The sequence below is a fragment of the Streptomyces sp. NBC_00873 genome (assembly GCF_045207415.1).
Taxonomy (GTDB): Bacteria; Actinomycetota; Actinomycetes; order Streptomycetales; family Streptomycetaceae; genus Streptomyces.
In genome coordinates this window covers 8,753,677-8,984,362 of sequence record NZ_CP108803.1, presented here as the reverse complement: position 1 = coordinate 8,984,362, position 230,686 = coordinate 8,753,677, and the positions used below count along the sequence as shown (strand labels likewise).

Genomic DNA, 230,686 nt, shown 5'->3' with positions numbered 1-230,686 from the left:
CCTCGGCGGCGTTCGCGCAGGTCTGCGGCAAGCACAGGATCCGGCGGAGCATGGGCCGGGTCGGCTCCAGTTACAACAACGCCTTGGCTGGGAGCCTGTGGCAGGGGCTGAAACGAGAAGCTGTGCACAAGAAGACGTATCTCCACGACGGCTCAGGCCCGGCTGGAGATCTTCCGATGGCTCACGTACTACAACGCGCGACGACGTCACCGTCACTGGCCTGTCCTGGACGCGCCGGGACAGGCCCTGCCACAGGTGGAAGCGGTCGCTGACCTCGATGGCGTCGGGGGCAGCGCCGGCTATGCCTTGCCGGTAGGGGAGGGAGCCGTCGCGGCAAGCGATCTCGACGCCGCGATGCGTGCGGAGCCATCGGCTGAGCTGTTCGGCGTCCCTGCCCTCCCAGAGCGTCAGCGGAAGACGGGTCGTGGCGTCGACCAGGAGGGTGTTGGAGGTGTCGCCGTAGAACGCAAAGTCGCCCACCCCCAGCACTGTGGGCGTGACCAGCGGCGGCAGCGGCATCCGCATCAGCTCAGTGAGCACGGTGGACCGGGAGAGTCTGCCGTTCATGACGCGCAGCATCCGGGCCCCGCCCCGGCCGGCCAGCACCACGCCGACCGCCTCGACCTGGTGCTGAAGCAGTGGCGTTCGCCGCTGGTAGCGCACGGTCAGCCCCGGCACCTGCCCGGCGAAGGTCACCTTCGCCGAGCCGCGTTCTCGCAAGTCAGACGGCGCACACTCAAGTCGATCCGGACCGGCCGGCCGCCGATCGCTGCATCGAGGTGCCGGACACAGCGGCTGTGGATCCAGTCGCTCAGGACGCCGCACCCGCTGCATCCCGCTGGACAACTAGAGCGCGTAGTCGCCCCGATCACCACGAGAGGACCGGAAGTATCGACCGAGAACACCAGCATCCCGGCCAAGTGCGGTAACAGGTTTGACAGTTCAACAGCCCACACCCAAAGGCTGCCCACCCCGCAAACAGGCCGACCGCCGCACCGGGATGATCTCCGGCTACAAAAAATCTTGCCAGAGCCACTTTCACGCGAACGCCGACAGCTGTCATCACGGCACCGGCGGCACCGGTTTCGCAGTTCCTGCCAGCTTTCCGAGACCGCCACAAAGCGCGGACGGCCTCCCCCCGCAGTGCGGGGGGAGGCCATCGGTACCGCTGGACGCAAATGGTGCGTCACCGGGGCGGGAACTCGTCCTTCCGGCTGCCGGCACGGCGCACGGGCCTGTCCTCGGCCGCGCGTCCGCCCTCCTTCATGGACTGCTCCTGCATGCGCCGGGCCTCGTCGTGCAGCCTGCGGCGTTCCTTGGGATCGCTCGTCTGCTCGGCACGCTCGTTCAGCTCACGGACCTTGTCCTGCATCTGCTGCGCACGACTGGCGGACTCGCCTGCAATGCTCATCATCACTCCTGGGGACGGGAAGGTGGGACACATCGCAGCCAACCAGCGCTGTGCCGCTTACGCACCCGGGAGGGTCACCGTGCGCAATCACCGCAGGCAGCCGGCCCTGAAGAGGGCACGTCACGTCGAGAACGCGCCCCTCGCGTCCCGCTCTGCCGCGGTGCCGCTCGCCATGCCGTGCGGTCCCGTCGATCGGGCCGGCGCCGCCTCCTGCCTCCCGGTGAAACGGTCCGCCACCCAGGCGGGAGCGTGCGGCGCCCCTCCCCCGCCGCATGCCACCCGGCATCCGCCCTGTTCATCAGACAGGCCGCACCACCCGCCCACCGTGGCCCGGCCCGGCCGCAGAGCTGACAGACCCCCACCAGGACATGCCCGTGCGACCGTGTGACGTGTCGCCAACCAGCCGCACACCGGGCGGCCTCCCCCACGAGGGGAGTGGATCAGCGAGCGGCATCACGCGGCTTCGACGGCAAGACCCAGGAAAGAATCGACGCGGAGCGTCGGTGGACGACAACAACACCGCAAGCAAAGTCGCACGGCACCTCAAGCCCACTGCCTGTCGCGGGGCGGGCCGCAAGGCCGCCAGGATGCCGACGTGCAGCACAGAGCCCGGCAGGGGCCGGCCGGTTTCAGGCCCTGGCGTCTTGGGTGCTGCCCGTTGAAACGCCAAGGATCAGGGGCACACCGGCAGCGTCGCGCAGGAGCTGCACCGCAGAACCCGGCCCGTCACCATCCAAGGGGCCAAGACCCGCAGAATCACCGCCCCCGCGACCCGTACCCGCACCGAGCCGGGGACGGCTCGTCAAGGAACCAGCACGCCCCAGCCGGCGGATACGTCCAGCACCCCCCGGTGAAGACGCCACCCGGCCCCCGGCCCGGGACCGGACCCGGAACAAGCGGTACACCATGGACGACGAAACCCTGGAGTACAGCGGCACCCGCCGCGGCTCGCACCCACCCCTCAACACGCAGACGAGCGCGGCAAGAACGGCCTCGTCATCGCCACCCGCCGTCCGGCCGGCCTGCGGGCGCACCCTCGCCGACGGCAGCAACGGCCCCGTGATCTCCCGCAGTCCGCCCAGGCCAGTGCGCCCCCACCGCCCGCCGCCCCTGACCGCCCCCACACCGCACGCACCCCCCAGATGCCCGTCCCCGGCCACAAGCGCCAACGCATCCCTGCGTTCTTGAATGTGCTCGAACTGACCGATGACGTCAGCCACACGAGAGGGATCATCCAGGGATCCGGCAGCAAGCCGCCCCCGCACCTCCACAAGCTCGCGGTACACCGCACCATAGGTGCTGCACAGCCTGATGGACTCATCACCGCGATCACTCAGACCGGTGGCATGCGGCACGACAACCGCCAACGCAGCAAGACCCGACAGCACCGAGACGAACACCTGCGCCGTCAGCTGCGACGATCCACCGATAACCGGCCAGGCCAGAAGTCCCGTGACAAGACTCAGTACCGCCGCGGCCAGGGTATACAAACGAACCTTACGCACCACACGGGCCGCTTCCCTCGGCATCCTCTTCGCCCAGTAACCGGCGCTCTCGATACTTTCCTCAAGCCGCCGCAAAACGACTGCGTCAGCCGGGTCCTTCGACTGTCTGAAAATCCTGGGAAGCAGTTTCATGACACTCTCACGATCGCAGGGAAGTGCGTGAACAGTGACACCCCCGCCACACACCAACCGACACCGGCACGCATATTGTCGTTTTAGTAACCCGCATGGACCAGCACCGTCCCCCATTTCCCACTGAACCACCAACACCCAAACCACAGACCCCAACACCCAAACCACAGACCCCAACACCCCCGCCCCGAAACCACACCCCCAACAGCCACCAACCAACCGCCGACCACCCGGACACACCCACCCCCACACACAGCCACCCACGACACCCGCACACCCCGCACACCCCGCACACCCCGGACACCCCGGACACCCCGGACACCCGGGACACCCCGCACACCCGGACACCCGGGGCAGGCCGCACACGAACACCCCACCCGTCCGCCAGCCACACCCGCACCCGCACCCGGACACCCCCGGCCCCAGCCACACAGCCCCGCCAGGCCTTCACCCGGTCCCGTGCCGGGTTTCAGGTGCGGTACGCAAGGGGTAGTCGGCAGATCGAGCAGGCACGCCACCGCACGTCACGTCGGCAGAACGGGACGCGTCCAAGCGGGCCTGCTCCCCCCGCAACAACCCAGAAAACCCGACACCCACAACAACCCAGGGACCAGGCACCCACAACAGGCCAGGGACCAGGCGCCCACAACAGGCCAGAAAACCCGCGCCCAATGACACGCCAGGAGCCCAACGCACGCAACAGAAAGGGAGCCGGCACTCGCAACGGGCCAGGAGACCCCCGCCCACAACAGCGCTGGAAGACCGGCACCCCCGACCGTCCAGGAAACCGGTGCTCGCAACGCACCAGGAAACCGGGCGCCCACAACAGGCCACGGCTGCAACGGATATGACCAGTGCCCGCCATCGTCCCGACGCGATCGCTGACACCGGGCTTGCAAGCAGAGCACCAGAAGAAAACAACACACAATACCGGCACCCCACAGCTGCCCGGAGGCACCCGGTAAGCAGCCTGCCCACAAAACCGGCACCACCGGCCAACCGGCCGGGCAGACCGCACAGAACCCGAGGCCACAGCAAGCACACCCCACACGGCAGACCACCACACGGCAAAACACCCCACCGCGGGACAGGACAGACAACCAGGCAGGCCACAACAGGAAAGGGCCGGCAGCCAGGCAGGCCACAACAGAAAAGGGCCGGCAGCCAGGCAGGCCACAACAGGAAAAGGGCCGGTGGCGGCGGGGGTGACAACCGTCCGGCCACCGCCGGCCACGACCGGGTGAAGCAACCGCGCACGCACACGCAGTCGCGGCGGACGATGCACGGCCCTGAAGACCGTGCGTTCTCGCGGCCGGACCCAGCCGCACCCGAACAAGCCGGCCAGGCAGCCGGACACCCCACCAGCAATCCCCCGGAAGCCCGGATCACAGGGCTTCAGCCGTCCGAGCCCGCCCACCACGGCACACGCGACAGCAGCGAACACCTAATATGGCGAAGCCGATCCACAGGGCACCGGACACCCGCCACGCACACGCACCACCGCCCCGAACAGGCACCCGCTCACAGGTGCCCCGCATGCCGGAAGCCCCGGCCCGATTCCGACGGGCCGGGGCTTCCCTATGACGCAAGCGGCTCTGTCACCACTTGTCACAGTGGTCCCTTACCACTCCCTGTCGTCCCCGCCGCCCCTGTCGTCCCTGTCGAACCTGTCGAAGTGGTCCCGGACCACCCGGAAGCTGCCCACGACGCCGTTGCGGACGAACACACCGCCGCGGATGTGCTTGCGGGTGAAGACACCGTTGCTGGTGCTCCAGGGACCGACCGTCGCGACCGGGGAACCGTTGTCGCAGGTCGCCCCACGGAAGAACTCAACGGTGCGGCGGCTGTCGTTACGGACGTTGAAGCTCTTGGCACCCAGACCGCTCACCACCGTGATGCAGCCCTCCTCCCCACGGGCGGAGTACGACCGCTCGTTGATGAAGATCCGGCCCTCCCGGTGACCACGGCGCTCGTTGCCGCCACGCTCATTGCCGCCACGCTCGCCACCGCCGTAACCGCCTCCCTCGTTCCCCTTGCCGCCACCGCCGTTCCCGTTCCCGAACCCGTTCCCGTTCCCGTTCCCGAACCCGTTCCCGTTCCCGAACCCGTTCCCGTTCCCGTTCCCGAACCCGTTACCGTTCCCGCTTCCGTTCCCGTTCCCGTTGCCGTTCCCCTTCCCGCTTCCGTTCCCGTTTCCGTTCCCGTTCCCGTTCCCGTTCCCGTTCCCGTTCCCGTTCCCGTTTCCGTTTCCGTTGCCATTCCCGCCGTCACCACTAAGCGGAGCAACAGCCGGAGCAGCCTGCTGAACGGACGGAGCAGCCGGAGCCGACCCGGCAGCCGAGGCATACGTAATGCCAGTAGTAGCCAGAACCGCTGCGCCTACTACGGCAGCGGTCACAGCGACGGTACGCGTGGTCATGTCACTTCTTCCTGTCTCAGAGACGCCGGCCGGGCAGCCGACCTGAAACGAACGTACTTATCGCCCCATTACCTGTCATATCGGGCGGGCTCACGGCGTGACACCACAGAGCCAACCGGGTGTACACACACCACCCCCCACCCACCCCACCACCACCTGACACACCGTCAAACAATAAGACAGCAAGCCCCCCTGGCACACGATTAGCCCTTCCGAGCGACTTACCCCCACCCCCTCACCCACCCAGCAGCACCCCACCCCAACCCACCACACCCACAAACCACACCCCCACCACCACCCCGAACAACCACCACCCACCACCCCCACCGATTCTCACGTTGGACGAGCCTGGGCTGGCGGACGGCACGATCCGCGGGGACGTCGGGCACCCGGAACAGATGCGGTCCTGGTACGGCCGGCCACTGTGGGAGATGAAGCCGACCGACGCTGACGCGTACTTCGGGAAGGTATTGCGGGCCTCGCCGAACGGTACCCGACAAGGTCTTGCCGGCAGAAAGCCGCAGGCGGGCGGTGCCGTCGGGGTAGCGGTCCAGGCAGTCGGCGGGCAGGCGGCGGACCTCGTCCCGGCGGGCGCCGGACCAGCGGGCGACCAGCAGGACGGCGCACTGGAAGGGGCAGGCGATCTGCCCGACCACCGGCATCAGCCAGTCCAGTTCGCCGTCGGGGATGAACCGGGGGACCTTGACCGGTGACTTCGGCGAGCCGCCGGGGCCGATGAGGCTGTAGCCGGGGACGCCGTCCCACTGCCAGGCGGCGGTGCCCCGGAAAAACTGACCCAGCCCCGAGCTCCGCTGGATCCGGGATACGACACCCAGGGGCTTGCCGGTCTGCCCTGTCGGCGTCTCGGCGATGCGCTGAAGCCAGCCCAGACCGTGGTCGCGGGTCACGTCCGCGAACGAGCCGATCTCGCGATGGTGTTCGCCAAGCCAATCCCCGAAGCGGCGGACCGCAAGCTCCAGCTTGTCAACGGTCGTCGATCAGCCGCCGGACAACGAGCCACTTTTCCGCGACGGCCTGCACCTGCGGGGGCAGTAGCAGCGGTGGCTTCCAAGACAGCATCAGCTTGCGGGGCCCCGCCGCGACCTGGCCGCGGTAGTAGAGCACGACCTGCAGTCGGTGGAGGTGGGTGATCCAGCTCTTGGCGGCGCCCTCCAGGTAGCGCGGGCGACAGCGGTAGAACCGCTCCAGGCCCGAGTGGCCGGCAAAGAACCAGATCACCTACAGTGCATCGGCGAAACGGTCCTCGGTGATCACAGTCACGTCGAACACGCCGGTGCGCAGGGCGATGCGGCGGTCAGCAGGCACCTCTCTTCATTTCTCTATCCACAGGACCCGGGACAGCCGGTGGATCCAGGCTAAGCTTGCGATTTTAGCTTCTGTCGTCACTCTGTGTGTTTACTGGTGGTCCGTTCGCTCTTGCGGTAGGGCGGTCGCTTGGATTTCGGGCGGTTCTTCGAGCCTTTCGGGCGGCCTGGGCCGGGGCGGGTGGGTTTCGGCGAGTCGGCGGGTGTGCCGATGCGTGCGCGGAGTCGGCGGAAGCCGAGGCGGACCTTGTAGGGGCTGAGGGACTTACCCGGGTCCGGTCTTGGGTGCCAGGGGCGGCGCAGGTCGTCCACGAGGTGGCGGGCGAGGCGTAGTTGGGCGTAGGCGCCCATGGCCAGGGACACCCACCGGTCGGTGGCTGCCGCCGAGCTCAGGTGCGCGCTGGCCAGGCCGAGATAGGACTTGGCGAAGCGGTGGAAGTGCTCAAGGAGCAAGCCACAGTACTGACATAGAAGCGAGCGGGATGGGGAATGTCCCGGTCATAGGGGTTGATGCCCTGTTGGCGCTGGTCGGAACAGTCCGACGGCTGCGTGAGGGGCTGGTCGGGGCAGGCGAGGGGGGTGGGGCGCGATGGCTGGAGGAGACGCGGCCGTGCCCCCCAGACCGGGCCCGCGACAGCGGGGACGCCGAGGTGGGAGTCCTTCCCGGAGGTGAACCGGGTGGTGGTGCAGCGTCTGCTGGGTCTTCTGGTGGAGCGCATGGCGACGGCACCGCTCAGGAGCACGGAGGGGGGTGTGGACGATGACGATGGTCGGGCTGCCGTGGGAACGGCTGGAGGGTAAGGTCCAGCGCTGGCATCGTGACCGGCTCGCGGCCGTATATGTGCGCCAGTCGACGGCTGGGCAGGTCAGGGACCATCAGGAGTCCACGCGGCTGCAGTACGCGCTGGTGGAGCGCGCGGTCGCGCTGGGATGGCCTCCGTCGCGGGTGCTGGTGATCGACGAGGACCTGGGGCATTCCGCGTCCGGGATCGATGCCCGGCCCGGCTTCCAGCACCTGGTCTCCGAGGTCGGCCTGGATCACGTGGGGATCGTTCTGGGGATCGAGATGTCCCGGCTGGCCCGCAGTGGCCGCGAATGGCATCAGCTTCTGGAGTTGTGCGCTCTGTCGGGGGCCCTTCTCGGGGATCCGGACGGCGTCTACGACCCCAGCGATCACAACGACCGGCTGCTGCTGGGCTTGAAGGGCACCCTCAGCGAGGCGGAACTGCACCTGATCAAGCAGCGGATGTGGTCCGGACGCCTGGCCAAGGCCCGGCGCGGGGAACTGGTGGTGCCCTTGCCCATCGGCTTCGTGCGGCGTCCCTCGGGCGAGGCGGTGCTGGATCCCGACGAACAGGTGCGCTCTGTGGTGCGTCTGGTCTTCGAGTTGTTCGAGCGGTTCGGGACCGTCAACGCGGTGCTGTGCTACCTGGTCGACAACCACATCCAGATCGGGGTGCGGCTGCGGGAGGGCCCCGAGCGTGGGGAGTTGGAGTGGCGTCGGCCCAATCGGGTCGCGCTGCAGAACATGCTCCGGCATCCGGCCTACGCTGGAATCTACGTCTACGGCCGCAGCCGGCTCGATCCGCGCCGGCGGCAGGCGGGGCGGCCGTGCACCGGCCGGGTGCGCACCGGCCGCGAGGACTGGTTCGTCTACCTGCCGGGCCTGCTACCTGCCTATATCAGTGTTGAACAGCATGAACGGAACCTGCAGCGGATGGACGCAAACCGGGCCCGGTCCGAGAGCATCGGCGTGGTGCGCGACGGCCCGGCGCTGCTGGCCGGGCTGGTGGTCTGCGGCCGCTGCGGCATGAAGATGACGGTGCGCTACCAGCGTGGCGCGGGCGGGAAGCTGCACCCGGCGTATGTGTGCGCCCGTGCCAAGAGCGACTACGGGCAAGGGCAGTGCCAGCAGTTGGCGGGGGGCTGCATCGACGAGCACGTCGCCTCCCTGCTGCTGGAGGCGATGACCCCGGCCGCGGTGGAGGTCTCACTCGCCGCGGCCGAGCAGGTCGAGACGCAACGTGCCCAGGTGGACCGGATCTGGCGGCAGCGTCTGGAGCGCGCCGACTACGCCGTGGACCGCGCACGGCGCCAGTACCAACTGGCCGAACCGGAGAACCGCCTGGTGGTACGGCAGTTAGAGAGGGACTGGGAGACGGCGATGACCGAGCGCCAGAGGCTCGGCGAGGAGTACGACCGCTTCCTCGCTGTGCGCCCGCGCACCCTCAGCGCCGAGGAACGGGCACAGATCAGGGCTCTGGCCGCTGACGTCCCGGGCATCTGGCACGCGCCCACCACCACCGACGCGGACCGCAAGCAGCTGATCCGGCATCTGGTCGAGCAGGTCCGCATCGAGGTGCTGGGCACCAGCGAGTTGGTGAACGTGGCTGTCCGCTGGGCCGGAGGCCACCGCACCGATGCGCAGGTGGCACGGCCCGCGGCTTGCCTGACCCAGCTCAGCTACTACCCCCGGCTCCGTGCCCGCGCCGCCGAACTGGTCGAGGCCGGCTGCACGACCGCGCAGATCGCCGAACACCTCAACGCCGAGGGCTTCCGCCCGCCCAAGCGCTGCGAGACGTTCACCAGGAACGCGGTCAACGACCTGCTGCGGGCCCTGGGCATCCAGCGCTCACGGCAGCAGAACCGTCACCGCCCCGACCTGGACGAACACGAGTGGTGGCTGCGCGACCTCGCCGAGCACCTGGGCATGTCGGAGATCACTCTGGATGCCTGGGTCAGGCGAGGCTGGGCCACCGGCTACCTGCACCCGCAGGCAGGGTTGAGGATCGTCCGGGCCGACCCGGCAGAGGTCGACCGCCTGCGCGCGCTGCACCAGGTGCCGCGCGGCCAGCACACCCGGCGCCCCTGGTTGAAGAATCAGGCCGCCAGCATGAACACCGGGAACGAAGAGGCGCGAGAGGAAGGAGCTGACGGCGATGGAACCGAGCCGCAGGTATGACAGCACTGCGGCTTGCTTCTCTCCATGTCGAAACGCCGCAGGTAGGCCCGCCACAGCACGTCGATGTCCGGCACGGTTCCGGTGGGGTCGGCGTGCCAGAGCCACGGCGTGCGGTGCGGGCTGCGGCCGTCGGGCAGCCGCTCGACCCGTACCTCGATCACGGTCCCCTCGACCACAGGCAGGCGGGTGTTGAGCTGCGGGTACTGGTCGGCGAAGTAGCCGTTGCGCTGGACTTTCTGGTGCATGCGGTGCCAGGTACGGACCTCGACGCGGCCGTAGCGCCGGGTGTCAGGGACGACGAGCAGCTGGTCGGGGCGGCGGAGGTTGACCGATGCGGACAGCTCGAAGCGGTGGCCGTGCACGCCGTTGCGGCCGGGGCCGGGCTTGCGCGGTCCGGGCCGGCCGTCGTAGTAGACGCGGTCGCCGGCGATGCGGACCAGCAGCTGCACCGGCACGTCGGCCAGGGCGTGGGTGAGGCCAGAGGCGCTGTAGCCCTGGTCGAGGATGAACAGCGGCGCCGGCTGGCCGTCGGTTCGGAGCCTGCCGAGGTGGTCGAGGTGGTGCGCGACGCTGCGGATCTGCTCGGCGCTCGCTCCCACGGAACAGGACGCCGGCGGGATGCGGGCCACGTCGACCGGCAGCGTCCAGGAGGACGAGCCCCACTCCAGGCCGGTGATCCACTGGAACTGCCAGCCCGGGATGGTCTTGCGATCGCCGTCGCAGCGGCACGGCGCGTAGTGGTGTCCCCGACCAGGCGAGCATTCCGCGCTCGGTCGGGGATACGTCGAGGCATCCACGCCGAACATCAAAGGCCCGTCCGGTAGTTGGCTCACCAGCAGGAATTTCAGCCGCTCCTCGTCGACTGCTCCGCGAGCCAGGGCGTCATACAGAGCGCCGTGCCCGCGTCGGAAGCTCGACTGTAGTGACAGCTCGACGAGCGAGGTGACCGGTCCCTCGGCGCAGAGCACCGCGTCGGTCAGGTCGAACAACGTGTCGGGTCGGCCGGGTAGGCAGTCGTAGTAGTCGGCACGGAATCGTGACAACGCGGACAGGGACTCGACGCGGGCGGCGTCATCAACAACACTCATTGCAGCGGCCGTTCTTGTGACACCTTCGAGCTCGACACTCTGAAGGATCACGGACGGCCGCGCTTGCTGTCAGGAGAACCGTGAACCCCAACGAGAGATGATCTCGCCGAGCTTAAATCTCAAGCTAAGAAGGGTCGTTTGTCGCGTTCTCCGGGGTGACCGCCCTGCTGCCGAATCCCGGTTTCCTCGCAGCGGCGGCAACCAACAGCTCAGTGAACGCGGTCACACGTTCACTGACAGTGGAGCTCGCACCGCTGCGGTTGAACGCCATCTCGCCCGGCACCATCGACTCCGGCGCGTGGGACGGGCCGGACGAGAAGAAGGGTTCTTTCCTGGCCATCACGCAGACCGCCGTCTTCGCCATGACCAGCACCTTCACGCCCAGCGGCAGTCTGGCGATCGACGGCGGACAACCCGCCGGTCTTGCCGTTCCGGACGTCGCACGGTCCCTCGACTCAAGTCCGTACACGGAATGAGCTCGGACGGCTACTCCTCGCGTTCGTACTCAGCCTGTGCCCTCTTCTCGTCGAGTTCGTCCTGGGCGGCGCGGTAAATGTCGCTGACGAGCTTGCGGACAGCCTGGGCATCGGACCCGGACGAGGCGTCCCGGATGCGGTCGGCCCATTCGTCTGCATCATGCAGGTTTTCCGATTTCTTGCTCATATGACATTTGTACCCTTTTGAGGCTGCGCTTGTCTCCCTACCGGTAGATGAAGCGGCAGTGGTGACCGCCTACAGGCCGCGGCGGCGTAGATCTGCCAGGAATCGGGCAACCTGCCGGTTCCTGCAAGAGTGTGTCGCACCAGCCACACCGAACGTCGCACGTATGCGGACAATAGGCGTGCCATGCAGTAATGAAACCCGATGCCGGCACGTAAACAGGCGGTCGCAGCCCGAGCCCGCAGAGTCCCCAGGACCTGTTCAGTCGGCCGCAGAGTGCTCTTTTGCCCGTGCCAGGTGCTGGCGAAGCAGCAGGAATCGCTGCCGTCGCCTCGATCAGCCCGCACCGGAGCTTCGTGGGAAGCGTGTAGCGCCCCGGCCCGGTTGCGTCCAGGGAAGTGGTGTACAGGTTTCCACCTAAATCGGGGGTTTGATCCCGTAGTTGAGTGAGAAGCCTGAACGTAAGAAGGCCACCGGCTGATCCTTCGAGAACGACCAAGCTCTTGAAGGAGAACAGCACGATGACCGCACCCGACAGTCTACCCTTTGCCGCGCTGCTGGAGGAGAACCTCGCCTCGGCGAGTCCCGACCTGCTGCGGCAGATGGTGAAGACCTTCGCCGACGCCATGATGTCCGCCGACGTCGACACCGCTTGCGGCGCGTCCTACGGCATGCCGAGCGAGGAACGCGTCAACTCCTGCCTCGCCCGACGCAGGGCCGACGTCCTGTTCGCCATGCTCCGCGACGGCATCTTCTACGAACCCCGCCCCGGCCAGTCCCCGACCTCCGTCTCTGTCTGGCGTCACCGCGACGAGGAAGCGGGGCCCGCTTCCAGAGCAGCCTGCAGTTCCGCGAAGCGCCGGTCCTGCGACGTTCCCGCAGCCAGCTCGCTGAGCGCATAAGCCGTGGTCTTGAAGCCATCTCCGTGGTGGAACTCGGCACCCCAGGCACCAAGCCTCACCGAAGCCACCTCGTCCAGCCTCAGGCGATGGGTCCCCCACGGATTGACCGCCACGATCTCGTCAGGGCCGACCTCAAGCCGGACCCTGAGAATCGACCACCAAAAGAACAACGCCACGCCGACCGCCAGCCCCGACCACAGCCCGGCCGACCGAGCCGTCTCCACTCCCGGAGAAGAAACCCACCCAACCCAGCCGGCGAGCGCCTCCGCTCCTACGACCGCCGGGATTACATAGCCCGCCGCGCGAGCCACCCCGCCCACTCGCCACACCGATACCGAGTCCCCACCCTGGTCATCCATGCCCACATTGTGAGCCACACAGCCCGACCAAACACATAGGGGCACCCTGTGAGACTTGTGGGGTGCCGTCGGGGCCGGAGCCTGACCCGTGCGACAACTGGCCGCAGCTGCCTTGGAGTAGATCTGTCGGCTTCCGGCCCCAGGCGGTGCTTGCTGCCGCCGGACCGGCGGGCGTGTCCCGATAGGGGCCTTGCCCTACAAGGCACCATCACAGTTCTGACCGCCCATCCGGCCCGGCGTCGGCCATCAGCCCCAGCCGATGAAGGAGCCGCGTGACCGTCACCAGCATGCCCCAGCCGACCCTGCCCACGCAGCGAGCAGCACAGCCCGCAGAGGACGTGATCCTCGGTGTCGACACCCATAAGGACGTGCACGTCGCCGCGGTGATCACCGTGCTCGGCGCGCTCCTAGCCCATCAGGAGTTCCCGACGACCGCTGCCGGATACCGCCAACTTCTTGCCTGGGCACGCTCGTTTGGCGCCCTGCACCGTGCCGGGGTGGAGTGCACCGGCTCCTATGGATCGGCACTGGCTCGGTTCCTGCGCGCGGAGAACATCCAGGTCATCGAGGTCGACCAGCCGGACCGTGCCACCCGGCGCAAGCGAGGCAAGACCGACGCCGTCGACGCAGATGCTGCAGCCCGCGCGGTCCTGTCCGGACGCGCCACCACCACACCCAAGACAGGCGAGGGCCCGGCCGCCGACATGCGCGTCCTGAGACTGGCCAAGGAATCAGCCGTCAAGGCCCGCACCCAGGCGATGAACCAGCTCAAAGCCGTACTCCTGGGCATCGATCCCGCACTGCGCGAGTCCCTCTCCGGACTCAGGAACCCGGCACTGATCGCCCGGTGCGCGGACGGCCTGGCCGACAGCGACGACGCGGCCGTGTTCACCCTCCGGCTGCTGGCCCACCGCATCCAGCACCTGACCTGCGAGGTCAAGGAACTCACCCGCCGCGTCACCCGAGCCGTCAGCACCCACCACCCGCAGCTGCTGGAGATCGTCGGTATCGGCCCCGACAGCGCCGCAGCCCTCCTCATCGCCGCCGGCGACAACCCCGACCGGATCCACAACGAGGCATCTTTCGCCGCTCTGTGCGGCGTCAGCCCGGTCGAGCAGTCCTCCGGCAAGACCCAGCGCCGACGGCTCAACCGCGGCGGCAACCGGCAGGCCAACGCCGCCCTCTACCGCATCGTCATGACACGCATTCGCTGGGACGAGCGAACCCGCGCCTACCTGGAACGACGCACCAAGCAAGGCATGTCGAAGCGCGAGATCATCCGCTGCCTCAAACGCTACGTCGCACGCGAGATCTACCACCGCATCCAGCCGAAGACGACCGTCTCCGGCCTGTCCTCCACCGCTTGACGAAACATAGGGGCATCTACGCCACCCACAACACCCCCGAGATCAAGGCATGGCTGGGTCGGCACCCCCGCTTCCACGTCCACTTCACCCCGACCGGATCCTCCTGGATCAACCAGGTCGAGCGATGGTTCGGCCTGCTGACCGACAAGCTCATCCGCCGCGGCGTCCACACCTCCGTCAAAGCCCTCGAGAGCGACATCAAGGCGTGGATCGCCACCTGGAACGAGAACCCCAGGCCGTTCACCTGGACCAAGACCGCCGACGAGATCCTCAACTCCCTCGCCGACTACCTCACCAGGATCACCCCACCAGATACTGAAAACCATCAGCAAACTTAAGATCGAGATTTCCGGCGCAGGACACTAGAGCCGCCCGTCGCCCTGCGGGGCGACGACGAGAGTGACGCCCGCGGCGCCCACGCCTTCGGCGTACTCGCCGACGGCGAGTCGCATCAGACCGTTGTGGTTGCCGTATTCCTCGCTGCCGACCAGCACCGACGTGGCGCCGGGCATGTCGTAGGTGAGTTTGGAGGTGCCGTGCTCGCCCTGCTGCCAGACACGCACCTCGTCCCCTTGGACCTGGATCGTGCCGGGAGTGCGTCCGTCGTGGGAGAGCACCGGCACCACGCGCCGCACCGGCCCGTCGTAGCCGCGGAGGATCGTGGTGACCCGGGTTTCCCGCGGCATGACAGCGAAGCGCTCCTCGACCGTCGTGACGCCGCCGCCGAAGTCGCCGTTGTAGCGGACCGTGAACCTGACGTCGTCGCCGCGTAGCCGTGTCGGAAGTACGACGACGTCCTGGGTCAGGCTCGGCTCTAGCTCGCCGAAGTGGCGCCACTCGCCGGGGCTGACCTCCCACGCCACCCCCACCCCGGTCGTCGGCGGTGTGGGACCGTCCGGCACTCGATAACGCGGCGCGGCCAACAACGAGTCGCTCGACCCGAGCTGCGGTGAGTGACCCGAGAAGTGCGCCCGAATGAAGCCGGTCGCGTCGTAGTGGTGGTCGCCGGCGGTGTCGATCTCCACGTAGCTGCCACCGGCGTTCGCGAAGACCTTGTGCAGCGGCTCGATGTGCAGCAGGTAGCCACCGGTCTCCGAGGGGGCGGGCCGTTCCGTGACGTCCTCGGTCGCGGCGGCGTGTTCGTACGCGATGGCGAGCATCGACATCGGCAGCAGGTTGTACTGGGAGTGGCCGGAGTAGGACTCGTATCCGAAACTCTGCGCCGGGTCCATCCAGTTCTTGACGATCTGCATCTCCCCGCTCGGGCGCACCCAGCGGAACATGGAGCGCAGCGCGAGGTGCGCACCCCGCTTGAAGTACGCCGCCAGCTCGCTGTCGCCGGCAGCCAGCGCGCGTGCCGCGAAGATCTCGTAGGTCACGCACTGCTGCGCCTCGTTCCACTGGTGGTGTGCCGACCTGCCACCGGCGGGCAGCTCGCCGGTCGGCGACTGCATGAACAGGCTGGTGATAGCCGCACGACGCAGGGCCTCGGTCAGCTCGGCCTGGTACGGCCCGGTGTAGCCCCGCCCGATGAGGTCTCCGAGCCAGAGGCGGGGGAAGTGGTCGTAGGGCATCGGGCCTTCCAGATAGAGCCCGTAGGAGGTGTCGAAGCGCGCGCCCTGGGCGGCGAAGCTCGCCTCGGGGTGGCGATCGGACGTCACCCGCAGACCCATCATCCGGAACAGCGCTTCGCCGCTCGCGGCGACGATGTTCCAGTTACTGCTCCCGACGGCCGCACGGTAGGTGAGGAACGGCTCGAACCGGCCGATGTCGTGCTTCCAGGCTGCCGAGCGCTCCGCGGGTACATGCGGCTCCAGCAGCCGGATCGCATGGGCGAGCATCGGCGCGTAGAAGTCCTCGTGGGCATCCGCGGCGGTGCGCTCGGCGAGTTCCCAGGCTGACCAGTCCAGCGCGAGCGCGGCTGCTTCCAGGAGGTCCCCCCGTCCGGCGTACGCGACCAGGGTCGCGGCAGCGTGGGCGAAGGCAGGCGTGCTGTACTGGAACTCACGGTTCAGGTAGGGATCGATGATCGCGCCGTCGGTGTCCTGCTTGGTCTTCCAGAAGTCCACCTCGCTCGCGATCAGCCGCAGGTAGTCGCCCCGTCGGAGACCGGTGGGCCGGACTCGATCGCCCGCGGACCGCGACCGGTGGCCGTCGAGCAGCGGCGCCGTCGGGTCCGGCGAGACCAGGATCGGCCCCCAGGTGCTCGGGATCGGGGCATCGGTGAAGGTGACCCGGACCGGCTCCGGATCCGCCGTCGGCTCGAGGACCAGCGCATTGACGACCCAGTTGTTCGCAGGCGAGTCCATGGTGACGTCGATCCTCGTGCCGCCCTCCGGTACGACGAGCGTCGCGGTGAGCTCGGCGAACTGCGCGTAGCTCGGATGCAACACCGGCAGCGGCTCGCCGCCGTCCACCCCTGGCACCTGCAGCCGGGTGAAGTGGTCGGCGAACGTCAGGTCGCCGGAGAGGACGCGCAGGCGGTAGCGGCCCGGCGTCAGACTCCCGATCCGGAACACGCGCGCAGCGGTGCCGAACACGAAGTCGCGCTGCGGAGCATCACCGCCCCGGTCGCGGATGCTGAGTCCGGCCGCCGAGACCCAGCCGTATCCCCGCGCCTCCGTGTAGATCTCAGTCGCTATCCGCACGTAGCCCGGTGCCGGTGCCGGCGTCGCGCCGCCGAAGTCCAGACGGAGCGTCCCGACCGTCTGTCCTTGCGCCGCCCATCCGGGCGCCGCGCCTGCCAGCGCCGCTCCCAGCGTCCCCGCGAGAAACGCGCGCCGTCCTGTCTTCATGTCCTTGCTCCTTTGCTGCCCGATCAGCGGTCTGTGGTGCAGGTCATCTGGCCCGAATCCTCATCCGGTGGGTGCCGAGCCGGTCCGGCGTCGAGCCGACTACCTCGACCGCCACCGCGCCGGTCGCGTCGACGTCCGGCACCGTCATCCGGACCTTGACGCTGCCGTCGGTCCGGGCCAGACCGGTCCCGACCTCGCGGCCGTCGATCAGCACCGAGAACCCGCTCCTGCGGAGCGAGCCCGCCTCCGTCGAGCACCTTCCAGAACACCGTGCTCGCGGTGGCGTCCGGGGCGATGGAGAGCTCGTCGAGGGTGGCGTAGGCGTTGCCGCGGCGCGGGACGTCCGGGTGCTCGCCGCCGAGCAGCAGAGCCATCGCCTTGCCGGACAGGGTCGGCTGGGACCTCGTCGCTGGCGAAGACGCCGTGGGGGGTGCCCCAGGTGTTCACGTGCCAAGGCCCTGGGTCCGCAGGCTGCCGTTGACGTAGTCGTCGAAGACCGCCAGCGGCTGGGTGGGGGCCGGCGGCCTCCGAGTCGGGCGGCTGGGCGTTGGCGGAGGACGTCGACAGGCTGGCCACGGTGGCCGAGAGCGCCGGGCGGTGGTGGTCGTGGTGAGGCCGCGGAACCCAGCACGGAGTGGCATCGAACGGGTCCCTTCGAAGGTGTGGCTCCGGTCCAGGAAATGCCTAGTAAGCGCTTTCCCAATCTTTGTACCCGGTCACCACTGATGCGGCAAGGGTCACATCGGGAGAGGTTCACCGGATCAAGAGCGGCCACCCGGCAGCCCCCAAGGGCCGCAACCGACCCCAGTGCCGAGTCGCCTGCGGAACCGTGGTCCGCCGCGAGTTCCCGGCTGTAGCGGCGCTGGATGGCGTCAGCTTCAACATCCGCGAAGGGGAGATCGTCGCCCTCATCGGCCCCAATGGCGCCGGCAAGATAACTTGCTTCAACGTCGCCACCGGCGTGTATAGACCGATTAGCCCTTCAGTTGGAGATCCTTGAGGGCGCTGCAGTTCGGTGGTCTTGCGTGTCGGGTAACTGCCGTGTATGCGGGCCGAGTTACTGGATGTCCCGTCGGTCGTGACCGATCTGGAGTGGGCTAAGGAATTTCATCTGGGCTCGCGCAGATTTCGGCGTGGGACGGGTGAACAGGGCGCGCTCCGCGCGGGCGAGGCCGTCCATGATCTTGGCGCGCATCCGGGCCGCCTGCAGCGCGTCATCAGTCATGTGGGCAACCCACCGCTGCGGCTCTGTGGACAGAAGCCGCCGACGACGGGGCACTCCTGCGGCTGATCTCCACCCCTGCGGGTGACGGCGCCCTGGTGTGTGGCGGCGCCGGGCCGCTACGTTCCCCTGGAGTCAATGATCGAGGGGGAGGGCGCACGAGTGCCAGTGGTTCTGTACACGCATTCTCGTGTGCAGCTCGGGCACCTCGGCATCGGCGACCGCGCCCGGCGCGATGCATCCCGTATGTACACCTGGCAGGCGGCTGGCAAGTTGGGATGCGCGGCCCACGAGGCCGTGTTTCGCTGAGGTTCATGAGGATCGTACTGTTCGGGGCAACGGGAATGGTGGGCAGCCGGATCGCCGCAGAGGCGACGCAGCGCGGGCACCGACTCACGGCCGTGAGCCGCTCCGGGCAGTCGCCTCTGCCCGGGGTGTCAGCCGCGGCCGCCGACGCCTCGGACCCGGCGAAGGTCGCCGCGCTGGTGGCGGGGGCCGACGCGGTGGCGAGCGCATGCGTACCGCCGCGGGACGGTTCGGAGCCGAAGGAGCCCTTCCTTGCGCTCAACCGTTCTCTCGCGCAGGGCATGCGCGAAGCCGGAGTCCGGAGGCTGGTGGTGGTCGGCGGCGCTGGCAGCCTGGAGGTGGCCCCTGGGCAGGAGCTGTGCGACCTGCCCACATTCCCCGAGGCGGTCCTGCCCGAGGCCCTCGCCCACCGCGCGGTCCTGGAGTACTACCGCACCCTCGACGACTTGGACTGGACCTACGTCTCCCCCGCCGCCAAGATCGCCCCCGGCGAGCGCACGGGCCGCTTCCGGGTGGACGACGACCGGCTGCTCACGGACGCGAACGGAAACAGCCGGATCAGCGCCGAGGACTACGCGATGGCGTTCCTCGACGAACTGGAACAGGGCACGCATGTACGCGCCCGTATGTCGGTCGCCTACTGACGGAGGACAGCACGTAGCCACGGCTGATCCCGTCCAGGCTGAGGATCTGCCCGCACACTTCACACCGCTTCTTCAATGACCTGATCACAAAAAACTGAGCCTGGACACCACGCTCGGCATGCGCTGGACATAACGGGAGTCGAAGGGGCCTACGCGGGGTCTCTGCGTCAGGATCCTGATGACGGTGTGCTGGTCGTCGTAGAGGTAGAACGCCTCCAACGGCCACACGGTGCGGCGTTCCACGCTCGCCGACGAGGTCCAGACTCGCCACGCCTAATGGAACGCCATCCCCGCTCGAACAGCACGCTCGGTTTGTGATCCGCTGCAGTCCGTAGCCGCAGGATCGGAAAGTCCGTCATGTGGGAAGTGATCTGAAATGAAGGAGGGGACGGGGATGTACGCCTACCGGTGCACCCAGTGCCGCACGACCTCGTCGGCGGTGGTCACGCGCCACGGCCTGAACGAGGAGCGGACCAAGCACCGGCACCTCTTCCACGGCGGCCACGTCCCCGACGGCGAGCAGGTCATGGAGCCGGACAAGTTCAACCCGCTCCCTGTAGACGGACGACGTGCAGCTGCTCCTGGTGCTCGTCGGCGTACGTCATGTCGGTGACGTACGCCGGGCGACGGAGACGTACGAGGCGATGCAGGCCGGGACCGATCCGGCGGAATGCCCGTCGGGCCGGCCCATGCGTCACAGCTTCCGTCGCAGCAGCGCCGTGATGAGTTCGGCCGCGCCATTCGATCCAGTGCGAGTCGTCGAGGAGATCCCAGGCGTCGTCGAGGCCGGCCCGCCTCAGGAATTCGACGAGGTCCTGGTCGCTGTGTGCGAGGCCGACGGTCTGCCCGTTGATGGCGACACTGCGCCCGCCCGAGGGGGAGAGGCCGTGGACAACTATCGGGGCGCTCATCCCTCCAGGGCGGCCCGGGGCGACGGCGGGCGCATCCGGCTGGCCCAGGTGCGCGGGTCCCGGCACGAGGATCGGTGTACGGGTGGTGGCCCAGATGTCTCCCGGCCGCGGCTGGACCGCTGCCCGACCGGCCCGCAGGGGGGTCCTGGAGGTATGCATGCCGTCGACGATCTGGAACGGGGCCATCAGCTTTGGCCTGGTCACTTCTCTGAACCAAAGGGCCTGGCCGATGGGTCCTCGGAAGCGGTGGTGTTGATGACAGCGCTGCGGAGCGGGGGCTTCCGGTCCTTGAGGGCGGTTCAATGTCCGGGTGGTGAACTGGGCACATACGTACGACTGTCATTTCGATACTGATCGCGTCCCCGAGCTCTTGGAGCGCGTGGAGCGCGAGGACGACACCGAAGCCTGGAAGGAGCTGGGATACCGGCTCGTCCTTGAGCATGACTTGCTCTCGCCCGCCAGCTTCGCAGCCCTGCCTCGTTTGGTGCGCCTCGCACGAGGCAGCGCGCGGGCACGTGGTCTGACCGGGGAGATCATGGAACGCGCGGCCGGGCACCACGGCTGCGACGATCTGCTGGCGGACTGTGTGGACTCGATCGCGGAGTTCCGTGAATTGCTGGATCAGCATCTACGGACCCGGCCGGCCGACTACCTCGCGGCGTTCCGCGCGCTGCTCGCAGTCGAGGAGCAGTATCACTGGGCGGCTGTTCTGGGGGACTTTGCGGACGACTTCTACCATCTGGACTGCCCTCACTGCGCCGTGAAGGTGACGATCGCCATCGGCGACTACGGGCGCTATTCGGCGATTCGGGACTGGAACCTGGGAGACGTGGACCAACGTGATCTGCGGCCGGCGCCTGCCGAGCACTGCTCGGGCACCGGCCGATGGATGTATGAGACCGCTCTCCGGGATGGGGAAGACATGCTCGCCGACGGAATCACGTACCTCTTCGGCGAAGCGGAGTGCCCTCGCTGTGCCAGCGTTTTCAACATCGCGGACGAATACACGTCCGCCAACCGCCCGGTCCTGCGGTAGGCCGCGAAGGGTCGGCAGCTATCCGGCTGCGGCCCAGGGACAGACCCAGAAGCTCCCCCATGAGTACTGTCAGTGGCTCCTGAAATGCCGACCCCTGGCCGATCTGGGTCTCCCCGGTCCGCCCCGGCCGCGAACACGACACCACCTGCGCCCGCACCCACGGCCTGATCACCGCACTGAACCGACTCGCCGCCACCCTGGGCGTCCCCACCCTGACCGACCTTGGCTACGAGAACGCCGGCGACGGCTTCCGCCACCCGGTCAAGAAGCCCCAGGGCCGCGAACTCGGTCTCGAACAACAGGCGTTCAACAAGATGATCCGCGGCATCCACGGCGTCGCCGAACGCGCCAACGCCCTACTCAAAGTCACGTTCAAGGCCCTGCGCCGGGTCAGCCTCGACCCCGCGAGCATCACCCGTATCGCCCGCGCCGCCCTCGTCCTGCTCCAGATGGGACACGGCCGCACAACCTGAACGAAGATCACAAACCGTCACGAGACGTTACCGAGAAGGGTTCATCGATGTCGTCATCCGACAGATAGGCGGGTCAATTCGAGTTGTAGGCCTGGAGATTCAGGGGTGCCCAGCGCAGCTCACTGCGTTCGCCAGTCCGGTACTCGTGCGGATCAACTTCGATCCGCGCCTCGACCGCCTCCGGGCCAGTGCGACGGACCAGCAGCGTGGGCTTGCAGAGGTCAGTCATGACCATCGCCGGGTGATCGATGTGAAGCCACTCAGACATGCGGCGGGACATGTCTGGTTCTGGAGTTACGACCGTCGTGAGGAGCAGGGGAATGTCGATCCTGATGTCCCTGACCGACCAGATCAATTGGTCCGCCCACGATGCGAGTGGCTCAGGGTCATCGATCGGCTCGTCGGCAGGGTCGTCGAGGTTTGCAGCTGGCTGAGGTTCCGGAGAGAGGCGCTCGTACCGTTCGATGATGATGAGCCGAGGCTTCTGCCCGTTGACCAGGTCTTCCGCTTTCGCGTTCACGAGGGCGGCCGTCGGGTTGGGCGTCTCGTCAACGGCCAGCCACTCGGACTGTGTGTCGGGCGGGTACCCGGTGTACAGGACGGTGGGGATACCGGCCCGGGCTGCGTGGACGGCAGTGTCCCTACCGACTTTCGCCTCCCGGCTGCCACGCTGCGCGATGATGCCCACCTTGTGCCGGTAGTTCAGTTCGGCAAGCTCGGTGAGCTCGGGCCACGGCGTGGGGATCGGTTCCTGCCTCTCTCCCAAGCGTTGCATGACCCTGGCGCGCGTCTCCGCGAGCTGGTTACCTTCGTCTGCCAATGTCCGCTCCCCTCCAGCTGGAACACAAGTATCGCGTCGAGTGGGGAACATTCCAGACGCTTCCCTGTCCCGCCTGCCAGAGCGAGGTCCTCGCGTACGCAGGTCGCGGACGGCCACTGGGTCGCTCTCGATCCCCTGGGTTGCCCTGAACAACCCCTCGAGTCCCTTCACAACGAGAAGTATCGCCGCCTACCGCGGGGCCATGAAAAGCACGAGGTGACCTGCAGCCGCCAGACGAAACCTCGAGTGGAGCTGGCGCGATGAGGCGGCCAGGCTCGGGCTCTGGGGTCAGTTGGCAGGAGTCGTCGGCCAGGCACCTGCTTGCACTCCGCGGCTGGGTTTCTTTCTGGAAGAGCGGCTACTGACGAGTGTCTGTCGGATCTGTGCGGCGGTCGCGCGTGCATGTTCCGAGGTGGAAGTCACGTCTCCAGTGGCGGGGACAAAGCGATGGGTCGGCTGCTGACAGTACGGGCAGGGCGATCCGTCGGTGAGTACGTAGCCGTCCTCGCATGCCCCGTTCGAGCATGCGCCGGGGCTCACGAGGCACTCAGCGATCTCCTGGGGGGCCCAACGGCGACGGTTCTCCTCATCGCGTTCATGGATCGCGTGGGACCAGCGGTTGCTCCAGCGCCTTTCGATGCGGTCGAGGAGTTGCGCAGGCGTACGGTGTTCGAGCTCCTCGAACAGGATGTCGGGCACGGTGCGCGGCACCCGGTGTCCGAGGGTCTGGAGGAGTGGTTGGGAAAAGCCTTACATGATGAAGCGGATCGGGTCGTTTCCGGGGCTCTGCCTCCACTGCTGGCAGAGGCAGGCTCCTCCGTCGGGCAGCGGGTTGTGGCAGCGGGCGCACAGTCCGCGGCAGCCGGCGCAGATGCCGTCGTTGAGTCCGTCAAGGTGTGGTGCTGGCGCCCTGCCGCATTCGCGGCAGCACGCCGCGCACAGCCCGCACAGTCGCTCGTTGCCCTGCTGGGGCGTCCAGTTCCGCTGCTGGCAGCGGCAGCACAGACTGGTGTTGCAGTAGTCGCTGTGCTCGCCGTTATGCCGTCCGGAGAGAGCGAAGGACATGGTGCTTTGTAGGGTCTCGCGGCGCGTGTCGGATGGCGTTCCGCTGACCTGGGCTTCTCCCGCAGTCTCACGATGTCTCGGACACTGGAGTCTCAACCACATGTCGGATTCTCAGCGACCCCCGTGAGCCGACGTCGGTAACGGCGACCGAGCCGCGATCCGTGGAAACGTGGGTCTTGGGTGGGTGTTCCGCGGTCGGCCACGCGCGGTCGTCCACCGTCAGGAATGGCTCGCCCAGCACGGTCGCCGGGGTTGTGCCGGTGAACGCCATGACGTCCCGATGCAGATGGGACTGGTCGCAGTAGCCGCCGTCCGCCGCGACTTGGGCTGCGCTTTCACCCGCGACCAGACGGTGTACGGCATGGTCGAAGCGGACCAGCTTCGCGGCACTTTTCGGTGGAATGCCGATGTGCGAGTGGAACCGGGACCACAGACGCTTGCGGCTCCATCCGAGTTCGGCCGCCAGGTGGTCGATCCGGACGAGGCCCTTGCCGGCGACGATCCGGTTCCAGGCCCATGCCACTGCCGGGTCCACCGGCGACCGCGCCTCAAGTCGGCGGGCGAGCAACGTGTCCGTGAACGCGAAGCGGTCCTCCCATGAGGGGATTTCGCCCAGTTGCTCGCGAATCCGTGACGCCTCCTTGCCCCACAGGTCGTCGAGGGACACCAGGGAACCGGTCAGATCGGCCGGACAGGCGCCCAGAACCGTGCCTGCGACCAGTGGGGACAGGCGCACCTGGACGCACTCGACATGTTCGCCCCACGCCCGAACCCCGCCTCCGGAGCCGAACCCGGGCCCGGCGACGAGACTTCCCCGATGTCGCTGCCCAGCGCCGTCCTCCACGGTGGACGGGCTCGCCCCGAACTCCAGAACCAGCATCGCGGCCGGATGCGGAACCACCCGCAGGCCACCGACGGGCGGGCCGGGGACCCGGAACCCGGCCATGTCGACACCAGCCACCCGGCTGGGCCGCTGCGGACGTGCGACGTCCCACACAGCGGGATCGTCACGTTCACTCGTAGTGGACCCCATCACCAAATTCTACGCGGGCCAAGGAGGGAACATTTGTCCAAGCCGCCGGTGCGCACCGGCGGCGACAGTGGACTCATGACTCCTCCCGACAGGCACCCTCATATCAACGGCGACGCCGGCGCCACCGAGGATTCGATCCTCTGCCTGGAGCACGGCGACATCTACGTTTGCCAGGACGGCCCCCGCGACGCCCCCGTGCTCCTGCTCATCCATGGATCCGCCGCCTCGAGCCGTTCGTGGGACGCCCTGGTTCCGCTGCTGACCACGCTCCATCGCGTCATCCGGATCGACCTGCCGGGGCACGGCCGCTCGGCCGAACCGGTCGGCGGCGATTACGCGATCCCCGTGCAGGGACGCCGGATCGGCACGGCACTGGACCGGCTCGGCGTCGAGCACGCCATTGTCGCCGGCCACTCCAGCGGTGGCTATGCCGCCACCGCTCTCGCCGAGCAACGACCCGACCTGGTGACCGCGCTCGCGCTCATCAACACCGGCCCCAGCATGGATGCCTTCATCGCACCGGGGCCCACCGCGATCGACCCCGCGCAGTGGCCACCGACCGACGAGCAGATCCGCCAGTTCGCGAGCACCGGATTCCGCGCGGGCTACCAGGTCCCACAAGAACTCGTCGACGAACTGCGCGGCATGACCTACCACGCGGTCACCGCAGCAATGCAGGCGTCCACCGCCTATCTCAACCAGCATGCGCTCCCGGATCGGCTGACGGCCCTCGGTAAGCCGCTGCAGGTGATCTTCGGCGACCAAGACCGCAGATGGCGACCCTCGTCCGCGGCCGACTACCGCGTCGTTCCGGGCGCGAAAGTCAAGTTGCTGCCCGGTGCCGGACACACACCCATTCTGGAGGATCCGCCGCGGACCGCCGCACTTCTACTGTCCTTCGCCGAGATCCACGCCGCTCGAGCGCCCAAGGCCACTTGACGATTTGGCCCAACACGGCAGGTCTGCGAATGATGGCCGCGACCTGCGAGTCTCAGCTCGGTCGGGTGGAGCGGGAAGACGGAGAGGAGGTCGTCGTCGGCGCCGAGCGCGTGGGTCAGGGGCGTCACGGACGCCAGTGTGCCGTCATCGACGGCGTAGGGACTGGTGAACAGCGGCTGGCGATGAGATCGCCCCTGAACGCCGGGAGGGCCCAGGTATCGGAGCCCTCCCGGCTTTGGCGGGCGGTCAGTTGCAGCAGTCGCAGCCGGGGCGGCAGCCGCACGCATCCACCTCGGGGCGGGGGGACGGGGCCACTGCGGAGGGTGTCGCGCAGCAGCCCTCGCCCTGCCAGGCGTCGCGGCCTTCCCTGACGGCGATGGCGGCGATGACCAGGGCGGCGATCGGGTCGGCCCAGGACCAGCCCAAGGTGGCGTTGAGGACCAGGCCGGCCAGGAGGACGGCGGACAGGTACGTACACAGGAGGGTCTGCTTGGAGTCGGCGACCGCGCTGGCGGAGCCGAGTTCGCGCCCGGCCTTGCGCTGGGCCGCGGACAGGAACGGCATGATCGCCAGGGAGAGCGCGGCGATGACGATGCCGGGGACGGACCGCTCCGCCTCTCCGGTGCCCGTCAGCGCCCGCACGGCGTCGACGCTGACGTACGCCGCGAGCGCGAAGAAGGACACGGCGATGATCCGCAGGGTGGTCTTCTCCCGCGCCTCGCGCACCGCGTGCTCGCGGGCGGAGAACTGCCAGGCGACCGCCGCCGCCGAGGACACCTCGATGACCGAGTCCAGGCCGAAGCCGACCAGCGCCGTGGACGAGGCGATCGTCCCGGCGGTGATCGCGACGCCGGCCTCGATGACGTTGTAGGTGATGGTCGCGGCGACCAGGAGCCGTATCCGCCGGGTCAGCGCGTCGCGGCGGGTCGGGGAAGGCCCGAGGGGTATCGAGGTCATCAGCAGCACCCCTTGTCGTCGGCGTCGGTGCAGGTGCGGTCGGCGGCGACGGCGACGACGGCGTTGCGCAGGTCGTCCAGCGCGTGACCGAGGCGGGGGTCAGCCAGCTCGTAGCGGGTGCGGCGTCCGTCGGGCACGGTGACGACCAGGCCGCAGTCACGCAGGCAGGCCAGGTGGTTCGACAGCCGGGTGCGGGAGATCCCCAGCGTGTCGGCGAGGTCGGAGGGGTAGGCCGGGGCCTCGCGCAGCGCGAGCAGCAGGCGGCAGCGGATCGGGTCGGCCAGCGCCCGGCCGAAGCGGGTCAGGGCGTCGAGGTCGGTGGCGAGGGTCAGCATGGACAAGACGATACACGGATGCTTGAATCCAAGAAATCCTGAACTGTTGGAGGTCTCCACCGTGCCCCGCCGCTCTCCCATGCCGCCGGCCCTGCTTGAGGTGTTCACCGCCGAGATGAACGCGGCCCGCGCCCCGGGGCCGACGGCGCAGCGGTGGCGTGCCGCTGAGCGGGCTCACATCCTGTCCCAGCCCTGGCCGTGGCCCCACACCCGCACCCATGGAGTGATGCTCCGCCTTGCCCTCCGCGACCGCGACGTGCGCGAGGTCCTCGGCCAGCTGGTGCGTCTAGCGGTGGCCGCTCCCGGTTCGGCGGCCGGGAGGTACCCGGACGGCAACACCGGCCGCACCCGGGCCGGGCTCACCACACCCATGCCGATCCCGGACGACCTCGCCGCCCTGCTTCGCGAGGCCGGCGTCGCGCTGCGGCCGTGAACCCGGCGGCGTTCAAAAAACCAAGGTTTTTTGAAGGCTCCCGCACTCAGACAGTGGCCAGCGCGGTGCCGCCATGGCCACCTGAGGATCACATACCGAGGGGCCAGGGTGCTTCTTCCTGGCCCCTCGGTATCCCTCATGCCTTGAGGAGCCGTGGCTTTGTTCGTGAGTTGTGAGAGCGCGTGCCGCTCGGCGGGCGTGCGATAGGTTGCCCGCCATGACTGAGCTTGGACCCGTCGCCTGGCCACCTGCCCCGATCAGGACCGAGCGGCTCGTGCTCCGCGAGCCCGAGGCCCGGGACCGTGCGGCGTTCATCGAGCTGTTCGCCTCGCCAGAGGTGGGTACCTACATCGGTGGCCCTCGACCGCGTGATGAGCTCGAGCGCGCGGTGCCTGAGGTACCCGGGCGGCGCCCTGGCCTTTTCGTGATCGATCTCGACGGAGCGATGATCGGCATGATCACGCTCGATCGGCGCGACGCGAAGCGTCCGGGTCACGTCCGTCCGAATGCAGGGGAGGCCGAGCTCGGCTACATGTTCCTGCCGGAGGCGTGGGGACGCGGGTACGCCGCCGAGGCGTGCGCAGCGGCACTCGACTGGTTCGCCGACGCGCTTCCCAGCGAGCCGGTGGTGCTCTGCACCCAGACCGCCAACGACCGCGCGATCCGCCTCGCGGCGAAGCTGGGGTTCACCGAGGTGGAGCAGTTCGAGGAGTACGGCGCCGAGCAGTGGTTCGGCGTGTGCTCCTCGGTCACGTCGTCCGGTTGAGCTCGTGCTCGACAGCGCGGATCCACGAGGCCACCGATCGGTCGTCGGCCTCGGCGCGCCGCTTGACCTCGTGGAGCACGTCGGAGGGGAAGCGTACGGGGATGGGCGATGTCAGTCGCGCTGCGCGCGGTGCCGAGAAGACCCACGGCGCCGGCGGACAACAATCGAGTACGCCAATCTCCGAATGTCTCCATTTGTCCCCGAACGCCCCCTACTGGGTCGAGGAGCTCCACGACGACCCCGAGGTTGCGGGCTTGCTGGACCGTCCACTGCGCGGTCGGATGCGCGGTCACACCAGCGATGTGCAGGCGGCGCGTGCCGTGCTCGAGGAAGACCAGCGCGTAGACCCGGCGAAGACCGACCAGGTCGATGTGCAGGAAGTCGCAGGCGATGACGCCGTCGGCCTGCGCCGTCAGGAACTCTCGCCACGTCGGCCCACCCCTATGGGGAGCAGGGCCTACTCCGGCAACAGTCAAGATCTCCCAGACCGTGGAGGCTCCGACCCGATGCCCGAGCCGCGCGAGCTCGCCTTGGATGCTGCGACACCCCCAACGCGGATTCTCCGCGGCCAGCCGCAGCACCAGCTCTTTGATCGCCTTCGTGGTCGGTGGCCGGCCGGGCCTGCTCCGGCGCTTGCTGTAGTCCCACCGGCGCACCACGAGCCTTCGATGCCACGCCAGCACGATGCCCAAAGTCACCGGGAACACCTGCGCCCAACGACGCCGGGGTATCAGCGAGGACAACGCCGCGAACCACAGCCGGTCCGCCGGCTCGTAGCCCACCGGACCTGCAAGTTACCTGCGCAGCACCGCGTTCTCGTGCCGCAGGACAAGAAGTTCGGCGTCCTTGGCCACCTGCCCACGCAGCAGCAACACCGGGACCGACAACAGCTTCCTCGTCACCCGACAGACCAGCGAGACAATCACCCGCGGCATCCTCCCACGCGACCCTGAACGCCACCACACCCCCTACGACCTGCAGCGACGCATTTCTGAACGGCACAGGGTGGGATGCGAACGCGCTTGATGGGCCACTGCCTGCTGATGTCTTGCGGGCAACTGTGACTGTGGTCGCCGATTGGGCGCCGCTCTCCCGGGATCGCCCTGCTTGTGGACGCCCGCACCGGCTACCTCCTGGAGGCCAGCGGCCCTCTTGCAGGACCGCGAAAAAGATAACGGGGGGCAGCGGTGGTCGGGTGCTGCTCGTGCTGTGGCAATGTCCCGCAGGTACGCCGACGGCCCCTCCGGGCGGATTATCCGCCTGATCAAAGGGGCCGTTCGAACATCTGCGACCTGCCCCTACTGGAGCTGGTCGGCTCCCCGGCCGAACGGCTGCCCGTTCAGGCGCCGTCCCGTGCCGCCCGAGGACAGGGCGATGATCTCCGCTGCGACGGCGATCGCCGTCTCCTGCGGGGTACGTCCGCCCAGGTCGAGGCCGATGGGGGAGGACAGTCTGGTCAGTGCGGTTTCCGGGACCCCCGCCGCCCGCAGGCTGGCGAGCCGGTCCTCGTGCGTGCGGCGGCTGCCCATCGCGCCGATGTAGCCCGCCCGGGTCCGCAGAGCAGCCTCCAGCAGCGGGACGTCGAACTTCGGGTCGTGGGTGAGCACACACAGCACGGTGCGCTCGTCCACGGCGTCCGCCCTCTCGGCCAGATACACATGGGGCCAGGCCACGACGACATCGTCGGCGTCCGGGAAGCGTCCGCGGGTGGCGAAGACGGGCCGGGCGTCGACCAGCGTCACGTGATAGCCGAGGAAGCGGCCCGTACGGATGACCGCGGCGGCGAAGTCGTTGGCGCCGAACACCAGCATCCGCGGCCGGGGCGCGAACGACTCGACGAAGACGGTGAGTTCGTCGCCGCGCTGCTCGCCGTGCCCGCCCGGACACAGCTGGAACGTACCGGTCTCGCCCCGGGCGAGCAGCCCGTGGGCCCGGTCCGCGATGCGACGGCCCAGTTCCGTACCGCCCAGCGTGCCGTGCACCTCGCCGGGCCCGACGACGAGGGTGGAACCCACCGCCGCTCCGGGCCACCTCGCCGCCGACGCCGTGACCGTCGCCGTCGCCACCGGACGGCCGTCGCGGACGGCCTCCGCCACCAGGGACACCTGGGAGAGGTCGACCGCCCGTACGAACACCTCGACCGTGCCGCCGCAGGTCATCCCGACGGCGAAGGCGTCGTCCTCCCCGACGCCGTAGACCGCGCTCGCGGGGACCCCGGTCTCCAGTACCTCCAGGGCGAGTTCGTACACCGCGCCCTCGACGCAGCCGCCGGACACGCTCCCCGCTACCTCACCGTGCTCGGATACGGCCATGGCGGCGCCCGGCTGCCGGGGAGAGGAACTCCAGGTCCGTACGACGCTCGCCTGCGCGAACCGTGTGCCGGCCGCACGCCACCCGTCGAGGGTCTCCAGGAGGTCGCGCACGGTCAGCTCGCCGCGCCGACGGCGCGAGCGGCGTTCGTGGCAGGGCGCGGCACCCGGTCGCTCAGCAGGCTCCCCGCGTCCGGGACGACCGTGTCCAGGCCGAGTTCCGAAAGGATGCGGTACGTCGTGGCGGTGGCCGCCGACAGCACCGGCAGCCCCGCTTCGTCCTCGACGGGCTGGATCGCGGCGAGCGAGGGCATCTGGACACAGGCGGAGAGCACCAGCGCGTCCGCCCGGCTCAGGTCCAGCTTCCGCCAGTGCTCGCGCAGACCGGCCGGGTCGAGGCGGGCGACCGCCAGATTGTCCGGGACCTCCAGGCTCAGCGCGTCGACGACCTCCACGCCCGCGTCCTCGATGTAGTCCACGACCAACTGGGTCAGCGGCTTCATGTACGGGGTGATGACGGCAATCCTGCTGGCACCGAGCGCCGCGATGCCGTCCAGCAGCGCCCCCGCGCTGGAGATCACCGGGGCCTGCGCGCCCTCTCCGCGCAGCGCGGACGTGATCTCGGCCTCCGCCGTGCAGTGGTGGCCGGGGCCCTGCGCCATGATCGCCACCAGACAGGCGGAGGCGACGACATCGGGGCGTGCGTCGGCGAGTTCGAGCGCCGCGCGCTGCGTCTGCGCGTTCATGCCACGCAGCTGCTCGGGGGTGACGTGCTGCATCCTCATCCGGCTGCTGTGGAAGACGAATCGGTCCTCGGGCCGTTCCCCCTCACGCGCCCGCAGCATGCGGGGCAGCTCGGTCTCCATGGTCAGGTTGGAGCTGGGGACGATCATGCCGATGTGGTGGTCCGTCACGGGTTCTCCTCGGAAAGGCGGTATCGGAGCACCCGTGTCGTACGGGTGCGGTCAGTACTCCCTGGCCAGGGCCTCCCAGTGGTCGGCCAGGGATGTCAGGTGGTGCATGAACTCGGTCTGCTGCGCCGGGTCGTACGGCGAAAGGAGCCGTTGGTCGAGCAGACGCGCACGCTTGTTCGCGTCGTGGAGGGTCTTCGCGCCCTCCTCGGTCAGGTACAGCAGCTTGCGGCGGCCGTCGTCGGCGGCGGTGCGGCGCACGATCAGGCCGCGGCCCTCCAGGCGCCGGGCCACATCGGCCATCGTGGAGGTGTCCAGGGCCACGGCCGATGCCATCGACCGCTGGTCGTGGCCCGGCGCCGCGTCCACGGCAGTCAGTACGGCGAACTGTGGTCCGGTGAGCGTCGGGTCGACCGCACGCACCCACACTGCGAGATACGCCTGGTAGAGGCGGCGTACCTGGTAGCCGGGCGCGGCCGTCAGGGCCGCGGGAATCACGGGCGAGGACTCTGAGGCGGATTCGTCAACCATGGGCTAACTCAATCACGGCGTGTCCAGGGAGCCCGCCCGGCCCGGAGTGTGATCACGCAGGCATCCGCCGCAACGTTTCGCGCAGCGCGCCGAGCGCGGCAGGCGGGTTGTCCCAGAAGAGCATGTGGCCCGCGTCCGGGATCCGGGTCAGGCCGGCCGAGGGCTGCAGCGCGGCGGCCTCCGCGGCCCCGGCTGCCGCGACCACCGGGCTGTCCGCGCCGTACAGCAGTGCCGTCGGGCCGGGCACCGAAGGCCACCAGTCGAAGAAGTCCTCCGTCTCGAAGCCCCGGTGCGTGGCTGCGATCGCCTCCCGCTCGCAGCTGGACAGCCAGCGGGCCCGCAACTCCTGTTCCCGGCGTGGCCAGCGGGGCCAGGCCCGGGCCACCTCCTCTGCGTCCGTGCCGCGCTCGGCCTCGGCCAGCTGGCCGAGGAAGGCGTCGAGGCTCGTCGGGTACGGGCCCCGGTCGGGACCGCTCATCGGTGGATCCCCCAGCACCGTGCCGGCGAGCGGAACTTTGCCGCGCGCCGCCACGACTGCCGCGATCCGCGCACCCATCGAGTGTCCGAACAGCAGCGGACGCTCCAGGCGGAGACCGGACACGACTGCCTCGGTGTCCTCGGCGTACTCCTCCAAGGTGTACGTCCCACCGCCGTCGGACAGTCCACGGCCGCGGATGTCGACCACCAACGGGCGCACCAGGTCGGTGAGTTCACGGGCGACGAAGTCCATCGTGACGGCAGGGCTGCTGATGCCCGGCAGGATCACCAGCGGGGTACCGTCGCCGCCGTAGTCGAGAATGTGCAGCCGGGCGGACCCGGAGCGTACCCACCGGCTGGTGGCGGGGATGTCGGCGAGATCGGCGAGAGCGGACTGAAGTACGGACCGCTGCGGGTGCGGCACGGGAACCTCCTGAAGTGGTACGGGGCGGGCAGAGCGGGATGTCAGAGGGCCGCAACGGGCTGGACGGCGGGTAGTTGGCCCAGGTATGCGGCGGCCTCCGCGAGGTCGACGACGTCCCCGTACTTGGCCTGGATGTCGAAGAGATTCGCCTCGTGCGGGCCCGGGGCGCGGTCGCCGACGCATTCGCGCGGCACCAGAACCGAGAAGCCCGACTGCACGGCGTCGACAGCCGTGGCACGCACGCAGCCACTGGTCGTCGCGCCGCACACCAGCACGGTGTCGCAGCCCAGACCGGTCAGGGCGGCGGCGAGCGAGGTGCCGAAGAACGCGGACGCACCCTTCTTCATCACCAGCAGATCCTCCGGGCGCCGCGGCAGCCGCGGGTCGATGTCGACGGCCTCGCTGCCCTCCAGCAGCGTCCGCATGCCCTGCGCCTTCTGGAGCCAGGTGACGGAATCGCCGGCCGCCTCGGCAGGGGAGTACGCGATGGCGGTGAAGATGACCGGCACCTCGGCCAGGCGGCCCGCCTCGATCAACTCGGTTGTGGCGCCGACTACTTCGGTCAGATCGGCGCCGGACGGGAAGGCGTCCTCGGTGAAGCCGCGGGTGAGGTCGACGACGACGATCGCGGGCCTGCTGCCGCGGCGTACCGGCGCGCCGAAACCGGCTCGGGCGTAGGTGCTGTCGGTGGACTGTCCGTACCGGCTCGTGTCCGTGCTCATGTCTGCTTCGCCGCCTTCAGCTGTCGGCTCATGGTGGTCAGCCGGCCCAGCAGCCAGCCCTCGAACAGCCCGAAGGCCAAGGCGGCTGCCACCGGTCCGTACGTGCGCAGGGCTGGTCCCGCCAACATCGCCAGCCCGTCGAGTTCCGCCGACGGGGCGAGCGGGGCCGGGGCGGACGAGCCGCGACCCGCCTGCTTCGGGGCGTTCGCGTCCGAGGACACCGCCGCAGGGACCCCCTGGCTGCGGTCCTGGTCCAGCAGGCTGCCGAGGTTCCTCGCGAACTGCTGGAGGATCCGGTCCGACACCGTGCCGATGGCGCCCTTGCCGAACTGGGCGATCTTCCCCCGGATGACGAGGTCCGTGGACAGCCGCAGAAGGGCACCCTCCGGCGCCTCCTCCACCACCATCGTGACCGCGGCCTCCGCATCACCGCTGCCGTGCGTGTCGGCGCCCCGCGCCTGGACCCGCAGCAGCCGCTGCCCGGCATCGACCTCCAGGAACCGGACCGTCCCCGCGTACGCGGCGGTGATCGGGCCGACCTTGACTTTCACCTTGCCGTGCCAGGAGTCGCCGTCCTGTCCGTCGAGGGAGGCGCCCGGCATACAGGAGGCGACCCTTTCGACGTCGTTCATCAGGGCGAATACATCGTCTGGCGAGGCTTTGACCGGAACGGTGTTGGTGAGCTGCATCAGTTCTCCTTCTCGCAGCGCCGGGCGGTGGCGCAGCCGTCGATCGCTTCGACGATGGTCTGGTAGCCGGTGCACCGGCACAGGTTGGCGGCGACGACCTCGCGGATCTCTTCCTTGGTCGCTTCGGGCCGCTCGGCGAGGAATCCCTCGGCGAGCATCAGGAATCCGGGGGTGCAGAAGCCGCACTGCAGCGCGTGATGCTTGCTGAATGCCCGCTGCAGATCGTTCAGTTCGCGCCCGTCCACACCGCTCGACAGGGACTCGACGGTGCGGATCTCGGCGCCCTCCGCCTGCGCGGCGAACATCAGACACGCGCGTACGGGCCGGTCGTCGACCAGCACGGTGCAGGCGCCGCAGATGCCGTGTTCGCAGCCGACGTGCGCGCCGGTCAGCCGCAGGTCGTGGCGGAGTACATCGACGAGCGTGCGGCGCGCCTCGGTGATGACCTCGTGCCGCTCGCCGTTGACGTCGAGGGTCAGCAGGTGCAGATCTCGCTGATCGGTACTGGTCATGAGGCGTGCTCCAGATTCCGCCGCAGTGCGCTGTGCACTGTCTGGGGTGTGATCGGGGTGTGGTCGAGTTCGATGCCGGTCGCACGCAGGCCGTCGTTGACGGCGTTCAGCACGGCGGCGGGTGCGCCGATCGTGCCGCCCTCGCCGGCGCCCTTGGCCCCGGTCTCCGTGAACGCGCAGGGCGTCACCAGGTGGTGGATCGTCACGTCCGGGATCTCCTGGGCGGTGGGCACCTTGTAGTCCATGAAGCTGGTGGCGGACGGCTCGCCCTGCCCGTCGTACGTCACCTGCTCGAACAGCGCGCCCGCGATGCCCTGGGCGATGCCGCCCCGGCACTGGCCCTCCACGACCTGCGGGTTGATCGCCACGCCGACGTCCTCGACGCAGACGTACCGCAGGATCTCCACCTGGCCGGTGCCTTCGTGGAGCTCCACGACGACGCCGTGCGTGGCATTGGAGAACGTGCCGTCGTTGAAGACGTCGAAGGTGGCGGTGGCCGTCAGGCCCGGCTCCACGTCCTTGGGCAGCAAATGCGCCTTGAGATACGCGATGTCGGCCAGCTGCTCGTAACCGATCACGGTGGAGGGGTCGTCCCGGCGGCGTACCTGTGCGCGGTCGAGTTCGGTCTCCTCCGGGGTGATGTCCCAGTGGGCCGCCGCGATACGTCGCAGCTTGTCGCCGAGCCTGGCCGCGGCCAGCCGTACCGCGCTGCCGCCCACCGTGATGGACCGGCTGGCGAAGGTGCCCCAGCCGTAGGTGATGCGTTCGGTGTCGCCCTGATGGATGCGGACCTTGCCGAGATCCAGACCGAGTTCGTCGGCGACGATCTGCGCCATCGTCGTCTCATGGCTCTGTCCGTGGCTCATCGTGCCGGTGGTGACGGTCACCGCGCCGCTGGTGTCCATGCGGACCTCGGAGATGTCGAAGCCAGGAACGACCTCCATCTTGCGCTGCGCGAAGGCGGTGGAACCGTAACCGGTGCGTTCGCTGAAGCACGAGTAGCCGATGCCGATGTGGCGCCCCTCGGCGGCCGCCGAGGCCTGCCGCTCGTACCAGCCCTCCTCCCTGAGCGACCACTCGCACAGGTTCAGCGCCTCCAGGTAGGAGCCCGGGTCGTACGTGATGCCGTTCACGCCCGTGTACGGGAAATCGGTGATGACGTTGCGGCGGCGGATCTCGACGGGGTCGAGACCCAGTTCGCGGGCGGCATGCTCGAAGAGCCGCTCCACGACCATCACGTACTGCGGCCGGCTGACACCCCGGTACGGCGCGGTGGGCGCCTTGTTGGTGGTGACCGCCCGCCCGCGCACCCGGTAGGCCGGCACCTTGTAGACGCCGGGCATCTCCGCGGACGCCATCAGCGGCTCGATGCCGGCGGTGAACGGGTAGCAGGAGTACGCGCCCATGTCGCACACCACATCGGCGTCCAGCCCGAGGATCGTGCCGTCCGCGTCGAACGCGGCGCGCACCTCGTAGTGCTGTTCGCGGGCGAGGAACGACGCGGACAGCGCGTCCTTGCGGTCCTCGATCCACTTCACCGGCCTGCCCAGCCGCAGCGCCGCAGCCGCTGCGGCGATCTCCTCGCGCCCGACCGCGCACTTGAGGCCGAAGCCGCCGCCCATGTCCGGCACGATCACGCGCACCTTGCGCTCGTCGAGTCCCAGAGAGCGGGAGGCCACCGTGCGTACCTGGTGCGGGACCTGCGTGCAGGTCTGCAGGACGAGCTGCTCCTCGCGGTCGTCCCAGTGGGCCACGACGCCGCGTGTCTCCAGCGGCAGCGCGTTCTGCCGGCCGGTCCTGGTCGATACCTGTACGACGCAGGGGGCGTCGTCGAAGATGCCGTCGATACCGTCCGTGGCGAACAGCGACACATCCACGAGTGTGTTGTGCACGGCCTCGTCGTGGACCAACGCCGCACCGGGCGCCAGGGCCTGTTCCTCCGAGGTAATGGGCGCCAGCGTCTCGTAACCGACCTTGGCCGCCTCAAGCCCGTCCTCGGCAGCGTACGCGTCGCGGGCCACGACGACGGCCAGGGGCTCACCCACGTAACGGACCCGGTCACGGGCGAGGACGGGCATCGCGGTGGGGACGAACTCGTGCAGCGGGCGACCGAGCAGGGCGGTGATGTCGCCGAGCAGCAGATCCTCCGCGGTGTATGCGGCGACCACACCCGGCACCTCCCGCACCGCGGACAGGTCGATCGAGGTGATCAGGCCGTGTGCGACGGTGCTCCGCACGAACTGCGCGTGCAGCATGCCGGGCAGCTGGATGTCGTCGACGAACCGGCCGCGCCCGGACAGCAGCCGGGGATCCTCGCGGCGGGCGACCGACCTGCCGATCAGTCGACGGTCGTTCTTCTCCGGGACGTCCTTCATCGGGACACCGCCTCCTCGCAGGCGCGCTGGACCAGCGTGCGGATGAGCTGTTTGCGGTACTGCGTGCTGCCGTTCGCGTCGCCCGGCGGCTCGACGGCGGCCGCTGCCGCCGCCGCGCACTCGGCGAAGGTCCCACCGTCGGCCAGGACCGCCTCCGCCTCCGGCACCCGTACCGGCAGCGGCGCCACGCCACCGAGTGCGACCCGGCCGCCGCGCACAGCGGGTCCTTCCAGATCGAGGTCGACCGCGGCAGCCACGATCGCGAAGTCCCCGCGCCGTTCGGCGAATTCGGTGAGCGCGGCATGGGGTGCGGGACGCGGGAAGACGATCTCGACGAGGAGTTCGTCGGTGTCGAGCGCGTTCGTGTAGTAGCCGAGGAAGAACTCCCCGGCCGGGATCCGGCGCTGCCCGCGCTGCCCCTGGGCGACCAACTCGGCGCCCAGCACCACGGCGAGCAGACACCACTCGGCGGTGGAGTCGGCGTGCGCGATGCTGCCGCCGACCGTGCCGCGGGTACGGATCGGCAGATGGCCGATCCACCCCATGGCCTCCCTGATGACCTCGAAGCCCGCCCCCAGCGTGTCCACCGGGGCCGTCTCCACGGCGTAGTGCGTGGTGAGCGCCCCGATGCGCAGTGCGCCGTCAACATCCCTGCGCAGCCCGGCCAGTTCCCGCAGGCCGCCGATATCGACGAGATGCGAGGGCCTGGCCAGCCGGAAGTTCATCATCGCGACCAGGCTCTGGCCGCCGGCGATGACCTTGGCGTCGTCACCGAGCTCGGCCAGTAGCCGCGTCGCGCCTTCGGTGTCGCGGGCCCGGTGGTAACGGAAGGGGGCGGGCTTCATGTCTCTCCTGTTCGTACGAAGGGCGCCGTGCGCGTGTCCCGGACTGCCGCTGTCAGACGGCCGCGTTCTCGGGTACGGACACGGTCAGCGGTGCGGGCTCTGCGGCCTCCTCGTCCGCGTCGTCCAGGGCCCGGCCCTTCGTCTCGGGAGCCGCGAACGCCATCCATATGACGGCGACCAGCACGGCCAGTCCCAGCACCCCGAAGGTCAGGGGCAGCCCGAGCGCCGGCCACATCACCGAGCCGAACAGCAGAGGGGCGAATCCGGTGGCGGCCCGGCTGACCGAGGAGGCCCAGCCGAAGCCGCTGGCCCGCAGATGCGTCGGGTACAGCTCGGAGACGTAGGCGTACAGGGCGGGGATGGTCAGCTGCATCAGGAAGCCGAAGGCTGCGATGGCCACGACGGATCCGGTCGGCATGTCCATCACCAGCGCGAACACCACCAAGGCGAGCGTGGCGACCGGCGCCGAGATGCCGATGAGCCACTTGCGGCCGATCAGGTCCACCAGCGCGGTGGAGACGAGTACGCCGACGATACCGACGCCGCTCATCACGGTGGTGCTCATGAACGCGGCCGTGTCTCCCAGGCCCTCCTCGCGGAGGATCGAAGGCATCCAGCTCAGCGCCGCGTAGTACACGAGCATCACGGTGACGAACAGCAGCCAGGCCGCCGAGGTGATGCGCGGGCTGAACTTCCAGATCCTGGCGAGCTGTTCGGCCGCCGCCCGCGGTCCCTTCGCGCCCGCGTCCTCGACCGGTGCGGGAATGACGTACGGCTCCACGGGGGCGCCGGTGCGGGCCACCAGGTCGTCGATGACGGCGCGCGCCTCGGCCTCCCGGCCCTTCTTCGAGAGATAGATCGGCGACTCGGGAACGCCGCGCCGTACGAAGAACAGCAGCAGCGCGGGGAGGCTCATCGTGGCGAGCATCCAGCGCCAGTTGTTGTCGAGCGTCAGCATGGCCGTCGACACCAGGCCGCACAGCGTCACACCGATCGGCCACCACACATCGAGCGCGGTGAGGATACGTCCGCGGTACTTCTTGGGCGAGAACTCGCCCACCAGGGCGTAGTCCACCGGGATACAGCCGCCGAGCCCGACGCCGGCCAGGAACCGAAGGCCGAGGAAGACCATGTAGTTCGGGGAGAACGCCCCCAGTACCGAGAACAGTGCGAAGATCAGCAGCGTGACGCTGAAGGCCTTCTTACGGCCTATACGGTCCGCGACCGCGCCCCAGGCCACGGCACCGACGGCCATGCCGACAAGATTCGCCGTGGCGACGAGGCCGCGCTGAGCCAGCGACAGGTCGAAATGCTCGCCCAGCAGCGGCATCAGGAAGCCGTTGAGCGCGATGTCGTACGCGTCGAACAGGTAACCGAGGCCACCGATGATGAAGATCCTGCCTTGGACTCCCCATCGCCAGGGGAGATTCTGGACGATCTGATCGCCTGTTTTCACGTTCGCTCCATGGTGGGTGTTCAAAGGGGGACGTCCCGCACCATTGCGGACACCGGGCCGGGCCCGGCGGGGTTTCGAGTGCTCGTGTGTTCGCACTGCTTGTGTGGAGAGCGGGGTCAGCGGGCGAACTGGTAGGAGAACGCCCCCAGATCGGGGTCGTTGAGCGGGGTGCCGCTCCACAGCCAGTCGTAGGACAGGTCGGACTCCCCGTCGAAGTTCCTGAGCTTCGCGTCCCTGGCCTGCTGTTCGGGACCGTCGGGGAGGTGGTAGAAGGTCTTGTTCCGCAGGGAGGCGTCCTGCACCATCCCGGCATGCTTGGCGCGCCGGTCGACGTAGCGGCGCAGCGCATCGTCGATCCCGGAGCGGGTGACGGCACCCAGTTCCTCGGCCAGGACCGCCGCATCCTCCATCGCCTGGGAGGCGCCCTGCGCCTGGTAGGGGAGCATGGCGTGACAGGCGTCGCCGAGCAGTGCCACTCGGCCGTCCATCCACACCGGGTCACGGCGGCGGTGGTAGAGGGCAAAACAGGTGACGTCCTCCTTGGCCTTGGACAGCATGGCCGGGACCCGGTCGTCCCAGCCGGGGAACGCGTCCACCAGATCCTGGGCGGTGGCGGACACGGTCCACTTCTCGGCGACCTCGTCCGTGCACGGCACACACGCGACGATGTTCAGATACTCGCCGCCGCGGATCATGTAGTGGACGAGATGCCGGTCGGGGCCGTACCAGATGGTGCTCTGGTAGCGGTCCACCAGCCAGCGCGTGGACGGGTCGGCGGCGATCAGGTCACCGGGGATCAGTGCCCGGAACGCCATCTCGCCGGAGAACTGCAGGGTGTCGGGGACGTCCATCAGCTCGCGTACCCGCGAGCGGACGCCGTCGGCGCCGATCAGGACGTCGGAGGCGTACCTCCGGCCGTCCTGGGTGACAGCCACGGGACGCGCGGGGTCCGCGCGGTCGACCTCGACGACCCGGCTCGCGGTGTGGATCTCCACGACCGGGCCCGGGCCCGCGGGGTCCAGGCAGGCGTCCATGAGCACACGGTGCAGATCGGCCCGGTGGTAGTGCCAGTAGGGGGCGTTGAACCGGTCCTTGCAGAACTGGCCGAGCGAGGTGAGACCGACGACGCTGCCGTCCTTCCAGCGCCGCCTGACCTGGTCGAGCGGCTCGGTGCGGATGGCCTCCAGCTGCCGGCGCAGGCCGAGTCCGAACAGGATCCGGCTGGCGTTCGGTGCGGTCTGGATGCCTGCGCCGACCTCGCCCAGCCGGGGCGCCTGCTCGAGCACGGTGACCCGCAGGCCGCGGTGGCGCAGGGCCAGCGCGGCGGTGAGGCCCCCGAGACCGCCTCCGGCGATGATGACTTCGTACGACTGGCTGGACGCCACTGACTTCCTCCAAGACATTGAACGGGTGACGGCCGGTGACCGCCGCTTACTGGTCGCCTTACTCGTCGCCGGCGAGCTTGCCGTTCACGACGGTGTCCGTACCGTCGACCGAGACGGAGCAGCCGCGCATCGCGATGTCGAGGTGCGCGTACGACTCGCGCCCCAGAATCGGGTGCGGCCCGGTGGACCACAGGAAGTTGCCCGCGAAGGCCCGGGCGTCCATGCCCATCAGCTCGTCCTTGCCGTACATCGCGGTGGCGAACCAGTCGGCCGTGCGCATCAGGCCCCATCCCATGTGGGAGAGGCTGCGCGCCCACTCGTCCTGGGCGTCGTCGAAGAAGGTGTTGAGCAGCTCGGCCTCGGCGCCGCCTGTGACCTTCTCGATGTGGCCGCCGACGATCTCCAGGGTGACGGGGGTGCGGACGTACTCCTTGAACGGCAGGAGGATGTCGCCCTCCGCGAGCACGATCCGCCCGTCGGAGATCTCCGGCCAGCACAGCACCATCGTGCTGGGCCAGTGGTCCCAGCGGCCCGGGTCGTCGGCGAAGCCGCACTGGAACTCGGGGTGGGCACCGCTGAGCTGGACGGTGAGATCGGTGCCGGCCTTGGACGTGACACGCATGACGGACGACTGCTTCAGCAGGTCGACCCCCTGCAGCACCTCCGCCTTGTCCTCCTCCTTGGGGAGGTTACGGATCAGGACGTCGGGCGCGTCGCAGATGAAGAGGATGCGGGTGCCGGCCTTGAGGATCTCCTGCTGTACCGGGGCGTGGATGAAGCCTTCGCGGGTCAGGTCGACGACAAGATCCGCGGACTTGAGCAGCTCCTGGGCCGTCGTGTCGTTGAGTACTGACGTCAGGCCGGGACCGGCACCGGTGTGGGTGCTCGGCATGGGCGCGGGGGTGCCGCCGGGCACCGTGGCCGCGATGACATGGGCGCCGCACGCCTTGGCCGCTCCGAACGCGGCCGCGACGTAGTCACCGCGGCTGCCCGGCTCGGAAAGGACGACGACATGCTCGTCGGAATTGAGTTTGCAGAGCTGAAGTTCACGGGTGAACGCGTCGAGCAGATCGACGGACGAGAGATCGAACACGAGGGAACCCTCCGAGTCGTGAGGATGTGTCTGGCAGTGGGGAACGTCGGCCGCTCCAGCGCGGCAGGTACGCGCGGAGCGGCTCGCGTCTGACGTGCAGCGCGGGACCTCCCTGGCCCAACGGAAACGCGCTGAACTGCCGTGATGCACTGGAGTGCGTCACCCGACAGAGATAATCCGAACACGTACTATCTCTGCTGGCAAGGGGTGTGCACGGAGTTAACCGCGTTGTTTCGTGAGGAGCCCGTACCGCTCCAGAATGGCTGCACAGCTCCTGACCTGGGACGACGCTCCCCCATACCGATACGGCACCATCGGTCCTTGTGCTCGTGCGACTGCTCTACCTGATCGCCACCCATCTCTTCGCGTGGCTGGTCCTGCTGTCCCGTTCCTCCGCAGCCAAGGACGCGGAAATATTGATCTTGCGGCATGAGGTTGCGGTGCTTCGCCGCCAGATCGCCGCACCGAGGCCCACCTGGCCGGACCGCGCCCTGCTCGCAGCCCTCGCCCGACTACTCCCCCGAGCGCTGCGCAGCTACCGGATGGGAGTGTCAACTTAACGGCTGATCCGGGTTGTTGAGGTTCTAGTTGTTGGCGGGGGTCAGGCGTCCTTCGAAGGCGATCTGGAAGGCGTTCAGTGGGGCCTTCGTGCGCCGTGAGGCGCTGTGATTTGAGTGGGGGTGAGAGACCGCCACCGTCGGGCCGTCGCAGCGGTCCGGCAGGAGCTGAGGACAGCCTGTCCCGGGAGACGCCGGGTGCGGGTGGGAGCAGTCCTGACAAAGCTGGGGTGCGGCAGAACTGCCAGATGCCGTAGGTCCGGTGAGCAGGTCGGAGAGGAGTACGTGAGGAACCGATGCCATAACGCCCCTCAACACTCGTACTGGCTCGAACCTGGCGGATCTGGGCCGGGAGCGGTGCGCAACCGCCGCCAAGGTGGCGGCGGGGAACTTCCGGAAGTCGTGAAGCCGGTGACCGGGAGGCTGCGAGGAAGGTCTGCGGCGTACTCGCAGCGAGGCCGCTGGGGCAGAGTCGGGCTCCTCCTTCGACGAGCGAATCACAGTGAACACGGGAACCGTCCCCTGGCCTGCCCGTCCTCGCGTGTCCGACGCGGTGGTGCGGGCTGGGTCCGTCGTCGACCGATCGGCCTGGGGCGGGGCGGAGCCGTCGTAGTACTCCGAGCCGGGGAGAGCCCGGTGCATGGGGAAGGGCGGCAGCGGTATCGAGGAGATGAGGATGCTGCAAGACCGAAAGATGCGCCGGTGAACGCCGGTGCCCCGCGTCAGCGGGTATCGGAGATGCAGGCCAAACTTCACCGTTGGGCGGCGGCCGATGAGGGCCGCCGGTTCGACGACCTGTTCAACTTCGTGCACGACCCGGCGACGCTGATAGTCGCGTTTGATCGGGTCGCGGGCAACCGTGGTGCGAACACTCCCGGTGTGGACGGCCTCACGGCCGTCTGGGTCGAGGAGAGCATCGGGGTGCCCGGGTTCCTGGAGGATCTGCGGGCCGCGCTGAAGGCGGGGACGTTTCGTCCGCTGCCAGTGCGCGAGCGCGCGATTCCCAAGCCCGGCGGCTCGGGGAAGGTCCGCAAGCTCGGGATTCCCCACGATTGCTGACCGGGTGGTCCAGGCGGCGCTGAAGCTCGTGCTGGAGCCGATCTTCGAGGCCGACTTTCTGCCGGCCTCGTACGGATTCCGGCCCAGGCGGCGGGCGCACGACGCGATCGCTGAGATCCATATGTTCGGCTCCCGGGGCTACCGATGGGTGCTGGACGCGGACATCGAGGCATGCTTCGACCGGATCGACCACACGGTCCTGATGGACCGGGTGCGGCTCCGGGTGAAGGACAAGCGCGTGCTGGCGCTGGTGAAAGCCTTCCTCAAGGCCGGAGCGCTCACCGAACACGCCGGGTTGAAGAAGTCGGACACCGGCACCCCGCAAGGCGGGATCCTCTCGCCTCTGCTGGCCAACATTGCCCTGACCGTGCTCGACGAGCACGTCATGGCCCCGTGGCGGCCGGACGGGAAGATGGGAACCACCTACCGGCGTCACGCACGTCGGAAGAAGGGCCTGCCGACATGGCGAATCGTCCGTTATGCGGACGATTTCGTCGTGCTTGTGCACGGCCATCAAGCCGACGTCGAAACCGTGCGCAAGGACGTCGCCCATGTGCTCGCCCTGCTGGGTCTGCGCCTATCGCCGGCCAAGACGCGGGTGGTGCACATGAGCGACGGGTTCGACTTCCTGGGGTTCCACATCCAGTGGCGCCGCAAGCGAGGCACGAACCAGTGGTACGTCTACACCTTCATCGCCGACCGGCCCCTCAAGGCGGTGAAGGCGAAGATCCGTGCCATGACTCACAGGGTGTCGCAGGCCGACCCCAGGACCATCCTGAGCAGGATCAATCAGATCCTGCGGGGATGGACGAACTACTTCCGGTACGCGGTGTGCAAGCACACTCTCAGCAACCTGAGGCACTTCGTCCAGTGGCGAATCTTCAGGTGGTTGAGGAAACTGCACCGGCTGCGCTGGAAGCAGCTCCGCCGCCACTTCGTCACCCCCTCCGGGCGGTGGCGACCGGTGGCCATGGGCGGGATCGAACTGTTCGACCCCTCGTCGGTGACGGTCACCCGCTACCGATACCGGGGAACGATCCCGACCCCCTGGGCAAAGGCGAACCACGCCTGACGGCAAAGGCCGTGGAGAGCCCGGTGCGTCGAGAGGCGCACGCCGGGTTCGGCGAGCGGCCCGGAGAAACGGACCGGTGGCAACACCGAAACCGCGCTCCGGGCCGACTCAACCAGCGCATGGTCCACCTCTTGCGGCCCTTGCCGGTCGGGTCGACGGCACAGGATGCTGAAGCCGCCCGATACCAGTACCTCCGGACGCTGCCGGCGTATCGCAGGCACGATGGACCTGCGCAGCGGCATGCCGGCTTCGACAACCCGTCGGTATGACCGAGGAACTCGACCACGTCGACGCCGAGCGCGCGTGCCCGCCCGCCCCGGGTTTGGCCGGCGCTGTCGTCGAAACCACTCGTGACTCCTTCACGGCGCTCCGGCGGACGTACTCCGGTTACGTTCTGATCAAGGCCGTCCGCGGCTCTTGTGCGCCAGATCACCTCGGCATACGTTGCGTGCCAGATCAGCGAACAAAGTGTTTGCCGACATCACATCAGGTGTTTATTCATGGCAGAGTCACCACTCCCCAACCCCTCCGAGGGCGGCTCCGACGCGCTCGCCGACGAGGCGCTGGGTGCCCGCATCCGGGAGTACCGCATGAAGCGGCGCATGTCGCTGCGTGCCCTGGGGGCGGCTGCCCAGGCGAGCCCGGGCTTCCTCAGTCAGTTGGAGCGCGGGCAGGCCAACGCCTCCATCGGAATGCTGCGGCGCATCGCGGCGGCGCTCGGCCTCACCGTGGCCGACCTTTTCGACCAGAGCGGTCCCACAGGACCGCGAGTCGTACGGCGCGCCGACCGGCCGAAACTGCAGACCGCCCCGGGGAGCCGGAAGTTCCTGATCTCCCAGCGGCCGCTCGGCCATCTGGAGGTGTACGCGGGCGAGTTCGAACCAGGAGCCTCCACCGGCGACGACGCCTACACCCACGGGGACTCGCAGGAGATCCTCCTGGTGGTCAGCGGCAGCGTCCGGATCGAACTGGACGGTCACCCCCACGCTCTGGATCCCGGCGACAGCATCGAGTACCTGTCCTCCACCCCGCACCGGGTCGTCAACGACGGTGAGACGCCCGCCGAGATCCTCTGGATCATCAGTCCGCCGACACCGGACTGACCCCCGCTCTCTCTCCTTTCTCTTCCCTCTTCTCTTCACCTCCCCGTCTTCATTCCTCGCTCTGGAGCACGACTATGCCCGAAAAGACCGGACGAACCGTCGGAAAAGTCGCAGCCTGCGGCGCACTGCTGCTGGCCCTCACCGCCTGCTCCGGCGGTGCACCCGCCGCCCGTGACATCGACCTCGGCCCCGGCCCGGCCGCTGCGGGCACCGTGAAGAAGGGAGCCCTCGACGGCGTCACCCTCACGTTCGCCTCCTACGGCGGCATCTACCAGGACGGTCAGGAGACCGCCGCAGTCAAGCCGTTCGCCGCCGAATCCGGCGTGAAGATGCTCTCGGACGGCCCTACCGACTACACCAAGCTCAAGGCGCAAGTCGACTCGGGCAACGTCACATGGGACGTGGTGGACACCGACGCCATCTGGGCCGAACGGCAGTGTGGGAAGCTCCTCATGCCGCTCGACACCACCATCGTCGACACCTCGAAGCTGCCCAAGGACATGGTGGGCAAGTGCTCGGTGCCGGCCATGACCTACGGCATGGTGCTGATGTACGACAAGGACAAGTTCGGCGCCAACCCGCCCAAGGACTGGGCGGACTTCTTCGACACCGCCAAGTTCCCTGGCAAGCGCGCCATACCCGGCGTGGCGTCGGACGCGGCCCCCGGCCCGCTGGAGGCGGCACTGATCGCGGACGGGGTCGCCCCCGACAAGCTCTTCCCGCTCGACGTCGACCGCGGTCTGAAGAAGCTCACCGGCGTCCGCTCCTCCCTGGTCTTCTGGGACACCGGTGCGCGATCCCAGCAACTGCTGGAGTCGGGCGAGGTGTCGATGGCGATGGTGTGGACCGGCCGTGCGTACTCGGCCGTGAAGAACGGCGCGAAGTTCGCCCCGCAGTGGAACCAGTTCATGCCGGTCTCCGACTCCCTCGCCGTGCCCAAGAACGCCAAGAACCCCAAGGCATCCATGGCCCTGATCAACTACTACCTGGGCGCCGGCCAGCAGGCCAGGCTCACCGAACTGACCTCCTACTCGCCAATCAACTCCGAGGCCGAGCCGAAGGTCGACGCGGCCGCCTCCACATACATGACCTCCACGCCGGAGCGGCAGGCAAAGGCCCTCAAGCTGGACAACGCCTGGTGGGCGCAGAACCAGGAACAGATCATCCAGAAGTGGTCCGACTGGCTGGCGCGCTGACCCATGACTGCCCTGATCGAGATCGCCGCCCCGGCCGCCGGCCGGCGCCCCAAGGGCGCCGGTGACCGGTGGGGATGGCTGCTGCTGCCGGCACTGTTGCTGCTGGCTGTGCTGTTCCTCGTGCCGCTGGGCCTGATGGCCTGGCGCAGTGTCACCGACCCGGCCCCCGGTGCGGGCAACTACTCCTGGTTCTTCACCAGCGACGTCGCCCTCGCGACCCTGGTCCGTACGCTGGCCGTCGGCGGCGTCGTCACTCTGGTGACCCTGGTGCTCTCCTATCCGTACGCCTACCTGATGACCGTGGTCAGCGTCCGCGCGCGGGTCTGGCTTACCCTGCTCGTACTGCTGCCGTTCTGGACGAGCCTGATGGTGCGCACTTTCGCGTGGGTGGTGCTGCTGCAGGACAGCGGTGTCGTCAACCAGTTGCTCGGCACCGTGGGGATGGGGCCGCTGCAGCTGATCCGTACCCCCACCGGGGTGGTGATCGGCATGACGCAGGTGCTGATGCCGTTCATGGTGCTGCCGCTGTACGCAGTGATGAGCGGTATCGACCGGAGGCTGCTGGACGCCGCGCAGGGCATGGGGGCGCGCCCCGCCACCGCGTTCCTGCGGGTGTTCGTGCCCCTGTCGCTGCCCGGGGTCGGCGCCGGCGCGCTGACCGTGTTCATCACCTCACTCGGCTTCTACGTGACGCCGGCCCTGCTGGGCTCGCCCGACCAGGCGCTGATCTCGCAGCAGATCTTCACTCAGGTCAACGGGCTGCTCGCGTGGGGCCGGGGCGGAGCGATGGGCGTGGTGCTGCTGGCGGTCACGCTGGTCCTGCTGGGGCTGGTCGGCGTCGTCCTGCGGCTCACCCGTACCCGTGGAGGTGTCCGATGAGGACCGGCCCCGCGCGGATCGCGCTCTGGGCGTTCAGCGTGTTGGTGGGCTTCTGGCTCATCGCACCGACGCTCGTGGTGATCCCGCTCAGCTTCACCGACAAGGCGTCCCTGGTGTTTCCGCCGACCGGCTGGTCCGGCCGCTGGTACACCAACTTCTTCACCGACACCCGGTGGACCGAGGCGCTGCTCTCCTCTCTGCAGGTGGGCGCCCTGGTCGCGGTGGTGGCCACCGTGCTGGGCACCGCCGCCGCGATCGCGCTCACCCGGTCCGGCTCGCGCTGGGCGAAGTCGTCCTACGGGCTGCTGCTCGCCCCGATGATCGTGCCCACCGTGGTTGTGGCCATCGGCGTGTACGCGCTGTTCCTCCAGTACGGCCTGCTGGGCACGCTGTTCGGCTTCGTCACCGCCCACACCGTGCTCGCGTTGCCGTTCGTGATCATTCCGGTGACGGCGAGTCTGCGTGGCTTCGACCGGCGGCTCGAGGACGCCGCACTGATCTGCGGCGCGAGCCGGTGGGGCGCGATCCGTCAAGTGACGTTGCCTCAGATCGCCCCGGGAGTCGTCTCCGGCGCCCTGTTCGCCTTCGTCACCAGCTTCGACGAGGTGGTGGTCTCACTGTTCATCCAGAGCCCGTACCTGCAGACCCTGCCGGTGATGATGTTCGCCAGCGTGACCCGGGACACCGATCCCACCATCGCCGCGGCCGCCACCCTGATCATCGCCTTCACCACGGTGCTCGTACTGGCCGCCACCTTCGCCACCTCCAGGAGGAACCGTGTCCGCTGAGACCAGCCTCATCAAGGCGCGCGGAGCCCGCATCGAACTGGCGCAGGTGCGCAAGGAGTACGCGGACTCCGTCGCCGTCGACGACGTCTCCCTGGTCATCGAACCGGGCGAGTTCATGACCCTGCTGGGCCCCAGCGGCTCAGGCAAGACCACCACCCTCAACGTCATCGCCGGGTTCACCGCCGCCACCTCGGGCACGCTGACCATCGGCGGTGTGCAGATGCAGGACCTGCCGCCGCACCGACGCGACATCGGCATGGTCTTCCAGCACTACGCGCTCTTCCCGCACATGACGGTGGCCCAGAACGTCGCCTTCCCGCTGAAGCAGCGCAAGGTCCCCAAGACCCGCCGCACCCAGCTGGTCGAGGCGGCCCTGGAGACCGTACGGCTCGGCGGTTACGGCCACCGCAGGCCCAGCGAACTGTCCGGCGGACAGCAGCAACGGGTCGCCCTTGCCCGGGCCGTCGTGTACGAGCCCAGCGTGCTTCTGATGGACGAGCCGCTCGGCGCGCTCGACAAGAAGCTGCGCGAATCGCTCCAGCTGGAGATCAAGCGGGTGCACCGAGAGATCGGCTCCACCTTCGTCTTCGTCACCCACGACCAGGAAGAAGCCCTGGTCCTCTCGGACCGTATCGCCGTCTTCAACGACGGGGGCATCCAGCAGGTCGGCACCGCGAGCGAACTGTACGAGAAGCCCCGCAGCCTGTTCGTCGCTGAGTTCCTCGGCGAGTCCTCCACCGTGCGGGGGAGGATCGAGCCGGACGGCGACGACTCGTGCCTGCGGGTCGGCGACCGTACCGTACGCGCACCCGGCCGGCCCGCCGACGGCCAAGACGTTGCCGCCGTTGTCGTCCGCCCCGAACACCTGCGGGTGCAGCCCGCCGGAGCACCGGTCGCCCCCGGGGCCAACGCCCTGCCGGCCCGGGTGACCCAGGAGATCTACCTGGGCTCCGGCCGCAAGCTCGAACTCGCCCTGCCCGACGGCACCGTACTGCTCGCCCGCGAGCAGGCCGACCGGCTGTCCGACGTCCGCCACGGCGACGAGGTCACCGTGGTCTGGGACATCGAGCGGGGCGTCCTACTCGGTGACACGCCCGGCACCACCCACACACCCACCCCCGCCGGCCGGACCCCCGCCGGCGTGGCACAGGAGAGCGGCCGATGAGCACCGCAACACCCGCCACCAGCCCCACCTTCGTCAACGGCGACGTCTCCTTCTGGTTCCGGGAGGGCGGCATTCCCACCCGCCGCCCGGCACTCCCCGGCGACCTGGACGTGGACGTCGCGCTCGTCGGCGGCGGCTACACCGCACTGTGGACCGCGTACTACCTCAAGCAGGCCCAGCCCGACCTGCGGATCGCCGTACTGGAGAAGGAGTTCGCCGGCTTCGGGGCCTCCGGGCGCAACGGCGGCTGGCTCAGCGCCGAGCCGCCCGGCCAGATGCGCCGCTACGCCCACGCACACGGCCAGGAGCCGGCCGTCGCCATGCAGCGCGAGATGTTCTCCTCGGTCGACGAGGTCGTCCGCGTCGCCGCCGAGGAAGGCATCGAGGCCGACATCCAGAAGGACGGTCTGCTCCACGTCGCCACCAACGCCGCGCAGGAACGGCGGCTCCGCGACCGGCTGCCGTCGCTGCGCGCCGAAGGCTGGGGCGAGGACGACCTGGTCGAACTTGACCGCGACGAGCTCGCCGAACGCGTCCGCGTCGCCGGCGCCCGCAGCGCCCAGTGGAGCCCGCACTGCGCCCGCATCCAGCCGGCCAAGCTGGTCCGGGGCCTGGCCGACGTGGTCGAGCGGATGGGCGTCACCGTCTACGAGAACACCGAAGTCACCGAGATCCGCCCGCACGAGGCGGTCACGCCGCACGGCACCGTCCGGGCGTCGTTCGTAATCCGGGCCCTGGAGGGCTTCACGTCCGGGCTGCGCGGACACCGCCGGTCGTGGCTGCCCATGAACAGCAGCATGATCGTCACCGAGCCGCTGCCCGCCGCCGTGTGGGAGGAGATCGGCTGGCGCGGAGCCGAACTGATCGGCGACGAGGCGAACTCCTACTGCTACATCCAGCGCACCACTGACGGCCGGATCGCCATCGGCGGACGCGGCATCCCGTACATGTTCGGCTCCCACGTCGACCAGCGCGGCGAGACCCGGACCGCCACCCAGATGCAGCTGCAGGCCATACTGCGGCAGCACTTCCCGGCTACCCGGGACGTGGCGATCGACCACACCTGGTCCGGGGTGCTGGGCGTGCCGCGTGACTGGTGCGCCACCGTCCACGTGGACGAGCGGACCGGGCTGGGCTGGGCCGGTGGCTACGTCGGGCACGGCGTGACCACCACCAACCTCGCCGGACGCACCCTGCGCGACCTAATCCTGCGTCAGAAGACGGACCTCACCCGGCTGCCCTGGGTCGGCCGACAGGTGCGCGGCTGGGAACCGGAGCCGCTTCGCTGGCTCGGCGTGCGCAGCCTCTACGTCGCGTACCGCGCCGCCGACCGGCACGAGAACTCGGGCCTGGAGCGCACTTCCGCCATCGCATGCATCGCCAACGTCATCAGCGGCCGCTGAAAGGAGCCGATCCTCGTGAACACCCCTGTGGACACCACCGTCTTCCCCGTCGCCTTCCTCGCCGACGCTGTGACCACCGACCTGCCCACCGCCTGTCCCAAGCCCACCAGCACCACCGGTCAGCAGGAGACCAGCCACACCCTGTGGACGTCCCCCGACGGCCTCGTCGAGGTCGGCGTCTGGGAGTGCGACCCCGGCCACTTCACAGCCACCCGTGAGGGCTACGACGAGATCTGCCAGGTACTGTCCGGCACCGCCACCGTCGACACCGAAGGCGGCGAAAGCGTCGAACTGCGCCCCGGCGCCACCCTGGCCATGCCGGCCGGCTGGCGCGGCACCTGGCAGGTCCACGAAACGATCCGCAAGGTGTACGTGGTGCGAACCCACCGGGCCGAAGCATGACCCTCGTCCTGCACGGCGGCCAGGTGTGGACGGGCGAACCCTCACAGCCGCATGCGACCGCCGTCGCCGTGGCCGACGGCCGGATCACCGCCGTCGGCTCCGACACCGAAGTACGGGCGGCCGCCGGACAGGCGGCCGAAACCGTCGACCTGGCCGGCCGGACCGTCGTGCCCGGCCTCCAGGACGCGCACATCCACCCCGTCTGGGGCGCCATGGAGGCGCTGCGCTGCGACCTGACCGGCGCCGCCGACGCCGCACAGTGCGCCGCCCTCGTCCGGGAGTACGCGGCGGCCGACCCCGGCCGGACGTGGATCCTGGGCGGCGGCTGGGGAATGGACTGCTTCCCCGGCGGCTGGCCCACCAAGGAACTCCTGGACGCGGTCGTCGCGGACCGGCCGGTCTTCCTGCCCAACGCCGACCACCACTCGGCGTGGGTCAACTCGGCGGGGTTGGAACGCGCCGGGATCGACGCGTCTACACCAGACCCCGCGGCCGGCCGGATCGAGCGCGATACGGCTGGCCGGCCCACCGGGGTACTACACGAGGCCGCGATGGACCTGGTCGCCCGGGTGCTGCCGCAGAACACCCCGGAGGACCAGCGCGCAGCACTCCGCCACGCCCAGGAACACCTCTTCCGGTATGGCATCACCGGCTGGCAGGACGCCATCGTCGGCGCCTACGGCGGAGCGGGCGACACACTCGCCGCCTACCGCTGGGCGGACGCGGAAGGACTGCTGAAGGCCCGGGTCACCGGAGCCCTGTGGTGGGACCGCGACCGCGGCCTGGAACAGCTGGACGATCTCCTGGCCCGGCGCGGCGAGCGCGGCCGCCGGTTCCGGGCGGGCACGGTGAAGGTCATGCAGGACGGCGTGCTGGAGACCGGCACCGGCGCCCTGCTGGAGCCCTACCTCGACCAGTGCGGGTGCGCCACCGGCAACCTGGGCCACTCCAACGTGCCCGCCGAACTGCTCACGGAGGCGGTGACCCGGCTGGACGCGGCCGGCTTCCAGGTTCACTTCCACGCGATCGGCGACCGCGCGGTCCGCGAGTGCCTGGATGCGGTCGCGGCTGCCTCGCGGGCCAATGGAGTGCGCGACCGGCGGCACCACATCGCGCATGTGCAACTGGTCGACGACGCGGACATCGGCCGGTTCGCCGAGCTGGGGGTGACGGCCAACATCCAGTCCCTCTGGGCGACCCACCATCCGCAGACGGACGAGTTGGTCGATCCGCTGCTGGGAGAGGAGCGCGCCCGGCGCCAGTACCCCTTCCGCCGACTGCTCGACAGCGGCGCCCGGCTCGCCGGCGGCAGCGACTGGCCGGTGACCACGGCCGATCCCTGGCAGGCCATGCACGTCGCGGTGCACCGGACCGAACCACCCGGCTCGGCGCACGCCCACTGGCCGGGCTCCGACCGCCCGTACGGCCCCGAGCAGCGCCTGCGGCTCACCGACATCCTGCGCGCCTACACCGCCGGCTCGGCATGGGTGAACGGCAACGACGACGAGACCGGCTGCCTGCGCGAGGGCATGGCCGCGGACCTCGCGGTCCTCGACCGGAACCTCTTCGCCCCCGGCACGCCCGTGGCCGGCACCCGGGCCGTGCTCACCCTGGTGGCCGGAGAGGTGGTCCACAGCGAGTAGATGCACAGCGGGTAGAGGCCGCCGCCCCCTCCGGTCGGAGGCGGCGGCCACACCACCGTCCGCCCGATCCGGATCTGCTGGCCGACGACGCCCTTGACCGGCTCATCGACCTGCCCGAGGCAGGCATCGACGGACCACGCGGTCTGCGCTTCAACACCATCACCAGACCGCCGCAGCGTTGCCGGGATCCCTACTGGCTCACCGACCACCAGCCCTGAAACACGCCCCGACACACGCACCGTTCGGTATCAGCTGTTCGGACCGGCGATTCTCAATGCTCGGACTGCGAGATCGACCCAGGCCACGCTGCGATAGAAAGACGGACTTTTCGCCGAAGAGCCGCTCAAGCCAGTGCACATTGAACCCTTCTCGGTAACGTCTCGTGACGGTTTGTGATCTTCGGGGAGTGTAAAACTAACGGCGGATCTGCTGATCAAGGAAGAGACGCCAAGTGGCTGTGCAGGGTGTGGAGTTGGATTCGATCGAGGCCACTGGTCCGGCGGTTCCCGGAGGGGTGCCGGATGACCAGCTGATCTCGATACTGATAGACCGGGCCCGGCCGGAGGGCCTGCAGCTGACTGGGGAGGGCGGGCTGCTGCAGCAGTTGACGAAGCGGGTGCTGGAATCCGCCCTGGAGGGCGAGATCACTGATCACCTCGGCTACGACAAGCATGAGGCGGCCGGGAAGAACAGCGGCAACAGCCGCAACGGCACCCGCGCAAAGACGGTGCTGACCGACGTCGGACCGGTCGAGGCGGCAAGGCGCTCCGGCTTCTCCCGTTTTGGCGAACCTGTTCCTGCACTACGCGTTCGACGTCTGGATGGCCCGGGAGTTCCCGACCGTCCCCTTCGAACGCTATGCAGATGACGCGGTCGTGCACTGCGTCACCGAGCGCCAGGCCGGCTCGCGTTCGGGTAGTCGTGGCGGCCACGTGCCCGCCACCAGCCGCGGATCGAAGCAACGGCGAAGGCCGAGGTGTTGTGATCGACACCGACGTTCACCCAGCCACGGTCGGCCGTCATGTCGTAGACGCCGAACGGGATCGCGTGCGGGACGTCTGGTCCGGTGAAGAAGAAGCTGTGGTCCTCGACCTCGACCGGGTCGCCTTTGGGCCGCCACTGTCGTCCGGCGTTGGGCAGGTGGCCGAGCTGTTCCTTCTTCTTCGCATCAATGCTGATCACCGGGTGCCCGACCGCCTGGTGTGCTTTGACCTGCTCGTTGATGTAGCGGAACTGGGTGTCCCGGTCGGGGTGTTATTTCCCCTCAAGGGTCTTGGTGTTGGCCTGGAGGCTGAAGCCTTGTTCCTTCAGCAGCCTGCCCACGGTCGGCGCGGAGACCCGATGGCCCTGGCGGGTCAGTTCCTCGGCCAGATTGCGCAGCGACTTGGTCGTCCACCGCAGCGACGACATCGGATCACCGCGCTCATCCGGCTCGACCAGGCCAAGCAGGGCGGGCACCAGGTCCGGGTCCAGCTCTTCGGCAGGCCGCCGTCCCCCGCCGGGCCTTCTGACCCGACCAACCGGCAGGGGATCCTCGCCGGCCTCCAGCTCGAACACCCCGTTGCGGACAGTCGTCTCGCTGACTTGAGCCGCCCGTGCCACCGCCCGTACTCCGCCGTGCCCCAACAGTCGGGCCTCCTGGGCAAGCACCAGCCGTTGCTGCCGTTCGTTCAAGTGCGGGAAAAGCACCCGGAACCGCAAGACGAGTTGCTCGCGGACCTCGCTTGATATGCCCATACCAGGTCAACGAGCCGTGCGCGGAAGGGCAACACCTTGTTTTCTTACGGCTTCAGTGGGTGCGGCAGCATTGCCAGGCCGCGCCGGGCAGGGTGGCGCCGATGGCGTTGACCAGGCCGGTGTGTGCGTCGGAGACGACCAGCTGGACGCCGGTCAGGCCGCGGGCGGTCAGCGAGCGCAGGAAGGCCAGCCAGCCGGCGCCGTCCTCGCTGCTGGCGACGTCCAGGCCGAGGACTTCGCGTTTGCCCTCGTTGTTGACTCCGACGGCGACCAGGCAGTGGACGTTGACTACCCGGCCGCCCTCGCGGACCTTCTGGGTCAGGGCGTCGACCCAGACGAAGGTGTAGGGACCGGCGTCCAGGGGGCGGTCGCGGAACTCGGCGACGCGGGCGTCGAGGACCTTGGCCATCTCGCTGACCTGGGACTTGGACAGTTGGGTGACGCCGAGCGTGGCGGCGAGTTTCTCCACCCTGCGGGTGGAGACGCCGAGCAGGTAGCAGGTGGCCACGACGCTGATGAGGGCCTGTTCGGAGCGTCGTCGGCGTTCGAGCAGCCAGTCCGGGAAGTACGGGCCGGAGCGGATCTTGGGGATGGCCAGGTCGATGGTGCCGACCCGGGTGTCCCAGGGCCGGTTGCGGTAGCCGTTGCGGGAGTTGACGCGTTCCTCGCTCGGCATGCCGTAGGGGGCTCCGCAGGCGGTGTCGATGTCGGCGGACATCATGGTCTCGGCGAAGGTCTTCACCATCGCCCGCAGCAGATCAGGACTCGCCGAGGCGAGGTTCTCCTCCAGCAGGGCGGTAAAGGCCAGACTTTCAGGTGCGGTCATCGTGCTGGTCTCCTTCAAGAGCTTGGTCGTTCTCGAAGGATCTGCCGATGGCCGTCTTACGTTCAGGCTTCACACCCAACACCGGGATCAAACCCCCGATTCGGTGGAAACCCGTACACCACTTCCCTGGACGCAACCAGATGCGAGATCTTCCTGCACACAGTCGAGGACGTGGGCCACGAGACCTCGCAGCCCTCAAAGCGGCCGAGGACTGCAGCGGTGCCGTCCGTCCAAGAATCTCCTCGGGTCCTCTCCGCGCGAGCGGGGGTGAGTCGTGGTCTCTGGACGGTCTCAACTCCCCGCCCCATATCCGGTGCGGTGTGCGAAGTGCTCGGGTGGGCTGGACCGTGGCCGTACCTGACTGGAAGCCTGCGCCAACGCCGAGCGGGGTGCACATCCCGGGCGGTCTGGTGATCAGTTGGTCAAGGTCACTGAGATCGGTCCAATTTCGTTGAGACAGACAACAGCCGGTGCGCGAAACCGGGAAAAGCTCGCTTCCCGCGAGAAAAGCGACTCGCAGAATGGCACCGTACGCGGCCTATCTCAGTGCAGCCGGTATGGCGGCGATGCCGAGGCCGCTTCCAGGCCCCCAGGGCGGCGTACGGCCGGTTTAGCCCTTCCGGGCAAGGTACTGAACACGGCATATGAGTGAAGCGAGTCCCCTTTGCGACTGAGCCGCTTGAATTGGCCCGGCTGGGCATCGCGGTTGCCCCGGAGGGTGCTGCCCCCTTTCTCACCTTTGGGGTTGACCAGTCGCCGGACGCGTGCCGTGTGGCGTCCCCGGGCTGAAGCTCCGAGCTCTTGTCACTGAGGGTTTCCCCGGGTGTCCTCGGCACGTGGTGTGCGCGCCCTCGCACGGGTCTGGGATGTGGGTGGTAGCGCGTGAAAGGACTCGCGCCGCCAGGAACACAAGAACGTCAGGAGTGGTATGTCCGACATCGCCGATAAGCCGCGTCGCAGTGCGAGCCGGGTGAAGCAGGCCGCGTGGAGAGGGGCCGCATTCGGGGCCGCCCTCACTTTGGCCGCCCTCGTCCCTCCGGCTGTTGCGAACGCGGGGCCCGCCGACTCGGGTCGGCCCGTCGTCTCCGGCTCCGGCTCCGGCTCCGGCGGAATCGCATGGACGACAGCGCGTGTGGCGCCCGGTGTCCAGGTCCACACCGGAGTTCTTCGGAACTCCAGCGCCGCCGCGGTATGGACGGTCACCGTGCAGGCGCCTGCCGTCAACCGCCTGACGGGCGCCGCCACGTGGGCCCCGCTCGGCGACAGGGCCTGGGCCGACTCCACCGCCGGGCGCCTGCGCGACGCCGGGTTCGAACCGCGGCTGGAACGGGTGGAGTGGGACGAGTACGCCGACACCCCGCGCGGCACGATGGGTTGGCAAGTCAGGGTCGGCCGGTATGCCACCAAGGCCCAGGCGGGCACCACGAACTCGGCCGTGTCGGCTGCCGGGTTCCGTACGGCCGTCGACTGGACCGGCTACGACGGCCGGCAGGCGGCCGACGCGGAGAACATTCACGTCGCCGTTCTGGACCCGGCGCGTCTTCACGGGACGATCGCGGTCAGCGACGGCGGCAACGTGGCCGACCGTGAGAAGACCTCGGCGGTGGCTGCCCGGCTCGGTTCGCTGATCGGTGTCAACGGCGGCTTCTTCATCACGTCGGACTCCGACGGCGTCCAGGGTACGGTGGCCGGCCTGTCCGCCGTGCACGGCAGACTCGAGTCGATGGCGGTCGGCTCGCGTGCGGCGCTGATCCTGGGTGACGGGGGTCGGCGACCGCGGATCGCTGACCTGTCCACCACGGTCACCGTGCAGGCAGGAGCGGCAATGTATGAGGTGCAGGGAATCAACCGTGTGCCGGGCAAGATCCGCAACTGCGGCCGCCCCGGTGCCGCCCCCACCGACCAGCCCCGCCACGACACCACGTGCACTCTGGCGGACGACCTCGTGAAGTTCACGCCCACGTTCCGCGCTCCGCTCCCCACGGGCCCGGGCGTCCAGGCAGTCCTCGACGAGCACGGCATCGTGGTCTCCATAGGTGTCCGCGGTGGTGCCATCCCGGAGCACGGCTCGGTCCTGCAGGGCACCGGGGCGGCCGAGAACTGGCTCACCGATCACGCGCGCGTCGGCAAGCGGATGTCGCTGCGGGAGGTCGTCCGGGACTCCTCGGGGCAGCAGGTCAGGCTCGGTCCCGATGACAGCATCGTCAGTGCGGCTCCCACCCTCGTCGAGGACGGCCGAATCCACATCGATGCCGCCACCGAAGGCACGCTCGACCCTCACGACCTGTCGTTCGGATTCGCCTGGTCCAACGTCCGCCAGCCCCGCACCCTGGCCGGCATCGACGGGCGGGGGCGGCTGCTACTGGTCACGGTGGACGGGCGGCAGCCGGAAGTAAGCGAGGGCTTCACGCTGGGCGAGGCCGCGCGTTTCATGCGGTCGCTGGGCGCGGTGCAGGCCCTCAACCTCGACGGAGGCGGGTCCTCCGCCATGGCGGTAAAGGGCTCCCTCGTCAACGTCACCTCCGACGCAACGGGTGAACGCGCCGTCGGCGACACGATTCAGGTCCTGCCGGGGCGCCGCAACTCCTGACGCTGGCGGATCACCAAGGGCGGCGACCCGCCCGGCAACCGTGCCGGAGCGTGTCTCCTGGGTCGCCGCCCCTGACCCGGGCCCGGGTCAGGCCGACTCCATGCCTGCGGCCCGGGGTGCCACCTCGCGCCCTCCGGTGGAGGACCGTTCACCGTAGGCGGTGTGGCGGTTAGGTTCCTGCTACGCCGCGACTGCTCTCCCACCTGTCTGCCGTCGACGACGCACCCGTCTTCCAGAGGGTGGCCATCGCACTCAACGTGTGGCATGCCGGTCCCGGACGCATCCCGGTCCGACAGGTACCTGTCGCTGCTGGGGCTGTACGTGCCGAATATTGCATCCGTGCTGGTCACAGGCCTGATCCGGGGTCAGCGGTGTGCAGCTGATGCGTCGGCCTTTCGCGCGGAAAGGGGCTTCTTGGAGCACGCCTGGACCGACTGCGAGGATGCTCAACTGTGCTGTTGCGACTGCCGTACCTCGCCCTGTCGACCGCCTTCAGCTTCATACGGCTGTTGCCGTTGGGTGATCGGGAGAAGGATCTGGAGATCCTGGCACTGCGCCACCAACTCGTCGTGCTGCAGCGGCAGGTAGGCAAGCCACATCTGACCTGGCCCGACCGGGCGCTGCTCGCCGCACTGGTGCACCGCTTCCCCCGGGTGCGGCTTCGTCAAATCCATTTGATCGTCTGCGCTGACACTGTGCTGCGCTGACACTGTGCTGCGCTGGCACCGCGAGCTCCTGCGCCGACGCCACGCCAAGGCCTCCCGCCCCGAGCGCCGGGGTCGGCCCCGCACCGTTCGCTCCATCCGCGCCCTGGTCCTGCGCCTCGTGCGAGAGAACCCAGAATGGGGCTACAGGCGCGTGCACGGGGAACTCGCCGCGCTCGGCATCAAGGTCGCCGCTTTCGCCGTGTGGACCATCCTCAAGGAACACGGCATCCCGCCCGCACCCGAACGGGGGCAAACCACTTGGGCCGACTTCCTGCGTTCCCGGGCCGACGCCATCCTGGCCGCCGACTTCTTCGAGACCAAGACCCTCACCGCAACGACCCTGACCGTCCTCGCGGTGATCGAACACGCCACCCGCCGCGTGCGGGTCCTTGGCGTCACCGCCCACACGACCGCGGCATGGGTCACCCAACTCGCGAGGAACCTGGCCATGGATGTCCAGGACGCCGGAACGAAGATCAAATACCTGATCCGGGACCGCGACGTGCGCTACCCGGCCGGCTTCGACGGCGTCCTGGCCGAGGAGGGAATCAAGGTCATGCAAACCGGGGTGAGAAGGCCCCGCACGAACGCGATCATGGAGCGCTGGATCCGCTCGTGCCGGACCGAACTCCTCAACCGCACCCAGATCCGGGACCATGCCCACCTGCTGCACGCCCTGCGCGAGTACGAGGCGTTCTACAACGCGCACCGCCCGCACCGCACCCTCGCCGGCGCCGCACCCCTGCGCCCGCTGCCCGAACCGATCACCGAACCCGACCGGCCCGTCCACCTTGACGTCCACCGACGCGACCGCCCCGGCGGCATCCTGCACGAGTACCAACATGCAGCGTGAGCAGCACGGATGTGGTTCTCGGCACCTACAGCGTTCCCCTCGGTGCGGACCTTGGCGGTGAACTCGTAGACGGTGTTGGGTTCCACCTGCCGGACCGGCTTGTTGACCATCCCGCGCGAGACCCCCGTGCCGCGCACCGGAAGATTGCCGCCGCGTGGGTACCGGCTGTCCCCGTCGTAATCGAGCCCGACCTGCGCCGCGTGGCCCGATCCGGACGCGCCCCGGGCGACGAGGGAGGCGTGGTAGTACTGACCGCCATCGAATGTGCCGGATTCGAATCCCGGGTCGGTCATCACCGGGTCGTCGCCGTCGGCGCTCGCCGGGGAGCCGCCCAACGTCGTCAGTGCGGTGGCGCACAGGGTCAGCGCCGCAACGGTCGCCAGCATACGCCGTGACACGGTCACCAGCTCCTTGAGGCGGTCGATGAGTTCGCCGGACAGGTCGGCGTACGCGGATGCCGTCACCGTACCGCCGGGCAGGGCCTTGCCGACCAGGGAACCACGCCAGTCGGCAGCGGAGCGCAGGGGCTGCCCGTGCGCCAGGAATGGATAGCGGGTGAGGGCGTCGGCGCCGCGCTGCGGGTGGAAGGCGGGGGCCTCGGTGCGGGCCGGGGAGAACGTGGACGACTCGATGCCGAGACCGGCGACGGCGATCACGGGACAGGGTGCTGGCATGGCTCCTCCGCGAGCTGACAGGGGGTGGTTGCCGGGGCCTACGGGGGTGGCCGCCCGTGCCCGGCGTCAGGGGTGGTCATGGCCGGTGACCGCGTGCAGTGCCTCGGTGAGCGACCGCCGCAGCGCGAACCGGCCCGCAACCGGCTTCGTACGGCGGCTGCGAAGCGCTCGAGCGTGGACAGGATCCCGCCGAGATACACGACGTCCGGGTTGAAGAAGTTGACGTTTGCGGCCAGCGCCATGCCGAGGTAGCGCCCGGCCTGCCGGACGGCGCGCGTGGCCTCGGGGTCGGCGTCGCAGGCGAGTCGTACGACGTCCTCGGTAGACGTCACCTCAAGGCCCCGCTCGCGCAAAATCGGGACGAGCGCCGCACCCGAGGCGACGGTCTCCAGGCCTCCGGCGCTGCCGCGGGAGCAGGGGATGTGGTCGGCGGCCTCGACCCGGACGTGGGTGATCTCACCGGCTATGCCTGAGCCGCCCCGATAGAGCTGCCCGTCGGCGATGCTGCCCACTCCGATCGCCGTACCGCTCTTCACCGTGGTCAACTGGCGCCTCCCGGCCGGCTGCGCGATGTGCTCGCCAGCGGCCATGCAGTTGGCGCCATGCTCAATGGCCACCGGGACGCCGAAGCGGTCCTCCGGCCAGGTGCGGACGGGGAAGCGGTTCCATCCGGGCATGCGGGAGGGGAGCGTGACAACGCCGGAGGCGAAGTCGACTGGGCCGGGCAGGGAGAGGCCGCCACCCTTCAGCAGAGCCCGGCCGGGCTGCTCGGCGAGGCCCTCCAGGGTCTGCGCCAGACCGGGCAGTGCAACCTCGGGTCCCTCTTCTGTCGCGAACGGCACAGTGGACACGCCGCTGAGCCCGCCGCCAGGCAGCACCACGCGACTCACGACCCATCGGACGCGGCCTGGTCGCGCGTGTGCGTCCGGTAGAGGTCGAGTTCGCCGTCGAGTTCGAGGGCCAGCACGGTGCACAGCGGGTCGAGGTGGTCATCGGTGAGGTGGATGTACTCCCATCCGGGTACCTCGCCGAGGCCGCCGACGCGCTCGTGCCGCACCTCCATGTCCGCGCCGAGCACCCGTACCGAGGTCACCGCGTTGCGTACACCGCGGAGGACCACGAATTCGTTGGGGCGGTCGAAGACGAAGAGATACAGCGTCCTTCGGTCGGCGGAGAGCGTCGAGGGGCCGTAGAAGTGGCCGTGCGGCATGCCTCGGTCCGCCCCGTACACGGCGGCGGAGTGCCGGCCGATCCACTCCCCCAGGGCCTCCAGACGAGCGACCTGCTCCGGGAGGATGGTGCCGTCGGCCTGGGGACCCACGTCGAGGAGCAGGTTGCCACCACCGCCGATGGTCTCCGCGAAGATGCGGACCAGCTGCCGCGGCGACTTGTGGTGGGTGTCCTGGGGCTGATAGCCCCAGGAGTCGTTGATGGTCAGGCACAGCTCCCATGGGCCGGCGGGTGGCTCGATGGGCACGCCCTGTTCGGGCGTCGCGTAATCGCCGTGGCCGGTCAGTCTGCCGTTGACGACGGTGTGCGGGGAGCGCGTACGGATCTCCGCGGCCAGATCGTCCATGCCCCATTGTTCGGGGGTTCGCTCCCACTCGCCGTCGAACCACAGAACGTCCGGCTGGAAGCGTTCCAGGATCTCGCGGACCTGGGTCCGGTGGAAGTCCAGGAAGTTCCCCCATCGGGCCGGGTCCTCTTCGCCGGGAGCGGGCATCGAGTAGGGGTTGCCGCGTTCCGCCGGGTCCTCGTCGGGCCCGCGTAGTGTGGCGTAGTCCGGGTGGGACCAGTCCAGGTGGGAGTAGTAGAGGCCGGCCTTCACATCCCGTCGGCGCAGCGCCGCGACGTACTCGGCGACCAGGTCACGCCCGGCGGGGGTGCGTTTGACCACCGACAGGTCGTTCGCACCGGTGTCCCACAGTGCGACTCCGTCGTGGTGCTTGGCGGTGAGCACGGCGTAACGGGCGCCCGCGCGGACGAAGAGGTCCGCCCATGTGTCCGGGTCGAAGCGGGCGGCGGTGAATCGGTCGAGCTGCGCCATGTACTGGTCGTACGGAATGCGGCCGTCGAAGAACGACCAGGACTCAGCGACGCCGTCGACGCTGTAGATGCCCCAGTGGATGAAGATTCCGAGTTTGGCCTCGGTGAACCAGCGTTGCGAAGTCATCGTGACAGCTCCGTCAATTGTGTCAGGGAACCGCCACTCCTCCGGTGGAGGAGTGCCCCAGGGCTCGTGGGGGAGGCTCAACTGCCCAGATGCTCGGGGCCGGGGGCGTCGTGCGTGTCCCAGCCGTGCGCGTCCCGGGCGGGGCACGTCGCCGCGTGCCTGCCCGAGCACCGCACGGCGACCGGCCCGGCTGCCCGGTGGCGCTCCGTCATGCGGCGCCCCCTTCGATCGCAAGCACGGCCGCAGGCTCCCCCCGCAGCTCCTCCGGCACGACCACCGTGCCGTCCGGGTCCGTCGTCGCTGTCCGGCGGCCGGCTGCGGTGAGCCAGCTCGCGGGGCGGCCGGCGGCGGGCTCGGCGACATCACGGGTCAGCGTCAGCCGCCCCTCGCCCGGCGCCAGGTCCGCCACGAACAGGGTTTTCTCGCGCGTGGTGTAGCGGACGGGGTGACCGGCCACGTCGGTGTGGCGGCGCCATGGCCGGGTCCCATAGACCGCGTCGCCGTTGACCCGCAGCCACTGCCCCAGCTGGCGCAGCCGTGACACCTGGTTCTCGGGCAATGAGCCGTCGGCCTGCGGGCCCACGTTGAGCAGCAGGTTTCCGTTCTTAGCCACGGTGTCGACGAGCAGCTGGATCAGCTCAGCACCGCCGATGAGGTGCCGGTCGTCCTCGACCACGTTATGGCCGAAGGACTGCCCGAGTCCCCGGCATGCTTCCCACACCTGCTCGGACGGCCCCTGCTCGGTCAGGTACTCGCGTGTGCGCACACCGTGGTAGGGCACGCCCCAGCGGTCGTTGAGCAGGCCGTCGGGCGCCTGCTTCAGATAGCGGGCGAACAGGGCGGCCAGGTCTCGGTCGCCGCGGCCCTTTCCGTCGTCCGGCCAGTCGATGTCGTTCCAGAGGTAGTCGGGCCGGAACCGCTCGATCAGTTCGTCGAGCTGTGCGTGTGCGTAGTCGGCGAAGGCCCTGTCGTTGCGGCGCAGTGCGAACAGGTCCGTCAGCGAGCGGATCGGCGGGAACGCGCTGACGTGCCAGTCGAGGGCGCCGGAGAAGTACAGTCCCAGCCGCAGATCGTGGCGGCGTGCGGCGCCGCTCAGCTCGGCCAGCAGGTCGCGGCGGGGCCCGCGGCGTGCCGCGGTGAAGGGGGTGGTGCCCGAGTCCCAGAGGCAGAAGCCGTCGTGGTGCTTGGCCGTGGGCACGACGTAGCGTGCGCCGCATTCGGCGAACAGGCTCATCCACGCGTCGGCGTCGAAGCGTTCGGCCGTCCAGAGGTCGGCCAGGTCCTCGTACGAGGTGCCCACGCCGTACGTCTCCTCGTGGAATCGGCGGGTGGGCGATGCGGCGAAGCGGACGGTGTTGGCGTACCACTCGGCGTAGGGATGGTGGACGAACTCCAGCTCGACGGGGGTGTGGACGTCGGGGTCGCGAGGTGTGCCCCAGGCGGGCACCGAGTAGACGCCCCAGTGGATGAAGATGCCGAACTTGGCGTCGGTGTACCAGCGCGGCACGGAGGCGGAGGGGTAGACGGGTGTCTGTGCACCGAGGTCGGGACCGGTGCGTTGGTCGAAGCGCAGCAGGGGATTCTCCTTGGTGGCCACGGCGAGCCGTGTCCGGCCGCCGTGGCGGGGTTGCGGCGTGATGTGTCAGCGGCCGGCCAGGCCGGTGGCGGCGATGCCTTTCACCAGGTGCTTTTGCAGTGCGATGAGCAGCACAAGGGTCGGGACGAGGGAGATGACGGAGGCAGCCATCACCAAGTGCCACTGGCTGCCGTTCTGTCCGAAGAACAGCTCCAGGCCGAGCGGTACCGTGCCGAGCGCGCTGACGTCGTTGACGATGATGAGTGGCCACAGGAAGCTGTTCCAGTAGCCGATGAAGGTGAAGACCGCGAGCACGCTGAGCGCGGGGCGGGCGATCGGGAGCATGACGGCGAGGAAGGTGCGCAAGGGTGAGCAGCCGTCGAGGGTGGCGGCCTCCTGCAGCTCGTAGGGGATTCCGCGGAAGAACTGCCGCAGCAGGAACGTTCCGAAGGCGGTGAACGCCCAGGGGAAGATGAGCGCCTGGTAGCTGTTCACCCAGCCGAACTGCTGCATGAGGATGAACATCGGGACCACCAGGACTTCCTGCGGCACCATCAGGGTCGCGAGGAACACCAGGAAGAGGCCGTCCCTGCCCCGCCACCTCAGCCGGGCGAAGGCGTAGGCGCCCAGTGAGGAGGCGGCGAGGACGACGAGCGTGCCGATGGCGGCCACCAGCACTCCGTTGAGGATGAACCGCTGGAACGGCAGAAAGTCGAAGACGTCGGCGAAGTTCCGCCAACGCAGGTGGGAGCCGATGAGCGAGGTCGGGTCGGCGAAGGTCTCCCCCGGCGGTTTGAGCGCGGTGGCCACGGCGTAGAGGACCGGTGCCAGGAACAGCAGCGTCACCGCTATGAGCAGCGTATGAGAGACCGCACTGCGCGGGGTCCAGCGGATCTTGTCAGTGCTCATAATGCACCCACCGCTTCTGGCCGAGGAACTGCACGGCGGTGATCAGCAGAATGACGGCGAAGAGGAGCCATGCGCCTGCGGCGGCCACGCCGAGGTCGCGCGAGACGAAGCCGTTCTCGTAGACGTTCTGCACCATCGTCACCGTCGAGTCTCCTGGTCCTCCGCGGGTGAGGATGTAGGTCTGGGTGAACACCTGCATCGATGTGATCATGGTCATGGTGGTGACGAAGAAGACCGCGGGTGACATCAGCGGCAGTTGGACGTGCAGGAACTTCCTCAGGCCCCGGGCACCGTCGATCTCCGCCGCTTCGAGCACGGAGCGCGGCAGTTCGTCGATGGCGGCGGAGAACACGATGAGGTTGTAGCCGATGCCCTGCCAGACGCTCATGACGACCACGGAGATCATCGCCGTGCCGGAGTCGGCGAGGAAGTTCGGGGCGGTAATGCCGAACCAGCTGCCGAGGTAGTGGGCGATGACGCCCTGGGGCTGGTAGAGCAGCTTCCAGATCACGGCGTTGACCACCATCGGTGTGATCGCGGGAATGAAGAAGAGCACCCGGAACACCTGCTGCCAGCGGCTGTGGGAGATCCAGAACGCCAGGGCCAGGGAGAGCATGACGTTGAGCGGCAGGAACAGTGCGGTGAAGACGAAGGTGTTGCGGACGGAGACGAGGAAGCTGGGGTCCTCCAGCAGCAGGTAGCGGAAGTTGTCGAGTCCGACGAAGGACCGTTGGCCGAAGATGGGCCAGTGGTACAGGCTCATCACGACGGCCATGGCCACCGGGAACAGGGTGAAGACGGTCAGTCCGAGGATCCCCGGGGACAGGAAGCCGTAGGCGTACCAGCGTTCCCGGCGACCGGGGCCGCCGCGGCGTTCCCGGCTCGGCCGGGCGGCGAAGCGGGGCGCGGGCCGGGTGCTGGGCTCGAAGGGTCGTGTCGCCACGGTTCAGCGTTCCGCCTTCTTCTGAATGGCCGTCAGCGCCGCTTCGGCGGTCGTCGACCCCGTGTAGGCCTCGAGCAGGTACTGGCTGAACAGGGTGTTGACCTCGTCCCAGTTCCGGGTTCCGACGAATGGCACTCCGCCGGCGAGGCCGTCGCGGACGGCGCTCATCCCGGCGTTGACCGTCTCGGTCTTCCCGCCGGTCTGCTGGGTGAGGAACTTCTCGTGCGCGGGCTGCGCCGCGGTGCGGGCGGGGAAGACGCGGCCCTGCCCGGCGAGGTAGTTCTCCGCCTCGGGTCCGGTGAGCACGGACAGCGCCTTGACCGCTTCCTTCTTGTAGGCGCAGCTCTTGGAGATGCCGAAGCCGGAGTTGGCGACGTAGGTCTTCGAACCGTCGGGTCCGGCGGGGATCGGCGCCACGCCGACCTTGAACTTCGCCTGGGCGGAGGTGGAGCCGAGGTTCCAGGTGCCGTCGACGGCCATCATCGCGTTGCCGTTGACGAACTGGGTCTCAGCCCATCCGCCGTCGCTGGAGCTGGCCGGGACGCTCGCCGCCTTGTCCTTGGTGGCCAGGCCCGCGTACCAGGTCAAGGCCTTGACCATCGCGGGGTCGTCGAGTTGTGCGGTGCCGTCGGTGGTGACGGGGCGGGCGCCGTTGTAGGTCAGCGCCATGGTCAGCGAGTGGAGGTCGGAGAAGGAGAGCGCGAAGCCCGTCTTTCCGTTCCTGGTCAGCGACTTCGCCGCCTTCTCGAAGTCCGCCACGGTCCAGCCGGTCTTCGGTTCGGCAAGGCCCGCCTTCGCGAACGCGTCCTTGTTGTAGTACATGAGCATGCTGGCGAGGTCCATCGGCAGCGCGTACTGCTTGCCTTGCCACTGCAGGGCCTTGAGCGCGGCCGGTTCGAAGCCGTCCGTAGCGGTGGTGCCCTTGAGGTCGTCGTCCAGCGGCTCCATGAGGTCCGCGAAGCCGGACAGCCGAAGGCTCTGCATGCTCACGATGCAAGGCTGGTCGCCGCCCGCGGCCTGGGTCTGCAGCTTGGTGAAGTAGTCCTTGAACGGGGCGGTCTTCAGGTCCAGCTTGATGTCGGGGTACTCCTGGGTGACGAGCGAGGCGAGGTGCTTCAGCTGCTTCTCCTCGTCCGCTCCGCTGGCCCACATCTGCCAGCTCAGGGTGACGGATCCATCCGACCTCTTCGATCCTCCCGACCCTTCGCCGGATGTGTTTCCACACCCGGCGAGTGCGACGAGTGCTCCCGCCGCCACGACACTGGCCCACTGCGCGGCACGCAAGCGCATCGCTTGACCTCCTCAATTGACACTCGGCAGGGGAATGTTGGTGTGACGGAGTATTTTTTTCGGGCCCGAGTAAAATGGGACGGTAGAGGCGCACAGATCGGACGTCAAGGGCTCCAACTCGGCGCGCTCACCGGCGAAAGGGGAGGGATGAAGGCACAACGCCCCGCACCTGGGGATCTGATCCAGACCGAGATCCTGGCGCTGCTCGGGGCGGCCGGGCCGCTCAGCCGGGCGGAGATCGCGCAACTGCTGCGTGTGGGTGCCGCGACGGTCACCGACCACACCCGGCGGCTCATCGGCGAGGGGTTCATCCGCGAACTGAAGCCCCACGCCTCCTCCGGCAAGGGCCGTCCCCGCGTTCCGCTCCAACTGGTCCCAACGGCCGCCCACGTCCTGGGCCTGCGCGTCGCCATCGATCATCTGGCCGGCGTCGTGGTCGGGCTCGACGGGCAGATCACCGAAGAGTTCCGTCTCCCCCTGCGGGTGGCAGAGTCACCCGTTCCGCTGCTCACCCGGGTGCTGCAGGAGGAGATCGAGGCGCGACAGAACACAGCGCCCATCCGCGGGGTCGGCGTCGCGGTCCCCGGCATGGTCGATCCGATGACGGGCGTCGTGCGGCTCTCCGCGATCATGGACTGGCACGATCTGCCGCTGGCCGCGGAGCTCGGCCGGGCCCTGCCCGTGCCGATTCTCGTCGACAACGACCTTCGTTCCAGCACGACGGCCGAGCTGCTGTTCGGCATGGGCCGTGATCACGACGACTTCCTCGTCCTCGGCATCGGTGACGGTCTCGGTATGGGAGTCGTGCTGGAGCGACGCGTCCAGCGCGGCGCGGACGGATTCTCGGGCGAGTTCGGCCATCTGCCGGTCGATCGGACCGGGCCGCGATGTAACTGCGGCAACCGCGGCTGTCTGCAGTCCCTCGTCGGGCAGACGGCACTCCTGGAACGGGCCCGCCGCGCCGGCGTCGGGCTCGGACCGGGGGACGGGCTCTCCGAGCTGGTCGACGCCGCCGAACGGGGGGAGCCGGCGGTTCTCGCAGTCCTGGACGAGGCCGGCGAGCTACTCGGGCGCAGCGTCGCCGGCGTGGTCAACGTCCTCGCGGTCAAGGCGGTCAAGGTGATCGGCGAGAGCCTCGTGCTGTGGCCCCACCTCGGCCCGGCCTTCACCGCCGCGGCCGTCGCCGGGGCGATCGAGCCGCTGCGGGACCTGGAGATCACCGTGTCACCGTGGCGGGACACGGAGCACGCGCGGGGTGCGGCCTGTCTGCTGCTCGCCCGCAGCGGAGCGATCACCAGAGCCTAGCCCGTACGACGCCGCGCGCCGTACGGGCCTGACACGGCCACACTCACCGAGCCCGTACGCGGATTACGCCGTCATCCCTCCTTCACACGGCCGTAGACCTGGACCTCGGCCATGTTGAACTCGACGGGGGTCGTGCCGGCCAGCCACACCCGCACATACCGGCCCCTGGCCGTGGTCGCGATCGTAGTGGGGCTTGCGGCCTGATCCGTCTCGTGGTGGCTCCAGGCGCCCGCCTTGCCGAACTGGTCCGCGAGCGTTCCCGAGAAGGGCTGGTCGGACGCCAGGACGTAGTAGTCCTTCGTCCGGTCCGCGCAGCAGTCCGTCCGGTTGTAGATCTTGATCTTCTCGAGGTCGACGCTCGTTCCGAGATCGACCTGCCACCACGGCTGTGCCTCACGGCCGCTGGTGGTGGAAAAGTTGAAACGGTCACCGTCGACAGCCTTGTCGGCGCTGAAGGGGAACGTTCCGCCCCAGTCGTAGTCGGAGATCTGGGTCGCCGTCTTCCCACGGGCGAGTTCACGCAGAGGCGGCAGTCCCATCGACTCGTCGTGGAGATTCTCCACGCGCGTGACGAAGTCCTCGATGAACGGATCGCCGATCTTTACCTGGCCGTGCTGGTGGTGCTCCGCCGGGTCGACCGTGATCTGCGAGGCGGTGGCGGCGAGGGAGTCCATGGACTTGCGCTCCTTGGCAGCCTCGGCCGCGTTCCCGGCATCGATCGCGGCAATGGTGTTCAGTCCGTGCTCCATCGCCTGTCCCCACAGTTGCGTGGCGTCCAGCCAGCGGGAGGCGTCGGAGAGGAACAGCTTGTCGGGCACGCCCTCCCGGATGACGGCCGGCGCCCGCGTCACCGCGCGCACGGACGGGCGGAATCCGCTGAGCGCGGCCCGCGCATCGGTTCCGTACTCATGCCAGAACCGCTCCAACTCCGCGCTGAACACCGGCGCCTGCGGCTGCCATAGCTCGGATCCGAAGGTCGGGGCGGCGTGGTTGAGGTCGACGAACACCTGCACCGCGTCGACCGTACGGTGGTCCCCCGCGGCGAGGTGGAGGGCCGCCTGACGTCCGGAGCGGGCCCGGTCGTAGCCCTGGTCGTTCCACGAGAAGTCCGACATCGTGAAGACCGCGAGCTTGCTGGCGGCCTCCTGGTTCATCGGGTTGGAGACGATACCGCTGAGATGGTCGGACAGACCGGGCTCACGCTTGTCGTACGGCGCCAGCAGCAGTCGCCCCGCGGTCCGGCCGAAGTCATTGACCGGGTAGTTGTCCCACACGAAAACCTTGCGGCCGAAGAGTTCGGCGGCCTTGGACGCCTGCGCGTTCGTGATCTCCTGCGGCACCACGTCCGTCCCGGTCCACATCACCTGCACCGCGGGGTCGAGCGTGGCACGGATCGTCTGCTTGTACGCGGTGTCGGTCAGGTCACCGTACTCCGTGGGCACCATCTGCAGCGGGTAGGCGCCGGGACGCTCGGCGATGAAGTCGCGCTGCACCGTGTTCAGCAGGCTCACCTGGGCGCGGGCCGCCGCCCCGCGGCCCGGAGCGCCGAACTTGTCCCCGTCGCCGGGGCAGTTCCAGCGTGTGTAGCTGATGTCGTCCAGCGGGATCGAGAACGACCGCACGCCCGCGTCGAACAACGCCCGCATCTTGTCGGTGAGCGCCTTGGTGTCGGCCGGGTCGGAGTAGCAGATGGAGGCACCGGGTGAGACAGCGAAGGTGAAGCGCACGTGGTCGGCCAGGGCGCGGTCGATCAGTTCGCGCAGTTCGGCGAGCTTGGCCGGGGGGTAGGGCTCACGCCACTTGTCCCGGTGGTACGGGTCGTCCTTCGGCGCGTAGACGTAGGTATTGGACTTCATCTCACCGAGGAAGTCCATGTGGTCCAGACGCTCGGCCGCCGTCCACGGCGGTCCGTAGAAGCCCTCGATGGTGCCACGCAGCGGCATCGAGGGGTAGTCGCTGACCTGAGCGCCCGCCACCTTCCAGCCGTCGTCCCGGCGTTGAAAGAGCTGGCGTAGGGTCTGTACGGCGTAGAACTGACCCGCGTTGTCCGTACCCCCGAGTGCGATCTCCGGCTGCGACTTCCTCCCCGAGACCCGCAGCGCGTAGCCCTCCGCGCGGCTCGGCACGGCGGTGTCACCCAACGCGTCCGCGATGTCCGGGCGATCGGCGGGTCCCAGTCTGACAGTGAGCAGACCCGTTGACGCTCGCGGGACGTTGCCCGGGGAAACGTTGTCAACGCGCGCGGCGCCGTGCTGCTTGAGCTCGCGGACAGCACGGTCACGGGCTACCGCGTCCGTGTGTTCGTCCACGACCAGCAGCACCCGGCCGGTGACGGGCACATCCTCGCCCGAGCGGGAGATGAACTGCGGCGTCGGGGAGACCGGCGGCAGCGGGCGGGCGCCCGCCGAGGCGGCGGTGCGCGCGTCCGTACGTTGGACGGCCTGGGCGCCGACGCCGGGCGGAAGAACTCCGAGTGCCATCCAGCCGGCTATTGCGAACACTCCGGCGGCGATTCCACGTCTTCTCACAAAGCCCTCCAGCGGGTGGCCTAGATGTACTGCCCTGTGAGACACCTCAGGGTTCTAACTCGTCAAGCGGCGGCAGTGAGTTCGATGGGGAAGGCGGTTCGTTCGTCGAACAGCTTGCGGTGCTGGAGGCAGTGGTAGAGCTGGCCGAGCATGCGGTTGAAGAGGTTTCTCTGGGCGGCAGCGTGCCAGTCTCCGTGGTCGTCGCGGCGCCTTCGGTAGTGGGTTTTGGCGCCGGGTGAGGCGGTGATGGCGGAGAAGGCGGAGAAGGCGGAGAAGGCCCAGAGACACCTCACGGTGGTAAGCAGTCAAGTCGCTTGGTGCTGTGTTCGAGTCAAGGGTTTGTTGCGTGGGTGTCCTGGCAGCGTAAGAATGTGCGGGCATGAGCGATCTCGACCCCGTCACCCAGGCAACCCTGCGTTCGGCAGGCTGGTTTCCTGGGCGCCGTGTGGACACCAGCCTCTGGCGTGTGAGCTTCGCGGAGGCCGAGCTGGTGATGCACCCGGCCGCAGAAGAGTTCTTGGCGGAGTTCGGTGGTCTGCAGGTCGGGTCGCGGGGTGCCGGGATCACGCGTGCTCGCGAGGCGTTCGACCTGGACCCCATGAACCTCTGGTGCAGTGAGGAGGACCGCTTCGCAGCCTGGAACGAGGCCAGAGGGGTCATGGTCTTCCCTGTTGGTGAGCTCGACCACGGCCATGCTCTTCTCGGAATCGACGAACACGGGGAGCTCTATTCAGTCCAGCCCTTTCGCCTGGCCACTTTCGGGCGGCTTCCGGCAGGTTTGGACGGCCTCGTTCTCGGGGTCATGCCTCACAGGGTTGCCTGACTTCGGCGTTCACCGGCTGTCCAGCGGATCCGTCAGGCCGCAACGGTCAACGCTGTGGGGAAGGCGACACGTTCGTCGAACAGCCGGCGGGCTTTGAGGCAGTGGTAGAGCTGGCCGAGCAGCCGGTTGAAGAGATTGCGCTGGGCGGCGGCGTGCCAGTCGGAGTGCTCGTCGCGTCGGCGCCGGTAGTGGGCTTTGGCTCCCATGGAGGCCGTCAGGGACGCGAAAGCCCAGAGATATCCCGCATGGTTGAGACGGTCGTTCTTCACCCAACGCCGGGTGATGCTCGACTTCTTCCCCGACGCCCGGGTGATGGGTGAGGCTGCCCTTGCCGAAAACCTTATCCGCTCAGGTGGGAGGCGGTGTTCGGGGTGCGCGGGTTCTCGAGCACGGACACTCGAATCGGTACTCGCGCACGGCTGAAGATCACCCGGCATGATGGCCGGGCGTGCTGCTTCGACTGGCTTACCTGACCGTGACGAACGCATTCGCCGCGCTGCGCCTGCTGCCCACCAAGTCTGCCAGGGTGCGGGGGTTGCGCTCGCCCGCGGCCAGAGCGTCCATCATGGCCCGGCCCGAGAGGCCGAAAAGGTCGGAGACCACCGTGGAGAGCTTGATCTGGGCGTCCTCGAGGAGTTTCGCGGCGCGGTGCTTGTGCCGGGTGCGGTCCTGGGTGAACGCGGTGCGGGTGCGGGTGAGGTCCCGCAGCTGCCGCACCGGCTTGGGCGGCACGAACGAGGCCCGGACCATTCCGCGTTCGGTGAGCTTGGCGAGCCAGACCGCATCCAGTTTGTCGGTCTTCGGCCGGCCGGGCACGTTCTTCATCTCGCGGGCGTTGACCAGCCAGCACTCAAGGCCCCGGCTCTCCAGGAGGTAGAAGAAGGGCTTCCAGTAGCTGCCGGTCGCCTCCATCACCACCCGCTGGATGTCCTGGCACAGCAGCCGGTCGCCCAGCTCCAAGATCGCGTTGGTGGTCGATGCCACCGTACAGACCTGCTGTACCTGGCGGCCCTCGACCTTGTCATGCGGCACCCGTGTGCACACCACCGCCGAAGCCTTGGCGATGTCGATCGCTGCGACCCGGGCGACGGTTCCACCGTCCTGCTCTTCTCCGGTCTCCTGCACGGCCGTCCTCCCCTCCTGCACCTCTTGGGCGGGGCTGTCCAGGGAGCCGGAGGGGAGTTGGAGAAGCTGAACGGCGTGTTCGAGACGACAGTGTGCGGCCCCTCGGTCGGTTCCCTCACCAGACTCCTATGCGGGCTCAACGGCCCAAGCGTCAAACGGCGTCGGCGGACAGCCCCGTACCGATTTTCACGCCCGCGAGGCGTCACGTCAGGGACACGGGCGACTCTTATATCCCGGCGGCCGGACAGCCCACCCGCATATAGGAGTTGCCCGGGTGGAGTCCCTTCATAGGGGTGCCGTCGCGGGGCGGCCGAGGGGTGTCGACAGCGTCGGTCAGTGGCCGGGGCCGGTCACCGGAGCGGGCCGCTCGCAGGTGCTGGCGACCGGGAGTGCACGGCCCTGGTCCGCAGCGGCCATGAGGGTGAGCATGATGTCCAGGACGTGGGCGGCGAGTTCGGCAGAGGCGCGGTGCGGGCGCCCCTCCGCCAGGGCCTCGGCCAGGTCGGCAAGTCCAGTACCGCGGCCGCCGTCGCGGTAGCCGGCGCTTACGGGCAGGGTCTCCCAGCCGGGGCCGCGGTTGATGTCGACGGGTCCGTCGAAGCCGTTGGGGTCGGGCACGGACAGCGAGGCTTCGGTGCCGTGTACCTCGATCCGAGGCAGGCGAGCGGCCTTGACATCGAAGCTCATGACCAGGGTGCTGAGCGTTCCGTCGGCGTGCTCCAGGACGCCGGTGACGTGGGTGTCCACCTCCACTGAGAAGTTCTGTCCGGTGCGGGGGCCGCTGCCGATGGTGCGCTCGGCGCGCCGCCGGGACGAGGCCCCGGTCACCTTGACCACCGGGCCAAGCAGATGGACCAGGGCGGAGAGGTAGTACGGGCCCATGTCGAGTAGCGGGCCGCCGCCGGGCCGGTAGTAGAACTCCGGGTCCGGGTGCCAACTCTCATGACCGGCACAAGTCATGAAGGCGGTGGCGGCGACGGGACGGCCGATCAGGCCGTCGTCGACGGCCTTGCGGGCGGTCTGGGTGCCGGTGCCGAGGACGGTGTCGGGGGCGCAAGCCACCCGCAGCCCCGCCTCGCGGGCTGCGGCGAGCACAGCCTCGGTCTCCTTGCGGTTGGCCGCGAGCGGCTTCTCCCCGTAGACGTGCTTGCCGGCGCCGAGGGCCGCGAGGGCAACTTCTGCGTGCGCGGCGGGTATGGTCAGGTTGAGCACGGCGTCCACGTCGTCCCGGGCCACCAGTTCGGCAAGGGATCCGACGACCGCGATCTTCCCTTCGTTTCCCGCTCCCCCGGCTGCCCCCTCCTGGGCGAGTGTCTGGGCACGGTCCCGGTCGAGGTCGGTGACGGCTGTGAACTGAACGGACGACAGGCGATCCAGCGTGGCGAGATAGGCGCCGCTGATCTTGCCCGCACCCACGATGCCGATCTTCAGCGGCTTGCCCACAGCAGTCCCCTTTCGGTCATCGTGCGGACCTCCGGCACGTCGAAGTCGTCCGGCTTGTGCCCGATGGTCGAGACGAAGACCCGCCCCGCGCCCCAGGTCCGGGTCCAGACGGCGGGCATCACCACAGGTCGGTCGCGCAGTTCGTCGGACGGGAAGGTGGTGGTGGCCAGTACCTCGATGTGCGGGTCGGTGAGCACCCAATACTGCTCGGTGTGCACGTCGAAGTCGTGGAGCCCCGCGATGACAGGGTGCTCGGCCTGCTCGGGCAGCAGGTGCACGGTGTGGTCGAGGAAGCCCGGCGGGTGCATCACGAACCGGCCTCCGGTGAGCAGGTGGTAGCCGTGGTCGAGGAAGGAGTCGACGATGCCGCCGTGCCAGCCGGCCAGTCCGGTGCCGGCGCGGACCGCGGCGGCGAGGTTGTCGCTCTGCTGGCGGGTGATCGTGCCCATGGTCCAGCACTGCACGATCAGGTCGGTCTCGACCAGGCGCTCGGCGTCCTCGTAGACCGCGAGGTCCTCGGAGGTTTCGACGGCGAATCCGTGGTCCTTCAGGAAGGGGACGAACCCGTCGCTGATCGCCACAGGCTGGTGCCCGTCCCAGCCGCCGCGGACGACCAGCGCCCGCCGGGTGATGTCAGTAGTCAATGTAATTGCACGCTCCCATCGGTGCGAGAAATGAGATCCGGACTGAAGAGTCGTCCGAGGGTGTCAGCCGACCACAGCGGCGAAAATGTGCATGGCAGACTGCCCGGCCGTCGAGGTCTGGCTGCAGCCAGTGTGCCGGTTTCCTGGCTGTCCGCAGAGGCCACGGACATCCGGGACGGTGCGATGTGGACCGTCCCGACGGGGGTGTAGCCGAGGTCGTCACTGCCTGTCAGTCCACGGCGAATTCCACGGCGAAGGTCGCGGGGGCGGCGACCAGGACGTGCCGCGGTGACTGCGCCGGGCCGCACGAGGCGGTGCCCAGGCCGTGGTGTTCGCTGTCCAGATGGAGACGGATCCGGCCGTCCGGACGCAGCTGGTTGTGGTGATCCGCGGCGGCGAGCGCCGCTGTGCTCCACGGCCGTGCGGTCAGGTCGATGACCGGGAGCCCGGAGATCAGCAGGCTGGGGCCGTGCGACGTGGTGATCCGTGCGTGGCGGACCTCGCGCCGGTTGCCGTTCTCCTGTGGCCGGACGTACGGGGTCTGCAGCGCCACGACGGTGGACCGGAAACGGCCGACGCGGCCGGCCGCCTGCGAGTCCCGATAGGCCTCGCCCGGGCCGCGTCCGAACCATTCGACGTCGGCGTCGGTGCCGAGCAAGGACATCAACACTCCCAGGCGCGGCAGCGGAACCGGCCAGTCGCCTTCGGGGGTGACCGTGACCTGGAGGCGCAGGCCGGTCGCGTCGGCGCCCGCCTCGGCTTGCGGGGTCGTCCAGCGGTAGACGATGCCCAGCCCGGAGCAGGAACCCGAGGCGGCCAGGCGAGCGCTGACCACCAGGCCCGACGGGCCGGGCTCGACGGTCAGGGTTCGGTGATGCATGCGGTCCAGGCCGGCCGCGCGCCATGCGGCGGCCTCAGCCAGGCCGAGTTCGTCGTTGTCGGTCGGGGCACGCCAGACGTCCAGCCGCGGCCCGTCGAGATCCAGAGCGCCGAGCCGCGTCAGCGCGCCGGTTCGGCGGTCGAACCGGGCGGCGCCGAGCGTGATGGCGTCCTCGCAGACGAGAGCGGCGGCCAGGGTGAAGTCCGTCGTCGGCGTGCTCAGCCTCAGCAAGCCCTGCCCCCAGCCGATCTCGTGACCGGCGTCGGCCCAGCTCGCGTCCTCGGCGAGAGCGGCCCTGAGGGTCAGCCACACCTCGCAGCCGGAGGCAGCCTTGGCCGCGGCGTCGACCGCCGCGGCCAGGTCGTCGGGCCAGGCCACCAGCGTCTCGTTTCCCGGTGCGACGGGCGGTACGGACAACTCGCCGGATCCAACCGGCTTGCCGTCGTCTTCGACGGTCCAGGAGAAACGCAGGTATCCCGTGCCGCGGCTGTGGTGGAGGCTGCGGATGCCAATCCGCCGCGTGGAGGCGTCGATGACGATCCGGACCGGTTCGATCACCTTCTTGTACTCGACGAGCCCCGGCGAGGGCGTCCGGTCGGGGAAGACCAGTCCGTCGGCCACGAAGTTACCGTCGTGGATCTCCTCGCCGAAATCGCCGCCGTAGGCGTAGAACGGTGAGCCGTCCTCGGCGACCTGCGCGATGCCGTGGTCGATCCACTCCCAGACGAAGCCGCCGGCCAGCCTAGGATGCGACTCGAACACGGCCTGGTACTCGGCTAGAAGGCCTGGGCCGTTGCCCATCGCGTGGGCGTACTCGCACGCTATGAACGGTAGACCGCGGCGGTGCTCGTCTTCGGCCGGGTCGGTGGTGCGCTGTTCGCGGCCCCGGCCGATCGCCTCGACTTCGTCGATACCGGGGTACATCAAGCCGTAGATGTCGACGTAGGAACCGCTCTCGTTGTTGCCGGTGTAGTGGATCGGCCGGGAGTCGTCGTGTTCGCGGATCAGGGCGGCCATGGCTGCCAGGTTCTGCCCCGTACCGGCCTCGTTGCCCAGCGACCAGACGACCACACAGGGGTGGTTCTTGTCCCGCTGCACCATGCGCTCGGCACGATCGAGATAGGCGGGCAGCCACGCGGGGTCGTCGCTGGGATTGCCGCGCCAGTTCGCGTACGCGAAACCGTGGGTCTCCAGGTCGCATTCGTCGAGGACCCACAGGCCGTAGGCGTCGCAGAGGTCCAGGAACCGGGTGTCCGGCGGGTAGTGGCTGGTTCGGACCGCGTTGACGTTGTGCTGCTTCATCAGCAGCACGTCGGCCAGCATGGTCTCCTCGGTGAGGGTCCGTCCGGTCAGCGGGTGCCATTCGTGCCGGTTGACGCCCCGGAAGGTCAGCGGTCGGCCATTGGCAGTCAGCACCCCGTCGACCACCGCGATGCTGCGGAAGCCGATCCGCAGGCCCACTCGCTCGCCGCCGGTGGTCAGACTGCCCTCGTAGAGCTTGGGCTCTTCGTCCGACCACGCGGTGACGCCTTCGAAGGTGTGCGGTCCGGCGGGATCGGCGTCGATCAATCCGAGTTCGGGTATGGACAACCGGGCCGAGGACGTGGTCCGGACCGACAGCGTGCCACGGCCGGTCTGGTGGTCGAAGTCGGCGCGGACGAAGAAGTCCTCGATCCCGCGGGCGATCACCGATACCGACCGGAAGATCCCCGACAGCCACCACATGTCCTGGTCTTCCAGATAGCTGCCGGAGGACCACTGGTGCACGCGCACCGCCAGCACGTTACGCCCCGGGCGCAGCGTGGACGAGATGTCGAATTCGGTAGGGAGCCGGCTCCCCTTGCCGTCACCGAGCCGGATCCCGTTGAGCCACACAGCGAAACAGGAGTCGACGCCCTCGAACCGGAGCACCGCGTCCTCGATCGGGAATCCGTCCGGTACGTCGAAAGCCCGACGGTACTCCCCGGTCGGGTTCTGCTCGGGAACTCGGGGCGGATCAACCGGAAAGGGATACTGGGTATTCGTGTAAGCCGGGGCTCCGTAGCGCGGCTTGCCGGGAATCCCGGCCATCTGCCAGCACGACGGGACCTCCAGCAGTTCCCACGCGGCGTCGTCGAAACCCGCCTCGGGCAGGCCCTCGGTCAGGTCGTCCAAGCCTGTGGCGAGCCGGAACCGCCAGGCGCCGTCGAGCGGGATCACCGGGGCGTCGGAAGCAAACGCCGCCCGCGGACGGAGCCGCCCGCTGCCGGGCGACCGGTCTTCGACGTATGCGGAGGAATCTGTAATGGTCATGAGCATCTCGACTTTCGACGTTTTCGTTGATCGTTGTGGGGTCGCCCAGGTGGGTGAGCAGGCGTCATTTGGGCGCTGTCACGTCGGCTGAGTGAGGTTTTCTCAGCGGTGATCACGTCCAGATTCCGTTGAGGACGAGGGCTGCTCGCGCGATGCCGCCGATCCTGCTGGGGTTGAGCGTGATGTGTTGCTGGGTGCGCCATCTTTGCTTGAGCTCGGCGGCGGTGCGTTCTCCGAGGGCCCGGACGTGCCGCAGCAGGGTGTTGAACATGCGGGTGTCGACGTGAAGTGCTCATTCCGATCTGCCTTTTGGGCGACGGACGGGGATGAGGATGCCGATGCCTGCGCCGATATAGCCCTTGTCCGCCAGGGTCGGCAGGCCGTCGGCCGCTGCCTTGGACAGCGCGGGCAGGACGTGGATGCGCGCAGCGGTGATGTCGGGAGTAGAACCGGGTTCGACGTCGGAGACCCACAGCGGAGTGCCGTCCGGGGCTGACAGGAACTGGATGTTGCCTCCGAACGCCTTGTGCTTCTGGCTGAACCACAGGTCGTTGCCGTTCTCGCGGACGCCCGCAAGGCGGCCCGACTCGATCAACGTGCCGTCCAGGACCACGTGCGTCATGTTTTCCTGCCGACATCGGGCCAGGACCTCGTGCAGGTCCGGGGCCTGATCGGCGAGGACGTCGATGCCCTCGTGCAGGTAGCGGTAGCCGGTGGCCTGAAAGATGCCGGCGTCGCGGGCCAGACAGTGCACGCAGCCGCGCTCGCGGAACCAGCGCAGCACCAACGCCGCCTGCCTGCGATCTCTTTATATCGTCTGCTCACTGTCGAGGACCCTTCGTCCATCAGTGACTATTCGATGCATCGCTACTACGGGATTGCGGAGAGCATGTCCGAAAGATCCCGTAAGCCTGTGATGTGACAGGCTGGCCGGGGCCCGGTTGAGTGGCCTTGACCAGCCGGGACGTCACGTCGGGCCCGCGGGTCCTTCAGCCCGTGAGGCCCAGATCGGGGCGATCCCGGATCTCGACGGTCTCCCCGGCCTGGTGCAGTTCCAGGACTACGATCTCGTTGCGCCCGGTGCGCCACACGGGGGCTGGCGCGTAGAGGGTGCGCTGGGGACCGCGGTCCCAGTACCTGCCGAGCGCGAACCCGTTCAGCCACACCATGCCCTTGGTCCAGCCGGGCAGGGCGATAAAGCCATCGGCAGGGGTTGCGAGATGCACCTCCGTGAGGTGGAACGCGGGGCCATCGGTCGTGAGCCGCTCGAACTGGAGCTTCGTCAGGTCATTGAGGGGCAGCGGACGGATCTCCCAGCCGAACTGGTACTGGGTGTCCAGGCGCACCCCGCCACTGATTCCCTTGCGGTCCTCCAGCCACGGGCCGTAGTTGATCCGCCCCATGTTCTCCACCAGCACCTCCAGTTCGGCGCCCGCGGCGTCGATACTGAGCGGCAGCCCGTCCATCGGCCGGTCGCGCTCAAGGACTCCGAGCGGTGCACCGTCCAGGAAGACCTGCGCGCGGTCGGCGAGGCCGGAGATGCGCAGCGTCGCGTCCGGGAAGGAGCCACGCACCCGGGTGCGATAGTGGATCAGTCCGTACGCCTGACCCAGGGCCTCCATGGGCTCGGGTGCCACCCGCTGGAGCGGCTCGGACAGGCAGTCCAGGGATGCTCGCAGCGAGGCCGTGCCACGCGGCTTCAGCACTCGGGGGGTGAGTCTGGCGGGCAGGGTGGGCGGCTCGTGCCTGATCGGACCGAAGTGCCGTGCGATCACGTTGCGGAAGGCGTGGAACTTCTCGGTCAGTTCTCCTGCTTCGCCGACGGGTGCGTCGTAGTCGTAGCTGGTGCAGGTGGGCTGGTAGGTGGTTCCGTCATGATTGGCGCCGTTCCACCAGCCGAAGTTGGTGCCGCCGTGGCCCATATAGATGTTGACCGAGGCTCCTTGCGCGAGCATCCAGTCCAGGTCGTCCGCAGCTTCCTGTGCGTCGCGGACGTGGTGGTGCTCGCCCCAGTGGTCGAACCAGCCGTGCCAGTACTCCATGCTCACCAGCGGGCCGGTCGGCTGGTGGCGGCGCAGCACGGCCAGAGACTCCTCAGGGCGGGAGCCGAAGGTCGCCGTGGCCAGGGTGCCGGGGATGTGCCCGCCGCGCTGGCAGGGGTCGGTGGCGCCGTCGGCAGTAAACAGCAGGCAGTTGGCGCCGCGGCGGATCAGGCCGTCCCGAAGGTGCTGCAGATATGCGGTGTCGGTGCCATAGCTTCCGTACTCGTTCTCGACCTGCATGGCCACCACGGGACCGCCGTTGCTGGACAGCAGTGGGACGAGGACGGGCAGCAGCACATCGAACCATGCGTCCACAGCGTCGAGGTAGCGCTCGTCGGTGCAGCGCAGCCGCAGGTCGGGATCCGCGAGCAGCCAGGCGGGCAGGCCGCCGAACTCCCATTCCGCACAGATGTAGGGGCCCGGCCGGACGATCACGTCCAGCCCAAGGCCGCCGGCGGTGGTGATGAAGCGGGCGACATCGGCCGGGCCTGTGAAGTCGTACTGCCCAGGGACTGGCTCGTGGAGGTTCCACGCGATGTAGGTCTCTACGGTATTCACGCCCATGGCGCGCAACCTGCGAAGACGGTCGTCCCACAAGTCGGGGTGAACGCGGAAGTAGTGAATGGCGGCGGAGATGATCTGGTGGGACCGACCGGCGCGCAAGAAGCCGGAGTCGGTGACCGTCAGCTGGACGGCGGGGCGAGTCGCGTTCACGGCTACTCCTGGGTGGGTGGAGAGGTACGTCATGTACCAGTCGGCCGCGCGACGCGCTCGCGTGAGCCGTCGAGGCCTACGCCGATCAGTTTGAGCACGGTGGTCACCTGCTTTCGGGCGCGTCGGGCGCGGTGGTCAGGGCGGCGCGGCCCGCCTCGAGGCGGGCCGCCGGGATCTGGTACGGCGAGCAGGAGATGTAGTCCACGCCGGTGCGGTGGATGAAGTGGACAAAGTCCGGGGCGCCCTCGTGCTCACCGCACACTCCGGTCGGAGTTGGCAGAGCGGCCCTACCGGACGGACGACTTGATCAGGTTCGTCACGCTGTCGCGGCTGGTGCTGAACCAGTGTGCGAACTCGGTGGCCTCCTCCGGGTGTTGGCAGCCCTTGGCTTCGCGTAGCCGCCGCTCGACCCTGCCTGCACCTTCTGGAACGTGACCTTGATGTTCGGATGGCTCCGGTTCCACAGGGCAACCGATTGCTCGTAGCCCGGAGCTCAGCCCCAGAATTCCAGACTCACCTTCTTGCCCTGGCCCGAGTCCTCGCTGCCCGAGTGGTTAGAACTGTAGGACGTCGCTGTCGAGAGCGCTGCGATCGCGAACAGCGAGGCACCGACGCGCGTCATCCATCGGGGTGCCAACGTCCCTCGCTTCCTCTCCCCATACATGTCATGATTCCCCTTTCTCATGTTCATCCCATCTGTGATGCGGGACTACAACGTTGTGTTTCCGTGCATCGGGCCGCCGACAAAGGTTGCCTGGTTCGCGAAGTATGCGGTGATCTGCGGGTCGGGGGCTGGGACATAGACCGGCCTGCCCCCGTCCCGGAGGGAGAGAGTGGCGGCGTAGCCGGCAGCCGCGGCCTCGCGGGCTGCGACCGGGGAGGTGAGGGTGGCTGCTCCCGTCCGGACAAATTGCAGGAATTCCGCGACGAGTTTGGGGTCCGCTCCCCCGTGGGTGCCCTTTGGGGTGTGGACCTGCACGGTCAGGTCGGCTTGCGCGCGGTAGTCCGAACGGCGGTTCCATATCTTTACGACGGAGCCCTCGGCGTCGCCGAAGTTCTCCAGTCGACCCTCGGTCCCTATGACGGTGTAGTTACGCCAGTAGTCCGGGGTGAAGTGGCACTGCTGGTAGCTGGCGAAGACGCCGTTGTCCAGTCGCATCTGCATCATGCTCAGGTCTTCGACGTCGATCACCGGGTTGAGGCCGGTCAGACTGCGCGGCGGCCAGTTCTCCTCCGGTGAGATCCAGTCCGTCATCCGCTCCCCTGGCCCGCGCTCGCGCCGCGAGGTGAGGTCGCCGTAGACGACCAGGCCGCCCATGGCGTTCACCAGCCGGGTGTACCCGCCTGCGAGCCAATGGATGACATCGATATCATGAGCCCCCTTCTGCAGCAGGAGACCCGTGGTGTTGCGCCGGTCGGCATGCCAGTCCTTGAAGTAGAAGTCCCCGCCGTGGCCGACGAAGTGCCGGCACCAGATAGCCTTGACCTCGCCAATGAGCCCCTCGTCGATGATCTTGCGCATGGCGAGGACGACCGGCATGTGGCGCATGTTGTGGCCGACGTACAGGGGCGTCTTGTGCTTGCGGGCGGTCGCGAGGAGGCGGTCGCATCCCCATGGGGTGATCGCCATCGGCTTGTCCAGGAACACCGGGACGCCGGCCCGCAGGAAATCCACTCCGAGGGGCTCATGGGTGTGATCCGGCGTCAGGATGAACACCGCGTCCAGCTTTGCGTCCAGCAACTCGCGGTGGTCGGTCGTGGTCCGTACGCCGGCGCCGAGGCGCTCCGGCGCGGCGTCGAGTATCCGGCGGTCCCGGTCACAGCAGGCGACCACGCGGGAGCCGGCCCCCGGCCGGTGCGCGAGCCCGACCATGTCGCTGCGTACACCCATCCCGATCACGCCGAGCCTGATGTCGTCCATTCTTGGAGTCCTTTCACTCCTCGTTGAGATGAGGAGCCCGTCAGCCCTTGCTGCCGGTGAGGGCGATGCCCTGGAAGAATTGCCACTGGAGGAAGAGGAAAGCCGCGATCATGGGCGCAGACGCCATCAGGGACCCCGCCACGAGCCGTTCCCTCCGCAGGCAGTGGTACCGAGGAGCAGTCCGGCGGCCGCGAGCACGGCTCCCCAGGAGGATCTGCTCCACACCGGTCCCCGTGGCACGACTTCGCCAGCAACAGGCTGTGGCTGGTGGCGGACCGACGCCAGTTGCCCCGCACGAATGAGTGCACGAAGTGCAGATGCCCGACCGGCTCGATCTGCATGATCTCGCCGATGGCTCCGGAGTCGAGGAGCTCGCGCAGCTTTTGCGTGTACGAGGTGTATCTCAGCACGTGGCACACCGTCACGCTGACGTTGTTGCTGCTGGCAGCGGCCTCGATGTCGTCGCAGTCCTCCGGGCTGGTGGCGATCGGCTTCTCCAGCAGGATGTCGTAGCCCGCCTCCGCGAACGCGACGCTCGCGTCGCGGTGCTCCTGATCGGGCAGCGTGACGATCGGCGTCAGCGAGGCGCGGCTGCGCGGCGAGTTCACGCCAGTCGCCGAAGACCTGCGCGCCGGGGAATCCGCGGGTGAAGCGGGCCACCGTGGTCGGGTTCGGCTCGGCCACCGCGACGATCTCGACGCCGGGGATCCCGGCCGCCCCCGACGCGTAGGCATGGCCGCGCATTCCGGCGCCGACCACGGCCAGGCGGATGTCTCGCGTGCTTGGGATGACGGCGTCATCCCTTTGATGCACCACTGAGCAGTCCCTTCACGAAGTATTTCTGCAGGAAGATGAACAGGATCACGATCGGGATCGTGGCGAGCACCATGAAAGCGAACACCGCGCCGTAATTCGACACGTGCTCGCTGATCTGGCGGTAAATGCCGACGGTGACCGTGCTGCCGCTGGCCGGGCCCAGGATGATCAGCGGGGTGATGAAGTCGTTCCACAGGCCGACCGCCAGGAAGACGATGACGCTCGCTCCGGCCGGGCGCAGCAGCGGGAACACGATCGCCCAGAACGTGCGGACGGGCCCCGCCCCGTCGATGGCCGCCGCCTCCTCGAGCTCCTTCGGGATGGTCCGCATGAATCCCGTGAACACCAGCACCCCGAACGGCAGATTCCCGGCGACGTAAACGATGATCAATCCGAGCACCGAGCCGATCAGCCCGAGATCCCGCAGCATGCGCAGTAGCGGCAGCAGCGTCGTCGCCTGCGGGATCATCAGGCCGAGCGGGATGGCGACCCACAGCGCCTTCGCGAACCAGCTGGTCGATCGCACCATGTAGTGCGCCATCATCGCGGCGACGATGGTCGAGATCGCGGTGGCGATGACGGTGATCTGGACGCTGTTGATCAGGCCGTTCCAGAACAGCGCGTCGGAGCGGGTGAGCACGTCCACGAAGTTCTGCAACGTCAGCGGCCCGGCGGGGATACCGGGGTACCGGTAGATGGCGTCCTGCGTCTTGAACGAGTTCAGTATCACCAGGTAGATCGGATAGATGAAGATCACCGTGACGACCAGCGCGACCAGCGTGCGGGTCAGCCCGGCGCGGCCCATGTCGACACTGGTCTTGCGTCGCCTGCGACGCGCGCGGCCCGGATCTTCGTTGACGGCGACCGGTTCTGCCGTGATCACAGGTCCACCTCTCGCTTGCGCATCAGTCGGATCGAGAGCAGCGAGATCGCCGCGATGATGAGGAACATCACTGCCGCCTTCGCGGCGCCGTAGGCGATAGCACCGGAGTCGATCCCGGTTCGTATGACGTCGAAGGAGAGCGTCGACGTGGTGCCGACGCCCGGCCCGCCGTTCGTCATCACCTTCACCTGGTCGTAGATCTTGAAGCCGTTGATCATCGACAGCACGGTCATGATGGTGACGGAGGGCGCCAGCATCGGCCAGGTGACGGTCCAGAAGCGGCGCACCGGGCCCGCGCCGTCGATGGCTGCCGCTTCGAGCATTTCCTTGGGGACGCTTTGCAGCCCCGCGAGATACAGCACCACGCACACGCCGACCGCCTGCCAGGCGACGATGCCGCCTACGCTGTACAGCGCGAGCGCGGGATCGGACAGCCAGCCGGGCGGATCCGGCATGAAGGATCGCAGGGCCGAGTTCACCAGGCCGTCATTCTTGAGCAGCTGCTGCCAGATGACCGCGACGACGACCGAGGACAGGATGACGGGAGTGAAGAAGACGGCCCGCATCGCGTTGAAGGCCCACCCGCTCCGATCCAGCAGCACCGCGATGCCGAGCCCGAGTGCGTTCGGCACGATGGCGCTGATGATCGTGAGGATCACCGTGTTCCGGAGGGTCTGCATGTACGCCGGATCGGAGAACAGCCGGGCGTAGTTGTCGAACCACACGAACGAGGTGGTGACCCGGTAGGCGCTCTCGTTGGTCAGGCTCGACCAGAACGCCACCAGCAGCGGCCAGAGCACGAACGTCGCGTAGAGCGCGGCGCCGGGCACGGCGAAGAGGAGGAAATGGAGCGGACTGCGCGGAATCAGCCGGCGCTTGGTCCGCGTGTGCGTGGATGACATGTTCTTCCCGATCTGGCTTCAGGAACGGGGATGGCGCCGTGCATGGTCGGCACCATCCCCGTCTCGCTGTGAGCCGTGACTACTTCTGCGCGGCCGCGTACTGCTCGTCGAGGTTCTGGGCGAACTGCTTTGGCGTCTTCTTGCCCGTCAGCAGGTCGACGTTGGCCGCGATCATCAGGTCGTTGAATCCGGGCGGCAGCGCACCGTCGCCGGTGATGTTGCCCCAGGCCGGTACCGTGGCCTTGGCAGCCGCTGCCGTGGCGTAGCCATCCGCCATCTCCTTGTAGAGCGGGCCGACGTCGTCCGGGATCTTGTAGCCCTTCACCGAGATGATCCCGCCGTCGGTGATCACCGTCTCGTCCAGGTTCTTCTTGTCGGTCGCGAACGCGAGAGACCACTTCTTGGCGAGCTCGACGTTCTTCGACTTGGCATTCACGTTCATGCCCGCGCCGGTAACCACGGGGATGGCGGCCTTGCCGCCGTCGCTCGGCCAGCCGAACACGCCGATGTCGGTGCGCTTCGCCTTGTCCGCGGCGGCGGTGAACCACGAGCCCATCGGGTACATCGCGGCCTTGCCGTCGAGGAACGCCTGCTCGAGGTCCGTATAGGGACGAGTCATCGCGTCGGGGTCGCCGTAGCCGTCCTTCATGAGCTTCGCCACCTTCGTGGCGGCGCCGACGAATGCCGGATCGGTGAACTTCACCTCGTTCTTCTCGCGCTTCACGAACCAGGCGGGGTCGGCGATCAGCACGTCTGCCGCCACGGCGGCGTTCAGCGCGAACGCGGTCGCCCAGGTGTCTTTGCCGCCGCCACCGATCTCGAACGGCGCGATGCCCTTGGCCTTCAGCTTCGCGCTGTCGTCAAGCAGCTCGGCGTAGGTCTTCGGCGGCGCGCTGATGCCGGCCTTCGCGAACAGGTCCTTGTTGTAGTAGACGAGCGGGATAGCCTGCGCGCCAGTGGGTATTCCGTAGAACTTGCCGTTGATCGTGCCGGAGGTGAAGTCGGTGATGCCTGCGGCCTCCAGCTCGGCGCGGGTGTACTCGGCGAGCTCGCCCTTCTGCGCGAGGCCGTCCGCGATGCCGGCAGCGAAGATGTCCGGCGCCTGGCCCGATGCGAACAGCTGCTGGGCGTAGGCCGGCGTATTCTCGCCGACCACCTTCTTGATGGTGACTCCCGGCACCTTCTCGGACGCGCGCTTGATCGCGGCGTCCCAGTACTCGGGAGTGAGGTTCGGGGACTCGGAGACGAGGAAGGTCAGGGTGACGTCGTCACCGGAATCGGATGATGCGGGCGCACCGGCAGTGCAGCCAGTGAGCGCGAGGGCTGCCGCGGCGACGGAGCCCAGGATCAGGTACCGCGTCCTACGCCGTTGTGTACGCACGGGTGCCTCATTTCTTGGTGCCGGGGTGCCCGTGTCAGCGGGGTGCGACACGTTGCACAAGGTTTCCCAAAGTGATTTCGCAAGGCCCGGTCTTTGGAGCCGTGTTCACCCAGCCGACGCGCTGGGCGGGATGCCCTGGATGAATTGCCGCTGGAGGAGGAAGGAGACGATCATCGGCGCAGACGCCATCAGGGACCCCGCCACGAGCCGTTCCTGCCGCAGGCAGCGGTACCGAGGAGCAGTCCGGCGGCCGCGAGCGCGGCTCCCCAGGAGGCTCTGTGAGTAAGCATGTACATGTCCATTCTCCCTGCCTCACGGACGACGGCAGATAAATCTGATTCTTCGGTCTTCGCTGCCAGCTGGCCGATACATCTTCCCGCCCAGCACAGCGCACCTGTTCAGACTCACGCCCCGATCGATCATCGACGATCGGGCCGCCGTGAGCTGCGAGTGGCCGGTCGTCTCAAGGTGGCACGAGTCTGGGTGCGAGGTCCTCTCGCGTCAAGCCCCTACTTGTGATTCACTGAGTACCTGCTACCAAATAGATATGAACCATTCACCGTTGTCGCATGTCCGCATCGGGTACACGTCCCCTACGGGACACGCGCACCGCAGCGATTGGAGGGAACCGAGTTGGCCCTGCCTGACCAGTCATCGCCCGTCCCGCAGCGGTCCACCGGGGACGGCGGCTACCGCCCTGGCTACGAGATCGCGGCCGAGCTGATCCTCGAATACATCGTCCGGGAGCAGCTTCCGCCCGGCGCTCGGCTGCCCACCGAGAAGGACCTGGCGGACGAGATCCGGATGAGCAAAACGGTCGTCCGCGAGGCGGTGAAGATCCTTTCCGCGCTGGGACGGCTCTCCGTGCAGAAGGGCCGGGGTATCTACGTAGCCGAACCCGATGCGTCCCCGTGGCGGGAGCCCTTCTCCCAGTTCCTGCCGGCCGACGTGCGCCAGGTGGAAGAGTTCTTCGAGTTCCGCCTCCATGTGGAGACCATCGCCGCGCAGCTTGCGGCGCAGCGGGCGGCTCCGGCGCAGGTCAAGGTCATCCGCGAAGCGGCGCAGCAGTCGGCGGAGGCGGCGGCGCGCTCCGACCTCGAGGCATTCACCCGAGCCGACGAGGACTTCCACGGCGGCATCGGGGCCGCTGCGTCCAATATGTTCTTCGCCTCCACGATCAACTCGGTGCGCCGACTCCAGCGGCAGGTCAGCGCCATAGGGCTGGCCGGGTTCGCCGGCGGATCGCTGACGGTGGCCGCCGACCAGCATGTGGCCATCGCCGAGGCGATCGCCTCCGGCGACGAGGCGCTGGCCACGAGGCTGATGGCCGAGCACATCGATATGACGACGCACCAGTGCCAGCAGGAAATCAGGCGTCGCCTGCTCTCCAACGACACCCCATCCGCCTGAGCCAGCCACCACTCTCGTATACGTAGGACACCATGCAGATCACCGATGTGACCGTCGAACTCGTCGACCTCCCCGCCCAGCCGCAGTTCCGCTGGCGCGCCGGACTACCCGGATCCGAGGGGCCGGTGGTCGGCGGCATCCTGCGGATCCACACCGACGAGGGATTGACCGGGGTAGCCCACACCCGGCGCGGACTGATCGTGGCCGACCTGGTGAAGCGCCTCATCCGGCAGGACTTGATCGGCCGCGACCCGCTGCAGCGGGAGCTCCTCTGGCACCGGCTCTGGGAGCTCGATCGGATCGAGGAGTTTCCGATCTATGCGCTCGGATTGGTCGACGTCGCTCTCTGGGACCTCGCCGGGAAGGCTGCTGAACTCCCCGTCCACCGGCTGCTCGGCGGATACCGCGAGGCGCTCCCTGCCTACGCCAGCACGGTCACCTTCTCCACCGTCGAGGAGTTTCTCGACGTCGCCGACCAATGCCTGGAGGCCGGCTATGTCGGCATCAAGCTTCACGCCTGGGGGGATGCCCGCGCCGACGCCGACCTCTGCCAGAAGCTGCGGGCACATGTCGGCGATGCTGTTCCGCTGATGTACGACGGCTCCGCCGGCTTCGACCTCGCCGATGCTGTGTATGTGGGCCAGGCGCTGGCCGAGGCCGACTACACCTGGTACGAGGAGCCGATGCGGGAGTTCAGCGTGACCTCGTACCGCTGGCTCGCTGAACGCGTGACCGTGCCGCTACTCGTCGGCGAGACCTCCGACGGCGCACATCTGAACATGGCGGACTTCATCTCCGCCGGCGCGGCCGACTATGTGCGGACCAGTGCTCAGTACAAGGGCGGCATCACCGGCGCCCTGCGGATAGCCCACCTGGCCGACAGCTTCCAGCTACGCTCCGAGGTGCACGGTCCGGGGCTGGTCAACGCCCATCTGTGCATGGCCATCCCGAACACCTCTTACTACGAGTCCCTCGTCTACACCAATCCCGTGGTACGCGAGCCAGCGGTGGGCCCGGACGGCATGCTGCGCGCGCCCACCGCGCCCGGCATCGGCTACGGACAGCCCGGCTGGTGACCCCATGCGCATCGACGCCCACCATCACATCTGGGACCTGGCAGTCCGCCGTCGTGGACAAATGCGGGTGTGTGCAGTCCGATGCCGGAGTGCCGGTGGACGTTGTTGTAGTAGGTGAAAAACCGCTGGCAGAAGGCGCGGGCGTCGGCCAGTGAGCCGAACCGGTCGGGGAAGACCGGGTAGTACTTCAAGGTCTTGAAGTTTGCTTCCGAGTACGGATTGTCGTTGGACACGCGTGGCCGCGAGTGCGAGCGGACGATGTTCAGGTCAACGAGCAGCTGGGCGACTGGCTTGGAGGTCATCGAGGTACCCCGGTCGGCGTGGACCACGTCCGGGACGACGCCGCCGTTGGCGCGGAAGGCGTCTTCGATGAACTCCTTGGCCAGTGCGGCGGATTCGCGCGGCACCACGAGCCAGTGGACCGCTTTGCGGGAGTAGATGTCGAGCATCACGAACAGGTCGTAGTACATCCCGCGGTCCGGGCCCTTGAGCTTGGTGGCATCCCAGGTCCACACCTGGCTCGGGCCGTTGGCCACCAGCTCGGGCCTGGCCCGGGGTGGGTGGGTGGCCTGCGCGCGGCGCTCGCGGACCTCACCGTGCTCGCGCAGCAGCCGGTACATCGTGGAGATCGAGCACAGGTAGGTTCCCTCGTCCAGCAGGGTGGCCCAGATCTGCGCCGGCGACTTGTCCACGAACCGCTGCGAGCGCAGCACACTCAGCACCCGTGCCTGTTCCAGCTCGGACAGGGCCGCCGGGTGCGCTGCCGGCGCCCGGCGCGGCCCGGCCACGCGGGGCTTGGGGTGGCGCTGCCGGTAGACGGTGGCCCGCGAGCGGCCGGTCAGCTCGCAGGCCGGCTTGATCCCGACGACCGGCTCCAGGGCGGCGAACGCCTCGGTGATCACTTCGTTCGCTTGGGCTCGGAGTCCTCGCTCCCGGAGAGCAGTTCCAAGCTTGACTCTGTCGGTGATCTTGGATGGTCGAGGTTAGGTGCCGAGGGTGCGCCAGGACTTCGATCGGGGAATTCCCTGCTGGTCCAGGAAGGTCTGGAAGGCGGTCGGCGGTCTCGGTGAAGGGGTTTCCTGGGTCACTGACCGAGTGCTGAGTCGTTCGATGTTCACGGCGATGGCTGTGAGTACGTGTTGCAGGTGGGCTTTCGGCTGTCGTCGGTAGCGGCAGTGGCGCATGCCGTGTCCGTGGGCGAACTCGTTGATGGTGCCCTCCACGCCGGAGCGGACCGCGTAGCGGGCCTTCCACTCGGGTGTCTGCTGCTCGCTGCGGACACGGACTTGCAGGTCGCGGAGTTCTCGCGGGGAAAGCCCACGTTGCGGGCGCTCTCGCGGGAACCGGTGCACCGGGGGCGGTCCGGACACGGCTGGCACTGGCTCTTGGTGAACCGTGCCACGATCAGGGGCGCCGCGGTGGGCGAGGAAGTCGGGTAGGGGCCGTGCCAGCCCGCGCTGACCTGGCCCTGGGGGCAGGTGACTTGTCGGCGGTCGAAGTCGATGTGGAAGTCGTCCCGGTCGAAGCCCTCGTTCCTGCGGTGCTGGCGGGTGGGGTTGCCCGGCAGTGGTCCGGTGACGGTGACCTGGTGTTCGCGGTCGGCTCGTTCCAGGTGGACCAGAGAGGTGTAGCCGCCGTCGACCAGGTGCTCGGCAGGCAACAGCCCGCGACGCGCCAGACGTGTGTGGATGCCGGCCAGGGCCTGGCCGTCGTTCGTGGCGGCCGACGTGGTGGCCACGTCCGTGATCACGTTGACGCTGTCAGAGGCACACGTCTCGGTGACATGCGCGGCGAAGCCCTTCCAGCTGATGATGTGCCCGTGCCGCACGTAGCGCGCCGTGATGTCGTAGGGAGAGACGATCGCCGAGGCGGAGGGCGGCAGCCCGTCGTCGTCGGTGGTGCGCCAGCGCAGGCGGCCTGCCGTGTCGCGGTAGTAGTGCTGCACCACGATCTGCCGTAGGGCCTCGGCTTGTAAGCCGCGCCGGTAGGCGGACCCGTCCCGGTGGAGTCGCTCCAGCAGTCGGCAGGCGTCGTTGCCGGCGGCGAGGATCCTGGTCTTGGGCCGGGTGGGGTTCTTGCCCAGGCGGACCGGGCGGCCATAGCGGCGCCCCCAGTCCTCGTCGACCAGGCCGGTCAGCAGATGCCCAGCCGTGCGGGCCACTTCTTCAAGCGCGGCACGGACCGCCTCGGTGAGCCAGTTCCAGCCGGGTCAGGTCGCGCACCGCGGCCAGGACGTGGGTGGAGTCGGTGCGCTGCGTGGTGCGCTCGCCCACGAGGCCGGCCTCCTTCAGACGGGCGAGCACCAGATCCAAGAGTCGGTCGGCGCGGTCGTCCTGCGCGACGCGCTCGCGGAAGTCGGCCAGCACGCTGTGGTGGAAGCCGGGATCGTCCAGCTCCATGGCCATGGCGTACTTGAAATCGATGCGGCAGCGGACCGCTTCCGCTGCCTGCCGGTCCGACAGACCAAGCAGGAACTGCAGCACACAGACGGTGGCCAGTTGGGCAGGCGAGAGCCCGGGACGCCCGTCGCGCGGATACCAGCCGGCGAAGTCCTCGTCGCACCACAACCCGTCCAGCCGGTCTCTGACCCACATCGCCGTCGTACCGGTCGGATTGCTTGCCCGTGCGATCTGCGCGGTCAGAGGCGGGACTTGCTCACCGGAGCGGGGATGGAGCGACAACGGACACCTCGGCAGCTGTATCGGCCTTCGAAACAGCACTGAGCATGCCCGCCGATCATGCTCGCGCACTGGGAAACACCAAGATCACCGACAGAGTCAAGCCAAGAGCTCGTGTGCTTTTCCCAGGATGGCCAGCGCCCTCTGGGACTTGGCCAGCTCGGCGGCCAGCTTCTCGTTCTCTGCCCGCAGCCGCTCGGCCTCCTTCTCGGCTGCGCTCTTGCCCGTCGGTCCGGACGGCTTGGCGATCAGCGCATCCAGCGCGCCGGCGTCCCGGGCGGTCCGCCAGTCGATGATGTGCGAGTGGTACAGCCCCTCCCGGCGCAGCAGCGCGCCCTTCGCGCCCGGTTCGGTCAGCCGCTCGTACTCCTCCACGATCCGAAGCTTGTACTCCGGGGTGAAGGACCGCCGCTTCGGCCCGCCCGCGCGGGGACCGCGCTTCTTCTTGCCCACGACCTCATCATCGGCCACACCGGCCTCAAGGTCGGCACTGCTCAGCGTCACGTTCGAAAGATCCTGTTCTCGCCCTGCTAACAACAGAAGACTCGATTGTCCTCATGTCTCACGAGAGTCTGACAGGGAGGGGCCACCCAACAACTTACGGAGCGGAGCTTGTCCGTCACGATCACGCGCGGCACCGCGCGTGTCTTCTTCATCAGCCGGCGGAAGAAGCGCCGGGCGGCGGCCTTGTCCCGGCGGCTCTGCACGAGGATGTCGAGCACGTTGCCGTCCTGGTCGACGGCCCGCCACAGGTACTTCCGCTCCCCGTTGACCTTGATGAACACCTCGTCCAGATGCCATTTATCCCCGGGCCGGGCCGGCGGCGACACAGTCCGTCGGCGTAGGCCTGCCCGAACTTGGCGCACCCCCGCCGGACCGTCTCGTAGGAGACGATCACGCCGCGCTGGAGCATCAGCTCATCCACCTCACGGAAGCTGAGCGGGAAGCGGAAGTACAGCCACACGCAGTGGGAGATCATCTCGACCGGGTACCGGTGCCCCTTGTACGACGGCGACGTGCTCCCCACGGACGATCCCCCCCTCCACCATGATCAACCCGAGGATCCTCCCACGCCATCCGCCAACGTGACAGTGCCCTCAGGAGTGTTCGCAATTCCCGTAGGCACGACCAGCGAAAGGCCCGACAGCGCCACGGGCGCTCGACGCTGTGTGCGTATCTGTGGATCACACGCGGAACAGAGCGACCAACTCAGGGCAGACAACAGCGCTTTCGCCGCGGCAACACCCAAGCCCAGTCAGGGTCTAAAGGGCGCAGGGCGAAGAGTCTGCCTCATCTCGACGAGAAGGCTCTTCCACCTTGCGAAGCACCATAAACATCCGGGGGCATCGAAGGCAATAAGCCATAGCAATGATGCCCCATTTATCCCGTTTCACCCGGATTCGAGTGGGCGGAGATCGCCAAATCCTTGAGTCATAGTTCCAGAAACTGCCCAGACTATTGACAGCCACTGCGGTGCTTGATGTTCTCTGAGAGGTCGCGTTCGACCGTGCTCAAAACTTCAACAACTTCTCGTACAAACCAACGCGCGTGGCCTGCCCATGAAGGAGTACGGATGGCGAAAACCATGCGCGGCTGGCTGGCCGCATCCGCTGCCAGCCAGGACAACCAGGTCGGGGCGAACCCGCACTCGGCTGGAGCAGTTGGAGTTTCCTGCGGCAGCGGTCGGGTCAGGACGTCGTGTCGGGCAGCGCCTCGCCGGGCAGAAAGGCCTGCAGCGGCGCGGTGTACAGCTGCGGCCGACCGCGGGCGATGGCGTGGCCGACGCCCTGGACAACGAGCACGGGAGTCTAAGAATCATCGGATCCCTGCTCACCGTACTGCTGTGCGGTGCGGGACTCGGCGCCCAAGCCTCGGCCGCGACTGCCGCTCCCGAGTCCGCAACCGCCGCGGCGCCCGGCGACGGAGTGACTCTCACCCCTCCGATGAGCTTCAACAACTGGAACTCGACCCACAGTCGGGCCGACTTCAACGAGGCCATAGTCAAAAGGCATCGCCGACATCTTCGTCGAGAAATGCCTGAAAGACGTCGGCCACACGTGCGTCAACCTCCACGATTGCTGGGCGCTGCCGCAGCGCGACGCTCAGGGCAAGCTCGTCCCCGACTCGGTGCGCTTTCCGAACGGCATCAAGGCCCTGGCCGACTATGTCGACTCCAAGGGCCTACAGTTCGGGATCTACACCAGCGCCGGCGGCTGGCATCACCGCCGCAGTTGACGCCTGGTCAGGGTGGTTTCTTCGCCTCTACCACCTGCCCGCCCGCCTCTTGAGCACGCCCGCCCGCCGTTTGCTGCGGATCGAGGCCACCTGGCCCTGGGCGAAGGCGTTCGCGACCTGCTGGCAGCGGCTCACCACACTCCCCGGCCGTCACCTGACCACAGCGAACCGCCCGATGCGAGTTGACGGTCACTCCCGCAATTCCGTAATTGCGAAGCATCGAATAGTCACTGATGGAAGAAGGGTCCTCGGCAGTGAGCAAACGGCATAAAGAGATCAGGTTTCTCCTAGGAGTGGTGATAGTCGCATCACTCCTGTTTGGTGTACCCGCAGCGAAGCAGGCATACGCGCAGCAGGTGGCGGGGAGCGCTCCGTTCATCAACTCGTGGCTGGTGTCGGGTCCGTTTGATTCGCCGGTCGTGGACAAGCAGTATGACTGCGAGGCCGGGACGCTACCGGTCGACGGGAAGACGAAGATCACCCCGAAGACCGGTGAGTCGTTGAGCTTCGGCGACGGAGACAGAAAGTGGGAGTACTTCGACGACCGTATCTATAACCGGAACTACGACGACTACCAGGATCTCTACGGGTACTACGCCGTCAAGAAGGGTGTCGATACGAGGAACAAGTACGTGTATGCGCACACGTACGTCTACAGTCCGGTCGAGCAGCAGGCATATTTCAACGTCGGGGCGAGCGGTTCGTACCGGCTGTATGTGAACGACAGGTGCCTGACGGGCCCGAGCACTCCGGTGGAGGTGCAGAAGGATCTGACGAAGCAAGCAGTCCAGCTGCAGGCAGGCTGGAACAAGCTGATGATTCAGATCAAGCACACCTACACGGAGGACGTGAATTCAAACGGTGTGCCGATCGCGAAGGACCAGAACGTAGCCTATCTCGGGTTCTACGGCCGGGTGGCGGATCAGGTCGGCAACAAGATCAATGGCCTGGTCAGTTCCGTGACAGGGCCGTCGGGAAACCTGCAGATCGTGTCGCAGGGACTCTCGACTGACGATGCGATCGGCACTCCGCTCCCGAAGGGCAACATGCCGATCGGCTACAAGGAATGGCCGTACGTCTGGAACAAGTCGGCGGCCGGCAACAAGTACGGCGTCGCCGCTTCGACGTTCCAGTTCATGGCTGCCGGTGGCGCGCCGGGCTATACGTGGAAGATCGTCGATGGGAAGTTGCCTGATGGTCTGGAGTTGAACCCTGACGGATCCATCGCGGACGGATTGGTCGACGGGAAAGTCGATCTGAACAGCACCAAGGGCATCATCAGCGTCAACACCAAACCAGGCGACTATCACTTCACTGTCCAGGTGGCTGACAGTGAAGGGAACACTGCTTCAAAGGACTTCACCATCAGGGTGAAGGAACGTCCCAACAAGTGGTTCGAAGAAGGCCGGGTCGGCGCATTGACCCATGCCGCCCCAACGTACAACTACTACGTGGATCCGAACTACTCCGTTGATCGATGGGCAGCGCGAGCGAAGCGTCAAGGACACTCGCTGGTGTCGGTCGAAGCGCTACAGCAAAACTATAACTGGCCGTCCAAGTTCGCAGATCCGAAGCATATCAGGGCAGAATACGTTCCAAAGGATGAAAACGGCAAAGTAGTAGACGGACTGAAGCAGTTCGAACAAGCAGTAGAACGTCACGGCATGAAATTCGGCTTGTATTACGCAACCGAGGGTGGCGGTTTGCAGCATTTCTCCACTGATGTGTTGGTGCAGAATGTGGAGGATCTCATCCACCGTTATGGTCCGGAATACCTGTACTTCGACGGTCCGCAGGCAATGCCCAATGCCAATTTTGACGTGATGTACAGCGTGATACGCGATTACAGCGATGGCATCATCGTGAACTCAAACGCGTGGGGAGCAGAGTACGGCGACCCGGATCTGAGAACCGAAGAGGCGTCTGGTATCTATGCCAGTACGCCAGCAAATCATCTTCTGAAGCGGACCCCCATGGAACCGTGGAAGATGATCCACACTAAGAACATGATGTCGCCGTACTACAGTAAGCGCGACGACTTCAGGCAGGTCTCGAAAGAGATGCTGAGTAATGCTGGTCGGGGCAATGTCGACAACAACGATCAATCGGTTATCGACAGCCGGGGACCGAACTGGGACTCTCCCCAAGAGATCGCCACGAGGTACCCGAAGGCTGTCCAGGAGTTCATCGATGTAAGAGAAAACCTCGCCAACTGGTTCGGGCCGGAGCATGGGCCGGAGAGGCACGAGTCCACGACGGGCACGACGCCGTACTTCCTGGCGGGCTACGGCTACGAAGACGATGGACGAGGAAACTATGAGAAGTTCGCTCGTCCCAACAGCACGACTGGTCCGCAATGGGGATACGCGACCGCCAGGGACAACAACATCTACCTTCACATCATGAAGGGGCCGGACGGCAAGAAGGGCTTCGACGCGATTACCGACAAGTCCTTGACCATCCGTCCGATCAACGATCGGGTGAAGTCGGTGAGATGGTTGAACAGCGAAATCCCGGTGACGTCGTTCAGCCAGGAGGGCGACAGCCTGACCATCAACCTGGCCGACGTGCAGGAAGATCCGATCGACACGATCATCAAGATCGTGACCGACAGTCCTGAGCGCAAGTACAAGCTGACCAACATCGACGTGACTGGTGAGCAGCTGGCGCCGAAGGTATTGAAGGTCAAGGCCGAGGGCTACATGACGTATCCCGCGCTGAAGGCCAAGCTTTCGGACGTGACCTACAGCAGTGCGAATCCTGAGGTAGCGGCGGTTGAGCCCAGTGGAATCGTGCATCCGGTGTCGGACGGCACGACGAGCATCATCGTACGAGGCACTCATGAGGGTGTGACCAAACAAGGCGCGTTGAAGGTGACGGTCAAGGACGGCCTCGTCTATGTCTCCGACATGGTCAGCGCGTCGTTGCTGGTGGAAGGGAAAGAGGCCTACGGTGAGTTCGGCCTGAACGACGGGCTCAAGTACGAGATAGAAGGCAGGTCGGCCACAGGCGGGCCCATCGGCTTGGATGCGGCACAGATCAGATGGCATGGCGGCATCGTCGATCTGGCCGGCGGTGACAAGTACAAGCCGGTCGCCATCAAGGAAGTAGACACGTTCGCGTTCAAGAAGAACAAGATCATCACCCCGCAGGTCGAGGCGCCCACGAGGGGAGTCGTCTGGGCAGACGTGACACTGGACGGTAAAACCTTCACGACAAACAGGGTCTTCCTGGACCTGCTGCAGTACCGGAACCTTGCGAAGGGCGCCGAAATCACTGCCAGCCAGCAGCAGGATGCCGTGTCGAACCTCACCGACGGCAAGCTCATCGACGCCGACCACAACGATCAGTCGAAGTGGTCGGTGCCAGGAAACGAGAAGGCTTGGATTCAATTCAAGCTTCCAGCGAAGTCCGAGATCTCGAACATCGACATCAACTTCAACACGCTGGATCAGCGGTACATCAACACGCCCAAGACAATCGAGATCCAAACCAGTGACGACGGCGTGACCTGGAATGATGCCGGCACCGTCAACGGCCCCACGGGAAGCGCCTACTTCGGGTTCTACAACCAGTACCCGCTCAGCGCACAGGCCCGGTACGTGAAGCTGGTGTTCGACGGCGGCTCCAACGGGTCAACGACCGACCTGCTCGAAGTCGCCATCAACGGAGGCCGCCTGCGGCCGCAGACGTCCCTGACGCTGACCCCGACCGAGGCGGATGCGCAACCGGGCCGCGCCATCGACGTGAGCGGCACGTTCACTATGTCGGACAATGGGTGGGCGCCCGCGAACACGCCGATCACCGACGTGGAGCTTAGCGTGACGCCGCCCTCCGGGTGGCAGGTCGACGGTGCGACGGTGTCGAAGCCGTCTATGCAGGACGGTTCGTCCCTCGAGGGTCGGTGGGCCATCACACCACCGAAGCAGTTTGACCCAGGGTATGTCGACCTGCCGACCGTAGCCACCTACCATTTCCAATTCCCCGATGATCCGGTGGACCACCTGGTGCGTGTGGAGCGGTCAGTCCGGGTGTTCCTGCCGCCCCCCACCCCCACCCCGAGCGGAACCGCATATCTCAGCGACCTGCCGTTCCTGAGCGCGACCAACGGGTGGGGCCCGGTCGAGCGCGACAAGTCCAACGGTGAGGCCGGCGCCGGCGATGGAGCAACCCTGACCCTCGACGGGAAGACGTACGCCAAGGGCCTCGGGGTGCACGCGACCAGCGAGATCACCATCTGGCTCGGCCGTGCTTGTCGCACCTTCCATGCTGAGGTTGGTATCGATGACGAGAAGGCCCAGAGCGGATCGGTGGCGTTCCAGGTGCTCGGCGATGGCAAGCAGCTCGCCGATACCGGCGTCGTCCGCGGCCCCGACAACGCCCGCCCCGTCGACGTCGACGTGACGGGGGTCAGGATACTGACACTGCGGGTCACCGACGGCGGTGACGGCAACGGCTCCGACCACGCCGACTGGGCCGACGCCCGGGTGGTCTGCGACTGAGCCACCCGCCGGTCCGTTCTCACCCGCACGGTTGGCCACATGCCGCCACGGGAGTCGGATCCGCGATTCCCACCAGCGCTCTCTGCACATCACCCTCGGCGCACGTAAACCTCAGGTCGGGCACATCGCCGCAGACCCAAGGACTATCAGGCCGAGGATGATGTGCACAGGAACGCCCGCCATCTACGCGGCACCGGCAACTGACCCACCGCCCGCGTGTTGCCTTCCCCGGGCGGGGAAGGCAACACGCGGCGTTCCACTCCGGATGTCAACGAAGGAGAAGGAGGGGTATCGAGGGTTGGTCATGACAAATGACTATCGATACGGCTTCGTCAACTTGAATGGGATGTCTCGGGTCTGGAATGGTCGCCGGGCTTGTTGATCTTCCCGGGGAGGGCTGGCTGTGGAGACTGCCGGGGCGGCGCCGTCGTATCGGGGGTTCCGGTTCCCGGCGGAGATCATCTCCCATGCGGTGTGGCTGTACCTGTGGGTGCCGGAAATCACACCCACGCAGGTCAGCCCCGTCGACACATGACGGTTCCCCGTCCGGCACGATCACTTCTCATGCTCGTCCGCTTTGCCTACCTCGCGGTCACCCACGCCTTCGCAGCACTGCGGCTGCTGCCGAGGAGCGACCGTGACAAGGACGCCGAGATCCTCGCACTGCGCCGCCAACTCGCCATCCTGCAAAGGCAACTCAGCGACCACCGCCCTCGCTTCCGGGCTGAGGACCGCACGTTCCTCGCCGCACTGCTCACCCCGCTCCCTCGCGCGGCGCTGCCCAACTCCGTCTGCTGGTCAGCCCGGACACCGTCCTGCGCCGGCAGCGTGACCTTGCCCCTGCCGAAAACCTCATCCACCGAGGTCAGGCTGCATGTTGGTATTCGTGGAGAGTACCGCCGAGGCGGTCGCGTCGTCGTATGTCCAGGCGGGTTATCCCGTGCGGATCGGTGATCGGCGTGGGCAGCGGGTACAGCGGACGGGCGTTGGCGATGCCCTGATGGGGTCGGTGCCCGTTGTAGAAGTGTTCGAACTCGCGCAGGGCGTGGATCAGATGTCGCTGGTTCCAGATCAAGGTGCGGTCCAGCAGTTCGCGTCGGCAGGTCTGCACCCAGCGTTCCATGATCGAGTTCATTCGCGGCATCTGGACGCCACTGAGTACGACCTCTATCCCCGCATCCCGCAGGACCGTGTTGAACAGGTCGGAAAACTTTCCGTCCCGGTCCCGGATCAAGAACCGCGCCCGGCAGCCTGTGTCCTCCAAGTCCATGACCAGATTCTTCGCGGCCTGCACCACCCAAGCGCAGGACGGGTGCGCGGTCGCACCCAGAATGCGGATCCGGCGACTGCCGTGCTCGATCACCGCGAACACGAACAGCCGCGTCCCGGACAAGGAGACCGTCTCCAGAAAGTTGCAGGCCAGCAGGGCCTCGGCCTGGGAACGCAGGAAGTCCGCCCCGGTACTCGAGCTCCGTTCGGGTGACGGGTCGATCCCGGCGTCCCGCAGGATCTCCCAGACGGTGGAGGCGGCCACTTTCACGCCGAGGACCATCAGTTCGCCGTGGATGCGGCGGAAGCCCCAGCTGGGGTTCTCCCGTGCCAGGCGCAGGACAAGAACGCGGATGGACTGCACGGTACGCGGCCGTCCCGGTCGTTTCGGGCGTGACGCGGCAGCGTGGCGATGTGCGACCAGGTCGCGGTGCCAGCGCAGCACGGTGTCCGGCTGAACGAGTAGCCGTAGCCGGCGCAGTACGTCCAGCGGGAGCCGATGCAGCAGCGCCGCCAGAAACACTCGATCGCTCGGGCTGAACCGCACCTTCGCCTTGCCGAGTTGATGCTCCAGCACCGACAGTTGGTGGCGCAGGGCGAGGATCTCGAGGTCCTTGTCCCTGTCGTCCATCGGCAGCAGGCGCAGCATGGCGAACGTGTTCGTCACACCGAGGTAAGCCAGTCGAAGCAGCACGGTCAATCATGATGCCGCAGTGACCGCCGGCAGCGCGAGAGCCCTTGCTTGAGCGATCGCTGTCGGCATCCGCGAAACCCGGCACACCCACCCCCACCAGGGCGGATGAGGTTATCGGCAAGGGCAGCGTCCAGATGCCGCGAACGCTGGGTGCAGACCTGCCGACGCGAACTGCTGGACCGCACCTTGATCTGGAACCAGCGACATCTGATCCACGCCCTGCGCGAGTTCGAACACTTCTACAACGGGCACCGACCCCATCAGGGCATCGCCAACGCCCGTCCGCTGTACCCGCTGCCCACGCCGATCACCGATCCGCACGGGATAACCCGCCTGGACATACGACGACGCGACCGCCTCGGCGGTATTCTCCACGAATACCAACATGCAGCCTGACCTCGGTGGATGAGGTTTTCGGCAGGGGCAACGTCGTTGTGCGGTCAGGCCACCGCCTTGCGGAAACCTCACGACAAGGGCGTACCGCAGGCTGGACCGGCGCGATCACCGTGCCGATGTCGATGGCCTGCGGCGATACCGAACTGGCCATAGCTGTCGCCCGGTCCCAAGGTGTCGGCCGCTGAGGCGCTGGTGGAGTCGGCTCGCTCCCAATCCGCAGCGGGCCGCTGACCAACCTCGGCGGCGGCCCAGAAGCTTCGGACGATTGATATGAACAATTTCGGGAAGCTTGTCGCCATGGCCGTCGTCCCGGTGCCTGAGGTCGGATGCCTGAGGTCGGATGCAGCCGGATCAGGCTTGACCTGTGACCTTGCCATCCCTCGTGACCCTCACGGTGACCACCCCGCCGGCAGGGACTTCGACTCGCGGCCAATCGAGGAAGGCCGTGTACCCAAGAGGGCGGGCAGATTGGCGGGCCGTTTCCGCCAGCACCGACACCCGTGCCGCGTAGGCCGTATCGTTTGTCAAGCGGACTACGGCGTCATAACGGCTCTCGCGGACATATTCAGCCTCGACATGGTCAAAGGGAAAGAGGACTCCTTCCCCGGGCCGCACGTAGATTCCAGGAAGTTCGAGTGCCATCAAGATGCCGTTGGTCTCGGTCCAGGAGTTTCTCGTCCTGATGAAATTGCCGATGGCCTCCTTGCCCTCTGCATCGCTGGGCTGGATCCGCTCCATGCTCGAACCGATTAGGTAGTTGGTTGTTATATGTCCCGGCATGTTGACGGCCTCGGCGTGAGCATGCTGGATATCCCTGATGAGTTCAGCGTACTTCTTGTTCCCAGTCGCTCGGTATAGCTTGAACAGGTGGTCTGCGGAGGACGTACAGACGCCGGGCGCGGCATGCTTGTTTTGGCTGCTTGCCCAAACCGCGCCGGCCATCCTTCCATTCAGTTGCGCAATAGCACTGTCTGCCGGAAACCGAGGATCGTACGCAAGCGTCCAGGACGAGCACAGTGCGGCTTGGACCTTCGCGCGATCCAGCCAACCCGTCTTTCCGGTGTACTGGTACAGCGCCATGAATGACTCCAGGAGACCAAATGCCGATTCGCAATCCGCATCCTGTGAAATATCCCCGCACCCTCCGCTGGTGAATCCGCGGGACTTGATGTCGCGCTCATAGTAGAATTCGGCCGCTTCCTCGGCTACGGCCAACCAGTCCGGACGATGGAAGTATTCAGCTGCCAGGGCAAGCCCGGCCGGAGCGATGGCGCCGGCCGTCGAGTTGTAGACGGCGATATCGCCTGTTTCGGGCACGATGTACTGACCGAATTCTCCGCGCTCTCGCCAGGTCCGGGTGAAGGCCGCAGCCAGGCCACCCGCAGCCAATTCCCAGGATTCCTTGATGGCGCTGCCATGCCCTTGTGCCTTCAGGAGCATCAAATGCTTGATCAGCCAGAAGAGTACGTCTCCGTTCTTGCGCACCATCGCCTGTATCGCCGGAAAGTCGGGGTGAGCCTTCTCTGAGCGGATCGCGCCATCTTCGGTGATGAAGCCGTAGAAAAATCCGCTTCGCCCCTGCATGCGGGAACAGACGAAGTCAAGCTCCTCGGAGACCCTGCCGCGTTCCGTCGGGTCATTCAGAGCCAACATGGGGTAGGTGTTGATCATGCCGCTGACCCAACCCAATTGAAAGTGCTTAGAATTTTCCGGCGGATAGTACCTGCCGGCCGCGGTTTCGGTGAAAGTTCCCCGGCAGATGTCGGTGCCAAGCTCCGCCAGCTTGCTCATCGGAAGCAGGTTGCGAGGCATGGTGGGGCCAGTAAGCGACTTTCGCACATCCATGAACTTTTGCAGGACTGCCGGAATTCCGTCAGCATCGAAATTGAAGACCTGGAAGCGAATCGACACCGCGTCACTGGGAGCCCAGTTCGACGCCCTGTCCTCGCTCGGTCGAAAGTCGCCGAAACCGGCCACCTGCTGGCGCACGACGGGCGCCGAAATGCGGAATTCACAGCTTTCCCTGCTCGCGCTCTCTTCAACCGAGAGTCCGCTATTGCCCAGTCGGGTTCCTTGCTCCGTGAGGACGATCCAGCCCTTCCTCAACTTAGGCGAGAAGAAGCTCATCGCTGGGGCGGCGGTATTGCAGGTTTCCAGCTCGATCCGCGAAGGCATCGCGATATCGGAGGCCAGTCGTGGGTTATTCGATATCGTCAGTGGCGTCCGGGGGTTGTAGTACATGTCGACCGGGTAGTCCGGATTGTATCCATCGCCGATGGCGCGATAGCGATTGCCGTTGTAGACTATTCCGGGAATCAACACGTAGTTCGCGGTCTCCCAGTTCTCGAATGGGAAATCGACAGAGATCGCGGTTTGTTCTGCTTCCCCCTTCTCCAGAGTGCATGTCAGGGTGACCTCCCATCCATGATCATCGGGCACCCGCCGCGTCTCCCACTCAAGCCGCCACTGCCGCGGGCCGTCGGTCAGCGTGTCGCCTTCAAATTCTTGGGATTGGCGCAGCGTCGTGCCCTCATATTGCCGAATCGACACCCGGAGAGAGCCGTGCAACTCTCGCAGAGAACGGCTCAGTTCGGCAGCCTGGCCACCCGCTCCGGCAACCCCTGCGTCGAGCGGTTGGGCTCGCGCGATCGTCGGTTCGAGAGTGATCTTCGCGCCGACTCCGGCGGCCGTCAGCAGAGAAAGGCAGTGTCTCCTGTCGAGCATTCTGCAACCATCCTCGCGTGTGTGTCCCTACGGGGAAGCTTCAGATCAATGCCGATACCATGTCACGGCCTGCGAGCAGCGTGCAAGGGTAAATCCGAAACATTTCTCCTTACCGGCGGTGTCTCCTGCTGAGCTGCCCCCGCGTGTCCGGAGACCTACCAGTCACTGACCTTCAGTGCGTGATGTCGTGGGGTGCCGACGGGTCGTGAAGCCTGCGGTATCCCCTTGTCGTGAGGTTTCCGCAAGGCGGTTGCCTGACCGCACAACGACGTGCCGCCCGCGAGCGGCTCCGGCTCCGGGCTGCCGAACGCTTCGCCGTCAAACCGGTCGCACACGGCTGGCCGAACCGGACTGGGACCCTGGCCCGGATCAAGACGGTGATCGGGCGGCGGTTCCACAAGAGCGACACCGTCCAGGGGTGGCCGTCCTGCTGAAGCGGCACGGCTTCAGCTGCCAGGTGCCAGCCCGGCGGGCGAGCGAGCGCGACGAGGAGGCCGTCGTGGGATGGGTGAAGGACACGTGGCCGCAGGTGGAATCGCCGCGGCGGCGCGGGGCGCCTGGCTCGTGTTCGAGGACGAGGCCGTCTTCTCGATGACGCAGCTGACCCGCCGCACCTGGGCCCGCCGCGGGCGCACTCCCGTGGTGCGGGTGCCGGGCCGCCCGTCGACGACTTTCGGCCGCCGCCGTGGCCTGCTACCGGCGCGGGCAGCGCTCCCGGCTGATCTACCGTCCCCGTCCCGACGATCGCCGGGACGGACGCAAGAGCTTTGATGGGAAGGACCACCGCGACCTGCCGCAAGCCGCCCATGAGCAACTCGACGGCCCGATCGCTGGCCACCGGGATGCATCGTTACAGCGCGGAGCGCGACTGGCTGACGGTCCAGCACCGCCGTCACCGATCCGGCCCACGTCATCCGCACCGTCCAGCGAGGGCTGCGAGAGATCCAGTCCCACAGCGAAGTGACCGACGACTGCCTCGCGGGGACCGGCCTCGTCCACTCCTCACCCTGACGACATCACGCTTTCAGCGTCAGTAGCCACACCTGGACCAGGCCGAGCGTCTTCTTCGAAAGGCTTCCCAATGCTGAGCTTGACTCTGTCGGGGATCTTGGAGTATCCCGGTGCGGCAGCGTGATCAACGGGCATGCTCGGGGCTGTTTCGAAGACCGATGTAGTCACTGAGGTGTCCGTTGTCCATGCGTTCCCGTTCCGGTGAGCAAGTCCCGTCCCTGACCGCGCAGATCGCACGGTCGAGCAACCCAAACGGCACCATGGCGTGTGGGTGCGAGACCGGCTGGACGGGCTGTGGCACGACGAGGATTTCGCCGGCTGGTACCCGCGCAACGGGCGTCCCGGTCTCTCGCCCGCCCAGCAGCGGGTCCTTGCCGTGCTTGGTGTCGTCCCAGCTCTCGGGCAAGAACAGACGCCAGTCGACGGCCGAGGACGCGATGTCGCTGACCAGGTTCACACTGACGCCGATCTGGCAGTTGCCGCGCTTGCCCAGCGCGCCGCAGTACATCCGCGCCACCCCCGGCGAGTCGTAGCCGTCCTTGGGGAAGCCCACGTCACGTCTTCGGCGGCATGTCGAAGGGCGAGCGCAACCGCATCAAGATCCGTGTGCATTCCGCCATGGCCTCGCAGACCCTCGTTGAGGGCCGCTACCTCGGCGGACGCCCTCCCCACGGTTACCGACTCGTCGACCTCGGCCCGCACCCCAACCCCCGGCAATGCCGCCACCGGCAGGCGTCTGCACGGCCTGGAACCCGACCCTGTGGCCGCTCCCGTCGTCGTACGGATCTTCACCGAGTACCTGCGCGGGCTCGGGATCTTCGCCATCGCCGAAGGCCTGACCCGCGACCAGATCCCCAGCCCCTCCGCACACGACCCGGCCCGCAACCCGCACCGCGACACACAGGCCTGGTCCAAGAGCGCCGTCCGCGCGATCCTCACCAACCCCCGCTACACCGGCCGCCAGGTCTGGAACCGGCAGCCTGTGTCTCGGCGCAGCAGGACAGCCAGTACGGACAGCATGGTGCGAGCAGCGCGGTACAACAGAGACACGATCATCGGGACAGCGTCCCAGCCACCACCGACAAGCATAGACACCGCTGCTCACCTGCAGCGATGGCTTTACGAGCACCACAGGCGAATAGGTCTACCCGATCCGCTATATCGACGCGGCGTGAAGGTGAGGGACGGCGGCATGGTCACCAACAAGTCCGCCTACCTCGTGATCGGTGTCGACGTTGACGGCATCGGGTGTGCCACCACCCCTGATGCCCCCGACCCCGATGCGGGACGCCCACCTCGACGCCACGGCCTACGGAAAGTGGCTCTGGTTCCTGCCCATCAGGGCCCTCGACACCGGCTGGCGCACCGTCAAGACCGCTGTGGAAGCTGGACGGCTCGGCCCCGCGCCAAAGTTGCCACCCTCGGCAAACGGTCGGTCGCGGCTCAGACCCTGGCCGATGAGGACGCGCGGGACGGTGCTACCCGCCGAACGTGTAGGGAGCGAAGCCGCCCACGTCGGGCTTTGCCCTGAACACGGCACCCGCGGCGGCTTCTGGATCTGTCAGGCCGAAACGCGACGTGGTGATGTAGAGCTCGGAGTAGTCCGGGCCCGCGAACGTGCAGGCCGTGACCTGCCTGACCGGAACCGCTATCTCGGCGTCGCGTCGTCCCGTGCCGTCGAAGTGCAGCAGCAGGCCTGAGCCGAACAGGGCGAGCCAGACTCCGCCGGCCAGGTCCACGGCGATGCCGTCCGGGAATCCCTCGCCGGTCACGTCCGCGAACGGCCGGCGGTCGGCGATTGCGCCGTCCGGACCGAGTTCGAGGATGTCGACCCTTCCGGTCAGGCTGTCGACGTAGTAACCGCGTGTTCCGTCCCGAGTCCAGGCCAGGCCGTTCGAGCAGCCGATGCCCTCGATCGCCTCGACGACGCCTCCCGCGGGATCGAAGCGCCAGAGCGCCCCGGCGCCCGGAGTCAGGTCGTAGGCCATCGAGCCGCACCAGAACCGGCCCAGGGGATCGCATGCACCGTCGTTCATACGCACCCCCGGGGCAGTCCAGCAGGTCACCGTTTCGGTCACGGCGAAGCGGTCGTTCAGGAGACAGAAGCCGTGCTCCAGGCCGGCCACGAATCCGCCGCTGCGGCGGGGCCGGATCGCGGCGACCACCTCACCGAGGTGCTCGCGACGGGTCTCCGCTCCACTGTCATCGATCAGGACCACGTCGCCGGCCAGCATGTCCAGCACCGCGAGTCCGTGGCGGTCGAGCCGGACCGGCCCTTCGCCGTGATCGGTCAGGCGCTTGGTGAACTGTTCGGCTTCGATCCGCTTCATGGTCCCTCGCCGATCGGCTCGTTGGTGAGCGTACCGTCCACTTGGCGCAGGAGCCGGTCCGGATTGGCATCGCGGAGCGATCGCGGCAGAGCGTTGTCAGGGACGTTCTGATAGGCGATGGTTCGGAGGAAGCGGCTGATGGCACCGGCACCCACCGATGTGTGGCGTGTGTCGCTGGTCGCGGGATACGGGCCTCCGTGAAATTGCGCCCAGGTGATCGCGACTCCGGTCGGCCAGTCGTCCACCAGCACCCGCCCCGCGCGCTCAGCGAGCGCGGCCACCAGTCCCGCGACATCTTCGCCGGAGCCGCGATGCACAGTCCCGGTGAGCGTACCGGGGAGCGCCTGGATCGCTGCTTCGAGCTCGGACTCGGACTCGTAGGTAACCAGTACGGTGCTCGGTCCGAAATGCTCCTCGGCGATCGTGCCAGGATCCGCGATCAGCGCCTTCGCGGTGGTCGACGCGACAGTGGACGCCTCGAAGGCGCCGCGGTCGTCGGGAACCTGCTGTCCGGTCGCGACCAGGCCGATCTCGCCGTGGGCGAGGAAGTCACGCATCGCGGTGCGGTGACGGTCGCGGATGGCGCGGTGGAGCATGACGCCGGCCGGACGATCGGCGATGAGCGCGGCGAGCCGCTCCGTGATGCCGCTGCCTGCGGGGATCAGGATCAGGCCGGGCTTGGTGCAGAACTGTCCGGTGCCCAGAAGGAACGAATCCGCCAGCCCCGCCGCGATCCAGTCGGCGCGCTCCCTGCTCGCACGCGCCGTCACGATCACCGGGTTGACGCTCCCCATCTCCGCGAAGAACGGGATGGGGTTCTTGCGTCGGGAGGCGATGTCGGCCAAGGCGTGGCCGCCGGCGACCGAGCCGGTGAATGCGCCCGCCGATACTCGGCAGTCGTTGAGCGCGGCAACGCCGACGTCGAAGCCGCGGACGGCGGCGAAGGCACCCGGCGGCACGCGCTGCGTGGCCAGCGCGTCCTTGATGGTTTCGGCAACCGCTTCGGACAGCAGTGGGTGCCCGGGATGGGTCTTGACGATGACCGGGCAGCCCGCCGCCCACGCGCTGGCGGTGTCTCCGCCGGCCACGCTGAACGCGAACGGGAAGTTGCTCGCGGCGAAGACCAGCACGACCCCGATCCCGGTGCGGACGGATCGCAGGTCGGGGCGAGGCGCCGGGACCCACGACCGATCGCTGCGGTCGATGGTCGGCTCGAACGGCTGTCCCGTCTCGGCGTGCTCCGCCAGGAACCGCAGCTGCGTCGTGGTGCGGATGACCTCGCCGGTCAGCCGGGCGTCGGGCAGCCCGGTCTCGCTCCGGGCCAGCCGCACCAGTTCGTCGGAGCGGCGGTCGAGCGCGTCGGCGACCGCCCTGATCCACCGGCCGCGATCCGCGGCGCTCATTGCGCGCAGGACGGGCGCCGCCGCCCAAGCGGCCGCAAGTGCGTCTTCGAGCTCTTGCGGAGTGGTCTCGTCCATCGTCGCGAGAACCGCGTCGTTCATGGGGTTGACGCTGGTCCAGGTCATGTAAGCAGCCCTTCGAACACGCTCCGGTCGTCGGTCACGACGTTGGACAGGGCCCCGACCTGGTCGATGGTGACAGTGGCTCGGTCCCCGGGCCGCAGTCCCTCGCCGAGCGGAGGCACGATGCCGGTTCCGGTGGTCAGGACGACGCCGTCAGGGAACTGCTCTCCCTGGAACAGCCAGCGGACCAGTTCGTCGTAATCGCGTCTCATGGAGGAAGTCCTGACCTCGCCGGAAAAAACGGTCTCGGAGCCCCGGTACACGGTCATGGCGATGTGCAGGTCCTCAGGCTTGCTGATCGCCCACCACGGCACGATCGAGGTGGACAGCAGACAGCTGCCCGGGAACACCTTCGCCTGCGGCAGATAGATGGGGTTGACCGCCTCGATGCTGCGCGCCGTCAGATCGTTGCACACGAGCGCGCCCACAATCTCTGCGTGCCGGTTCAGGACGAGAGCCAGTTCCGGTTCGCACACCGAGTCGGTGCAGTCCGGGCGTATGCCTCCGGGATCACCGTCGGTGAGCACCCGCCAGGCAACGGACTTGAAGAACAGCTCCGGCCGGTCGGCGTCATAGACATCGAGGTAGACCTTTTCGAAGCCGGACTCTTCCGCGCGGGCCGCGCGCGAGTGCTGGTAGGTGACGCCGGCGCCCCACACCTCGGTACGGCCATCGATCGGCGCGAGCAGTTCGACGTCACCGGGATCGACGCGGCGCCCGCTCGACACGGCGTCATCCGTGGCCCGCCGGATGTCGGCGACCCTGTGCTGAAGCACCTCCGCCATGGTGGGAAACGGGAGTTCGCTGAGGTGGTCACCGCTGTGGATGCCGACCTTTGTCGTCCCGTCCGGCGCGCGCCAACGAACAAGCTTCATCATGGCTCCTTCTCTCATGAATAAGACGCTCAGGCGGCGTCGAGCTGGCTGATCCGTCGTCGGGTCGCATCGTCCTCGCGTAGACCCGTCGCGAGTTGCAGGCCCAGCCCGGGTTCGTCGGACAGGGCCGCTCGCCCCTCGCGGATCTGCGGCAATCCCGTGACGACCCGGGGGTACCACGTCCGCAGATACGCGCGGACGGTCTCCTGGAAGAGGGCGTTGGGCTGCGCCATCGACAGGTGGAAGCATGCGGCCAGGGTGATCGGACCGGTGCAGTCGTGCGGGGCGATGGGTATCGCGAAGGTGTCCGCGATGCTGGCGACCTTGCGGGCTTCGGTGATCCCGCCGGTCCACTGAACGTCCAGCGTCGCGTAGGAGATCTTTCCCTGCTGCAGCAAGGGCAGGAAACCGCGTCGGCCCACGGCCGTCTCGCCGAGCGCGACGGGTACGCCTACTTCATCGCACAGGGCGCCGATCGAGTCGATCGCGTCCGGCCGGATCGGGTCCTCGACCCAGAAGGGCCGGAACGGCTCAAGCGCGCGGCAGATCTCGACCGCGGCCTGGCGCGACCACAGGCCGTGCAACTCGATCATCAGGTCCATGTCCATGCCCACGGCCTCGCGGATCTCGTTGACGATGCCCAAGGCCGCGCTCAGATCCTTCGGACGGATCCGGGTACCCGCCGAGGCTTCGGCGGCCGGGTCGAAGGGCCAGATCTTCATGCCCCGCAGACCCTCTTCATAGAGCTCCTTGGCCAGGGCGCCGGGCCTGGTGAAGAAGGCACGCAGATCCTCGTATTCACCGACTGCTGAGTCTCCCCAGTTGGAAGAGGTCTGCCGCGAGGTCCGCTGGATGTAATCGGGACCGGCACAGGTGTTGTAGACGTCGATGGTGTCCCGGACCGGGCCGCCCAGGAGCTGGGCGACCGGTCTGCCGGTTCGCTTGCCCAACAGATCCCATAGAGCCATGTCGACTGCGCCGTTCCCGCGGACCTCCACACCGCCGCCCTGGAATCCTACGTAGGGGGCGAGCAGTGCCGCGGTCGCCTCGGGGGCCGGATCCTCAAGGCCGAGGAGCAGCGGCGCGACATGGCTGTGCAGATAGGCCTCGACCGCAGCCGACTGGAAGAAGGAGTCGCCGAGGCCGACCTCGCCGTCATCGGTGTGCAGCACGACGACGCACAGGTTGTTCTGGAACCGGGGTCGCAGGGTTTCCAGGGCTACGATTCGCACGCGCTTCACATGCCTTTCGTTGATTCTCTGTCAGGGCTTAGGCGTGCCCGTCTGAGAGGGATGGGAGGAGGATGGCCCGATCAGGCCGCGCCTTCGTTGCGCCGTTCCGCAGTGATCCGCGCCGCCGATGAGCCACGCCTCCCGTGGTCAGGCGACCTTCGCCTCGCGTGCGCTCACCGCAGCGATGTTGGAGGAGTCGACTACTTCCGCGCCGGTGTCGTAGGTGAAGGACGGGTAGCCCGGGTCGATCTGCTGGGCCAGCAGTGCCGCGGCGACCCACCCCTGGGCCCAGGGGTTCTGGCCGATCGTGTAGTCGATGCTGCCGTCCTTGATCCCGGCCAGAACCGGGGACGTCATATCGAATCCGCCGTTGGCGAACTTCCCGACGAGGTTCTTGCTCTTGGCCCAGGTGGCGACGAACTGGCACTCGAAGGCGGTACCGGCCCACCCGGCGACAGAGTGCGGGTCGCGGCTGTAGCGGCCGTCGATCTTCGAGACCGCTCCGGCCTCATCCGTGCCGACGATGAGGTCCTCGGTGGTGAACTTCGTCCCGTGGGCGCGGTTGTAGTCGGACACTGCCTGCTTGATGCCCTTGCCGCGCTGCTCCAGGGCCGAGTTGCCGGCCTGGATCTTGCCGATGACGATCGCACCGCTCCGGCGGCCTTGCTTGGCGATGTGCTTGAGAATCTGTTCCCCGGCGGTGACGCCGGCGGGCACGAAGTCCTGCCCGACGAAGCCGACACCGAGCTTTTCGTAGTCGGCGCTGGCGACGTTCGACAGGATGACCGGGATGCCCGCGGCCTGGGCCGCCTTGATGACGCCGTCGTAGGACGTGTCGTCGATGCGGGTGAGGATGAGGCCGTCGGGCTTTGCGTTGACCGCGTTCTGCATCATGTTGACGACGGTCGACTGGTCGAATGTGGCCGGGCCGGTGAACTGGGTCTGCCACCCCATTGCCTTGCCGTAGGCCTCGAAGCCCTTCTGCACCGGCGGGAAGAAGCTGTTCTTCTCATGGACGACGAAGATGACCTTCTTGCCCTTCTGCGCTCCCCCGCTGCCGCTGCCGGCCTCAGCCGACGAGGTGGAGGACTTACACGCCGAGAGCGCGCCCGCGGCGAGGACGGTGACGCCGCCGCCGAGGATGCCCCTGCGACTGAATCTGCCGGACGGACCGGCCGAGGTGGGATTGGACACCTGACTCATCTCGCTTCATTGGGAGACGTCTGTCCCCGCGAGGGGACAGAGCTGGTGGAGAGGATGGATGGAGAGGTGGAGCATGGTGTCCGCGTCGCTGTGACCGGATTCAGTTCCGACGCGTTCGCAGGTGTGGCGATGAGGCGGCGGCGCTGTCAGCGCATCGCCGTCTGACGCGTCGCGACCAGCCGGTTGACCAGTACCGCGGCGAGAATCAGCCCGCCGGTGGCCACCTGCTGCCAGTTGCCGTCGACTCCGAGCAGCACCAGGGCATTGACGATGAGGCCAGCGACCAGCGCGCCGAACAGCGTCCCTGTCACGCTGCCCACGCCGCCGCTGAGGCTCGCCCCGCCGACGACGACCGCGGCGATGACGTTCAGTTCGAAGCCGTTCCCGGTCAGCGGGTTGGCGCTGCCGAGCCAGCCCACGAGGAGGACGGCCGCCAGGCCGCACAGTGCGCCGGTCAGGCCGAAGCACACAACCTTGATCCGGTTCGCGCGGATGCCGGCGTCGACGGCGGCCTTCATGTTGCCGCCGGTGGCGTAGACGTCGTAGCCGAACTTGGTCCGGCTCAGCATCCAGCCGAAGGCCAGCATGATGCCGCCCATCCAGACCGTCTGCATCGCCAGCGATCCGACTGCACTGCCTCCGACGAGGCTGTGGTATTGCTTGCTGACGGGGGCCACGATCGGCTCACTGGCGGTGAGTAGCAGGGCGAAGCCGCGCAGGATCGCCAGTCCGGCCAGGGTCACGACGAACGAGGGGACCTTGAAGACTGTCGTCACCAGGCCCTGGACCAGCCCGATGCAGGCGCCGAGGGCGATGACGACGACAGCCGCCTCGCCGGCCGGCATCGACCATTCGGTCAGGCTGTAGGCCATCACGACGGACAGAAGTCCGTACTGCGAGCCGACCGACAGGTCGATCTCACCGACGACGACGACCAGCGTCATGCCGGTGCCGATGATACCGATGAACGCGATCTGCTGGGCCACCGAGAGCAGGTTCTGGCTCGTCAGAAAGTTGTTCACGAACAGCGCGCAGTAAAGGAAGATGGCGGCAGTGGCCACCAGCACGCCGAACTCGTGGGCGCCGAACAGCCGGCGCATGATCCCCGCTTCGGCGTCACGGTCCAATCTCTTGACGGCAGGAGCGATGGCGGTCACTGGACGCCCCTCTGGCCAGTAGCGGACGGCAGGGATTGGGTCGGTGCCGTCGCCGCGGACGGGTCGAGGATGCGGGAAACGGCGTTGGCGGCGGTGTCGCCGAGGATGAGCCCGACGACGTCGGCCGCGCTCGTGGAGTGCACATCGCGGACGCCCTGCACCTGTCCGGCGCGCATCACTACCACTCGGTCGGCTACGGCGAGCACATGGTCGACGTTGTGGCTGACCACGGCGACTGCGGTTCCGCGGCTCCTGAGTTCCGTGATCAGCTTCAGGACGTTCGCCTGCTGTTCGGGGCCCAACGCGGCGGTCGGTTCGTCGAGCAGGACGACCTTGCCGCCCTGGTGGACGGCGCGGGCGATGGCGATGCACTGCCGCTGCCCGCCGGACAGACCGCCGACCGGCAGGCGCACCGAGGGTATCCGGATGCTGAGCTCGTCAAGGACGGCGCGCGCCTCGCGGCGCATACGGCGGCGGTCCACGACGAATCCGCGCCGGGGCTCCTGGCCGAGGAACACATTCGTCGCCACGTCCCGCTGGTTCACCAGGGCCAGGTCCTGGTAGACGACGGAGATCCCGTGCGCGGCGGCGTCCCGCGGGCTGCGCATCGACAGCGGTTGGCCGGCCATGATGAGGGTGCCCGAGTCGGGGCGTATCGCTCCGCAGAGCACCTTCATCAAAGTCGACTTGCCGGCGCCGTTGTCCCCCATGAGGCCGATGACTTCCCCCTCGGCTATGGTCAGGCTGACGCCGCGCAATGCTTCAACTCCGCCGAATCTCTTGCGGATGTCTGCTACTTCGAGAACAGGCATCGGCCTCGGTTCCTCTCGGTCGGGTTCCGGAGCGGCCGTTCAGTCGCTCTGGTCAGGGAGATTTGCGACGTAGACGTTCAGCACCTCCGCGAGGTCCGGGGTGCTGGTGGCGCGCCGGGTGAGCACATCGGTGAGCGGGGCGTCCAGGTCCGGTCCGTAGAAGTGCTGGGCCATTTCGATGTGCTCGGTCATCGCGGCGCGGGCGGTGTCCGGGTCCTGGTCGGCGATTGCCTCCAGGATCACGTCGTGCAGCGGGACCGCGACCCCGCGCACGGCGCGGTCGGTCAGGCTGCGGAGCACGACGCCGTGAGTGAGGGGCCGGATCGACCCGAACATCAGCTGGATGACCGGGTTCCGTGAGGCCACGGTGATCGACTCGTGGAACGCGACGTCCAGGTCGGCCGTTACGGCGAGCGACTTCTCCTGGTCAAACGCCGCAAGGATCCGACGCATGTTGGTGAGGTCGTCCTCGGTGCGGTTCTGCGCAGCAAGCGCCGCGGCCTGGCCTTCCAGCATGCTGCGGGCCACGACCAGGTCCCGGGCCGTCACCCCGCCGCGCCGCGCCAGCAGTGTCGGGTCGCCGCCGTGGCTGCTCGGGCGGAGATCGCGGACGAAGCTTCCCCGACCCGCGGCGACGGTGATCAGGCCCCTTTCCTGGAGCGCCCGCAGCGCCTCCCGGATGACGGGGCGGCTCACCTGATACTCCAGGGCCAGCAGCCGCTCGGAAGGGAGCCGCGTGCCGACTGCCCATTCTCCCGAGAGCAGCCGCGTTTCCATCGCGGCCGCGACGTCCGCCCCCGAGGGTGGAGTGTTTATCATCGAACTGGTAAGACCGGTCATGCCGAAAGATATACTCGCCGCCGTCCAGCGCCGTCAAGCGTCCACCAAAGGTTCTTTCACCCGACCGGCGCCGCAGCTTTGGACGCCACCTGGTTCATGACAATCCGGAGGTTGACATGGAAGCGACTTCGAACGAGAGCCCCTGGGGCCTGGCCGGACGTCGTGTGGTCCTCACCGGCGCGCTCGGCGAGATCGGGCAGGTCATCGCCGCGGCGTTCCGGTCAGCAGGCGCGCACGTCCTGCTGACCGACCTGCCCGACGCGAGCGAAGCTGCCGAGGCTGTGACCGCTTCAGGCTTCACCCAGCACGAATACGCGGCCTGTGACATCGCATCGGCGGACGATGTCCGGGCTCTCTTCGACCGGGCCTGGGAGGTGTTCGGCGGTCCGGCGGACATCGTGTGCGTGCACGCCGGGGTCGTTGGTTCACATCCCACCGTCGACTACCCCGTCGAAGCCTTCGACGAACTGATGGCGGTGAATCTGCGCGGCTCGTTCCTTGTTGCGTCAGAGGCAGCGCGGCGCTGGCTCGCGGTCGAGGCGGCCGGGATCCTGATCTTCACCACGAGCTGGGTCCAGGACGTGCCCTGGCCGGAGATCGGCCCCTACTCGGCCAGCAAGGCCGCCGTCCGATCACTGATGCGCACGTTCGCCCGCGAGCTCGCCCCACGGGGCATCCGCAGCAACGCCGTGGCGCCCGGAATTGTCGGCGTCGGCATGGCCAGACGCCAATGGGACTCCGATCCCGCGTATCGGTCCCGCGCGCAGCGCGCGATCCCCCTCGGCAGGCTCCAGACGCCGGAGTCGGTGGCCGATGCGGTGCTCTTCCTGGCCTCGCCGCTGTCCGCGTACATGACCGGCGCCACGCTGCTGGTCGACGGCGGAGCGAGCCTGTATCCGATGGACGAATGAGCATCTGGTCTTACCAGTTCAACCAATGTAGGGTCGCGATCTGCACGAGATCTTCCCCCTTGGATCCCGAACTCTCGTGCCGAGACCGAGCCAGGTCGTCCCGTTCCCCCGCGCATGCGACGCCGCCGGCCTGCCTCACCGCTGCCCCACGATCGCCGCTCCCCGTCGAAAGGCTTCAAGCGATGCTCGCCGCCCGATGGCACGGCCGTGACGACATCCGTATCGAGGACGTCGCGCCGCGAGAACCCCGCAATGACGAAGTGCTGGTCAAGGTCCACTGGTGCGGTATCTGCGGCACCGACCTGGAGGAGTACCGTGCCGGACCGCTCATCATCCCGACCGGCGAGCCGCACCCACTGAGCGGACGGATGGCGCCGCTGACGCTCGGACACGAGATCGCAGGCGAGGTCGTCCGGGCCGCCCGGGACGGAACCGGTCCCGCAGTGGGGACTTATGTGGTTCCGGACGTGGTGAACGGCTGCGGGCAGTGCTGGTGGTGCCTCCGCCACGAAGAGGGCCTGTGCCCGAGCGTCTGTGTACCCGGCCAGCAGGACGACGGAGGCCTGGCCGAATTCATGGTGGCCAAAGCCCGGACCTGCGTTCCGGTCCCGGCCGGATTACCGATGGAGACCGCCGTCCTCGCCGAACCCGCTGCCGTGGCGGTCCGCGCCGTCCGCAAGGTGCCCGAGATCATCGGCGCCGTCGCCGTGGTCGTCGGCGGTGGGACGATCGGCCAGCTCACCGCGCAGGCCGTGCTGGCCGCAGGCGCCGCGGACTGCTGGCTGGTCGACCCGTCGGACTACCGGCGCCAGTTCGCGCAGGCCCACTCCTCGGTCCGCAGCTCCTCACCCGATGACCTCGCCGACGTCGTGGCCGGCCTCGGCGAGCCAGGCGTCGACGTCGTTTTCGAGTGCAGCGGCGCCCCAGGACAGTTGACCCGGTCAGTCGATCTCGTGCGGCCGGGCGGCGTCGTCGTGGCCGTGGGACTCGGCTCCGGGACGCAGCCCGTCCCGCTCCCGGCCCTCGTCCTCGGCGAGCGCCGGCTCGTCGGCTCCGCAGCCCACCTGTGGGACGCCGACGTCGCCCAGGCAGTGCGAATGCTGGCCGACGGGCGGTTCGACGCCGCCGGCCTGATCACGCATCGGATCCCGCTGCATGATCTGGTGACTGTCGCGCTTCCTCTGCTGTCACAGCCGGATCCCGAGGTCCTGAAGATCGCCATCGACTGCCGCTGACCGCATGACCGTGGCGCCCGCACCGCGACCGGTGCGGGCGCCACGATTGCGGTGCGCTACAACGTATTGATCTGGCCGGCGTTGAGCGCGTAGGTGTTGTGGTTCGCGGTGACGTCGGCCGGACGGAACACCAGTGAGGAAGTTCCATTCTGAAGTTGCTGGCGTCTCTCCCTTATCAGCAGATCCGCCGTTGATGAGACACTCCCGTCGGCCGCGACGGGCTTTCGCCGGTTCCGGGTCTGCACGGTCTCCGGTGTAACTGATGATCAAGGAAAAGACATCAAGTGACCAACACCGTGACCGCGTTCGTGGACGCCGATGGCCAGGCGGAACCGTCGCTGGAGTCCCCGGCCGTCGAGCAGAAGCTCATCGGCCAGCTCGTCGAGCAGACCCGGGCCAAGGGGCTGCAGCTGACCGGCGAGGGCGGGTTGCTGGAACAGCTGACAAAGACAGTCCTGGAGTCCGCCCTGCAAGGCGAGTTCACCGGCCATCTCGGCTATGACAAGCATGACCCGGCGGGCAAGGACGGCGGCAACAGCCGTAACGGCACCCGGTCCAGGACGGTGCTGACCGATATCGGCCCGATCGAGATCGACGTGCCTCGCGACCAGGAGGGTTCCTTCGAGCCGGCCATCGTCAAGAAGCGGCAACGTCGGCTGACCGGCGTGGACGAGATGGTCCTCTCGTTGTCCGCGAAGGGCCTGACCCACGGCGAAAATTCCGCGCATCTGGCCGAGGTCTACGGCGCGAACGTGTCCAGGACGACCATCTCCACGATCACCGGCAAAGTGATGGACGGCATGGCGGAATGGCAGAGCCGACCGCTCGACCGCGTCTACCCGGTCGTCTTCATTGACGCTGTCAACGCCGCCATGAGCCTCGACCCGACCGGCGCCGGCCGCAAACGCTGGACCATGCGCTGGAAGGGCGCAATGAACGCTTCGACCTGGCCTTCGACGGCCGCCTCGCCGCAGGCCAACTCTAGCCACATCAACCCCAGTTACACCTTTGACAAGACAGACCCGGTTCCGGCCCGCGGGGTGCGTGCCGGAACCGGAGAGGTGGTGCGATTGCTTGTACGAGGGAGTGGTTCGGTTCGTTATCGGGTGTCGACCGCGTCGATTTTGACGCCGGGCTTGCCATCGTTTGCTGTGATGTCGGTTTGCTCGTAGCGGATTGTCACCGGTCCGCGGACCGGGACCCAGAAGGGCATCATGTGGTAGCTGCTCCAGCTGCCGGTGGGTGGGAAGCTGACGGTGCCGACGACCGTGCCGTCGACGGCAACAGTTGCCTGTATGCCCCTGCTGTTTCCGTTGGAGTATCGGATCGTCAGGCCGTTGCCGGTGAGGTTGGACCAGGTGATCGAGTCACCGGCCTCCTCGCCCATCGACCCGACCGCCTTGCCGCCGGAGGCGGCCGGGTCGTCGTAGACGGTGACGCCCTTGAGGACGCCGCTCTCACCTTCGTCGCCGGTGCCGTTGAGGGTGAGGCTGTCGATGTTGCAGCAGTATTGGTTGCCGGCTGCGGTGTTCGCCGCGGCGTCTGCGGCGGTGATGCGCAACGTCACGGAGTTGCGGACGTGTTGGGGGATCTTGAAGGTGCGGAAGGTGTCCCAGGATTTGGTGGAGGGCAGGGTGAGGGTTGTCTGGGTGGTTCCGTCGGTGATGAGGGTGACGTGGTTGGCGGTCGGGTAGCCGTTGGAGTAGCGAATCGAGATCGAATCTGCCCCCCCGGTGTTTTGCCAAAGGATCTGGTCCCGGGCTTGGCCGAAGAAGGCGATCACGGGCATGCCGGGTGTGTCCTGCATGTACCCGGGGTCGCCGGAAAATCCTCCGTTTGAAACGCCGATGTAGGGGACGGTCTTTTCACCGATGCGTTGGGACGCGCCAACGGTGAGAGTTCTGGTGCCGGTGTTGAAGTCGATGGCGACAGGTTTGCCTGGCTTACCTTCGTGGCCGGTGCCGTCGACACTGGACACCCGGTAGTAGTACCGGCCGGTGAGGGGTTCGCCGTCGCGGTCCAGGCCGGTGTCGGTGAAGCGGGTGGTGCTGCCGGGCAGGTCGGTCAGTCGGGCCGTGGGTGACAGGGCGGCTCCTGGGGTGCGTGCTCGGTAGACGCGTACGACGCGGGCGTTCGCCGGTGACCAGGACAGTTCGTGTCCGGTCGAGGTGAGCGCGGTTGGGGCGGCCGGGTCCGCGGGTGCCGTGCCCGGGGTGATGATGGCGGAGGCGGGTTGTGCGGAGCCGGCGACGGGGAACGTGCCGGTGTTGTGGCCGTCGCTGCCGGAGACGTAGTACTCCACTCCGGTGGGGCCGTGTGGTGTGGCGGGCATGGGCACCGCGGCGCCGAAGACGGATCGGGCGATGCGGGTCATCGGCACCGTTTCCCATTCGGTGTCGCCGAAGCGCCGGTAGTGCAGGGCCGCGGTCAGGGAGGAGTCGTCGCGCTCGTCCCACAGCCGTGCCTTGAGGTACAGGTCGGACCCGGGTGCGACCGACGACGGCGCGGAGACCACGATGACCTTGGGTGCGGTGGTGTCGGCCGTTGCCGTCTCGACCGTGTCGGCGATCGCCTTGGGGCTTTCCACGTCCCCCACGGTGGCGGTGACGGTGTAGCTGTGCCGGCCCGCCTCGGTGGTGTCGGTGTACTGGGTGGCCGAGCCCGGCACCTGCGCCACCTGGGTGCCGTCACGGTAGATCTGATAGCTCGAGGCCCCGGGCTCTCGGGTCTGCCAGCGGACGATCGCGCCCTGATCGGTGCCGTGGGCGGTGACGTTCACCGGGGGCAGCACCGGTGCCTTCTTGCTGAGGTCGAACTCGCGTTGCACGTAGTGGGTTTGCACGTACCGGTTCTCGGTGCTGACGATGTTTCCCAGCGAGGAGATGTCGTTGACCTGCGCGATGAAGTCTTCCTCCCACGGCCGGTAGTAGTCGCCCAGTTCGGCCAACGGGGCGGTCTTGAGGTACTGGTCGATGTTGACGTACCGCAGTTCGGAGTCCAGCCGGGCTCGCAGCTCGACCAAGCGGGCTTTCTGGCTGGCGTCGGTTGTTTTCGCGATGGCGGCGTCGACCGTGGCGATCTGGGTCTGCGCCTTCTGCCGGTCCGCCGACCGGTCCGCGCCGCTCAGCGGCGGGGCCCCGGCGATGCAGCATTCCGATGCCAGGCTGGCCACGGTTTCGTTCTGGTCGATGATCGGCGAAACATCCGCCGCCGCCGCGGCACCGTAACGTGCTACGGCATATTCCTGATACACCGACCGGGACGTCGGGTACTTGTCCGTCCCGTACCACGGCGCGCGGGCCAGGTAGAGCCCCTTCGGGTCGATTGCACCACCGAGTCGCCAGGTCAACGCCTGGAACCCGGTCATGTTCGCAGCAGCGGCCTTGTAAGAAGCGATCGTGTCACTCAGATTCATGTTGTACGGCTGGTAGTACACCGAAGAGTCGAAGTCGCGTTCCAGCCACGGGGTCCCCCAGTACTCCCGGGTCCCGAAAGCGGCCCCGCTCTCGAAGGACGCCGAGTAGTGCGAGATCGGGGCCGCGATCACATCGGTCGGGAGGTCGTCCATGAACGTCGGATCGAGCCCCCACCCGGACACGCCGAACCTCGTGGCCGCACCCTTGTCGATGAAGGTTTGCTGGAGGGTGCGGAAATTAGCCTTCCAGGTCGGATTCTCACTGGCGGGCATGGTCTCGGAGCGGTAGGCCATGACGTAATCCAGCTTGGGGTAGTCGGTGGCCAGTTGTGTGGCTCGCGCAAGCGTTACCCCGGGTGCGTCATACTTCTCGCCGTAGGCAGCGGGTATGAGGTTCAAGTCGATGCCCAGCGAGACGCGGACGCCACGGGAGTGGGCGTACTGCAGGATCCACTGAAAGAGAGCCCGGCCCTTGCCGAAGACGTCGATGTTCGCCAGCGTGTCATTGTGCAGGCCGAGTTCCGAACCGGCCGCGTAGTCGTCGAAGAGGGACGCGGCGCCGAACCTGTAGTCGTTGAGCCGCCAACCCGGCATTCCCCAGCTATGACCGGACTCCGAGGTCGCCATCCACGGGCGTGACCGCACGCCGTTGTAGCTGAAGTTGGCAAAGGACTCGTCGTGTCGAAGTTCTCCATTGTAGTTGTGCAGGTTGAGCAGGTTCATCCGCATCTTCGCCATCTGGTCGATGATGAAGGCGTAGTCCTCACGCGAATACGTCGTGGCCGACTGGGGAAAGTTGGTCCAGGGCAGGATCCCACGGACCGATTGCCGAGGAGCCTTACGTTCATCGACGTCAACCAACCCAAGCGCGGTCCGAGCCGGGGGGTAGACATCCCCGGTGAAGCTGAAGCTCACGCCGTAGTAGTCAGTGAGCAGGCCGTAAACGCCATAGAGGACACCGTTCTCATCGCTTCCGGCTACCGCGAGCAGATCACGACCCGCCACCTTCGCCTTCTTCAGCACATAACCCTGCGGTCCCGGGTCGGTGCCGCTGACAGTCAGATTCCCGGCATCCACCATCTTTCGCAGGAGCGTGTTCGTCCCTGGCCGCCCGACCACGAAGGCCGGCGCATCGCTCGGCGTGGTATCCGAGATGATCCGGGGCAGCGTGCCGGTCTGCCCTAGCAGATACCGTTGCAGCTCCCGGGCCGCGTACTGCTCAAGCTGGGGCGCGGACGAACCAACGACGATCACCGGCGATGCGTCGGCTCGGGCCGACGCCGTGGGTAGCACGCCGGTGAACGCGCCCACCACAAGCAACGCGACGACGGCGTAGATTCGAATGAGCGGGACAAATCCCCGTCTCGGGGACAGGCATGTCATGGATACTCCCCTACTTCATCGATGGACCTACATCGGCAAGACATCCGTGTCACCGCTAAAGGGACTTGGGATCTTCCACAGCTTCGGCTTGCGCCCAGCCCCTTCCGCCCGTCGGCGCGGGCCACCCGTGCCGCACGCAGCGCGGACTGGCGGGCCGCTTCCCGCGGTCCGGCGAGTTCGGCGAACAACTCGCCGAAATGTGCGCGGGAGACACCAGACTGGGCAGGATGGGAACAGACCGCACGGGCCCAGGTCAGCTTCACAACTCACCCAACCCGTGCGGTCCTTCTCATGTCACGGCCCGACCGGGGCGATCACTGTTGCCCCCGAGGTCGTAAGGTCGAGCCGCGACGCCTACGGATTGTGGCGCTTATTCGGCACGCCTCCGAGTGCCCTCCAGTTGGTCCAGCCGCTTGTGGTGGTCCAGGTGCGTTGCCACAGCTGGTTGCCGGTGCCACGGACGAAGACGCTGGTGCGGCCGTTGATCATGGTCAGGGCTGGGGCGCCGGTGAAGGTGTCGGCGTTTGGTCCGCCCAGTGCAGCCCATGCGGTCCATGAGGTGCCGTTGAAAGTGCGTTGGTGCAGCTGGTTGTCGGTGCCGCGGACGTGGACGGTGATGTTGCCGTCGGCGTCGGTAGCAGCGCCGGGATTGTCGACGAGGACTCCGCCGAGTGCGGTCCAGTTGGTCCAGCCGCTTGTGGTGGTCCAGGTACGTTGCCACAGCTGGTCGTCGGTGCCACGGACGAAGACGCTGGTGCGGCCGTTGATCATGGTCAGGGCTGGGGCACCGGCGAAGGTGCCGGCGTTTGGTCCGCCCAGTGCAGCCCATGCGGTCCATGAGGTGCCGTTGAAAGCGCGTTGGTACAGCTGGTTGTCGGTGCCGCGGACGTGGACGGTGATGTTGCCGTCGGCGTCGGTAGCAGCGCCGGGATTGTCGACGAGGACTCCACCGAGTGCGGTCCAGTTGGTCCAGCCGCTTGTGGTGGTCCAGGTACGTTGCCACAGCTGGTCGTCGGTGCCACGGACGAAGACGCTGGTGCGGCCGTTGATCATGGTCAGGGCTGGGGCGCCGGCGAAGGTGCCGGCGTTTGGTCCGCCCAGTCCAGCCCATGCGGTCCATGAGGTGCCGTTGAAAGCGCGTTGCCACAGCTGGTTGTCGCCGCCGCGGACGTGGACAGTGATGTTGCCGTCGGCGTCGGTAGCAGCGCCCGGGCTGCTCGGATTCGGTGTCTGTGTCCGGCCCCAGGCGTCGGTGGTCGGCACGACTCGCGACCACACCTTGAACGGGTGCGTACCGCCGGCGGTCTCGAACGGGCCGGGGAACGGAACACTGTTGCCTCGATCGACTCCGAGGAAGTCTGTCGATACCGACATGGCCGATCCGTCGGGGTTCGTGAACGGTTGATTCGGCCTCGGCGCGTTGGCGAGTGATCCGGTGCTCACGAGTGCTTGTTTTGATCGCCACGACTCGACGCGCGGCACCGCGAGGTACCAACCGTCCGACTTCTTCGTGAGCGCCGGCGCGTATGCCACCGAGGCAGCGTCCACTCCCTCCTGTTCGAGTGCCGATCTCGTTGCACCCTGGGTGTAGACATTCGCCTTCATCGTGATCGGGTACGACGCGCTCGCGGAATCCCAGCCCGAGAGGTTGGCCGAGCTGCCGAGGATGTTGTTGATCCACTGCTGAGCGCCGAGCGGGAGGGCCGCGTTGGCGACTGTTGTCGTTGAGTGCGGTTTCATGTAAGGCGTCTGTCGCCCGTCCGCAAGCGCGGTCACGGTCCCGGTCACGAGGTTGTGCGCCCAGGCCAACCCGTTCGAATTGCACAGGAGCCCTTGGGCTGAAAACATGACATTGTTCGCGATGAATAGCGGACCGTGGTTAACCTCGGTAAAGAGGTCGCGGGCGTTGTCGTGGAAGAGGTTCCCCACGACCCGGGTGCCTTGCGCCATCCAATCCAACCAGATCCCCGCCGCCTCGCCGGTGTTGTAGATGTGGTTCCCAGAAATGACGACATCGATGGCGGCATGGAGCTTGATGCCGGCCATTTCCGCTCCGCCCCAGATCCTTTGGGTGTTGGCGTGGTAGATCTCGTTCCCGGTGATCGTGCTGCCAATCGCGCCAAGAGAGCCCACGACGCCGGTCTGGCCACAGTGGTGAATCGTGTTGTTCCGGACGACGTGGCTGCCGATGTTCGCAAACGACCAACCGCCTGAACTCTGCGCGTCAGAGATCGTCAAGTAGTAGCCGTCCGTCGTGCCGCGGGTGCCGTCGTACTTGTCTGAGTACTTTCCCAGGGCGATGCCACAGCACCTGGAGTAGGCGATCTCGTTGTCTTCGATGATCCATCCCTTGCACCAGTACGCACTCACGAGCCCCCACTGCCCCATGGTCGGTGCGCACCAGTTCGTCGCGGCATTCCGGAGCTCGAAGCCGCGGATCGTGATGTAGTTGTAGTTGGTCGCGGCGGGCTTGAACACCGTGCCTCGAATACCGACCTCGACAGCCCCTTGGTTGGGGTCGACCCCGGGGAACTTTGCGGTGAGTGTCGTGTAGCCATTCGCGTCGTAGCTCGGCTGGTAGCTCGGTGCAGTCCCTTCCACGAGACCGTCCACGGTTGACCACCAGGACGCGCTCGCGTTCGAGCTCACCGCGGCCAGGCCCGTCGCTTCCGGTAGCCAGGCACCGTCGAGGTACACCATTCCCACGCGATGGATTCGCCCGTTGCTCGCGAACCAGTCACCATGCACCTGCTCCGCGTACGGGTTGAACCCGTTGAAGTACGAGTTCCGGATCCTGAGCTGCCAGACGTCACCGGAGACCCGGGTCCAACTCGTGAAGAGATCGGAGCCGGTCACCGTCACCGAAGCCCCAGCGTCGGCCGCGTACGTGATCCGCATGCCGTCGCCGGTGCCGCCCCGCGGAAGGATGACCTCCTCCCGATAGGTCCCGCTACGGACCAGGACGACGTCGCCGGGTTGGGCCTTCCGTGCCGCGGCGTTGATCGTCAGCAGTGGTGCGGCGCTCGTCCCGGCCGCGCTGTCACTCCCCCTCTTGGAGACGTAATAGGTGGTGCCCGTCGCCGCGGCCGCGGGCGCGGCTGCCGTGAGACCGAAGGCGACCCCGGCTGAGGTTCCGCCGCTGACGGCGAGGAACGCCCGGCGCGAGATGTCCCGGCGTTTGGCGGAGTCTGGGTGCCGCTCGATCATGTTGAACCCTCCTGTGGTTCCGCTCTGCAGCCCCGGTGCTCCCGATTCGCGGGTTTGCCCCCGAGGTAAATGATATGGCTGTACCGGTCTGACCAGTCATACAACTGCGACTAGGCGAGGTCAATGGGCGCGGCACGCCCAGACTGCAGCCGCCGCGACAGAGCTCAAGCCACCGTGGCGGCCGCAAGGGCCAGTTCCGGCAACGCGATCAGCCGGGCAGGGGTCTGTACGGTCAACGGCTCTGTCCCGTAATCGGTGGTGACCGTACGTCACTGTGTGTCAGGCTGGGGCGTGCTTGAGGTCAATGCCCTTGTGGGTGTGGTGTTTTCGGGTCTGTCTGCCCTGGTCATCGAGGGTGTGGCGGATGAGGGTGAGCTGGTCCGGGTGGTGGCGCGTACTCGCGATGATCCGGTGCCGTGTCCGGTGTGCGGGACGCCGACCGGGCGGGTGCACGGCTTTCACGGCCGGACGGTGGCGGACGTGGCGGTGGACGGCAGGCGGGTGGTGGTGTCGGTGAGGGTGCGGCGCCTGGTGTGCCCGGTGCTGGGCTGTCCGCGGCAGACGTTTCGTGAGCAGGTGCCCGGCCTGCTGGGGCGCTACCAGCGCCGGACGAACCGGCTCGCCGACCAACTCGGCAGCGTAGTGAAGGAGTTAGCGGGCCGGGCGGGCGCCCGCCTCTCCCGGGCTCTGGCCACCGCGGTGTCGCGCTCGACCGCCCTGCGGATGCTCATGCGACTGCCGCTGCCTCCGCGCCGGGTGCCGCGGGTGCTGGGCGTGGACGACTTCGCGCTCAAGCGCCGCCACCGGTACGCCACCATCGTGATCAACGCCGAGACCGGCGAGCGGATCGACGTACTCCCCGACCGCAGCGCGGACACCCTTGAGGCGTGGCTGCGCGAACATCCCGGCGCTGAGATCGTCTGCCGGGACGGCTCAGGCGCCTACGGCGAGGCCATACGCCGGGCCCTGCCCGCCGCGGTGCAGGTCAGCGACCGGTGGCACCTGTGGCACAACCTCTGCGACAAGGCCCTGGCCGAGGTCCGCTCCCACAGCTCCTGCTGGGCCACCGTCAACCCACCCCGCCCCGAGGGAGCACGCGGGCAGACCACCCGCGAACGCTGGCACCAGGTCCACGACCTCCTCGGCAAGGGCGTCGGCCTGCTCGAATGCGCCCGCCGCCTGAACCTCGCCCTCAACACCGTCAAGCGCTACGCCCGCACCCAGGAGCCCAACGCCCTGCGCCGGGCCCCGCAGTACCGGCCCACCCTCGTCGACCCCTACCGCGACCACCTGCGCGCCCGCCGGTCCGCGGACCCCGCCGTCCCCGTGCTTCAGCTCTTCCGCGAGATCAAGGAACTGGGCTACACCGGCAGCCTCAATCTTCTCTACCGCTACATCACCCAGGGCCGGGCCGAGGGCGACCGGCCCGTCATCACCCCGCGCCGCCTCGCCCGCCTTCTCCTCACCCACCCCGACAACCTGCGGGACAAGGACGCCGAACTCCTGTGTGAACTCACCGCCGCCTGCCCCGAGATGACCTAACTCGCGCGTCTCGTCAAGGAGTTCGCTGAACTCCTCACCCCCGCCACCGGCAACGACACCAAGCTCACCGAGTGGATCACAGCCGTCCGCGCCTGCAACCTGCCCCACCTGCCCCACCTGCCCCACCTGCACACCTTCGCGAACGGCCTCGAACTCGACCGCGCCGCGGTCAACGCCGGCCTCACTCACCCCCACCACAACGGCCGCACCGAGGGCGTCAACACACGCACCAAGAGGATCACGAGACAGATGCACGGCCGAGCCGGATTTCCCCTGCTCCGCCACCGCATCCTCCTCCAATGACCACCACATAGCGCTACCACCGATTACGGGACAGAGCCGGTTACCGTACAGACCCCAGCTTCCGCGACGAACAGTGAAAGTCGTGGGTCATCGACCCTGTGAGGACAGGGCAGGGATCGTGCTGCTGGATCAGCGTGCGAGCCCTCCGCGTCAGAGGTGGGGATGATCAAAATCCGCGGTTGACTTCGAGATTCGTCAACACGAGCAGGGCGCGCAGGAGGTGGGTGGCGCGGGCGGGGTCGGTGCGGAGCTTGGTGAGGATCCGCCAGTTTTTGAGGTGGGCGAAGCCGTGTTCGACCGGTGCGCGTCCGGTGGCGAGGACCCGGTTGGCGGTCTTCTGGCCGGGAGTGAGCTTGTGGGCGCGAGTGGCGGTGAAGCCGGTGACGACTACGGGGTCGCGTACGTCGTTGTCCAGGCCGCGGAAACCGAGGTCCGCCAGCGCCCCGAGACCGGCGGCGCGCAGGTGGGCCAGGATGTGATCGTGGCGGGCGGCGGTGATGTCGTGGGTGCGGCCGGGCCGGGCCGCGGATATCCAGATCAGCCGGCCGCTCTCGTCGGTCAGGGCGAGGAAGTGCAGACCGTGGCGGCGATGTTTGCCGGAGTAGTTCCGCCGGCCGGCCCGTCCGGTGCGGCGCTGGGTGGGGATGAGGGTGCCGTCGATCAGGACCACTTCCCCGCCCCGCTTGGCAATCTTCTTCAGGGCGCGGTCCAGGCGCGGTGCCTGAGCGGCGAGCAGGGCGATCAGCTCGTCGCGCCAGCGGCGGACGGTGGACTCGGACACGTTGTTGCCGCCGGCCATGTCGGCCAGGCGCTGGTCGTGACGCAGCACCGCCAGGACGATCACCGCGATCCGCCCGGGCGGCAGGATCCGCCACCTGGACCCAATCGCCTTAAGGTGGCGTCGCAACAGATCGGCGAGGTGGTTGACGGTGTGCGTGGACAGCGGAAGACGGCACTGGTAGACAAGCGGGCAGGTCTCCTCGGCGCGTTCCTTGGCATTCGTCACACAAACCAAACGACCGCCAAGGGCACCCCGGTTACGCTTGCGGCGTACCGCTCCGAGTGACAGCGTTCCCGGTCACAGGCGGGTGGTGAACCGGCCGTCGGGCAGTTTCCGCAACCAGCCGCGATCGACGAGTCTGACCAGCTTCCCGCGCAGCGGTTCCAGCTTGGCCCGCACGCTGACGTCCACTCCCAGCATCTCGCCGACCTGCCGGGCCATGACCGGTCCGGCGGCCTGCCGCACGGCGGCGAGGATGCGCTGGTAGTCCGGCGGAAGCATGGTCTCCTCCATATCCGGCGTGCGGTGCGGGATCAGCATTACCGCCTGGCCGCCCACTTGCCCAGGCATCGGCGCGGCCGAGGCGCGCTCGTCAGCGAGCTGCTTGCTCACTCGCTCAAGGACCTGTTCGGCGACGGCGAGCTCGTCCCGCTCGGCCCGTACCTCCGCGAGCTGCTTGGCCAGCTGCCCTTCGAGTTCGTCCAGTTCCGCGCGCCGCGCGGTGATCCGTTCCAGCAGCTCAGGATCCAGCATGCACCGGATCGTAGAGGGCCTGCGATCTGCAGCGGGCAAGAACCGGACGTTCAGCCCCCTGCTTGTGCTGCCGGCTGCTGGCTCAGGAACTGCTTCGCGGCCTCGACTGCTTCCCTGTTGAGTTCCTCGATGGAGACTCCCCAGTTCTCTTCCCAGCCGTCCAGGTTGTGTGCGCAGTGGACAAGTGGTTCCAGCTCTTCGGGATAGCCGAGGTCCTCGGCGATGTCTGCCCAGATGAGGTAAGTGCCGGTAGCGGGATCCAGGGATCCATCGGCGATCTGACCGGCGACCCAGTAAGCCATCGCCCACTTTGCGGCCCGAGGGTCAGCGGGCGGGTGGAAGAGCAGCCCCAACTCCTCCATCACCTGGTCGAAGAGCGCAGGCGCTTCGGGCTCTTCGCTCCGGAGGAGGCCGGCCAGCACGGCGAGAGAGGGGCTCTCAACCCCGGCAATCAGCGCGTCCAGCCCTGCCCGGATGAGCCGGTCTGACGCGACGTGCCTGTCGAATGCCCTCTCGCGCGCGATGTGGCTGAGCTGCTTGAGGGCGTCGTCGCGGGTCATCAGAGTCTTCTCGGTCGGTGTCTGGGAGAAGAAGGCTCGCACACCAGCCGACGCTGCTGCATCGTGATTCTCTTCGAGCAACCGCGCTGACAGACGATCTACTCCACAGACTGCCGCCCACGACCAGCATGAGTACCCCGAGAACCGGTCACACCAGCCCTGTGAACTGCGACTTCAAGTTGGCGGAGGCTCAGTGCACTGGATGAATCGCCCGAGGACGTCATCAAGGTCGGCGACGCCCTCACGGTGATGATCATCGACGTCGATGTCGCGCGCCGTCGCATTGCCCTGTCGCATACCCAGGCCCGGACGGCCCCCCTGAGGGAGATCGCCATTCCTGACGAAACGGCTGTCGAGACGTGCAAGGGGCAGGAGTCCAAGTCCGGTGCCGAGACGAATGAGTTGGCCCTGCACCTGGCCTCGTTGTCCGATCCTGAGGCAGCCGTCCGAAGGAACGCTGTGGGCCGCGCTGTCACGTTGGCTGACAGGGTGGGAGGATCCTCGGGCTGATCACGGTGGAGGGGGTCGTCCGTGGAGGGCATGTCGCCGTCGTACAAGGGGCACCGGTATCCGGTCGAGGTGATCTCGCACTGCGTGTGGCTGTACTTCCGGTTCCCGCTCAGTTTCCGTGAGGTCGAGGAGCTGATGCTGGAGCGCGGCGTGATCGTCTCGTACGAGACGGTCCGCCGCTGGTGCCTGAAGTTCGGTCAGCAGTACGCCAACGGACTGCACCGCCGACGGCCCCAGCCTGGCGACAAGTGGCATCTGGACGAGGTCTTCATCAAGATCAACGGTGAGCAGAGGTACCTGTGGCGGGCTGTCGACCAGGACGGCAACGTGCTGGACATCCTGGTGCAGAGCCGCCGGGACACGGCTGCGGCCAGGCCCTTCTTCCGCACGCTGCTGACGAAGACGGGCGGGGTGCCGCGGGTGATCGTCACGGACAAGCTCCGCTCCTACGGCGCGGCCCACCGCGAGGTCATGCCCTCCGTCGAGCACCGTTCCCACAAGGGCCTGAACAACCGGGCCGAGAACAGTCATCAGCCCACCCGGCAACGCGAACGGGCGATGAGAGGCTTCCGCAGCGTGGGCGCCGCGCAGCGGTTCCTGTCCGCGTTCAGCGGCATCTCACCCCGCTTCCGGCCCCGCCGCCACCTGATGACCGGCACCCAACACCGCGCCGAAATGACCGTCCGCTTCACCATCTGGGCCCCTTCCTGGAGGAGGGGGCCGCCACTTGGAAGACATCCGGCGAAGGGGCGCCCGTGATCGAACTCGACGTTGATCAGCAGATTCCCGTCATCCTCACCGACTTCCAGCACCCCGATGCCTGGCGCGCACTCGTGGCCGTGCTCACCAAGGACGACACGACACCCATCAGGGTCTACGAAGATGCCGCCTGCGAGGGCGCTGGCGTCGAACTCGGAACGGCCACGGAACAAGGGATGCGGCCGGTGAACTGTCCCTCGTCAGGATGCCGCACGACGGGCCCCCACCGGGGGCATGGTGTGCAGCAGCTCCAGTCGGCGCTGGACGGCTTCGACCGCCCCGGAGCGCCGGCCAGGTACGTGGCGGCGTAATGAGAACAGGGGCGGGCCGAGTTCGCGGGCCCGCTGTGGGTCGCGAAGTTCCTGCCACTGGTGGTGGGCGCGGTCTACGGCGCCTTCTACGGCAGGGTCGTCCGGGGGCTGTTGCCGGGCAAGGCGGGCGTCGGCGGCAGCCATCCACAACTCGCAGCTGCGCGCCGGATCATCGGCGAGACGAGCGAGGTCGGCCCGGACCTCCAGCCAGTGGATGGCCTGCAGGGAGCCCTCGCCGTAGGTACGCAGGGCCCATCCCTCCCACATGGCTGTGAGTGACGCAGCCTCGCCGTGCCGCCCCGCGTGGGCGGCGGCAAAGATCGCGGGCAGCGGATCCTCTTCGGCCACCTCGGTGTTCTCCGAAATCGCAGGAGGCGCCGTCGCAACAGGTGCAGGCTCCTGGTGTGGCCGGCTCGGTACCTGGACAGCCGTTGCCGCAGGGGTGGGGACGGCTGTGTGGTCGACGGCCAGGAACAGCGCGTCGTCGGGGCCGGCCTGGGCAGCGGCCTGTTCGTGGAGCTGGGCGAGTGGCGGGTTGATGCCGCTGCGCCAGGTGGTAGCGAGGGCCTTCAGGTAGGCCGGTTCTGTGATTCGGCGGCGGGGCGGCGGCGGGGTGATCCGGCCGTATACGCGGATCCCATGGCCGAGAGCGAGGCCTTCGGTACGGAGCTGTTGCCAGGCGTCTGGGGTGGCGACCACGTCGGTGACGACGGTGGTGGTGCCCGGTCGGCGCAGTTTGAGTTCGCTGGCCAGCCAGTGCCAGGGCAGTGCGGTGTAGCGCAGGGTGGTTGGCGTGGTCCGGGCGAGTGCGAGGTGGATCAGGTGCTGCTTGTGGTCGAGGTGGAGTTGTCCGGTGATGTAGAGGGAGAGCGGGCCGGGTGTGGCAGCCGCGGCGCGGATGCGGGTGAGGACGGTCTGCGGATCGGCCGGGTCGGTGAGTTCAACGATGGTGGCTGCCGTCGTGCCGGTCAGGATGCTGGGCGGGACGGCCGCGAGCGTGGGCAGGACGCTGGTTGCGTCAATGAGACAGCCCTTGCCGGCCGGGGCTGCCGCGATCACCAGCGCGGTCCCGGATACCGTGTCCCTGTTGATCATCACAACTGCACCGTAGCGGCTGCCCGGCTTGTGAAGGTAACCAGCGGCCAACTCCTGTCCGATGACCAGGGCGTAGACCTACCCGGCAGGCGTGGCTTTGGTGCGATAGCCGGTGTCGGCCAGGCCTTCGTGGCGCGGTGGTGGGCGGCGGCAATGTTCGAGAGCAGGTGAATGCCGCCGACGCTGTCGGAGACGCTGGCCGCGGTGACTCAGAGGGCCAGCTGCAGGCCGAGGGTGTCGACGCCGATACGGCGCTTGCGACCTTTATCTTGAGCCCGCGCGGCTCCGCAACGGGTTCCGGTCGTTCGGTCCACCAGGCGGCGAACAGCGGCCGTCCAGGGCCGTGAACGACTCGTTCGGGAGCGCCCACCGGCGGCGTGATCATCCCCCTGCGCATCACTGCCCACCGGGCGTGCCCCGCATGTGCCACCCGAGAAGACGAGAAGGCGTCGCGCACCTGCACCGCGTGCAAGGGGACCGGCCAGGTCATCCACGAGCGACACACCCACAAGGTCCGCCTCGCCGCAGGTCTCCGAGACGGACAGAAGGTCCGGATCAGGAAACTTGGCGGGCCAGGGAAGCACGGCGGCACGCCCGGAGACCTGTACGTCGCCGTGCACGTCCACGATTGATCCGCCGCGCGGTATTCGGCCAGGCCCGGATCACTTTGTGCCATTCGTCAGCAACCCGCCCCCAACGTCGCTGAGGCCCGACTACACAAGAAGGCTGGGGTGGCGCGCTGCCGTCCCCGCACGGTGATGGCCGGTCGTTGGGGGAGGTCTGGACGGGTGCTGACCATCGACACGGCGGTGCTGCTCGCAGTCATCGTGGTCTGGCGGCTGCGGCGGCGTACAGAGGCCCGCAGCCGCTTCGACGAGAAGCTGACCGTCGTCATCGTCCTGGCGCTGGGCATCCTGATCGCACCCACCCCGGCAGGCCAGGGAATCCTGAACATCCTGGGGGAGCTCGCGAGCGGCGTCACGCAGGCCAGCCGATGAGTCCCCGCGCGCGCAGGGGCCGGGCGGCGAAGACCAGGCGCCCGCCGGCGCGGCGGCGTACCCGGAGGCCGGGCAAGCGGCGGCAGCGCGCGGACGACCGGCTGATCGGTCTCCTCGTGGCCGTAGTCCTGGCTGTCGTCCTGGTGGTGGCCGTCGTCAACTGGCTGCTGGCCCACTGGTGGGTCCTGATCGTCCTCGGCGCGATCGCGGTGCTGGCCGGCGGCGGCTGGCTCTACCAGAAGCAGCAGAACGCGCGGTGGGAAGCGGTCCGCGCGCAGGGCCTGCGGTACGGGCTGGCCCAGCTGGACGCCCTGCACCACTCCCGGTTCGAGGACGCAGTGCGGGACCTGATGCGCCGTGACGGCTGCCAGGACGCGGTCCGTGTCGGGGGCGGCGGGGACCTGGGAGCCGATGTGAAGGCCACCGACCCCTATGGGAGGCGCTGGGTGATCCAGTGCAAGCACAGGCGCAACGGCCTGGCCGGCTCCGCGGTGGGCACTCCGGACCTCCAGGTCCTCAACGGCACCGCCCGCCAGGTCCACGGCGCCGACATCGCGGTGATCGTGACGAACGGCAGGGTCACCGCGCCAGCCGTGGCCTTCGCCAAGCAGCAGCGGCTGCACGTCGTCGACCGTCACACCCTCGCAGTGTGGGCGTCCGGCTCGCGCCCCTTGTGGGAGCTGCTGCGGGCCGTCCCGCCGCCCCGCAGGCCGACCGCCCTCTCCTGAGCATCCCGCGCCCCGGGCTGCCTCACCGGCGCCGCCGCGCCCATCGGACGTCAGCGCTGGCGATGCGGGGCCGCCCGATTCGGTGATCTTTGGTCCGATGGGCGCCACGGCGATGTGGCCGTCGCCAGACTCGCGGTCGTGGCCGACCTGAACACCCAACGGCGGCAACCCCCTGTGCCCTTGCTGCAAGGCACGCCGCACACGCTCAGTGTCTGGGTATGGCTCTGTCCACGAGAACCAGCGACGTCACTTGTCGATGGGTTTGGGAGGCGTCCCGATCCACGGTCGGGTGATGGGCACGATCTGGACTTCACCGGCGTCGCATTCGACGGCGGAGACTTCACCGGCGCGGTGTTCTCCGGCGGAATGGTCCGCTTCAACGGCGCGGTGTTCTCCGGCAGCACGGTCCACTTCGTGGGCGCGGCGTTTTCCAGCGGCACGGTCTCCTTCACCGGCGCGGTGTTCTCCGGCAGCACGGTTCACTTCGTGGGCGCGGCGTTTTCCAGCGGCACGGTCTCCTTCACCGGCGCGGTGTTCTCCGACAGCAGGGTCTCCTTCGTCAACGCGGTGTTCTCCGGCGGCACTCTCGACTTCTCTGCTGCGGATGGTGCCATGCCGTCCGGCCTGGCGGTGTCGGGCACCCAGCCTCACGCGACCGGACTGATCTTGCCTCAGGCGTGGCTCCGGCCGACGCCCTGATGGGCACACGGCTCCCCCGGGGGAAGCACACGACCTGACTCAGATGTTCTCTCCCTCTCCCGCTACTTGACCGGGTGCCCGTCGAGCCAGCGGTTCAGATCATGCGCAGATCCAAGGACGTCCGGGCGGTTGGCCAGGCGAAGGTAGCCGCCGGCGATAGCGAGGTCATCCTCGCGCCGGCCGCCGATCACGGCGATCTCATCCAAGGGCCATTTGGGGCGGGGCAGATCCATACTCGGCAGGATCGTTGTGGGCGGTCGTAGGCACCAGCCGGTTGTCCAGGTCGAAGTGCTTGACCCTCACGTGGCGTCATGCCGCATTGTCGGTGGCGTGGAAGAGCACCTGACCGTGGGACGTGTGGCCGAGCTGGCTGGCGTGAGCGTCCGCACGCTGCATCACTATGACGAGATCGGCCTCGTGCAGCCGTCCGCGCGGACCGGGGCCGGATACCGGGCCTACTCGGCGGGCGACGTGGAGCGGCTGCGCGAGGTGCTCGGCTACCGGCGGCTGGGCTTCGGATTGCGCGCGATCGCGGATCTGGTGGACGACCCGGCCACCGACGCGGTCGCGCACCTGCGCCGGCTGCGCGGCCTGCTGCAGGAACAGTGCGACCGCGCTGCCGCCATGGTGACGGCCATCGACAAGGAACTGGAGGCACGGGCAATGGGGATCAGGACGACGCCGGAGGAACAACTGAAAGCGTTCGGTGCACAGTTGTACGAATCTATCGGGTCCGCGTACCCGGCGACGCGGCGCACCGAGCCGCGGATCGCCGCGAGGATCTGGGATGCGCTCGGGGACGCCCGGACGGTACTGAACGTCGGGGCCGGCACCGGCTCCTACGAGCCCCCGGACCGCGACGTCACGGCGGTGGAACCGTCGGCGGTCATGCGGGCACAGCGTCCCGTGGGCGCGGCGCCCTGCGTGGCCGCCAGTGCGGAGAGCCTCCCGTTCGAGGATCAGTCCTTCGACGCCGCGATGGCGGTCAGCACCGTTCATCACTGGCCGGACCCGGTCGCCGGGCTGCGCGAGATGCGGCGCGTGGCCCGCCGCGTGGTGGTGTTCACATACGACGCCAGTACGACCGGCTGGCTTCAGCGGTTCTGGCTCACCCGCCACTACCTGCCTGAATTCGCTGACCTTCTCGTCGGCTGGCCTTCACTGGCCGACATGACCCGCGCGATCGGGGGCCGCGCGGAGCCGATGCTCATCCCATGGGACTGCGCTGACGGCTTCTTCGAGGCCCACTGGCGCCGGCCCGAGGCGTACCTGGACGAACGTGTACGCCGCGCGGTATCGGTATGGACCAGAGTCGGACCGCAGGCCGAGCAGCGGGCGGTGAACAGCCTCCGCAACGACCTTTCCTCAGGCCTGTGGGCCGAGCGCAACCGCGACCTCGTCGCCCTCGACGCGGCAGAGCTGGGCCTGCGCCTGCTCGTAGCCTGAACCATCGTGCGCGAGAGCACGGCTACCGCCACCGCCGCCGGATCGGCTTCGCTGCTGAGCACGCGCACGCCGCTGGCGGCCGGCAGCGTTGCCGGCCCGTTGTTCCTAGGTGTCGACTAACCCACCGTCGCCAGATCTTGAATGCGGCCACCGCAGCTGATGATCTGCGACCAGGCCACGCCCCGCCCATCGGCGGGGCGTTCCTCTCGTGGTGGCCCGGAGCCGGCACGAACGCCCCGGGCGGTCACTTTCCCTATCTGTTGCTGGAGGTGTCGCACAGCTCGTGGTCGACAAGGTCACTGGAGGCCTTGTGTTGCCGGAGCGTTTCATCGAGGTCGTTGAAGCTGGTGGACATGGAGACGGTGACAGTGCGGCTGCCGTCGTCGGTGGCGCCGTTCAGGGTGATGTAGCCGGCTTCGCCTCCTTCGTGGCTCCAGTAGCTGCCGCCGCAGGTCAGGGGGCGGTTGACCAAGCCGAGACCGTAGCGTCCGCCGGGCCAGAATGCCTCGAGCCGCTTGTCGACCGAAACGGTGTCCTGCATCTCGGCCATGCGCGCCTCGGACAGCAGCTTGCCGCCCAGCAGTCCCTGGAAGTGCCCGCAAAAGCAGACCAAGATCGCCAACCAGCAGCTGCTGTTCCATCGTCAGTCCGAGCCCGGTATGGCGCAGATGATGAAGGACACGCTGGGGGGGCGGGCGGAGCCTGGCTTCCTCGGCCACGCGCAGCAGGTGGACGCGGTCGTGGGGGCCAGCCAGCAGATGCTGGTCTGGCCGGGCGCGAGCCGGGCGAAGCACACGGCGGCCTGCAGGAAGCCGCGTGCCCACGGCGGTACGCGGTGGGTGGCGCAACCGTCGGTGTAGCGGGTGCGGCCATGCAGGGCCAGGGTGGCCGGTGGCGAGCTGCTGGAAGGAGGCGCCGGTGAAGAGTGCGGCGGCGAGGGCGGCGGCCAGGCGGGGGTGGGCGGTCGCCGCGGCAAGGCGTCGGGCGGCCTCCCAGGCGGTGCCCCGAATGCAGATGGGTACACAACGTCACCACCGACTACGGAACAGGGCCTGATCCATGACACTCCCCCCGCCTGGGCCGGGCCGCCATAGAACAGGCAGGCAACGAACAGACGTGGTAACCGCGGCAGGTTGGGAACCTGCCGCGGGCCGCGTCGCTGCCGCGGGTCACGTGCCTGCGCACGGGACCCGTTCCGCCGAGGTCAGTCCGACGTGGTCTTCCACCCGTAGTCCGGCAGCTTGAAGAAGTCGTCCCCGTTGACCCGGTCGGCGCTGCCCGTGGCCAGGCCCGTCATCAGGGACTCCACTCCGGTACGTACGGACTGGACGAACATGCCGCGCTGCCGCTGTCCCAAGTCGTCCTGCTGCCCGCGGACTTCGAAGAGGACTGTGCCGGATCCGTTGAGGGCGAAAGCGGAGCGGCCCTGGCCGGCGTATTCGCGCGCGTCGGGGTGGAGATAGCGGCCGGTCGCGGCGAGCCTCGACTGCTCGCCGTATGCGTCGGCGATGCCATTGGCCACCGTGAGCGCATAGCGGCGGGACTTGTCCTGGTCCAGCTTCGGCCACTGCTTCTTGTACTTGGCCCCATCGTTCATGCCGAGTGGCGGATAGTCCAGCGAGACCGTGATCAGCTTGCCGTCCTGAGGGCCGCCCGTGATGCGCTCGCAGGGACCCATGTGGTGCAGATCGATGAACGCGTCGACAGACCCCTTCTCATTGCGCATCTTCACATACGTGTCACGGATCGCGCGCGACTCGGGGGAGAGGAAGAAGCCGGCGTCGGTCTGCTTGCCGGGGAGGTCGGAGGCCTGCGGGACGTAGTTCAGATCTGGGTTGAAGTCCCGGTTGAGGTCATAGCCGGGCTGGTCGATGCCGTCGCCGCGGAGGCTGTGGTACCAGGCGCGCGGCGCCCCGGCCAGCTGGGGGAACTGCGCGACGGTCTGGTCCCAGGAGCGTACGTTGATACGACGGTTGAGCTCGCCGCCGTCTGGGTTCACCATCGGCATGGCAACCAGGGTGACTTTGCTGAGGAGTTCGGCGGTCTTCGGACCAGAGCTCGAACCGAGCTCCTTGAGGATGCCAATGAGGGCCTCCGTGCCCGTGCGCTCGTTGCCGTGAATGGCGCTGGTCACCATCAGGACGCGGGGGCCGGTGCCCACTCGCGCGGCCCACAGTTCGCGGCCCTGGGTGGTGCGCCCGGCGACCTCGACCTGCACCCGGCCCTTGCTGGTCTTCTCGATCTGCCGCAGTGTGGCGCCGAGTTGATTATGGTCGGTCCAGCCGGACCAGGACGGATCGTCGGAGGTCTTGCAGTTGCCGAGATCGCTTTCGGCGGCCGTGGCGGTGGCGGCGGCCGGTGAGGTGACCAGTACGGCGCCGAGGGCGGCGGAGGCCGCGACGGTGGCAACGGCTGTGCGTAGCGCTCGCGGACGGGTGTTCCGCGTGCTGCGGTAGGTGCGCATGGGGCGGGCTCCTCACGACGTTACGGGTGGGACTGGTGTGGGGGGCGTTCCGGATGATGCTGACCCGAGGGTCAAGGAAAGGTCAATGGGGCGTACATGAATGCCCATGTCGGCGAACGGCCCCGAGGGCCGGGAGGTGGGCGGCGCCGGTTGTGCGTCAGGTCAGAGGGCGTCGGCGAGGTCTTCGATCTGGTGGGCAAGGCGTGGGTCGGGGTGCGGCAGCGCCGGAGCGGCGCGAGCAGCTGGAGGAGATCGACGCGTCTTGGTGCCCGAGCTGGCCGGTGACGTGGCAGCGATGCTTCCACCTGACCCGGATGCACCTCGACGAAGGCGGGACGCTGCCCACCACCGCAGGCGAGGTCGTACGCCAGGGCGAGGATCTCGGGCGGTGGGTGAAGTCGGTAAGGCTCGGATGGGACCAGCTCCCCGGCGTGCAGCAGTGGATGTGCGAGCAGGTCCTCGGCATCGAGCCCGCGGGCGAGGACGAGAAGCCGAAGCCGCGCCCGAGCCAGGCCGACAAGTGGGCGATGCACCTCGCCGCCGCCCGGCGGTACTACGAGCGCGAGGGACACCTTCGAGTACCCCGCAAGCACGTCGAAACGATCACCATGGGCGGGGCCGACAGCGAGGACCAGGAGCAGCGGGACTTCCGGCTCGGTGCCTGGGTCGGCAACCAGCGCTCCCGGGCGGCGACACTGACACCGGAACGGGTGGAACAGCTCTCCGCAGTCGGGATTCGGTGGGCGTAGCCGTATACGGGCAGCGGGCCGGACGGGGCGTGCGATCTCGTCGCGGATCGGCCTGACGGCTTCCACGCCTTGTCCGGCCGGGTCGTCCAGCTGCCAGTCAAGGTACCGCTTGCCGGGGAAGATGGGGCAGCTGTCGCCGCAGCCCATGGTGATGACCACGTCCGAAGCCTGCACTGGGAAGTAATCGCCGCCGACTCCCTCCATCCGTGGGGGTGGGAGCCAGCCGCCCCACTCTGGGCCGCCGAAGCTCGCCAGGACACGGTCCTCGCCGCGGCCTGGACCCTCAACCGTCGGCTTCAGCAGAAGCTCGAACGCCACGACATCGGCGAGACCGATCTCTGCATGCAAACCTTCGACCTGAGGGAAGCTCAGCCGGGGAAGCCACAGCTGCGATTTCCGGCGACCGATTAGTACCCCAGCTGACGTTCGTTGCTGGGGTGGCTGAAGGGTCTGGCGAGATGAAACGGCCACCACTGATCATCGTGGGACGCCACTACCAACGGCGGGACCGACTCGCTATGACAACCTCGAACGTCAGCTGGACTACTGCCTTCGAGGACCAAGGAGAAGACATGGGACTCTGCTCGGAGTGCGGTGCGCCGATGGATCCGCGATCCTGTGACGACCTGTTCCACGCCTTGCTCGCGTTGGACCATTCGCAGCAGGCACCGTGGGGGCCGTTGCACGGCGTCTCAGTCTCTTGCTTCGTGCTTCAACACCCCAGTTGGCATCCCGCCGACGATGGCGCGATGGGTTGGGCGCTCCTGCGCGCGTACCTCGAAGGCGGCCTCGGCGAAGTGAACCAGCTCGTCGGTCAGGCTCGTCGTGGCAACTCCCATCGTGTGAAGGCCCGGCCATCACGATTCGTCCGCGACGCGGCGCTGCCGCACTGGGACGCGCTGCCGTCCCGTTTCTCCGTCACGATCGAAGACGTCGCCGTCGACGGGACGTTCCCCGCTGCGGGGTTCGCGGAACGCGTCAAGGCTTGGGCCGCCGCGACGGTCGACGCGTGGAGCCGCAGAGCGTGACCGACAAGACCGTGGGCCCGCCGAAGAGCGGGTCCACGGCACTGCCACGCTGAAACGCCTGGTCAACCGGGGGGCCTCATCGAGCCCGAACCCGGCCTGTTCACCATCCCGCAGCCGTCCCGCCCCGCGACAGCGCCGTCCTCAAGTTAGAATCCTAACAAAGGCGCACAGAACACCCCCTGAGAGGGTGTTTAAAGAGCCCGTCGATGAATTAGTGGTGCGCGTCGCGTCAACTCGTTGTTGATGTCGCATTCATGACGTATCTGGCGAGTTGGGAGCAGTCGTGTACGGGCAGATCTCACCGAACGCGGTCACGATGACCCTGGTCCCGGACAACATCACCGAGGAGCCGGCACTGCTGCGCCACCTCCTCGTGCTGACAGTCCGCGACGGCCCGGGCGTGAACGAGCAGACAGCCGAGCGCCACCTCGCCGCGCACGAGCGCCACCATGAGGCGGCGAACCGGTGACGGCCGCTGCAGCAGCGACCGAAGCGACCGCTGAAGGGGCTGAAGGGACTGAACTCGGGGAGGTAATCGAAGCCGAGCTGGTCGACGACGACGCGGCGGTCCGACTGCTGCCCGCGACCGTCGCCGGGGGCGCTCCCACATACCGCATCACCAGGACACGCTGCTCGTCGAGGGGGAGCTGCCGCCGCGCGTCGACGAGCAACCCGCCTTCACCAAGCGGGACTTCACGGTGCCGCCGTCCGCCAAGCGCCGGGCCGAGGAGCGCGGCGCGAGGAACACCCGCGTCAACCGCGGCACCACGCGAGACCGGTTCGAGGAGTGGTGCGTGAAAGAGGGGCGGATCGCCCGGCCGGCCACCACCACGGCGAACGTCGTCGCCTACTTCGACCACCTGATGGAGAGCGGCAAGAAGGGCGGGAGCCAGTACAGCCCGGACAGCCTGCTCGCCTACCTCTCCCGCATCGTCACCTTGCAGATCGTCCGGCGCGTACGGGCCTGGCTCGGCGACCTGCGCGAGCTCGACGCCGACAACCCGACCTTCCCGCTGTTCCAGGCCCTGTCGACGACGGGCAACCTGAAGGGCCGCGGAAACGCCACGGTGCGGGGCCTGCACCTGTCCGGCAGCGCGATCAACGAGATCGTGAAGAAGCGCGCAGCCGCCGCCGGGGTGACGTACATCAACGGCCTGAAGGTGACCGGCCACTCCCTGCGGGCCGGCCCGAACACCGACATGAAGCGCGCCAAGGTGCCCCTCGCCGACCGGCGCGAGGCGGGCGACTGGGGCGAGAAATCTCCGCTGCCCGACTCCCGCTACAACCGGCCGGACGACACCGTGGACGCCACCGAGACCGATCCACTGGACGCCGTTCCGCTCTTCGGCAGGTTCCAGGAAGAGACTGCAGGGCGATAAAGGTGCAGGTCAGGCCATGATGTATGCGTAGACGCATGCGCGGGTGCATACTTAGCGTATGGCTGACACCAGCGTACGCATCGACACGAACACACGGGACCGGCTCGCAGGTCTCGCCAAGGCCCGCGGCATGAGTCTGGCCGCCTACCTTGATGAGCTGTCCAGGCAGGAAGAGAACCAGGCGTTGCTCGGGCGGGCGACCGCCGCGTTCGAGGCCGCGCTCGACCGTCCGGGCTTCGTCGAGGCTTTCGACGAGACGTTCGGGGGCCTTCCTTCGGCGCCCAGCGGTAGCCACGGCCCGACCCGCCAGGCGGCCTGATCTTGAACCTGCTCATCGACATCCGGTGGCTTCTCGACCGGCAAGAGCGCGTCCTCGGCAAGAATCTGGAAGTCCTCGACTACTCGGCACTGGTCGCGGCAGTCGCCCGGCACCGGGTGAACACGCCCCACCTGGACGTGGGCGAACCCGATGCCTACTGGCGGGCGGCCGCGCTGCTCGACACGATCGTGCTGCAGCGGCCCCTGCCCGCCCGGAACGAGCTGTACGGGTACGCCGTGACCGTCGCGTACATCGAGGCGTCCGGTGAGACGGTGGACGCGAGCCAGCAGCAGTGGATCCAGCTGATCGAGGACATCAAGGCCTTGCGCCTGACCACCTTCGACATCGCAGACCGGCTTCGCTCCTGGCGTCAGGCCTGACGGAGCGAGAGACCCGTTCAGCAAGGTGCGGCTCTACGCCACGCCTCCGCCGCAGTGACAGGCCTGCGTCTGGTGCCTGTCGGCGGATGGGCGGGTCACAGGATCCCCTTCCAGTTCCAGGGGCGGGCGCCGGATCGACCGCGAAGACAGTCGATCCGGTACTGCGCCTGATGGCGCCACTCCGGGTGGCTCGCCGCGTGCTGCGCCGCGTACGTCACCATGCGCAGCTCACGGGCTCCAGCGAGGATTGGGTAGCCGGACCACGTCGTCACGTCCATGCCGTAGGCGTCACAGAAGGACGCGTACTCCTCGGCTGTGACGGCACCTGTGGTGATCCTGCGGACGGCGGTCATGACGAGATCCCACTCCGGTGGCCCGACGGAAAATCGCTCCAGGTCCATCATCAGCCGCTGCCCGTACGCCGTACGGACCAGGTTGCCGGGCCATGCGTCGCCGTGGACGGCGCTGTCCGGCAGGCCGGCAGGTCTCTGTTCCCATGCGGATTCGATGTCTTGGCGAAGGCCGTAAGGCCACCACCAACGACGCTGACTGGCAGACCCGCATCGGTGCGATGAAGTTCCCCAACTGCACGGCCGGCCCGCGGGGTGAGGTGACCGGCAAGGTCACCAAGGCCGGTGGCGCGCCGATCGCCGGTGCGACGGTACGCATCGGCGGTAGCCGGACCGTCACCGACGACCAGAGCGGGTACAAGCTGACCCTGCCGACTGGTCAGCACGAGGTGACCGCATCGGCATTCGGCTACGCGTCGAAGTCCGCGACGGTGACCGTGCCGGACGGTGGCGCGGTGACGGAGAACTTCGCGCTCGACCCGGTTCCGCTGCGCAAGGTCAGCGGCGTGGTGAAGGACGGCTCCGGGCACGGCTGGCCGCTCTACTCGCGCATCGAGGAACTCGTCGAAGCTGGCGAGCCTCGTATCGTCGCCGGTCAGGACAATGACGGATGTGTGGTCTTCGCGATCTCGCCTCGTTTTTCGGCGGCACTCGCCCGCGACGAGCGCTCCAGGTTGCGTGACGTCGCGGCGTCGTGGGCCCAGCTGCGCGCGGAGGATGGCGAGGTCATCGACACGGAGATCGCCGACGCGATCGTGGGTGATCTGGCTGATCTAGCCTGCAGCGCCTGACGCCAGAGCCAGGGCGTCTTCTGCTGGCTCGCGTAGGAGTTCAAGTTCGGAGCCAGATGGCGATGGCCGCCGCGGTGGCGGTGCCGAGGAAGACGTAGCCCCGCTTGTCGTAGCGCGTGGCGACCGCCCGAGACTGTTTCAGCCGGTTGATAGCCCGTTCAAGGAGCAAGCCACAGTACTGACATAGAAGCGAGCGGGATGGGGAATGTCCCGGTCATAGGGGTTGATGCCCTGTTGGCGCTGGTCGGAACAGTCCGACGGCTGCGTGAGGGGCTGGTCGGGGCAGGCGTGGGGGGTGGGGCGCGATGGCTGGAGGAGACGCGGCCGTGCCCCCCAGACCGGGCCCGCGACAGCGGGGACGCCGAGGTGGGAGTCCTTCCCGGAGGTGAACCGGGTGGTGGTGCAGCGTCTGCTGGGTCTTCTGGTGGAGCGCATGGCGACGGCACCGCTCAGGAGCACGGAGGGGGGTGTGGACGATGACGATGGTCGGGCTGTCGTGGGAACGGCTGGAGGGTAAGGTCCAGCGCTGGCATCGTGACCGGCTCGCGGCCGTATATGTGCGCCAGTCGACGGCTGGGCAGGTCAGGGACCATCAGGAGTCCACGCGGCTGCAGTACGCGCTGGTGGAGCGCGCGGTCGCGCTGGGATGGCCTCCGTCGCGGGTGCTGGTGATCGACGAGGACCTGGGGCATTCCGCGTCCGGGATCGATGCCCGGCCCGGCTTCCAGCACCTGGTCTCCGAGGTCGGCCTGGATCACGTGGGGATCGTTCTGGGGATCGAGATGTCCCGGCTGGCCCGCAGTGGCCGCGAATGGCATCAGCTTCTGGAGTTGTGCGCTCTGTCGGGGGCCCTTCTCGGGGATCCGGACGGCGTCTACGACCCCAGCGATCACAACGACCGGCTGCTGCTGGGCTTGAAGGGCACGATCAGCGAGGCGGAACTGCACCTGATCAAGCAGCGGATGTGGTCCGGACGCCTGGCCAAGGCCCGGCGCGGGGAACTGGTGGTGCCCTTGCCCATCGGCTTCGTGCGGCGTCCCTCGGGCGAGGCGGTGCTGGATCCCGACGAACAGGTGCGCTCTGTGGTGCGTCTGGTCTTCGAGTTGTTCGAGCGGTTCGGGACCGTCAACGCGGTGCTGTGCTACCTGGTCGACAACCACATCCAGATCGGGGTGCGGCTGCGGGAGGGCCCCGAGCGTGGGGAGTTGGAGTGGCGTCGGCCCAATCGGGTCGCGCTGCAGAACATGCTCCGGCATCCGGCCTACGCTGGAATCTACGTCTACGGCCGCAGCCGGCTCGATCCGCGCCGGCGGCAGGCGGGGCGGCCGTGCACCGGCCGGGTGCGCACCGGCCGCGAGGACTGGTTCGTCTACCTGCCGGGCCTGCTACCTGCCTATATCAGTGTTGAACAGCATGAACGGAACCTGCAGCGGATGGACGCAAACCGGGCCCGGTCCGAGAGCATCGGCGTGGTGCGCGACGGCCCGGCGCTGCTGGCCGGGCTGGTGGTCTGCGGCCGCTGCGGCATGAAGATGACGGTGCGCTACCAGCGTGGCGCGGGCGGGAAGCTGCACCCGGCGTATGTGTGCGCCCGTGCCAAGAGCGACTACGGGCAAGGGCAGTGCCAGCAGTTGGCGGGGGGCTGCATCGACGAGCACGTCGCCTCCCTGCTGCTGGAGGCGATGACCCCGGCCGCGGTGGAGGTCTCACTCGCCGCGGCCGAGCAGGTCGAGACGCAACGTGCCCAGGTGGACCGGATCTGGCGGCAGCGTCTGGAGCGCGCCGACTACGCCGTGGACCGCGCACGGCGCCAGTACCAACTGGCCGAACCGGAGAACCGCCTGGTGGTACGGCAGTTAGAGAGGGACTGGGAGACGGCGATGACCGAGCGCCAGAGGCTCGGCGAGGAGTACGACCGCTTCCTCGCTGTGCGCCCGCGCACCCTCAGCGCCGAGGAACGGGCACAGATCAGGGCTCTGGCCGCTGACGTCCCGGGCATCTGGCACGCGCCCACCACCACCGACGCGGACCGCAAGCAGCTGATCCGGCATCTGGTCGAGCAGGTCCGCATCGAGGTGCTGGGCACCAGCGAGTTGGTGAACGTGGCTGTCCGCTGGGCCGGAGGCCACCGCACCGATGCGCAGGTGGCACGGCCCGTGGCTTGCCTGACCCAGCTCAGCTACTACCCCCGGCTCCGTGCCCGCGCCGCCGAACTGGTCGAGGCCGGCTGCACGACCGCGCAGATCGCCGAACACCTCAATGCCGAGGGCTTCCGCCCGCCCAAGCGCTGCGAGACGTTCACCAGGAACGCGGTCAACGACCTGCTGCGGGCCCTGGGCATCCAGCGCTCACGGCAGCAGAACCGTCACCGCCCCGACCTGGACGAACACGAGTGGTGGCTGCGCGACCTCGCCGAGCACCTGGGCATGTCCGAGATCACGCTGGATGCCTGGGTCAGGCGAGGCTGGGCCACCGGCTACCTGCACCCGCAGGCAGGCTTGAGGATCGTCCGGGCCGACCCGGCAGAGGTCGACCGCCTGCGCGCGCTGCACCAGGTGCCGCGCGGCCAGCACACCCGGCGCCCCTGGTTGAAGAATCAGGCCGCCAGCATGAACACCGGGAACGAAGAGGCGTGAGAGGAAGGAGCTGACGGCGATGGAACCGAGCCGCAGGTATGACAGCACTGCGGCTTGCTTCTCTCGACAGTGTTGCGTTTCTTGTACCGCTGTTCGTCGAGGCTGGGCAGCCGTCCGCCGTGCGATCCCTTGCGCCGGCGGGCGCGCCTGGCTGTTGGTCTTCGCCGGGATCGTGTGGCGGATTCCCCGGCGCCGCAGGTACTCGCGGACGGGCCCGTTGCTGTATGCCTTGTCGGCCGCGAGACTGTCCGGCTTCACACGTGGCCTTCCCGGGCCGGGTCTGGGGACGCGGATCTTCTCCAGCACGGCGACGAACTGGGTGCAGTCCGCCCGCTGACCTGGTGTGACGATCAGGGACAGCGGGCGTCAACGTCCGTCCGCGCTCAGGTGGAGCTTGCTGGTGAAGCCGCCGCGCGAGCGGCCCAGGCCCTCACCTCCCGCACCACCTCCACCCGCCGGGCGACGGGCCGGCAGCAGCACCTGGACCGCGGAGATCAGCGACCACATCGGGGCGCTGCGGACGGCCGCCTTGCGCACCTCCTGGGAGGCCTGCCGGTAGCGGCCGAGGAACAGCTCCTCGCCGCCGATGCCGCGCAGCACGCGCAGGCCGGCGACGGCGTCGGAGGTCAGTTCGGCGGCGCGGCCCGCCTTTTCGCGCTGGATGTCGGCGCGCCGGGTGGCCCGGGGCAGCAGCGGCAGTACGGCGAGGGCCAACAGGGGCACGCCGCCGGCGACCACCGCACCCAGCGCGGGCTGGTATACGACCAGCGCGACGCAGACCAGGACGAGGGCGGTCGCGGCGGCGGCGAAAGCGCGACAGTGCTTCGACGAACCAGCCGATCTTCTCGACGTCGCCGGTGGAGACCGCGACCACCTCGCCCGCGGCGACCCTCCGGGTGAGTACCGAGCCGAGTTCGGCGGTCTTACCGGCCAGCAGGTGCTGGACCCGGGCGGCCGCCGTGATCCAGTTGGTGATGGCGGTGCGGTGCAGCAGGGTGTCGCCGACGGCGATGGCGGCGCCGAACAGCAGGATCAGCCCGCCCGCGAGCGCCAGCCTGCTGCCGGAGCGGTCCACGACGGCCTGCACGGCGACGCCCACGGCGAGCGGCAGGCCGGCGATTCCGCACTGGTGCAGCAGCCCCCAGCCGAGTGACTTCAGCTGGCCGCCGAGCTGTTGCCGGGCAAGCCACAGCAGAAAGCGGCGGCCTGACCGTACGTCGGGATCACCGGGATCGGAAAACGGAAGATCGCGAATCTGCATGACGTCCCACGGATCGCTGAGGGGGTGGCGAGTGGCTCAAACCGTGCAAGGTTCGTGTTCCGCCGGCAGTCGCGGCAATTGATTTTTACGCATGAGGGAACAAAACGCGCCAAGGTCGAATTTTCGCCTCTGGCGCACTTGTTCGTCCCGCGCTTCACTCTGACCCATGAAGAGTAAGATCACGTCCATGCTCGCCGGACTGGTGCTGGCCGCCGGTTCGGCGCTCGGCGCGAGCCCGGCGGTCGCTGCCGAGCCGGTCCCCACGGAGTTCGGCACCGACTGGCACGACCCGCTGACCGCGGCGCCGCCCGTCGCGAAGCCCCCGACCCGCTCCTGCCAAGTCACCGTCGCCGAGGCACAGTTCCGCGACTTCACGCCGTACAGGGGCAGTTACACCCCGCCCGAGGAGTGCGGCGACCGCTGGAGCAAGGTGGTGCTGCGCCTCGACGGAAAGGTCAAGGGGCGCCAGTTCGACCGACTCGGCTACCTCCGCATCGGCGGCGTGGAGATGTTCCGTACGTCCACGCCCGAGCCCTCGGTCGACGGCATCAACTGGTCGGTGGAGAAGGACGTCACGCACTACAGCGACACGCTTCGCCGCGGGCAGGACGTCGACATGCTCATCGGCAACGTCGTCAATGAGACGTACACCGGCGTCATCGACGTCAAGGTCACGCTGACCTTCTACGCCGCCGAGGGGCGTACGAAGCCGGCGGCGACGCCCGACAAGGTGATCCCGCTGGACGGCGCCCGGCTCACCACACCGCGCAACTCGGAGCGCATCGTCGCCGAGGTGTACGCCACCGGCTCGGGCGGCGGCTGCGAGGAGTTCTGGTACCTCACCGTGCCGGACTCCGCTCCGTACTCCTGCAAGGCTGACAACGGCCCGTACCGTGAGGTGCAGATCAAGGTCGACGGCCAACTTGCCGGAATAGCCGCACCGTTCCCGAACGTATGGACCGGAGGATGGTCCAACCCCTTCCTCTGGTACGTCGTTCCGGCGCCGCGTGCCTTCGACGTGAAGCCGATCGAGTACGACCTGACGCCGTTCGCGGGCATCCTCAACGACGGGCGCGAGCACCGCGTCGAGGTGTCCGTCGCCGGACTGCCCGCCGGACAGAGCGGCTGGAGCACGCCCGCCAACGTGCTGGTCTGGCAGGACGAGGGCAGCGAGCACGTCACCGGGGCGCTCACGAAGCACGATCAGAGCGACCTGGCCAACTCGAAGACGGTCACGCCCGGTTCGTTGAACCGGCTCGACACCAAGGGCGGCCACCGGCTGACCGTCGCCGGCTATGTCGACACCTCGCACGGGCGCGTCGAGACCACCGTCTCGCGCACCCTCGCCAACACCTCCGTCCACCGCTGGACGGAGGACGAGAACACCGACGGGCTCACGGCCCGCTGGGACGACGACGAGACGGTGACCGTGGACGGCCGGGGCCCGGCGCGCGTCGCGCACACCCACCGCGTCTACACCATGGACGGCGAGATCACGATCGGCACGGACAACCGGCTGCGCACCGTCCTCACGCTCGGCGACCGCGCCGATACCTCGGTCGTCCGCGCCGGCAAGCGCATCTCCTGGTCGCGGCTCGACGACACCTACACCGGCGACGCCGCCTGGACGCTGGGTGTCCCGCGTGACCAGCGCCATGCTGTCGGCACGTCGAGCGAGCACTACCGGCTGGACGGGTCGGGAGGCTGCTACGACCGCACACTGCGGACCGAGCAGGGCACCCTGACGGAGGACCGTACGGGCTGCTGAAGTGACGCGGGGCCCTGCGCGCGCAGGGCCCCGCGTACCTCGCCAGGAGAGCCCGATGTCAAGCTCAATGGTGAGCTTCCTCGCGATCATCGTCCCTCGCTCCGGTGCGAGGAGCTTGAAGCCATGCTGATCTGCTCGATGAGTGTCTCGGTGGACGGATTCATCGCCGACCGCGAGGGTGCGTTCGGGTGGACGGCCCCTAGCGAGTAGATGTTTCGTTTCCACGTCGCGCAGACGCGCGAGCTCGGCGGCTATCTGTTGGGCCGCAGGCTTTACGAGACCATGCTGGTGTGGGAGACGGATGCGTCCCTGCGCGACAACGAGCTCGGGGCTGCGTTCGCCGACATCTGGTGCGCTCTCCCGAAGGTCGTCTTCAGCCACACGCTCGACAGCGTTCAGGGCAACGCCCGGCTCGCCAGGGCGTCGGTGGCCGAGGAGGCCGCTGCGGCGCTCGGGGCGACCGACAAGGACGTCTCGATCGGCGGCGCCGACCTGGCCGCGGCAGCGATCGGGCTCGGCCTCGTCGACGAGCTGCGCATGTTCCGCTATCCGGTCGTCGTGGGCGGCGGCACGCCCTTCCTGCCGCCGGTCACCGAAGACGTTCGGCTAGACCTGGTCGAGACCAGGACGTTCGGCTCACGCGTGATCTACGAGCGCTACCGGCGCGCCCGCGACACGTCGGACTGACACCGCCGTCCAAGTCATCAGCGCCTCGCCGGACCGGGTATCCGCCGCGCTGACCGACTCCGACAAGCTATCCCCCCGTTGCCTTTTTCGTGGCTCCGCAATGGGGCCTCCGGCCTTCGGGTCCGGCATGACTCCCCCCCCTTGTTGTTGATGATCCGGAGGGTGGTGTCACCGGTCCCAGAGGCATCGACGGACCGCTGATGAGGGGCTTGAGCACCGGCTTCACCCAGGCCGGAAGAGCTCTCCGTAACGTGGATGTGGCAGCTCGGTGCCCTGGCAGGCCGGACGAAAGCGTGAGCGGAGGGGCCTGCACGTGATCGACACCGGCGACATCGACGTCTTCCTCGGCCTGGACGTCGGCAAGGGCGAACACCACGCCACCGCCGTCACACCAGCCGGGAAGAACGCCTTCGACAAGCGCCTGCCCAACACCGAACCCAAACTCCGCGAACTGTTCGCGAAACTCCAGGCCAAGCACGGAACCGTGCTCGTCGTGGTCGACCAGCCGGCCTCGATCGGCGCCCTGCCGCTGGCGGTCGCCCGGGACATGGGCTGCCCAGTCGCCTACCTGCCCGGGCTGACGATGCGGCGGATCGCCGACCTCTACCCGGGCGAGGCCAAGACCGACGCGAAGGACGCGTTCATCATCGCCGACGCGGCCCGCGCGATGCCGCACACGCTGCGCGCGATCGACGGCGAGGACGAGACGATCGCCGAGCTGGAGATGATCGTCGGCTTCGACGACGACCTGGCCGGCGAGGCCACCCGGGTCGCGTTGCAATGCTCCGCGACGGCACCTTCTACGAGCCCCAACCCGCAGGAGCCAGGTGAAGGTTCAGGCCGGTCGGTCAGTCTTCCGGTCGAAGTCGCTGTCGAGCGGCCTCAAGTCGCTGGTCATAGTCGGAGGCGAACAGCTCAGGAAGTGCCTTGTCCAGCGTTCCGGCGATTCGATGGATCGGCGCCCAGACCGCCGGATCGTCGACAACGCGACTGAAGTCAGTCATCTGGAGCTTCTCCAGCCAGTGCGACAGCACCAGCGCCTCGTCACTCGTGAGCTTGATCGTGACCTGGCTGTCGCCCATGCGCACCCCTCCGGCTCAGCCCCCGCCCTCGACCACACGAACCTACTGGTCTTCGACCACCAAACACATAGGGGCACCCCCGCATGCCGGAAGCCCCGGCCCGATTCCGACGGGCCGGGGCTTCCCCATGACACAGGCGGCTCTGTCACCACTTGTCGCAGTGGTCCCTTACCACTCCCTGTCGTCCCCGCCGCCCCTGTCGTCCCTGTCGAACCTGTCGAAGTGGTCCCGGACCACCCGGAAGCTGCCCACGACGCCGTTGCGGACGAACACGCCGCCGCGGATGTGTTTGCGGGTGAAGACACCGTTGCTGGTGCTCCAGGGACCGACCGTCGCGACCGGGGAACCGTTGTCGCAGGTCGCCCCACGGAAGAACTCAACAGTCCGCCGGCTGTCGTTACGGACGTTGAAGCTCTTGGCACCCAGACCGCTCACCACCGTGATGCAGCCCTCCTCCCCACGGGCGGAGTACGACCGCTCGTTGATGAAGATCCGGCCCTCCTCCCGGTGACCACGGCGCTCGTGGCCACGCTCGTTGCCGCCACGCTCGCCACCGCCGTAGCCGCCTCCCTCGTTCCCCTTGCCGCCACCACCGTTCCCGCCCTCACCACCCAGCGGAGCCGCGTCAGGGGCGGCCTGCTGAACAGCAGGGGCGGCCTGCTGGACGGACGGGGCAGCCTGGGTGGATCCGGCGGCCGAGGCATAGGTGATGCCGGTAGTGGCGATGACCGCGGCACCCACTGCGGCTGCGGTCACGGCGACGGTACGCGTCTTCATGTCACTTCTCCCTTGTCTCTGAGGGTCGGCCGGGCAACCGGCCTGCAATGAACGTACTTATGGCGCCTTTAGCTGTCATATCGGACGTATCGACAGGGGGCCGACCGGGTGTACGAACGACCCGTACCGCACATCGATCGACACATGACGCACCGTCAATACATATGAAAGTAAGCTTATTTGGCACACGATTAGGCCTTCTGGGCGACTTCACGACGCCCGATCACCCTCTCGGCAGCACGGACGCGGATCCAGCACACCCAGAACCTCACCCCCCACCGCCCCCAACAGCCGTCATCGCCACCCACCCACCGCCCCGGCCGCCACAGCGACCCACCACACCCCTCTCGCGGGCCAACACCGCATCGGTATGCCGCGCACACACTGCGGTCGCCACCACGGCCCAGGCCATCGATCGAAACAGTCACTGGCCCGGCATGAAGGCGCAGCTCAGCCGGGCCATCGGCCAAGCACCTGGCGGATCCATCGCTCGTAAGAGGTCACGTCACTTCGAGCGCGCGTGTCTCTTACATCCCCTCTGCAGCAATGTGCTAGATAACTGCAGTAATCCGGTGCCCCACGCCGGACCCGCGGGACGGCCCTGACACCACGCTGATGGTGTCAGGGCCGTCGACGTTCAGTGAGGGCCGCCGACACGGTGGCGTGGTCCGGCTGGATGACGGCGCCGCTTGCGGGCAGCCGGCCAAAGTCGAACTACGCGAGGTGTTCAACGCGATCCTCTACGTCAACCGCACGGGAATCCCCTGGAAATACCTCCCGCACGACTTTCCCGAAGCACGGCACCGTCTACGCCTACTACGCCGCCTGGCGCGACGAGGGGACCTTCGCCCAGTTCAACTACGACCTCACCGGCCTGGCCCGAGTGAAGGAGGGGCGCAAGCCCGAACCGACCGCCTCCCTGATCGGCACCCAGAGCGTGAAGACCTCCAGCAACGTGCCCCTGACCAGCCAGGGAACGGACGCCGGGAAGACGATCGTCGGCCGGAAACGAGGCATCCTCACCGACACAATCGGGCCCCTCCTCGCCGTGACCGTCACCGCTGCGAGCCTCTCGGAGAACGCCGTGGGAATACAACTCCTCGACCAGGCCAAGATTCTGGTGCAGGGTTGACGTCAAGCAGGCGTCGTGGCCGGCGGTGCTCGATCGGCTGAATGTGGCTGCGCTGCTGCGGCCGCCATCAGCCCATGTTGCTCGGCGTCTCCAGCGGCGGGATGACCGGAGCCTGCGTCCTTTCCTCCCCCGCTGTCCCGGCACGCTTCTCCAGCGTCAGACGCAGCAGCACGACTGCCAGGGCGACGAGTGCGAACGCGATTCCGACCCAGGGCAGCGAGCGGGTGCTCAGGGAGGCCAACACCCAGCCGCCGACCGTTGTGCCCACGGTGATGCCCAAGTTGGAGAACGAGACGAACAGGCTGTTGCCGAACTCGGGTGCGTCCTGGGTATCGCGGCCCAGCCAGGTCTGGCACACGATGAGGCCGCCGGAGTGCACGGCCGCCCAGAGCGGGACGATCGCGACCATCGGAGCGACGCGCGTCCCAAGGGCGAGCACCAGCGCGTAGACGAGGAAACACAGGACGGGGAAGAGGAGCACGGTGCGGGTGGCGCTGACCCGCAGCAGCGCGGCGAAGGCGAAATTGCCGAAGACCATCACGACGCCGAACACCATCAGCATCACGCTGATCCACGAGCCGCGCATCCCGGTGACGGTCCCGAGGTACTCGGCGAAGTAGCCGTACACGGAGAACAGCGCCGCAAAGACGAAGACGATGGACAGGAGCGTCAGCCATGTCCGGCCGCCGCGCAGCACGCCCAACTGGCTTCCGTAGGAGAGCCGCTCGCCCACGGGCATCGCGGGCAGGAACCGCAGGATGCCGATGAGGCCGAGTACGTTGACGGCCGCGCCGAACCAGAAGGCGTCCTGGAGCGAGAAGTGATCCGCCAGGTAGGACGTGAGCGGCACGCCGAAGGCGAAGCCCACGGTGACCCCGGCAAAGACGCGTGCGGTCACGCGGGCCGCATCCTTCCCCTGCCCGAGCCGTACTGCTGTTGCCAGGGCGACCGAGAAGAAGACCGGATGGACGAGAGCGGGGATGATCCGGAAGGCGAGCATCACGCCGAAGTGGGTGGTGAGTGCGTAGACGGCGTTTGAGACGGCGAAGACGCCCATGGTCGCTGCCAGCACGGCTCGGCGGTCGACACTCGAGGCCGCGAGGGTCATGAAGGGGCCGGAGAGGGCCACGGTGAGGGCGAAGGAGCCCACGAGCAGTCCCGCCGTGGAGGCGCTGACATTCAGTCTGTCCGCGACCTGCGGCAGCACTCCGACGATGCCCATCTCGGTCGTGATGATGCTGAACACGCCCAGGGCGAGCGACAGAACGGCCAGCGAGCTTCTTCTCATGATCGTCTTCCTTGTGTGGGCGACCAGTAGCCGACCTACCTAGGTATCGCGGTTTCTAGATATGATCGGCGCGAATGCGCCGCCGCGGTGACACGCCTGGGCTGCGTTCAGCGGGGCACGCTGTCCGGTCGGCGTGGGTCGGGAGGTCAGAGTTCGTTACGGATGTGCTCGGCGAACGCCTCGATCGTGCGCTCGTTGCGCCGGTAGTACGTCCACTTGCCGATCCGCTCGGACTCCAGCAGGCCGGCGTCCTTCAGCGTCTGCAGATAGCTGGAGACCACGGACTGGGAGAGCCCGGAGCGAGCCTGGATGTCGCCGACGCACACCCCGATGTGGAAGCCCAGACCCTGCTGGCGGTAGGCGCTCTCGTCGAAGTGCGCCGCCGGGTTCTTCAGCCACTGCAAGAACTGCAGGCGGGCCGGATTGGCCAACGCCTTGTGTATGGCCAGGGGGTCCACGGTGCTCCTTCCGACTGACCTCCGATGTCGCATCTACTTTTTCCGATGTTTAGGAATGTGTCAAATGGGCGACTCAGGCCACTGTCCGTTGCGGTGGTAGGTGGGGCGTCGGAACCTCCGTCGCGCTCGCCCTGCTCCGTTGTTTGTGGCGCACAGTAGCGGAGGGGTGTTCGTGGTGGCCGCGACCAGGCCGGTGGGCCGCACCCCGTCGGCCTCGGCCAGGGTGCATGCCCCGGCGAGCGACTCGATGGCGCAGGCCGGCAGATAGCTGGCGGAGATCTTCGCCGTGCTGGCGTGGTGCGGCTGGTCGTACATCCGCCGAGTTCGCTGCCCCATGGCGGGTGTACACGGCCCTCGGGCCGCGACCGGCCCCGCACCAGGCGTGCCCCCGGCCTGAGAGGGCCTGCCCTGCGTGTCGTGTCAGGCTCGCCTTGAGTGCTTGGTGTGGGCAGGACCTCTGTCGGCAGGTGGCTTTGGTGGGTGCGATCCTCAAGGGCGTGAGCGTGTCCGGTGGCACGAATTGGAGCACGCGTACGGATCCGCGGTAGGTGTTCCTGGCCTGCTGTCGCGGATCGCTTGGGGGTGTGACCGAGATACCTGCCGAAGGGGCAATGGATTGATCTTGACTCACGCCAGCCGTTGGTCTCCCTCGCCTCGACGAGGGTACGTCGGCGCACTGCTGGTACCAACCCTGCGGATCCGCATCGTGTTGCTCGCAAGCCTCCTGCCGCCGGGCCAACTCGCGGCGGATATCGTCAACCGAGCGGACCCGTTCCCCCTCGCGCGGGGCGCCGTGCCAGATGACCTGTCCGGCTGTCACCGGGTTTCTGCGGGTGGCCACGGTGGATGCACGATCGTCGATGTCATCAGTACTTTGCCAACGTTCTTACGGCTGTTGCCGGGACGTCCGGTGCCGCTGGACATTTGCGAACAGGAGCGCGACGGTGCCAACTCCCAGCACCGGCACCCGAGCAGTTCAAGCGCGGTCCGCAGCACGATCTGTTGCGGGATGCGATCGGCGGAGAACTGGACCAGTTGCGCTCGACGGCCTGAAGGTGTGGGCCCGCCGGCCGCCAGGTCGGCGAACCCGGTGACCGGTGAGGGCCGGCCGATGGTCATGGGAGTCAGCTCAGCGCGGTGCTGTCGGTGAGGCGGTTCGTGATCGTGGGGTGGGCGGCTTCCTGTGTCGCAAGGAGAGCGACGATCGTGACCGGCTGATCGCAGCGCGGGCAGTTCCGTACAGCCGTCGGTGTGCCGGCGGATCGGCGGCGTCAGGAGGCCGTCCATCGCGGTCCGCCGACACCCCCGGCAACACCCCGGGCGGGAGACGGCCCCGAATCCGGGCTCGGATCTGCCGGTGTCGGCCGGTGGGTGGACGATGGACACACTGAAAGGTATGCACGGGAGCCAGGGCGGCGAGGCGGTTCGCGCGGGCGGTGTGATGGACCTCTGAGGGGAAGGAGGGTCCGGCCGTGACTGAGGCCGACGGCCTGCTGGCCGACACTGACCCGGGGGCGGCTGATCCTTCGGCCGCTCCGGGCGGGCTGCTCGATGTGCTGGGTGTGGCTGCGGTGGTCCTGAACGCCGAGGGCCGGATCGCTCTGTGGAGCCCGCAGGCCGAGGAACTGTTCGGCTACACCGCCGGGGAGGCACTGGGCCGCAGCGCGGTGTACCTACTCATCGAGGAGCGGCATCGGGAGCGGGTGAATTCCCTGTTCGCGCAGGTGATGGCGGGCTGCGGGGCCTGGGCCGGGGTATTCCCGGTGCGCCACAAGGACGGCAGCACCCGGCTGACCGAATTCCGCAACATGCGTCTCGAGGACGAGTACGGCCGCCTCTACGCACTGGGCATCGCTTCCGACCACGCCACGCTGCAACGGGTGGAGCGGGATCTGGCCCTGTCCATGCGATTGGTGTCGCAATCCCCGATGGGCCTTGCGGTCATGGACACCGACCTGCGGTACGTGCTGGTCAACCCGGCGCTGGAGCGCATCAACGGCCTGCCGGCCGAACAGCACCTGGGCCGACGGGTCGGCGAGGTGCTGTCGTTCCTGGACGCCGACGCCACCGAATCGGCGATGCGGCGCGTGCTTGCGGACGGCGTCCCTCGGCTGAACCAGTTCACCACCGGCCGCACCGCGGCCGACCCTGACACGGAGCACGCTTGGCGTGTGTCGTCCTACCGCCTCGAGGACGCGTCCGGGCAGGTGATCGGACTGGCCACCTCGGTCGTGGACGTCACCGACCAGCTGCGGGCAGCTGCCGCCGCCGTCCGGACTCGGCGGCGCCTGGCCCTGATCGCCGACGCGTCCGCGCGGATCGGCACCTCCTTCGACCTTGAGGTCACCGCCCGGGAGCTGGCCGACATAGTCGTGCCGGAGTTCGCCGACATAGTCGCCGTCGACGTCCTCGACTCCGTGCTGGGGGGCACGCAACCCCACGACGACGGCGACACGGCGTCGTTTCGTGCGCTCGCGGTGAAGACCGCCTACCCCACGCCGGCAGTCCGGGCCGCCGACCCGGTCGGCGAGCTGGCGAGTTACGACGCCACCCGGCTGGTCACCCAGTGCGCGAGATCCGCCCGCCCCGTCCTGGTGTCCCGTGTGCGGGAGAGCGACCTTGCCCGTATCGCCCGCGACGCGGACGCCGCCACCCTGCTGAAGGAGGCGGGCCTGCACTCCTACCTCGCGGTGCCGCTGATCGCCCGCGGTGAGGTCCTCGGCGTGCTGGACCTCAAACGCGCCCGCAATCAGCAGCCCTTCGACCACGACGACCAAGTCCTCGCTGTCGAACTCGCCGCCCGCGCGGCGGTATCCATCGACAACGCCCGCTGGTACCAGCGTCAACGCCGCGCCGTGCTCACCCTGCAGCGCCACCTGCTGCCCTCCGAGCCCGCCCCCAGGCCCGGGCTGGAGATCGCCTACCGATACCAGCCCGCTGCGGCGGCCGACGAGGCCGGCGGGGACTGGTTCGACGTCATCCCGCTGCCCGGTGAGCAGACCGCGCTGGTGGTCGGCGATGTGATGGGCAGCGGCATCAACGCGGCCGCGACCATGGGCCAGCTGCGCATCGCCGCCCGCACCCTGGCCGCACTCGGGCTGGAACCCGATGCTGTCCTCACTCAACTCGACGACATCGCCGTGGGTCTGGACGGCGCCATGGCCACCTGCGTCTTCGCCGTCTACGACCCGCACCTCCTGCGCTGCCGCATGGCCACTGCCGGCCATCTGCCTCCCGTGCTGACCCGGCCGGGTCACGTGCCGGAATTGCTCGAACTGCCCACCGGAGCCCCTCTGGGTGTCGGCGGCGTCCCCTTCGAGACGGTCGAGTTCCACCTGGGTATCAGCGACGAACTGGTCCTTTACACCGACGGGCTGGTCGAGACTCGCGACGAGGACATCGACGCCCGCCTCCAGGCGCTCACCGACCTGCTCAGCAACCCCCGCCGCCCTCTGGAGGAGACCTGCGACTTCCTGCTGGGCGCGCTGCGCCACCAGGACGACCACGACGACGTAGCCCTGCTCATCGCCCGGACCCGGCATCCGCAGTCCGGGCACGAGCCGTGAAGCCACGGCGCGGCGTCCTGACGGTCCCGTCCCGCTGCGGGGCCTCGTGGCCGGGGTGGAGCACAATCCCCGGCAGGCCGGCGATGACCGTCCGTGCGGGCACCGAGGAGCCGTGCGGCAGCAGGTGGCCGACGCGGGTGCCGTGCCCGCCTGCGATGTCGAGGGCCATCAGATCGTCAGGTCATCACGCCAGCCTCTTCGGACGCGGCAACGGCGGTCTGACGCCCCGCTCGGTCTCCCCGCTCGCGGTCGGGTGGCGTTGCCTTGAAACTTCTGCGCAGGGACGCGTTGACAGCGGTTGGCAGCCGACGTATCCCGGAATCTGAGGGTGAAAGGCACGTTCGAGGCCGAGACCGGCCGGTGCGGTTGCCGACCGTGATTCGCCGGGCCCGGACGCCGCGGCCCAGGTGCCGCGGAGCAGCCCTTGCACCTGCCCAGAGGGGGAGCATGGAAAGGAACGGAATCATGGCACGCTCGATCGGTATTGACCTCGGTACGACGAACTCGGTCGTCAGCGTTCTGGAGGGCGGCGAACCGGCTGTGATCCCGAACGCCGAGGGCGCCCGGACAACCCCGTCCGTTGTGGCATTCGCCAAGGGCGGCAACGTGCTGGTCGGCGAGGTCGCCAAGAGGCAGGCGGTGACCAACGTGGAGCGCACTGCCCGGTCGGTGAAGCGGCATATGGGTGAGGCGGCCTGGCGATTCCCGGACTCCGGCAGCGTGGACGGGAAGCGCTACACCGCGCAGGAGATCTCCGCGCGGGTCCTGCAGAAGCTCAAGCGCGATGCGGAGGCCTATCTGGGTGAGGACGTGAGCGACGCCGTGGTCACCGTGCCCGCGTACTTCAACGACTCGCAACGCACCGCCACGAAGGAGGCCGGGGAGATCGCCGGTCTGACGGTACTGCGGATCGTGAACGAACCGACCGCTGCGGCCCTGGCGTACGGCCTGGACAAGGAGAGCGACCAGACGATCCTCGTCTTCGACCTCGGCGGTGGCACGTTCGACGTGTCCCTTCTGGACATCGGCGAGGGCATCGTGGAGGTGAAGTCCACCAACGGCGACACCCACCTGGGCGGCGACGACTGGGACCAGAGGATCGTCGACCACCTGGTGAAACAGTTCAAGAACAGCTACGGGGTCGACCTGGCCAAGGACAAAATGGCCGTTCAGAGGCTACGCGAGGCCTCGGAGAAGGCGAAGATCGAACTGTCTGCGGCAACCGAGACGACCATTAATCTTCCCTACATCAGCGCCTCCGCCGAAGGCCCGCTGCACCTCGACGAGAAGCTCACCCGTGCCCAGTTCCAGCAACTCACGGCGGACCTCCTGGAGCGCTGCAAGAACCCGTTCCACCAGGCCGTGAAGGACGCGGGAATCAAGGTCTCCGGCATCGACCACGTCATTCTGGTCGGCGGCTCCACCCGGATGCCCGCCGTCACGGGCCTGGTGGAAGAACTGACGGGCAAGGATCCGCACAAGGGTGTGAACCCGGACGAGGTCGTCGCGATCGGCGCAGCACTGCAAGCCGGTGTCCTGAAGGGCGAGGTCAAGGACGTCCTGCTGCTGGACGTCACCCCGCTGTCCCTGGGTATCGAGACCAAGGGCGGCATCATGACCAAACTGATCGAGCGCAACACCACGATCCCGACCAAACGCTCGGAGATCTTCACCACGGCCGAGGACAACCAGCCGTCCGTCCAGATCCAGGCCTACCAGGGCGAACGCGAGATCGCGGCCTACAACAAGAAGCTCGGCGTGTTCGACCTGACCGGTCTGCCCCCGGCCCCGCGCGGCCTCCCGCAGATCGAGGTCAGCTTCGACATCGACGCCAACGGCATCATGCACGTCGCCGCCAAGGACCTCGGCACCGGCAGGGAACAGAAGATGACCATCACCGGTGGTTCCGCGCTGCCCAAGGACGACATCGAGCGGATGATGCGCGATGCCGAGGCCCACGCGGAGGAGGACCGCCGCCGCAAGGAGGCCGCCGACACCCGTAACAACGCCGAACACCTCCTCTACACCACCGAGAAGCTCCTGGCCGAAAATGCCGACAAGATCCCCGCGGATGTCAAGACGGACGTCGAGAACGCCCTGGCCGACGTCAAGGAGAAACTCAAAGGCGACGACACCGCCGCCCTTCGCTCCGCCGTGGAACGTGCAGCCACCGCTGCTCAGAAGATCGGCACTGCCCTCTACTCCCAGGCCCGGACGGATCAACCCCCCGGTCCTGCTGCCGGTGCCGGACAGGGCGGCGAGGAGGAAGTCGTGGACGCGGAGATCGTGGACGATGACACCGCGAAGGGAGACACGTGATGAAGCAGCCGGCCCAGCCCCCGCGCCCGGATCTCCCGCCTCCCGTGGTCATCCGTGACCGCAGGAGCATCGATCCCGTCGCTCTCCGGCCTCGCCGGCCCGAAGGTCAGGAGGTCACACCGTCGACGCACCCGGCAGCGACGGCCGGCCCACCGGTTGCGGGCAGCCGCGCCGCGCACAGTCCGTCCGGCCCCGAGAACCGCATCCGGCAGCTGGAGGCGGACCTGGCCGAGCGCACCGCGGACCTGCAGCGGGTCAAGGCGGAGTACGACAACTACCGCAAACGTGTACGGCGGGACCGCCTTGCGATCCGGGAAGCGGCCGTCGCCAATGTCCTGGCCGGGCTGCTGCCCGTCCTGGACGCCATCGACGGGGCCCGGGCCCAGGGCCACGTCACCGGGGGCTTCCACCAAGTCGCCCGGATTCTGGAGTCCCACCTCGCCGCGCTGGGCCTGCACAGTGTCGGCGAGGCAGGCGAACCATTCGACCCCCGCATGCACGAAGCCCTCACCTCCACCACCGTCTCCGGCACCACCAGCGCGACCTGCATCGAGGTGCTGCGTCCCGGCTACCGGGTCGGCGCACACTTGATGCGCGCGGCACAGGTGGCCGTAGCCGAGCGGCCGGCTCTGAGCCCACCCCCGCACCGCTGACCAACGGCGGGCCACAAGCGGCCGTGCCGCAGAACGTGACCGGCCTACCGGCGGACCGACCTGCCGGCGGCGAGCCGACGCCTGCTGCTGTCGACGGAATGGAACGCTCACCGAATGCTGAGCTGTCCCGCCCCGGTCATAGCTCCCACTCCGCGTCGACATAGCCCATCGTCCGGTTCATAGCGATGGCATTCGCGTTCGCGGGGTGATGGAAAGTGCGGACCTTGGTTACGCCACACAGCTCCGCGAAGCTCAGACCGAACGCCTTCATCGCGACGGAAATGCCACGGCCGCGATAGCCGGCTCTCACACCGGTCATCAGCTGCTCGGTGGCAGCCGACCGCTCGAGCGGTCGGCGCGGGGGCGGGCAAGCGGGGCTGTCACCTCACGGATGGCCCCCCGGCCGGAGGGCCGGTGGAGGCAGGACATAGCGTGTGCGATGGAGATTACTAAGCCAAGCCTTACTTCCACTGCTCTCTGCCCGCGTTCAACCGCCCCATGGAACGAAGGAACAACAGCCCCATGACACGCCCTGTCCGCGTCGCCATTGTCGGAGCCGGCCCCGCCGGTGTCTACGCAGCCGACGCGCTGCTGAAATCCGAGTGCGCACTGGACCCGGGTGTATCGATCGACCTGTTCGAGCGCATGCCCGCACCCTTCGGCCTGATCCGTTACGGGGTGGCCCCTGACCACCCCCGGATCAAGGGCATCGTCACCGCGCTGCACCAGGTACTGGACAAGCCGCAGCTGCGGCTGTTCGGCAACGTCGACTACCCCCATGACATCGGCCTCGACGAACTGCGCTCCTTCTACGACGCGGTGATCTTCTCCACCGGCGCCGAAGCGGACCGCCCCCTCGACATACCGGGGATCGACCTCGACGGCTCCTACGGTGCGGCCGACTTCGTCTCCTGGTACGACGGGCACCCCGAGGTGCCGCGAACCTGGCCGCTGACGGCCGAGAAGGTCGCCGTTCTCGGCGTGGGCAATGTAGCCCTGGATGTGGCGCGCATGCTTGCCAAGACCGCGGACGAGCTGCTGTCCACAGAGATCCCGGCGAACGTGTACGAAGGCCTCAAGGCAAACCAGACGCTGGAGGTGCACGTTTTCGGGCGGCGCGGTCCGGCGCAGGCCAAGTTCTCCCCGATGGAGCTGCGGGAATTGGACCACTCCCCCAACATCGAGGTCATCGTCAACCCCGAGGACATCGAGTACGACGCGGGCTCGATCGAGACCCGGCGGGGGAACAAGCAGGCGAACATGGTCGCCTCCACCCTGGAGAACTGGGCCATCCGGGACGTGGGCGACCGGCCCCACAGGCTGTTCCTGCACTTCTTCGAGTCCCCGGTCGAGGTTCTCGGGGACGATGGCAGCGTCGTCGGCCTGCGTACGGAGCGGACGGAATTGGATGGCACCGGCAACGTCCGCGGCACGGGGCGATTCACCGACTGGGATGTCCAGAGCGTCTACCGGGCGGTCGGGTACTACTCGGATGAACTGCCGAAGCTTCCGTTCGACCCCGCCTCCGGCACGGTCCCTCACGTCGCCGGACGGGTTGTCGAGGGTGCGGAGCCGATGCCCTCGGTGTACGTCACCGGGTGGATCAAGCGGGGACCGATCGGCCTGATCGGCCACACCAAGGGCGACGCCAACGAAACGGTCGCCTGTCTGCTGGAGGACCGGGCCGCGGGCCTGCTGCCGGCTCCGACGCAGCCTGATCCGGACGCGGTCGTCGCCTTCCTCCAGGCGCGTGGTGTCCGCTACACCACGCGTGACGGCTGGCACCGCCTGGACGCACACGAGCAGGCTCTCGGTGCGGAACAGGGCCGTGAGCGCATCAAGGTCGTGGAGCGCGGCGCCATGCTGGACGCGTCCGGCGCCTGACCGTACGGCTGCGTCACCGGTGGTCGCCTCGGCGAGGACCACCGGCGACGCAGCATGTTGCGCAGAGTGCTGTGCGGGCGGGCCGGCCCGGGGGCGTTGCAGAGCAGTGTGTTCACCCCGTCCCACTCTGAGGCGGTACCCGAGCCGCACCTCTTCCTGCACTGCGTGCGCCTCTGACGCACGGGGATGATCGACGGATGCTGGTCCGCGTGGAGGCGGTGGTTCGGGGCCCGGCGGGGCCGATGAGGGTGCGCGTCCACTCGGCCGTGGGAACGGCGGTGGCGCTCTGGCGCGGCGCTCCAAAGGACGTGGGCGGACGGCACCATGTCGAGTGGAGCGTCGACGAGGACCTTGAGTGGGCCCGCAACACTCAGCAGGCGGCGTCCGTCGGCCCCGGCACTGTGGCAGGGGGGAAGCCGGGTCGCCCTGCGCGGCTTGCTCGAGCTCACCGAGGACGGCCGGGTGACTTCCCGGGAGGCCGGACAGTCCTCCGCACAGCCGATCCGAACCCCCCGATCCAACGGGACAGTCGTCGTTCGGCGCCGCCTCAGGCCCCCGTCACCCCGTCCAGCCGCTCCCGCACCAGATCGGCGTGGCCGATGTGGCGCGCATACTCCCCGATCATGTGGATGTGCACGAGGCGCAGCGAGAAGACCTCGCCGCCGTGGACAAAAGTGTCGTCGAGCGATGCGTCGGCAATGGCGGCGTCCGCCAGCCGGCACTCCTCGACCAGGCGCGCGTAGTCGTCGGGGGCGCACGCCGGGTCCAGGTCCTCGAAGTCCGCGTCCTTGCCCCTGGCGGGGTCGTACATCGGGTCCAGCGACTGGCCGGCGAAACGCTCCCGGAACCAGGTGCGTTCGACCTTCGCCATATGGCGGAGCAGCCCGAGAAGGGTGAGGTTGGACGGCGGTACGGTCTGTTCGGCAAGCTGCTCACCGGTCAGGCCGGCGCACTTCCGCAGCAGGGTGCTGCGGAACCATGCAAGATATCCCGTGAGCATCTCCCGCTCACCGGCGACGAGGGATCCGGGCTTGCGCATTGCGTCTGGCGCTGTCCATGTCATCGCCAGATCATGCCCGTCGGCCCCCGGATACCGCCAGGGCTTTCACCACCCGTCAGTGCTGTCCGAGGACCAGTCGGTCGTGGCGGAGATGGTGATGTTCGCGGCCACACCCACCACCAGGAAGAGAATCAGCAGGGCCTTCCCCGCTCCGCTCATGATCAGCGGCCGGGTGGCGGAACGGGGCTGCTGCTCGGGTACGGAAAGGGCTTCTTCGCCGAAGAACCCCTTGGGGTAGGCCGGGGTGAGCATCATGAAGTAGGCGAAGAAGCGCATTTCGTAACGGAGTGTCGCGGCCGAGGCCTCGAAGAGGGGCTGGGGCATGCGTCCCAGGATCAGTGTGATCAGCCACCAGATGAAGGACAGCGCCCACCAGCCGGAGGTGGCGAGTCCCCGCACCACCGCCGCCGGAATCATCAGGATCAGGCGGAAGAAGACGGCCAGCCGGTTGAGTTCCGTCGGCCGGAGCTCGATCTGGACCGGATAGTCCGGCGGCGGAGTCAGGGCGAACGGCGGGTAGTGGTCTATCAGCAGCATTGCGCTCGCGCCGACCCGCGTGTAGTAGCCGAGATATCCGGCGAGAAAGCGGAAGACCGGTTCGGGCAGCCGCCCCAGGACCAGGGCGGCGAACCAGCCCGCGATGGTGGTGAAGAGGGCAGCGATGTAGAGGAAGAACAACACGATGAAGTGCGGGATCAGCAGGAGCAGTCGCACCAGCACCGTGAGCCGGCGCTGCCTCGCCGGCTCGACGAGGTCCAGCACAGGGAGCCACTCCCCCACGTCCGGTCCCCTGGGGCCCGTCCACTGGGCGTCAGCCATGTCGCTCCTCCTCGGCGGGTGATGCATACCTCATCGGCACCTACGACGTCACCCCACGCTCGGCCCGCCGATACGGGCCCGCAATCGACCACGGGCCGATCGGGTGTCCTGACGGGCCGCGCCGGACCGGGCGGGACCGGCCATCGGCCCTGGTTCGACGCCCGCCGACCTGGCCGCGGGTGCGAGCAGAGGCGAGCCCCTCGTTGGTGTTGGCCACGATCAGTTCGCGCTGGAGCTCGGCGCGCACCGACAGCATCCCGAACATCGCCCGGCCTTCCATTGTGGCGGTGTCCATTCCCCGCTCGATGACGTGCGGGCCGATGCCTCGTTCGCGCAGGTCGGCGCAGAGGGTCACCAGGTGGAGCACAGAGCGGGAGAGCCGGTCGAGGCGCCGCCGGATGCCTCCCCGAGTACGGCGAAGCCGGGGGCTGCGGCGAACATGCCGCGCAGCCCGTCCCGTACGACGGGGTGGTCGTCGACGATCAGCAGGGTGATGTCAGTCATAGCGCACCAGCGGTACGCGGGCGGAGATCGCGGTTCCCTCGCCAGGTGAGGATTCCACGGCGACGGTCCCGGCCAGCCGTTCGGCGCGGGCGCGCATGCCGGCAAGTCCGAAGCCGGCGGCGTGGGTGCGGGCGGGGAACGTGGCCGGGTCGAAGCCGTGGCCGTCGTCGCGGATGTCCAGGGCGACCTCGTCGCCCATGAAGGAGAGGGTGACGCCGGCGCGGGTGGCGCCGGAGTGGCGTTCGGCGTTGGCCAGAGCCTCCTGAGCGATGCGCAGAAGGGTGGCGGCGACCTCGTCGTGGAGGGGCTCCTGGGTGCCGGTGGCGGTGAACCGGGCGGCGATGCCTGTGCGTTTGGACCAGACGGCCAGAGTCTTCTTCAACGCGTCGGGGAGCGGGTCGTGCTCCAGGGCGACCGGGCTGAGGTTGTGCACGGAGTGGCGGGCCTCGCGGAGGCTGCGCCGGGCGAGGTCGGCGGCATGCTGCAGGTGGACGCGGGCCTGTGCGGAGTCGGCGGTGCCGAAAGCGGCCTGGAGCTGGGTGATGATCCCGGTCAGGCCCTGGGCGATGGTGTCGTGGATCTCGGCGGCGAGCCGACGTCGCTCGTCGGCGACGCCCGCCTCGCGGGCCTGGAGGAGGAGTTGGGTCTGAAGGGCGGAGTTCTCGGCGAGCGCCTGCTCCAGGCGGGCGTTTGCGCGGGCGAGTTCGGCGATGGTGGCGGCCCGTTCGGCGGCCTTCTCGGCCTCCCTGGCGCCGAGCTGGGAGAAGACGAGGGCGATGCCGGCGTTGAGGGCGAACAGGCCGCCGAAAGCGATCCACTGGAGGGTGGATGAAGGCGGCAGCCCGCCGGACTGGGAGCCGGCCATGGGGACGGCGACGGCGAGCAGTCCGGCCCGGGTGACGGCGGGCCGGGGCGGCAGAAGGTGGCCGGCGTCGAAGTAGCCGACGCAGGCGTAGATGGCAAAGAAAGGGTTGAGCCAGGTCAGCGCGTAGCCAAGCGTGGTGCGGAGGAGGAAGTAGATGGTGGAGGCGGCGCTGGGGGCGCCGGGGACGAGGACGACGGGGGCGGCCTGGACCGTGGTGGCTGCGTCGGTCTGCGGGTGAGCGGCAGCGGGGCGGACAGCAGCCGGGAGGGCGCGCTGGTGGGCGGTCCACCACAGCTGGAGGGCGAGACCGGCCGCGATCAGGGCGCCGGCGGCGACCTTCGACGGGCCGGTCATGAACTCGTCGGCCGAGACCCCGGCGAGGAGTGTGGCGAGGGCTAGGAGGAGGTACGGGCCCCAGCGAAAGAACTGCTGCCAGCGTTCCTCGACCGTCGTCGTCATCTCGTACGCACTCTCCGTCACTCCCAGCGGAACCAGTGGACCGCCGTCCCCGTCAGCACAACCGTCCACAGCGCCATCACTCCGAGCGCGAACCAGCCGGGCCAGACGCCGCCCGCGGCTTCGTCGAGCGCCCGGGAGGCGGCACCGTACGGGGTGAACTGGATGATCTGCCGCAGCGTATCGGGCATGGCCTGGACCGGGATATAGACACCTGCGGTGAAGATGGTCGGGAAGAAGGCGGCCGTGCCGACCGCGGTGGCGATCTTCTGCGTACGGGATATCGCGCAGACCGCCGCGCCGAGGGCGAGACCGCAGGCCGCGGCGAGCAGCAGGGCCAGTGCGTAACCAGGAACGTTCCCGGGCAGGGCGACGTGGAACGCGAGTCGGCCGACCGTGATCACGAGGACGGCGGAGACGAGTGCTGCCGCGGCGTGCAGGGCGAACTGGGCGGTAAGGAGGGTGGCCGGGCGGACCGGGGTGGTAGACATCCGGCGCAGGATGCCGCGCTCCCGGTAGCCGACGAGGACCGGCGGCATGGCCTGGAGCCCGGCCATGATCAGGGCGAAAAGGACTGATACGGGAACGTAGACGTCGATCACGCGGCGGGCGCCGTCGAGGTCGGCGGAGGGCTCGCGGAAGGATGGGATGAGGCCGAGGATCACCAGAAGTACGGTCGGCGCGGCCATCACCCAGAACAGGGCGCCGGGTTCGCGGGTGAAGAGCCGGACCTCGGTGCGCAGGACGGCGCGGGTGGCGGTGGGGGCGGTCATGACTGGTCGGTTCCCGTCAGGTCGAGGTAGGCGTCGTCGAGGGTCGCGTCAGTGACGAGCAGTGACTTCCTCGTGCCGGGCCACAGGGTCGAGCCCCGCGACCCGTACGAGTCCGGCGTCAGGAGTGCAGGCCCTCGACGCACTCGACGGTTGTGGTCTTGCCGGCGCCGTTGGGCCCGAGGATTCCGAAGATCTCCCCCTCGTCGACGGTGAAGGAAACACCGTCGACGGCCCTCCTGCCACCGTAGGCCTTGCGCAGGTCCTGAACTTCGATCATGGACATGCCTCAAGGATCGCCGGGGCGGGCGGCGTGGGGTATCAGCCATCGCGCTAGGCCTGCGATCAGCCGATCGGTTGATGGCGGTACGACGACGGGCTGGCCGGAAACCGCATGAAGCGTGTCCGGGGCCAGGTAGTGATGGGATGTGATCAGCCCGGCCGCGTCGGCCCGGACCTGCAGCGAACGCCTACGCCACGAGATCCTCGCCGAGCGGTCTACCCGACCCACGCCGGCGCCGAGTGTCAGCCGACGAATCCACGCCGCCCGGCGGCCGGCGTGCGGGCGTGGGGCACGGTGATCGGCAGACCGGGGTCGAGCCGTCGAACACCCGCCCCTTGTCGTCGACACCTCGGACGTTCGCCCGGTCAGCTCAACGAGGTGCCAGGCGCCGGGAACGGCAGACGTGAACCACTGGAAAACTACTGGCGGGTTACTTGTTCCCCGGTGTCCGAGCCAGGACGCCGGGGCCTGGTCGCGGTGGCGCCGGGGCGGGCGGGCAGAGAGAAGCCCCGGCCGGATCGGGGGAATCCAGCCGGGGCAGCCAGGGGGTGGGCGCTGTGCGCGTCATCCACATATAGGCGAAGATAAACCATTGGATTCTGTTCCCTCGAATCCGTACCGCCCACTGTGACGCGACACACGAGCCTCAGCGTCCGCCGGGCGCCGTGGTCCCGTAGCGGCGCCGGAACTGCTCGATCCGGCCCGCCGTATCCAGCACCCGATGGGTGCCGGTCCAGAAGGGGTGGCTCGCCGAAGAGGTCTCCACATCGATGACCGGGTAGCTGGTGCCGTCCCCCCACTCCACGCGCCGGTCGGAGTCGGCGGTCGAGCGGGTCAGGAAGGCGACCCCCGAGGCGCGGTCGCGGAAGACGACCGGACGGGAGACGGGGTGGATGCGGGGCTTCATGTGCATTCCTTCCTTGCTGCTGTGGGGAGGGCCTGCTCCTGCCGATCGGGCCCGACGGGTCAGCGTTCCTCGCGGAAGAGGACGTGCTTCCCCGCGGCGGGGTCGTACTTGCGCAGCACCAGCCGGTCGGGGTTGTTGCGGCGGCTCTTGCGGGTCACATAGGCCCGTCCGGTACCGGCCGTCGACCTCAGAGTGACGACGGGGCGGGCTTCACTGCGTGCCATGGGCACCTCCGGTCGCTTCCACCGACCCCATTCCAGGCTTTTTGCAATGGGTGTCGTTTTCGTTCTGGTGGGGTAACGCGGGTGGGTCCGGTGGCATTCCCGCCCCGGACACCGGCGCGCAGCAACGCTTCAAGAACACCCTGCCGACCGCGGCCGCCACGGCGTTGATCGCCGCGGGTGACACAGCGCCCGTCTGTATCGCGCGTGTGGTCGTCTAGCAGAACAAGACGGCCCGGACGACCGACAACTGCGGCAAGAAGATGCACATCCAGCTGGTCATCAACAATGGTCCGCAGGTGCAGTGCTGGACCACGTTCCCGGGCGAGCCCCTGGAATGGAAGTGGAAGGTCGGCTCGTACGGGCGCATCGCCGCCTGTCAGCCGAGGCCGCCCCCGGCCGCCGGAGCCCTGCGCGTCCGCGCGGGCTCCTCGCATATGCCCCGACCGGGTGCGGCGCGACCCGCGGGAGCGGCACACTCCGGCGCGCGCGGCGCCGCACACACCGGATGACTTGCGTCAACACCCTTCACCAGTAAGGCTGTTCGAAGAATCAGCGACCCAGGCAGCCTATGGCATATGTCAGATGCAACAACGCATCGAGTGTTGCCAAATCACTTACGGGCTTCCTCAGCCTGTGCCACAGTCGTCATCGGTCACCTTTCAGACCTGGTTGTGCCGTGCCTGTATCGGAGTACGAGATGCCGCCCCATCTGTCCGCGGACCGCCCCGCCCCACAGCCGCCCGAACGCGATGCCGTCGATGTGCTGATCGACCGGACCCTTCGGCTGCGCGGAGACGTGGACGCGGTACGGCGCGATGCCGTCCTGATCGACGAGGACGATCCGCAGCTGCGCTGGCAGCGTGCGCTCTGCGAACTGGCGGTCCATCATCTCGATGATCTCGGCACGCATCTGGGACAGCTGAAGGAAGGTCTGCCGCCGGGGGATGCGGAGCAGCTCGCCGAGGAGCCGGAGCCCGCCCAGGAGTTCGACGAGCCGCAGCCCGGTTCACTGCTCAGCCGTGTGGGCAGCGCCGAGTGGAATCTGCTGACCGACGAGGTCAGCTGGTCGGAGGAGCTCTTCCAGATCTTCGGCCGGTCCCCACACGCGGGACCGCTGTCGCTGGACGAGCTTCCATCCGTGCTGTTTCCCGAGGATCAGCCGTTGCTCACCTCTCTGGTGACGGCCTGTCTGGTCGACGGAAAGCCGATAGACGGCGAGTTCCGCATTCTGCGGGCCGACGGCCGGATGCGCACCCTGCACATGATGGGCGAGCCCATCCTCGACGCGGACGGCTGCACCGCTTCCATGTGGGCGGTCCTGCGCGATGTGAGCGAACTACGCCGCAGCCAGCGCGTGGTGAGCCGGACCCGTGAATCGATCCGGCGTCAGCAGCGCATGGCGCAGACCGAACGACGGATGGCGGTCGAGCTGCAGGAGACGGTGCTGCCCCCGTGGCGCGGCTCGCTGCGCCTCCCGCAACAGGGACCCGGCGCACTGGATGTCGCGGCGCACTATCTGCCGTCGGATTCCAGCGCCCTGATCGGCGGCGACTGGTACGACGCGCTGGAGCTGCCCGACGGCGGGACGCTCCTCACGGTCGGCGATCTGACCGGTCATGGCATCCCCGCCACCACGGCCATGGCGATGCTGCTGGGCGCACTGCGCGGCATGGCCGTCGCCGGCATCGAGCCGGGCGCTCTGATGGGCCATCTCAACCAGTTACTCCAATCGTCGGCCCAGCCCGCTCTCGGCAGCGCGGTGTGCGGCCGTTTCGACCCGGCGACCGGCACCCTCGCCTGGTCGCAGGCCGGCCACCCCGCGCCGCTGCTCTTCCGCAACGGAGCGGGACGCCCGCTGCCCCCGCCGGACGGGGTCCTCCTCGGTGCCGCGTCCGGGGCCGCGTACGAGCAGGACGAAGTACACCTGCTGCCCGGTGATGTGCTGGTTCTGCACACCGACGGACTGACCCGCCGCAGTGACCGGGGTGCGGGCCCGGAGACACTGCTCGGTCTCGCACCACGCTTCGCCGAGGCCCGTACCGCACAGGAGTGCGTACGCACCGTCGTCGAGGAGTTCGGTGGGACCGAGCGCCTGGACGACGCGTGCGTGCTGGTCGCCCGCATCGGGGCGTGAACGCCCGTAGGCCGCAGGAGCACGAGCGCAGAGCGAATCACGGCACGGCACAGGAACGCAGACGGACGAGACGACTACGCGTGCGGTACTCGGGCGGCGGGTTGTCGGCGCTCCTCTTCTTCGCGGCGCCGGCGGATCAGATCTCCGAACGCCTGGGCCGCTTGATGACCGAGCTCTGCGGCATGACGAGCTCGATCTCCTCGCGGAGGTCCTGGATCTTCGCGTATCCCGCGAACTGACCGGTGAGCCGGTACATTTCGCGCAGCCGGTCCCAGGTTCGGTGCGAGGAGGTCTCCCCCATCGTCACCAGGGCGAGCCGTGCGTAACGGTCGGCCTGCTCCGGGTCGTCGGCGATGAAGCACGCCGAGGCGAGCGAGATGTAGTCGAAGATCTTGGAGCGCTGGCGCCCGTTGACACGCAGCTCCAGTGCCTGCTTGGCATGGCGCTGGGCAATGATCGCCGCCGCCGGTTCGTGCTCGGCAAGCGTACGGAACGCCAGCGCCTGCATGCCGTGCAGGTCCGCCTCGTCGAACATCTGCATCCAACTGGGCGGCGGCACATCTCCCTTGTCCGATACGAAGAGCTCCTCGGCCTGGCCGAGCGTACGGCGCATGGCCTGGCCCCGGCCGATGGATGCCTGTGCCCACGCCTCGATGGTGTGCAGCATCGCCTGGGTGCGTGGCAGCACCATGTCCCCTGAGCCGGACTTAGCCAGCTTCATGAGGTCGAGGGCGTCGTCGGGACGGCCCAGGTGGATCATCTGACGGGCCGCCCGGGAGAGCGCCTCGCCCGCGCGCGGACGGTCGCCCCCCTCGCGCGCCGCATGGGCGGCGATGACGAAGTACTTCTGGGCGGTGGGTTCCAGACCGATGTCGTGGGACATCCACCCCGCGAGAACGGCGAGGTTGGCGGCGACGCCCCAGAGGCGGCGCTGCAGATGGTCGGGGTGGCGGTAGGCGAGCATGCCCCCCACCTCGTTGAGCTGGCCCACGACGGCCTTGCGCTGCAGTCCGCCGCCCCGGGAGGCGTCCCAGGCGCGGAACACCTCGACGGACCGCTCCAGTGCCTCGATCTCCTCCGACCCGATGGGGGCGGCCTCGTACCGGTCGAAACCGGCCTGGTCCGCGTAGAGGGGATCGTCGATCCGTGGAGCGTCGGCCGCCAGAACGGGGTCGGTGTGCAGCCAGTCGTGCATGGGGCCGGTGATGGTCGATCCTGCGGCGAGCGCGGCGCCCGCGCTCACCAAGCCGCGTCGGTTGAGCATGAGGTCCATTCCCGTGAATTCGGTGAGGACCGCTGCCGTCCGTTCGGGCGCCCACGGCAGTCCGTCGGGATTGTCCTGCGTCCCGACCTCTCGCCGCTTCCCCACACGCCCGCGCCGGCCGAACCCGAGGTCCTCGATGGTCACGACACGACCGAGCCGCTCGGTGAACAGGGCAGCCAGCACTTTGGGCACGGGATCGCGTGGGGACTCCCCCATGTCGATCCAACGCCTCACCCGCGAGGTGTCGGTGGCCAGCTGCGGGTGGCCCATGGCCACCGCCTGCCGGTTCACCATTCTCGCGAGTTCGCCCTTGGACCAGCCGGCAAGGCCGAACAGATCGGACAGGCGGGTGTTGGGTTCTCCGGTCACGTCAAGCCCCCAGGTTCTCGGCTGTGTTGACAGTAGCCCCCTGTCAGATGCGTTGCGACTATTCGCCAGGGTTCGCCAGGGTCCGCCAGATGGTCCGCAACCCGCGGACCGGTGTCAGGTAGGAAAGAGCCACCCCGTCCGGCAGCCCTAGGTACTCCCCAGGGTGCCGAACGGCCGCCGGACGGGGCGGCGCACGCTACTTGTCGGCGCACGAAGGGATCTGTCTCGCTCATGTACACAGCATCGTCCTCCGTGTCCGCGCCGCCCCGGCCGCTGCGTCCCCTGGGGGCGGGCGGCGGACCGTACCTCGACCCCCGCGCCGCACCGCCCGCTCCCGGCACGGTCCGGCCCCGGCGGTCGGCGGGACCGGGTGCCGGCCCGCTCAGCGGGCGGCTGGACCTGTCCGGCCCGCAGGGTGCACAGCTGAGGATGGCGATCGCCTCCGTGCACCGGATCTGCCCAGAGTTCAATCCGGTCCAGGTGCTGCGGCGCAGCGGGCGTTCGGTGCTCATCGTCGGCACAACCGGGCGCACGACGGCGGTCGCCAAGTGTTTACTGGACCACTCCCTCGCATGGTCCGAGCGGTTCCGCCACGAGATAGCGGCATACCGGGCGTTCGTCCGGCACCGCCCGCCGGTCCGGGTACCGCGGCTCATCGCGGCGGATCCCGAGAACTGCATCCTGGTCATCGAGCGAATGCCCGGACGGGTGGCGGCGCTGACGAGGCACCCGGCGGAGGCTCCGCCCCGCGCCGATGTGCGGACCGCGCTCGGTGCGATCAGCCGGGTCAACGCGTGGCGGCCGGCCGCTGGGCTCTTCGACGCCCCGCTGGACTACGCCTCGCGCGTCGCCCGCTACCACGAACTGGGGCTCTTCACCGACCGGGATCTGGGTGACCTGCAGAAGCTGCTGCACGGTCTGGCGCACGCGGGCGGCCGCCAGGGCATGGGGCAGTTCTGCCACGGTGACGCCCTGCTCTCCAACATCCTGCTGTCGCCCGCGGGTCCGGTGCTGGTGGACTGGGAGCACGCGGGCTGGTACCTGCCGGGGTACGACCTGGCAACGCTGTGGACGGTGCTGGGTGACGCGCCGGTGGCGCGGCGGCAGATCAGCCAGCTGGCGCAGGCGGCAGGGCCGGCGGCGCGGGATGCGTTCCTGGTGAACCTGATGCTCGTACTGACACGGGAGATCCGTACGTACGAGACGGCAGTCCAACGGGCCATGCGGGACGGCGTGCCCACGGGCGTCTGTCAGGACCGCCCGGGTGCGCTGTCGTCGGGCGAGGAGCAGCGACTGCTGCTGCGCCGGCTGCATGACGACTGCGCGATGGCCCGACGGGCTGTGCGTGCCGCGGTCGGCACTCGCTGACGCGGCTCTCTCCGGGGAGACCTGCCGCGGGTCCGGTGCCGACACACCGGGCCCGCGGCACGCTGTTGTGCGTGCTGTGCTCTGTTGGACGGGGCGGAGGGTCAGGGGCTCCTGAAGTCGACCGCGTCCACGTCGAAGGAGTTGTTCTGCGGCGAGGTGAAGACGAGGTACAGCTTGTGGGTGCCCTTCAGTTCCTGGACGGGTACGGCCGGGGTGGGCCGATAGGTGTCCCAGCCGCCGGTATTGGGAACCGGAGTGGTGGCGAGCAGCGTGCCGTCGGGAGCGTCCGCGCGCAGTTCGATCGCGCCGACCCCGTACGGTGAGGACAACTGATAGCTGACCGAGCCGATGCCCTCGACGCTCATCGGGTCGAAAGCGACCCAGTCGCCGTGGGAGATGTCCCCGATGCGTTTGCCGTTCTCGGCGCCCGCCTGGGAGACGATCCGGGTGCCGGACTGGGCGTCGTAGTACTCCGCCTGCTTGTGCTTGGGCTGGAGCACGGCGCGACCGTAGCCGGTGAGGGCTGAGACGCCGTCGCCGCCCTGGTCGGTGTATTTGGCGTTGAGAACGTAGGTGAGGTCGGCGCCCTCCGGGTGGCCGCCCAGGTCACCGGTGTCCACGGTGCCTTCGCAGCCGGGGAGGTCGGTGGTGGGATGCTCGTGGTCGTCGTGTCCGAGGGCCGGGTTGACGGTGACCTTGGAGCAGTCGACCGGGCCGTCCTCGGGATCCGTGACGGTGACCTTGTACGGGATCTTGTCGCCGAACTCGATGAGTTTGCCGCTGACCGGGAATTCGATGGTCACCTTGGGGGCGGTGTTCCCGGCGGTGACAGGGATGTTGGCGTAGCCGGACTTGCCGGTGGAGTCGGTGACCTTGAGCTGGGCGACGAAGTCGCCCTTGGCCGTGTAGGTGTGGCTGGGGTCGGCTTCGGTGGAGTCGTACGTGCCGTCGCCGTCGAAGTCCCAGGCGTAGCTGAGTGCGTCACCGTCGGGGTCGTTGCTGCCCTTGCTGGAGAAGTCGACCTTCAGCGGGACGGGGCCGTCGGTGGCGGAGGCGGAGGCCTTGGCGACCGGGATGCGCTTCCCCTGGGCGTAATCGATCCGGTAGAGCCCGGAGTCGTTGTTGCCGCCGCCGAAGGAGCTGCCCCATTCCAGGACGTACAGCGATCCGTCGGGGCCGAACGTCATGTCCATCGGCTTGTTGAATTTCTGCGAGGAGAGGAAGTCATTGATCTTCAGGAGCTTCTGGTCCTGGTCGAAGCGGACTTCCTTGACGTAGTTGCGCGACCACTCGTAGAAGAAGCTCGCGCCCTCGAAGTAGGCGGGGAACTTCGTGGTGGACGGGTTCTTGCTGTCGTAGTGGTAGACGGGCCCGCTCATCGGGGCCGAGCCGCCGCTGCCGACCTCGGGGAACTCCTTCGATGCTCCGTAGCCGTACCAGATCTCCGGCTGCTGGATCGGCGGGAGTTCGGTCAGACCGGTGTTGTTCGGCGAGGGGTTGACCGGTGCGGCGCAGTCGAACTTGGCGCCGACCTCCTTGGTGTCCGGGTTGTACGGGGCGTACGCCTGGTTGTTGCCGTGACAGAACGGCCAGCCGAAGTTCCCGGCCTTCTTGATCACGTTGTACTCGACGAGGCCCTCGGGTCCGCGGTCGGTGGTCGGCAGGCCGCGGTCGGGCCCGTAGTCGGAGGCATGGACGTAGCCGGTCTTCGGGTCGACGGTGAAGCGGAACGGATTGCGGAAGCCCATGGCGTAGATCTCGGGGCGGGTCTTCGCGGTCCCCTCGGCGAACAGGTTGCCCTTGGGGATGGTGTAGCCGCCGGAGTCCTTCGGTTTGATCCGCAGGATCTTGCCGCGCAGGTCGTTGGTGTTGCCCGCGGTGCGGGCGGCGTCGAGCATCTGCTTGCCCTCGCGCCAGTCGAGTGGCGCGTACCCCTGCCAGTTCGGGTCGAGGTTGGGCGGGGTGTCGTCGCCGACGCCGAGATAGAGGGTGCGGTTCGGGCCGAATTCGACGGCGCCGCCGGTGTGTCCGGGTTCGGGGAAGGTGCGGTCGCGGTAGGCGGGGACGTCGAGCAGCTTCTTCTCGCTCGCGAGGTCGAGGGTGTTGCCCTTGACCGTGAAACGGGAGAGCCGGTTGACGTCGTCGGACGCGCCGGCGGGGGCGTAGTAGAGGTAGATCCAGTGGTTGTCCTTGAAGGACGGGTCGAGCTCCATGCCGACCAGACCGTCCTCACCGCCGGTGTAGACGTCGAGCTTGCCGGCCGTGCTGGTGGCGTGGGTGGCCGGGTCGTAGATGTTCACCTCGCCGCTGCGCTGAATGTAGAAGACCCGGCCGTCCTTGGCGACGTCGAGCTCCATCGGGTCGGCGGTGTTGTCGTCGAGGGTGACCTTCTCGTAGCCGCTCCAGACGGTGCCGCCGCAGTCGCCGGGCTTGTGGCCCGCGGCCCACTCGATGCCGCCGAGGACGTGGCTGCGGAACGCGGGTTCGCTGTAGGCGGGGGTGTCGTGGCCCATGGCTGTGGCCCATACCCTGCCGCCCTCTGTGTTGCGGCACCAGGAGATGGGGTGGTCGGCGCCCATGGCGGAGCCGCCGGGGTTGTACGTGGTCTCGTCGGCGGTGACGAGGACGTGGACGTCACCCCGGGGGTTCTTGTCGAAGTTGTACCACTCTTCGGGGCGCTCCCAGCGTTCCGGGAGTCCGGCGGTGGAGGGGTGGACGCGGTCGGCGACCTTGGCGGTGCCCTGGAGGACGCCGGGCGAGTGGGCGGGCATGTGGACGCCGCCGTTGATGGCCTGGTCCCACCAGGGGAATTCGGACTCGATTCCCATGTCCAGGGTGTTGTGGATGGCGACGACACCGCCGCCGCCCCGCACGTACGTCTGCATCGCCTGGCGCTGGGCGTCGGTGTCCCAGACCATGCCGGAGTTCTGCAGCATGACGATCGCGTCGAAGTCCTTGAGCTTCGCGTCGTCGAAGACCGTGGGGTCGGCGCTCTCGACGAGGTCGAAGTTGTTGGCGGCGGCCTCCTCCTTGAGCATCTTGACGCCGGCCGGGATAGAGGTGTGCACATAGCCGACGGCGCGGGTGAAGAGCAGTACGCGGAAGGCGGGGTCCTTGGCCGCGGTGGCGGCTTGGGCGGTTGCGGGCAGTGCGGTCAGCGCGAGCAGCAGTGCGCTCACTAATGCGATGACCGCTCGCCGTATGTCACGAGCATGACAGATCACGGGCTGGCTCACGGATTGGGTCCTCTCTGCGGTCGGGATCCGTAAGGGACTTGAGGGGAAATCAGCGGGGGACGGGAATGGTGGCGAGGGTGCGGCGCAGGAAGGCCAAGCCCTCGGTGGCGATGGCGTCCTGCGTGTCGGCGAGCGGCCGCCAGACGGAGGCGGCGATCGCGATGGCGTCGTTGTGCGCGGTGAACGACTCGATGCAGAGCGGCCCCCGGTAGCCGCTCGTGGTGAGTGTGGTGAGAAAGCCGGGCCAGTCGAGGGAGTCGGCACCGGGCGTGCCACGGTCGTTCGCGCACACCTGGACGTGGACGATGCGCCCTGCCGCGCGGCGTACGGCATCGGGCAGGGAGCGTTCCTCGATGTTCTGGTGGTAGATGTCGAGCGCCAGGCCGATGGTGTCCTCGGGGAGTCCGGCCAGGGCGTCGAGGGTCTGGCCGACGGTGTTGAGGAGGCTGGTCTCGTAGCGGTTGAGCGGCTCGACCGCGATCCGTACGCCCGCGGCCCGCGCGTGGTCGACGACGGGGGCGAGGTTCTCGCGCAACTCCTCGTAGGCCGCCGCGCGTTCGAGGCGGTCCATCCGCCAGGTGCGGCCGACCGCGGTGTAGACGGGTCCGGCGACCGTGGGGGCGGACAGGGCATGGGCGGCGTCGATGCAGCGGCGCAGATAGTCCTGGGTGACCGCGACGGTCTGTGGGTCGGTACGCACCAGATTGCGGTCCGGTGGCATGACGGCGACGACCGCGGCCGGGGCAAGCCCCGAGGCCTCGAGGAGCTTGGTGACGGCCACGGGTTCCCAGTCGCGTTCGTTCTCCATCGGGATCTCGACGCAGTCGAAGCCCCACGCCGAGAGGAGCGGCAGGACGTCGCCCAGTGCTTCGTACGTCACCGGGGAGTGCCAGATCCATGGGTTGGCCCCGAGCGGCAGGGCGGCGCTCACTCCTTGCCTCCCCACTTCTTCGGGAACCCGGCGAGCTTCTCACAGCCGCACATCGCGTAGTGCAGCGGCGGCATGCCGGGCTTGAGGTACTGGTCGAGGGTGTCCTGGGTGACGGTGGGCTGCGGGAGCTTCCATTCCTTGGGGACCTGCTGTCCACCGAGGATCCTCAGCGCCGCGATGACAGGGGTGCGCCACTGGAAGGTGGGGTACGACGGGGCGATGGCCGTGAGCTTCTTCTCCTTCCACGCCTGGAGGAAGTCCTGCTGGTCCTCGCCGGTGATCGGCGGTACGTCCGCCCGCAGGCGTACGCGCTCCAGCAGAGCGGTCACCTCACGGCCCGCCGGCGGCCGGGAACGGGCGGGCACCGCCCGGGTGACGAGCAGGGCGTTGTCTCGCACCGACTGGCGCAGCGCCAGGCCCTCGGTCTTGCGGTCCTCGGTGACCAGGGCGATCCCGGCCCGAATGGCGTCCCTCGGGCGGGCCGGGCGCAGGGGCCGGCCTCCGACGGTCATGGCGCCGGTGGTGAAAGGGGCGGCGCCGAACAGGGCGCGGGCGAGGGCGGTGCGGCCGGAGCCCTGGAGTCCGGCGACGCCGACGACCTCGCCGGCCCGCAGCGTCAGATCGATGCCGGAGATACGGGCGTTGCCGCCGCCGCGTACGGTGAGCCGCTGCTCGCCCAGTTCCTCGGGCCGGGCGCGGGGCGGGTAGTAGGCGCCCAGTTCCCGGCCGACCATGGCGCGTACGACGGTGTCGGCGTCCGTGTCGCGGGTGGTGAGGGTGGTGACGCGGCGGCCGTCCTTGAGGACGGTGATGCGCTGCGAGAGGTCGAAGACCTCGCGGAGCCGGTGCGAGATGTAGAGGATGCCGAGCCCGCGGGCGGCCAGGCGGCGGACCAGGGCGGCGAGTTGTCCGGCCTCGTGGTCGGCGAGCGGGGCGGTGGGTTCGTCCATGACCAGGATGCGGACCTCGGAGGCGAGTGCCTTGACGATCTCGACGGTCTGCCGGCGGGCGACCGACAGCTCGTGGACGGGGGTCCGCGGGCTGATGCCGGTCGCGCCGATCCGGTCGAGGAGTTCGGCGGTGCGCCGTTCCATGGCCCGGCGGTCGACGAGTCCGTACCGGGTGGGTTCCCGGCCGAGGAAGACGTTCTCGGCGACGGTGCGGTGGGCCAGGAGCGCGAACTCCTGGTGGATGATGCCGATTCCGGCTGCCTGGGCCTGGGCCGGGTGGCTGAAGGAGTGCTCGGTGCCGTCGATCGTGAGGGTCCCGGCGTCGGGTAAGTGCTCACCCGCGAGGATCTTCATCAGGGTCGACTTACCCGCTCCGTTCTCACCCACCAGGGCGTGCACTTCTCCGGCTTCGAGGCTGAGCTCCACGTCGTGGAGCACACGCACCCCGAGAAAGCTCTTGGACACGCCCTGCATCGTCAGCATCACCGGCTCCTCGGTCAGTGGTCTGTTGAGCAGAGTCGTGGCAGGACTTTGGACTGTCAAGGGTTCATGCATCGTTGCTCTTTGCCAATTTGGCGCAGACTTATGTCGATTGCCGAACACCAATCGCCTTGTGAGCAGCGGAAGTCGTCCCTAGGGTGGCTGCCATGTCTTCGCCGTCGGATCGCCTGTCCGCCACTTCCTCGCACTCGCCCGGCGAGGTGCTCGCGCTGATCAGTTCGGGGTCCGTGGCAACCCGCGCCGACATCGCCCGGATCACCGGGCTGGCACGTTCGACGGTCTCCCAGCGGGTGGATGCGCTGATCGCGCACGGATTCGTGGACGAGGACGCGGACGGCGCCTCGACCGGGGGACGCCCTCCTCGCCGGCTGGCGCTGCGGACCCGTGAGCATACGGTGGCCGGGGTGGACCTGGGGGCCTCGCACTGCAGGGTGGCGCTGCTGGACATCGGCGGTGCGACGCTCGCGACGCAGGAGAATCCCCTGGCGATCGGGGACGGCCCAGACTCCGTACTGCGCCATGTCGAACGGACCGTGCACGCCCTCCTCGAGGAAGCGGGCCGGGCGCCCGGGGCGCTCAAGTCCATCGGGGTCGGGGTGCCGGGCCCGGTGGAGTTCTCCACCGGCCGTCCGGTCGATCCGCCGATCATGCCGGGCTGGCACCAGTACCCGATCCCGGAGTTCTTCGCCGCCCGGTTCGGGGTACGGGCACTCGTCGACAACGACGTGAACGTCATGGCCCTGGCGGAGCAGCGCCGCGCCTTCCCCGACTGCCGCTACCTGCTGTACATCAAGGTCGGCACGGGCATCGGCTGCGGGATCGTGGCCGACGGCCGGCTGCATCGGGGGGCGCAGGGCTGCGCGGGCGACATCGGCCACATCCGCGTCGCGGAACTCGATGAGCCGTGCCGGTGCGGCAATTCGGGCTGCCTGGAGGCGGTGGCGGGCGGCGCGTCACTGGCGGCGAAGCTGGCCGGTCTTGGGCTGGACGCGACATCGGGCAGCGATGTGGTGCGGCTGGTGAAGTCCGGGAACCGCGACGCGGTGCGGATGGTGCGCGAGGCGGGCCGCGCGGTCGGGGAGGTCCTCGCGGGGCTGGTGAACTTCTTCAACCCGGACACGGTGGTGATGGGCGGTGCGCTGGCCGTCGTGCACGATCAACTGCTCGCCGGTGTACGGGAAGCGGTGTACCGGCGCTCGCATCCCCTGGCCACGCAGCTGTTGCGGATCGAACCGAGCCGTACGGGGGAGAATGCGGCGGCGGTGGGGGCGGCGATCCTGGCGATCGAGCACGCGTTGTCGCCGCGGCAGGTGGACCGGGAGGTGGCGGGGGGACGGGGGTAGGGGGCGGGGCTTGTTCCCCTGCCCGCCGCTTCCCGAAACCGGGGCGCTGCCCAGCCCCCGGTCCTCAATCGCAGGACGGGCTTGGTTTTCCACCTGCACGGACAGTCGAGCCGAACCGGCAGACTCCGCCCCCTTTGGCGATCGAGGAGCGGGGGTCCGGGGGCGGAGCCCCCGCAGGACGCCCGCCCCCGGCCCTCACCGCACCCGTACCACATCCACGTCGGACGTCTTCACGAAGGCCACCCGGTGCCCGATCTGCACCGTCACATACGTCTCCTGGCCCTGGAAGTAGGAGTGGTCCAGCGGGTACGACGCATCGATCGTCGGGGCGTAGAAGAACCCGGTCGGCGCCTCGCCCCCGCCGGGGTACGACTGCCCGGCCTTGATCGTGTATGGCAGCGCCGTCCCGACCCGCTTGTCCGCGAAGTCCGCGGGGTACTCGGACTTCTCCGGGTAGGCCACCCCGTACACCGGCACCTCGGTCCGGCCCTCCTTCGGGCGTACGACGTAGCCGGCGGTCGGGACGGTGGTCCGGGTGTGCGCCGGGGTCTGGAACCAGGCCTTCTTTCCGTACCACCAGATCGCCGTCCATCCGGGCGCGTGGTCCGCGACGACCGCCTGGTGGGTCGCGCTGATCTTGCTTCCCCAGTCGGCCGCGCAGTTCGTGCCGGGCGAGCCGTCGGTGTGCAGTCCGGGGTCGGAGAAGAGCGGTGCGTCGGTGGAGGGTTCGGTGTGGAGCGGGACGGCGCTGCTGCCCTGGACCGGCAGGTCGACGCCCTTCTCGCAGTCGCGGAAGGCCTGCTGGTTGTCCTTGAACCGAGGGCTGACGGTGACGAGCGGACTGCTCTTCGGGGCGCTCGGCACGGTCGTCGGCTTGCCGAGCAGTGCCATGAAGCGGTTCCAGTCCCAGTAGGGACCCGGGTCCCAGTGCATCTTCCTGGTACCGGCCGCACTGGTGGGCGGCACGCCGTCGTGGCCGATGATGTGCTGCCGGTCGAGCGGGATGTCGTACTTGTCGGCGAGGTAACGCACCAGCTTCGCCGTCGAGTTGTACATCTCGGGGGTGTACCACATGGCGCCCTCGACGGCGACCCCCTCCTGCTCGATACCGATGGAGTGGGTGTTGACGTACCAGTTGCCCGCCTGCCAGGCGACGTCCTTGCCCTTGACCATCTGGGTGACATGACCGTCGCCCGAGCGCACCACGTAGTGGGCGGAGGTCTGCTTCAGCGGGTTCTGAAAGATCTTCAGGGTGGTGTCGAAGTCTTCCTCGGTGTCATGCAGAACAATGAATTTGATCTTGTTGCTGTGCGGCCGGTCCGCGGTGTCGTAGTTGCCGTACGTCTCCTTGTCGGCCGGATCGCCGGTCTGCCGGTAGGCCGCCGGGACCCAGTCGCAGTCGAGGCCGCGCGGACACTCGGGCCGCACCCCGTCCGCGCCGGCCTGCGCCGCGGGGGTGAGCAGCGCGAGACTCAGGGCGCCGACGGTGGTCAGGGCGAGCGTGAGTCTGGTCCTCTGCTTGGACGTCATGACAACCCTTCTTGGAGCTGTGCGCATGGAATGTCGTACGTGGTCCGATCTCACGGTTCCGCTATGGGCGCACACTCTGTGACCTGAGATGATGGCGCGTCAAGACCACAACAGGGGTTGCCGGTTGAGCCACTGGACCAGACCACTGGCACAGGCTCTGACCTGCGACGGGAAAGCGACAACCGGTTTATGACGGTGGGCCGTTGCCTGGGTTTCACGGAGCGGGGGCCCGACGCCGGAGCGCGTCGGCACCTTCCGTCAGGGCGTACCTTTTGTGTGACTAATTCCGGGTGTGCGTGCCCCGGACGGCCCAGGGGTAGTGCTCGCGCGGACACGACAGGTACGCGCGACCTCGCGCGGAGACTCCCGGAAAGGCCGGACGCACATGGCTCAGCCCTTCACCCTGCCGGACTTCTATGTTCCGTATCCGGCGCGGCTCAACCCCCATGTCGAGGAGGCCCGACAGCACACCAGGACCTGGGCGCGCAGCATAGGGATGCTGGAGGGGTCCGGCATCTGGGAGGAGAAGGACCTCGACTCCCATGACTACGCGCTGCTCTGCGCGTACACCCATCCCGACTGCTCGGCGGAGGCCCTGTCGCTGGTCACCGACTGGTACGTGTGGGTGTTCTTCTTCGACGACCACTTCCTGGAGCTGTTCAAGCGCACCCCGGACCGGGAGGGCGGAAAGAAGTATCTGGACCGGCTGCCCGCCTTCATGCCGATGGAGCGCGGGGCGCCGACACCGGAACCGACGAATCCGGTTGAGGCTGGGCTGGCCGACCTGTGGGCGCGGACGGTGCCGGGCATGTCCGATGCCTGGCGGGCCCGGTTCGCGGAGGCGACAAAGAATCTGCTCAACGAGTCGCTGTGGGAGCTCGCCAATATCAACGAGGGGCGCGTCGCCAATCCCGTCGAGTACATCGAGATGCGCCGCAAGGTGGGCGGAGCCCCCTGGTCCGCGGGTCTGGTGGAGTACGCGGCGGGCGCCGAGGTGCCCGAGCCGCTGGCCGACGAGCGGGCGCTGCGGGTGCTGCGGGACGCCTTCTCCGACGGAGTGCATCTGCGCAACGACCTCTTCTCGTACCAGCGGGAGGTCGAGGACGAGGGCGAGAACAGCAACGGTGTGCTGGTACTGGAGACGTTCCTGGGCTGCTCCACGCAGGAGGCGGCCGAGGCGGTCAACGACCTGCTGACCTCGCGGCTCCAGCAGTTCGAGAACACCGCGCTCACCGAACTCGGGCCGCTGTGCGCGGAGAAGGGGCTCGATCCGGCGGAGACCGCCGCGGTGCTCGCCTATGTCAAGGGGTTGCAGGACTGGCAGTCCGGTGGTCATGAGTGGCACATGCGTTCCAGCCGCTACATGAACAACGGCGGGGCCGGTGAGGCCGCCCTCGGCTTCGGCATGTCCGCGGCGTCGATCCGGTTCACTCCGCGTTCGGAGTCGGCCCGGCTGCGCAGCCACACCCATGTGCCGTACCAGCACATCGGTCCGTCACTGCTGCCCGACTTCGACCTGCCGTTCGGCACGACGCTCAGTCCGCATCTGGGCGGGGCCCGGGTCCGGATCGTCGACTGGGCGCGCCGGATGGGAATCCTGGAGGCACAGCCAGGCGTGCCGGGATCGCACATCTGGGACGAGGAGCGGCTCGTCGCGATCGATCTGCCGCTGTGCGCGGCAGGTCTGCATCCGGACGCGACGCCGGACGAGCTGGACCTCTCCTCGCAGTGGCTGGCCTGGGGGACGTACGGCGACGACTGGTTCCCGGTGGTGCACGGGCGGCCCCGTGACCTGGCCGGGGCGCGGCTGGCCAACGAGCGACTGTCGCTGTTCATGCCAGTGGACGGTTCCGCAGTGCCGGAACCCGTGAACGCGCTGGAGCGCGGTCTCGCCGATCTCTGGGAGCGGACCTCGGCCCCGATGGACGACAGCGCACGACGCGCGTTCCGTACGGCCATCGAGTCGATGACCGCGAGCTGGCTCTGGGAACTGGCCAATCAGGCACAGAACCGGATCCCGGATCCGGTGGACTACATCGAGATGCGGCGGCTGACGTTCGGTTCGGATCTCACGATGAGTCTGTCCCGGCTCGGTCACGGCAGGAAGGTGCCGGAAGAGATCTACCGCAGCGGTCCGCTGCGCTCCCTCGAGAACGCCGCCGCCGACTACGCATGCCTGCTCAACGACCTCTTCTCGTACCAGAAGGAGATCGAGTACGAGGGTGAGGTGCACAACGGCGTCCTGGTCGTGCAGAACTTCTTCGGGGTCGACTATCCGACCGGGGTGGCGATCGTGCACGACCTGATGAACTCCCGGCTCCGCCAGTTCCTCCATGTCGCCGAGCAGGAACTCCCGGTCCTGTACGACGACTTCGGGCTCGACGCCGAGGCGAGGGATGTCCTGGCGGACTACGTCCAGGAGCTCAAGCACTGGATCGCGGGCATCCTGATCTGGCACCGGGGCTGCCGGCGCTACCGCGAGGAGGATCTGCGGCGCGGTACCGGTGCCCCGTGGCACCTCGGTGGTCCCACGGGGCTCGGCATCTCGGCGGCGCGGGTGACCGCGCTGTTCGCTCAGCCCTTGGCGACCAGCGTGTAGCGGCCGCCCGCACGGGCCTTGAAGACCTTCTCGGCGCTCGCGAACATCGAGCTGCGGACGGTCACTTCGCGGCTGCGGCTCGCCGTGATCACCACACGGCGGGCCTGCCCCGCGGACCATTCGATGTCGACGGTGAAGCCGCCGCGGGCGCGCAGCCCGCGGACGGAGCCCTCCGGCCAGGCCGCCGGGAGGGCGGGGAGGATCTCGACCACGCCGTACTGGCTCTGCAGCAGCATCTCGGCGATGCCGGAGGTGGCGCCGAAGTTGCCGTCGATCTGGAACGGCGGGTGGGTGTCCCAGAGGTTGGGGAGGGTGGAGCTCTTCAGCTGTTCCGAGAGCATCTTATGGGAGTGGTTGCCGTCACGCAGCCGCGCCCAGAAGTTGATCTTCCATGCCTTGGACCAGCCGGTGCCGCCGTCACCGCGCGCCGCGAGGGAGACCTTGGCGGCCTCGGCCCACTTGGTGCCGGGTTCGATCTGCCGCCCCGGGTGCAGAGCAAACAGGTGCGAGACGTGGCGATGGTCGTCGACCGGGTCGTCGCGGTCGGTCTTCCACTCCTGGAGCTGGCCCCAGGAGCCGATCCGCAACCCGGGATCGAGCCGGTCGAGGGTTGTCTCCAGGCGGGCGCGGAAGGCGGGCGCGTCGCCGAGCGTGCGGGCGGCCTCCAGGGTGTTGGTGAGCAGGTCGTGGACGATCTGCTGGGACATCGCGGCGCCCGCGGTGAAGTCGCCGTGCTCGGGCGAGTAGCTGGGGGTGACGACCAGCAGCCCGTCGCGCGGGTCGGTGCGCAGATTGGCCAGCCAGAACTCGGCGGCCTCCTTCATCGCCGGGTAGGCGGTGGAGCGCAGGTAGTCGGTGGAACCGCTGAACCGGTAGTGCTCGTACATCTGCTGGGTGAGCCAGGCAGCTGCCTCGGGGAACCAGAAGGCGGTGGACCAGTCGTGGACGCCGGTGAACCCGAACGGGTTGGTCTCGTTGTGCACCACCCAGCCGGCCGTCCCGAACATCTCCTTGGCCGTCTTCCGCCCCGGGGCGCGCATCGCCTCGACGTAGCGGTCGTACGGTGCGGTGGTCTCGGCGAGGTTGGTGACCTCGGCGAGCCAGTAGTTCATCTGCAGGTTGATGTTGCTGTGGTAGTCGGCGGACCACGGCGGGGTGGTGGAGTTGTTCCAGACGCCCTGGAGGTTGGCGGGCAGCGAGCCGGCCCGGGACGACGCGATCAGCAGGTAGCGACCGTACTGGAAGAAGAGCGCCTCCAAGGCCCGGTCGGTGGGGCTCGTGCCGTCGGTGTACTGGGCACGCAGCCGGTCGGTCGGCAGATCGGGCAACTGCTGGCCGATGTCGAGGGCGACCCGGTCGAAGAGCGTGCCGTGGTCACGCACGTGGGCGTCGCGGACCTTCTCGTAAGAGGAGCCGGCCGCGCTGTCCACCGCGCGGGTGACCGCCCGGTGCGGGTCGTCGCCGCGGTAGGAGGGGTAGCTGTCGGCGTAGTCGGTGCCCGCCGCGAGGACGAACCAGGCGCTGTCGGCGCCGGTGACGGTGAGTGTGCCGCCGGCTCCGGCGGTGACGGTGCCGCCGCTGGTACGGACCCTGACCTGGGCCTCGAAGCGCAGCCCGTTGTCCTGGAGCGCGCCTCGTACGGTGAGCCTGTCCCCTGTGGCGGTGGCTGTGAAGTCGCTGCGCGGCGAGGTGTAGCGCAGCGTGAAGGAGACCTGTCCCGGGCGGTCCGCGGCGAGGCGGCCGGCGATGACCTTGCCGGGGTGGGAAACGAAGAACTCCCTGGTGTGATGGGCGTCCTGGTGGGTGTAGGCGACGGTGGCGAGCGCGGTCCGCAGGTCGAGGGCGCGGCGGTAGGTGGCGTCCGGGGCGGCCGGGGCGTTCGGCAGGTCCAGCAGCAGGTCGCCGAAGACCTGGTAGGCGCCGTAGCCGCGGCGCGCCTGACCGAGCTCGTCGGCGACGGAGTCCGGGTCGAGCGAACCCTCGGTGTCGAGGCGCTGCTGCACTCCGGTGAGGGCGCCCGGTCTGGGGGTGGTCCAGTTGCCGAAGTCGTACCCCTGGGTGGAGCCCGGGCCACCTGTCCAGAGCGTCTTCTCGTTGAAGGTGAGCCGTTCGGTGGCGAGCGTGCCGTAGACGCTCGCGCCGAGGGCTCCGCCGCCGATGGGCAGCGATTCGCGCTCCCAGCCGGCGGCCGGGGCGCGGTACCAGAGCACCGGATCCACCAGCGTCTTGATTCCCTTCAGCTCCTGCGATCCCCGCGATACATCGGAGGTACTGTCGGCGACAGCCGTTCCAGCAAAGGCAGGAACTCCTAGCGCCAGAGCGCCCGTTGCACCGACAGCTGTCTTGACGGTCGTGCGACGCGTGATCCCAGGTCTCATGCGGGACGACGCTAAAGGTCCGACGACTGACCGGACAAGGCGCATGACAAAGCAGCCTCTTGGACAGAGGCTGCGAACACTTGGACGGAAGTGGCACCGCGGCCGTCCGATGAGTGCGGACGGCCCTTGCGGAATGTGGGTTGCGGAGAAGCAGGGACGTTTCAGCCCTGTTGGAACAGCTCCGCCGGCAGCGGCTTCAGCAGGGTGTACAGATCATCGGTGATCGGCCGGTCCCAGCTGGCGATGGTGACGAGCACCCCGTCGCTGCGGTCGAACTGGACGCAGGAGATCCGAGTCTCGGAGAGCTTGACGCGTCGGACGATCAGCAGGTTGTCACCCTGCATGACGGGCGTGTCATCGGTGCCGGTCACCTCGACCGGCTCGTCGTTCTCCAGGGCGAGCAGCAGCTGCGCGACCTCGAAGGGGACCTGGCCCTCCTCGGTCTCGCGGGCGGGCGAGCCCTCCGGGAGATTGCCGATGATCATCGCGGGTCCGCGGCCGCCGAACAGGTCGTACCGCAGGAAGACGCCCTGACAGCTCCCGTCGGGGGCGGGCAGCAGACCGGCGCCGAGATTTCCGGGCCAGTCGCCCGGGTCCATGGCCAGGACGTCGAAATCCGGGCCCGCGGGGGTGGCGGCGCTACGGCGGCGGAGGAAGGACATGCAGACATGTTACGTGTCCCGGCTCACCTTGCGGAGCCGGGCCCGGTGACCCTCCCGTCGGACTCCGCGGCAAGGGCCTGCAACGCACTCACCGCCTCGGTGCCACGCCCGTGGGGGACGAACAGGTGGTCGTGGTGGTAGCCCGCCACCACATTGCAGCTGACCTCCGCGTCCGTGAGGGCGAGCGCCACGGCGGCGGTGAGTCCGACTGCGTCCAGGGCGGAGTGGACGCGAAGGGTGATCCAGGCCGCCACATAGTCGTACGCAAGCCCTGCGGCGAGGGCTTCCGATTCCCGGATGACGAGGGTCAGCCCTTCGGGCTCGGCGACCGTCACCACGGGAGTGACTCCGGCGGGGACTGCGGCGCCGGGCACCGTGGTGAAGACGTACCGGCCGGGATTCAGCTCCGGCCGCAGGCCGCTCAGCAGGGTTCGAAGATCACGCTCGCCAGTCATGATCACCACGCTACTGCGGCACGCCCTGCGAGGGCGGGGTGCGGTGCCGCTCGTGGTGTCGGGCCACTCGGGCGCGGTTGCCGAAGGACGGTGTGCACCACTCCTGGCGGGGTGCTCCTTGACGAAGTAGCGGACGCACCGTGGGGCGTGGCAGGCGCGCAGTGCGGCACGGCCCGGTCCGGCGAGGAAGCCGATCGCTGCGCGGGCCAGGGCAGCGGGCAGGGCGTTCCCCCCGCGGGGCGGCCCTCGAGTGAGGCCGGACGTCAGGTGAGGTCGAACTCGCCCTCACGGGCGTTCACCACGAAGGCCCGCCATTCGGCCGGGGTGAAGATCAGCGAAGGGCTGCCGGATCTGCCGGCGTTGCGCATCGCGATGAATCCCTCGACGAAGGCGATCTGGACATCCCCGGCCCCCTGAGTGCCCGACTGCCAGTTCGCATTGCTGAGATCGAGGTCCGGCTTGTCCCAGCCGGCAAAGGGCTGCTGGGTGGTGGTGCTCTCCATCACGTTCGGCTCCTCCCGCTCGTCGTCCCGGCCAAAGCCTAGCCACCGTCGGCGGTCCCGGACAGGCCGCGGCCAAGGGTCGTTCGACCGGTCCGGGACGGCAGCCGGGTCAGCCGGTGGGCGGTTCGGCTCCGACCAGCCACATGGAGAAGAACTGCGCCCCGCCGCCGTAGGCGTGGCCGAGCGCCTTGCGGGCGTCCGGCACCTGATGCTCGCCCGCCTGTCCGCGTACCTGCAGGGCGGCCTCGGCGAAGCGGATCATGCCGGAGGCACCGATGGGGTTGGTGGAGAGCACTCCGCCCGAGGGGTTCACCGGCAGATCACCGTCGAGTTCGGTGACGCCGGACTCGGTGAGCTTCCAGCCCTCCCCCTCGTCGGCGAAGCCGAGGTTCTCCAGCCACATCGGCTCGTACCAGGAGAACGGGACGTACATCTCGACGGCGTCGATCTCCCTGCGCGGGTCGGCGATCCCGGCCTGACGGTACACATCGGCGGCGCAGTCCTTGCCCGCTTGCGGTGACACGAAGTCCTTGCCCGCGAAGAGGGTCGGTTCGCTGCGCATCGCCCCGCCGTGCACCCAGGCGGCCGGATGCGGTGAACGGTCCGCGCCGGCCCGGTCGGTGAGGATCATCGCGCACGCGCCGTCCGAGGACGGGCAGGTCTCGGAGTAGCGGATCGGATCCCAGAGCATCGGTGCCGCTTGGACCTTCTCCAGAGTGATGTCCGGGTCGTGGATGTGCGCGTACGGGTTCTTGAGCGCGTTGCGCCGGTCCTTGTACGCGACGAGCGAGCCGACTGTGTCGGGCGCTCCCGTGCGGCGCATGTACGCGCGCACGTGCGGTGCGAAGAAGCCGCCCGCGCCCGCGAGCAACGGCTGCTGGAACGGGATGGGCAGCGACAGGCCCCACATGGCGTTGGACTCGGACTGCTTCTCGAAGGCCAGGGTGAGGACGGTGCGATGCACGCGTGCGGAGACCAGATTCGCGGCGACGAGTGCGGTGGAGCCGCCGACCGAGCCCGCGGTGTGCACCCGCAGCATCGGTTTGCCGACGGCGCCGAGGGCGTCGGCCAGATAGAGCTCCGGCATCATCAGGCCCTCGAAGAAGTCCGGCGCCTTCCCGATCACGACGGCGTCGATGTCCGCCCAGGTCAGTGCGGCGTCCTGCAGCGCGCGGACGGCGGCTTCGCGGACCAGACCGGCAAGGGAGACGTCCCGGCGGGCGGCGACATGCTTGGTCTGGCCGATGCCGACGACGGCCACGGGCTCCTTAGGCATGAGCGGCCTCCCCTTCGAGGACGGCGACCAGATTCTGTTGCAGGCAGGGCCCGGAGGTGGCATGAGCGAGCGCCCGGTCCGACTCGCCGCGCTGGATGCGGGCCGCGGCCTCGCCGAGCCGGATCAGCCCGGCAGCCATGACGGGGTTGGCCGCGAGCGCTCCCCCGGACGGATTGACGCTGACGCCGGCGGCGAGTCCGAGCGCCCTGCGCAGCACGACCTCCTGCGACGTGAACGGGGCATGCAGCTCCACGGTGTCCACCGGTCCTTCGAAGGCCCCCGCGCGTTCGGCGGCGAGGCGGGTCGACGGCGAGTCGGTCAAGTCGCGCACCCCGAGGCTGTGGGCCTCGATGCGGTGGTCGATGCCACGGATCCAGGCGGGGCGGGTGCACAGGGCGCGTGCGGTGTCACCGGCGGCGAGGATCACGGCGGCGGCGCCGTCGCCGACCGGCGGGCAGTCGCCCGTGCGGAGCGGCTGTACGAGGTAGTCACCGGCCGGGACCGAACCCGAAAGCTGTGCGTGCGGGTTGTCCGCGGCGGCGGTGCGGCTACGGTCGGCGATCGCGGCGAGGGCGGCCTCGTCGGTGTGGCCCGCGTCGATCAGCGCCTGGGCCTGGAGTGCGGCGAGGGCGACGGAGTCGGGCCAGAGCGGGCCGACGTAATACGGGTCGAGCTGGCGGGTGAGGACGTCGCGCACGTCGCCGGGAGAGGACTTCCCGTACGCGTAGACGAGGGCGGTGTCGGCCTCGCCGGTCTGGAGTTTCACCCATGCCTCGTACAGCGCCCAGGCGCCGTCCATCTCCACATGGGACTCGGAGATCGGCGGGTGGGCGCCGACGCCGTCGAGCGCCATGGTGAAGGAGAAGGCTCGGCCGGCGAGGTAGTCGCTGGATCCCGAGCAGGTGAACCCGATGTCGCTCGCCTTCAGACCGGTGGCGTCGAGTACCTGGTGGAGGACCGGCATCAGCATGTCGACTTCGGAGAGTTCGTCGGTGCGCCGCAGATGATCCGTCTGCGCGAAGGCGACGATCGCTACGTCTCGCATCTACAGCAGCTCCTTGTACACGTCGTAGTCGGCGTCCGGCTCTCCGGTGGGCCGGTAGTGGTCGGGGTGGCGGCCCTCCCCGGTCCAGACGGGTTCGACCCGCAGCCCCATGCGCACCTGGTCGTACGGGATGCCGCCGATCCGTCCGTGCAGGGCGAGGTCGGCGCCGTCGAGCGCGATGTGGGCGTAGACGTACGGCACTTCGATGTCGAGATTCGCCGTATGAGCAGCCTTGATGTTGACGATGCAGTAGGTGGTGACGGTGCCGCGCGGGCCGACCTCGACCTGTTCGGCGGTGGCGACGCCGCAGGTGGGGCAGGCGCCGCGGGGCGGGACATACACCTTGCGGCAGGACGGGCAGCGCTCGCCGACGGTGCGTTGCCCGGAGAGGGCGTTGAGGTACGCGCTCTGGGCGCGGCCGGGGGTGTACGTGTAGTCGAGGCGGGCCGGGGTGACGATGCCGGTGACAGGGTCCGCGAACTCACCGCTGTGCGAGGACGGTTGGCCGGCCTCGCCCTCGTACGGTTCGAAGCAGGCGATGTCCGTGATGGCGCCGGTACGCTGCGGGGACCAGCGGATGCGGACGCGCATGCCGGTGTGCACTGCTCCGGGTCCCGGTGCGTCGAGGACGTGGAGCAGTGCGGTGTCGGCCCCGTCCAGCTTGACCAGCACCCAGGCGAACGGGGTGGCCAGGGGCTGGTCGCGGCGCGGGGCGGGGTTCCAGGCCCAGGTGGTGACGGTGCCCGTGGCGGCGACCTCGGTCAGTTCGCGGAGTTCTTCGGCGGTGACGGGGTCGTACTCGACGGGCGGGACGAGGACTCTTCCGTCGGTGGTCCGCACGCCGAGGACGGTCCGCTCGCGCAGCCCGGTGAGGAAGGCACTCTGGACGGGGCCGAGGGAGCGGGTGAAGGGGAACTCGACCACCAGCGGTGCGCTGAGGACGTCGGGCACGATTGTCTCCTTGGCTCAGGCGCGCCGGTACACGGGCGGGCGTTTCTCGGCGAAGGCGCGGGCGCCTTCCTTGGCGTCGGCGGTGGCGAAGACCGGCCAGCCGCACTTCAGTTCGGCGGCGAGGCCCTCGGTCTCGGTCATCTCGGCGGTCTCGTAAACGGAGGCTTTGACGGCTTCGACGGCGAGCGGGCCGCAGGCATTGATCTGCTCGGCGACGTCGAGGGCCTGCTCCAGTGCGGTGCCGTCGGGGACGACTCGGCCGATGAGCCCGATACGGGCGGCTTCGTCGGCGCTGTACGGGCGTCCGGTGAGAAGCATTTCGAGGGCGTGGGTGCGGGGGATCTGGCGCGGCAGCCGGACCGTCGAGCCGCCGATGGGGAAGAGTCCGCGCTTGACCTCGAAGAGTCCGAATGTGGCGCTCGCGCCGGCGATGCGGATGTCCGTGCCCTGCAGGATCTCGGTGCCGCCGGCCACGCAGTATCCCTCGACTGCGGCGATGACCGGTTTGCGGGGGCGGTGGTGGCGCAGCATCGCCTTCCAGTGCAGATCGGGGTCGGCCGTCATCCGGTCCCGGTACTGCTCGCCCTCCATCCCCGCGCCCGCCAGGGCCTTGAGGTCCATGCCGGCGCAGAAGGTACCGCCCGCGCCGGTGAGGACGACGGAGCGGATGCCGTCGTCCTCGTCGGCGGCCAGTCAGCCGTCGTACAGCCCGACCAGCATCGGCAGCGAAAGCGCGTTCTTCGCCTCCGGCCTGTTCAGGGTGAGCACCAGTGTGGCGCCTTCGCGCTGCACGGTGAGGTGTTCCGTACCACCCATTGCCTGCCTCCCTCCAGATCCAGATCCAGATCCAGATCCAGAACAGGTTGCAGTAGGACCGGGTCCAGTTCAATAGTTTTCTGACAGTCAGTCAGATTTCTTCTACGGCACCTCTTCCCAGTTGTGCCGCTCGGCACTCTAATGACCGCCGAGCCACTCAGCGCCCCGGGGTCAGGAGAAACGGTGGAGTACAACCTTGCCGACCTGTTCGAGTCGGTCGTCGACGCGGTCCCCGCTCGCGAAGCGCTCGTGTACCTCGACCACCCCGGTACGGGTGCGGAGCGCCGGCTCACCTACGCCGAGCTGGACGCCGCCGCCAACCGGATCGCCCACCATCTGATCGACGCGGGCCTCGCGCCTGGAGAGCACCTCGGCCTCCACCTCTACAACGGCATCGAGTACCTCCAGACGGTACTGGCCTGCCTCAAGGCACGCCTCGTGCCGGTCAATGTCAACTACCGCTACGTGGAAAAGGAGTTGATTTATCTCTATCGCGATGCGGATCTGGCGGCGCTGGTCTTCGACGCCGAGTTCGACGAGCGGGTCGCGGCCGCCGCGCCGAAGGCCCGCAAGCTCCGCCACCTCGTACGGGTGGGCACGCCGGTGGCGGGCGCCCCCGGTCCGGATGCCGTGGCGTTCGCCGACGCCGAGGCGGCCGGGAATCCCCGGCGCGGTTTCGCCCCGCGCTCGGCCGACGACCAGTTCATCATCTACACCGGTGGGACCACGGGCATGCCCAAGGGTGTGATGTGGCGCCAGGAGGACCTCTTCTTCTCCGGCCTCGGTGGCGGCGCCCCGACCGGCGAGCCGGTGAAGGCGCCGCAGGAGCTGGCCGAGCGGGCGGCCGCGGGTGGTGACGGCATCACCTTCTTCCCCACTCCCCCGCTGATGCACGGCACTTCGACGCTCACCGCGTTCATCGGGTTCAACTTCGGGCAGCGGGTCGTCATCCACCGCAAGTTCGTCCCCGAGGAGGTGCTCCGGACGATCGAGAAGGAGGAGGTCACCAGCGTGTCGCTGGTCGGCGACGCGATGCTGCGGCCGCTGATCGACGCACTGAAGGGACCGCTGAGGGGCACCGACTGTTCGTCCATGTTCTCCGTCTCCAGCTCGGGCGCGATCATGTCGGACTCGGTGCGCGCGGAGTTCCAGTCGCTGGTGCCCACCGTGATGCTGCTGAACAACTTCGGCTCGTCCGAGTCCGGCTTCAACGGCACGGCGACGGCCGACTCCGGTCCGGAGAACGGATTCCGCCTCCAGGTCAACTCCCGTACCGCGGTGGTCGATCCGTCGACGTACGAACCCGTGGCTCCGGGTGAGGCGGGGCGGATCGCCCAACGGGGACATGTGCCGCTCGGCTACTACAACGACCCGAAGAAGACCGCGGAGACGTTCTTCCGCAAGGGCGAGGAGCGGTGGGTGCTGCTCGGCGACATGGCGACCGTCGACGCGGACGGCATCGTCACCGTCCTCGGACGCGGCTCCCAGTGCATCAACACCGGCGGCGAGAAGGTGTACCCGGAGGAGGTCGAGCAGGTGCTCAAGTCCCACCCGGACGTGTACGACGCACTGGTGGCGGGGGTCCCCGACGCACGGTGGGGCAATCACGTGGCAGCGGTCGTGCAGTTGCGGGAAGGGGCGGCCGAGCCCTCGCTCGACGACGTCCAGGCGCACTGCCGGACCCGTCTCGCCGGATACAAGATCCCCCGGCAGCTGGTGATCGCTCCGCAGATCCAGCGCTCACCGAGTGGCAAGGCCGACTACCGGTGGGCCCGCTCCGTCGTGGCACCCGGCAGCGGGGCTCAGGGCTGAGACGCGCCGAGTCACCCGAATGCGCTATACCGCGGGCACCCCCGGACGTGCGACGCGGCCGTCCGGTCGTAAGCCATTCGGGCACGGGATACGCTCGTCCGCTCACCCTGCGTGGCAATGGGCGGCGATCGCCCATAGCTTCGGCTCATGAGGAAACGACACATCACCCCCCTCGTGTGCATGGCAATCGTCTCGGCCACCGCGGTGGCCTGCGCCGAACCGTCCGTCTCCGCCGCTACCCCGGCCGTGCGCACGGTCCATCCGGGCCAGTCGATCCAGGCCGCCGTGGACGCCGCCCGGACGGGTGACACCATCGTCGTCGAGCCCGGCACCTACCACGAGAGCGTACTGATCAAGAAGCAGGGGCTGACCCTGCGCGGCACCGGGGCCAAGACCGTCATCAAGCCGGCCTCGACCGGGACCAAGACCGGCAACGCCTGTGCGAAAGCCGGCAGCGGCGTCTGCGTACTGGGCACGTCCGGTCACACCGTCGACGGTGTGAGCATCCGCTCCCTCACCGTCTCCGGATTCAAGAAGAACGGCATCTGGGCGTCCTGGACCGACGGCCTGAAGGTCCGGCAGGTGACCTCCGACACCAACGGCGTCTGGGGCATCGCCCAGGAGAGGTCGACCCGCTCCGAGCTCCGGAGCAACACCGCCCACGGCAACGGCGACGCCGGCATCTTCGTCGCGAACACCGTGGCCGAAGAGGGTGGAGCCACCGACACCCACGGGACGCAGCTCCGCGGCAACACGCTGACGAACAACCGGATCGGCATCACCGCCCGCCGGGTCCGCAACCTCACCATCCGGGACAACACCGCCACCGGCAATTGCAGCGGCATGTTCGTCGTCGGCGACGAGGGCAAGCCGCAGGCCGGGGTGATGACCATCCACAACAACCGGATGACCGACAACAACAAGTTCTGCGCGGCGACCCCCCGGCTTCCCGCCATTCAGGGCTCCGGCATCGTCCTCACCGGCACCGTGGACACCAAGGTGCGCGACAACACGATCCGGAACAACGTGGGCGCCACCCCGCTCTCCGGCGGCCTCGTGCTGTTCAAGAGCTTCGTAGGCGCCCACAACACCGGCAACACCATCAGCCGCAATGTGGCGCTGGGCAACCGGCCCGCGGACCTGGCCAACCAGGAAGCCGGACCGAGCAACACCTTCGTCGGCAACACATGCGCGACGTCCGCACCGGCCGGCCTGTGCTGACCGTGACCCCCCGCACGAGAAGAAGCGAGACGGTATGACCACCGTGAGCACCACCACCCCCATCCCCACCACTCCCCTGCACACCCCGCAGCCGGGAATGCGGCTGCGCGAGATCGCCTTCGGCGCGGCCTGCGCCGCGGCCGTGCGCGCGGCGGCCCGGCTGGGCGTCGCCGACGCGCTCGGTGAGACACCGGCCACCGCGGCCGAGCTCGCGGCGGAGGTGAACGCCGAGCCGGCGCCGCTTCGCCGGCTGCTGCGCGCCCTGTCCTGCTACGGAATCTTCGCCGAGACCGCCGACGGAAGCTTCGTCCACACCGACATGTCCCGGCTGCTGCGCGAGGACGACCCGAACAGCCTGCGGTACATCTCCCTGTGGTGCACCGAGCCCTGGACCTGGGAGGTCTGGCCACGGCTGGACGACGCGGTACGCTCCGGCACGAGCGTCTTCCCCGACGTGTACGGGAAGGGGTTCTTCGACTACCTCCACGACGACGCGCACGAGTCGGCACACATCTTCAACCAGGCCATGACCACCTCCAGCATGCAGTCCGCGCTGGATGTCGCCGAACTCCTCGACCTCGCAGGGGTGTCCGAGGTCGTCGACATCGGCGGCGGTCAGGGGCACGTGCTCGCGAGCCTGCTGGAGAAGCACCCGAAGGTCCGCGGCACGCTGATGGATCTGCCGGGCGTGGTCGCGCGCGCCGATGCCCGGCTGCGGGACGGCGGAGCGCTCGCCAAACGGACAAGCATCCTCGCCGGGGACTGCCGCGAGGCGATCCCGGTCGAGGCAGATCTCTACATCATCAAGAACATCCTGGAATGGGACGACGAGAGCACGCGCAGGACGCTGCGCAATGTCATGGCGTCGGCCCGCCCGGGTGCCCGGGTCGTGATCATCGAGAACCTGGTCGACGACACCCCGTCGATGCGGTTCACCACCGCCATGGACCTGCTGCTGCTCCTCAATGTCGGCGGTGCGAAGCACACCAAGGAGAGCCTGATCGGGCGGATGGAGGAAGCGGGGCTGATCGTCGGCGACATCAGTCCGGTCAACGGATATCTGCACGCGTTCGAGTGCATCGTGCCCAGCTGAACCGTTTCGCCTCACACAATCGCCCCGGATCCGGCTCTTCAGCCGGACCCGGGGCGACCGTCGTGTGTCTCAGGCGCTGGAGTCGCGCTCCCAGTGGTAGAACTCGTGGGCCATCGCGTCCTTCGGACCACGCCAGGTCTGCGGGTCGTACGGACTGACGAAGGCGGTGAGCTTCTGGCTGAGGTCCTGGAACTCCGGGTGCTGGTGCACCTTGGCAATCTCCGGACCCGGCGGACGGTCGGACTCGATCAGGTGCAGATAGACGTCGCCGAACTGGAACAGCTTGCGCCGGTTGACTCCGACGAGGTGCGGCAGTTCGCTGCAGTCGGAGGCCGCGAACAGTTCGGCGATGTCCGGCGCCGACTCCGGCGCCATCCGGGCGACGATCAGAGCGTGGTGCATGGGTGGGATGCCTTTCTGATACCCGGCCGGTACCCCGCCGGGACGGCGGGGTGGCCGGACGCGGGCGGGCAGGGGGTCAGCGGGCGTTGACCGGGGCGGTACGGCGCTCGCGGTCGCGCTGCTCGATCTTGTCCCGGATGAGTTCCATCTGGACGCGCGAGTTCCGGTTGATGTTGTCGGTCATCCACGCGTCGTCGACGGGCGCGTCGGACCGCATCGCGAAGTCCTGCGCCCAGTGCAGCTTCGTGCCACCGGGGACCTCCGAGTACTCCCAGCGGATGTTCATGTGCTCGAACGGGCCCGGCTCGACGCGGCGCGCGATGACCTTGCGCCCGGCGCGGTCGGTCGTGCGCTCCGAGACCCAGCTCCACACCTTGCCGTTCTCGTCGGGGTGCATGGTCAGACGGAACCTCGTCCTCTCGCCGTCCCGTTCGATGACCTCGACCGCCGCGTACTCACTGAACAGCCGCGGCCAGTTCTCCAGATCGTTCGTCACGTCCCAGACCAGGTCGAGGGGGGCGGCGATGGTGATCTCGTTCTCGGTGTGTCCGGACACTTCAGGCTCCTGTCATGAGGGTGTGGTTGACGAGGTCGAGGAATTCACGGGGCGTCTTGCACCGGTCGGCGTCGGCCGGGAGCGGCCTGCCGTGCCGGTTCTCCAGCACGCCCACGATGCCGAGGAGGCCGAGCGAGTCCAGGCCGTACTCGTCGAAGCCGGACGCGGGCCGGCTCTCCATCTCCTGCGGGTCGACGCTGACTCCCGCGCCCTTCTTCATCAGCGCAGCCAGCTCCTGGTAGGTCAGTGGATTGTTCATGAGGGCTTCTCCTTCTCACGCGTGGATAGCGGTGGGGCGCCGCAGCACGATGGCCGCGTTCGAACCCATGAGGCCGCGGCTCAGCACGAGCGCCGTCCGCAGTTCGGCGGGGCGCGCCCGGCCGGTGACGACATCGAGTTCGTGACACACGTCGACGACGTTCGGGGTGGGAGGTATCAGGCCGTATTCCATGGCCAGTACGGCGGCTGCCGCGTCCAGCACCGGCGCCCCGCAATAGGCCCGGCCGATCCCGGTCTTGGGCGCCGTCACGGGTACCCGCTTGCCGTGCAAGCCGAGCGCGTCGGCGATGGCCAGCGCTTCGGCGCGGTCGGCGGAGGGTACGCCGAGGGCGTCGGCGAAGACCACGTCGATCTCCTCCGGCGCACAGCCGGCCTCCCGCAGGGCGCCGCTGATCGCCCGGGCGAGCCCCTCCCGGGACTCCTCCCACCGGGACGCCCCGGTGAACGTCGCGGAGTGGCCCGCCAGTTCGGCCCTGATGCGGGCCCCGCGGCGGTTCGCCGCGGCCTCCTCCTCGACCACGAGCATGGCGCCGCCCTCGGCGGGTACGAAGCCGCACGCATCCGAGGTGAAGGGGCGATAGGCCCGGGCAGGGTCCTCGCAGACGCTGAGGTCCTCGTACCCGAGCTGGCAGACGACCGAGTACGGGGCCAGAGGTGCCTCGGCGGCGCCGACGACCACTGCGTCGGCGCCGCCGCGGATGGACCGGGCGGCATGCGCCAATGCGTCCAGGCCGCCCGCTTCGTCGCTGGCCACGACGGCGCACGGCCCCTTGAATCCGCCCCGGATGGAGATCTGGCCGGTGCTGGCCGCGTAGAACCAGGCGATGGACTGGTAGGGGCCGACGTAATTGGACCCCTGTCCCCACAGCCGTTGCAGTTCGCGCTGGCCGAACTCGCCGCCGCCGGAGCCGGCGGCGGTCACCACTCCCACGGCGAACGGGTCGCCCTCGTAGTCGGCCCGGCCGATCCGGGCGTCGTCGAGGGCGAGATCCGCTGCGGCCATCGCGAAGTGCGTGAACCGGTCGGTCTGTACGAGGTAGCGTTCCTCGATCAGGTCCACCGGGTCGAAGCCCCTGACCTCGCCTGCGACCCGCAGGGGCAAATGCTCGCAGCCCTCGCGGGTGACGCGGTCGAGGACGCTCGTCCCCTCCTGCGTCCTCTTCCAGAACGACTGCGTGGTCGTGCCGTTGGGGGCGACGACACCGATGCCGGTGACGACGGTGCGCCGGGCCTTTCGGGTGCTCATGGTGTCCTCCCACCTGTTCTGGTCAGGGCCACAGCGGACTGGAAACCACCGAATCCGCTGCCCACCGACAGGACGCTGCGCAGCTTCCGGGACCGTGCGTCACGCGGCACGTAGTCGAGGTCGCACTCCGGGTCCGGGGTTTCGTAGTTCGCCGTCGGCGGCACCGTCTGGTTGACCAGGGACAGCACGCAGGCGGCGATCTCGATGGCGCCGATGGCGCCGAGCGAGTGACCGACCATGGACTTGATGGAGCTCATGGGCACCTCGTAGGCGTGTGTGCCCAGGGCCCTCTTCACTGCGGCCGTCTCGTGGCGGTCGTTCTGCTTGGTGCCGGATCCGTGCGCGTTGACGTAGTCGATCTGTGAGCTGTCTATCCGGGCATGGCCGAGGGCCCGGTTGATGGCCTCGGCCATCTCCAGTCCCTCGGGGGTCAGCCCGGTCATGTGATAGGCGTTGCCGAAGGTGGCATAGCCGGCGATCTCGCAGTACACGGTGGCACCGCGGGCGCGGGCATGTTCCAGCTCCTCCAGGACGAGTACGGCTCCGCCCTCGCCCATGACGAAGCCGTCCCGGCGCGCGTCGAACGGCCGGGAGGCGTGCTCCGGGTCGTCGTTGTTCGCGGAGGTCGCCTTGATCGCGTCGAAGCAGGCCACCGTGATCGGGGTGATCGGCGAGTCGGACGCCCCTGCGATGCAGACGTCGACCCGCCCCTCCTCGATGGAGTGGAACGCGTACCCGATCGCGTCGAGGCCGGAGGTGCAGCCCGTCGAGACGGTCTGCACCGGGCCGTGCGCGCCGACCTGCTCCGCGACCGCCGAGGCGAGGGAACTGGGTGAGAAGGCCCGCTCCAGATGGCGGCCGGCCGGGCGGTGGTCGACGTCCCAGCGGGCGCCGCTGCCACTGACGGCGACGTAGTCGTGCTCCAGCCGGGTGGTGCCGCCGACGGCGGTGCCGAGGGACACCCCGATGCGCCAGGGGTCCACCTTCTCCGGGTCGAGCCCCGCGTCGCCGAGGGCTTCCCTGGCGGCGACGAGCGCGAACTGGACGTACCGGTCCGAGCGGGCGATCTCGTCCTCGCCGAGGCCGTGGGCCGCGGGGTCGAAGTCGCACTCGGCGGCGATCCGGGAGCGGAATCCCACCGGGTCGAACAGGGTGATGCCGCGCGTCGCGGTGCGTCCGTTGGCGAGGAGGTCCCAGAAGGCCGGCGCGCCGATTCCGCCCGGGGCGACGACACCGACTCCGGTGACCGCCACGCGCCGGGTCATGAAGCCGCCTCGGTTCGTTCTGGCGGCGCGGCGTGGCCGGCGGTCTCGGTGTGCTCGGTGTCGACATGACCGAGCTCCGGACGCGGGGCGAGCGGACCGAGGTGGAAGACCATGCGCGCTTCCACATCTCCCACGTTACGGAACCGGTGACGTACATACGGAGGGATCAGCAGGCCCTGGTCGGGCCGCATGGCATGCGGTTCCCCGTCCAGGTCCACCTCCAGGAGACCGTTCACGACGTACACGAACTCCTCCGAGTACGGGTGGTAGTGCTCGCCGATGCGGTCGCCGGGCTGCACGATGGCCAGCCCCATGAAGCCGCTGGTGGCACCCACCGCGGTCGGCGTGAGCATGGCGCGCAGGTCGCCTCCGCGCCTGCGGTTGGGCTGAGTCTCACTGAGGTCCACGATGCGTGGCCGGTGCGTGGTCATGACTGCTTTCCTCCTGGCGCAGTGCGCGTGGTGTTGACGGGTTGAGCGAGAACCCCCCAGGGTGCTGACGCGCGGTTCAGGAATCCGCGGCCCGCCGATCGGTGATCAGGGTCATTTCGGACTTCTTGAGGAAGCGCGAGATCTCCTGGTCGTTGGTCGGCGCGGCGTTGGCGCCGCCGTCGAGGAGCCGTCCGAGCCTGGCCACCTTGGCGGGGTCGTCGATGCCCAGCGCCTGAGCGGGCTGCGCGTCCAGCGGGCCGACCATTTCGAGGAGCCGCACGACGATGTCGTCGCGCTGGAAGATGGTGCTGCTGTCGATCGGGCTGTTCCGGTCCTCGGCCGCCTCCTCGTCGTTGCCGGCGAGCAGCCGGGCGAGCGCCATCCCGCACCCCTCCTTGGCCTGGTAGAACAGCGCGTACCGGCGGATGTCCGCGGCGTTGTGCCGGCCGGCGGTGACGTGGTGGACCGTGGGCAGAGCTGCCCGGGTGAAGAACACCCGGGCGGAGTTCTCGTCGCTGAGGTCCCGGTCCTGCTCCAGGTACGGGTTGATGGCCTCCTCGACGGCCCTGACCTCGGGCTGACGGGACACATGGCGCAGGCCCGCAAGGAGGTCCCCCTCGACCTCGACGGCCCGGACGACCCGGTTTCCGTGCATGAAGAGCGAGGTACGGCGCAACCGGGTGTGCTCGTCGACCCGGGCCTTCGGGGACTCGTAGTCGGCGAGGATCTTCGCGACGACGTCCTCGCTGCCGGGCTTCACGGTGAAGGTGAGGGCGTGGCGGACCACGCCGTCGCCCAGCCGGGGGGCGGACTGCAGGTTGCCCTTGGCGGCATCGGGGGTGCTCTCGAAGGCGCTCCCGGTCTCCCGCAGCACGGAGAAGCGCAGCGACCGGGTGTCGCGTACGCAGCTGTGCAGGGGCTGGACCGTCTGGACGTGCTCCTCGCTGTTGACCCAGGCGAGGAAGGGCGGTGCGCTCTCCCATTCGCTGGTGATGAGCCACTGCGAGGGGTTCTCGATCGACTGGCACAGCTGGTCGCTGATGTGCCCGGGTACGGATGCCACCTGATTGCGCAGGTGTTCGTACGCCTCAAGGAATTGGTTCTGGGCTCCGTCGTGCAGATCCAGCAGCAGAACGACCCGCAGCCTGGAGCCGTCGAAGGCGGACTGCGAGATCCGTTCCGAAAGGGTGGTCATGTGTCGTTCTCCTTCGAGACGGCGTGGCGTCCACGTGAATGGCATGCCGTCGGTTGTCGAATGGGATCGGAGCGGGAAACCTCCCGGCGGATGAGTACCGTCCGCCCCCCGCGCCGCGGGCTGCGTCTCCGTGACCGATCGTGAAACGCTGGTCCGGCCGACGCGAGATTTATGAACCGTTCAGGTGAGCAGCCGTCCGGGGGCCGTCCGAACGGCTCCCACAGGGGCATGAACAATGCATCTGTACGGCGTCGGAGCTGGAGCAACTGATGAACGAGAACGTCGACCTCCGTGTACCCGTCCTCATCGTGGGCGGCTCCCTGGTGGGTCTGTCCGCATCACTTTTCCTCGGCCGGCTCGGCATCGAGCATCTGCTGGTCGAGAAGCATGCGGCCACCTCCACACACCCGCGTGGCCGCGGCAACAACGTACGGACCATGGAGGTGTTCCGCACGGCGGGAGCCGAACAGCGGATCCGGGAGGCCGCTTCGGTGCTCGCGGAAAATCACGGGATTCTGCAGGCGGGTTCGCTGACCGGCGACGACCAGGAGTGGCTGTTCAAGGAGATCGACCCGGGCGGCGGACTGGCGCGGTTCAGCCCGAGCGGCTGGTGCCTGTGCAGTCAGAACGATCTGGAGCCGGTGCTGCTGGCGCAGGCCCGTGAGCAGGGCGGCGACATCCGGTTCTCCACCGAAATGATGACGTTCGACCCGGATGGCTCAGGGGTGCACGCCGCGCTGAAAAACCGGGAGACCGGTGAGCACATCAGCGTCCGAGCGGACTACCTGATCGCGGCCGACGGTCCGCGCAGCCCCATTCGGGAGCAGCTGCGGATCGGTCAGTCGGGACCCGGCGACCTGTTCCACAACGTGAGCATCACCTTCCGGTCGCGGAAGCTCGCCGACGTGGTGGGCGACCGGCGTTTCATCGTGTGCTACCTGACCAACCCCGTCGCGGACGGTGCTCTGTTGCCGGTGGACAACGAGAAGGACTGGGTGTTCCACGCGCCGTGGCAGCCCGAACGGGGCGAGATGCTGGAGGACTTCACCGACGAGCGGTGCGCGGAGCACATCCGCCGGGCGACCGGTGCACCGGACATCGATGTGGAGGTCACCGGGAAGGCCCCGTGGCACGCCGCGGAGCGGGTCGCCGAACGGTACGGCCGGGACAGAGTCTTCCTCGCCGGGGACTCCGCCCATGAGATGTCGCCCACCGGGGCGTTCGGCTCCAACACCGGTATCCAGGACGCGCACAACCTCGCCTGGAAGCTCGCCGCCGTGCTGCGCGGCGAGGCCGGTCCGGGGCTGCTGGACACGTACGAGGCGGAGCGGCTGCCCGTGGCGCGGGCAACGAGCGAGCGGGCCTCGTCCCGTTCCGCGGAGCACAGCCACCCCGGATATGCCCCGGCTCCCGGTGTGGGCGGCGGGAAGAAGGGCGGCCTGCTGCCGGTGGCGCTGGGGTACCGCTATGTCCGCGGCGCCGTGCTGGGTGTGGACGCCGAACAGCCGGTGGTGCCGCAAGGCCTGCGGTTGAACGGTGACCCCGGCTCCCGGGCACCACATCTGTGGGTCCGTCAAGCAGGCGAGCGCAAGTCGACACTGGACTTGTACGAGCGGTCGTTCGTGTTGCTGACCGACGGCGCGGATGTGGCGTGGCGCCGGGCGGCCGCGCGCGTGGCCGCCCGGCTTTCGGTGCGGCTCGACGCGTTCGGCATCGGCGCCGGCTCCGACCTGGAGCCGGAGAACGGGGCGGACTGGGCACAGGCGCACGGTACGAGCGCCGAGGGTGCGGTGCTGGTGCGCCCCGACGCCTTCGTGGCCTGGCGGTCGGAAGGTTCCGTCACCGATCCGGAGACGACGTTGTACGAGGTGCTGTCCTCCCTGCTCAGCAGGGGCTGACGCCGCCGGCCAACGGTTCATCGATGTCTCGGTCCATGCCGAACGACCGCACCGCCGCAAGGAACTCTGCCGGCCGGGCGGTGTGGACGAGATGTCCGGCGTCGATGGTGACCAGGCGGCAGTCGGGGATCTGTTGGGCCATCCACGCAAGTTGGTCCTGCGCGAGGTGGCTGCCGGGACCCCCGCCGATGATGAGGGCCGGGGCGGTGATCTCGCCGAGGCGCCCGCGGGCCGCCGGGTCGGGCTCGTTCAGCTGGGCATTGATCGACGGGACGACGGGCCAGTCGAATTCGAGTTCCGTGTCGGGGCGTTGGGCGGGCGCGGCAGATCGAGCGGGATGAGCGGCGGGGCCTCCTCGATGACCAGCCGGCCGATCAGCGCCGGCTCCTGTTCGGCGAGCAGGAACGCGGCGACGCCGCCCATCGAGTGTGCGACGACGGTGGCGCCGGACAGATTGCGGGCCTCCAGGAAGGCGTGCAGGTCGTTCGTCGTCGCGGAACAGCTCGACGCCATCCAAACAGGGCCCATGCCGTGATGCAGCTGCGTTCGGTATGCGCGTATCCACGATGTGGGACGACTCCCGGATGGGAAGCCCGGCCGGTGCCGCGGTCCGCCACGAGGCGGCCTCACCGGTCCGCGCATAACCGGCGGACCGGAGGGGCTGCGCACGAAATCGTCGCCCCCTCTTGCCATGCTGCGGGATATCCTGAATTACTGCTCCCGTAACGATCGACCGAACGATCGGTCGTCCGCTCAGGGAGAGGGAGATCCGGATGACGGCCCTGCTGGACGCGGCGGAGCGGCTCGGCCGCCCGGAGCTGCAGGCGCTGCAGCTGGAGCGGCTGCGCGCCACGCTGCAGTACGCGTACGACCATGTCGCCTTCTACCGAGCGGCGTTCGACAAGGCGGGGCTGCGCCCGGACGACTGCCGTTCGCTCGCCGACCTGGCCCGGTTCCCGTTCACGACAAAGGCGGATCTGCGGGACAACTACCCGTTCGGCATGTTCGCCGTGCCGGAGGACCAGGTGCGGCGCATCCATGCGTCCAGCGGGACGACGGGCCGCCCCACCGTGGTCGGCTACACGCAGCGGGACCTGGACATCTGGGCGGACGTGGTCGCCCGCTCGATCCGGGCCGCGGGCGGCCGTCCCGGGCAGAAGGTCCACGTGGCGTACGGGTACGGTCTGTTCACCGGCGGCCTCGGCGCGCACTACGGGGCGGAACGGCTCGGCTGTACGGTCATCCCGGCATCCGGTGGCATGACCTCGCGCCAGGTGCAGCTGATCCAGGACTTCCGGCCCGAGATCATCATGATCACCCCCTCGTACATGCTGACGCTGCTCGACGAGTTCGAGCGCCAGGGCGTCGATCCGCGTACCACCTCGCTGAAGGTCGGTATCTTCGGCGCCGAACCGTGGACACAGGAGATGCGCCGGGAGATCGAGGAGCGGTTCGCGATCGACGCGGTCGACATCTACGGGCTGTCGGAGGTGATCGGCCCAGGGGTCGCCCAGGAGTGCGTGGAGACGAAGGACGGGCTGCACATCTGGGAGGACCACTTCTATCCGGAGGTCGTCGACCCGTTCACCGGTGAGGTGCTGCCGGATGGCGAGGAGGGCGAGCTGGTCTTCACGTCGCTGACCAAAGAGGCCATGCCGGTGATCCGGTACCGGACCCGGGATCTGACCCGGTTGCTGCCCGGCACGGCACGGGTCTTCCGGCGGATGGAGAAGGTCACCGGGCGGAGCGACGATCTGGTGATCCTGCGCGGGGTGAACCTCTTCCCGACCCAGATCGAGGAGATCGTGCTGCGTACGCCGGGGGTGGCACCGCACTTCCAGCTGCGGCTGACCCGCGAGGGCCGTCTCGACGCGCTGACGGTACGGGCGGAGGCACGGGCGGAGTCGACACCGGACCAGCGGGCACATGCCGCGCGGGCGATCGCGGCGGCGGTCAAGGACGGCATCGGGGTGTCGGTCGGGGTCGAGATCATCGATCCCGAGACGCTGGAGCGGTCGGTCGGCAAGTTCAAGCGGATCGTGGACGACCGCGGCGGGCGCTGAGACGCCGGGACGGCGGTGACCACTCCTGCCGTGTGTTCCCGGGAGCCGGGCCGTCGCGTCGAGTCGTCCGGCGGCCCCGCCGGACCGGTCACCGTCCCTCGCGGACGCCAGGAACACCGGGGAGCCGGGCCTGGGCGTCCGCTCAGGCCGCCGCCCTGGCGGGGTCCGTGGTCGACATCGGCTGCGGCGCGATCACCGATGAGGGCCCTTCTTTCGGATCATGCGTGGCTGATCCGAAAGAAAGGCCCTCAGGGGTCACGACTGCGCGAACCGGTCTCTGAGCTCGCGCTTGAGAACCTTTCCGCTCGCGTTGCGGGGGAGCTCGTCCACGAAGAGGACCTTCTTCGGGGCCTTGAAGTGCGCGAGCCGTTCCCGTACATGGTCGAGAAGCTGCTGCTCGGTGGCGTCCTCCCGCAGCACGACGACGGCGGTGACGGCCTCGATCCAGCGTTCGTCGGGCAGCCCCACGACGGCTGTCTCGGCGACGGCGGGGTGGGTGTAGAGGGCGTCCTCGACCTGGCGGGAGGCGACCAGGACACCGCCGGAGTTGATGACGTCCTTCACCCGGTCGACGACCGTGAAGAACCCCTCCGGGTCACGTACGGCGAGGTCGCCGGAGTGGAACCAGCCGTCGCGGAACGCCTCGGCGGTCTCCTCGGGCTTGTTCCAGTAGCCCTCGCACAGCTGCGGTGACCGGTAGACGACTTCGCCCGCCGTGCCGTCGGGGACCTCCTTGCCGTGCTCGTCGACAACCCGTGCTTCGACAAAGAGCACCGGCCGGCCGCAGGAGTCCATCCGGCCTTCGTGCTCCTCGGGCCCGAGAACGGTGGCGAGCGGGCCGATCTCGCTCTGTCCGAAGCAGTTGTAGAAGGCCAGCGCGGGCAACCGCTCGCGAAGCCGTTCCAGCACCGGGACCGGCATGATCGACGCGCCGTAGTACGCCTTGCGCAGCCCGCCGAGCTCGCGGGCCGCGAACTCCGGGTGGTTGGCGAGCCCGATCCAGACGGTGGGCGGGGCGAACAGGCTGTCCGCCTGCCCGGCCTCGACGAGGTCGAAGATCCGGCCCGCTTCGGGCGCGTCGAGGATGGTGTTCTCCGCCCCGAGCGCGAGGTAGGGCAGCAGGAACACATGCATCTGCGCGGAGTGGTAGAGCGGCAGCGAGTGGGCGGGCCGGTCGGTGGGGCGCAGGTCGAGAGCGGTGATCGCACTGACGTATTCGTGGACGAGGGCGCCGTGCGTCATCATCGCGCCCTTGGGGAGCGCGGTGGTACCCGAGGTGTACAGCAGTTGCACGAGGTCACCGGCAGCGGGTTCGCGCTCGGGGGTGAAGGGGCGCGGGGTGGCGAGCGCGCCCAGCAGGGAGTCCGGTGCGTCGCGCAGCGGTCGTACGGCGAATCCGGCCGGGATGCGGTCGCTGAGTGCCGGGTCGGTGAGGACGAGGGCGCTGCCCGACTGCTGCAGGATGTAGGTCAGGTCGTCGCCGGTGAGGTTCTGGTTGACCGGCACATGGACCAGCCCGGCGCGGGCGCAGGCGAGGTACGCGATCAGGTACGCGTCGGAGTTGTGCGCGTAGGAGGCGACCCGGTCGCCGGGGTGCAGGCCGTGGTCGGAGAGGAGGACGGCCGCCGCGGTACTGACTGCCGTGTCCAGCGTCCGGTAGGTCCAGGACCGGTCGGCGTACCGCACGGCGGTGCGCTCGGGGGTGCGCCGTGCGCTGCGGGTCACGACGCCGTCGACTGTGGAGCTGCGAACACCTGTCATGGCGTGATCCTGGGCGGCCGGGACCGGGCGGTCAAGGGTTCTGTTACCGCCGAGTTGTTGACAGGGCTACGGGCGTGCTGGCTGAGTTGCGCGTGGTGTCTCGGGGCATCCGAGCAACCGCCTTTCTCACCCGCACAGTTGGGAGGACCCTCGCCCCTCCGTAACCGTCTGAGACTTCTCGCGGTGTCCGGTCTCGCACTGTTCACCGTCTCGGCGTCCCTGCCTCCGGCCGTGGCCGACGCCTCGCACACCCGGCATCCGTCGGGCGGCGTGCTGTCCGCCGTGATCCGCTACACCGAGTACGGCATCCCGCACATCGTGGCGAAGGACTACGCGGGTCTCGGGTTCGGCAACGGCTGGGCGCAGGCCGCCGACCAGGTGTGCACACTCGCCGACGGCTTCGTGACGCTGCGCGGCGAACGGTCGCGGTACTTCGGTCCGGACGCGGCTCCGGACGGTTCGCTGTCCTCCGCGACGAACAATCTCTCCAGCGATCTCTACTTCCGCGGGATCCAGGACAGCGGCACCGTGGAGAAGCTGCTGACAGTGCCCGCCCCGGCCGGTCAGAGCCATGACGTGAAGGAGCTGGAGCGCGGCTGGGCGGCCGGCTACAACGCCTGGCTGAATCAGAACCGGATCAGCGATCCGGCCTGCCGGGGCGCCGACTGGGTGCGGCCGGTGACGATGCTGGATGTCGCGACCCGCGCCTTCGCGCTCTCCGTGCTGGGCGGTCAGGGCCGTGGGATCGACGGCATCACGGCGGCGCAGCCGCCCACGGGCGCACCGGCGTCGGCCGGTGTTCCGCCGGGTGAGGCGGCGAAGGCTGCGCAGCGGCTGTTGTCCACGCAGAACGCCGACATCGGCTCCAACGCGGTCGCGTTCCGGGGCAGTACGACGGCGAACGGGCGAGGGCTGCTGCTCGGCAATCCGCACTACCCGTGGCAGGGCGGGCGGCGGTTCTGGCAGTCGCAGCAGACCATCCCCGGGGAGCTGAACGTGGCGGGCGGTTCGCTGCTCGGCTCGGCGACCGTGTCGATCGGGCACAACGCGAACATCGCCTGGAGCCACACCGTCGCCACGGGTGTCCCCCTCAATCTGCATCAGCTGACCCTTGATCCGGCCGATCCGACCGCGTATCTGGTGGACGGCAAGCCGGAGCGAATGGTGAAGCGCACGGTCTCGGTCGCGGTGAAGGGCGGCGCCACGGTGACCCGGACGCAGTGGTGGACCCGGTACGGTCCGGTCGTCACCGCCCTCGGTGCCGGACTGCCGCTGCCCTGGACGGCGACGACCGCGTACGCGCTGAACGACCCGAACGCCACGAACCTGCGGTCCTCGGACACGGGTCTCGGGTTCAGCAAGGCACGCAGCGCCGCGGACATCCAGGCCGCGCTGCGTCGTACCCAGGGGCTGCCGTGGGTGAACACCGTCGCCGCCGATTCCGCGGGCCATTCGTTCTTCTCGCAGTCGCAGGTGCTGCCGCGGATCACGGACGATCTCGCGCAGCGGTGCTCCACCCCGCTGGGCAGAGCAACATACCCGTCGTCGGGGCTCGCGGTGCTGGACGGTTCGAGGAGCGACTGCGCGCTCGGTTCGGACCCGGACGCGGTGCAGCCGGGCATCTTCGGGCCGGGCCGGATGCCGACCGTCAAGGATGCTCCGTACGTCGAGAACTCCAACGACAGCGCCTGGCTGACCAACGCCGAGGCACCGCTGACCGGCTACGAACGAGTCTTCGGCACCATCGGCACGCCTCGCTCGATGCGGACCCGCGGCGCGATCGAGGATGTGTCGGCGATGGCGGCGAAGGGCCGGCTGACAGTCGGCGACCTGCAGGAACAGCAGTACGCAAACCGCGCCCCTGCCGGTGACCGGACAGCGGCCGACCTGGTGCGCGCCTGCGCATCGCTGCCCGGCGGAACCGCGGCCGGCAGCAACGGCCGGGCGGTCGACGTGTCGGCGGCGTGCGACGTGCTTGCACGCTGGGACCGGAAGGTCGACACCGGGAGCCGGGGCGCACTGCTCTTCGACCGGTTCTGGCGCAGGGCCACCGCGGTACCGGCGGCCGAGCTGTGGAAGGTGCCCTTCTCCCCCACCGACCCGGTCGGTACCCCGCACACGCTGAACACCGCGGCGCCGCGCGTCACCGCGGCGCTGGCCGACGCGGTGGCCGAACTGCGGGCGGCCGGGATCGCACTGGACGCACCGCTGGGCGCGTACCAGGGGGTCGTACGGAACGGGAAGCGCATCCCGGTGGGCGGCGGCACGGAGTCCCTCGGCATCTGGAACAAGACCGATCCGGTGTGGGACGCCGCGGGCGGCGGGTACACGGAGGTCTCGGCCGGCTCCAGCTACATCCAGGCGGTCGGCTGGGACGGCTCCTCGTGCCCGGTGGCCCGCACCCTGCTTACGTACTCCCAGTCCTCGAACCCGAACTCACCGCACTACAGCGACCAGACCGAGCTCTTCTCGGGTGAGCGCTGGGTGACATCCCGGTTCTGCGAGAAGGACATCGCGCGCTCGCCGGCGCTGCGGGTGGTGCGGGTGCGCGAGCACCGGTAGCACGCTCCGGAGGCAATTCGGCCCCTGACCGTTTCCGGGCGGTCGGGGGCCCGTCGCTGCCGACGGTCAGGGGCCGGTCGTTGCGTGCGGTCAGGGGCCGGTCGTTGCGTGCGGTCAGGGGCCGGTCGTTGCGTGCGGTCAGGGGCTGATCGCAAGGACGATGAACGCGGCAAAGATCGCCAGGTGGACGCCGCCCTGAAGCAACGTGGCCCGCCCCGGTACGACGGTCAGCGCGCCGACCACCACGGTCAGCGCGAGCAGCACCATATGGGTGGCGCCGAGGCCGAGAAGGAGCGGTCCGGGCAGCCAGATGGAGGCCAGGGCGATGGCCGGGATGGTCAGCCCGATGCTGGCCATGGCCGACCCGAGGGCGAGGTTGAGGCTGGTCTGCACGCGTTCGCGGTGGGCGGCCCGGACCGCGGCGAGGGTCTCGGGCAGCAGAACCAGCAGGGCGATGACGACACCGACGACCGCCTGCGGCAGCCCGGCGGCCTCCACGCCGGACTCGATCGTCGGCGAGACGGACTTGGCGTCGCCGACGACGGCGACCAGCGCGATCAGCAGCATGGCGACGCTGAGCGCGGTGGCGCCCCGGCCGGGCAGCGCCGCGTGCTGCTCTTCCTCCTTGAGCCGGCCGTCCTGGGTGAGCGGCAGGAAGTACTCGCGGTGCCGGACGGTCTGTACGGCGACGAACAGCCCGTACAGGAAGAGGGACGCGACTGCGGCGAAGGTGAGCTGTGCAGTGGAGAACTCGGGGCCCGGTCTGCCGATGGTGAAGGTCGGCAGCACCAGACTGAGGGTGGCGAGGGTCGCGACGGTGGCGAGGGCGGCGCCGGAACCTTCGGCGTTGAAGACGGCGACGCGGGAACGGACCGCGCCCACCAGCAGGGACAGTCCGACGATGCCGTTGCAGGTGATCATCACGGCGGCGAAGACGGTGTCGCGGGCGAGCGCGGACGTCTTGGGGCCGCCGTCCACCATCAGGGTGACGATCAGGGCCACCTCGATGACGGTCACGGCGACGGCCAGGACGAGCGAGCCGAACGGTTCGCCGACCCGGTGGGCGATCACCTCGGCATGGTGGACGGCGGCGAGCACGGCGCCCGCGAGACAGAGCGCGACGACGCCAACGGCGAAGGCCGGCAGCACCCGCCCCCAGCTGAACACCAGCGCGACCGCCGCGACGATCGGCACCACCACGGTCCACCGGGTAGCCAGGGACCGGACCGTCGCGCTCGTGTTCATGAGCCACACGCTGCCAGAGGTGACCGGGGCGCGCTCGGCGGACGGTGCAACATCGCCCGCAAGGGCGAGGCTGCGTGGACTGCGGGGCGTGAGCCACGCGTCCCCGCCACCCATAGAGGTGTCCGGACGGAGGAGACCACCCAGCAGCCAGCTGGGCGCTACCTCCAAGCCCAGTCGCTTACGGCCAGGTCAAGTTGACAGGGCCCTGTGGTGCCCCTCCCAGTACGGGTCGCGCAGTTGCCGCTTGTACAGCTTGCCGTTGGGGTCGCGCGGCATCGTGTCGATGAAGTCGACACTCTTGGGGCGTTTGTATCCGGCCAGCCGCTCGGCGCAGTGGGTGAGGATCTCGGCGGCCAGCCCGTCGCCCGGGGGGTGTCCTTCGGCCGGTTCGACGACCGCCTTGACCTCCTCGCCCCAGTCGGCGTGCGGGATGCCGAAGACGGCAGCATCGGCGACCGCGGGGTGGCTGAGGAGCGCGGCTTCGATCTCGGCGGGGTAAATGTTCACTCCTCCCGAGATGATCATGTCGATCTTGCGGTCTCGGAGGAAGAGATAGCCGTCCTCGTCGAGGACGCCCAGATCGCCGACGGTGAAGAACTCCCCGATGCGGTTCTTCTCCGTCTTGGTCCGGTCCTTGTGGTAGCTGAAGCCGCCGGTGCTCATCTTCATGTAGACGGTGCCGAGCTCGCCGGGCGGGAGGCGATTGCCGTCGTCGTCGAAGACGGCGAGTTCACTGATCGGCCAGGCCTTCCCGACCGTGCCGGGCTTCTTCAGCCAGTCCTCGGCGGTGGCGAACGCGCCGCCACCCTCGCTGGCCGCGTAGTACTCCTCGACGCACCGGCCCCACCAGTCGATCATGGCGCGTTTGACGTGGTCGGGGCAGGGGGCCGCGCCATGGATGGCATGCCGCATCGATGTGACGTCGTACCGCTCCTTCACCTCGTCGGGCAGGGCGAGGAGGCGGTGGAACTGGGTGGGGACCATGTGCGTGTGGGTGCAGCGGTGCGCGTCGATGACCCGCAGCATCTCCTGCGGCGCCCACTTGTCCATCAGGACGAGGCGGTGCCCGATGTGGAGGGCGGCGCCCGCGAACTGGAGCACGGCGGTGTGGTAAAGCGGCGAGCAGACCAGATGGACGTTGTCGTCGAACGGCTTGATGCCGAAGATGCCGAGGAACCCGCCGAGATGGCTCTCCTCGGGGAGCTTGCCGGAGAGCGGGCGGCGAATGCCGCGCGGGCGTCCTGTGGTGCCCGAGGTGTAGTTCATGACCCAGCCGAGGCTGCGGTCCTCGGGCGGTGCGTCGGACTGTTCCGCGAGCAGTTCCGCGTACGGGCGGAAGCCGTCGACCGAGCCGACGGCGTAGCGGTGGCTCACGGGCAGTTCCGCCTCGTCGGCGGCGGAGGTCGCTGCGTCGGTGAACCGCTCGTGCGCGATCAGCACCTTGGCGCCGGAGTCGGAGACGATCCAGGCGATCTCGGGGCCGACGAGGTGGTGGTTGACGGGGACGAGATAGAAACCGGCCTGGGAGGCGGCGAGGTACGCGGTGAAGAATTCGACGCCGTTGGGGAGGACCACGGCGAACGCGTCGCCCTGCCGGAGCCCGGCCGCGCGCAGCCCGTGGACCAGGCGGTTGGCCGCGGCGTGCAGCCGGCCCGCGGTCCAGGTCTCGCCGTCGGGGGCGACGAGGATCGTACGGTCGGGGTCTGCGGTGGCCTGGGCGCAGAAGCCGTTGGGCAGCTGGTTCACGCGGCGCTCCGTCCGGCGATGCGGTTGATCCGGTCCACGGCGCGTTCGAAGCCGCGGGTCAGGTCGTCGAAGACGGCCTGCACGCTGCGTTCGGTGTTCATCCTTCCGACGATCTGGCCGACGGGGGTGCCCAGCAGTGCGCCGGTCTCGTACTTCTGGATACGGGAGACGGCGTCGGCGACCAGCAGTCCCTGGAGCGGCATGGGCAGGGGGCCCGGGCCGGACGGGTCGTCCCAGACGTCGGTCCATTCGGTACGGAGCTGGCGTGCGGGTTTGCCGGTGAGGGCGCGCGAGCGGACGGTGTCGCCGGAGCCTGCGGCAAGGAGCTTGCGGGTCAGTGCGCGGGAGTGGAGGTCGGCCTCCTCGGTGGTCAGCCAGAGCGAGCCGAGCCAGACGCCCTGGGCGCCGAGGGCGAGTCCGGCGGCGATCTGCTGTCCGCTGCCGATGCCTCCGGCAGCGAGGACGGGGAGGGATCCCACGGCGTCGACGACGTCGGGGACGAGGACCATGGAGGCGATCTCTCCGGTGTGACCGCCCGCTTCGTACCCCTGGGCGACGACGATGTCGATGCCCGCGTCGGCGTGGTGCCGGGCGTGCTTGGCGCTTCCGGCGAGGGCGGCCACGAGGACGTTCCGGTCGTGGGCACGTTGCACGACGTCCGCGGGGGGCGAGCCGAGGGCGTTGGCGAGGAGCCTGACGGGGTGGTCGAAGGCGACGTCGAGCTGGTTGCGGGCGACCTCCTCCATCCACCCGGTGATGCGCCAGCCGGATGCCTCGCCCTCGGCGAGTTCGGGGACGCCGTACTTGGCGAGGGTGTCCTGGACGAACTGGCGGTGTCCGGCCGGGATCATCGCTTCCACATCGGCCTCCGTCACCCCTTCCACCTTCTTCGCGGGCATGACGACGTCGAGGCCGTACGGCTTGCCGTCGGTGTGCTCCTGCATCCAGTCGAGGTCACGTGCCAGGTCGTCGGGGGCCGTGTAGCGGACCGCGCCGAGTACGCCGAATCCGCCGGCCCGGGTGATCGCCGCGGCCACCGCCGGGAAGGGCGTGAAGCCGAAGATGGCGTGCTCCACTCCCAGTTTCTTGCTCAGCTCCGTCTCCATGGGCGGCAGGATGCCGCAGTCGGACATCCGAAGGAAGAGATTTTCTGATGCCGTGTCAGATTCTTTGTGGCGCCGGGGGCCTCCGGGACGGCAGAGGTGACAGTAATCTCTGCGGCGGCAGGAAGTTTCATCGTAGGACTGGATGACGAAAGTTACTTTCAACCGGTAGGAAGGGGTTCCGGATGACCGAGGACGCGACCGGCAGAGGGATCAGCCGACGCAGGCTGAGCGGTGGGATGCTCGCACTGGGCGGAGCACTCGCCCTGGCACCGATTCCCTTCGCGGAGACGGCGTCGGCCATGGAATCGGGGGCGGGAACGTCGGGGACGTCGGGAGCAGGCACCGTGGACGCTTCGGACGCGGCTGCCGACCGGCGGCCGACGTTGCGGCGCGGTTCCGCCGCCCGCGCCGGACTGTTGCAGGGACCGCTGGACCAACTGGTCACAGAGGCGGAACGGTTCCTCTCCGCATCCCCCAAACACCCGTGGTACGCGGGCGCGGTGCTGCTCGCCGGGCGCGGTGGCACGGTGGCGCTGCACCGGCCGATCGGCAGGGCGGTGCGATACGCGGCCTACGACGAAAAGACCGACACCGGGGTGGAGTTCCCGGCGGACCAGCAGATCGCGATGGCCGAGGACACGGTCTTCGACCTGGCGTCGGTCTCGAAGCTGTTCACTTCGATCCTGGCCGTGCAGCAGATCGAGCGCGGGGCACTGGAACTGGAGGCGAAGGTCGCCTCGTATCTGCCCGACTTCTCGGGAGGCGGCAAGCAGGACGTCACGATCCGTCAGCTACTCACGCACACCTCGGGATTCCGTGCCTGGATCCCGCTCTACAAGGAGCCGACCCGGGAGGGGAAACTGCGGCTGCTGTGGAACGAGGTACCGGCCAAGCCGCCTGGCACGGTGTATCTCTACTCCGACCTCAATCTCATCTCGCTGCAGCTGGTCCTGGAGAAGATCACCGGACGCACCCAGGATGTGCTGCTCCGCGAGGAGATCACCGCGCCGCTCGGGATGCACCGCACTCGTTACAACCCGCCCGCCGCCTGGAAGCCGAAGATCGCGGCCACCGAGGACGCCCGGCTGCCCTGGTCCGGCCTGGACCGCGGGCTGGTCTGGGGCGAGGTGCACGACGAGAACGCGTACAGCCTGGACGGGGTGGCGGGCCACGCCGGAGTATTCTCCTGCGCCTGGGACCTCGCGGTCCTCGCCCGTACGCTGCTCAACGGAGGCGTCTACGGACGCGCGAGGATCCTCTCCGATGAGTCGGTGGACCTCCTGTTCACCGACTTCAACACCGCCTTCCCCGGAGATGCCCACGGACTCGGCTTCGAGCTCTACCAGCACTGGTACATGGGGGCGATGGCCACGCCGAGCACAGCGGGCCACACCGGCTTCACCGGGACGAGCCTGGTCCTCGATCCGACGACCGACTCGTTCCTGATCGTGCTCGGCAACTCCGTTCATCCGGTGCGCACATGGCGCTCCGGCAGCGCACCTCGGGTCGCCACCGCGAACCAGATGGCGCGGGCGGTGGCGGTGCACCCCGCCCGGGGCCGTACCGCCTGGTTCTCCGGCATGGCGAGCGCCGCCTCCGCCACGCTCGCGCTGCCCGCTCTGCGTCCGGCGTCCTCGCGTTCCGCGCTGAGCTGCGCGGTGTGGTGGGACACCGAGCCGGGCTCCGACTTCCTCTTCCTGGAGGCCTCGTCGGACGCCGGGACGACCTGGCAGCCGGTGCCCTTCACCACCGTACCGACGACGTCCGGATCCCACCGGGCCGAGCCGGAAGGGCATCCGGGGGGCTCCGTCTCCGGCTGGTCGGGCCGGGTCTGGCACCGTCTCGACGCGGACCTGGCCGCCTGGCGCGGCAAGGAGGTGCGGCTGCGGTGGCGGTACACCACCGATCAGCTGTACGTCGGGCGCGGGGCGTACGTGGACGGCATCCGGGTCGAGGACGACGGCATGACCGTCTTCGACGACGGCAGGTCGGGCGACGCCGGGCGTATCGAGGCGAACGGGTGGACGGTGTCCGCGGACTGAGAACGGCTGCCGGCCGGTTCGGACCGGCCGGCAGCCGCTGGTTCGACGGGTTGGCTGCGCGTCAGGATGCCGGTACGAGCAGATGGACGGCGAGCGCGGTGATCAGCACGGAGGACGCCAGGGCGGTGACGAGCCGCCCCCGGCCGCCGGTGAGTACGCGACCGAGCAGCGCTCCCCCACCGGCCAGCAGCAACTGCCAGCCGGCGGACGCGGCGAAGACTGCGAGGACGAACACGGACTGTTCCAGTCGGTCCGGGGCGGCGGCGGTCGCCCGGCTGCCCAGCACCAGCGCCGTGAAGTAGACGACAGTGGTGGGGTTCAGCAGGGTCATCCCCGTCAGCCCCAGATAGGCGCGCGCGGGGCTGAGCGGGGTCCGGTCGGACCCGGACACCGAATGCCGCTTGCGGTACTGGCCGATCGCGGTAGTGGCGCTCCGTAGCGCCAGGACGACGAGCACCAGGGCCGAGGCCCAGCGCAGCGGCAGGGCGACCGGCTCGATGACACGGGTGAGTGAGGAGCCTCCGACGACCGCGATCAGCGTATAGAGGCCGTCGGCCGTCGCGACTCCGAGCGCGGCGGCGACGCCGGTTCCGAGAGAGGTCCGTGCGGTGAGAGCCACCAGATAGGTCGCGACCGCTCCGACCGGCATGGCAATGCCGAAGCCGGCCAGCAGCCCCGCGACCAGGGCGGCGCTCACGCGGGGAGGAGAATCGGCCTCCGTGGTCGGCCGGACTGCTGCTGGCCCCGCACCGGTCGAGTGGCAGGGGTCGTCGGCAGGGGGGCGGTGATCGAGTTCATGAGCAGATGGTGTGGCCGTGCGGGAGCGGGAGCAACCCATTTCTTCTTCGGGCGTGCGGCCGCATCGGCATGGGGACTCCGTGCTGCGATCCGTTGATGTGGGGCCGCTGCCGAGCCATTACGCTCCTCCGTCATGACCGAACCCACCTACGTACGTACCACCCGGGCGTCCTACGACACCGTCGCGGCCGACTACGCCGAGCTCCTGAGAACGGAACTCGGACGCAGGCCGCTGGACCGGGCGATGCTCGCCGCGTTCGTCGAACTCGTACAGGCCTCCGATGCCGGACCGGTCGCCGACATCGGCTGCGGTCCCGGGCGGGTGACGGGACACCTGCAGTCCCTGGGACTGACTGCACGCGGCATCGACCTGTCGCCGGAGATGGTCGCGGTGGCCCGTAAGACGTACCCGGACCTGCGTTTCGACGTGGGTTCGATGAATGCCCTCGACCTGGACGACGGCAGTCTCGGCGGCATCGTCGCCTGGTACTCCATCATCCACACCCCGCCCGAGCTGTTGCCCGAGGTGTTCGCCGAATTCCACCGGGTGCTGGCCCCGGGCGGCCATTTGCTGCTGGCCTTCAAGGCCGGGGACGAGATCCGGCATCTGGACCACGCGTACGGCCATGCACTGGCGCTCGACGTCTACTGGCTGGAACCCGAGCGTGTGGCCGAGCTCCTGAGTCGGGCCGGACTCCTCGTGGATGCCAGGCTCGTGCGCGAGGCGGGCTGGAAGGACGCAGGCCCCCAGGCGTTCCTCATGGCCCGCAAACCGGCGCATCCGTAGTCGTTGCCCGGCCCGTCCCCATGTCCAACCGGCGCCATGTGGACGGGCCGCCCTCTCGGGCACGGCGAAGAATCTCAGCAGCACATGGTTGTCGCCCGGCAGCAGTCGATGCGGGCCGCACCATGTGGCGTTCCACCCCAGCGGCGAGAAGAGGGGGAAGTCGGCCGTCCTGCGGCTGCCCTCGGTGGGCCGGCCGATCCAGGCCTCCGCTCCCCCGCCGTCCACGGTACGGGCGCCGGACGGTTGCTCCGAAAACTGGGGGCCACCAGCGCCTCGCGATCCAGCTCCTGGCCCGGAATTGACATGTCACTATTTGTCATTTCCCGGCCGCCTCCGGGGCCTCCGGCTTGGGGTCGACCGGCTGGATCCCGGCCTCCCGGGCGACGTTCTCGCTGTGCTCCAGGTGGACACGCCCCTGCTCGCCGAGCTGTGCGAGCACGCCCGCGAGAACCGTCTCGACCGTGGCCAGCGTCGGCACCATGCTGTCGTACGGCGATGGCTCCGCGACCCGGCTGGGCAGGACGACATCGGCGAGATGGGTCACCGGCGACAGCCAGGCATCGGTGAAAAGGACGATCTTGCTGCCGCACTGCCTGGCCATCTCCGCGATGACGATCTTGTCCGGTTCGTAGCGGCGGTAGTCGAACACCACGAGGACGTCCTGCCTGCCCAGCCCCGCGAGCACGGCGGTCCTCTCCACGTCCCGGTCTGGCAGGATCACCACCTCACCCCGCAACTGCATCAGATGCAGGCCGAGATACTGCCCCAGCAGGTGGGTGAACCGGCCGCCGACGAGGACGATCCGACGTTTGGGGTGACTGAGCAGTGCCACCGCGGCCTCCACGTCGTGCGGGGGAAGCTCGCGCAGGGTACGGGCCACCTCGGCACTGAAGACGTCCTGGCCACTGCCGGCACGCGCCGTTCCGGAGCCGTCGTCCTCCTGCACCAGGGGCGGGGTGGTGCCGTACCCGCGGGTGCTGTACAGAGCCAGCGGCGAGGCGCTGCGCTCGTCGAGCTCCTCCCGCAGGGCCGCCTGGAAGTCGGGGAACCCCTTGTAGCCGAGTCTGTTCACGAATCGGATCACCGTGGGGGCGCTCACGCCGGCCCGTTCGGCGAGCGTGGCCACGGTCTCGAATCCTGCCGACGGATAGCCCGCGAGCAGCACCCGGGCAACTTTGCGTTCGGCGGGACTGAGGTCACCGATGCGGTGCCGGATCTCTTCGGCAAGTGAGGACATGGGCCGGGCCACCTTTCCAAAGGGGTTCAGATTACGCGGCGCCCGGCCCCGAGCTGTGTCCGCACGGACGACGGGCCGCATCCGGGGGGCCGGTCAGTGGCCTCCGACGTCGCCGAGCGCCACGATCAGGGCTGCCAGCAGAGCCACACGGCGCGGAATGGTCGTGACGTCGAGCCACTCGTCCGGGCCGTGGTCGCCGCCGCCGACCGGACCGAGGCCGTCGAGGGTGGGGACACCGGCTCCGGCGATGGTGTTGGCGTCGCCGACACCGCCGGTGGCTGCGGCACCCAGGTCGATGGCGAGTTCCCTCCCGGCCTCCAGGGCATGGGTGAGCATGGCGCGAGCCGCTGGGGTGTCCTCCATCGCCGGAATCGCTTCGGTCTGCCGGACGGTGGCGGTGGCGCCAGGTACGGAGAGGCTCGCGGCGGCAGCTTCGATCGCCTGACGGGCGAGCCGGATGCCGGCATCCGTCGACGACCGTACCTCCACATGAAGCTCCGCCTCGGGACAGACGATGTTGATGCGGCTGCCCGCCCTGATCATGCCCACGTTGACGGTGACGTCGCTCCAGCGCCCGTTCATCTGCTGGCATTCGATGAGGAGATGTGCGGCGGCGAGTGCGGCGTTCGCTCCGCGCTCCGGTTCTATTCCGGCATGCGCGGCCCGCCCCGTCACGGTGATCACGAGGTCCGCCACGCCCTTGCGGGCGACGACGAGGTCGCCGTTCTCCCGGGCGCATTCCAGGCCCAGCGCGTAGTGGATGCCATGGCTGAGGGACATGGTCACCGGGCGGCTGGCCGGGGAGCCGACCTCCTCGTCGGGGGTGGCCAGGAAGACGAGCTCGGCGAAGTCCAGCATCCCTTGGCGCAGCAGGAGTTCCACGGCGGTGAGCCCGGCCAGGAGTCCTCCCTTGTCGTCGCTGACCCCGGGGCCGTGGGCGAGTGGCCCGCTTCGGCGGAAGGGCCGGTCCGCCGCGGTTCCGTCGTCGAACACGGTGTCCATGTGTCCGGCGAGCAGGATGCGCTTTCCCCCGCGCTCCACGGGCAGTTGTCCGCGCAGCCGGCCCACGACCAGGTCACCGAAACGGGTGTCGCGGCCTTCGGCGGTGACGGGGACACGGTCCACCGCGAAGCCCAGGGACGTCAGGCGCCGCACGGTCCACGCCGCGACCTGATTGACTCCGTCGGGGCTGTACGAGCCGGAGTCGATGGAGACGAGGTGCTCCAGCTCCGCCAGATAGCGGTCGTGCAGGGCGACGGCGCCGGGGAGCAGCAGGGCCGCGGTGCGTGCCGCCGTGCCCTGCTGTCGCACGGGGACGCTCACAGGACCTTCGACAGAAAGGCGCGGGTGCGTTCCTGCCGCGGGTCGCCGAGTACCTGCCGCGGAGCGCCCGCTTCGACGACGATGCCGCCGTCCATGAAGACGGCCGTGTCCGCGACTTCGCGGGCGAACCCGATTTCGTGGGTGACGACCACCATCGTCATTCCTTCCGAGGCCAGTTGGCGCATGACGTCGAGAACCTCTCCGACCAACTCCGGGTCCAGGGCGGACGTCGGTTCGTCGAAAAGCATCAGCTTGGGTTTCATCGCCAGGGCCCGTGCGATAGCAACACGCTGCTGCTGGCCGCCGGACAGCTGGGCAGGGTATCGGTCGGCGCGATCGGCGAGGCCGACGCGGTCCAGCAGACGCAGGGCGTCCTCATGGGCCTCGGCCCTGGTGGCGCCCGCAACCTTCACGGGTGCCTCCATGACGTTCTGCACCGCCGTCATGTGGGGGAAGAGATTGAACCGCTGGAACACCATCCCGATGTCCTGGCGGCTGCGGGCGATCTCGCGCTCCTTCAGCTCGTGGAGCCGGTTGCCCTGCTGCCGGTAGCCCACTGGCGCACCGTCGACGGACAGCCTGCCGCCGTCGAGCTTCTCCAGGTGGTTGATGCAGCGCAGGAACGTGGACTTCCCGGAGCCGGAGGGGCCCAGCAGGCAGCAGACCTGGCCGCGTTCCACCGTCAGGTCGATGCCCTGGAGCACGGCGACCTTCCCGAAGTGTTTGCGCACGCCCTCGGCGTGCACCATCGGCGTCTCCACTGTTTTCATCCCTTCGGTCCGGTCGGTGCGGGGGCGGTACGGGACAGGCTCAGCCGGGCTCCGGAGACGAGGCGTTGCAGCGGGCTGGCGACAGCGGCGGGGGCCATGCCGCGCCCGTACCTGCGTTCCAGCCAGGACTGCGGCAGGCTCAGGGCCGTGACGAGTATCAGGTACCAGATGGAGGCGACGACGAGCATGGGGATGACCTGGTAGTTCTGTGCATACACGTCCTGGATGTTGGACATCAGGTCGTGGGCGGAGATCACCGAGACCAGCGCGGTCATCTTGAGCATGTTGATGGTCTCGTTGCCCAGTGGCGGGATGATGACCCGCATGGCCTGGGGCAGCACGATGCGCCGGGTGGTGAGGGACGGGCTCATGCCGAGCGAGTGCGCGGCCTCTGTCTGTCCCGGGTCGACGGACTGGATGCCGGCGCGGACGATCTCACTCGCGTACGCCGCCTCGTTCAGACCCAGCGCCAGGAGCGCGGCAACCGTGGGCGTGAGCAGGGCGTTGGTGTCGGCCTGCAGCAACGTGATGTGGGTGAATGGGATGCCGATCAGCACCTGTTGGTAGAGCGCGCCCGCGTATCCCCAGAAGATGATCTGGACGAGAAGGGGCGTGGAGCGGAAGACCCAGACGAAGGCGGTTCCCAGGGCGCGGAGTACGGGGTTGGACGACAGCCGCATCACCGCGACGAGGACGCCGAGGCCGAGCCCGATCGTCATGGCGGCCGCGGTGAGCCACAAGGTGGTGACCAGTCCGCTGAAGACGAGGTCGGCGAAGACGTAGCGTCCGACGATGTCCCAGTGCAGGTTCTTGTTGCCGGCCAGGGAGCCGATGAGTCCGATGAGGGCGATGACGGCTGCCGCTGCGGCCAGCCACCGGCCCCAGTGCCGGACCGGCACGGCGGTCAGGGTGTCCGTGGCGGGCGCGGTCGGTGCGGGAACGCTCTTCATGGTCCCGGCGGGGTTCATGGCTGTCATGTCAGGACACCGCCGCGTTCTTGGTGGCTTCGTTCACCGCGATGGACGCGACACCGTACTTGGCGCAGATCTTGCGGAGCGTCCCGTCGTCGATGAGCGCCTGCACGGCCTTCTGGATGGCGTCGGTGAGCCCGGGCAACCGTTTGGTGACGCCGATCCCGTTGGGGGTGGCCTCGTAGCCGCCGGCCGCCATGGGGTCATTGACGACTGCGAAGGCCCGGCCGCCGTCAGCGGTCTTGGCCGTCCAGCCCGCGGCGGGTTTGGTCAGCAGGTCGGCTGCTACTTTCCGTGACCGCAGGGCGAGTTGGGCGTCTGAATCCTTCGGGAATGACTGGATGGAGATGGGACCCTTGCCCGCCTTCGCGCACGCGGGCTGGTGGGCCTTGAGTACGTCCAGCTGATGGGTGGCGGCCTCCGCACCGACCTTCCTGCCGCACAGGTCGTCGAGTCGGGTGATGTGGTCCGGGTTCCCCTTCGTGACGAGGATGCCTGAGCCGGACACGGAGTAGTCCACGAAGTCCAGGACCTGCTGGCGCTCCTTGGTGTCGGTCATGGCCGACATGACCGCGTCGAACTTGCCGGCCTGAATGGCCGGAACGATGCCGTCGAACTTCTGGGCGGTGAAGGCGAATCGCACCCCCAGTTTGGCTCCGAGCGCCCGCCCCAGGTCGTAGTCGAGGCCGGTGAGCTCGGGCTTGCCCTCGGTCACGAACATCACGAACGGCGCGTACGGGACGTCGGTGGCGACTCTGACCGTGCCGGCGGACCTGACGTCGGCAGGAAGCGCGGCATGGAGCTTCGCATCCCTGGTGATGTGCACACCGGCGACGGTGGCGTCGACCGCGGGAGCGGATGCCTCGCTGTCGGTGCTGCCGCTGCCGCATGCGGACACGGTCATGGCCGATGTGATCAACAATGCACCTGCCGCAACGGCGCGGCGGATCGGGTGAGTGTGCAACACGGACCCCTCTCGCGGAACTGTCGTGCGGTTGGAATTCACCGCCGACGGACTTCCCGCACGTTACACACGACGTAGGATTGCGCTCTACTGTAACGTTTATTACATGTCGATAACGGCGCATCGCGAGGCGACGCACTCACTGATCCGCAGATGTCCCCCGGTCAGGGCAGCCTCGTGAACAGCCGACTCAGAGCTGCTCGCGTTTCAGATCGCGGCAACATCAGTCGATCTGTAACAGGCGTCGCCCGCAACGCCAGGCCATCGACCGCGGCGGCCGACGGCCCACCCCACCCGCGCGGCAGCCGGATGGGACGCACGGCGTCGGGACGGTCCTTGCGCAGCAGCGCGAAGCCGGAGACCGCCAGCACATGGGTGAGGATGTATCCGAGGTTGCCCGTGACAATGATGGCCAGCGAGGTCTGAAGCACCGTCAGCACGAAGACATTGAGCACCAGCACGGCCGGCTGGGCGGGCGGCGCCGCGCTGCCCGGAACGACGCTCGGTGCGTACGGCATGGAGCTGCGCGCGTTCGGGAGTTCGCTGCACGGCCTCAAGAGCTGGTTCTGCCTGGACGACGTGATCGCCTGCGTCGGCTCCGGCATCACCGCCGACGCGGGCACCGCCGAGACGGTCGTGGAGAACCGGAAGCTGCGCGACCCACGGGCGGCCCTCCTCGTCAACGGCACGGCCGTACCCGCCGACGCGGGCTGGTCGGACCGGCTCGACCAGGTCCGCCGGCTGCATCTCGCCAAAACCGGTGGCTACATCTTCCCCGAGCCCGCCCAGGTCAGTGGCGTGCGCGAGGACCGCACCGCGACCTGGCGCGAGATCAACCTCAAGTACGGCACCGACACCCCTGTCACCCGCCCGTATCTGACGCTGTGGCAGGACCACGGAACCGCGCCGGACGGAGCCGGCTACTTCTGGCTTCAGGCGCCCGCCGCATCCGCCGAACGCACCAGGCGGTGGTCGGCCGCGCCACCGGTGAAGCTGGTCGCCGACTCCACGGCCGTGCACGCGGTGCGCCGCTGCGCGGACGGCCTGTTCGCGGCGAACTTCTGGACCGCGGGCACCGCACAGGACCTCACCTCGGACGGGCCGGCATCGGTGCTGGTGCGGCCCGAGGGGAAGACGGTGACCGTGTCGCTGTCCGATCCCACCCAGCTCAGGTCCGGTGTCGTACTGGATCTCGACCGGCGCGGTCTGTCCGTCGTCTCCGCCGATCCCGGCGTGAGCGCCGCGTCCACCGCCCAGGGCATCCGGATCACGGCCGACACCGCTGAACTCCACGGTGCAACCCTCACCCTCACCCTGAAGAGGAGCTAGACCCTTGTTGTTCGACATGCCCCTGGAGCGGCTGCGCGAGTACCGGCCGGATCCTGAGGAGCCCGCGGACTTCGACGCGTTCTGGGCGAAGACGCTCACCGAGACCGGCCGCCACGGCCTGGACGCCGGGTTCGCGACCGTCGACGTGTTCGACGTGACGTTCCGCGGCTGGGGCGGGCAGCCGGTGAAGGCGTGGCTGATGCTGCCGCGCGTCCGCTCGGGCCCGCTGCCCGCCGTGGTGCAGTACATCGGCTACAACGGCGGCCGGGGCATCCCGTACTCCTGGCTGACCTGGAGCGCCCTCGGCTACGCGCATCTGGTCATGGACAACCGGGGACAGGGCGGCGGTGGCAAGAACACCGCGGACACCCCGGACATCGGACCCGACGGCCACGCCTCCTCGTCCCCGGGCTTCCTCACCCGCGGCATCGAGGATCCGTACCGGCACTACTACCGGCGGCTGATCACCGACGCGGTGCGGGCCGTCGATGCGGCCAAGGCCCATGGGGCCGTCGACGCGTCGCGGGTCGCGGTGCTGGGCGGCAGCCAGGGTGGCGGGCTCGCCCTCGCTGTCGCCGGGCTGCGCGACGACGTGGTGGCGGTTGTCGCCGATGTGCCGTTCCTCTGCCACTACCGGCGCGCCTCGCAGATCACGGACGCGGGCCCGTACGCGGAGATCGCCCGCTGGCTGTCCGGGCACCGCTTCCGGATCGACGAGGCGATGGAGACGCTCTCCTACTTCGACGGGGGTCAACTTCGCGGCACGGGCGACCGCTCCGGCGTGGTTCTCGGTCGGGCTGATGGACAAGATCTGCCCGTCGTCGACGGTGTTCGCCGCCTACCACCGCTATGCGGGTCCGGCCGAGATCGAGGTGTTCACGTACAACGGACACGAGGGCGGCGCGGAATACGACCTGCCGCGCAAGCTCGGCGCACTGCGCGGCGTCCTCGGTCCGTAGGCACAGGAACGGGTCACCGGCCCAGCGCCGCCATCGCGGCGTTGTGGCCGGGGACCCCGCTGACCCCGCCGCCGCGCACCGCGCCCGCCCCGCACAGCAGGACGTTGGCGTGCGCCGTCTCGACGCCCCACCGGCCGGTGGACTCCGTGGCGTACGGGAAGGCGAGGTCCCGGTGGAAGATATGGCCGCCGGGCAGCCGCAGATCCCGTTCGAGGTCGAGCGGTGTCTTCGCCTCGATGCACGGTTCGCCGTTCGCGTCGACGGCCAGACAGTCGGCGATCGGCTCGTCGAGATGCGCGTCGAGTTCGGCGAGCGTGGCCTCGAGGAGGGCGGCGCGCGTCGCCTCGTTGTCCGCGGCGAAGAGCCGGGCGGGCGTGTGCAGACCGAAAAGGGTGAGGGTCTGGTAGCCGCGCGCGGCGAGGCCGGGGCCGAGGATCGACGGGTCGGTCAGCGAGTGGCAGTAGATCTCCGACGGCGGGGCCGTGGGCAGCCGGCCCGCAGCCGCGTCCCGGTAGGCGTCGGCCAACTGGCCGTACCCCTCCGCGATGTGGAACGTTCCGGCGAACGCCTGGCGAGGGTCGACGGAGCGGTCGCGCAGCCGGGGCAACCGACGCAGCAGCATGTTCACCTTCAGCTGGGCGCCCTCGGCAGGAACCGGCGGTTCGTCGCCGAGAAGCGCGGCCAGGGCCTGCGGCGAGGCGTTCACGAGGACCCGGCGGGCGGCGACCGTCCGCTCGCCCTCGGGTGAGCGGACGGTGACTTCGGCCCGTGCCCCGTCGGTCTCGATCCGGGTCGCCTCGTGGTGGACCCGGATCTCGGCCCCCGCCGTCCGGGCAGCCTGCGCGAGGGCGTCGGTGAGCGCGCCCATGCCGCCGACGGGGACGTCCCAGTCGCCCGTTCCGCCGCCGATCACGTGGTAGAGGAAGCAGCGGTTCTGGAGCAGCGACGGGTCGTGCGCGTCGGCGAAGGTACCGATCAGTGCGTCGGTGAGCACGACGCCGCGCACGAGATCGTCGGTGAAGTTCTCCTCGACGGCCGCGCCGATCGGCTCCTCGAAGAGCATGCGCCAGGCGTCCGCGTCCCCGATCCGGTCGCGGAGCGCGTCCCGGGTGGGCAGCGGTTCGGTGAGGGTCGGGAAGACCCTCTCGGCGACCTGCTGTGTCATGCCGTAGAAGCGCTGCCAGGCCTCGTACTCGCGCTCCCCACCGGTGAGGGCGGCGAAGGACTCCCGGGTGCGGTCCCCGCCGACGAGCAGTCCGGTGGCTCGCCCGCCACGGACGGTCGGGGTGTACGAGGAGACGGTCCGCTTCCGTACGGCGAAGTCCAGCCCGAGATCGCGGACGATCTTCTGTGGCAGCAGGGACACCAGATAGGAGTAGCGCGACAGCCGTGCGTCGATCCCGTCGAAGGGACGGGTCGAGACGGCCGCTCCCCCGGTGGTGCCGAGGCGTTCGAGGACCAGGACGGACTGTCCGGCGCGGGCGAGGTAGGCGGCGGCGACCAGACCGTTGTGGCCGCCGCCCACGATCACTGCGTCATAGGTGTCAGGTGCGGGCATGGCCCTTGGTAACACAGGATGATCGCCACCGGCCAGAGGCGGTGGCCGAGGGAGTCCCGGTCAGTGCGGGGGCATGCCCCGCTGCTGGCGCAGCGCCGCGACCCTGCGGTACAGCTCGACCGCCTCCGTGCCCCGGCCGAGCTGTTCGAGGCAGTGTGCCTCGTCGTTGCGGCTGGCGAGCGCGTCGGGGTGATCGGCTCCGAGGACGCGTTCGCGGGCCTCGGCGACCGTCCGGTAGACGGTGAGGGCTTCGACCCAGCGGCCGAGCCAGCCGAGGCCGACGGCGACCTCGCGGCGGCTGATGAGGGAGTCGGGGTGGTCGGGGCCCAGGACCCGTTCCCGGATCGCGCACACGTCGCGTGCTTCGTCGAGAGCTTCCTCCCAGCGGGCCAACCGCCCCAGGTTGACGCCGAGGCCGTGGCGGGCCCGGAGCGTCTCGGGGTCGGCGGGGCCGTTCACCCGGGTACGGTCGTCGACGAGCGCACGGTAGAGCTCCAGGGCCTCCGCGCTGCGGCCGAGTCTGCCGAGACCGATGCCGACCTCGTAGCGGGCCGAAAGCGTGTCGGGGTGGTCGGCGCCGAGGGCTCGCGCGCGGCCCTGAGAGACTTCCCGGTAGGTCTGCAGGGCGTCCGTCCAGCGCCCCAACCGACCCAGGGTGTATGCGACTTCATAAAGGGTGACCAGGGTGTCGGGGTGGCTCGCGCCGAGCAACCGGGTGCGGGCTTGCGCCACATCGCGGGCCATCCGGTACGAGTCCTCCAGGCGCCCCAGCCTGCTGAGGTTGAACGCGAGGTTGTGGCGGCAGCGGAGGGTGTCGGGGTGGTCGGGGCCCATCGTCCGTTCCCGGGAGGCGAGCACCGCGGCGTACACCTGGTGGGCCTCGAAGTGGCGGTCGAGCCGGCCGAGTACGTATGCCGTCTCCTGCCGGGCGGCGAGGGTCTCCGGGTGGTCGGGGCCGAGAGTGCGTTCGCGGCCCTGGGCGACGCGCCCGAATTCGCGCAACGCGTCGGCGGCGCGCCCGGTGCGGCTGAGGGTGAACCCCACCTCGTACCGGCTGGAGAGGGTGTCGGGGTGGTCGGGGCCGAGGGCGTGCTCGCGTTCGGCGGCGACCGCGCGGTGCACCTCGCCGGCCTCCTCCCAGTGACCGAGCCGTCCCAGGTTGAGGCCCGCGCTGTGCCGGTTGGCGAGGGTGGAGAGCAGCTCCGGGGAGGGGGTGGGCCGCTCGGACCGGGCGGGCGGCAGCCCCCCGGTCAGGGCCCTCAGATCCGCGCCGGTGGTCCACTCGCCGGTCAGGCCCGCGGAGTGGTCGGGCGGGGCGAGACCGAGCTGTATGGCGCCGGACGCCTTGTGTCCGGTGGTCATGCCCCGGGTCCAGGACGGCAGCCGGGGTTCGCCGTCGGGCGGCTGCTGTCCCGGGCGTACGACGGGGACCGGCGGGGCGAGCCGGACGCGCCGCGACGGCCGTGGGGGTTCGGACGCCGGAAGATGCTGCTGTTCACCGGTGCGTCCGACGGCGATCCGCTGCCGCAGGTCGCCCGCGTCGGCGGGCCGCTCCTCCGGGGTCTTCGCCAGCAGCTCCAGAACGACGCGGTCGAAGAAGCCGGGGAGTTCGGCGCGGTGGGTACGGAGCGGTTCCGGCTGGGTGTCGCGGTGTCCGACGAGGACGGCCCAGGCGTCGTCGAGGTCGAACGGCGGAACCCCTGTGGCGATCTCGTAGAGGACGCAGCCCAGCGAGTAGAGGTCGCTGCGGTGGTCGACCTGGCCGCCGCTGATCTGCTCGGGCGACATGTAGTGCGGGGTGCCCATGGCGATGCCCGTACCGGTCAGGTGGGAGGTGAAGCCGATGTCGTGGCCGAGCCGGGCGATGCCGAAGTCGCAGATCTTCACCGTGCCGTCGGTCAGCCGCATGATGTTGGCGGGCTTGAGGTCGCGGTGCACGATGCCCTGCTGGTGGGTGTAGCCGAGGGCGTCGGTGACCTGCTCGGCGATGTCGACGATGTCCGGTACCGGCAGCGGATGCTGCTTGTTGTCCTCCAGCAGCTGGCTGAGGTTGCGGCCGTCGAGGAGCTCCATCACCAGGTAGAGGACGCCTTCGTACTCGCCGAAGTCATGGACGACGGTGACACCGCGGTGCTGGAGGGCGGCGGCCACCCGTGCCTCTCGGCGGAACCGTTCGCGCAGGATCCGGGTGAACGACTGGTCGTGCTGGGGCCCCACCGGCTTGAGGCATTTGACGGCCACGTGGCGGCCCAGCGACTCGTCGCGGGCGCGCCACACCTCGCCCATGCCTCCGCGCCCGATCAGATCGAGCAGCCGGTACCGGCTCTGGATCAGCCTGGTGTCCGCCATCGCGTGCTGTCGCCCCCGTCACTTCGCCTACTGCTGCGCCCTCCCCGGCCCGTCCAGTATGGCTGTCCGGCTGCGGAGTTTGGAGGGGGTGGGGCGGCTGCCGGGACCGAGTCGTTCCATCGCCTTCACAATGTGGCCGGGCGGGAGTTGCCAGCGCAGCCGTGAGGGGATGCAGCGCAGGGCGGTGCCAGTGGCGCGCAGCCTCCGGTCGACAGTGTGCGAGGGCGGCGCGGCCCTGCCATAGAGCTCATGGGCGTAAGGAGGCAGTGACTGGTAGGCGAGTGCGGTGACGCGCCGCCAGAGAAGTTCGCGTGCCGGTACCAACAGCGCGGGGACGGGCGGGCGGCGGAGGAAGGAGTCGACATCGAACGCCTCGGCTCCTGCGGCGAGCTCGGGGCGCACCCGGTCGAAGTAGGCGGCGAGCTGGGCGGTGGTCGCGGGTACTCCGTCGGGGTCGAGGCCCACCAGGCGGGCGCTGGTGCGGTGTTCGTCGATGTAACGGTCGGCCTGGGCGGCGCTGAGCCTCTGGCCGGAGCGGAGCTGCACCTGGAGGTAGGAGTCGACCTCGGCGCAGTGCACCCAGAGCAGCAGCTCCGGTTCGTCGACGCCGTACGTCTCGCCGGTCGCCGGGTCGGTGGCCTTGAGCAGCCGGTGGATCCGGCGGACGCGGGCGCCCGCCTTCTCGGCGGCTTCGGTGGTGCCGTAGGTGACGGTGCCGACGAAGCCGGCGGTGCGCATCAGCCGCCCCCAGGAGTCCTTGCGGAAATCGGAGTTCTGCATGACGCCGCGGACGGCGCGCGGGTGCAGCGCCTGGAGGTAGAGGGCACGCACCCCGGCGATCCACATCATCGGGTCGCCGTGCAACTGCCAGGTGACGGATTCAGGACCGAAGAGCCCCGGGTCTGCTTCCACCATGACTGCTCGTACCTCCCGCTCGGCCGCGTACGTACGTATGCGTATGCCCCCACAGGATGCGCTGTGACCGGGCTGATGCTCCAGGCCCCGCTCCGGCTCGGTCACCCTCCGGCAATGACCGCGACGCCGACCCGGCCGCCGTCGACGTCGAGCACGGTGCCGTGGACGAACGCCGCCTCGTCGCCGGCCAGG

Annotated in this window: 190 protein-coding genes and 34 pseudogenes (1 of these 224 cut by a window edge); 83 read left to right on the top strand and 141 right to left on the bottom strand. The window is 68.5% G+C overall.

The genetic code is table 11. The annotated features are described in order from the left end of the window. Positions 1 to 288: 288 nt before the first annotated feature. From OH809_RS41825 to OH809_RS41800, 6 genes and pseudogenes are all read right to left on the bottom strand, one after another. A pseudogene (locus tag OH809_RS41825) lies at positions 289 to 519 on the bottom strand (ISL3 family transposase); the annotation flags it as partial. A 667-nt stretch (positions 520 to 1,186) separates the two neighbouring features. Beyond that, on the bottom strand, positions 1,187 to 1,411 hold the full coding sequence (locus OH809_RS41820) for a DUF6381 family protein (protein ID WP_406415690.1): 225 nt from the start codon (positions 1,409 to 1,411) through the stop codon (positions 1,187 to 1,189). 3,258 nt (positions 1,412 to 4,669) lie between these two features. Further along, entirely contained in the window at positions 4,670 to 5,467 is a 798-nt protein-coding gene (locus OH809_RS41815) for a hypothetical protein (protein WP_406415692.1), read from the bottom strand. 221 nt (positions 5,468 to 5,688) lie between these two features. Next, a complete protein-coding gene (locus tag OH809_RS41810; RefSeq protein ID WP_406415694.1) occupies positions 5,689 to 6,375 on the bottom strand; it encodes a hypothetical protein in 687 nt (228 codons plus the stop codon). A gap of 76 nt (positions 6,376 to 6,451) precedes the next feature. Beyond that, on the bottom strand, positions 6,452 to 6,706 hold the full coding sequence (locus OH809_RS41805; protein WP_406415696.1) for a hypothetical protein: 255 nt from the start codon (positions 6,704 to 6,706) through the stop codon (positions 6,452 to 6,454). A 164-nt stretch (positions 6,707 to 6,870) separates the two neighbouring features. Next, positions 6,871 to 7,245, bottom strand: coding sequence for a hypothetical protein (locus tag OH809_RS41800; RefSeq protein WP_406415698.1), 375 nt, complete (start codon positions 7,243 to 7,245; stop codon positions 6,871 to 6,873). A 307-nt stretch (positions 7,246 to 7,552) separates the two neighbouring features. On the opposite strand from OH809_RS41800, the gene OH809_RS41795 reads away from it, so the two are divergent. Continuing rightward, the gene (locus OH809_RS41795) at positions 7,553 to 9,754 is read left to right on the top strand and encodes a recombinase family protein (protein ID WP_406424682.1); all 2,202 of its coding nucleotides are present in this window, start codon (positions 7,553 to 7,555) and stop codon (positions 9,752 to 9,754) included. Here the strand turns inward: OH809_RS41795 and OH809_RS41790 are convergent. Next, on the bottom strand, positions 9,673 to 10,842 hold the full coding sequence (locus OH809_RS41790) for a transposase (protein ID WP_406516224.1): 1,170 nt from the start codon (positions 10,840 to 10,842) through the stop codon (positions 9,673 to 9,675). The two genes, OH809_RS41795 and OH809_RS41790, sit on opposite strands and share 82 nt — an antisense overlap. Before the next feature lie 143 nt (positions 10,843 to 10,985). Between OH809_RS41790 and OH809_RS41785 the strand changes: the two are divergent. After that, positions 10,986 to 11,318, top strand: a pseudogene (locus OH809_RS41785) (hypothetical protein); the annotation flags it as partial. 10 nt (positions 11,319 to 11,328) lie between these two features. On the opposite strand, the gene OH809_RS41780 reads toward OH809_RS41785, so the two are convergent. Next, positions 11,329 to 11,505, bottom strand: coding sequence for a hypothetical protein (locus OH809_RS41780; RefSeq protein WP_406516223.1), 177 nt, complete (start codon positions 11,503 to 11,505; stop codon positions 11,329 to 11,331). A gap of 518 nt (positions 11,506 to 12,023) precedes the next feature. On the opposite strand from OH809_RS41780, the gene OH809_RS41775 reads away from it, so the two are divergent. The 3 genes and pseudogenes from OH809_RS41775 to OH809_RS41765 all read left to right on the top strand — a co-directional run. Then, positions 12,024 to 12,404 carry a hypothetical protein gene (locus OH809_RS41775; protein WP_406516222.1) on the top strand — a complete coding sequence of 127 codons (381 nt, stop codon included), beginning with the start codon at positions 12,024 to 12,026 and terminating at the stop codon, positions 12,402 to 12,404. 631 nt (positions 12,405 to 13,035) lie between these two features. Next, the gene (locus OH809_RS41770; RefSeq protein WP_406516221.1) at positions 13,036 to 14,130 is read left to right on the top strand and encodes an IS110 family transposase; all 1,095 of its coding nucleotides are present in this window, start codon (positions 13,036 to 13,038) and stop codon (positions 14,128 to 14,130) included. A 17-nt stretch (positions 14,131 to 14,147) separates the two neighbouring features. After that, a pseudogene (locus tag OH809_RS41765) lies at positions 14,148 to 14,468 on the top strand (IS630 family transposase); the annotation flags it as partial. A gap of 24 nt (positions 14,469 to 14,492) precedes the next feature. On the opposite strand, the gene OH809_RS41760 reads toward OH809_RS41765, so the two are convergent. Then, positions 14,493 to 16,925: a hypothetical protein gene (locus OH809_RS41760; RefSeq protein WP_406516220.1), complete on the bottom strand. Its 2,433-nt coding sequence runs from the start codon at positions 16,923 to 16,925 to the stop codon at positions 14,493 to 14,495. A 43-nt stretch (positions 16,926 to 16,968) separates the two neighbouring features. Next, positions 16,969 to 17,139 (bottom strand): hypothetical protein, encoded by a 171-nt coding sequence (locus OH809_RS41755; protein ID WP_406415707.1) that lies wholly within the window; start codon positions 17,137 to 17,139, stop codon positions 16,969 to 16,971. 615 nt (positions 17,140 to 17,754) lie between these two features. Between OH809_RS41755 and OH809_RS41750 the strand changes: the two genes are divergently transcribed. Next, positions 17,755 to 17,925, top strand: coding sequence for an ATP-binding cassette domain-containing protein (locus tag OH809_RS41750; protein WP_406415709.1), 171 nt, complete (start codon positions 17,755 to 17,757; stop codon positions 17,923 to 17,925). 57 nt (positions 17,926 to 17,982) lie between these two features. Here OH809_RS41750 and OH809_RS41745 read toward each other — a convergent pair whose 3' ends face one another. Further along, the gene (locus OH809_RS41745) at positions 17,983 to 18,150 is read right to left on the bottom strand and encodes a hypothetical protein (protein ID WP_406415711.1); all 168 of its coding nucleotides are present in this window, start codon (positions 18,148 to 18,150) and stop codon (positions 17,983 to 17,985) included. 311 nt (positions 18,151 to 18,461) lie between these two features. Between OH809_RS41745 and OH809_RS41740 the strand changes: the two genes are divergently transcribed. Continuing rightward, positions 18,462 to 19,097 (top strand): NAD(P)-dependent oxidoreductase, encoded by a 636-nt coding sequence (locus OH809_RS41740; protein ID WP_406516219.1) that lies wholly within the window; start codon positions 18,462 to 18,464, stop codon positions 19,095 to 19,097. An 84-nt stretch (positions 19,098 to 19,181) separates the two neighbouring features. Here OH809_RS41740 and OH809_RS41735 read toward each other — a convergent pair whose 3' ends face one another. Then, complete coding sequence (locus OH809_RS41735; protein ID WP_406415715.1) at positions 19,182 to 19,340, bottom strand: hypothetical protein; 159 nt, start codon at positions 19,338 to 19,340, stop codon at positions 19,182 to 19,184. Between the two features lie 299 nt (positions 19,341 to 19,639). Beyond that, positions 19,640 to 20,212, bottom strand: a complete 573-nt coding sequence (locus OH809_RS41730; RefSeq protein WP_406516218.1) for a hypothetical protein — start codon at positions 20,210 to 20,212, stop codon at positions 19,640 to 19,642. A 175-nt stretch (positions 20,213 to 20,387) separates the two neighbouring features. Here OH809_RS41730 and OH809_RS41725 point away from each other — a divergent pair, with 175 nt between their 5' ends. Next, entirely contained in the window at positions 20,388 to 21,044 is a 657-nt protein-coding gene (locus OH809_RS41725) for a hypothetical protein (RefSeq protein WP_406415718.1), read from the top strand. Positions 21,045 to 21,133: 89 nt separating this feature from the next. After that, positions 21,134 to 21,517: pseudogene (locus OH809_RS41720) on the top strand (transposase family protein); the annotation flags it as partial. A 73-nt stretch (positions 21,518 to 21,590) separates the two neighbouring features. Here the strand turns inward: OH809_RS41720 and OH809_RS41715 are convergent. Next, positions 21,591 to 22,337 carry a hypothetical protein gene (locus OH809_RS41715; RefSeq protein ID WP_406516217.1) on the bottom strand — a complete coding sequence of 249 codons (747 nt, stop codon included), beginning with the start codon at positions 22,335 to 22,337 and terminating at the stop codon, positions 21,591 to 21,593. Between the two features lie 1,132 nt (positions 22,338 to 23,469). Further along, positions 23,470 to 24,435: a helix-turn-helix domain-containing protein gene (locus OH809_RS41710; protein WP_406516216.1), complete on the bottom strand. Its 966-nt coding sequence runs from the start codon at positions 24,433 to 24,435 to the stop codon at positions 23,470 to 23,472. A 75-nt stretch (positions 24,436 to 24,510) separates the two neighbouring features. Between OH809_RS41710 and OH809_RS41705 the strand changes: the two genes are divergently transcribed. Next, positions 24,511 to 25,374: an alpha/beta fold hydrolase gene (locus tag OH809_RS41705; protein WP_406516215.1), complete on the top strand. Its 864-nt coding sequence runs from the start codon at positions 24,511 to 24,513 to the stop codon at positions 25,372 to 25,374. Positions 25,375 to 25,620: 246 nt separating this feature from the next. Here the strand turns inward: OH809_RS41705 and OH809_RS41700 are convergent, their stop codons facing one another. Continuing rightward, the gene (locus tag OH809_RS41700; RefSeq protein ID WP_406415723.1) at positions 25,621 to 26,331 is read right to left on the bottom strand and encodes a cation transporter; all 711 of its coding nucleotides are present in this window, start codon (positions 26,329 to 26,331) and stop codon (positions 25,621 to 25,623) included. Then, a complete protein-coding gene (locus OH809_RS41695) occupies positions 26,331 to 26,666 on the bottom strand; it encodes an ArsR/SmtB family transcription factor (RefSeq protein ID WP_406415725.1) in 336 nt (111 codons plus the stop codon). Before OH809_RS41695 ends, OH809_RS41700 begins: the two co-directional genes overlap by 1 nt. A gap of 46 nt (positions 26,667 to 26,712) precedes the next feature. Between OH809_RS41695 and OH809_RS41690 the strand changes: the two genes are divergently transcribed. After that, positions 26,713 to 27,099, top strand: coding sequence for a DUF3703 domain-containing protein (locus tag OH809_RS41690; protein ID WP_406415727.1), 387 nt, complete (start codon positions 26,713 to 26,715; stop codon positions 27,097 to 27,099). A 217-nt stretch (positions 27,100 to 27,316) separates the two neighbouring features. After that, positions 27,317 to 27,865 (top strand): GNAT family N-acetyltransferase, encoded by a 549-nt coding sequence (locus OH809_RS41685; RefSeq protein ID WP_406415728.1) that lies wholly within the window; start codon positions 27,317 to 27,319, stop codon positions 27,863 to 27,865. Here OH809_RS41685 and OH809_RS41680 read toward each other — a convergent pair. The 15 genes and pseudogenes from OH809_RS41680 to OH809_RS41610 all read right to left on the bottom strand — a co-directional run bounded on the left by OH809_RS41680 (position 27,849) and on the right by OH809_RS41610 (position 41,594). Further along, entirely contained in the window at positions 27,849 to 27,968 is a 120-nt protein-coding gene (locus tag OH809_RS41680) for an Arc family DNA-binding protein (protein ID WP_406516331.1), read from the bottom strand. The genes OH809_RS41685 and OH809_RS41680 overlap by 17 nt on opposite strands. A 139-nt stretch (positions 27,969 to 28,107) precedes the next feature. Continuing rightward, positions 28,108 to 28,647 (bottom strand): annotated as a pseudogene (locus tag OH809_RS41675) (helix-turn-helix domain-containing protein); the annotation flags it as partial. 12 nt (positions 28,648 to 28,659) lie between these two features. Beyond that, positions 28,660 to 28,791, bottom strand: coding sequence for a hypothetical protein (locus OH809_RS41670; RefSeq protein WP_406516214.1), 132 nt, complete (start codon positions 28,789 to 28,791; stop codon positions 28,660 to 28,662). Positions 28,792 to 29,163: 372 nt separating this feature from the next. After that, positions 29,164 to 30,288 (bottom strand): XdhC family protein, encoded by a 1,125-nt coding sequence (locus OH809_RS41665; RefSeq protein WP_406415730.1) that lies wholly within the window; start codon positions 30,286 to 30,288, stop codon positions 29,164 to 29,166. Between the two features lie 2 nt (positions 30,289 to 30,290). Continuing rightward, entirely contained in the window at positions 30,291 to 31,088 is a 798-nt protein-coding gene (locus OH809_RS41660; RefSeq protein WP_406415732.1) for an aspartate/glutamate racemase family protein, read from the bottom strand. A 51-nt stretch (positions 31,089 to 31,139) separates the two neighbouring features. Next, complete coding sequence (locus tag OH809_RS41655; RefSeq protein WP_406386187.1) at positions 31,140 to 31,616, bottom strand: MarR family winged helix-turn-helix transcriptional regulator; 477 nt, start codon at positions 31,614 to 31,616, stop codon at positions 31,140 to 31,142. Positions 31,617 to 31,668: 52 nt separating this feature from the next. Then, positions 31,669 to 32,517: an alpha/beta fold hydrolase gene (locus tag OH809_RS41650; RefSeq protein WP_406386189.1), complete on the bottom strand. Its 849-nt coding sequence runs from the start codon at positions 32,515 to 32,517 to the stop codon at positions 31,669 to 31,671. 41 nt (positions 32,518 to 32,558) lie between these two features. Next, positions 32,559 to 33,239, bottom strand: coding sequence for an isochorismatase family protein (locus OH809_RS41645; protein WP_406386190.1), 681 nt, complete (start codon positions 33,237 to 33,239; stop codon positions 32,559 to 32,561). Beyond that, the gene (locus OH809_RS41640; protein WP_406415734.1) at positions 33,236 to 33,928 is read right to left on the bottom strand and encodes an SRPBCC family protein; all 693 of its coding nucleotides are present in this window, start codon (positions 33,926 to 33,928) and stop codon (positions 33,236 to 33,238) included. Before OH809_RS41640 ends, OH809_RS41645 begins: the two co-directional genes overlap by 4 nt. Continuing rightward, positions 33,928 to 34,440, bottom strand: a complete 513-nt coding sequence (locus OH809_RS41635; protein WP_406386192.1) for a (2Fe-2S)-binding protein — start codon at positions 34,438 to 34,440, stop codon at positions 33,928 to 33,930. Before OH809_RS41635 ends, OH809_RS41640 begins: the two co-directional genes overlap by 1 nt. Further along, positions 34,437 to 36,815, bottom strand: a complete 2,379-nt coding sequence (locus OH809_RS41630) for a xanthine dehydrogenase family protein molybdopterin-binding subunit (protein ID WP_406415736.1) — start codon at positions 36,813 to 36,815, stop codon at positions 34,437 to 34,439. Before OH809_RS41630 ends, OH809_RS41635 begins: the two co-directional genes overlap by 4 nt. Then, entirely contained in the window at positions 36,812 to 37,660 is an 849-nt protein-coding gene (locus tag OH809_RS41625) for an FAD binding domain-containing protein (protein ID WP_406415738.1), read from the bottom strand. The genes OH809_RS41630 and OH809_RS41625 overlap by 4 nt, the downstream gene beginning before the upstream one ends. Positions 37,661 to 37,712: 52 nt before the next feature. Further along, positions 37,713 to 39,116, bottom strand: coding sequence for an MFS transporter (locus tag OH809_RS41620; protein ID WP_406415740.1), 1,404 nt, complete (start codon positions 39,114 to 39,116; stop codon positions 37,713 to 37,715). A 116-nt stretch (positions 39,117 to 39,232) separates the two neighbouring features. Next, positions 39,233 to 40,501, bottom strand: a complete 1,269-nt coding sequence (locus tag OH809_RS41615) for an FAD-dependent monooxygenase (protein ID WP_406415741.1) — start codon at positions 40,499 to 40,501, stop codon at positions 39,233 to 39,235. 58 nt (positions 40,502 to 40,559) lie between these two features. Continuing rightward, entirely contained in the window at positions 40,560 to 41,594 is a 1,035-nt protein-coding gene (locus tag OH809_RS41610) for a hypothetical protein (RefSeq protein ID WP_406415743.1), read from the bottom strand. A 323-nt stretch (positions 41,595 to 41,917) separates the two neighbouring features. Here OH809_RS41610 and OH809_RS41605 point away from each other — a divergent pair, with 323 nt between their 5' ends. From OH809_RS41605 to OH809_RS41550, 12 genes and pseudogenes are all read left to right on the top strand, one after another. Further along, on the top strand, positions 41,918 to 42,154 hold the full coding sequence (locus OH809_RS41605; RefSeq protein WP_406415745.1) for a hypothetical protein: 237 nt from the start codon (positions 41,918 to 41,920) through the stop codon (positions 42,152 to 42,154). A gap of 699 nt (positions 42,155 to 42,853) precedes the next feature. Next, positions 42,854 to 43,210, top strand: coding sequence for a hypothetical protein (locus OH809_RS41600; RefSeq protein ID WP_406516213.1), 357 nt, complete (start codon positions 42,854 to 42,856; stop codon positions 43,208 to 43,210). Between the two features lie 4 nt (positions 43,211 to 43,214). Continuing rightward, positions 43,215 to 44,282 (top strand): reverse transcriptase domain-containing protein, encoded by a 1,068-nt coding sequence (locus OH809_RS41595; RefSeq protein WP_406516212.1) that lies wholly within the window; start codon positions 43,215 to 43,217, stop codon positions 44,280 to 44,282. Positions 44,283 to 44,782: 500 nt separating this feature from the next. Further along, the gene (locus OH809_RS41590) at positions 44,783 to 45,385 is read left to right on the top strand and encodes a helix-turn-helix domain-containing protein (protein WP_406415749.1); all 603 of its coding nucleotides are present in this window, start codon (positions 44,783 to 44,785) and stop codon (positions 45,383 to 45,385) included. Positions 45,386 to 45,459: 74 nt separating this feature from the next. After that, a complete protein-coding gene (locus OH809_RS41585; RefSeq protein ID WP_406415750.1) occupies positions 45,460 to 46,581 on the top strand; it encodes an ABC transporter substrate-binding protein in 1,122 nt (373 codons plus the stop codon). A gap of 3 nt (positions 46,582 to 46,584) precedes the next feature. Next, positions 46,585 to 47,460 (top strand): ABC transporter permease, encoded by an 876-nt coding sequence (locus OH809_RS41580; RefSeq protein ID WP_406415751.1) that lies wholly within the window; start codon positions 46,585 to 46,587, stop codon positions 47,458 to 47,460. After that, the gene (locus OH809_RS41575; RefSeq protein WP_406415752.1) at positions 47,457 to 48,248 is read left to right on the top strand and encodes an ABC transporter permease; all 792 of its coding nucleotides are present in this window, start codon (positions 47,457 to 47,459) and stop codon (positions 48,246 to 48,248) included. The genes OH809_RS41580 and OH809_RS41575 overlap by 4 nt, the downstream gene beginning before the upstream one ends. Continuing rightward, the gene (locus OH809_RS41570) at positions 48,238 to 49,413 is read left to right on the top strand and encodes an ABC transporter ATP-binding protein (protein WP_406415754.1); all 1,176 of its coding nucleotides are present in this window, start codon (positions 48,238 to 48,240) and stop codon (positions 49,411 to 49,413) included. The genes OH809_RS41575 and OH809_RS41570 overlap by 11 nt, the downstream gene beginning before the upstream one ends. Then, positions 49,410 to 50,816: an NAD(P)/FAD-dependent oxidoreductase gene (locus OH809_RS41565; protein WP_406415756.1), complete on the top strand. Its 1,407-nt coding sequence runs from the start codon at positions 49,410 to 49,412 to the stop codon at positions 50,814 to 50,816. The genes OH809_RS41570 and OH809_RS41565 overlap by 4 nt, the downstream gene beginning before the upstream one ends. 15 nt (positions 50,817 to 50,831) lie before the next feature. Next, complete coding sequence (locus tag OH809_RS41560) at positions 50,832 to 51,218, top strand: cupin domain-containing protein (RefSeq protein WP_406415758.1); 387 nt, start codon at positions 50,832 to 50,834, stop codon at positions 51,216 to 51,218. Next, complete coding sequence (locus OH809_RS41555; RefSeq protein WP_406415760.1) at positions 51,215 to 52,861, top strand: amidohydrolase; 1,647 nt, start codon at positions 51,215 to 51,217, stop codon at positions 52,859 to 52,861. The genes OH809_RS41560 and OH809_RS41555 overlap by 4 nt, the downstream gene beginning before the upstream one ends. A 514-nt stretch (positions 52,862 to 53,375) precedes the next feature. Further along, positions 53,376 to 53,621: pseudogene (locus tag OH809_RS41550) on the top strand (transposase); the annotation flags it as partial. 140 nt (positions 53,622 to 53,761) lie between these two features. Here the strand turns inward: OH809_RS41550 and OH809_RS41545 are convergent. Together OH809_RS41545 and OH809_RS41540 are read right to left on the bottom strand one after the other, a co-directional pair. Then, positions 53,762 to 54,598 (bottom strand): annotated as a pseudogene (locus tag OH809_RS41545) (ISAzo13 family transposase); the annotation flags it as partial. A gap of 55 nt (positions 54,599 to 54,653) precedes the next feature. Beyond that, a pseudogene (locus OH809_RS41540) lies at positions 54,654 to 55,424 on the bottom strand (IS256 family transposase); the annotation flags it as partial. A 928-nt stretch (positions 55,425 to 56,352) separates the two neighbouring features. Between OH809_RS41540 and OH809_RS41535 the strand changes: the two are divergent. Together OH809_RS41535 and OH809_RS41530 are read left to right on the top strand one after the other, a co-directional pair. Beyond that, complete coding sequence (locus OH809_RS41535) at positions 56,353 to 58,014, top strand: phosphodiester glycosidase family protein (protein ID WP_406415762.1); 1,662 nt, start codon at positions 56,353 to 56,355, stop codon at positions 58,012 to 58,014. 452 nt (positions 58,015 to 58,466) lie between these two features. After that, a pseudogene (locus tag OH809_RS41530) lies at positions 58,467 to 59,574 on the top strand (integrase core domain-containing protein). A 404-nt stretch (positions 59,575 to 59,978) separates the two neighbouring features. Here the strand turns inward: OH809_RS41530 and OH809_RS41525 are convergent. From OH809_RS41525 to OH809_RS41490, 8 genes and pseudogenes are all read right to left on the bottom strand, one after another. Next, positions 59,979 to 60,248, bottom strand: a pseudogene (locus OH809_RS41525) (M81 family metallopeptidase); the annotation flags it as partial. A 38-nt stretch (positions 60,249 to 60,286) separates the two neighbouring features. After that, positions 60,287 to 61,099, bottom strand: coding sequence for an ROK family protein (locus tag OH809_RS41520; RefSeq protein ID WP_406516211.1), 813 nt, complete (start codon positions 61,097 to 61,099; stop codon positions 60,287 to 60,289). Positions 61,100 to 61,134: 35 nt separating this feature from the next. Then, positions 61,135 to 62,421: an alpha-L-fucosidase gene (locus tag OH809_RS41515; RefSeq protein ID WP_406516210.1), complete on the bottom strand. Its 1,287-nt coding sequence runs from the start codon at positions 62,419 to 62,421 to the stop codon at positions 61,135 to 61,137. 77 nt (positions 62,422 to 62,498) lie between these two features. Next, positions 62,499 to 62,633 carry a hypothetical protein gene (locus OH809_RS41510; protein ID WP_406415769.1) on the bottom strand — a complete coding sequence of 45 codons (135 nt, stop codon included), beginning with the start codon at positions 62,631 to 62,633 and terminating at the stop codon, positions 62,499 to 62,501. Beyond that, positions 62,630 to 64,018, bottom strand: a complete 1,389-nt coding sequence (locus OH809_RS41505; RefSeq protein WP_406415771.1) for an alpha-L-fucosidase — start codon at positions 64,016 to 64,018, stop codon at positions 62,630 to 62,632. The genes OH809_RS41510 and OH809_RS41505 overlap by 4 nt, the downstream gene beginning before the upstream one ends. A 45-nt stretch (positions 64,019 to 64,063) precedes the next feature. Continuing rightward, positions 64,064 to 64,906, bottom strand: a complete 843-nt coding sequence (locus OH809_RS41500; protein WP_406415773.1) for a carbohydrate ABC transporter permease — start codon at positions 64,904 to 64,906, stop codon at positions 64,064 to 64,066. Continuing rightward, positions 64,896 to 65,849, bottom strand: coding sequence for a carbohydrate ABC transporter permease (locus OH809_RS41495; RefSeq protein WP_406415775.1), 954 nt, complete (start codon positions 65,847 to 65,849; stop codon positions 64,896 to 64,898). Before OH809_RS41495 ends, OH809_RS41500 begins: the two co-directional genes overlap by 11 nt. 3 nt (positions 65,850 to 65,852) lie before the next feature. Continuing rightward, entirely contained in the window at positions 65,853 to 67,139 is a 1,287-nt protein-coding gene (locus tag OH809_RS41490; protein WP_406415777.1) for an ABC transporter substrate-binding protein, read from the bottom strand. 147 nt (positions 67,140 to 67,286) lie between these two features. Between OH809_RS41490 and OH809_RS41485 the strand changes: the two genes are divergently transcribed. Next, positions 67,287 to 68,444 carry an ROK family protein gene (locus OH809_RS41485; protein WP_406415779.1) on the top strand — a complete coding sequence of 386 codons (1,158 nt, stop codon included), beginning with the start codon at positions 67,287 to 67,289 and terminating at the stop codon, positions 68,442 to 68,444. Between the two features lie 71 nt (positions 68,445 to 68,515). Here OH809_RS41485 and OH809_RS41480 read toward each other — a convergent pair whose 3' ends face one another. Next, positions 68,516 to 70,924: a beta-N-acetylglucosaminidase domain-containing protein gene (locus OH809_RS41480; RefSeq protein WP_406415781.1), complete on the bottom strand. Its 2,409-nt coding sequence runs from the start codon at positions 70,922 to 70,924 to the stop codon at positions 68,516 to 68,518. Positions 70,925 to 71,034: 110 nt separating this feature from the next. Beyond that, positions 71,035 to 71,232 (bottom strand): annotated as a pseudogene (locus OH809_RS41475) (IS110 family transposase); the annotation flags it as partial. 119 nt (positions 71,233 to 71,351) lie between these two features. On the opposite strand from OH809_RS41475, the gene OH809_RS41470 reads away from it, so the two are divergent. Beyond that, positions 71,352 to 71,795 (top strand): SUKH-3 domain-containing protein, encoded by a 444-nt coding sequence (locus OH809_RS41470; RefSeq protein WP_390102668.1) that lies wholly within the window; start codon positions 71,352 to 71,354, stop codon positions 71,793 to 71,795. A 32-nt stretch (positions 71,796 to 71,827) separates the two neighbouring features. On the opposite strand, the pseudogene OH809_RS41465 reads toward OH809_RS41470, so the two are convergent. The 14 genes and pseudogenes from OH809_RS41465 to OH809_RS41400 all read right to left on the bottom strand — a co-directional run. After that, positions 71,828 to 72,157: pseudogene (locus OH809_RS41465) on the bottom strand (IS110 family transposase); the annotation flags it as partial. Between the two features lie 103 nt (positions 72,158 to 72,260). After that, positions 72,261 to 72,920, bottom strand: coding sequence for a transposase (locus OH809_RS41460; protein ID WP_406415783.1), 660 nt, complete (start codon positions 72,918 to 72,920; stop codon positions 72,261 to 72,263). Positions 72,921 to 73,253: 333 nt separating this feature from the next. Further along, complete coding sequence (locus OH809_RS41455; RefSeq protein ID WP_406415785.1) at positions 73,254 to 74,363, bottom strand: Gfo/Idh/MocA family protein; 1,110 nt, start codon at positions 74,361 to 74,363, stop codon at positions 73,254 to 73,256. Continuing rightward, the gene (locus tag OH809_RS41450; RefSeq protein WP_326791527.1) at positions 74,348 to 75,007 is read right to left on the bottom strand and encodes a ThuA domain-containing protein; all 660 of its coding nucleotides are present in this window, start codon (positions 75,005 to 75,007) and stop codon (positions 74,348 to 74,350) included. Before OH809_RS41450 ends, OH809_RS41455 begins: the two co-directional genes overlap by 16 nt. Before the next feature lie 229 nt (positions 75,008 to 75,236). Then, on the bottom strand, positions 75,237 to 78,179 hold the full coding sequence (locus OH809_RS41445) for a glycoside hydrolase family 2 TIM barrel-domain containing protein (protein WP_406415787.1): 2,943 nt from the start codon (positions 78,177 to 78,179) through the stop codon (positions 75,237 to 75,239). A gap of 112 nt (positions 78,180 to 78,291) precedes the next feature. After that, on the bottom strand, positions 78,292 to 78,450 hold the full coding sequence (locus OH809_RS41440; protein WP_406516209.1) for a hypothetical protein: 159 nt from the start codon (positions 78,448 to 78,450) through the stop codon (positions 78,292 to 78,294). Positions 78,451 to 78,471: 21 nt separating this feature from the next. Continuing rightward, positions 78,472 to 78,963 carry a transposase family protein gene (locus tag OH809_RS41435; RefSeq protein WP_406415791.1) on the bottom strand — a complete coding sequence of 164 codons (492 nt, stop codon included), beginning with the start codon at positions 78,961 to 78,963 and terminating at the stop codon, positions 78,472 to 78,474. A 205-nt stretch (positions 78,964 to 79,168) separates the two neighbouring features. Further along, a complete protein-coding gene (locus tag OH809_RS41430) occupies positions 79,169 to 80,935 on the bottom strand; it encodes a glycoside hydrolase family 35 protein (protein WP_406415793.1) in 1,767 nt (588 codons plus the stop codon). Between the two features lie 103 nt (positions 80,936 to 81,038). Beyond that, positions 81,039 to 81,227, bottom strand: a pseudogene (locus tag OH809_RS41425) (putative PEP-binding protein); the annotation flags it as partial. 417 nt (positions 81,228 to 81,644) lie between these two features. Further along, positions 81,645 to 82,856 (bottom strand): Gfo/Idh/MocA family protein, encoded by a 1,212-nt coding sequence (locus OH809_RS41420; protein ID WP_406415795.1) that lies wholly within the window; start codon positions 82,854 to 82,856, stop codon positions 81,645 to 81,647. Continuing rightward, positions 82,832 to 83,464, bottom strand: coding sequence for a Gfo/Idh/MocA family protein (locus OH809_RS41415; protein ID WP_406415797.1), 633 nt, complete (start codon positions 83,462 to 83,464; stop codon positions 82,832 to 82,834). The genes OH809_RS41420 and OH809_RS41415 overlap by 25 nt, the downstream gene beginning before the upstream one ends. 188 nt (positions 83,465 to 83,652) lie before the next feature. Further along, positions 83,653 to 84,555, bottom strand: a complete 903-nt coding sequence (locus OH809_RS41410) for a carbohydrate ABC transporter permease (RefSeq protein ID WP_406415798.1) — start codon at positions 84,553 to 84,555, stop codon at positions 83,653 to 83,655. Then, entirely contained in the window at positions 84,552 to 85,457 is a 906-nt protein-coding gene (locus OH809_RS41405) for a carbohydrate ABC transporter permease (RefSeq protein WP_406415800.1), read from the bottom strand. The genes OH809_RS41410 and OH809_RS41405 overlap by 4 nt, the downstream gene beginning before the upstream one ends. A gap of 79 nt (positions 85,458 to 85,536) precedes the next feature. After that, positions 85,537 to 86,838, bottom strand: a complete 1,302-nt coding sequence (locus tag OH809_RS41400) for an ABC transporter substrate-binding protein (RefSeq protein WP_406415802.1) — start codon at positions 86,836 to 86,838, stop codon at positions 85,537 to 85,539. A 633-nt stretch (positions 86,839 to 87,471) separates the two neighbouring features. Between OH809_RS41400 and OH809_RS41395 the strand changes: the two genes are divergently transcribed. Together OH809_RS41395 and OH809_RS41390 are read left to right on the top strand one after the other, a co-directional pair. Further along, on the top strand, positions 87,472 to 88,248 hold the full coding sequence (locus tag OH809_RS41395; protein ID WP_406516208.1) for a FadR/GntR family transcriptional regulator: 777 nt from the start codon (positions 87,472 to 87,474) through the stop codon (positions 88,246 to 88,248). 32 nt (positions 88,249 to 88,280) lie between these two features. Next, on the top strand, positions 88,281 to 89,324 hold the full coding sequence (locus OH809_RS41390) for an enolase C-terminal domain-like protein (protein WP_406415804.1): 1,044 nt from the start codon (positions 88,281 to 88,283) through the stop codon (positions 89,322 to 89,324). On the opposite strand, the gene OH809_RS41385 is transcribed toward OH809_RS41390, so the two are convergent. The 5 genes and pseudogenes from OH809_RS41385 to OH809_RS41365 form a co-directional block, all read right to left on the bottom strand. Continuing rightward, the gene (locus OH809_RS41385) at positions 89,303 to 90,226 is read right to left on the bottom strand and encodes an IS3 family transposase (protein ID WP_406516207.1); all 924 of its coding nucleotides are present in this window, start codon (positions 90,224 to 90,226) and stop codon (positions 89,303 to 89,305) included. The two genes, OH809_RS41390 and OH809_RS41385, sit on opposite strands and share 22 nt — an antisense overlap. A gap of 81 nt (positions 90,227 to 90,307) precedes the next feature. Then, positions 90,308 to 90,676, bottom strand: a complete 369-nt coding sequence (locus OH809_RS41380) for a transposase (protein WP_406516330.1) — start codon at positions 90,674 to 90,676, stop codon at positions 90,308 to 90,310. Between the two features lie 813 nt (positions 90,677 to 91,489). Next, positions 91,490 to 92,005 (bottom strand): transposase, encoded by a 516-nt coding sequence (locus OH809_RS41375; RefSeq protein WP_406415808.1) that lies wholly within the window; start codon positions 92,003 to 92,005, stop codon positions 91,490 to 91,492. Positions 92,006 to 92,101: 96 nt separating this feature from the next. After that, positions 92,102 to 92,506, bottom strand: coding sequence for a transposase (locus OH809_RS41370; RefSeq protein WP_406415809.1), 405 nt, complete (start codon positions 92,504 to 92,506; stop codon positions 92,102 to 92,104). Between the two features lie 98 nt (positions 92,507 to 92,604). Continuing rightward, a pseudogene (locus tag OH809_RS41365) lies at positions 92,605 to 92,981 on the bottom strand (IS6 family transposase); the annotation flags it as partial. Positions 92,982 to 93,777: 796 nt separating this feature from the next. On the opposite strand from OH809_RS41365, the pseudogene OH809_RS41360 reads away from it, so the two are divergent. From OH809_RS41360 to OH809_RS41350, 3 genes and pseudogenes are all read left to right on the top strand, one after another. Beyond that, positions 93,778 to 94,213: pseudogene (locus OH809_RS41360) on the top strand (alpha-galactosidase); the annotation flags it as partial. A 278-nt stretch (positions 94,214 to 94,491) separates the two neighbouring features. Beyond that, positions 94,492 to 98,739 (top strand): NPCBM/NEW2 domain-containing protein, encoded by a 4,248-nt coding sequence (locus tag OH809_RS41355; protein ID WP_406516206.1) that lies wholly within the window; start codon positions 94,492 to 94,494, stop codon positions 98,737 to 98,739. A gap of 403 nt (positions 98,740 to 99,142) precedes the next feature. Beyond that, positions 99,143 to 99,274, top strand: coding sequence for a hypothetical protein (locus tag OH809_RS41350; RefSeq protein WP_406516205.1), 132 nt, complete (start codon positions 99,143 to 99,145; stop codon positions 99,272 to 99,274). Positions 99,275 to 99,604: 330 nt separating this feature from the next. Here the strand turns inward: OH809_RS41350 and OH809_RS41345 are convergent, their stop codons facing one another. Beyond that, positions 99,605 to 100,702 carry a helix-turn-helix domain-containing protein gene (locus OH809_RS41345; protein ID WP_406516204.1) on the bottom strand — a complete coding sequence of 366 codons (1,098 nt, stop codon included), beginning with the start codon at positions 100,700 to 100,702 and terminating at the stop codon, positions 99,605 to 99,607. 150 nt (positions 100,703 to 100,852) lie between these two features. Between OH809_RS41345 and OH809_RS41340 the strand changes: the two genes are divergently transcribed. After that, positions 100,853 to 101,098: an integrase gene (locus OH809_RS41340; protein ID WP_406415814.1), complete on the top strand. Its 246-nt coding sequence runs from the start codon at positions 100,853 to 100,855 to the stop codon at positions 101,096 to 101,098. A gap of 351 nt (positions 101,099 to 101,449) precedes the next feature. Here OH809_RS41340 and OH809_RS41335 read toward each other — a convergent pair whose 3' ends face one another. Next, positions 101,450 to 103,822 (bottom strand): hypothetical protein, encoded by a 2,373-nt coding sequence (locus OH809_RS41335; RefSeq protein ID WP_406516203.1) that lies wholly within the window; start codon positions 103,820 to 103,822, stop codon positions 101,450 to 101,452. Positions 103,823 to 104,052: 230 nt separating this feature from the next. On the opposite strand from OH809_RS41335, the gene OH809_RS41330 reads away from it, so the two are divergent. Beyond that, a complete protein-coding gene (locus tag OH809_RS41330) occupies positions 104,053 to 104,256 on the top strand; it encodes a hypothetical protein (RefSeq protein WP_406415817.1) in 204 nt (67 codons plus the stop codon). Then, a complete protein-coding gene (locus OH809_RS41325; protein WP_406516202.1) occupies positions 104,241 to 104,417 on the top strand; it encodes a winged helix-turn-helix domain-containing protein in 177 nt (58 codons plus the stop codon). The genes OH809_RS41330 and OH809_RS41325 overlap by 16 nt, the downstream gene beginning before the upstream one ends. A gap of 540 nt (positions 104,418 to 104,957) precedes the next feature. Here the strand turns inward: OH809_RS41325 and OH809_RS41320 are convergent. After that, positions 104,958 to 105,386, bottom strand: a complete 429-nt coding sequence (locus tag OH809_RS41320; RefSeq protein WP_406415819.1) for a transposase — start codon at positions 105,384 to 105,386, stop codon at positions 104,958 to 104,960. Positions 105,387 to 105,437: 51 nt separating this feature from the next. Between OH809_RS41320 and OH809_RS41315 the strand changes: the two are divergent. Together OH809_RS41315 and OH809_RS41310 are read left to right on the top strand one after the other, a co-directional pair. Beyond that, a pseudogene (locus tag OH809_RS41315) lies at positions 105,438 to 105,788 on the top strand (recombinase family protein); the annotation flags it as partial. A 310-nt stretch (positions 105,789 to 106,098) separates the two neighbouring features. Beyond that, positions 106,099 to 106,257: pseudogene (locus tag OH809_RS41310) on the top strand (putative phosphothreonine lyase domain-containg protein); the annotation flags it as partial. Positions 106,258 to 106,311: 54 nt separating this feature from the next. Here OH809_RS41310 and OH809_RS41305 read toward each other — a convergent pair. The 8 genes from OH809_RS41305 to OH809_RS41270 all read right to left on the bottom strand — a co-directional run bounded on the left by OH809_RS41305 (position 106,312) and on the right by OH809_RS41270 (position 114,784). Continuing rightward, positions 106,312 to 107,163, bottom strand: a complete 852-nt coding sequence (locus tag OH809_RS41305) for an SMP-30/gluconolactonase/LRE family protein (protein ID WP_406516201.1) — start codon at positions 107,161 to 107,163, stop codon at positions 106,312 to 106,314. Continuing rightward, entirely contained in the window at positions 107,160 to 108,689 is a 1,530-nt protein-coding gene (locus OH809_RS41300; protein ID WP_406415821.1) for an aldehyde dehydrogenase (NADP(+)), read from the bottom strand. Before OH809_RS41300 ends, OH809_RS41305 begins: the two co-directional genes overlap by 4 nt. Then, on the bottom strand, positions 108,686 to 109,561 hold the full coding sequence (locus tag OH809_RS41295) for a fumarylacetoacetate hydrolase family protein (protein WP_406415823.1): 876 nt from the start codon (positions 109,559 to 109,561) through the stop codon (positions 108,686 to 108,688). Before OH809_RS41295 ends, OH809_RS41300 begins: the two co-directional genes overlap by 4 nt. 29 nt (positions 109,562 to 109,590) lie before the next feature. Continuing rightward, the gene (locus OH809_RS41290; protein WP_406516200.1) at positions 109,591 to 110,793 is read right to left on the bottom strand and encodes a mandelate racemase/muconate lactonizing enzyme family protein; all 1,203 of its coding nucleotides are present in this window, start codon (positions 110,791 to 110,793) and stop codon (positions 109,591 to 109,593) included. 147 nt (positions 110,794 to 110,940) lie between these two features. Further along, positions 110,941 to 111,987: a substrate-binding domain-containing protein gene (locus tag OH809_RS41285; RefSeq protein WP_406516199.1), complete on the bottom strand. Its 1,047-nt coding sequence runs from the start codon at positions 111,985 to 111,987 to the stop codon at positions 110,941 to 110,943. A 155-nt stretch (positions 111,988 to 112,142) separates the two neighbouring features. Beyond that, positions 112,143 to 113,153, bottom strand: coding sequence for an ABC transporter permease (locus OH809_RS41280; protein WP_406415828.1), 1,011 nt, complete (start codon positions 113,151 to 113,153; stop codon positions 112,143 to 112,145). Continuing rightward, on the bottom strand, positions 113,150 to 113,965 hold the full coding sequence (locus OH809_RS41275; protein ID WP_406516198.1) for an ATP-binding cassette domain-containing protein: 816 nt from the start codon (positions 113,963 to 113,965) through the stop codon (positions 113,150 to 113,152). The genes OH809_RS41280 and OH809_RS41275 overlap by 4 nt, the downstream gene beginning before the upstream one ends. A 39-nt stretch (positions 113,966 to 114,004) precedes the next feature. After that, positions 114,005 to 114,784 carry a FadR/GntR family transcriptional regulator gene (locus tag OH809_RS41270; RefSeq protein ID WP_406415832.1) on the bottom strand — a complete coding sequence of 260 codons (780 nt, stop codon included), beginning with the start codon at positions 114,782 to 114,784 and terminating at the stop codon, positions 114,005 to 114,007. Positions 114,785 to 114,921: 137 nt separating this feature from the next. Here OH809_RS41270 and OH809_RS41265 point away from each other — a divergent pair, with 137 nt between their 5' ends. The 3 genes and pseudogenes from OH809_RS41265 to OH809_RS41255 form a co-directional block, all read left to right on the top strand. Beyond that, positions 114,922 to 115,716, top strand: coding sequence for an SDR family NAD(P)-dependent oxidoreductase (locus OH809_RS41265; protein ID WP_406516197.1), 795 nt, complete (start codon positions 114,922 to 114,924; stop codon positions 115,714 to 115,716). Positions 115,717 to 115,898: 182 nt separating this feature from the next. Next, positions 115,899 to 116,951: an alcohol dehydrogenase catalytic domain-containing protein gene (locus OH809_RS41260; RefSeq protein ID WP_406516196.1), complete on the top strand. Its 1,053-nt coding sequence runs from the start codon at positions 115,899 to 115,901 to the stop codon at positions 116,949 to 116,951. Between the two features lie 368 nt (positions 116,952 to 117,319). Further along, positions 117,320 to 117,814 (top strand): annotated as a pseudogene (locus OH809_RS41255) (transposase); the annotation flags it as partial. A 236-nt stretch (positions 117,815 to 118,050) separates the two neighbouring features. Here OH809_RS41255 and OH809_RS41250 read toward each other — a convergent pair. Together OH809_RS41250 and OH809_RS41245 are read right to left on the bottom strand one after the other, a co-directional pair. After that, positions 118,051 to 121,620 (bottom strand): carbohydrate-binding protein, encoded by a 3,570-nt coding sequence (locus tag OH809_RS41250; RefSeq protein ID WP_406415837.1) that lies wholly within the window; start codon positions 121,618 to 121,620, stop codon positions 118,051 to 118,053. A gap of 483 nt (positions 121,621 to 122,103) precedes the next feature. Then, a complete protein-coding gene (locus OH809_RS41245) occupies positions 122,104 to 124,647 on the bottom strand; it encodes a right-handed parallel beta-helix repeat-containing protein (RefSeq protein WP_406516329.1) in 2,544 nt (847 codons plus the stop codon). Between the two features lie 630 nt (positions 124,648 to 125,277). Here OH809_RS41245 and OH809_RS41240 point away from each other — a divergent pair. After that, positions 125,278 to 126,801, top strand: a pseudogene (locus OH809_RS41240) (ISL3 family transposase). A gap of 166 nt (positions 126,802 to 126,967) precedes the next feature. Here the strand turns inward: OH809_RS41240 and OH809_RS41235 are convergent. The 3 genes from OH809_RS41235 to OH809_RS41225 form a co-directional block, all read right to left on the bottom strand. After that, positions 126,968 to 127,807 carry a transposase family protein gene (locus OH809_RS41235; protein WP_406415840.1) on the bottom strand — a complete coding sequence of 280 codons (840 nt, stop codon included), beginning with the start codon at positions 127,805 to 127,807 and terminating at the stop codon, positions 126,968 to 126,970. A gap of 72 nt (positions 127,808 to 127,879) precedes the next feature. Continuing rightward, positions 127,880 to 128,335, bottom strand: coding sequence for a hypothetical protein (locus OH809_RS41230; RefSeq protein WP_406415842.1), 456 nt, complete (start codon positions 128,333 to 128,335; stop codon positions 127,880 to 127,882). Between the two features lie 50 nt (positions 128,336 to 128,385). Next, positions 128,386 to 128,895 carry a hypothetical protein gene (locus OH809_RS41225; protein ID WP_406516195.1) on the bottom strand — a complete coding sequence of 170 codons (510 nt, stop codon included), beginning with the start codon at positions 128,893 to 128,895 and terminating at the stop codon, positions 128,386 to 128,388. Positions 128,896 to 129,093: 198 nt separating this feature from the next. Between OH809_RS41225 and OH809_RS41220 the strand changes: the two genes are divergently transcribed. Both OH809_RS41220 and OH809_RS41215 read left to right on the top strand, forming a co-directional pair. Then, entirely contained in the window at positions 129,094 to 129,405 is a 312-nt protein-coding gene (locus tag OH809_RS41220) for a S1 RNA-binding domain-containing protein (protein ID WP_406424676.1), read from the top strand. A gap of 30 nt (positions 129,406 to 129,435) precedes the next feature. Next, positions 129,436 to 130,164, top strand: a complete 729-nt coding sequence (locus tag OH809_RS41215) for an IS6 family transposase (protein WP_406516328.1) — start codon at positions 129,436 to 129,438, stop codon at positions 130,162 to 130,164. A gap of 200 nt (positions 130,165 to 130,364) precedes the next feature. Here the strand turns inward: OH809_RS41215 and OH809_RS41210 are convergent, their stop codons facing one another. Together OH809_RS41210 and OH809_RS41205 are read right to left on the bottom strand one after the other, a co-directional pair. Continuing rightward, complete coding sequence (locus OH809_RS41210) at positions 130,365 to 131,570, bottom strand: hypothetical protein (RefSeq protein ID WP_406516327.1); 1,206 nt, start codon at positions 131,568 to 131,570, stop codon at positions 130,365 to 130,367. Positions 131,571 to 131,651: 81 nt separating this feature from the next. Further along, positions 131,652 to 131,833: pseudogene (locus OH809_RS41205) on the bottom strand (IS5/IS1182 family transposase); the annotation flags it as partial. 114 nt (positions 131,834 to 131,947) lie between these two features. Between OH809_RS41205 and OH809_RS41200 the strand changes: the two are divergent. The 4 genes from OH809_RS41200 (at position 131,948) to OH809_RS41185 (ending at position 133,995) form a co-directional block, all read left to right on the top strand. Then, entirely contained in the window at positions 131,948 to 132,202 is a 255-nt protein-coding gene (locus OH809_RS41200; RefSeq protein ID WP_406516194.1) for a DnaJ C-terminal domain-containing protein, read from the top strand. Between the two features lie 156 nt (positions 132,203 to 132,358). After that, positions 132,359 to 132,568, top strand: a complete 210-nt coding sequence (locus OH809_RS41195; protein WP_406415849.1) for a hypothetical protein — start codon at positions 132,359 to 132,361, stop codon at positions 132,566 to 132,568. Beyond that, positions 132,565 to 133,296: a restriction endonuclease gene (locus tag OH809_RS41190; RefSeq protein ID WP_406516193.1), complete on the top strand. Its 732-nt coding sequence runs from the start codon at positions 132,565 to 132,567 to the stop codon at positions 133,294 to 133,296. Before OH809_RS41195 ends, OH809_RS41190 begins: the two co-directional genes overlap by 4 nt. Before the next feature lie 138 nt (positions 133,297 to 133,434). Then, entirely contained in the window at positions 133,435 to 133,995 is a 561-nt protein-coding gene (locus OH809_RS41185) for a pentapeptide repeat-containing protein (protein WP_406516192.1), read from the top strand. A 62-nt stretch (positions 133,996 to 134,057) separates the two neighbouring features. On the opposite strand, the gene OH809_RS41180 is transcribed toward OH809_RS41185, so the two are convergent. Continuing rightward, positions 134,058 to 134,228 carry a hypothetical protein gene (locus OH809_RS41180; RefSeq protein WP_406415853.1) on the bottom strand — a complete coding sequence of 57 codons (171 nt, stop codon included), beginning with the start codon at positions 134,226 to 134,228 and terminating at the stop codon, positions 134,058 to 134,060. A gap of 124 nt (positions 134,229 to 134,352) precedes the next feature. On the opposite strand from OH809_RS41180, the gene OH809_RS41175 reads away from it, so the two are divergent. Beyond that, the gene (locus OH809_RS41175) at positions 134,353 to 135,441 is read left to right on the top strand and encodes a methyltransferase domain-containing protein (protein ID WP_406516191.1); all 1,089 of its coding nucleotides are present in this window, start codon (positions 134,353 to 134,355) and stop codon (positions 135,439 to 135,441) included. A gap of 253 nt (positions 135,442 to 135,694) precedes the next feature. Here OH809_RS41175 and OH809_RS41170 read toward each other — a convergent pair whose 3' ends face one another. Beyond that, positions 135,695 to 135,991 carry a hypothetical protein gene (locus OH809_RS41170; RefSeq protein WP_406516190.1) on the bottom strand — a complete coding sequence of 99 codons (297 nt, stop codon included), beginning with the start codon at positions 135,989 to 135,991 and terminating at the stop codon, positions 135,695 to 135,697. On the opposite strand from OH809_RS41170, the gene OH809_RS41165 reads away from it, so the two are divergent. Continuing rightward, positions 135,990 to 136,301: a hypothetical protein gene (locus OH809_RS41165; RefSeq protein ID WP_406516189.1), complete on the top strand. Its 312-nt coding sequence runs from the start codon at positions 135,990 to 135,992 to the stop codon at positions 136,299 to 136,301. The genes OH809_RS41170 and OH809_RS41165 overlap by 2 nt on opposite strands. A gap of 344 nt (positions 136,302 to 136,645) precedes the next feature. Here OH809_RS41165 and OH809_RS41160 read toward each other — a convergent pair whose 3' ends face one another. Continuing rightward, positions 136,646 to 137,905: a M14 family zinc carboxypeptidase gene (locus OH809_RS41160; protein ID WP_406415857.1), complete on the bottom strand. Its 1,260-nt coding sequence runs from the start codon at positions 137,903 to 137,905 to the stop codon at positions 136,646 to 136,648. A 203-nt stretch (positions 137,906 to 138,108) separates the two neighbouring features. Between OH809_RS41160 and OH809_RS41155 the strand changes: the two genes are divergently transcribed. Beyond that, a complete protein-coding gene (locus tag OH809_RS41155) occupies positions 138,109 to 138,654 on the top strand; it encodes a helicase associated domain-containing protein (protein ID WP_406516188.1) in 546 nt (181 codons plus the stop codon). Positions 138,655 to 138,672: 18 nt separating this feature from the next. Here the strand turns inward: OH809_RS41155 and OH809_RS41150 are convergent. Further along, positions 138,673 to 138,828, bottom strand: a pseudogene (locus OH809_RS41150) (phosphotyrosine protein phosphatase); the annotation flags it as partial. On the opposite strand from OH809_RS41150, the gene OH809_RS41145 reads away from it, so the two are divergent. From OH809_RS41145 to OH809_RS41120, 6 genes are all read left to right on the top strand, one after another. Next, on the top strand, positions 138,823 to 139,065 hold the full coding sequence (locus tag OH809_RS41145) for a TIGR02391 family protein (protein WP_406516326.1): 243 nt from the start codon (positions 138,823 to 138,825) through the stop codon (positions 139,063 to 139,065). The pseudogene OH809_RS41150 and the gene OH809_RS41145 sit on opposite strands and share 6 nt — an antisense overlap. Before the next feature lie 161 nt (positions 139,066 to 139,226). Further along, positions 139,227 to 139,682 carry a DUF5946 family protein gene (locus tag OH809_RS41140; protein WP_406415861.1) on the top strand — a complete coding sequence of 152 codons (456 nt, stop codon included), beginning with the start codon at positions 139,227 to 139,229 and terminating at the stop codon, positions 139,680 to 139,682. Positions 139,683 to 139,965: 283 nt separating this feature from the next. Continuing rightward, entirely contained in the window at positions 139,966 to 140,151 is a 186-nt protein-coding gene (locus OH809_RS41135; protein ID WP_406516187.1) for a hypothetical protein, read from the top strand. A 229-nt stretch (positions 140,152 to 140,380) separates the two neighbouring features. Then, complete coding sequence (locus tag OH809_RS41130; RefSeq protein ID WP_406516186.1) at positions 140,381 to 141,061, top strand: hypothetical protein; 681 nt, start codon at positions 140,381 to 140,383, stop codon at positions 141,059 to 141,061. A gap of 58 nt (positions 141,062 to 141,119) precedes the next feature. Continuing rightward, the gene (locus OH809_RS41125; RefSeq protein ID WP_406415867.1) at positions 141,120 to 141,380 is read left to right on the top strand and encodes an antitoxin MazE7; all 261 of its coding nucleotides are present in this window, start codon (positions 141,120 to 141,122) and stop codon (positions 141,378 to 141,380) included. A 2-nt stretch (positions 141,381 to 141,382) separates the two neighbouring features. Beyond that, the gene (locus OH809_RS41120; RefSeq protein WP_406415869.1) at positions 141,383 to 141,760 is read left to right on the top strand and encodes a toxin Doc; all 378 of its coding nucleotides are present in this window, start codon (positions 141,383 to 141,385) and stop codon (positions 141,758 to 141,760) included. 95 nt (positions 141,761 to 141,855) lie between these two features. Here OH809_RS41120 and OH809_RS41115 read toward each other — a convergent pair whose 3' ends face one another. Further along, entirely contained in the window at positions 141,856 to 142,236 is a 381-nt protein-coding gene (locus OH809_RS41115) for a phosphotransferase family protein (RefSeq protein ID WP_406516325.1), read from the bottom strand. A gap of 20 nt (positions 142,237 to 142,256) precedes the next feature. Between OH809_RS41115 and OH809_RS41110 the strand changes: the two genes are divergently transcribed. Beyond that, on the top strand, positions 142,257 to 142,901 hold the full coding sequence (locus OH809_RS41110) for a carboxypeptidase regulatory-like domain-containing protein (protein WP_406415870.1): 645 nt from the start codon (positions 142,257 to 142,259) through the stop codon (positions 142,899 to 142,901). A 40-nt stretch (positions 142,902 to 142,941) separates the two neighbouring features. On the opposite strand, the pseudogene OH809_RS41105 reads toward OH809_RS41110, so the two are convergent. After that, positions 142,942 to 143,061 (bottom strand): annotated as a pseudogene (locus tag OH809_RS41105) (IS5/IS1182 family transposase); the annotation flags it as partial. 316 nt (positions 143,062 to 143,377) lie between these two features. Here OH809_RS41105 and OH809_RS41100 point away from each other — a divergent pair. Continuing rightward, on the top strand, positions 143,378 to 145,537 hold the full coding sequence (locus tag OH809_RS41100) for a recombinase family protein (protein WP_406516185.1): 2,160 nt from the start codon (positions 143,378 to 143,380) through the stop codon (positions 145,535 to 145,537). A 99-nt stretch (positions 145,538 to 145,636) separates the two neighbouring features. Here OH809_RS41100 and OH809_RS41095 read toward each other — a convergent pair. Both OH809_RS41095 and OH809_RS41090 read right to left on the bottom strand, forming a co-directional pair. Continuing rightward, positions 145,637 to 145,888 (bottom strand): annotated as a pseudogene (locus OH809_RS41095) (transposase); the annotation flags it as partial. Positions 145,889 to 146,005: 117 nt separating this feature from the next. Next, positions 146,006 to 146,798, bottom strand: a pseudogene (locus tag OH809_RS41090) (ABC transporter transmembrane domain-containing protein); the annotation flags it as partial. Positions 146,799 to 146,964: 166 nt separating this feature from the next. On the opposite strand from OH809_RS41090, the gene OH809_RS41085 reads away from it, so the two are divergent. From OH809_RS41085 to OH809_RS41075, 3 genes and pseudogenes are all read left to right on the top strand, one after another. Continuing rightward, complete coding sequence (locus OH809_RS41085; protein WP_406516184.1) at positions 146,965 to 148,566, top strand: peptide-N4-asparagine amidase; 1,602 nt, start codon at positions 146,965 to 146,967, stop codon at positions 148,564 to 148,566. A 123-nt stretch (positions 148,567 to 148,689) separates the two neighbouring features. Then, a pseudogene (locus OH809_RS41080) lies at positions 148,690 to 149,253 on the top strand (dihydrofolate reductase family protein). Between the two features lie 316 nt (positions 149,254 to 149,569). Further along, positions 149,570 to 150,028 (top strand): annotated as a pseudogene (locus OH809_RS41075) (IS110 family transposase); the annotation flags it as partial. Positions 150,029 to 150,503: 475 nt separating this feature from the next. Here the strand turns inward: OH809_RS41075 and OH809_RS41070 are convergent. Continuing rightward, on the bottom strand, positions 150,504 to 151,112 hold the full coding sequence (locus OH809_RS41070; protein WP_406415873.1) for a hypothetical protein: 609 nt from the start codon (positions 151,110 to 151,112) through the stop codon (positions 150,504 to 150,506). A 693-nt stretch (positions 151,113 to 151,805) separates the two neighbouring features. Here OH809_RS41070 and OH809_RS41065 point away from each other — a divergent pair. Then, a pseudogene (locus OH809_RS41065) lies at positions 151,806 to 152,226 on the top strand (transposase); the annotation flags it as partial. An 85-nt stretch (positions 152,227 to 152,311) separates the two neighbouring features. Here the strand turns inward: OH809_RS41065 and OH809_RS41060 are convergent. The 4 genes from OH809_RS41060 to OH809_RS41045 form a co-directional block, all read right to left on the bottom strand. Beyond that, on the bottom strand, positions 152,312 to 153,532 hold the full coding sequence (locus tag OH809_RS41060; RefSeq protein ID WP_406415875.1) for an MFS transporter: 1,221 nt from the start codon (positions 153,530 to 153,532) through the stop codon (positions 152,312 to 152,314). A 146-nt stretch (positions 153,533 to 153,678) separates the two neighbouring features. After that, a complete protein-coding gene (locus OH809_RS41055; protein ID WP_406415876.1) occupies positions 153,679 to 153,990 on the bottom strand; it encodes an ArsR/SmtB family transcription factor in 312 nt (103 codons plus the stop codon). A 60-nt stretch (positions 153,991 to 154,050) separates the two neighbouring features. After that, positions 154,051 to 154,326, bottom strand: coding sequence for a hypothetical protein (locus OH809_RS41050; RefSeq protein WP_406415878.1), 276 nt, complete (start codon positions 154,324 to 154,326; stop codon positions 154,051 to 154,053). Positions 154,327 to 154,806: 480 nt separating this feature from the next. After that, positions 154,807 to 155,109: a hypothetical protein gene (locus OH809_RS41045; protein WP_406516338.1), complete on the bottom strand. Its 303-nt coding sequence runs from the start codon at positions 155,107 to 155,109 to the stop codon at positions 154,807 to 154,809. Positions 155,110 to 155,462: 353 nt separating this feature from the next. On the opposite strand from OH809_RS41045, the gene OH809_RS41040 reads away from it, so the two are divergent. The 3 genes from OH809_RS41040 (at position 155,463) to grpE (ending at position 160,528) form a co-directional block, all read left to right on the top strand. Beyond that, entirely contained in the window at positions 155,463 to 157,556 is a 2,094-nt protein-coding gene (locus OH809_RS41040) for a SpoIIE family protein phosphatase (protein ID WP_406415880.1), read from the top strand. 465 nt (positions 157,557 to 158,021) lie between these two features. Beyond that, entirely contained in the window at positions 158,022 to 159,875 is a 1,854-nt protein-coding gene (dnaK, locus tag OH809_RS41035) for a molecular chaperone DnaK (protein ID WP_406516183.1), read from the top strand. Then, positions 159,875 to 160,528 (top strand): nucleotide exchange factor GrpE, encoded by a 654-nt coding sequence (grpE, locus tag OH809_RS41030; RefSeq protein ID WP_406415884.1) that lies wholly within the window; start codon positions 159,875 to 159,877, stop codon positions 160,526 to 160,528. The genes dnaK and grpE overlap by 1 nt, the downstream gene beginning before the upstream one ends. A 136-nt stretch (positions 160,529 to 160,664) precedes the next feature. Here grpE and OH809_RS41025 read toward each other — a convergent pair whose 3' ends face one another. Beyond that, on the bottom strand, positions 160,665 to 160,847 hold the full coding sequence (locus tag OH809_RS41025; protein WP_406415886.1) for a hypothetical protein: 183 nt from the start codon (positions 160,845 to 160,847) through the stop codon (positions 160,665 to 160,667). 203 nt (positions 160,848 to 161,050) lie between these two features. On the opposite strand from OH809_RS41025, the gene OH809_RS41020 reads away from it, so the two are divergent. After that, positions 161,051 to 162,412: an FAD-dependent oxidoreductase gene (locus OH809_RS41020; RefSeq protein WP_406415888.1), complete on the top strand. Its 1,362-nt coding sequence runs from the start codon at positions 161,051 to 161,053 to the stop codon at positions 162,410 to 162,412. Positions 162,413 to 162,959: 547 nt separating this feature from the next. On the opposite strand, the gene OH809_RS41015 is transcribed toward OH809_RS41020, so the two are convergent. The 9 genes and pseudogenes from OH809_RS41015 to rpmG all read right to left on the bottom strand — a co-directional run bounded on the left by OH809_RS41015 (position 162,960) and on the right by rpmG (position 168,300). After that, positions 162,960 to 163,475: a DinB family protein gene (locus OH809_RS41015; protein ID WP_406415890.1), complete on the bottom strand. Its 516-nt coding sequence runs from the start codon at positions 163,473 to 163,475 to the stop codon at positions 162,960 to 162,962. 42 nt (positions 163,476 to 163,517) lie between these two features. Then, positions 163,518 to 164,291: a DUF4389 domain-containing protein gene (locus tag OH809_RS41010; RefSeq protein ID WP_406516182.1), complete on the bottom strand. Its 774-nt coding sequence runs from the start codon at positions 164,289 to 164,291 to the stop codon at positions 163,518 to 163,520. A 40-nt stretch (positions 164,292 to 164,331) separates the two neighbouring features. Then, positions 164,332 to 164,646, bottom strand: coding sequence for a recombinase family protein (locus OH809_RS41005; protein WP_406516181.1), 315 nt, complete (start codon positions 164,644 to 164,646; stop codon positions 164,332 to 164,334). A 35-nt stretch (positions 164,647 to 164,681) separates the two neighbouring features. Next, positions 164,682 to 164,795, bottom strand: a pseudogene (locus OH809_RS41000) (DNA-binding response regulator); the annotation flags it as partial. Beyond that, positions 164,788 to 166,119, bottom strand: coding sequence for a sensor histidine kinase (locus tag OH809_RS40995; protein ID WP_406424684.1), 1,332 nt, complete (start codon positions 166,117 to 166,119; stop codon positions 164,788 to 164,790). The pseudogene OH809_RS41000 and the gene OH809_RS40995, both read right to left, overlap by 8 nt. 17 nt (positions 166,120 to 166,136) lie before the next feature. After that, positions 166,137 to 166,889, bottom strand: a complete 753-nt coding sequence (locus tag OH809_RS40990) for an ABC transporter permease (protein WP_406415896.1) — start codon at positions 166,887 to 166,889, stop codon at positions 166,137 to 166,139. A gap of 60 nt (positions 166,890 to 166,949) precedes the next feature. Further along, positions 166,950 to 167,172, bottom strand: a pseudogene (locus OH809_RS40985) (ATP-binding cassette domain-containing protein); the annotation flags it as partial. Between the two features lie 643 nt (positions 167,173 to 167,815). Beyond that, positions 167,816 to 168,076 (bottom strand): type B 50S ribosomal protein L31, encoded by a 261-nt coding sequence (locus OH809_RS40980; RefSeq protein WP_406415897.1) that lies wholly within the window; start codon positions 168,074 to 168,076, stop codon positions 167,816 to 167,818. 59 nt (positions 168,077 to 168,135) lie between these two features. Then, on the bottom strand, positions 168,136 to 168,300 hold the full coding sequence (gene rpmG / locus OH809_RS40975; protein WP_406415899.1) for a 50S ribosomal protein L33: 165 nt from the start codon (positions 168,298 to 168,300) through the stop codon (positions 168,136 to 168,138). A gap of 50 nt (positions 168,301 to 168,350) precedes the next feature. On the opposite strand from rpmG, the gene OH809_RS40970 reads away from it, so the two are divergent. The 3 genes from OH809_RS40970 to OH809_RS40960 all read left to right on the top strand — a co-directional run bounded on the left by OH809_RS40970 (position 168,351) and on the right by OH809_RS40960 (position 170,434). Beyond that, positions 168,351 to 168,518 (top strand): hypothetical protein, encoded by a 168-nt coding sequence (locus tag OH809_RS40970; protein ID WP_406415901.1) that lies wholly within the window; start codon positions 168,351 to 168,353, stop codon positions 168,516 to 168,518. A 42-nt stretch (positions 168,519 to 168,560) separates the two neighbouring features. Beyond that, the gene (locus tag OH809_RS40965; RefSeq protein WP_406415902.1) at positions 168,561 to 168,809 is read left to right on the top strand and encodes a hypothetical protein; all 249 of its coding nucleotides are present in this window, start codon (positions 168,561 to 168,563) and stop codon (positions 168,807 to 168,809) included. 188 nt (positions 168,810 to 168,997) lie between these two features. Beyond that, positions 168,998 to 170,434, top strand: a complete 1,437-nt coding sequence (locus OH809_RS40960) for a PP2C family protein-serine/threonine phosphatase (RefSeq protein WP_406424686.1) — start codon at positions 168,998 to 169,000, stop codon at positions 170,432 to 170,434. 136 nt (positions 170,435 to 170,570) lie between these two features. On the opposite strand, the gene OH809_RS40955 is transcribed toward OH809_RS40960, so the two are convergent. Continuing rightward, a complete protein-coding gene (locus OH809_RS40955; protein WP_406516180.1) occupies positions 170,571 to 172,067 on the bottom strand; it encodes a hypothetical protein in 1,497 nt (498 codons plus the stop codon). A 231-nt stretch (positions 172,068 to 172,298) separates the two neighbouring features. On the opposite strand from OH809_RS40955, the gene OH809_RS40950 reads away from it, so the two are divergent. Next, the gene (locus OH809_RS40950) at positions 172,299 to 173,435 is read left to right on the top strand and encodes an aminoglycoside phosphotransferase family protein (RefSeq protein ID WP_406415905.1); all 1,137 of its coding nucleotides are present in this window, start codon (positions 172,299 to 172,301) and stop codon (positions 173,433 to 173,435) included. Between the two features lie 101 nt (positions 173,436 to 173,536). On the opposite strand, the gene OH809_RS40945 is transcribed toward OH809_RS40950, so the two are convergent. The 3 genes from OH809_RS40945 to OH809_RS40935 are packed head-to-tail and all read right to left on the bottom strand — an operon-like array spanning position 173,537 to position 179,035. Then, positions 173,537 to 176,671 (bottom strand): ThuA domain-containing protein, encoded by a 3,135-nt coding sequence (locus OH809_RS40945; RefSeq protein WP_406516179.1) that lies wholly within the window; start codon positions 176,669 to 176,671, stop codon positions 173,537 to 173,539. 49 nt (positions 176,672 to 176,720) lie between these two features. Beyond that, a complete protein-coding gene (locus tag OH809_RS40940) occupies positions 176,721 to 177,602 on the bottom strand; it encodes a sugar phosphate isomerase/epimerase family protein (RefSeq protein ID WP_406415909.1) in 882 nt (293 codons plus the stop codon). After that, the gene (locus OH809_RS40935) at positions 177,599 to 179,035 is read right to left on the bottom strand and encodes an ATP-binding cassette domain-containing protein (protein WP_406415911.1); all 1,437 of its coding nucleotides are present in this window, start codon (positions 179,033 to 179,035) and stop codon (positions 177,599 to 177,601) included. Before OH809_RS40935 ends, OH809_RS40940 begins: the two co-directional genes overlap by 4 nt. A 164-nt stretch (positions 179,036 to 179,199) precedes the next feature. Here OH809_RS40935 and OH809_RS40930 point away from each other — a divergent pair, with 164 nt between their 5' ends. Continuing rightward, the gene (locus tag OH809_RS40930; protein ID WP_406415912.1) at positions 179,200 to 180,396 is read left to right on the top strand and encodes an ROK family protein; all 1,197 of its coding nucleotides are present in this window, start codon (positions 179,200 to 179,202) and stop codon (positions 180,394 to 180,396) included. 195 nt (positions 180,397 to 180,591) lie between these two features. On the opposite strand, the gene OH809_RS40925 is transcribed toward OH809_RS40930, so the two are convergent. Further along, positions 180,592 to 181,926 carry an N-acetylmuramoyl-L-alanine amidase gene (locus OH809_RS40925; RefSeq protein WP_406415914.1) on the bottom strand — a complete coding sequence of 445 codons (1,335 nt, stop codon included), beginning with the start codon at positions 181,924 to 181,926 and terminating at the stop codon, positions 180,592 to 180,594. 385 nt (positions 181,927 to 182,311) lie between these two features. On the opposite strand from OH809_RS40925, the gene OH809_RS40920 reads away from it, so the two are divergent. Continuing rightward, positions 182,312 to 184,525 (top strand): terpene synthase family protein, encoded by a 2,214-nt coding sequence (locus tag OH809_RS40920; protein ID WP_406415915.1) that lies wholly within the window; start codon positions 182,312 to 182,314, stop codon positions 184,523 to 184,525. Here OH809_RS40920 and OH809_RS40915 read toward each other — a convergent pair. From OH809_RS40915 to OH809_RS40875, 9 genes and pseudogenes are all read right to left on the bottom strand, one after another. After that, positions 184,501 to 186,735, bottom strand: coding sequence for a glycosyl hydrolase family 95 catalytic domain-containing protein (locus tag OH809_RS40915; RefSeq protein ID WP_406424688.1), 2,235 nt, complete (start codon positions 186,733 to 186,735; stop codon positions 184,501 to 184,503). The two genes, OH809_RS40920 and OH809_RS40915, sit on opposite strands and share 25 nt — an antisense overlap. 329 nt (positions 186,736 to 187,064) lie before the next feature. Next, positions 187,065 to 187,565: a hypothetical protein gene (locus tag OH809_RS40910; RefSeq protein WP_366694130.1), complete on the bottom strand. Its 501-nt coding sequence runs from the start codon at positions 187,563 to 187,565 to the stop codon at positions 187,065 to 187,067. A gap of 23 nt (positions 187,566 to 187,588) precedes the next feature. Continuing rightward, positions 187,589 to 188,020 (bottom strand): ACT domain-containing protein, encoded by a 432-nt coding sequence (locus tag OH809_RS40905; RefSeq protein WP_406415917.1) that lies wholly within the window; start codon positions 188,018 to 188,020, stop codon positions 187,589 to 187,591. A 10-nt stretch (positions 188,021 to 188,030) separates the two neighbouring features. Further along, positions 188,031 to 188,245 (bottom strand): annotated as a pseudogene (locus tag OH809_RS40900) (CGNR zinc finger domain-containing protein); the annotation flags it as partial. Between the two features lie 38 nt (positions 188,246 to 188,283). Further along, positions 188,284 to 188,523, bottom strand: coding sequence for a DUF397 domain-containing protein (locus OH809_RS40895; protein WP_406415919.1), 240 nt, complete (start codon positions 188,521 to 188,523; stop codon positions 188,284 to 188,286). Positions 188,524 to 188,632: 109 nt separating this feature from the next. After that, complete coding sequence (locus OH809_RS40890) at positions 188,633 to 189,799, bottom strand: thiolase domain-containing protein (RefSeq protein ID WP_406415921.1); 1,167 nt, start codon at positions 189,797 to 189,799, stop codon at positions 188,633 to 188,635. Next, on the bottom strand, positions 189,792 to 190,844 hold the full coding sequence (locus OH809_RS40885) for a thiolase domain-containing protein (protein ID WP_406415923.1): 1,053 nt from the start codon (positions 190,842 to 190,844) through the stop codon (positions 189,792 to 189,794). Before OH809_RS40885 ends, OH809_RS40890 begins: the two co-directional genes overlap by 8 nt. Next, positions 190,845 to 191,795 (bottom strand): Zn-ribbon domain-containing OB-fold protein, encoded by a 951-nt coding sequence (locus OH809_RS40880; RefSeq protein WP_406415925.1) that lies wholly within the window; start codon positions 191,793 to 191,795, stop codon positions 190,845 to 190,847. Positions 191,796 to 191,810: 15 nt separating this feature from the next. Next, positions 191,811 to 192,611 (bottom strand): annotated as a pseudogene (locus tag OH809_RS40875) (crotonase/enoyl-CoA hydratase family protein). Positions 192,612 to 192,794: 183 nt separating this feature from the next. Here OH809_RS40875 and OH809_RS40870 point away from each other — a divergent pair. The 3 genes from OH809_RS40870 to OH809_RS40860 all read left to right on the top strand — a co-directional run bounded on the left by OH809_RS40870 (position 192,795) and on the right by OH809_RS40860 (position 196,737). Further along, entirely contained in the window at positions 192,795 to 194,423 is a 1,629-nt protein-coding gene (locus OH809_RS40870) for an acyl-CoA synthetase (RefSeq protein WP_406415926.1), read from the top strand. 147 nt (positions 194,424 to 194,570) lie between these two features. After that, positions 194,571 to 195,644, top strand: coding sequence for a nitrous oxide reductase family maturation protein NosD (locus OH809_RS40865; protein WP_406415928.1), 1,074 nt, complete (start codon positions 194,571 to 194,573; stop codon positions 195,642 to 195,644). Positions 195,645 to 195,678: 34 nt separating this feature from the next. Beyond that, entirely contained in the window at positions 195,679 to 196,737 is a 1,059-nt protein-coding gene (locus OH809_RS40860; protein ID WP_406415930.1) for a methyltransferase, read from the top strand. Positions 196,738 to 196,806: 69 nt separating this feature from the next. On the opposite strand, the gene OH809_RS40855 is transcribed toward OH809_RS40860, so the two are convergent. From OH809_RS40855 to OH809_RS40825, 7 genes are all read right to left on the bottom strand, one after another. After that, positions 196,807 to 197,139, bottom strand: coding sequence for a TcmI family type II polyketide cyclase (locus OH809_RS40855; protein ID WP_406415932.1), 333 nt, complete (start codon positions 197,137 to 197,139; stop codon positions 196,807 to 196,809). Between the two features lie 76 nt (positions 197,140 to 197,215). Beyond that, on the bottom strand, positions 197,216 to 197,695 hold the full coding sequence (locus OH809_RS40850; RefSeq protein ID WP_406415933.1) for an SRPBCC family protein: 480 nt from the start codon (positions 197,693 to 197,695) through the stop codon (positions 197,216 to 197,218). 1 nt (position 197,696) lies between these two features. Continuing rightward, positions 197,697 to 197,954 carry an acyl carrier protein gene (locus OH809_RS40845; RefSeq protein ID WP_406415935.1) on the bottom strand — a complete coding sequence of 86 codons (258 nt, stop codon included), beginning with the start codon at positions 197,952 to 197,954 and terminating at the stop codon, positions 197,697 to 197,699. 15 nt (positions 197,955 to 197,969) lie between these two features. After that, the gene (locus tag OH809_RS40840) at positions 197,970 to 199,220 is read right to left on the bottom strand and encodes a beta-ketoacyl synthase N-terminal-like domain-containing protein (RefSeq protein WP_406415937.1); all 1,251 of its coding nucleotides are present in this window, start codon (positions 199,218 to 199,220) and stop codon (positions 197,970 to 197,972) included. After that, positions 199,217 to 200,485, bottom strand: coding sequence for a beta-ketoacyl-[acyl-carrier-protein] synthase family protein (locus OH809_RS40835; protein WP_406415939.1), 1,269 nt, complete (start codon positions 200,483 to 200,485; stop codon positions 199,217 to 199,219). The genes OH809_RS40840 and OH809_RS40835 overlap by 4 nt, the downstream gene beginning before the upstream one ends. After that, positions 200,482 to 200,916, bottom strand: coding sequence for a cupin domain-containing protein (locus OH809_RS40830; RefSeq protein WP_406415941.1), 435 nt, complete (start codon positions 200,914 to 200,916; stop codon positions 200,482 to 200,484). Before OH809_RS40830 ends, OH809_RS40835 begins: the two co-directional genes overlap by 4 nt. Positions 200,917 to 200,992: 76 nt before the next feature. Further along, positions 200,993 to 202,111: a SchA/CurD-like domain-containing protein gene (locus OH809_RS40825; protein ID WP_406415943.1), complete on the bottom strand. Its 1,119-nt coding sequence runs from the start codon at positions 202,109 to 202,111 to the stop codon at positions 200,993 to 200,995. Between the two features lie 269 nt (positions 202,112 to 202,380). Between OH809_RS40825 and OH809_RS40820 the strand changes: the two genes are divergently transcribed. Beyond that, positions 202,381 to 204,009, top strand: a complete 1,629-nt coding sequence (locus tag OH809_RS40820) for an FAD-dependent oxidoreductase (RefSeq protein ID WP_406415944.1) — start codon at positions 202,381 to 202,383, stop codon at positions 204,007 to 204,009. Here OH809_RS40820 and OH809_RS40815 read toward each other — a convergent pair. Continuing rightward, a pseudogene (locus OH809_RS40815) lies at positions 203,996 to 204,567 on the bottom strand (alpha/beta fold hydrolase); the annotation flags it as partial. The gene OH809_RS40820 and the pseudogene OH809_RS40815 sit on opposite strands and share 14 nt — an antisense overlap. A 215-nt stretch (positions 204,568 to 204,782) precedes the next feature. Here OH809_RS40815 and paaK point away from each other — a divergent pair. Next, positions 204,783 to 206,072 (top strand): phenylacetate--CoA ligase PaaK, encoded by a 1,290-nt coding sequence (gene paaK / locus OH809_RS40810; protein WP_406415946.1) that lies wholly within the window; start codon positions 204,783 to 204,785, stop codon positions 206,070 to 206,072. Positions 206,073 to 206,327: 255 nt separating this feature from the next. Here the strand turns inward: paaK and OH809_RS40805 are convergent, their stop codons facing one another. Next, positions 206,328 to 207,833, bottom strand: a complete 1,506-nt coding sequence (locus OH809_RS40805) for an acyl-CoA synthetase (protein ID WP_406415947.1) — start codon at positions 207,831 to 207,833, stop codon at positions 206,328 to 206,330. Positions 207,834 to 208,016: 183 nt separating this feature from the next. Here OH809_RS40805 and OH809_RS40800 point away from each other — a divergent pair, with 183 nt between their 5' ends. Next, positions 208,017 to 210,395: an acylase gene (locus OH809_RS40800; protein WP_406415948.1), complete on the top strand. Its 2,379-nt coding sequence runs from the start codon at positions 208,017 to 208,019 to the stop codon at positions 210,393 to 210,395. Between the two features lie 138 nt (positions 210,396 to 210,533). On the opposite strand, the gene OH809_RS40795 is transcribed toward OH809_RS40800, so the two are convergent. The 3 genes from OH809_RS40795 to OH809_RS40785 form a co-directional block, all read right to left on the bottom strand. Beyond that, a complete protein-coding gene (locus OH809_RS40795) occupies positions 210,534 to 211,640 on the bottom strand; it encodes a calcium:proton antiporter (RefSeq protein WP_406415950.1) in 1,107 nt (368 codons plus the stop codon). A gap of 189 nt (positions 211,641 to 211,829) precedes the next feature. Further along, positions 211,830 to 213,386: an acyl-CoA synthetase gene (locus OH809_RS40790; protein WP_406415952.1), complete on the bottom strand. Its 1,557-nt coding sequence runs from the start codon at positions 213,384 to 213,386 to the stop codon at positions 211,830 to 211,832. Further along, positions 213,383 to 214,492 carry an NAD(P)H-dependent flavin oxidoreductase gene (locus OH809_RS40785; protein WP_406516178.1) on the bottom strand — a complete coding sequence of 370 codons (1,110 nt, stop codon included), beginning with the start codon at positions 214,490 to 214,492 and terminating at the stop codon, positions 213,383 to 213,385. Before OH809_RS40785 ends, OH809_RS40790 begins: the two co-directional genes overlap by 4 nt. A gap of 182 nt (positions 214,493 to 214,674) precedes the next feature. Between OH809_RS40785 and OH809_RS40780 the strand changes: the two genes are divergently transcribed. Next, entirely contained in the window at positions 214,675 to 216,534 is a 1,860-nt protein-coding gene (locus OH809_RS40780; RefSeq protein ID WP_406415954.1) for a serine hydrolase, read from the top strand. A 61-nt stretch (positions 216,535 to 216,595) separates the two neighbouring features. Here OH809_RS40780 and OH809_RS40775 read toward each other — a convergent pair whose 3' ends face one another. Then, positions 216,596 to 217,231 carry a LysE/ArgO family amino acid transporter gene (locus tag OH809_RS40775; RefSeq protein WP_406415956.1) on the bottom strand — a complete coding sequence of 212 codons (636 nt, stop codon included), beginning with the start codon at positions 217,229 to 217,231 and terminating at the stop codon, positions 216,596 to 216,598. Between the two features lie 234 nt (positions 217,232 to 217,465). Between OH809_RS40775 and OH809_RS40770 the strand changes: the two genes are divergently transcribed. Beyond that, entirely contained in the window at positions 217,466 to 218,119 is a 654-nt protein-coding gene (locus OH809_RS40770; RefSeq protein WP_406415958.1) for a class I SAM-dependent DNA methyltransferase, read from the top strand. A gap of 316 nt (positions 218,120 to 218,435) precedes the next feature. Here OH809_RS40770 and OH809_RS40765 read toward each other — a convergent pair whose 3' ends face one another. From OH809_RS40765 to OH809_RS40740, 6 genes are all read right to left on the bottom strand, one after another. After that, entirely contained in the window at positions 218,436 to 219,356 is a 921-nt protein-coding gene (locus tag OH809_RS40765; protein WP_406415959.1) for a MurR/RpiR family transcriptional regulator, read from the bottom strand. A gap of 93 nt (positions 219,357 to 219,449) precedes the next feature. Continuing rightward, positions 219,450 to 220,679 (bottom strand): M20/M25/M40 family metallo-hydrolase, encoded by a 1,230-nt coding sequence (locus tag OH809_RS40760; RefSeq protein WP_406415961.1) that lies wholly within the window; start codon positions 220,677 to 220,679, stop codon positions 219,450 to 219,452. Continuing rightward, the gene (locus OH809_RS40755; RefSeq protein WP_406415962.1) at positions 220,676 to 221,428 is read right to left on the bottom strand and encodes an amino acid ABC transporter ATP-binding protein; all 753 of its coding nucleotides are present in this window, start codon (positions 221,426 to 221,428) and stop codon (positions 220,676 to 220,678) included. The genes OH809_RS40760 and OH809_RS40755 overlap by 4 nt, the downstream gene beginning before the upstream one ends. A gap of 17 nt (positions 221,429 to 221,445) precedes the next feature. Further along, positions 221,446 to 222,426, bottom strand: a complete 981-nt coding sequence (locus OH809_RS40750; RefSeq protein ID WP_406415964.1) for an amino acid ABC transporter permease — start codon at positions 222,424 to 222,426, stop codon at positions 221,446 to 221,448. 1 nt (position 222,427) lies between these two features. Next, entirely contained in the window at positions 222,428 to 223,324 is an 897-nt protein-coding gene (locus OH809_RS40745; protein WP_406415965.1) for an ABC transporter substrate-binding protein, read from the bottom strand. Positions 223,325 to 223,548: 224 nt separating this feature from the next. After that, positions 223,549 to 223,845, bottom strand: coding sequence for a hypothetical protein (locus OH809_RS40740; RefSeq protein WP_406415966.1), 297 nt, complete (start codon positions 223,843 to 223,845; stop codon positions 223,549 to 223,551). On the opposite strand from OH809_RS40740, the gene OH809_RS40735 reads away from it, so the two are divergent. Together OH809_RS40735 and OH809_RS40730 are read left to right on the top strand one after the other, a co-directional pair. Beyond that, entirely contained in the window at positions 223,832 to 224,713 is an 882-nt protein-coding gene (locus OH809_RS40735; protein ID WP_406415968.1) for a polysaccharide lyase family 8 super-sandwich domain-containing protein, read from the top strand. The two genes, OH809_RS40740 and OH809_RS40735, sit on opposite strands and share 14 nt — an antisense overlap. A gap of 16 nt (positions 224,714 to 224,729) precedes the next feature. Beyond that, positions 224,730 to 225,672: pseudogene (locus tag OH809_RS40730) on the top strand (acetylxylan esterase). Positions 225,673 to 225,685: 13 nt separating this feature from the next. On the opposite strand, the gene OH809_RS40725 reads toward OH809_RS40730, so the two are convergent. The 4 genes and pseudogenes from OH809_RS40725 to OH809_RS40710 all read right to left on the bottom strand — a co-directional run. Then, on the bottom strand, positions 225,686 to 227,230 hold the full coding sequence (locus OH809_RS40725; RefSeq protein WP_406415970.1) for a phytoene desaturase family protein: 1,545 nt from the start codon (positions 227,228 to 227,230) through the stop codon (positions 225,686 to 225,688). Positions 227,231 to 227,290: 60 nt separating this feature from the next. Next, positions 227,291 to 229,579, bottom strand: a complete 2,289-nt coding sequence (locus OH809_RS40720; protein WP_406415972.1) for a tetratricopeptide repeat protein — start codon at positions 229,577 to 229,579, stop codon at positions 227,291 to 227,293. Between the two features lie 27 nt (positions 229,580 to 229,606). Then, on the bottom strand, positions 229,607 to 230,494 hold the full coding sequence (locus OH809_RS40715; protein WP_406415974.1) for an oxygenase MpaB family protein: 888 nt from the start codon (positions 230,492 to 230,494) through the stop codon (positions 229,607 to 229,609). A gap of 101 nt (positions 230,495 to 230,595) precedes the next feature. Further along, positions 230,596 to 230,686: pseudogene (locus OH809_RS40710) on the bottom strand (SDR family oxidoreductase) (its annotated part continues 146 nt past the right edge of the window); the annotation flags it as partial.

What these genes read in the sequence shown, in the direction of transcription:
- OH809_RS41655 (WP_406386187.1), bottom strand. Translation starts at nt 31,616, where the DNA reads ATGGTTGACGAATCCGCCTCAGAGTCCTCGCCCGTGATTCCCGCGGCC.
- OH809_RS41775 (WP_406516222.1), top strand. Translation starts at nt 12,024, where the DNA reads ATGACCGCACCCGACAGTCTACCCTTTGCCGCGCTGCTGGAGGAGAAC.
- OH809_RS41160 (WP_406415857.1), bottom strand. Translation starts at nt 137,905, where the DNA reads ATGCGCACCTACCGCAGCACGCGGAACACCCGTCCGCGAGCGCTACGC.
- OH809_RS40725 (WP_406415970.1), bottom strand. Translation starts at nt 227,230, where the DNA reads ATGCCCGCACCTGACACCTATGACGCAGTGATCGTGGGCGGCGGCCAC.
- OH809_RS41490 (WP_406415777.1), bottom strand. Translation starts at nt 67,139, where the DNA reads ATGCGCTTGCGTGCCGCGCAGTGGGCCAGTGTCGTGGCGGCGGGAGCA.
- OH809_RS41635 (WP_406386192.1), bottom strand. Translation starts at nt 34,440, where the DNA reads ATGACCAGTACCGATCAGCGAGATCTGCACCTGCTGACCCTCGACGTC.
- grpE (WP_406415884.1), top strand. Translation starts at nt 159,875, where the DNA reads ATGAAGCAGCCGGCCCAGCCCCCGCGCCCGGATCTCCCGCCTCCCGTG.
- OH809_RS41815 (WP_406415692.1), bottom strand. Translation starts at nt 5,467, where the DNA reads ATGACCACGCGTACCGTCGCTGTGACCGCTGCCGTAGTAGGCGCAGCG.
- OH809_RS41025 (WP_406415886.1), bottom strand. Translation starts at nt 160,847, where the DNA reads ATGACCGGTGTGAGAGCCGGCTATCGCGGCCGTGGCATTTCCGTCGCG.
- OH809_RS40910 (WP_366694130.1), bottom strand. Translation starts at nt 187,565, where the DNA reads ATGTCCTTCCTCCGCCGCCGTAGCGCCGCCACCCCCGCGGGCCCGGAT.
- OH809_RS41740 (WP_406516219.1), top strand. Translation starts at nt 18,462, where the DNA reads ATGAGGATCGTACTGTTCGGGGCAACGGGAATGGTGGGCAGCCGGATC.
- OH809_RS41685 (WP_406415728.1), top strand. Translation starts at nt 27,317, where the DNA reads ATGACTGAGCTTGGACCCGTCGCCTGGCCACCTGCCCCGATCAGGACC.
- OH809_RS41070 (WP_406415873.1), bottom strand. Translation starts at nt 151,112, where the DNA reads ATGAAGACGCGTACCGTCGCCGTGACCGCAGCCGCAGTGGGTGCCGCG.
- OH809_RS41335 (WP_406516203.1), bottom strand. Translation starts at nt 103,822, where the DNA reads ATGCTCGACAGGAGACACTGCCTTTCTCTGCTGACGGCCGCCGGAGTC.
- OH809_RS41215 (WP_406516328.1), top strand. Translation starts at nt 129,436, where the DNA reads ATGTCGCCGTCGTACAAGGGGCACCGGTATCCGGTCGAGGTGATCTCG.
- OH809_RS40930 (WP_406415912.1), top strand. Translation starts at nt 179,200, where the DNA reads ATGTCTTCGCCGTCGGATCGCCTGTCCGCCACTTCCTCGCACTCGCCC.
- OH809_RS41555 (WP_406415760.1), top strand. Translation starts at nt 51,215, where the DNA reads ATGACCCTCGTCCTGCACGGCGGCCAGGTGTGGACGGGCGAACCCTCA.
- rpmG (WP_406415899.1), bottom strand. Translation starts at nt 168,300, where the DNA reads ATGGCACGCAGTGAAGCCCGCCCCGTCGTCACTCTGAGGTCGACGGCC.
- OH809_RS41085 (WP_406516184.1), top strand. Translation starts at nt 146,965, where the DNA reads ATGAAGAGTAAGATCACGTCCATGCTCGCCGGACTGGTGCTGGCCGCC.
- OH809_RS41060 (WP_406415875.1), bottom strand. Translation starts at nt 153,532, where the DNA reads ATGAGAAGAAGCTCGCTGGCCGTTCTGTCGCTCGCCCTGGGCGTGTTC.
- OH809_RS41575 (WP_406415752.1), top strand. Translation starts at nt 47,457, where the DNA reads ATGAGGACCGGCCCCGCGCGGATCGCGCTCTGGGCGTTCAGCGTGTTG.
- OH809_RS41535 (WP_406415762.1), top strand. Translation starts at nt 56,353, where the DNA reads ATGTCCGACATCGCCGATAAGCCGCGTCGCAGTGCGAGCCGGGTGAAG.
- OH809_RS40715 (WP_406415974.1), bottom strand. Translation starts at nt 230,494, where the DNA reads ATGGTGGAAGCAGACCCGGGGCTCTTCGGTCCTGAATCCGTCACCTGG.
- OH809_RS40720 (WP_406415972.1), bottom strand. Translation starts at nt 229,579, where the DNA reads ATGGCGGACACCAGGCTGATCCAGAGCCGGTACCGGCTGCTCGATCTG.
- OH809_RS41485 (WP_406415779.1), top strand. Translation starts at nt 67,287, where the DNA reads ATGAAGGCACAACGCCCCGCACCTGGGGATCTGATCCAGACCGAGATC.
- OH809_RS41190 (WP_406516193.1), top strand. Translation starts at nt 132,565, where the DNA reads ATGAGTCCCCGCGCGCGCAGGGGCCGGGCGGCGAAGACCAGGCGCCCG.
- OH809_RS40950 (WP_406415905.1), top strand. Translation starts at nt 172,299, where the DNA reads ATGTACACAGCATCGTCCTCCGTGTCCGCGCCGCCCCGGCCGCTGCGT.
- OH809_RS41745 (WP_406415711.1), bottom strand. Translation starts at nt 18,150, where the DNA reads ATGACTGATGACGCGCTGCAGGCGGCCCGGATGCGCGCCAAGATCATG.
- OH809_RS41645 (WP_406386190.1), bottom strand. Translation starts at nt 33,239, where the DNA reads ATGAGCACGGACACGAGCCGGTACGGACAGTCCACCGACAGCACCTAC.
- OH809_RS41245 (WP_406516329.1), bottom strand. Translation starts at nt 124,647, where the DNA reads ATGCGGATCACGTACGCGGCCGACGCTGGGGCTTCGGTGACGGTGACC.
- OH809_RS40895 (WP_406415919.1), bottom strand. Translation starts at nt 188,523, where the DNA reads ATGGAGAGCACCACCACCCAGCAGCCCTTTGCCGGCTGGGACAAGCCG.
- OH809_RS41100 (WP_406516185.1), top strand. Translation starts at nt 143,378, where the DNA reads ATGACGATGGTCGGGCTGTCGTGGGAACGGCTGGAGGGTAAGGTCCAG.
- OH809_RS41510 (WP_406415769.1), bottom strand. Translation starts at nt 62,633, where the DNA reads ATGACGGAGCGCCACCGGGCAGCCGGGCCGGTCGCCGTGCGGTGCTCG.
- OH809_RS41010 (WP_406516182.1), bottom strand. Translation starts at nt 164,291, where the DNA reads ATGGCTGACGCCCAGTGGACGGGCCCCAGGGGACCGGACGTGGGGGAG.
- OH809_RS41580 (WP_406415751.1), top strand. Translation starts at nt 46,585, where the DNA reads ATGACTGCCCTGATCGAGATCGCCGCCCCGGCCGCCGGCCGGCGCCCC.
- OH809_RS40960 (WP_406424686.1), top strand. Translation starts at nt 168,998, where the DNA reads ATGCCGCCCCATCTGTCCGCGGACCGCCCCGCCCCACAGCCGCCCGAA.
- OH809_RS41170 (WP_406516190.1), bottom strand. Translation starts at nt 135,991, where the DNA reads ATGGCCGAGATGCAGGACACCGTTTCGGTCGACAAGCGGCTCGAGGCA.
- OH809_RS40750 (WP_406415964.1), bottom strand. Translation starts at nt 222,426, where the DNA reads ATGACAGCCATGAACCCCGCCGGGACCATGAAGAGCGTTCCCGCACCG.
- OH809_RS40835 (WP_406415939.1), bottom strand. Translation starts at nt 200,485, where the DNA reads ATGACCCGGCGCGTGGCGGTCACCGGAGTCGGTGTCGTCGCCCCGGGC.
- OH809_RS41050 (WP_406415878.1), bottom strand. Translation starts at nt 154,326, where the DNA reads ATGGGGCAGCGAACTCGGCGGATGTACGACCAGCCGCACCACGCCAGC.
- OH809_RS41405 (WP_406415800.1), bottom strand. Translation starts at nt 85,457, where the DNA reads ATGTCATCCACGCACACGCGGACCAAGCGCCGGCTGATTCCGCGCAGT.
- OH809_RS41795 (WP_406424682.1), top strand. Translation starts at nt 7,553, where the DNA reads ATGACGATGGTCGGGCTGCCGTGGGAACGGCTGGAGGGTAAGGTCCAG.
- OH809_RS40840 (WP_406415937.1), bottom strand. Translation starts at nt 199,220, where the DNA reads ATGAGCACCCGAAAGGCCCGGCGCACCGTCGTCACCGGCATCGGTGTC.
- OH809_RS41110 (WP_406415870.1), top strand. Translation starts at nt 142,257, where the DNA reads ATGCGGATTCGATGTCTTGGCGAAGGCCGTAAGGCCACCACCAACGAC.
- OH809_RS41790 (WP_406516224.1), bottom strand. Translation starts at nt 10,842, where the DNA reads ATGAGTGTTGTTGATGACGCCGCCCGCGTCGAGTCCCTGTCCGCGTTG.
- OH809_RS40795 (WP_406415950.1), bottom strand. Translation starts at nt 211,640, where the DNA reads ATGAACACGAGCGCGACGGTCCGGTCCCTGGCTACCCGGTGGACCGTG.
- OH809_RS41270 (WP_406415832.1), bottom strand. Translation starts at nt 114,784, where the DNA reads ATGATAAACACTCCACCCTCGGGGGCGGACGTCGCGGCCGCGATGGAA.
- paaK (WP_406415946.1), top strand. Translation starts at nt 204,783, where the DNA reads ATGACGGCCCTGCTGGACGCGGCGGAGCGGCTCGGCCGCCCGGAGCTG.
- dnaK (WP_406516183.1), top strand. Translation starts at nt 158,022, where the DNA reads ATGGCACGCTCGATCGGTATTGACCTCGGTACGACGAACTCGGTCGTC.
- OH809_RS41470 (WP_390102668.1), top strand. Translation starts at nt 71,352, where the DNA reads ATGAGCGATCTCGACCCCGTCACCCAGGCAACCCTGCGTTCGGCAGGC.
- OH809_RS41710 (WP_406516216.1), bottom strand. Translation starts at nt 24,435, where the DNA reads ATGGGGTCCACTACGAGTGAACGTGACGATCCCGCTGTGTGGGACGTC.
- OH809_RS40860 (WP_406415930.1), top strand. Translation starts at nt 195,679, where the DNA reads ATGACCACCGTGAGCACCACCACCCCCATCCCCACCACTCCCCTGCAC.
- OH809_RS41275 (WP_406516198.1), bottom strand. Translation starts at nt 113,965, where the DNA reads ATGCCTGTTCTCGAAGTAGCAGACATCCGCAAGAGATTCGGCGGAGTT.
- OH809_RS41295 (WP_406415823.1), bottom strand. Translation starts at nt 109,561, where the DNA reads ATGAAGCTTGTTCGTTGGCGCGCGCCGGACGGGACGACAAAGGTCGGC.
- OH809_RS40920 (WP_406415915.1), top strand. Translation starts at nt 182,312, where the DNA reads ATGGCTCAGCCCTTCACCCTGCCGGACTTCTATGTTCCGTATCCGGCG.
- OH809_RS41565 (WP_406415756.1), top strand. Translation starts at nt 49,410, where the DNA reads ATGAGCACCGCAACACCCGCCACCAGCCCCACCTTCGTCAACGGCGAC.
- OH809_RS41440 (WP_406516209.1), bottom strand. Translation starts at nt 78,450, where the DNA reads ATGTTCAACACCCTGCTGCGGCACGTCCGGGCCCTCGGAGAACGCACC.
- OH809_RS40865 (WP_406415928.1), top strand. Translation starts at nt 194,571, where the DNA reads ATGAGGAAACGACACATCACCCCCCTCGTGTGCATGGCAATCGTCTCG.
- OH809_RS40885 (WP_406415923.1), bottom strand. Translation starts at nt 190,844, where the DNA reads ATGCGAGACGTAGCGATCGTCGCCTTCGCGCAGACGGATCATCTGCGG.
- OH809_RS40935 (WP_406415911.1), bottom strand. Translation starts at nt 179,035, where the DNA reads ATGCTGACGATGCAGGGCGTGTCCAAGAGCTTTCTCGGGGTGCGTGTG.
- OH809_RS41515 (WP_406516210.1), bottom strand. Translation starts at nt 62,421, where the DNA reads ATGACTTCGCAACGCTGGTTCACCGAGGCCAAACTCGGAATCTTCATC.
- OH809_RS41705 (WP_406516215.1), top strand. Translation starts at nt 24,511, where the DNA reads ATGACTCCTCCCGACAGGCACCCTCATATCAACGGCGACGCCGGCGCC.
- OH809_RS40905 (WP_406415917.1), bottom strand. Translation starts at nt 188,020, where the DNA reads ATGACTGGCGAGCGTGATCTTCGAACCCTGCTGAGCGGCCTGCGGCCG.
- OH809_RS40755 (WP_406415962.1), bottom strand. Translation starts at nt 221,428, where the DNA reads ATGGTGCACGCCGAGGGCGTGCGCAAACACTTCGGGAAGGTCGCCGTG.
- OH809_RS41500 (WP_406415773.1), bottom strand. Translation starts at nt 64,906, where the DNA reads ATGAGCACTGACAAGATCCGCTGGACCCCGCGCAGTGCGGTCTCTCAT.
- OH809_RS40965 (WP_406415902.1), top strand. Translation starts at nt 168,561, where the DNA reads ATGCACATCCAGCTGGTCATCAACAATGGTCCGCAGGTGCAGTGCTGG.
- OH809_RS40805 (WP_406415947.1), bottom strand. Translation starts at nt 207,833, where the DNA reads ATGACAGGTGTTCGCAGCTCCACAGTCGACGGCGTCGTGACCCGCAGC.
- OH809_RS41015 (WP_406415890.1), bottom strand. Translation starts at nt 163,475, where the DNA reads ATGACATGGACAGCGCCAGACGCAATGCGCAAGCCCGGATCCCTCGTC.
- OH809_RS40785 (WP_406516178.1), bottom strand. Translation starts at nt 214,492, where the DNA reads ATGGAGACGGAGCTGAGCAAGAAACTGGGAGTGGAGCACGCCATCTTC.
- OH809_RS41165 (WP_406516189.1), top strand. Translation starts at nt 135,990, where the DNA reads ATGCGCGCCTCGGACAGCAGCTTGCCGCCCAGCAGTCCCTGGAAGTGC.
- OH809_RS41585 (WP_406415750.1), top strand. Translation starts at nt 45,460, where the DNA reads ATGCCCGAAAAGACCGGACGAACCGTCGGAAAAGTCGCAGCCTGCGGC.
- OH809_RS40925 (WP_406415914.1), bottom strand. Translation starts at nt 181,926, where the DNA reads ATGACGTCCAAGCAGAGGACCAGACTCACGCTCGCCCTGACCACCGTC.
- OH809_RS41630 (WP_406415736.1), bottom strand. Translation starts at nt 36,815, where the DNA reads ATGAAGGACGTCCCGGAGAAGAACGACCGTCGACTGATCGGCAGGTCG.
- OH809_RS41230 (WP_406415842.1), bottom strand. Translation starts at nt 128,335, where the DNA reads ATGCTGGATCCTGAGCTGCTGGAACGGATCACCGCGCGGCGCGCGGAA.
- OH809_RS41445 (WP_406415787.1), bottom strand. Translation starts at nt 78,179, where the DNA reads ATGACCATTACAGATTCCTCCGCATACGTCGAAGACCGGTCGCCCGGC.
- OH809_RS41265 (WP_406516197.1), top strand. Translation starts at nt 114,922, where the DNA reads ATGGAAGCGACTTCGAACGAGAGCCCCTGGGGCCTGGCCGGACGTCGT.
- OH809_RS40825 (WP_406415943.1), bottom strand. Translation starts at nt 202,111, where the DNA reads ATGACCACCCTTTCGGAACGGATCTCGCAGTCCGCCTTCGACGGCTCC.
- OH809_RS41480 (WP_406415781.1), bottom strand. Translation starts at nt 70,924, where the DNA reads ATGGCACTCGGAGTTCTTCCGCCCGGCGTCGGCGCCCAGGCCGTCCAA.
- OH809_RS41180 (WP_406415853.1), bottom strand. Translation starts at nt 134,228, where the DNA reads ATGGATCTGCCCCGCCCCAAATGGCCCTTGGATGAGATCGCCGTGATC.
- OH809_RS41390 (WP_406415804.1), top strand. Translation starts at nt 88,281, where the DNA reads ATGCAGATCACCGATGTGACCGTCGAACTCGTCGACCTCCCCGCCCAG.
- OH809_RS41590 (WP_406415749.1), top strand. Translation starts at nt 44,783, where the DNA reads ATGGCAGAGTCACCACTCCCCAACCCCTCCGAGGGCGGCTCCGACGCG.
- OH809_RS41640 (WP_406415734.1), bottom strand. Translation starts at nt 33,928, where the DNA reads ATGCAGCTCACCAACACCGTTCCGGTCAAAGCCTCGCCAGACGATGTA.
- OH809_RS40990 (WP_406415896.1), bottom strand. Translation starts at nt 166,889, where the DNA reads ATGACCGCCCCCACCGCCACCCGCGCCGTCCTGCGCACCGAGGTCCGG.
- OH809_RS40820 (WP_406415944.1), top strand. Translation starts at nt 202,381, where the DNA reads ATGAACGAGAACGTCGACCTCCGTGTACCCGTCCTCATCGTGGGCGGC.
- OH809_RS41020 (WP_406415888.1), top strand. Translation starts at nt 161,051, where the DNA reads ATGACACGCCCTGTCCGCGTCGCCATTGTCGGAGCCGGCCCCGCCGGT.
- OH809_RS40890 (WP_406415921.1), bottom strand. Translation starts at nt 189,799, where the DNA reads ATGCCTAAGGAGCCCGTGGCCGTCGTCGGCATCGGCCAGACCAAGCAT.
- OH809_RS41625 (WP_406415738.1), bottom strand. Translation starts at nt 37,660, where the DNA reads ATGAAGCCCGCCCCCTTCCGTTACCACCGGGCCCGCGACACCGAAGGC.
- OH809_RS41420 (WP_406415795.1), bottom strand. Translation starts at nt 82,856, where the DNA reads ATGGACGACATCAGGCTCGGCGTGATCGGGATGGGTGTACGCAGCGAC.
- OH809_RS40830 (WP_406415941.1), bottom strand. Translation starts at nt 200,916, where the DNA reads ATGACCACGCACCGGCCACGCATCGTGGACCTCAGTGAGACTCAGCCC.
- OH809_RS41045 (WP_406516338.1), bottom strand. Translation starts at nt 155,109, where the DNA reads ATGACCATCGGCCGGCCCTCACCGGTCACCGGGTTCGCCGACCTGGCG.
- OH809_RS40745 (WP_406415965.1), bottom strand. Translation starts at nt 223,324, where the DNA reads ATGACCGTGTCCGCATGCGGCAGCGGCAGCACCGACAGCGAGGCATCC.
- OH809_RS40845 (WP_406415935.1), bottom strand. Translation starts at nt 197,954, where the DNA reads ATGAACAATCCACTGACCTACCAGGAGCTGGCTGCGCTGATGAAGAAG.
- OH809_RS41305 (WP_406516201.1), bottom strand. Translation starts at nt 107,163, where the DNA reads ATGAAGCGGATCGAAGCCGAACAGTTCACCAAGCGCCTGACCGATCAC.
- OH809_RS40780 (WP_406415954.1), top strand. Translation starts at nt 214,675, where the DNA reads ATGACCGAGGACGCGACCGGCAGAGGGATCAGCCGACGCAGGCTGAGC.
- OH809_RS41695 (WP_406415725.1), bottom strand. Translation starts at nt 26,666, where the DNA reads ATGCTGACCCTCGCCACCGACCTCGACGCCCTGACCCGCTTCGGCCGG.
- OH809_RS40995 (WP_406424684.1), bottom strand. Translation starts at nt 166,119, where the DNA reads ATGACGACGACGGTCGAGGAACGCTGGCAGCAGTTCTTTCGCTGGGGC.
- OH809_RS41760 (WP_406516220.1), bottom strand. Translation starts at nt 16,925, where the DNA reads ATGAAGACAGGACGGCGCGCGTTTCTCGCGGGGACGCTGGGAGCGGCG.
- OH809_RS41820 (WP_406415690.1), bottom strand. Translation starts at nt 1,411, where the DNA reads ATGAGCATTGCAGGCGAGTCCGCCAGTCGTGCGCAGCAGATGCAGGAC.
- OH809_RS41125 (WP_406415867.1), top strand. Translation starts at nt 141,120, where the DNA reads ATGGCTGACACCAGCGTACGCATCGACACGAACACACGGGACCGGCTC.
- OH809_RS41700 (WP_406415723.1), bottom strand. Translation starts at nt 26,331, where the DNA reads ATGACCTCGATACCCCTCGGGCCTTCCCCGACCCGCCGCGACGCGCTG.
- OH809_RS41260 (WP_406516196.1), top strand. Translation starts at nt 115,899, where the DNA reads ATGCTCGCCGCCCGATGGCACGGCCGTGACGACATCCGTATCGAGGAC.
- OH809_RS40765 (WP_406415959.1), bottom strand. Translation starts at nt 219,356, where the DNA reads ATGTCCTCACTTGCCGAAGAGATCCGGCACCGCATCGGTGACCTCAGT.
- OH809_RS40855 (WP_406415932.1), bottom strand. Translation starts at nt 197,139, where the DNA reads ATGCACCACGCTCTGATCGTCGCCCGGATGGCGCCGGAGTCGGCGCCG.
- OH809_RS41225 (WP_406516195.1), bottom strand. Translation starts at nt 128,895, where the DNA reads ATGACCCGCGACGACGCCCTCAAGCAGCTCAGCCACATCGCGCGCGAG.
- OH809_RS41210 (WP_406516327.1), bottom strand. Translation starts at nt 131,570, where the DNA reads ATGATCAACAGGGACACGGTATCCGGGACCGCGCTGGTGATCGCGGCA.
- OH809_RS41300 (WP_406415821.1), bottom strand. Translation starts at nt 108,689, where the DNA reads ATGACCTGGACCAGCGTCAACCCCATGAACGACGCGGTTCTCGCGACG.
- OH809_RS41140 (WP_406415861.1), top strand. Translation starts at nt 139,227, where the DNA reads ATGGGACTCTGCTCGGAGTGCGGTGCGCCGATGGATCCGCGATCCTGT.
- OH809_RS40980 (WP_406415897.1), bottom strand. Translation starts at nt 168,076, where the DNA reads ATGAAGCCCCGCATCCACCCCGTCTCCCGTCCGGTCGTCTTCCGCGAC.
- OH809_RS40770 (WP_406415958.1), top strand. Translation starts at nt 217,466, where the DNA reads ATGACCGAACCCACCTACGTACGTACCACCCGGGCGTCCTACGACACC.
- OH809_RS41780 (WP_406516223.1), bottom strand. Translation starts at nt 11,505, where the DNA reads ATGAGCAAGAAATCGGAAAACCTGCATGATGCAGACGAATGGGCCGAC.